Raw genomic sequence first — 229834 nt, forward strand, 5'->3', positions numbered from 1 at the left:
CCGGCTGAGCCGTCAGGATATAAGACAGGCGCGGGCCCGCTATGAATACCTGCGCAGACCCGAAGGACTACCGGTGACCTACCAGCGGCTGACGTTGATTCTCGATCGCTGACGCCTGACCACCGCGCCCCTGAGTGAGGTGCCCCATCGTCGTTTCACCGCCACCAAACTTGCAGCACAGGATCCCGCACTCGCCATGCCAAGCTACTTTGTGACCGGCACCGACACCGACGCCGGCAAGACCCTGGCAAGCTCCGGCCTGCTGGCCCTGGCACGCCGCCAGGGCCAGACCACCCTCGGCCTCAAACCGATCGCCTCGGGGTGTGAGTCCACCGCCGAGGGACTGCGTAATATCGACGCCCTGACCCTGCAGGCCCAGAGCGTGCCGTCTGTACCCTATGACGACATCAATCCGTTCGCCTTCGCGCCCCCCATCGCGCCACACCTGGCGGCTCGCTATGCCGGCGTGGACCTGTCCCTCGACAGGCTCTGCCACACGCTGGGGGGAAGCCTTGAGCTCCCCCGTGATCTGATCCTGGTCGAGGGAGCCGGCGGTTATCGGGTCCCGCTCAACGACCATGAGGACCTGGCGGGGCTCGCCACACGCCTTCAGCTTCCGGTGATCCTGGTGGTGGGACTGAAACTCGGCTGCCTGAACCATGCCCTGCTGACCGCCGAAGCCCTCAAGGCAGATGGCGTCCCTTGCGTCGGCTGGATCGGCAACCTTGTCGATCCCGGCTTCGCCGAAGATGAAACCCTCTACCGGGACAACCTCGATCACCTGGAAGCCAGGCTGCCGGGGCCCTGCCTCGGCATCATTCCTCGCCTCGATGGCAGCGACCATCGGGCACTGGCCGATCAAGCCGCCGATCATCTTTCGCTGCCATAGCTCGAACTCCCGCCTCACCAGCATCACCCCCGCTCCCGCGCCGCCCGCAGCGTCCGGGTGGATAGCGGGGCCCTGACTCGATCGAAGCGAGCGCACCTCACGGAAGTGTTTGACTTGCCAGGCCGGCAACGTAAAATATGCCCCGCCTACCCCGCGTGCGGATGTGGTGGAATTGGTAGACACGCTAGATTTAGGTTCTAGTGCCTTAGCGCGTGGGAGTTCGAGTCTCCCCATCCGCACCATCTTGATCTCGCTCAGCTTTTTCCTACAGCTGTCAGTTTCCCAAGACGCCTAGGCCATTCGCTCAGGGTAGAATCCTGGCATGGTCTCATCATGCCTGGCGACACCTGACATGACGGCTCGTCAGGGTCTTCCCTGCAATGATCCAGCACCTACCTATCACCTCTTGAGCGTGATGGCATTGCTGCAGGTAGGCCTGGTCAGCGCTCGTAAGCACTCCATCATCTCATGGCGCTTTGCAGGAAAAGCCCGAACGCCATCGCCACCGACGGCGAACAATCCCGGCTTCCCCTGCATATTCTTCCCGCGATACTTCGAGACCTTACAGTGGTCCCAAAAAAGAGCGCCCCAAACTTGAGGGGCGGTTCAGGGCGCTCTTGCCATTACATCGAAGGTTGAAGCGATGGTCAGGGCGTTACGATATCGAACCAGAATTCGAAGCTGTCGAGCAGGCCGATAAATTGATCGACAGTCTGCTGATCACCATCCACGGTCACGTCGCCCGCATCAATCGAATCCGCCATGGTCGTTTCACCAAGGTTGATACTATCCAGTTGGGCACGATCGATTGTCACCGTTGCCGCTGCATCTTCTGCCCAATCGCCAATCGTGTAGTTCATTACCCCATTGGAAATGGAGATGGTGAACTTCTCGTCAACGTCGGGCATTTCAAAGTTAATATCGAAGTCCTTACCGACGGCCTCAGGATGGTTAAGTCTTACAGCGAGATAATCCAGATAAATATCGAGCGGTAGACCTTTCACCATATCTGGGGAGGCAGTATCGGGTGTCGCCACCTCGGCTACGCCTTCACGAAGTTCCTTCGCCCCGGATAGATAGAAATTCCTCCAAGGACCACTCTCTGCTTGATAGCCCATCTGAGTCAGAGCGTCTGCCAGCAGGTCTTTGGCCTCCTGGTTCTCAGGTTCCGCGAAGACAAGATGATTCAACGCCGTCGCGGCCCACCGATAGTTCCCCTCATCCACGTCCTGACGAGCCTTCTCGAGAACTTGCTCCGCGCCACCTACGTATTCGACAAATTTTGCACCTTCTTCTGCAGGAGGAAGTTCATGCAACTCGGAAGGATTACCACTGAACCACCCAAAGTACAGCTGATATTGCGCCTTGGCATTATGGCTGACACTACCGTAGTAACCACGATTGTAGAACTCTTGAGCAAGCGAGTCCGGCAGCTCGATCTGTTCTGCTATCTCGAGCATTGTCTCGCCATGGTTGGCCAGACGCAGCACTTCGTCGTGCAAGTAGCGGTAAGTATCACGCTGCTTTTCCCAGTATTCAACGACATTCTCGTTACCCCAGGTGGGCCAGTGGTGGCTCCCCAGGCTGACCTCTACATCGTCGCCATACCGGTTGATGACATCGTGAATATACTTGGCCCACAGATCACCGCTTCGTACCTTTGCACCTCTCAAGGTATACAGATTATGCAGGGTGTGGCTAATTTCCTCTGCCTGCATCAATGCCTTGAACTCAGGTACATAAAACATCAACTCCGCCGGTGCCTCTGCACCTGGCGTGTTGAGAAACTCGATCTCGACACCGTCGATCACCTCGGTCTTCGGGGTGTCGTCAATCGTTATCGTCGGTTGAGCGATAGTCACAGTACCGGCTGCGGTGGTGGTGCCAAGCCCAGAACCAAGTGAGCCTTCTGGCCCTTTCTCGATAACGTTGCCATACATGTAACTGGCCCTACGACTCATCGTATTGCCGGCGATCAGATTCTCACTGACAGACTCTTCGAAGAAGTTCTCAGGAGCCACAATTGGAATCTCACCTGCATCGACTTCATCCTGGGTCAGGATACCTTTTACACCCCCGAAGTGATCCACATGACTGTGCGTGATAATCACGCCGGTAACGGGAATATCTTCCACATGCTCTTGCAGCAAAGACAGGCCGGCGGCAGCCGTTTCATTGGCGGTCAGGGGATCGACGACAATCCATCCATTATCCCCCCTGATGAAGGTCATGACGGCAAGGTCAAAACCTCGTATCTGATAAATTTTCCCTTCAACAACTTCAAACAAGCCATTTATTGCGTTCAATTGACTTTGCCGCCATAAACTGGGATTTGCCGTATCCGGAGAGTCCCCCGTGGCAAAGTCAAATTGCGCCGTGTCATAGACAGGCGAACCGTCCGGCTTCTTGATGACACTCTCGTCCAGCGTAGCAATCAAGCCACGCCTGGCATTCTCGAAATCGGTATCATCATCAAAGGGCAAGTAGTCTCGCAGTTGCTGGTTGAAGGCTTTCGTGCTTTCCGATGCGGCGTTTTCAGCAGCAACTGCCGGAGTGGCGCCAATGGCAAGTGCAATCGCCGTGACTGCGAAAGGTATGGTTTTCATTCCCTGTAATCGTCCCTGTCGATGCGCATTGGCCAAACGCGACCAATAGTCATTAATGAATTGTGCTCATTCAAGCTAGAACAGAGACCTGAGGCCGTCACGGCATATTTATCAACCATAAAGCTATCACACACTAAGTTTTGATTGTTTTTTTCTATTGCCAAGCCAGGACCTTGCCGCCCCATCGACATCCATAGGCAAGTCGTCACGAATGCTGACCTGCTTCAAAGCCTTGTTCGCAGCTGGCCCCGGCGCAAGCTCAGCCCTTATCCAGAAAATGCACAGTCCGTTGTGACACTCCCCCCGCGATAGTGTCTGCAATTGCCCGAGACGAGCCTCTGGCGAAACCTGGCGCTTAGCGTGGAATCCAGCACTGGGACGGGTGCGTCCCGTTGACGCCGCCTAAGCATCCGTTGGCTTTGTCAGGGCTCGATCCTGCTATCGTTACATGCATGTTCCATGATTGAAATCGACCTCGCACGTTGCGCAGGTCCGCGAAAAAAGGTCATTGCATGCTGAACTACTTTGCCCTCGGCATCCTGTGCTTCGTGGTGTTGACCCTGTTCTACGGTGTCATCGTCATCCACGACATCCCCTACGGTATCGCCAAGAAGCGCGACCATCCGCACCAGGACGCGATCCACGTCGCCGGCTGGGTCAGCCTGTTCACCCTGCATGTGCTGTGGCCCTTCCTGTGGATCTGGGCCACCCTCTATCGGCCGGATCGCGGCTGGGGCTTCAAGCAGATCGAGGAAGAACAGGCGCGAGAGCGCAGCGAGATCGACGAGTTACGCCTCGAACTCGACCACCTGCGCCAGCGACTCGACGCCCAGGAGGCCTCAGCGCCGTCGCTCCAGGTAGAGCAACCGGCTCGCGCCCAATCTACGTCCGGCAATACCCAGGGAGGTCAGGACTGATGGATCTGCTTATCGTGCTGACCTATGCGGCGCTGTGTATCGCCGTGTTCAAGATCTTCCGCATCCCGCTCAACAAGTGGACGGTCCCCACTGCGGTACTCGGCGGCATCATCGTGGTCGCGACCCTGGTGCTGCTGATGAACTACAACCATCCCTTTACCCGCCAGGTTCGCCAGGCCTACGCGGTGACGCCGCTGGTATCCGAGGTCCGGGCCCGGGTCAGCTCCGTCGAGGTCGACCCCAACACCCTGGTCGAGGCCGGTACCCCGCTGTTCATCCTGGACGCCACCCAGTTCGAGTCCCGGGTAGAGCGGCTGACGGCGGAGCTCGAAGACGCCCTGCGCAATTCCGACAGTCGCAGCGCCGGCGTTGCCGAGGCCGAGGCCAACCTGGTGGCGGCCCAGGCCGATAGAGATCAGGCCAGTCGGACCCTGGCACGTTATCAGGCCGCCTCCTCGGCCTTCAGCCGTCAGCAGATCGACGAAGCCTCCCAGAACGCCCAGACCGCGGCTGCACGTGTCGCCCAGGCCGAGGCTGCCCTCGAGCGGGCCCGCGCCGAACAGCGCCCCGACGGCGATGACGAGGACCCGTTGGTCGTCGCCAAGCGCGCCCAACTGGCCGAGGCACAATATGATCTGCAAAATACGGTCATCCGCGCACCCACTGACGGCTTTCTGACACAGCTCGCGGTGCGCCCGGGAATGATGGCGGTACCGCTGCCGCTGAAGCCACTGGGGGTCTTCGTTCATGACGAACCCGGCCGCTTTACCGGCGCCTTCCGCCAGCAGGCGCTCAACCGTATCCAGCCAGGCGACGAGGCCGAACTGACCTTCACCGCCCTGCCAGGCCAGGTGTTCGCCGCCGAAGTCATCGAGGTGCTGCCGGCCATCGCCGAGTCCCAGGTCGCCGCCGGTGATCGACTGCTGGGCGCCGACGCCTTCGCCAGGACCGACGCCCCTGCGCTGGTGACCCTGAAGCTCGCCCCGGGCCAGGATATGCCGGACATGCCGCTGGGCATCGGCGCCCAGGCAGCGGTCTACACCGAGCACTTCCACCACGTCGCCATCATGCGCAAGGTGCTGTTGCGCATGCTCGGCTGGCAGCACTATGTCTACATCGACCACTGAGTCGACAGGCGTTTCGCCAACGCTGACCCGCTGCTAGGCTGGCCCCAGTCAGGTTCGCCCAGCGTGGCGAACCAGGGAGCGACAGACAGCACCCAGCCTTTCCTGGTGTACCCGACGAAAGGCACACCAGGTGGCTGGGGGCGGGGGGCAAGGATGCACAGCAGGAAGGAATCAACGCGCACCAATACCTGGGTGGCACTGGTGATCGTCATCGCCAGCGCCGCTCTGAGCTATTGGCTGCTGGACAGTCGCGACGACGTCAACGGAGGTGCAGCGGTATCGCTGTTCTCGTTGGGTCTCGTCAGCGCGCTGGTGATCGGCTATTCCCGTTCGGTCAGTCAGATCAACGCCCTCGGCGCCCAGGTCAAGTTCAACCGCCTGAGCCAGGAAGCCGACGCCACGCGCAAATCGCTGGAGCGCGACCGCCTTCATCTCTACCGCATGCTGATACCGCTGACGCTGAAGCACCCCGAAGGCGAACACGCCATCCACGACGTCGATCCCCGTGTACCGGCACTGCTGGAACTTGACGACAAGGTCGCTACCGAAGGCCTTCAGGCCGACCTGTCACAGGACCTCGCCCGCGCCCTCCATCGTCTGCTGCATAGCCAGTACCACCGCATCGTGGAACTGCTGCCGCAGGACGCCTCCCTGCCTGCCTCGCAACGGACATCATCGGGCCACGACTTTACTCCCGCCCAGCTTGGCGAGCTGCTGGATCGGGCCGAAGCCTGTCTCGAGCGCCAAGGCGAGGCGTCGACGTCCAATGACGACAGACAGCGGCTTCACAACAATGTTCGCGTCAGCCGCCGCCTGCTGGCCAGTTACCATCGGCTCGATGACGTCACCCCAAAAGCCCCGTCTGACGCCGTTGTCTGAGGTCCGCAGACAGCCTCTCGCTTCTCGTCTCTCACCTCTCACCTCTCGCCTCTCGCCTCTCGCCACCTGGTCCCCGCCCGAGCGAATGACCGATCAGGCTGTGCCGGTTCGCTCCATCCTGTTCCCCGACGTCGGCCCCCAAACTCGGCGTCCCTGGCCCTCGTCTACGCTGAGATGGCGGTACATCACCGCAGTGTCACATCCATCTTCGCGATCGGCGGGAGGCCCCATGGCAGAGTCACTTACACAACAACAGGACGTTGACAGCGACAGCGGCGGACGCTCGCCTCGGCTGATCTGGTCGTTGCGGGCCTTCGGGCTGGCCGGTGCGGCCATGGTCTGGGTGGCCCTTGGGGGTGCCGAGTCGATGTCGCCAGATGCCCGCTGGGTGGCCGCCATCGGCACCCTGATGGCGATCTGGTGGATGACCGAGGCGATCCCGCTGTCGGTCACCTCGCTGCTGCCCATCGTGTTGATTCCCATGCTGACCGAACGCTCGGTGTCCGAGGCCACCGCTCCCTACGCCAGCTCCATCGTGTTTCTATTTCTCGGTGGCTTCCTGATCGCCATCGCCATGGAAAAGTGGCAACTGCACCGGCGTATCGCCCTGACCACCCTGCATCGCGTCGGGGTCGAACCTCGTCGTATCGTGCTCGGCATGATGCTGGCCACCGGTTTTCTGTCCATGTGGGTGTCCAACACCGCCACCACCCTGATGATGCTGCCGATTGCGCTGTCGGTGCTGACCCTGGTGGTGGAACGCTCGAGCTCACAGGACAGTGACGCGGTCGGAGAAGACCTGCACAAGGGCGGCCGCGTCTCGGACATCATCAAGGATGACAACATCCGCAGCTTCGGTGTCTGCCTGGTACTGGCCATCGCCTGGTCGGCGTCCATGGGCGGGCTCGGCACCCTGCTGGGCTCTCCCCCCAACGCCATCGTCGCCGGCTACGCCGCCGACGAACTGGGCCGGGACATCGGGTTCCTGCAGTGGATGATGGTCGGTCTGCCACTGGCGCTGACCTTTATCCTGATCGGCTGGGTACTCATGACCCGGGTGCTCTATCGCTTCAAGCTCGATGAGATTCCCGGCGGCAAGGCGATGATCGAAGACCAGCTCGATCACCTGGGACCGCTCGGCCAGGGCGAGCGCATGGTGATGTTCGTGTTCGCCGGTGCGGCCTTTCTGTGGGTGGTGCCGGGGCTGATCGCCAGCCTGCCGCTGATTGGCGACTGGTTTTCGTTCCTTGACGCCTTGAATGACACCGCCATCGCCATCGGCGCCGGTATCGTGCTGTTTTTCCTGCCGGGCAACGCCAAGGGCGACATGGTGCTGGACTGGCAGGACGCCGAGGATGGCCTGCCCTGGGGCGTACTGCTGCTGTTCGGCGGCGGTCTGTCGCTGGCCAGCGCGGTGGCAGCGTCAGGGCTCGACGGCTGGTTCGGCGAACAGGTCAGCGCGCTGGGAGCGCTGCCGATGGTGGCGCTGGTGGTGGCGGTGACCACCATCGTGCTGTTTCTTACCGAGATCACCTCCAACACTGCCACCGCCGCGACCTTCATCCCGGTGCTGGGCGGGGTCGCCGTCGGCATTGGCGCCGACGCCATGACGCTGCTGATACCTGCCGCCTTCGCCGCGACCTGCGCCTTCATGCTGCCGGTCGGCACGCCGCCCAACGCCATCGTGTTCGGCTCCGGCGCCGTCACCATCTCGCAGATGGCCCGTGGCGGGATCGTGCTCAACGTGATCGGCGTCGCCCTGATCACCCTGTTCTGCTACGTACTCGGAGGGCTGGCCCTGGGTCTGCAATTCTAGGCCGGTCCGAAAGGGCTCGGATTGAAGGGCAGGAGGAACCGGGAGCCTCACCTGCCGGTGGGGCTCTCTCCCTGTTGTCGGCGCTGTCGAAGACGAGCCTCGGCCTGCTCAAGCACCTCCCAGGCCAGGCGACGAAGGCCGACCTCCCCCTCGGTCATGGCCTCGAGCAGGGCTCGCTTTTCCTTCAGATAGAGGCGTGCAAATCCCGGGTCATGCTCGACGATAGAGCCGGTGTTGTGGATCAGGTCGGCGTACTTGATGGTCTGGGCGCGGGCGCCGGCTTGTGCCAGACGCTCCAGCGCCAAGCGCTTGCGCACGGCGCGGTTGCCCACCTCAGGCCCTTCGAGATCGCTTAGCGCCAACACCAGCGCGGTCACCTCTTCCCCGAAGTTGTCGCCCAGTGTCTGGGCCGTCACCTGGGTGTCCTCCAGCACATCGTGCAACCAGGCGGCGGCAACCATGGCGGGGTCGCCGGGGCAGTGGCGGCTGACCAGCGCGGCCACAGCGGCGGGATGCTCGATGTAGGGGGTGTCCAGGTACTTGCGCCGCTGACCGATGGCGCCGTGAGCCGCCGTGGCGAAGAGCCGCGCCGCCTCCACGGTGTCGATGCCCGAGATCTCGCTTGCGTCGCTGGAGGGTGTGTCCACGCTGTCGCTCCCGTGTCGTGTCTTTATCGTGCGCCCCGGTCGGGCCCATTGCCGGTCCAGCACCTTTTGCTGATTGAGGCCTCGGCCGCCGCGGCTTAGGCTGACAGACCCGACCTCAAGACGCCATCAGGCGCTCCCCTGGCCGACCAGGAACCGCCATCAAAGGAACTGCCATGAAACGCGAAACCCTCGCCCTGCACCACGGCTACGCCCCTGACGACCAGCACTCTGTCGCGGTCCCGATCCACCAGACCACATCGTTTTCCTTCGATGATGCCCAGCATGCCGCCGACCTGTTCGATCTCAAGGTCGAGGGCAACATCTATTCGCGCATCATGAACCCCACCTGCGCGGTGCTGGAAAATCGCGTGGCCGCCCTGGAAGGTGGTATCGCGGGCCTGGCGGTGGCCTCCGGCATGGCCGCCATTACCTATACCATCCAGACGCTTGCCGAAAGCGGCGACAATATCGTCTCGATCAGCGAACTCTACGGCGGTACCTACAACCTCTTTGCCCACACCCTGCCGCGCCAGGGCATCGAGGTCCGCTTCGCCGACAAGGACGACCTCGCCGGCATCGCCGATCGCATCGATGAGCGTACCAAGGCGGTGTTCTGCGAAAGTATCGGCAACCCTTCGGGCAGTGTGGTGGACATCGCCGCACTCGCCCAGGTGGCCCACGACAACGGTGTCCCGCTGATCGTCGACAACACCGTGGCCACGCCCTTCCTGTGGCGCCCGATCGAACACGGCGCCGATATCGTGGTGCACTCCGCGACCAAGTATATCGGTGGCCACGGCACCACCGTGGGTGGCGTGATCGTCGATTCCGGTCGCTTCCCCTGGGCCAGCCATGCCGAACGCTTTGCGCTGCTCAACGAGCCCGACCCCTCCTATCACGGCATCAGCTATACCCGAGACGTCGGCGACGCGGCCTTTATCGCCCGCGCCCGGGTCGTGCCACTGCGCAACATGGGGGCGGCCCTCAGCGCCCAGGCCGCCTGGAATCTGCTGCAGGGTCTCGAGACACTGGCGCTGCGTATCGAGCGCATCTGTGCCAACACCCAGACCATCGCCGAGTACCTCGAGGGCCACGAGGCGGTGTCCTGGGTCAAGTACGCTGGCCTTTCACATCACAAGGACCACGAGCTGGCCAAGCGCTACATGAACGGCCAGGCCTCCGGCATCTTGAGCTTCGGCATCAAGGGCGGACGAGACGCCGGGGTGCGCTTCTACGACGCGCTCGGGCTGATCCTTCGACTGGTCAATATCGGTGACGCCAAGACCTGCTCGGCGATTCCGGCGGTGACCACCCATCGCCAGCTCAATGACGAGGAACTGGCCGCCGCCGGGGTCACCGCGGACATGGTGCGCCTGTCTGTCGGCATCGAGCATGTCGACGACCTGATGGCGGACCTGGACCAGGCGCTCAAGGCGTCTCAGGGCTAGCCCGAGCCCGGCACCGGCAATTCCACCGGGGTGGGAGAAGGTGGCAGCCAATCGCCCTTGATCAGGGCTTCGGCCGGGCGGTAGAAGCGCAGCAGGTGTTGGTGACAGCGTCCATCCACAGGGATGGACGTTCCTCTTTTTCTATCCAGCCCGAGCTTTATATCTAGCCAGAGCCCGGCACTGGTAGTCCCACCGGGGTCGGCGACGGCGGCAGCCAATCGCCCTTGATCAGGGCTTCGGCCGGGCGGTAGAAGCGTAAGGTATACGTCCATCCCGGGGCGATCGCCAGATGGTTGGGTGCCTGGGGGTCGCCGCCAAAGTGGAGGGTTACCGAACCATCCTCGTTGGCGTCGGCCTCGACACTGGTCAGGGAGTGCGCCCCTTCGGCGCCCTCGATCAGACGCCCTCTGGCATCGTAGACGGTCACCGACCAGAACCCGGTAACCGGCACGTCCACCGGCAGAATCAGCACCTGAGGCGTCTCGCCATCATTGTGAAGCGGGCTGACGGTGACGTAGTAGGCGTCCTCGATGGGCTGGCCCAGCCAACCCGCGGCCGTCCCCCACAGATGCCGCACCGGGTCGACGCTGTCTTCGGCGCCAAACATGCCGTGGCTGCCGGAGATAAAGGGCGACAGACCAAGCACCGCCTCTCTTACCTCGCCCAGCCGCTCCATATCCCACTCGGGCAATGACAGCTCTCCCGCGTCATCCTGGGACCACTCGATGGCATCCTGCAGCGCGTTGGCTTCGGCGATGTCCGCGCTCGAGTCGGCGTCCACCTGGGTACGGAACATGACCAAGGCATAGCGCGAACCGACGCTCTCTTCATCCAGCACGATCTCGCGTCCGCCGTAGGCCATCATCGGGGTGTAGTGGTCCTGGTTGACCACCTGCATGGACTGCAGTCGGGTGGCGCTGGCCGGGGCGGTGAAGGTCACCGGTGAGGCCAGATCAAAGACGCCGACGCTGTGCAGGATATCCCGATTGACCCGAACCACCTCGGCGTCCACCGGCAACGGCGCGCGGTCATGGCGCAGGCTGCCAAAATAGCCATCATCGGCATAGTTCTGGAAGTGGGTGTCGGTCTGCGCCCGCACATAGGTATCCAGATTGACCGCACCGTCCGAGCTGGATGGCTCGGTGGCCTCTGCGGTCGCTGCCACTGCGTTCGAGACCAGGCCGCTTGCCATTGCCAGCAGCAGCCAGGAAAACCGCTTCATTGTCATCCCCGCACCCCGATTGTCGGTCGCGAGCCCTGGCGGCCAGAGCCCTGCCTCTGGCTCAGCATAGCGTCTTCGCGGCACGAAGGACTCAACGGCATGAAAACGGCGGCCCCGAGGGCCGCCGAAGGTCTCACTATTCAGTAAGCAGTGAATTGACGTTTCCAGAGACTGTCAGCTACCGGCGATGGTCATCTCATCGATCAACCAGCTACCGCTGTGGATGCTGCCACGGGTATCGATATCATCCCCCAGTCCCACCAGACCCTGGAACATGCCTGCCAGGTTGCCGGCGATGGTGAACTCCTCGACGGGATGCTGAATCTGGCCGTTCTCGACCCAGAAACCGGCCGCACCGCGGGAATAGTCACCGGTGACGCCGTTGACGCCCTGCCCCATCAGCTCCGTGACCAGTACGCCCCGATCCATCTTCGAGAGCAGCGCCTCGCGGCTTTCCAGCGGCGCCTCGAGGCGCAGGTTGCGTGCCCCGCCGGCGTTGGCGGTGGTCTGCATACCGAGCCGACGCGCGCTGTAGGCCGACAGCATGTAGCTGGCCAGACGCCCCTGCTCGATAAAGCGATTGTTGCGGGTCTGGACGCCGTCGCCGTCGAACGGACTGCTGGCCATGCCACCCACCAGCATCGGCTGCTCGGCGAGGCTGAACCACTCGGGAAACAGAGTCTCACCCAGGCGGCCACACAGGAAGGAGGCGTCGCGGTAGATGGCGCCGCCGGCCAGGGCCGACATCAGGTGGCCGATCAGGCCGCTTGCCAGGGTCGGGTCGAACATCACAGGAAAACGCCCGGTCTGGGGGCGCTGCCCCCCGAGGCGCTGTAGCGTACGCTCGGCGGCGCTGCGGCCGACCTCCGCCGGGTCACGCAGCGCCCGTGGATCCCGGGCGCTGGTGTAGTCGTAGTCCCGCTGCATGCCGGATGCGTCCTCGGCGATCAGCAGGCAGGAAAGCGAGTGACGGCTGCCGCGCTGGCTGCCGAGAAAACCATGGCTGTTGGCGTAGACGCGAACGCCCTCGCCGCTCGACAGGCTGGCGCCGTCGGAGCTGCGGATACCCGGCTCGGCCAGGCCCGCCGCCTCGCAGGCAAGCGCCAGCTCTATCGCCTTGTCCGTGTCCAGCGCCCAGGGGTGATGGACGTCGAGATCCGGCAACTCGGTCGCCATCAGCTCGGCGTCGGCAAGCCCGGAGGCAGGATCCTCGCCGGTGTAGCGGGCGATGGCGATGGCCTTCTCGACCACGCTCTTGATCGAGGCGTCGCTGGCATCGGTGGACGAGGCGCTGCCCTTGCGCTTGCCCAGATAGACGGTGACGGCGATGCCCTGATCGCGGGATAGCTCCACCGACTCCACATCGCCCTCGCGCACGCTTACACCGGTGCCCTGATCGACGCTGGCGCCGACCTCGCAGGCATCCGCACCCAGTCGCCGAGCAAGCTCGAGCGCGGTCTCGGCACGACTTTCCAGCACCGCCTGCTGGGCTCTGGCATCAAACGCCTGTGTCATCTTGTACTCCTTGTCCGACCATAGGGGTCGGCTGAGACTGTCATCCTGCGGCGCCTCGGGCGCCACAGGCTGGTATACTTTCGCGGACGTCGCGCCCGGCGCGACCACCGCCTTTTCGATTTTCCCCGATGCCTTCACCAGGGACCCGGTATGACCCAGGATGACCTTTCCCCCGACGACCGCCCCAGCAAGTCCCAGCTCAAGCGGGAGATGCACGAGCTGCAGGCGCTGGGCGAGCGCTTCATCGCGATGAAGCCCGAGGAGCGCGCCCGCTTCCCGCTGTCGGACGATCTGCTTCGCGCCATCGACGAGACCGACCGCATTCGTGCCCGCGAGGCCAGACGCCGCCATATGCAGTACGTCGGCAAGCTGATGCGCAAGGAAGACCTGGAGGCCATCCAGGCGGTCTTCGACGACATCGAGAAGGCCCAGGTCCAGCGCGACCATGCCTTCCTGCGCCTGGAAAAGTGGCGTGATCGCCTGATCGAAGAAGGTGATGACGCCGTCGAACCCTTCCTCGAAGACTATCCCCAGGCCGATCGCCAGGCGCTGCGTCAGCTGATCCGCAACGCCCGCAAGGAGCGCGAGCAGAACAAGCCCCCCACCAACGCCAAGCGGCTCTACAAGCTATTGCGTGATACCGCAGGGATCTAACCGCCGGGCTCGAGGGCCAGTCTGACGAGTGCCTGCGCTCGTCGACTTTTCGGACAGCGCCTGGGTCCTGCAGGCTCCGCCTTGGCGCCGACACCTCTGTCGGCGCCGCCTTGTCGCTCAGCCAGCTTGCCTCGGCTGTATCAGGATTGGGTGCCACCCACGGTCAACTCGTCGAGCTTGAGGGTCGGCTGACCGACGCCCACCGGCACCCCCTGTCCTTCCTTGCCGCACACCCCGATACCGGTGTCCAGCTCCATGTCGTGGCCGATCATCGAGACCTGGCCCATCGCTTCGGGGCCGTTGCCGATCAGCGTCGCCCCCTTGACCGGCGCGGTGATCCGACCGTCCTCGATCAGGTAGGCTTCACTCGCCGAGAACACGAACTTGCCCGAGGTGATGTCCACCTGGCCGCCGCCGAAGCTGACCGCGTAAAGCCCGCGCGAGACGCTCTTGATGATGTCCTGGGGGTCGTCCATGCCGGCGCGCATGTAGGTATTGGTCATGCGCGGCATCGGCATATGGGCGAAGGATTCGCGACGGGCGTTACCGGTGGGCGCCATGCCCATCAGGCGGGCGTTCAGCTTGTCCTGCATGTAGCCGGTAAGGATGCCGTCCTCGATCAGGGTGGTGCATTGGCTGGGGGTGCCCTCGTCGTCCACCGACATCGAACCACGGCGATCCATCAGGGTGCCGTCGTCGACCACGGTAACGCCGGGCGACGCCACTCGCTCGCCGATACGGCCGGCGAAGGCCGAGCTGCCCTTGCGATTGAAGTCACCCTCGAGGCCATGGCCCACCGCCTCGTGCAGCAGGATGCCGGGCCAGCCGGCCCCCAGTACCACCGGCATCTGTCCGGCGGGGGCATCGGTCGCCTCCAGGTTGACCAGCGCCTGACGCACCGCTTCCTTGGCGTAGGTCTCGGCGACGCCTTCGTCGCGCAGCCTCGCCATGGGGTAGCGGCCGCCACCACCGGCACTGCCGCGTTCACGCCGGCCGTTCTTGACCGCGATGACACTGACATTGAGCCTCACCAGCGGGCGCACGTCGGCGGCGACGGTGCCGTCACTGGCGCTGACCAGTACCACTTCGTAGACGCCGGACAGCGAGGCGCTGACCTGGGACACGCTGGGATCGGCAGCCCGGGCCACCCGGTCGGCCAGCTTGAGCATGGCGACCTTGTCTTCGGCCGACAGCCCTGACAGCGGGTCGATGCCCGCGTAGCGCGGCTCGGCACTGACCTGGATGCGTGGCGCCTGGGTCAGGGTGGCGCCGCTGCGCACGATGCCCGAAGCGGTGCGGCCCGTCTCGGCCAGGGCATCGGCGTTGATCTGGTTGGAGTAGGCGAAGCCGGTCTTCTCGCCGGCCATGGCGCGCACCCCGACGCCACCGTCGATGTTGTAGCTGGCTTCCTTGACCTCGCCGTCCTCCAGCACCCAGCCCTCCTGCCAGGTCCGCTGAAAGTACAGATCGGCGTAGTCGATGCCAGGGCCCAGAGCGTGCCGGAGACCCGTGTCGAGACCGCCGAGATCGAGGCCTCCCGGGGTCAACAGGGTGGCCACGGCCTCATCGAAGGATGCAGCTTGAGATGTCATTGAGCACTTTCCAGAGTGATCCGGGGCGAGGTCCAGGGACCCTGCACCAGATAGTGAATTCGCGTCACCCGGTCGATGACGTCGCCGAACAGCTTGTCGGCCACAAACAGGGCACCGCCCACGACGGGCGCCCCTACGGCCACGGCTGCCAGCGGCAGGTTGTTGCTGACCGGCACGGTCACGCCGAGCATCAGGTCGAGCTGACGTCGCGCCAGGTCGGCGGAGCCGTCCAGGGTAAAGTCGGTGGCGGGGCCATCGATACGAATCGGCCCTTCGGTTTCCAACACTCCACCATACAGGGTCGCGGCACCACTGACACGGTCGAAGGCGGTACCCTCACCGGTGACGTCCGAGAAATCCAGACGCAGGCGCCGCAGCAGGTTGTCGACGTTGAGCAGTCCCACCACCTTGGCCGAGGGCGAGCTGATATTGGCAAAGGTCCCGTCGACCATATCGACGTTCAGGCTACCGCGTGATCGGGCCAGCGCAAACTGCCAGGGGGCCCCCGGCCAGGCCAGCTGACTGTCCACGTCGAGTCTTTCGGCGCGTACCGCCACGTCCTGCCCGAGCGCCGCCAGCGCGGTCCCGGGATCACCCCCGGTGAGCGCCAGTCGCGAGCGCGTCAGGCTGGCCTGACTACCGGAGGCCTCCCATACCAGCGACCCCTCTGCCGTGACCTCGCCCAGGGTGAGGGATACCGGCTCGACCGACAGCCGATCACTGCTGGAACGCCATGCGCCGTTGAAGGGCCCGACCCGATTGCCCTGGTACACGATATCGTCGATGGTGAGACGCCCGTCGGGCAGCTCGCGCACTCGCTGCGGGAAGGCCGCAGGCGCGCTGGCGACCTCAAGTTCACCGAACAGCGAGCCGGACTCGGCACCCTGAACCGCCGTTTGCCCGCTCTCGGGAATCAAGCTGTCCAGCACCAGTCGATCGAGATCGAGCACCAGTGGCTGTGCAACACCCGGGCGGTAGGTCACCTGGCCGTCGACCAGGCTTCCGCCAAGCGCCGCCTGCCACTGCCTGGCGCCTCGGCTGAAGCGGGGACTGGCGTCGATGGTCAGCGTGCCCAGACAACGATCGCCGTCGCTCAGGCAGTCGGTGCGGGCCTCCAGGCGTGACAGTCCCGCCCCGCCGCCGCCACTGGAGCCGCCTTCCGGCATGGCACCGGCCAGTGGTTTCAGGGCGTCGGCCCAGGCGCCCAGATCGAGTCGCTGCAGATAGGCCAGCACCGACCAGCCCGGCTCACCGGGCCAAGCGCCAGGTGCCGCCCGACCGACCCACAGCTGACCCTGGCTGCCGCCGGGCCCGGCGGCGCGCCAACGGGCGCCGACATCGCGCCCGTACTGGCCGCTCAACACCGGAGAATCGCCGAGGCTCAGGTCCAGCTTGAGCGGTACCGTCTGGGAGGCACGCTTGCCCAGCGGTGCCGGTAGTGCGATCGACAGCCCCTCCAGGGTGCTTTCCAGCGACAGACGCTGGGCATCGAGCTCAAGCCGGCCTTGCCAGGGGAAGGAGCCCGACAGCAGTACCCCAGGCTCGAGCCCCGCCCAGTCCAGCAGCGCCGGCGCATCGGCGCGTCCGGACAGCGCCACGCTATCGTTGCGGCCCTGAAGGTCGGCCGCCACGCTACCACCGAGCACCTGGCCCTCAAGACGACCGGACAATCCACCTTCTTCGCCCTGCTGGGACCAGGTCAGGGGGCCGCTGACGTTCTCGAACTCGAGCTCGGTGCCCTGATGCACGACCCTCGACGCCCGGGCGTCGGCCTCGACCTTCAGGTCCAGGGCGTCCGGGTCGGCCATCGGCAGCGACAGCGACAACTGGCCAGTCACACTACCCTCGCCGCGCCAGTTACTGGCAGCCTCGGCGCCCTCCACCGGCATCTCTTCGAGAAATGCCAGCAACTGCGTCAGCGACGCCGACAGCGGCCCTTCGACGCTGAGGACCTCGTCGGCCAGTTTGACGCTGGCGCCTTCGGTCTTCACGCCCTGGCTCTCGGCATGGTCGACGCGCGCCTCCAGACTGTCATCCTCGACGGACAGGTGGCCGCTGACGTTGCTAAGCGCCGGCCAGCCTTCGGCGTAGGGCACCCGCCCCTCGACGATATCCAGATCCAGGCTGAGACTGCTGTCGAGCTTCTCGCTGTCGAGGTCGTCCTGCTCACGCAGCGGCACGTGCAGGCGCAGCTGCCCCTGGGGCACCCGTCCGGCCAGACCACTGGCCAGCCAGTCCGCGAGTTCGGCGTCCACATCGTTGCGCAACAGCGGCATCGGCAACCACTCGCTCAAGGCGATATCCCGGGCGTTGACGTCGCGCATGTCCAGCTCAAGACCGAAGCCCCCGCGACGATCGGCGGCGATGGCCAGACCAAAGCCCCCTTCCACCTCGGCGTCGCGCCAGCCGACCTTGAGGTCGCGTCCACTGACAAAGCTGCGCGGCCCGTCGTAGGACCAGATCACCTCGCCGGTGGCGTAGTCGAGCTGCATGGGGGCGGCAAACAGCTCAGGGAAATGCATCGATGCCTGGCCAGCGTCGACGAAGTCCACTCGACCACGGGTGCCGTCGGCTTCCACCCAGACATCCAGCGGGCCGCCGCCGGGCGCACTCTCCCAGGGGTCGACCTCGACCCCCAGCGCGCTGACCCGGGCACGCCATTCGTCATCGAGCCTGCCAAAGCCCAGCCCGGTCACCTGACCGCGGGGCTTCAAGGCGTCCACCGCCCGGGCCAGGCCCTCAGGCAGGCGCAGACGCTCGCGCCACTGCGCCAGTGCACCCAGCTCGAAGCCGCTGGCGTTGGCCCACCAGCCGTTTTCGCGGCTTTCCACGTGCCAGTACTGGGGCAAGGCGCCACCTTCCGGCGCGGTTTCGCCGTCGTCTCCGGTCCAGCTCACGTCTTCGGCGTCACCCTCGAACCAGGCCTCCCAGTCATCGACGTCGCGTCTCAGCCACTGACCGCGCAATTCGGCCCCGTTGAGCACGATGCCACCAGGCGAGCCCTCGCCCATCTCCTGGGCGACCGCTGTCGCCATCTCGTCGCGCTGATTGAGCGCCAGGCGCGGTGCCAGCACATCGAGGCGCACATCCGCCAGGCGCCCATTGTCCCAGCGCGCCCAGACGGTGGCGTCCCCGCTGGCCTCATCGAAACGCAGCACGTCCTCGATGCCGATCAGTCGTGACAAGCCGGTCAGGCTGTCGAGCTGCATGGTGCCCTGCAGGGCGGCGCTGAAATTGCTCGCCTCGCGACTGCCCGGCGTCAAGGCCATGACGATCTCCATGGCCTCGGCGTCGCGATCCTCGATGAATACCTCACCCTCGATATGGGTGCGCATCTCATCGCCGGTCATCAACAGCCGCGGCGCATGCAGGGTGGTCACCTCGCGGCGCCCGTGCAGCACCACGCGCAGGTCATCGACCCAGGCACGCTGGCGCAGCATGACGCCGACCCAGAAGTCCAGACGCTCGAGGTCAAACTGCCCTTCGGGCATCAGTTCGGGGGGGATACGCGCCGGCTGTGGCCACAGCCAACGACGTTCGCGGTCCTGATAAAGATGGAGGGTGACGCCCTGGAAGTGGGCCTTGTCGACCACCGGCAGCCCCTCGTCGAGGCTCGCCAGGGTGTCCAGGCGCACTTCACCGCGCTCGACCTGCAACAACGGATAGCTGCCCGTGGCGTCTTCGGCCTCGAGTCGCAGCCCGTCAAGGGTCAAGCCGGGGTCGAGGCCATGCAGACTGCCTTCGAGACTCACCAGATGGGTCTCCGCCTCGAAGCGTGACGCTATCATCTCGACCAGTCGATCCTCGAGGCGATCGACCTGGCCCAGCGACACGCGCAGCACCAGCGACAGCAGCGCGGCCATCGCCAGCACTACCGCCACCAGCGTCAACAACCAGCGAGTCAGCAGGCGGATCGGCCTCATCGGATCACATCAGCACGATGTCGTACTGCTCCTGGGAATAGTGGGTCTCGACCTGAAAACGAATGGTCTTGCCGATAAATTCCTCGAGATCGGCGACCGCGGCCGACTCCTCGTCGAGCAGTCGGTCCACCACCGCCTGGGAGGCCAGCACCGCGTAGGTTTCGGCATTGTAGGCGCGCTCTTCACGCAGGATCTCGCGAAAGATCTCGTAGCACACCGATTCTGGCGTCTTGAGGGTGCCCCTGCCCTGGCAGGAGGGACACGGCTCGCACAGGGTCTGCTCGAGGCTTTCACGGGTGCGCTTGCGGGTCAGCTGTACCAGCCCGAGCTCAGTGACGCCGGTGCATTTGGTCTTGGCGTGATCCCGTTCCAGCGACTTCTCGAGCATCCTCAGCACCTGGCGCTGGTGCTCGGTGTCCACCATATCGATGAAGTCGATGATGATGATGCCGCCGAGATTGCGCAGACGCAGTTGACGGGCGATGGCGGTGGCCGCTTCGAGGTTGGTCTTGAAGATGGTTTCTTCGAGGTTGCGGTGACCAACGTAAGCGCCGGTGTTGACGTCGATGGTGGTCATCGCCTCGGTGGGGTCGATCACCAGATAGCCGCCGGACTTGAGCTGGACCTTGCGCGCCAGCGCCTTCTGGATCTCGTCCTCGACGCTGTACAGATCGAAGATCGGTCGCTCGCCGGCGTAATGTTCGATGCGTCCCACCGCCGAGGGCATGAACTCCTCGGCGAACTCGACCAGCTTGACGTGGTTTTCGCGGGAGTCGATGCGCACCTTCTCGATATCGTCGCGCATGACGTCGCGCAGGGTGCGCATGAACAACGGCAGATCGTCGTAGATGACGCTGGGCGCCGGCGCGGTCAGCCGGCGTTCGCTGACCTTGCGCCACAGCCGCAGCAGGAAGTGCATGTCGGCGACCATCTCCTCGAGCGTCACGCCCTCGGCGGCGGTGCGCACGATAAAGCCACCGGAGACCTCGATCTGCTGCTCGGCCGCGGCTTCCTCGACCAGACCGCGCAGGCGCTCGCGCTCGGTCTCGTCCTCGATGCGTTGGGACACGCCGTTATGAGGCGAGTCCGGCATGTACACCAGGTAGCGCGACGGTACCGACAAGTGGGTGGTCAGGCGAGCGCCCTTGGAGCCGATGGGGTCCTTGGTGACCTGAACCACCAGCGACTGGCCTTCATGCAAGAGCTGCGAGATGGACGGCTGGTCATCACCGTTGGCGCTGTGCTCACCGACATCGTGGGCGTGAATGAAGGCTGCACGAGACAGGCCAATATCGACAAAGGCCGCCTGCATGCCGGGCAGTACCCTCACCACCTTGCCCTGGTAGATATTGCCGACGATGCCACGACGCCTGGCCCTCTCTATGAAGGCCTCCTGCAGCACGCCGTTCTCCACCACGGCCACGCGGGTTTCCATGGGCGTCAGGTTGATGAGTACTTCACCACTCATTCGGCAGTCCTTGTCCTTTGATGTCTCGCGCCATTATGACATAGCCGCTGGCGGTTGCGATGGCGCTGGCGCCGGACCTCCCGTCCGGCTCGACTGAAGCAGCACACGCCTGCCGGTGGCCCAGCGGGTGGCTCGCCGTCTCGTCGAGCGGCGGCGCCACTACACCTTCACGCCACCCTCACGACACCGTCAAAATAAAGCGCCGTTCCACACAGGCACGCGCTGTCGGCGCAGCAGGCTCGCCGTCTCGTAGAGCGGCAGCCCCACCACCGCGGAATAGCTGCCTTCGACGCGCTCGACGAAGATCGAGGCGAGCCCCTGGATGGCGTAACCGCCTGCCTTGTCGGCAGGCTCACCGGTGCGCCAGTAGTTGCGAATCTCGTCGTCCTGGAGCTCACGCATCAGCACATCGCTGACGACCGTTGCCTCGAGCACCCCGGCGGGTCCGCTGACCGCCACCGAGGTCATCACCTGATGCCAGCGCCCGGACAGCGAGCGCAGCATGACAAAGGCGTCCTCGGCGTCGACAGGCTTGCCGAGAATCTCGCCGTCGCGCACTACCGACGTGTCGGAGCCCAGCACCGGCAAGTCGAGGCCCGTCTCACGCCTGGACCTGGACTCAGACCCAGTCTCGGCTTCTGCCCCAGCCACGGCCTTGGCCCGGGCCAGGCGGGCGACGTAATCCCGGGCCGCTTCACCAGGATGCGGCGTCTCGTCGATATCCACCGGCGCGATCTCCACCGCCACACCGATGCTCGCCAGCAGCTCACGCCGCCGGGGCGAGGCAGAGGCCAGGCGCAGCACCGGGGAATTCACATCAGCATCGAGGGGCTCACTCATTGCTTGCGTCTCCAACGCTTTCGTGGGGGCTCAGGTCATGAGGGATTCAGGTCTTGGCGGAACGCCGGCCGATGGCCTTGAACAGGGTCGCCAGCCAAGGCCACAGCGCCGCCCCGATCAACGATGGCATCAGAAACGACAGGTGCATGGAAAACGGGCCGAACAGGGTACGCAGCCACTGTTCCACCAACTGCACCAGTCCCAGCAGGACGAAGATCAGCACCGCCTGCTGGAGCAGCGAGTAGGTCCTGAAGCGGGGATATACCAGCGCCGAGAGGAAGGCCAGCAACGACAGCGTCAGCGCGCTCTGCCCGAGCGGCGCCCCTTCGATGAGGTCCAGCAGCAGGCCCAGCACGAAACCATGAAAGACGCCCACCCGGTCGGGCTGTGCCATGCACCAGTACAACAGCATCAGGCCCAGCCAGTCGGGCCGCCAGACCTGCCAGCCGTCGGCCATGGGCATGACCTGCAGACACAGCGCCAGAGACAGGGTCAACCATACCCACACCAGGCTGACGCGAGGGGTAGCGGCCATCAGTCGTCCTCCTCGTCTTGCTCGGGGGGCGTCAACAGCTCACCCAGGCGGCGGGCTGCCTCGACGGCCTCGGGGTCCAGCTCCGGGTGCCAGCGTCCTCGCGAGACGTCGAGCGCAGGCTCCGGCGGAAACAGCAGAAGGAAGTGACGCGAGCGCTGCAACTGGGCGACGGGAGCGGCGCTGACCGTGGCGAAGGGCTCGCCAGGATCGTGACTGACGTCGCTGACCCTGGCCACCGGATAACCCGCAGGAAAGCGTCCGGCCAGGCCGGAGCTCATCAGCAGGTCACCGACGCGAATGTCGGCGGTATCCGGCACGTGCAGCACCTTCAGCGCGTCGTAGCTGCCGGTACCCTGGATGATGAAGCGAAGCCCGTTGCGATTGACCTGGATCGGCAAGGCGTGACTGGCATCGGTAAGCATCAGCACGCGGCTCGAGTAGGCCGAAAGCTCACTGACCTGACCGGCGATACCGGAGGAGTCCATCACCGGCTGGCCGACATAGACGCCATCGCGGCGGCCACGATCGATCACCATCTGGTGGGTGAAGGGGTCGGGATCCAGCGACAGCAGTTCGGCGGTGAGGTAAGGCACCTCGTGATCCCGGGCGGCGTCGAGCAGCTCGCGCAGGCGCACGTTCTCGGCGGTCAGGCTAGCCATGCGCTGTACCCGATGGGACAGGGTCAGCAGCTGCTCGCGCAGTCGCGCGTTCTCTTCCACCAGCGAGCGTTGCTCGGACAGCGCCAGGGCGCCCCAGTTGAGCACGTCACTGGGCAGACTGACGGCCCACTGGATCGGCGCCACCAGCGTCGACAACTGGGCACGCACCGATTCCATTCGGGTGAAGTGGGTATCGACAAACATCAGCCCGCCCGCGAGCACCGCACACAACAGCATGCGGTACCCGGGCACGGAGCCATGCGAGAACAGCGGTTTGATAGGCCGACTCCCTGGAGGTCCTGGGCCAGACGTCGTCAGTCGCTGGAGAGCAGCTCGAAGGTGTGCTGATCGATCATCTCCAGCGCCTTGCCGCCACCACGTGCCACGCAAGTGAGCGGGTCATCGGCGACCACCACCGGCAGGCCGGTCTCCTCGGCGATCAGCTTGTCCAGATCACGCAGCAGCGCGCCACCACCGGTCAGCACCAGGCCGCGCTCGGCGATGTCTGATGCAAGCTCGGGCGGTGACTGTTCCAGGGCGCTCTTGACCGCCGACACGATGGAGCCAAGCGGCTCCTGCAGGGCGTCGAGGATCTCGTGGGAATTGAGGGTGAAGCTGCGCGGAATGCCTTCGGCCAGGTTGCGACCGCGCACGTCGATTTCGCGCAGCTCGCCGCCCGGATAGGCACAGCCGATCTCTTCCTTGATGCGCTCGGCGGTGGCTTCGCCGATCAGGCTGCCATAGTGGCGCCGTACATAGGAACTGATGGCCTCGTCGAAACGATCGCCGCCGATGCGGATGGACTCGGAATAGACCACGCCATTGAGCGAGATGATGGCGATCTCGGAGGTACCACCACCGATGTCGACAACCATCGAACCCTGCGCCTCTTCCACCGGCAGCCCGGCCCCGATGGCCGCGGCCATGGGTTCCTCGATCAGGAAGACTTCACGGGCACCGGCGCCCTCGGCGGACTCCTTGATGGCGCGACGCTCGACCTGCGTGGACATGCAGGGAACGCACACCAGGACTCGGGGGCTCGGCGTCAGGAAGGTGCTCTGATGCACCTTGCGGATAAAGTACTGGAGCATCTGCTCGGTCACGGTGAAGTCGGCGATGACGCCGTCCTTCATCGGACGAATGGCGGTGATGTTTCCGGGGGTGCGGCCCAGCATGCGCTTGGCATCGGCGCCGACCGCAGCAACGCTGCGCATGTTGCCGGACTGCCGAATCGCGACCACGGAGGGTTCATCCAGGACGATCCCGCGATGACGCACATAGATGAGCGTATTGGCCGTCCCCAGGTCGATCGACAGATCGCTGGAAAACACACCTCGTAAACGTTTGAACATGGATAAAGATACCTAGTGCAGACCGGAAACCCTGTGCGGACGCAAACGGTATCACTGACCCCCCCTAGCGGCAAGCGTGATGCGCGTCTCCCTTGACCGGCAAGACCTGCCCGACGACGCGCGAATGTGGTACCTTCTGCGGTCATTTCATGGACCCCTTCCGTCGAGGAATTGATCATGGCGCTTGAACACGCCGAGGTCCTCCGTGCCGCTCACCTGGCCCGGATCGACCTTTCTGAGAATGACGCAGCCCACTATCACGACGATCTCGGCCGAATCCTGGAGATGGTCGATCAGCTCCAGGCGCTCGACACCGAAGGCGTCGCCCCGCTGGCTCACCCCCTCGATGCCACCCAGCGCCTGCGCGCCGACGAGGTCACCGAGAACGACCAGCGCGAGCACTTCCAGCGCTGCGCTCCCCAGGTCGAGAATGGCCTGTACCTGGTGCCGCGGGTCGTCGAGTGACCCCGCGCCCCACCCTTCTCGACATTGGATTCACGCATACAGGGAGCCAGGCCCATGCATGACAGGACACTGACCGAGATCAGCCAGGCGCTCGACGCCGGCGAGATCTCCAGTCGCGAGCTGACCCAGGATCTGCTCGGACGCATCGACCGCCTCGACGGCACACTCAACAGCTTCGTCAGCGTCACCGCCGACCAGGCTCTCGAGGCCGCCGAGGCCGCCGACCAGGCCCGCGCCCGCGGCGAAGCCGGCCGCCTGACCGGCGTGCCGCTGGCACTCAAGGACATCTTCTGCACCCAGGGGGTCAAGACCAGCTGCGGCTCGAAGATGCTCGACAACTTCGTCGCCCCCTACGACGCCACCGTGGTGGAAAAGCTCAAGGCCGCCGGCACGGTCAGCCTGGGCAAGACCAACATGGACGAATTCGCCATGGGCTCCTCCAACGAGTCGAGCTTCTATGGCCCGGTCAAGAACCCCTGGGATCTTGACGCCGTCCCCGGCGGCTCCTCCGGCGGCAGCGCCGCCGCTGTCGCCGCGGGCCTGGTGCCGGCGGCGCTGGGTACCGATACCGGCGGCTCGATCCGCCAGCCGGCAGCCTTCTGCGGCATCACCGGGCTCAAGCCGACCTATGGCCGGGTCTCGCGCTACGGCATGATCGCCTACGCCTCGAGCCTCGATCAGGGCGGCCCCATGGCCCGCAGCGCCGAAGACTGCGCCCACCTGCTCAACGTCATCGCCGGCCATGACGTGCGCGACTCCACCAGCGTGGCCCGCGGTGTTCCCGACTACACCGAGGAGCTCAGCGCGCCGCTGTCCGGCCTCAAGATCGGCCTGCCCAAGGAATACTTCGGCGACGGCCTCGATGCCGGCGTCAACCAGGCCATCGGCGAAGCGATCAAGGTCTACGAATCGCTCGGCGCCAGCGTGCGCGAGGTCAGCCTGCCCCACACCGCCTACGCCATCCCGGCCTACTACGTGATCGCACCGGCGGAGGCCTCCTCCAACCTGTCGCGCTACGACGGCGTGCGCTTCGGCCATCGCTGCGACAACCCCGAAGACCTCATCGATCTGTACAAGCGCTCCCGCGCGGAGGGCTTCGGCGAGGAGGTCAAGCGACGCATCCTGATCGGCACCCACACCCTGTCCGAAGGCTTCTTCGACGCCTACTACAAGAAGGCCCAGCAGGTTCGCCGACTGATTCGACAGGACTTCCTCGACGCCTTCGAAGAGGTCGATGTGCTGATGGGCCCCGCCGCGCCGACCCCGGCCTTCGACCTGGGCGCCCAGAAGGACCCGGTCTCGATGTACCTGCAGGACATCTACACCATCGCCGTCAACCTGGCGGGCATCCCCGGCATCAGCGTTCCGGCGGGCTTCGCCGGCAAGCGTCCGGTGGGCCTGCAGGTCCTCGGCACCCACTTCGCCGAGACCCGTCTGCTCAACGTGGCTCACCAGTTCCAGCAGGCCACCGACTGGCATTTGAAGCGTCCCGAGATGTCCGAGGAGAACTCCTGATGCAGTGGGAAACCGTCATTGGTCTCGAGGTGCACGTCCAGCTCGCGACCCGCTCCAAGATCTTTTCCGGCTCCTCCACCGCCTTCGGTGCCGAGCCCAACACCCAGGCCAATGCCGTTGATCTGGGCCTGCCCGGCGTGCTGCCCGTGCTCAACGAGCAGGCGGTGGCGATGGCGTTGAAATTCGGCCTCGGCATCCACGCCGAGATCCCCGAGGTATCGGTGTTCGATCGCAAGAACTACTTCTACGCCGACCTGCCCAAGGGCTATCAGACCAGCCAGATGTACCATCCCATCGTCGGCGCCGGCGAAGTGGAGATCTGCCTGGAGGACGGCGAGAACAAGATCATCCGGGTGCACCACGCCCACCTCGAGGAAGACGCCGGCAAGTCGCTGCACGAAGACTTCCACGGCATGACCGGCATCGACCTGAACCGTGCCGGCACGCCGCTGCTGGAGATCGTCTCGGAGCCGGACATGCGCTCGGCCAAGGAGGCGGCGGCCTACCTCAAGGCGATCCACTCCATCGTCACCTATCTCGGCATCTCCGACGGCAACATGGCCGAAGGCTCGATGCGCTGTGACGTCAACGTCTCGGTCAGACCCAAGGGACAGCAGGAATTCGGCACCCGCGCCGAGATCAAGAACGTCAACTCCTTCCGCTTCGTCGAGCGCGCCATCGCCTACGAGGTCGAGCGTCAGATCGAGCTGATCGAGGACGGCGGCAAGGTGGTGCAGGAAACCCGCCTTTACGACCCCGAGGCCGACGAGACCCGCAGCATGCGGACCAAGGAAGAAGCCAACGACTACCGCTACTTCCCCTGCCCCGACCTGCTGCCGGTGGTGCTCGACTGCGCCTACGTCGAGCACCTGCGCGAGAGTCTTCCCGAGCTGCCCGCCGAGAAGCGTGCGCGCTTCCAGAGCGAGCTGGGACTGTCCGCCTACGACGCCGGGGTGCTGTCGGCCAGCCGCGAGATGGCCGAGTACTTCGAGCAGGTCAAGGACATCTGTGGCGACGCCAAGCAGGCCGCCAACTGGGTCCAGGGCGAGCTATCCGGCGCGCTCAACCGTGACGGACTGGACATCTCCGACAGCCCGGTCAGCGCCGAGCAGCTCGGCGGCCTGGTCAAGCGAGTGATCGACTCGACCATCAACGGCAAGGCCGCCAAGCAGGTGTTCCAGGCGCTGTGGAACGGTGAAGGCGAAAGCGCCGACGCCATCATCGAGGCCAAGGGCCTGAAGCAGGTCACCGACACCGGCGCCATCGAGGCCATGGTCGACCAGGTGATCAGCGACAGTCCGGCCCAGGTGGCCCAGTACCGTGACGCCGAGCCCGACAAGCGCGGCAAGATGATCGGCTACTTCGTCGGCCAGGTGATGAAGGCCTCACGCGGCACCGCCAACCCCCAGCAGGTCAACGCCCTGCTCAAGGAAAAGCTCGACGCCCTGTGCTGATGGGCGCTACGGCGACCACCGGCGATGGCAGCGCCATCGCCGGCTTCCACTGGCTTTACCCAAGGAACCCGCGATGTCGGACGATGTCGGTACCCGCCTGAGGGCCCTGCGAAACCTGCGCAACATCTCCCAGCGCGAGCTGGCCAAGCGCTGCGGGGTGACCCATTCCAGCCTGTCGCTGATCGAACAGGGCAAGGTCAGCCCCTCGGTCAGCTCGCTGAAAAAGATCCTCGACGCCATCCCGATGAGCGTCGGCGACTTCTTCACCATGGATCTGGAGAGCAAGAACCAGGTGTTCTACAGCGCCGACGAACTGACCGACATGGGCAGCGGCGACGTGGTGTTCAAGCTGGTGGGCGCCAACCGCGAGTCACGCGCCCTGTCGTTTCTGATCGAGACCTACCCCCCGGGTACCGATACCGGCCGCGAGATGATCACCCACCAGGGCGAGGAAGCCGGGGTGGTGCTCGAGGGCGAGATCGAGATCACCATCGGTGCCGAGACCCGGGTACTTGGCGCCGGCGAGGCGTACTACTTCGACACCAATGTGCCCCACCGCTTTCGCAACCCTAGCGAGACCCTCTGTCGGCTAGTCAGCTGCACCACCCCGGCGCGAGCCTTCTAGCGAGCGGCGAATACCGTGACGTCGGCTCAAAGGCGCCCCAAGGCAAGGTCTCCGCAACCCCGGCGCCTACCCAGTGCCTGCCGGCTGGTCAGCTGCACCACCCCAGCGCGAGCCTTCTAGTAGCGTCGCTCGGACACTGACAGCCCCCTACCCTTCGGCACTGCCCGCCCTGCAAACCACAAAAAAGGCCACGCAAGGCGTGGCCAATCAGGGAGTCATCTCCCATCAGTGCGCGTTGATGACATCGGACCGGGAGTCTAGTTCAAGGCGATCCAGACGCTCTTGAGTTCGGTGTATTCGGCCAGCGAGTGGTGCGACTTGTCGCGGCCATTGCCGGACTGCTTGACCCCGCCGAAGGGCACGCTCTGGTCCCCGCCTGCCCAGTTGTTGACGAATACCTGGCCCGACTGCAGACGACGACTGACCCGCATGATGCGGTCGACGTCCTGACTCCACACCCCGGCGGCCAGCCCATAGACCGAGTCGTTGGCCAGGGCGATGGCCTGCTCTTCGCTGTCGAAGCCGAACACCGACAGCACCGGGCCAAAGATCTCTTCACGCCCGATCGTCATGTCCTCGGTGACACCGTCGAACACCGTCGGCTGGATGAACAGCCCCGGCCCGCCGAGCGCCGCGCCGCCGGCACGCAGCCGTCCGCCTTCTTCCTGCCCCTGGCGAATGAACTCGAGGATGCGACGGTGCTGGGTCGCATCGACAATCGCCCCCATGAAGCTCGACGGGTCCAGCGGATCCCCCGGCTGCATCGACTCGGCCGCCGCCAGCAGGTGCTCGATAAAGGCCTCGCGCACACTGTTCTCGACCAGCAGTCGCGAACCGGCGATACACACCTCCCCCTGGTTATGGAAGATCGCCTCGGCGGCGTGGTGCGCCACCTGGGCGAGATTCCTGCAGTCGGCGAACACCAGATTGGGGCTCTTGCCACCGCACTCCAGATAGACCCGCTTGAGGTTGGACTGCCCGGCGTACTGCATCAGCTGCTTGCCGACCGCGGTGGAGCCGGTGAAGGCCAGACAGTCGACGTCCATCGACAGCGCCAGCGCCTTGCCCACGGTGTGACCATAGCCCGGCAACACCTGCAGCACGCCGCGTGGCAGGCCGGCCTCCTGGGCCAGAGCAGCCAGACGAAGCGCCGACAGTGGCGACTTCTCCGATGGCTTGAGGATGACGCTATTGCCGGCGGCCAGGGCCGGTGCGATCTTCCAGGCGGTCATCATCATCGGGAAGTTCCAGGGCACGATGGACGCCACCACCCCGATCGGCTCGCGCAGCACCAGCGCGAGCGCCTCTTCGCCGGTGGGCGCGACCTCGCCGTAGAGCTTGTCGATGGACTCGGCCTGGTGACGCATCGCACCGATGGCGCCGGCCATGTCGCCCAGCGCGCTGGTGATCGGCTTGCCCATGTCCAGGGTGTCGAGCAGCGCCAACTCGTCGCGGTGGGCCTCCATCAGCTCGGCCAGCCGCAGCAGCACCCGCTTGCGCCGGGTCGGCGCCAGGCGCGACCATTCACCACCATCGAAGGCGCGCCGGGCGTGGGCAACCGCCAGCTCGGCATCGGCCTGATCACAGCTTGCGACCCGCGCCAGTACTTCCCCCGTGGCGGGGTTGATGGTCTCGAAGGTCTCGCCGCTGGCGGCGTCGACGAAGCGATCATCGATATAGGCGCGGTCTTCCAGCCGCGCTGTCAGGGTGTCGGCCAGGGCCTGCCAGCCGGCCTTGTCGAGGGGACGATTCATGCATCAGCCTCCTCGGCGGCGGTGATCTTGACGCCCTGGGCGGTCAGCCGGCGCAGCGTCTCGTCCAGCGCCTCCCGGGCCAGACGCACCAGTTCGTCGATTTCATCGTGGCTGATCACCAGGGGCGGTGAAATGACCATGGTGTCTCCCACCGAGCGCATCACCAGGCCTGTCTCGAAGCAGATATCGCGACACAGGTTGCCCACCGCCAGCGCCTTGTCGAAGCGCTTGCCGCTGTCCTTGTCAGCGACGATCTCCAGGGCGCCGATCAGACCCAGCGAGCGCGCCTCGCCGATCAGCGGGTGGGACTCCAGGGACTTCCAGCGCGTCGCCAGGTAGGGCCCCAGATCATCACGCACCCGCTCGACCACGCCTTCGGCCTGCATCAACTCAAGGTTCTTGAGCGCTACCGCGGCGCACACCGGATGCCCCGAGTAGGTGAAGCCGTGGTAGAACTCGCCGCCCTCGTCGATCAGGGTGTCGGCGACACGATCACCGACCAGCACCCCACCGATCGGCAGGTAGCCGGAGGACAGCCCCTTGGCGATCGGCATCAGGTCGGGCTTGAGGTCGTAGTGGACGCTGCCGAACCACTCGCCCAGACGCCCGAAACCACAGATCACCTCGTCGACCACCAGCAGGATCTGGTGGCGCTCGAGCACCTCCTTGATCGCCGGCCAGTAGCTGTCCGGGGGAATGATGGCGCCGCCGGCACCCTGTACCGGCTCGGCGATAAAGGCCGCGACCTTGTCGGACCCCAGCTCCTGGATACGCGCCTCCAGCGCCTCGGCGCAGGCACGACCGAAGGCCTCCGGGGTCTGATCACGCCCTTCGCCGAACCAGTAAGGCTGACGGATGTGGGTGATACCCGGCACACAGGGACCACCCTGTTCATGCATCGGCGCCATGCCGCCCAGGCTCATGCCGGCCACGGTGGAGCCGTGATAGCCGTTTTCGCGACCGATGATCCACTGCTTGTCTGGCTGGCCCTTGAGCGCCCAGTAGCGACGCACCATCCGCAGCACGGTGTCGTTGGCCTCGGAGCCGGAACCGGTGAAGAACACCCGGTTCATGTGCGCCGGTGCCAGTCGACACAGGGTCTCGGCAAGCTCCACCGCCGGTGGGTGGGTGGTCTTGAAGAAATTGTTGTAGTACGGCAGCTGGGTGAGCTGCTCGCTGGCGGCGTCCACCAGCTCCTGACGCCCATAGCCGAGGTTGACGCACCAGAGCCCCGCCATGCCATCGAGGATGCGATGCCCATCCGCGTCCTGGATGTAGACCCCCTCGGCGTCAACGATGATACGACTGCCTTCCTCCCCGAGCGCCTTGAAGTCGGTGAAGGGGTGCAGATGATGTTCGCGATCGAGCTCTTTGAGCCGTGCGGCGCCTGGCGAGGTCATGGCCAAGTCTCCCGATATTAGTGAGTTGCTTTGTTATGGTTTACTCAACATAACCACCCTTCTCGTGAAAGCCAAGCCCAGCGCAGCATTTCCTTAGAAAAAAACCATAAGTCACTGATTATTAGTCTACGACCATCGTACAATGTCGATATTTTTTATTTTTAGCCACAAAAAAAATTGACAACCAACGGCCAAACGACCAACTTTCATTGACGCCAAACGGCGCTCTCCACACCTTCCAACAACAACCGGGGCCACCATGAAACCACCATGTCCTTCGCCGACGGGCCGGCGAAAAACCCGATGCGTGCCTTTGCTCTTGCTGTCGCTCTTGCTGCTGTGGGCGAGCCTTTCCACCGTCCAGGCAGCACCCCAGCTGACCGGCCCGGACATCCTGCTCGAAGGGGTCGCGACCGACGTCCAGGCCAGCGGGCTTGATCCCGACCGCCCCTGGCACATCGACGACGGCACTCGCCGCCATCCGCTCGAGGTCGACGCCGACGGGGTCGCGACGCTCAGCCTGACCGTCACCGACGGCCCTCGCACCCTGTCGCTTTACGACGCCTCCGACACCCCCGCCGCCACCCTCGAACTCGACCCTGTTCCCGCCTGGCTCTCGCTGCTGCCTGCCCTGACCGCCATCACCCTGGCGCTGGCCTTCCGCCAGGTCATCCTGGCGCTGTTTGCCGGGCTATTGCTCGGCGGCTGGGTGCTCCACGGCATGAACGCCGGCGCCCTGCTCGGCGCCTTCGGTGACTCGGTCAACGTCCACGTGCTGTCCGCCGCCAGCGACAGCGACCATATGTCGATCGTGCTGTTCTGCCTGCTGATCGGTGGCATGGTCGGCATCATCTCGCGCAACGGTGGCACCCGCGGCATCGCCGAGCGCATCGCGCGAGTGATCCGTGGACGACGCCAGGCGCAGAATTCCACCGCGCTTTTGGGTCTGGCCATCTTCTTCGACGACTACGCCAATGCCCTGATCGTCGGCAACACCATGCGCCATATCACCGACCGCTTGAGGATCTCACGAGCCAAGCTGGCCTACCTGGTGGACAGTACCGCCGCACCGGTGTCCGCGATCATGCTGGTGACCACCTGGATCGGCTTTCAGGTCGGGCTGATCAGCGAGGCGATGGATGCCATCGACGACTGGAACGAGTCCGCCTACTCGGTGTTCGTCAACGCCATTCCCTACAACGCCTATCCGATCCTGGCGCTCGCCTTCGTCTTCCTGGTGGCCTGGAGCGGTCGTGACTTCGGCCCCATGCTCACCGCCGAGCGCAAGGCACTGTCCGAGCCCGGCGCCCGCCAGGCAATGAGCAGCCGGGAAGCCATCGTCGAGGAAGCCGACATCCCCACCAAGGAAGGCATTCCGACCCGGGCGCTGAACGCGGTGATACCGATGATCGTGCTGGTGGCGATCACCCTGGGCGGGATCTACGCCACCGGTCTCGCTGCCCTCGGCGGCGGTGACCATCAACTGCGCGACATCTTCGGCGAGGGCGACTCCTTCAGCGCCATGATGTGGGGTTCGCTCGCGGCCTGCGTGACGGCGGTGATCATGACCCAGGTGCAACGACTGATGAGCATGACCGAAACCGCCCACTACTGGTTCGAGGGCGTCAAGTCGATGCTGCTGCCCATCACCATCCTGATGATGGCCTGGGCACTGGCGAGCGTGAACGAGGACCTGCACACCAGTGACTTTCTGGTCACGGTGCTGGGCGATAGCCTGTCACCGCAGTGGATGCCGGCGGTGATCTTCGGCCTGGCCGGCTTCACCGCCTTCGCCACCGGTTCGTCATGGGGTGTCATGGGCATCATGATGCCGCTGGTGGTACCGCTGGCCTGGGCCGTACTCGAGCACAATGGCATGGCCGGCACCGCCGAAGGCATGCCGCTGCTGTACGCCTCGGTGGCGGGAGTACTGGCCGGCGCGGTGTGGGGCGATCATTGCTCGCCGCTGGCCGAGACCACCCTGCTTGCGGCCATGGCCAGCGGCTGTGATCTGATCGACCACGTCAGGACGCAGCTGCCCTACGCCATGCTGGTCGGCATCGTGGCGCTGCTGTTCGGCGCACTCGGCACCGGTTTCGGCCTGCCTTGGTGGCTGGGCCTGGCGGGAGGCGTCGCCACCCTGACCGCGGTGCTGTTCACCCTGGGCCAGCGCGCGACCGCGGCAACGAAGGTAGCGACGGCCAGCGACGCCAGCGCCTGAGCGCCTCCGGGCGCTGGCGAGCCAGCGCCCGCTCCGTCTAGCGTGCCGACTTCCGCTATCACCACCATCCCAACGACAGCGCCGCCCTCCTGGGGCGGCGCTTTCGTTGGGACGACTTGAGGTGTTGTGGCGACTTCAGGTGTTGTGACGACGTTGCGAAAGGGTGCCAGCACGACGTGGTGACCCTGTGACTACGGCACCGCTGTCATCTGCTGAGTGATGGGTCGCCAGGAGGCCTGGGTCGATGACCCCGTCGCAGGCTTACTCCTGCTCTTTCATCATCTCCTGACGTTTTTCGGTGGCGGCCGCACTGCCTTCGAGCAGTTCGGCGTTGTAGCCATCCATCTTGCCCTCGGCATTGCCCGGATCCGAGGAGCCCTCGAGCATTTCCTGACGCTTCTCGGTAGCCGCGGCGGATCCTTCCAGCAAGGTCTCGTTGGTCTGATCCATCATGCCTTCACCGGGCTGAGAACTGGCCGCCTGCTCTTCCATTTCCTGGCGATGCTCATCCTGGGCACTAGACTCCGCCAGGGCCGTCGCCGCGCCCAGAGACAGCAGCGAACCCGCAAGCATCAGCATCAAAGACGAACGCTTGATCACCATGGTCTTCTCCTTCGATTCCTTGAGAGGGGGCATCCAACTGCGAGCATCAGGGGCGATCCTCACCGTTTGAGCATAGAAGGATCTCTATGCCTGTCGAGGCAGCGGACAGCTTTTCCCCACCGACAGTGGTAAGTCGGCACAGTATTCATCGAAGCAGGCAGAACTCAGCGTCAAACACACCGCCTGGCTGACGTCATTGCCCAACTCGGCACGACGCCGACGCCCAGGACATTAGGCGCTGTCCGAAAAGTCGACGAGCGAAGGTTAGACAAGGCAAAAATCGGTGAGAAAGCGCAGTTTACGGGGTGTAAATGAGCATTTTGATCCGATTTTTAACGCCGTATTACCGAGTGCAGGCACTTTTCAGACAAGCCCTAGTGCGTCGCACAGGCAGCAGCAAAGCCCTTGAAGATGGCGTCATACAGCGGATGGGACTGGGGCTCCCACTCCGGATGCCACTGCACCGCCAGGGTGAACCCCGGCGCGTCAGCCACCGAGATGGCCTCCACCAGCCCGTCCGGCGCCAGCGCTTCGACGCGCAGCCCCTCACCGAGTCGATCGACACCCTGCTGATGCAGCGAGTTGACCCGCGCGCTGGCCTCGGGGTAAAGCGCGGCCAGACGGCCGCCGGGCTGAATCTTGAGGTCGTGTACCGGCGCATACTGCTCGGCCTTTTCACCCTCCGGCTCGCGGTGATCGAGCCGCCCCGGCACCCGCTGCACCGCCTGGTGCAGGCTGCCGCCGAAGGCCACGTTGAGCTCCTGAAATCCTCGACAGATGCCCAGGAGCGGCAATTGCTGCTCCAGCGCCAGCGGCACCCAGCTCATGGCGGCGGCGTCGCGATCCACGTCGTCCCGGGTATTCTCCGGTTCGCGTTCGGCACCGTAGCGCTCGGGCAGTACGTTGGTGTAGCTGCCGGTCAGCACCAGGCCATCGAGGCGCGCCAGCAGCGCCCGGGCATCTTCCTGGCCCTGCCCTTGCCACACCGGCAGCATGATCGGTTCAAGACCGTAGTCACGCAGGGCGCGCAGATACTTGTCGGTCACCATGTGGGCCGGGTGACCCTCCACCTCTCGACGGCAGGCGATGACGCCAACCAGCGGACGAATGTTCATCGAACTCCTCGCAGCTCTATCCGTTGTTATGGTTTCCTCAACATACCTTGGTCGGATTTTCTTGCCAAGCCCGGCGCCGGAAATCTTGACAGAAAGGCTAACAAATATCTGTTTTTACTGACTTACATAAAATAAAAGACCACTCGACACCTCGCCAGACTCCTCACCTCTACGCGTAAATAATTTGACACCATGGCCCGGTCAGCGAAACACTAGCCACATCACAACGAACCAACAAAAGGTGACAGCATGGGCACCCCCAGCGTCGACGAAGCTCGCGACTTTCTGGCCCGACATCCCGAGGTCGACAGCGTAGACCTGCTGATCAGCGACATGAACGGCGTGCTGCGCGGCAAGCGCATCCCCCGTGACAACCTCGAAAAGGCCTACGCAAGCGGCATCCAGCTCCCCGGCTCGGTGTTCGCCCTCGACATCACCGGCAATACCGTCGAGGAAACCGGGCTGGGACTCGACATCGGCGATCGCGATCAGGTCTGCCGTCCCATTCCCGGCACCCTGATGGTCACACCCTGGCAGCGCAAGGGACGCCAGGCGCAACTGCTGATGAACATGCGCGACGACCAGGACGGCCCCTTCTTCGCCGATCCCCGCAACGTGCTGGCGCGCCAGGTCGAGCGGCTGGCCGAGCGCGGCCTCAAGGCGGTGGTCGCGCTGGAGCTCGAATTCTATCTGGTCGATCGCCAACGCGACGAGATGGGTATGGCCCAGCCCTGCCGTTCCCCGGCCAGCGGCGAGCGGGCGAGCGATAGCCAGCTATATTCGATCAACGAACTCGACGAGTACGCCGACTTCCTCGAGGAGGTGCACGCCGCCGCCCAGCTACAGCAACTGCCTCTGGACACCGCGCTCAAGGAATGCGCCCCGGGGCAGTTCGAGATCAACCTGATCCACGGCGATGACGTGATGAAGGCCTGCGACAGCGCGGTGCTGCTCAAGCGCCTGATCAAGGGCGTGGCATTGCGCCACGGCTTCGAGGCCACCTTCATGGCCAAGCTCTACGGCGGCGAGGCCGGCAACGGCATGCACGTCCACATGAGCCTGATCGACGAAAGCGGCGACAATGTCTTCGCCGACAGCGATGGCGATCCGCTGGGAACCCCTGCCTTGCGTCATGCCATCGGTGGCCTGATGGAGCTGATGCCTGCTTCGATGGCGCTGTTCGCGCCCAATCTGAACTCCTTCCGACGTTTCCAGCCCGGCCTCTATGTGCCGATGACGCCGACCTGGGGCTACGATAACCGCTCGGTGGCACTGCGGATCCCCTCTGGAGCCAACGCCGCCCGCCGGGTAGAACATCGAGTAGCCGGAGCCGATGCCAACCCCTATCTGCTGCTGGCCACCCTGCTGGCCTCGGTCTGTCACGGTCTGGATACCGCTGTCTCGCCGGGGGAGCCCGTCACTGGTAACGCCTACCGCCAGTACGAGCCCACCCTGACCAACAGCTGGTCAAAAGCCCTCGACCTGCTGGAGCAAAGCGAACCGCTCGGAGAAGCCTTCGGCCAGGCGTTTCTCAAGGTGTTTCTGGCCAACCGTCGCGCCGAGCGCGAACTGGCCATGCAAAGCGTCAGTCGCCTGGAGTACGACTGGTACCTGCGCCACGTCTGAGCGCGGGAAATCACGACGCTATCGCCCCGGACTCCCGTACCGGGCGGGGACGCCCTGTGCGCTCGCCCGGCACGAACGCAAGACCGCAAGACCGCAAGACCGCAAGACCACAAGACCACTGGGCCCCGTCCGAAAAGTCGACGAGCGAAGATTAGACAAGGCAAAAATCGGTGAGACAGCGCAGTTTACTAGCAGTAAATGAGCATGTTGATCCGGTTTTTAACGCCGTATTACCGAGCGCAGGCACTTTTCAGACACGCCCTGAGCCACACCCGATATAACTCACAGCAATCACGGGTACTCCCCTCATGACAACCACAACGCCCCTTGTCATCGATCCAGGCCTCGCACTGGAGGTGACGCCATGACCCAGACCAACGCACCGTCCACCCATCCCTTCGCCCCCGGCAAGCCCAGCCAGAAGGGCAAGGGTCGCACCTTTGCCATGGTCGCAGGACTTATTGCCCTGGTGGCCGGCCTGACCTTCCACCACGAAGCCGGCACCCCCTTCGGCTGGATCAGCCTGGTGCCTTCGCTTATCGTGCTGGTGGTGGCGATTGCCACCCACAGGACCCTGGAGGCCCTGGCAATCGGCGCGCTGTCCGGGCTTATCCTGATCGAGCCGAGCGACTATATCGGTGCCCTGGCCGACGTCTCGCTGTCGGTCATGATGAACGAGACCATCGCCTGGCTGATCCTGGTATGCGGCCTGATGGGTGGCTTTATCGCCATGCTCGAGAAGTCCGGCTGCACCCTGAGCTTCAGCCACTTCATGAGTCGCCTGGTCAAGACCCGCCGTCAGTCACTGCTGTGCACTGCGGTACTGGGACTCTTGATCTTCATCGACGACTACCTCAATGCGCTGGCGACCTCGGCGGCGATGAAGCGGTTGACCGACCGTTTCGGCGTATCGCGGGAAAAGCTTGCCTATATCGTCGACTCCACCGCCGCCCCGATCTGCGTCCTGGTGCCGATCTCGACCTGGGCGGTGTACTTTGCCGAGCTGCTGGAAACCAACGGCGCCACCGATGGCCCAGGCATGTGGCTGTACATCCAGTCGATTCCCTACATGCTGTATGGCTGGGTCGCCATGGGCCTGGTCTTTCTGGTGGCCATGAGCATCGTGCCGGATCTTGGCCCGATGAAGACCGCCGAGGCCCGCGCCCGCGCCGGCCAGACGATTCCCGACGGCGCCCCGGATGAGCCGCTTGGCGACGACACCCCGCGTGGCAACCCCTGGCTTGGCCTGTTCAACTTCGTCGCCCCGATGGCGGTACTGATCGGCGCCAGCGCCTACTTCGAGATCGACCTGCTCAAGGGCGTCATCGCCGCCACCCTGTTCACCATCGTGCTGTTCCTGGTGCAGCGCCTGTCCACCTTCTCGAGCCTGATGGACTCGATCATGGACGGCTTTCGCACCATGATGCTGCCGCTGGCCATCGTCGCCGTTGGCTTCGTGCTCAAGGAGGTCAACGACCAGCTTGGCATGACCCAGTTCATGATCGACTCCCTGGCGCCCTACATCACCCCGGCGCTGCTGCCGGCCATCGTCTTTATCTCCATGGCGGTGGTGGTGTTCGCCACCGGATCGTCCTGGGGCGTGTTCGTGATCTCGATCCCCATCGTGATCCCGATGGCCGCCCATATGGAGGTGTCGATGCCACTGGTGGTGGGCGCCCTGCTGTCGGCCTCGAGCTTCGGTAGCCACGCCTGCTTCTTCTCGGACTCCTCGGTACTGTCATCCCAGGGCAGCGGCGTCCTGCCGATGCAGCACGCCCTGACCCAGCTGCCCTACACCCTGATCGGGGCAACCGTCACCAGCCTCGGCTTCGTGGCGCTGGGCTACGCGCTGGTGTAACGAAACCGGGAGCGCAATGCGCTCCCGGTTTTCGTATCGCGAAACACGCCTAGATCGAAGAAAGACCGTACTTGTCGAGTAGCTCCACCAGCATCCTGCCGCTATTTACCCGGTGCTCCCGGTGATGGTCCCTGGCGGCGATGACGTCACCATTCTGAATGGCCTGGACAACGGCCCGATGGTCGTTGTTCGATGACGTCGGCCGTGGCCGTAGTCCCAGGGTCAACATGCGCACACGGTGGGACTGATCCCAATAGGTGTTGACGATGGTGGCGATGCGGCGATTGCCGCACAACTCCACCAGCAGCAGATGGAATCGCTCGTCCGCCGCTGCCCAGCGGGTCAGGTCGTCATCGGCCAGGGCGTCGTCCATCTCATCCACCGCATCCATCAACTGGCCGAGCTCCTGGTCGGACAATCCGCGTCGTGCCAGCAACTCGACCGCCTGGGTCTCGAGCGCCGTCAACACATCGTATATCTCGACCATATCCTCGGCCGATACCGGCAACACTCGCATACCGTGGCGCGGCCTGATTTCCACCAGCCCTTCATTGGCCAGCCGAATCATTGCCTCTCGCACGGGCGTCCGGCTCATGTCGAGCAGTTCCGCCAACTCCTTCTCGAGGCGGAAGGATCCCGAGGAAAACTCGTTGTCGAGTATCCGACGCTTTATCTCGTAGTACGCCTTTTCCGGCAGCGACAGCTTGTCCCCCGGAGGCCCCTCGCCCCTGCTCGCCGGCACGGATCGAGAAGACGTGTCTCTTGAGTTCATCGCTGCAAATCCTCAGCTTCCACAGACGTCACTGGACACACGAAGCCGCCTGCCTTCTCTGGCAGAGGTGTAGACAGCCTCTTCGATGTTCATGTTGGCGAGATAGTCAGACGCGGTATTTGCCAACCTCGACCGCCCCATCAGGCCATCCACCACATGGCGGCTGAACCGATACACGCAGTCCCCGCCAAAACCGTGATCCACCCACTCATAGTCGATATCCTGCCACAGATTTTCCCCGTGCCTTCTGTAACCCAGGGTGCCATCGCCTCTCAGCACCAGCACACCCTCGCTTCCTTCGATGGTCATTTCGCCCATGGTCAGCCGCCGGTTTTCGGCGCAATGATCGGACAGGCGGTTGCCATCCAGAACGGCGCGAACGCCACCGGCACACTCCATGATGACATGCCCCGCATCCTCACCGGCGATAGCCGGGTTGAGGCGCCTCAGTTCGGCATAGACAGCGGACACCTCGCCGAAGAGATAGCGAAAGGTGTCGATCCAATGTATCCCGGTCTCGTGGATCAGAAACCGCTCCATCTTCTGAAAGTACGGCTGCCTCTCCAGATAGGCCTCCGGCCCCTGTCCATCTCCAGGGCGCAGCCGGAACGTCGCCTGATAGATCTGCCCCAGCTTGCCCGCGGCAATCTGCCGCTGGATCTCCTCGTACCAGGGCTGAAACCGGACGTTTTCATGAACGATCAGTTCAATCCCGCTTTGCTCGGCCAGGGCGGCGGCTTGGCGCGCCTCCTCCAGGCTTTTGCAGAACGGCTTCTGGCAGATCACGTTCACCCCGCGCTCCGCCGCCAGGCGGATCAAGGCCAGGTGTGAAGAGGGCGGCGTGATGATATCCAGCACGTCGGCGCGCGCTTCCTCCAGCATCGCCAGGACATCCGAGTAGACCTCCCAGCCCCCATGACGCTTGGCCACCTCCCGAGCACGAGAGGTGTCCTGATCACACACGCCCACCACCTGAACCTCGGGGATGCGTGACCAGGCGTCATATTGAAACTGGCTGAAGTATCCGGCGCCAACCGCTGCGACCCTTAGCTTTTCCATCAACAACCTACCTCCTGCGACCTGCCATTGTGAGCGGCGCACCACCCAACCATCAAAAGCTACTGGATCGGAAGCTCGACCAGCTGGGCCATGACCGCCTCGAACACCGCGGTCGTACCGGCATCCCCGCCCAGCTCGCAGGTCACCAGGGTGCCAGTGGCAAAGGCAGCGTCCACGGCCCCTCGCAGCAACTTGCCTGCCTTCAGCGCCGGCTCACAGTCGTGCTTCTCTCCCAGCCACTCCAGCATCATCACACCGGACAGCACCATGGCCGTTGGATTGGCGAGGCCCTTGCCAGCGATATCCGGCGCACTGCCATGGCATGGCTGAAAGACCGCGTGATCATCGCCGATGTCCGCAGAAGGCGCGTAACCCATGCCACCGATCAGACCGGCGCCCAGGTCGGACAGTATGTCGCCGAACATGTTCTCGGTGACCATCACGTCGAGATCCCAGGGCCTGGTGACCATGTTGAGCGCCGCCGCGTCCACGTACATGTGGTCGCAGTCGAGCTGCGGATGCGCCTCGGCCCGCTCGTCGAAGATCTTGCGGAAGAAGGCAAAGGACTTGAACACATTGGCCTTGTCGACACAGGTCACCCTGCCCTTCCCCCCCTGGGCCTGGCGGCTTTGTCCCAGCGCCAGGGTGAAGTCGAACAGTCGCTGACTCACATCCCGGGTGATGACCAGGGTATCGCGCGCTTCCTCGTCGCCCTTGATCTCGCCCCTGCCGTGAGATGCAAACAGTCCCTCGGTGGATTCCCGCACGATCACGAAGTCGAGTTCGTGGGCGCTGGGGTTATTGAGCATCGGCTGAAGCCCGGCGATAGTGCGCACCGGCCTGACCCCGGCGTACAGGCCGAAACGGAAGCGGAAGTCGATCTGTGGCGAGATCTCGGTGCCATCCGGATAGCGAACGTCCGGCAGCCCCATGGCACCCAGCAGGATCGCATCGGCTTCATCGGCACGCTTCAACGAGGCCTCGGGAAGCGACTCCCCTGTATCCCTGAAGTGGGCGGCACCGGCAGGCAGCTCCTCGAAGCTCGCCGATACGCCCCCGACCCGCGCCATGGCTGCCTCCAGCAGCGTGACGCACGGCTTCATGATTTCCTGGCCAATGCCGTCACCGGGAAAGACAGCGATGGAAAAGTGGGTCTTGTTGGTCATTTGACAGCCTCTCGCTATTGTTGGTTGTTACTTGAAGAAGTCAGGCATCGGCGCCGGCGAGTGCCGAACGCAATCGGGTCAAGGGAGCACGCCAATGGATCGGCGCCACGCCGCGCACTGGCGCCTGAAACGAGGCAAGGCGGTCCCCCAGCAGGCAGCCAAGGTAAGCCCGATCGAGGTCGCTGCCGCCAAATGCCAGGCTCGATACGTGACCGAGTCGACGACTGACGACGCCATCCAGGTGAGGGCGACCCATCCGACCGGCGTCAAACGCCTCCTCCACTTGCTTGAGATAGGCCTCGTCGCTGTCTTCCAGCACGACACTCTGCTCCCCGGTCGGCGAGACCCGGATGACCCGGTTGCTGACGATACTGGTGATCCAGGCCCCGCCTTCGACATCGAAGGTCACACCATCGGGGAAGGTGCCAGGGCCGAACTCACAGACGGTCTGGCGCTCGCCGAGTCGTCCCTTTTCCTCCACGGAAAAACGGCTCAGCCGGCGGGCAAAGGTTTCATTGACGTAGAGCCACCGGCCATCGGGGTGCAGGGCGCACTCGTTGGTGTAACCCAGGCCATCGGCGACGATTCTGGCGTCACTGCCATCGGCGTTGGCCAGAGCAATAAAACCGTCGGCCACCGCCGCGCTGTATCCCTTGGCGCGGGGCTGCTGACGGGTACTGACGGTGATCCAGAGGCGACCGGCGCCGTCTCGATGAACGAAGTTGGTGGGAGGCAGGGCGACACCGTCGATCTCGGTCACCAATGGCTCCAGGGCGCCATCGACGTGCAGCCGAAAGACGCCCCCCTGGTCTTCGCCCAGATGGGTCGCGATCACACCGCCGTCGTCTTCCAGAGCAATACCGTTGGGACGAAGCTGGAAGCCCTGCTGCTTCGACAGGATGCGAAGGGCCGGCGCGCGATCCGCATGGCGGAAGATCGCCACGCCACCGCTGTCGGTCCAGTCTGCGGTCATCAGCAGGCCACTCGAATGTGTCAGCACGCATTCGGGCCGACTCAAGTCGCCACCGCTATAGTCCAGCGCTTCGAGTTCGATCATGTTGTTCCTGGGTCTCGTTGTTCTGTTCTTGCGTTGGTCAGTCTTCTTGGTGTTCCGGGATTTCGATGTTCCGAGGGACCGTTTCCGTGGCCCTTTCACCAGCGTTTGACGACCAACTCGTTAACGTATACATTAACACATGCACAAAGCCGGTCAAGACCAGACCGCGTCAGCCACCCGGGCGACCGGCACAACAACAAGCGACGAGGAAGCCAAATGAAACGTCATGTCACGCCAGCAATCGCCCTGCTCATGGGTCTCTTCTTTCACGCAGCCGCCGCGGACTACCCCGAACGCGACATCACCAATGTGGTCGTGTGGTCGGCCGGCGGCGGCACCGATGTCGCAAACCGGGTCGTCAGCGCAGAAATGAATGCCTTCCTTCCCAGGCGCATCAACGTGGTCAACAAACCGGGCGGTGTCGCCGGCTCCATCGGCATGAGCCATGTCAGCAACCAGCCTGCCGACGGCTATACGTTGGCAGGTCTGTCCGAATCCAATGTCGCCGCGGCGGTCCAGGGCGGCTGGGAAAATACCTTCGACAGCTGGTACCCCTTCATCATCGGGGGATCGCCGGACCTGATCTCCCTGGGCAGCAATTCGTCCTATACCAGCCTGGAAGAACTGGTGGAGGCGGCCTCCAGCGGCGACGTCACAATCAAGGCAGCCGCGGGGGGCTCGGGCTCCGTTCATCACCTCAATCTGCTCGCCTTCGAGAAAGGCACGGGGGCAGATCTCAACTTCATTCCCTACCCGGGTTCCGCGCCGGGCCAGAACGCCGCCATCACGGGTGAAGTCAGCGTGGTCATCACCTCTCTTGCCGAGCAGCAGCAACTGATTGCGGCCAATCGGCTTCGGCCCCTGGCGGTGTTGACCGATAGCCCGGTCGACATCGAGGGAACCGGTGAAATCCCCTCTGCCTTCGACAGCTATCCGCAGTTGAAGGAATATCTGCCTATTCGACAGACCATTGGTTTTGCCGTCCGCGACGATGCCCCGGAGGAGGTCAAGGAGACCCTTGAACAGGCGTTCGAGCAGGCACTGGAAACCGACGCGGTAAAACAGTGGGCAGAGGACAACTACTTCCAGTTGTCCGGCAAGACGGGAGAAGAAGCCTCGGAGGAATTCTCTCGACTCGAGTCCCTCTTCTCATGGACGCTGTATGACCTGGAGTCTGCTTCCATCAATCCGGAGGAATTGAATATTCCAAGGCCCTGATCGCGACTTCTTCGTTCCCGATAACCGAAGGCCCGGAGGCAATCGTTGCCTCCGGGCATTTTCCGGGCCACGTCAATACCTCGTAGAACATCAGGTTCACTGGACACATCATGGTTGACAGCAAACAGCTCCCTGACCCCGAGAATCAGGCAGGCGCCGCTTTCTCGGGGAACGACGAACTCATCCAGCGGCGACGCCGCGATTTCTTCACGAGCCTGGCACTGCTGCTGCTGGCATTCGCCATGCTCGCAAAATCCCTCACCTTCCCCATGACCGACAGCTACGGCGGTGTCACCAACGCCTGGTACGTTTCCCCCGCGCTGTTCCCCCTGTCGATCGCCGTCACCCTGGGGTTGGTGTCGCTGCTGTTGCTGCGACGCGCCATCCTCGATGGCGGCGCCAGACGCAGACAGAGCGCCTCGAAGGGCCGATCGAAGGCGTCGTTTCCAGCTTCTGCATCCTGTCGTGTGGCCGTGATCATGGCCTTTATCGGTCTGTACGTTTACTCGTTCGTCCCCAGCGTCGATTTTGCACTGGCCAGCGCCCTCTTCCTCTTTCTCTTCATCACACCTTTCTATATCGAAAAGGTGGCTCTCATTCCCCTGACACTGGTCGGCGCCGTCATCGCTTGCGTGCTCATCACACTACTGAGCCATCGGCCAACATCTCAGCAGTACGCCCTGGATCTGGTAGCTATCGCCACGCTTCTGACAGTCGCCACCATCGCCTGGTGGTTGCTGCGCCATTCGCCTAGCGAATGCAGGAAACTGCGCACCGTCGTGCTGGTCAGCATTGCCGTTCCCCTGGTGCTGGTACCGATCTTCCGTTTCTTCCTGCTGGTACCACTCCCGGTGGAAGGTCTGGTGATAGACACCATGCAAGCCCTCGTCAGCCACCTGACGGCCCAAGGTTAAGGAGACACTCGCATGGACTTTATCGCGCAGCTTTCGGTATTCGCGCACGCCATCTGGCAGATCCTTACCAACCCCGCCATGGTGGCGCTACTGCTGGGATCGAGCTTCCTGGGTATCATCTTCGGGGCGCTTCCCGGCCTGACCGCGACGCTCGGGGTCGCCCTGCTGACCACGCTGACCTATTCGATGGACCTTCAGACGGCACTGATCTCGCTGATCGCCATGTACGTGGGGGCGGTCTACGGTGGGTCCTACCCGGCCATTCTCATCAATATCCCCGGCACCGCGGCGGGCGCCGCCACCGCCATGGACGGCTACCCCATGGCCCAACGGGGGGAAGGCGGCAAGGCGCTCGGCATGACCACCACCGCGTCCTTTATCGGCACCCTGATCGGCATGGTCGCGCTGATCGCCTTGGCACCGCTGATCTCCGAGGCTGCACTGCAGTTCACGTCCTATGAATTCTTTCTTCTGGCGCTCTTCGGCATCATCATCAGCGGCACCCTGACGAGCAAGGACCTGGTCTACAAGGGATGGATCGCCGGACTGCTGGGCCTTGCGCTATCGACGATCGGTCGCGACCAGCTTCAGTTCTTCCCCAGGTTCACCTTCGGCCTGCCGGAGCTGGACGGTGGCATCGAGGTCGTTCCGGTGTTGATCGGCGCCTTTGCGATCCCGCAGATCATTCGCACCCTGCGCGACAGGGTAGCCCTCGGCAGTCCCCAGCCCGTCAAGCGCGTGCTGCCCGAATTCCGTGCGGTCTTCCGCAATCTGCGCCACGTCATCCGCTCGGCGTTCATTGGCGTGGGTATCGGTGCCGTCCCCGGCGTCGGCGAGGATATCGCCGGCTGGGTGTCCTACGGCACCGCCCAGAACTCCTCTGCCCACCCTGAACGCTTCGGCAAGGGCGAACCTGCCGGCCTGGTCTCGTCGGAAACGGCCAACAATGCCTGTATTGGTGGTGCGCTCATTCCTCTGACGACCCTCGGCATTCCAGGTAGCCCGCCGGCGGTGATGCTGCTTGGCGCGTTGATGCTGCACGGCCTGAACCCGGGTCCGATGATCGCCATCACCCAGCCCAACTTCCTGGTCGAGCTCACCGCCATTATCGCCCTCGCCTCCCTGGCCATGTGGATCAACGGCATGTTTCTGGCCAAGCACGTCATCAAGGTGCTGCGGGTACCCTCGTCAATCTTTCTGCCGATTGTCGCGGTGCTGTCGGTCATCGGGTCCTACGCGCTGGGCCTCAGCCTGCTGAATCTCTACCTGATGGTGCCGATCGGCATCGCCGCCTACGTCCTGGGAGAGATGGACTATCCCATTTCGCCTCTGGTCATCGGCGTCATTCTGGGCCCGATGGCGGATGAAAACCTGCGCCGCGCCCTGATGGTGTCCGAGGGCAGCCTGATGGGATTCTTCGAGCGACCGGTGTCGCTACTGCTGATCGCCGTGATCGTGCTGACCATCGCGTCTCAGATCCCGGCCTGGAAGCGCTATCGCAGCCGCCTTTGGAAAAAATTCAGAGGGCGTGCGCTAGCTGGCAAGCCAGCGCATGGCGCCGACGACCCTCAGTAGCGTCACATCGACAAGGAGACGGGTGTCGGCACCGAGCTGCCGACACCAACACTCATCCACCCCGCTCTCATCAGTCACCGCTCTCATCCAACCCAGACAGGAGACATTCACCGTGCACGCCGTCATCGTCAGTTTTACCCCGCAGCAAGGGTGTGCCGATCGCCTCGAGGCACTACTGCTACGCCAAGCCTCGGATAGCCTGGAAAAGGAACGTCACTGCCAGCGCTTCGATGTGGTTCGACTACGGAACGAGAACACCTTCGTCCTCTACGAGCTCTACCGCGACGAAGACGCCTTCAGATGGCATCTGGAGACCGACCACTTTCATGCCTTCGATCAGAAGAGCGCACCGCTGGTGGCGGAGAAGAAGGTCCTTCAAGGAGACCTGCGCCAGGCTTGATGCACGAGCACACCAGCGCTACAGCCACCCCATGGCCTGCATCGCCTGATTGGCAGGCACCAGCACGTAGCGTACGCACACAAACCCCACCAGGCTGAGTGCTAGGGTATAGGGTGCGGCCATCCACACCATGCGGCCGTAGGAAAGGCGAATCAGCGGTGCCACCGCCGAGGTCAGCAGAAACAGGAAGGCAGCCTGGCCATTGGGCATCGCCACCGACGGCAGGTTGGTGCCGCAGGCCACCGCCACGGCCAGCAGGTCGAACTGCTCGGCGCCGATGCGCGCAGCGCTTAAGGCCGAGTGGATTTCGCTGATGTAGACGGTGCCGACGAAGACGTTGTCCGAGACCATCGACAGCAGACCATTGGTCACGTACACCAGGCCCAGCTGCTCACTGCCTTGGCGTGACAGCACCAGCTCGATCACCGGTGCAAACAGATCCTGCTCGATGATCACCGCCACCACTGCGAAGAACACCACCAGCAGGGCGGTGAAGGGCAAGGCTTCCTCGAAGGCCTTGCCAAGGGCGTGCTCCTCTGTGACGCCGAGAAAGGCGCTGGCCGTAACCAAAACAGCGCAGGCTTTCCACCAGCAGGCAGGTGGCAAGGCCTGCCACCAGCACCGGCAGAGTGACAGGCGCCATACGCAGCACAAATTCGCCAAAGCCCCAGCCAGCCTGCTCGGCGATAATCAGGTTCTGGGGCTCACCGACCATGGTCGTGACACCGCCAAGCGCGGTCCCCATGGCGGCGTGGAGCAGCAGCGAGCGCAGAAAGCGACGATAGTCGATCAGGTCCTGGTGGCTGACCTCGGGGAGCCCGCTATCATCGCTGTGGTCATGATCGTCGTGCTGCCCCTTCATCGACGCCACCCGATGATAGATGGCGTAGAAACCCACCGTCACGCTGATCACCACCGCGATCACCGTCAAGGCGTCCAGAAAGGCGGAGAGCGCTGCCGTCGTCACGCAGAAGCACAGCGACAGCAGACGCTTGGACGTGACGCCGATCAGCAGGCGTGTGAACGCCTTGAGCAACAGCTGCTTCATGAAGGTGATGCCCGCCACCATGAACACCAGCAACAGCAGGACATCCAGGTTGAGCGCCACCTCGTGCATCACACTGTCGGGGCCGGTCATGCCGATGGCCACCGCTTCCAGTGCCAGCAGCCCACCAGGCTGCAGCGGATAGCACTTCAGCGCCATGGTCAGGGTGAAGATGAATTCGACCAGCAACAGCCATCCCGCAACGAATCCCCCAGACCAGGCATAGACCAGGGGATTGATCAGCAGGCAGATCAGGATGGCGGTCTTGTACCAGTCCGGCGAGGGACCGATAAAGTTGCGAAAGAAGGCCTGGGGCAGCGTCGTCACCATCGACCGGCTCCTTGTCGATACGGCGGCGTTTCAGTATGCCGGCGAAAAGCGGCGCAATCCGCGTGACTGCGTCAACAAACCGCCCTGAACCAACGGAGTATCGGCTTGTCACGCCTACCACGCCGGGCTAGCGTGAAAGACGCCACCACACCGATGAGGAATCGCCCGTGAAATGGGCTCGCACCAGCCGTGACAAGATGCACCATCACGCCGATACCATCGGCAACCTGCTCGTGGAAGGCTTTCACTACCTGGGACTCTTCGTCATCGGCGGGATGATCGCCTGGGCCTCGGTGGTCGCCTTCCTCGACATGCTGACCAGTGGCCACGCCAGCGTCGACGACATCCTGCTGCTGTTCATCTATCTTGAGCTGGGCGCCATGGTGGGCATCTACTTCAAGACCAATCACCTGCCGATTCGCTTCCTGTTGTACGTCGCCATCACCGCCCTGACCCGCTACCTGATCGGTGACATTTCCCACCACCCCAAGCCCGACGCCGGTCTCTTGTACCTGTGCGGCGGCATCTTCCTGCTGGCCCTGTCCGTGCTGGCGGTGCGCTTCGCCTCCTACAAGTACCCCTCCAGCAAGCCCATCGACGCCCTCGGCAAGGTGGTCAACAAGACCAACAGCGATCTGTAGGGCGCCCGGCACCAGCGCCCCTGCCCTCGCCCACGTTCACGCCCACGTTCACGTTCAGGTTCACAACTACAGCGACGACAACAGCCCCCGCCAGCCAGCATCGAAAGATACCGGTTGACGGGGGCTGGGTGTTTACGCGAAGGCTGAAGACCGGAACCAGGTTCCCGTCAGGACTCTATCAGCGATCTATCAGCGCTCTATCAGGGCTCTATCAGGGCTCTATCAGGGCTCTATCAGGACTTGTCGGGGGCACCCCGGACCACGTCCCACTGGGGCTGACCCTGCTCGATCAGCACACGCTCGCCGTCGGGCGCCTGCTCCAGACGCGCCACCTGACGCACGCCGTCATACTCCCAGGCCACGTCGTAGCCCAGGGTCTTTTCACGGGTGTCGTTGACGGTGTGGCACCGCTGTTCGGTGGTGGTATAGGTCTGGCCAGCCTCGACCCGACGCTGCACTTCGCGTCCGGCGAAGCCACCGCCGATGGCACCGGCCACGGTGGCGATCTTGCGGCCGCTGCCACCGCCGATCTGGTTGCCCACCAGGCCACCGACCACCGCACCGGCAGCGCTGCCCAGAATGCTGTGCGGATCCCGGGTCGGCGCCTGGCGTGTCACCTGAACGTTCTCGCAGACCTCTCGCGGCGTGGAGACGGTCTCGGTGACCGGCGTGACGGCGGTAATATCGGCGAACTGCGGCCCCTGGGGCGCCTGCTGCACCTGCCAGGCGCCAAATGCCAGGCCACCAAGGCCAAAGACCGCGAGGGTGGAACCGACGATGATCGACTTGCTCATGCTGTTCTCCTTGCTCCGCCGGGGTGCTCGCTTAGGGCTTGTCTGAAAAGTGCCTGCGCTCGGTAATACGGCGTTAAAAATCGGATCAACATGCTCATTTACACCCCGTAAACTGCGCTGTCTCACCGATTTTTGCCTTGTCTAACCTTCGCTCGTCGACTTTTCGGACAGAGCCTAGCGCGCGAGAGGCGCCACGGCAGATGTCTTGGCGATGTGATGACCCTATCCTAGCCGTTATCGAACAGCGTTCGAAGAACCATGGAGCCACTTGCAAGTTGTTTGTGAGGCTGTCGCAACTCACCGACAAAGGTGCCCCCGATCGGCGACGACGGGCGCTGCTGCCCTCGCCTCTTATGCCATTGGCACACTTCTGCCCACACATCACAACGCCTCGCTGCCGGAGGCAGCGAGGCGTTGGGCGAGACGCGACAATGGGGCTCTCAAGCCGGGAGCGCGGGTCACGGAGCATCCCGCTGCCATTGCCTTGCCCGCACTTGTCTGTGACACCGACCAGCGGCTAGATGCCCAGCTTATCCCGGGTCTGGTAGTACCAGGCGCCGATGGCGGACAGCGGCACCCTGAGCATGCGGCCGCCAGGGAACGGCAGATGCGGCAGGCCGGCGAAGGCATCGAAGCGCTCGTCACGGCCGGTCATCACCTCGCTGATCAGGCGACCGGCCAGGTGGGTGCAGGTCACGCCATGACCGGAGTAGCCCTGGGCGTAGTAGACGTTGTCATTGATCACCCCGAACTGGGGCAGTCGGTTGAGGGTCATCAGGAAGGTCCCGCTCCAGGCGTAGTCCACCTTGACCGTCTTGAGCATCGGGAAGGTCTTTTCCATCTTGGGACGAATGACCGCCTCGATGTCCTGAGGGTCCTCGCCGCCGTAGTTGACTCCCCCGCCGTAGATCAGGCGGTTGTCGCGGGTCAGGCGGAAATAGTCGAGCAGATAGTTGCAGTCTTCCACCGCCATGTTGTTGGGCAGAAGCTCCCGGGCCAGATCCTCACCGAGCGGCTCGGTGGTGATGATCTGGGTACCGCAGGGCATCGACTTGGCCTCGAGTTCCGGCATCACGCCGCTCATGTAGGCGTTACCCGCCATCACCACACGCTCGGCGCGAACGCTGCCGTTGCGGCTCTTCAGTACCACCGGCTGGCCGTGTACCAGCGACTCCACCGGGCTCTGCTCGAAGATCACACCGCCCAGGGATTCCAGCGCCGCCGCCTGGCCCAGCACCAGGTTGAGCGGATGCAGGTGTCCACCGGAGTGGTCCACCAGGGCGCCGGTGTAGCGATCGCTGCCCACCTCGCGGCGAAAGGCGTCGCCTTCCAACAGCTCCAGCCCGTCGTGGCCGTAGCGCTGCCACAGCGCCTGATGCTCGCGCAGCCCCTTGAGCTGGCGCTCGTTGCAGGCGGCGAACAGGTTGCCTTCACGCAGGTCGCACTGGATGTCGTAGCGGGCGATGCGCTCACGGATGATGCGATTGCCCTCGAAGGCCATGTCGCCGAGGGCACGCGCGGTGTCGGCGCCGTACTTGTCCTCGATCACGTCCATGTCGCGGCTGTAGCTGTTGACGATCTGACCGCCGTTGCGTCCCGAGGCGCCGTAACCGACCCTGGCGGCCTCCAGTACCACCACCTTGAGCCCCTGCTCCGCCAGATGGAGCGCGGCGGAGATGCCGGTGAAGCCGGCCCCGACCACGCAGACATCACAGCTCACCTCACCCTCGAGGGCCGGGCGCTGGGGTGAGGCATTGGCCGAGGCGGCATACCAGGACGCGGCATGCTGGACCTCGGAGGCCCCTCCACGGGGATCGGTAGCGGTGGAACGGCTGGACATGACGGACTCCCAAAGTGGTTATTTTATTCAACACTAGATCGCATTCTACGCGGCGAAAGGAGACATCTTCAAGATAAAGACATGGAATAATCACCACCACGCACCGACGCCATAGCCCCACAACGCAGCGAGCCAGGCACCTGGCCTGGCTCGCTGATGGTGCCTCATGCCACCGTCTCGGGCTTGCGCCACCTTCTCGGGATCGCGTCACCTTCTCAGGCCTACGCCACTCTCTGAGCTTCGCGCCACCTTCTCAGGCTTGCGCCACCCCGGGACGTCCTCCAAAGCGGCGACTCACACCCGCAGCAGCAGGTGCTCACGCTCCCAGGACGAAATCACCTGAAAGTACTCACGGTGCTCGGCCCGCTTTACCGCCAGGTAGCTGTTGGTAAAGCGCTCGCCAAGGATACCTGCCAGGGCGTCACACTCGTGCAGCAGGTCCAGCGCCGGTCCGATATCGTCGGGCAGCTTGTTGCCGCCGGACCAGGCCGAGCCGACCATGGGCGGGCGCGGCTCCACCTGGCCGAGCATGCCGAGGTAACCACAGGCGAGTGACGCCGCCATGACCAGGTAGGGATTGGCGTCGGCACCGGCCAGTCGGTTCTCGACCCGGGTGGCCTCGGGCCCGGAGACCGGCACGCGCAGGCCCACGGTACGGTTGTCCATGCCCCACTCGACGTTGATCGGCGCCGAGCCCGAGGTCTCGGTACGCAGCAGCCGCCGGTAGGAGTTGACGTTGGGGGCCAGCAGCGGCATCGCCGAGGGCAGGTAGCGCTGCAGGCCGCCGATGAAGTGGTGGAACAGACGGCTGGGCTGGCCATCCTCGCCGGCAAACAGATTTTGTCCGCTGGCCGGGTCGATCAGGCTCTGGTGAATGTGCATCGAGCTGCCCGGCTCATTGGCCATGGGCTTGGCCATGAAGGTGCCGTACATGCCGTGGCGCAACGCGGTCTCGCGCAGCACCCGCTTGAACAGCACCACCTGGTCGGCCAGCGCCAGCGGATCACCGTGCTGGAAGTTGACCTCCATCTGCCCGGCGCCCTCTTCGTGGATCAGGGTATCCAGATCCAGGTTCATCGCCTCGCAGTAGTCGTACATCTCCTCGAACAGCGGATCGAACTCGTTGACCGCATCGATGGAGAAACTCTGGCGGCTGCTTTCCTGGCGACCGGTGCGCCCCACCGGCGGCTCCAGCGGGTAGTCGGAGTCGGTGTTGGTCTTGACCAGGAAGAACTCCACCTCCGGTGCCACCACCGGGACCCAGCCACGTGCCTGGTACAGCTCCAGCACCCGCTTGAGCACATAGCGCGGCGCCAGCTCCACCGGCTCTCCGCTCAGATAGTGGCAGTCGTGGATGATCTGGGCGGTAGGATCGTCGGCCCAGGGCACCAGGAAGACGGCGTTGGGGTCAGGCACCAGCTCCATGTCCCGCTCGGCAGGATTCCAGAAGCGGATGTCGTCATCGTCGGGATAGCCCCCGGTGACGGTCTGGATAAAGATGGAGTCCGGCAGGCGCGGTCGTCCGCCGTTGAGGTACTTGCCCGCGGGCATGATCTTGCCCTTGAGGATGCCGGTAAGGTCGGTGACCAGGCACTCGACCTCGGTGATGCCGTACTGCTTGAACCAGTCGCTGAGCGCTGGGCTTTCCTGGCGGTTACTCATGAGAGTGTTCCGTTACGTGAGTGTCTCACTCGGTGGCCGAGCCCCGACGTCGCCGGGGCTCTTTCCTTGCAGGGCGGCCCCGGGCGCATCAACGCCCCTGGGCCAATCCCTTCACCGAGCCTTTACCTCTGACCACAGTTGCTGAAAGGTCTGCAGTTGCTGACCGGACAGGCTGGGGGTGAAGACAAGCCGCGCCATGTCCTCTTCGCTGGGCTGGGTCGGCGGCTGGGTCAGCACCTCGTCGAGATGCGGGCGCGCCGCCTCGTTGGGGCTGGCGTAGTAGTTGTAGTTCGACAGCTGGGCACCGATCTCGGCGTCCAGGATAAAGTCGATGAACTTGTGCGCGAGCTCCGGGTTGGGTGCCTCGGAGGGGATGACCATGGAGTCGACCCACATCTCGGCGCCTTCGTCGGGAATCACGAAGTCCAGATGTTCGAAGGTCTCCGGGTCCTCATCCTTGAAGTACAGGTAGTCGCCGTTGAAGGACATGCCCACGTGGGTGACGCCCCGGGCCAGCTGCTGCAGGGTCGGTGTGCCGTCGGTGAAGCCCGAGAAGTTGTCGCGATTCTTGGTCTCGATCAGCAGTCTGGCGGCATTCTTCAGGTCATCCAGGCCGCTGCAGTCGAAGTTCGCGCCCAGGTAGGCGCAGGCGCTGCCGGTGGCGACCTGGCCGTCCTGGATCATCGAGAACGGATAGTCGCCGTTGACCTCGGGGTCGAACAGCAACGACCAGCTCTTGGGCGCATCGGGGAAGGTCTCGGTGTTGTAGACAAGGCCCGTGGTGCCCCACTGGTAGGCAGCGGAGTACTCGGCACCGGGATCGAAGCTCGGATCCTTGAACTGCGCCATCAGGTTGTCGAAGTTCGGAATCTGCGAGCGGTCGAGCTTCTGGATCAGGCCGGTCTCGATCATCCGCGGAATGTAGTAGTTCGACGGCACCACGATGTCGTACTGGGAGGTGCCACCGGCATTGAGCTTGGCGATCATCTCCGGGTTCGAGTTGAAGTAGTTGGTCACCACCTCGACGTCATACTTTTCCTCGAAGGCCTCGATGATCTCGGGGTCCATGTACTCGGTCCAGTTGAACAGGTACAGCTTGCCCTCTTCAGCCTGGGCGACGCCTGCGAGCATGGCGGCTGCCACGGCGAGGCCCAGGGCGCTGCGAGTCTTGTTGAGCATCGTTGCTTTCTCCTTGTATTGCTTGGTCTTGTCTGGGTACGTCAGGTGTTGATCGATCTGTTCCGAGATCGCCTCTGTGTCCACCGATGGCACAGGCGTCATGCCTTGCGCCGATTGACGACGAGGCTTGCCAGGGCGGCCAGCGCCACCGCCGCGATCATCAGTGTGGCGATGGCGTTGATCTCCGGTGACACCCCCTTCTTGATCGCGCCCCAGATATAGATCGGCAGGGTCGCGCTCTCCGGGCCCGAGGTGAAGAAGCTGATGACGAAGTCATCCACCGACAGGGTAAAGGAGAGAAAGAATGCCGATATCAACGCCGGCTTGATGGTCGGCAGCATGAAGTGCACCACCCGCTTCAAGGGCGATGCATACAGGTCCTTGGCCGCCTCGAACAAAGACGGGTCCAGGCCGACGAAGCGCGAGTAGACGATCAGCGCGACGAACGGGATCTGGAAGGTGACGTGGGCAATGATCATGGTGCCCAGCCCCGGCCCCAGGAGCCCGGTCAGCTCGTGTACCTTGACGAAGAAGGCCATCTCCGAGATACCGAAGACGATATCCGGCAGCACGATCGGCAGATAGATCAGCACGATCAGCCAGCCCAGCTTGCGGTGACGGTGGCGATACATGCCATAACCGATCAAGCAGCCGATCACCAGGGCGATCAGCGAGGACGTCAGTGCCAGCACCAGGGTGTTGCCGAAGGCGCTCATGATCTGGTCATTGGCGAACAGCTGGTGGTACCAGCGCAGCGACAGCCCGGTCATGCTGGCCGCGCTGTTGGCGGCGTTGAAGGAGAACAGCACCACCACCGCCAGCGGCAGGTAAAGAAACACTAGGGTCAGCCACCAGAAGGCGCTCAGACCTCGCTTGAGTGTGCGCTTTCTCATATCACCACCTCCTCACCGCCGCCGAGTCGCTTGCCGATCCGGCGCATGGCATAGAGTCCGGCGAAGGTCGCCAGCAGCATCAGGATGGCGCCGGCGGCGCCCAGCGGCCAGTTCGACCCACCGGAGAACTGGTTGGCCACCAGATTGCCGAGCATCAGCGCCTTGCCGCCGCCCAGCAGTTCCGGAATCACGTACATGCCGAAGGCCGGAATCGCCACCAGCACGATCCCGGCGAGCAGCCCCGGCAAGGTCTGGGGAAAGACCGCGTGCCAGAACGCCTTCACCGGGGTGGCGTAGAGGTCCTGGGCGGCCTCCACCTGGGCGGTATCGAGCTTCTCGAAGGCGGCGTACAGCGGCAGCACCATGAACGGCAGGAAGTTGTAGACCAGCCCAAGGGTCACCGCGAAGTTGGACGGATACAGCCCCATGTTGGGGGCGATCAGCCCCAGCGACTCGGCGACGCTGGAAAGCGGCGTCCCCGGCGCCAGCAGGTTCATCCAGCCGAAGGTACGGATGACCTGATTGGTCCAGGACGGCACCACCACCAGCAGCAGCATGATCGGCCGCCATTTCGCCCGGCAGGTGGTGATGTAGTAGGCGATCGGATAGGCCACGATAACCACCAGGCCAGTCGCCACCAGGGTCTGCCACAGCGACCTCAACAGGGTGTAGAGGTTGCCCGGGCTCCAGCCCAGAAAGCCAAAGCCGGCAAGCTGCTTGAACGAATCCAGCGACAGCGGCATCTGCGGCAGGCCGTAGGGCCCGTTGGTCATGAAGGCCACGCCCATCAGGTAGGCGCTGGGCAGCACCAGAAAGACGATGATCCAGGCCGCGCCGGGTGTCACGGTAAAGAGAAGATGGCGCGCTTCTCTGACCATGCCCTGGCTGCGTCCGAGGACAGCGGTATCGGTCATGACATGCCCCCTCAGTTGGCCACGGTGACGAGGTCTTCCGGGGCGACCACCAGGGTCACCTCGTCACCGACCTCGGGCAGTCGGCGCCCGCGATTGTTGATGGTGGCCTGCAGGGTGGTGTCACCGACCGCGAGACGGAACTCGGCGTGGCTACCACGATAGAGCCGTTCGGTGATCCGCCCGACCAGGTGGTTCACCCCCTGATGACGACCCAGACGCACGTCCAGCGTCTCGGGGCGAATCAGCAACAGCTCACCGCCTCCCTGCTGTGGCGTGTCGAGATCGGGCTCGAGCTCCAGCTCGCCAAGCTCGGTGGTCACGCGCTGGCCCTGTCGCGCGCTGATCGGATAGAGGTTGGCATGGCCCATGAAACGGGCGACGAAGGCATTGACCGGGCGCTCGTAGACCTCCCGAGGTGGCCCCACCTGCTGGATGGTCCCGCCATTGAGCACGGCGATGCGATCGGACATCACCATGGCCTCGTCCTGATCATGGGTCACGAAGACGAAGGTCATGCCCAGGCGCTTCTGCACCCTCAGCAATTCGACCTGTAGCTGGCTCCGAAGGCCGGCGTCGAGCGCCGACAGCGGCTCGTCCAGCAGCAGCACGTCGGGCTCGCAGACCAGCGCCCGGGCCAGCGCGATGCGCTGACGCTGTCCGCCGGAGAGCTGATCGATGCGCCGATCGATCAGATCGCCCAACTGGATGAACTCGGCGATGCGCTCGACCCGTGCCTCGCGCTCGGCACGATCGACACCGCGCATCTTGAGGCCAAAGGCCAAGTTGTCGCGCACCGACAGGTGGGGAAACAGCGCGTAGGACTGAAACACGGTATTGACGCTGCGATGGTGCGGCGCCACCTCGGTGACGTCGCGCTCACCGATGGTCAGGCGTCCCTGATCGGCGTCTTCCAGACCCGCCAGGATGCGCAGCAGCGTGGTCTTGCCACAGCCCGATGGGCCCAGCAGGGTAAAGAACTCGCCGGCCTCGATGGTCAGATCGACGCCATCGAGCGCCACCGTACTGGCACCGAAGCGCTTGTGCAGGCCCTGCATATGGATCGCGGAGGCGGTCCGCTCGGAGCCGGCGGCATCGACGCCCGGGCGTGCGCCATCATGGGGCTCATCCCGGCGCTGTGAGTGGCGCTCGGCGGTGGAGGTCTCGGTCATAGGGGCATTCCTCGTCGTTGTCGGCAGCTCACAGCCGATCGCGAAGCTTGTAGAAGTGGGTGGCCAGCAGCAACAGCGGTGTTCTCAACAGGCGACCGCCGGGGAAGCGACGATGGGGCATGGCGGCAAAGACGTCGAAGCGCTCGCTCTGCCCGGCAATGGTCTCGGCCAGCAACTTGCCGGCCAGTCCCGCCATAGCCATGCCATGACCGGAGTAGCCTTGCGCATAGTAGAGGTTGGCGGCCAGTCTGCCGAAGTCCGGGGCGCGATTGAGCGTGATGGCCACGTCACCGCCCCAGCGGTAGGCGATCTCGACATCGTCGAGCACCTTGAACAGGCGCCGGATCTTGCCGTCGATGCGCGCCTCGAGCCCCTTGGGCGGGCGCCCGTCGTAGCTGACTTCACCGCCATAGATCAGGCGTCGATCCGCCGACAGCCGATAGTAGTCGAGCACAAAATTGGCATCGGCCAGGGCGTCATTCTTCGGCAGCACCTGGGCCGCCTGCTGCTCGCTCATCGGCTCGGTGGCGATCATGTAGTTGGCACAGCGCATGATGCGCCCGCGCATCTCCGGCAACAGGTCGATGCCGTAGGCGTTGGTCGCCACCACCACGCTATCGGCGGTGACCTCTCCGGCGGCGGTCTTCACCCGTGCAGGCTCGCCTTTGGTCACCGCGGTGACCGGGCTGTGCGAGTGGAAGATAGCCCCCGCCTGCTGGGCGGCCCTGGCCAGACCGAGGGTATAGTTGAGCGGATGCAGGTGCCCGCCCTCGGCCTCCCACAGGGCCGCCGGGTAGGCGTCGGTGACCACATGTTCGCGCAGCGACTCGCCCTCGCGCCATTCAAGCGCCTGGTAGTCGTACTTGTGCGCCATGGTCTCCTGGAAGGCGCGCAACTCGCGCACATGGCGCGGCTTGACCGCCGCATGCAGGTAGCCCCAGGCAAGGTCGCAGGGAATGGCGTGACGCTCGACCAGCTGTGCGGTCAGGCGCACCGCTTCGCGGCTCATTTCCCAGATATCGCGGGCCGCCGACAGGCCAAGCGCCTGTTCCACGGTGTCCATGTCGGTACCGAGCCCGGGCAGGATCTGGCCGCCGCTGCGACCGGAGGCGCCATGGCCGACGTCATGGGCTTCCAGCACCACCACCTTGTAGCCTTGCTCGGCCAGATGCAGCGCCGCCGAACAGCCCGTCACCCCGGCCCCGATCACACAGACGTCAGCGCGAATGTCGCCCTCGAGCCTGGGTGTCGGCAACAGCTCGACCCGGACGGAATCGCGGTACCAGGAGGCGGCCTCGGACGTGGAGGAATCTGTCATAGAGAGTCCGTATTGGTTGCGCAATGCGCTTGTTGTTATTGAATCTCGCACCTTCGCATGAAGGTGACACCGACAGTGTGCCACTTTCTCGCCACCAGGCGTCAAGTATCCAATAACACTAAATTCCTGACTTCAACGTCAGCGATTCGATACCTAAAGCGGCTGACGCACCAACATCAACACTTCACGTCACGCATCCCGCTCGATGGAAGTTGCCTTGGCGACGCTCACGCTTCGAACGTAAGCCGGCTCGCCCGGAAGCGCTCGAATCCAAGATGCCAGACGTGGAAAACTCAACGCAGAGCAATGACAGAGCGTCAGTCTCTCGTTTCATCGCCAAGAGTATAAGCGAGACATCATGTCAGCGAAGCGAAGACGTTGGCGGTTTGATCAAAGATCCAGGAGGCGCCATCAGTCGCCTGACACACCCGCATCGCTCTTCCCCAGCGCCGCCAGAAAGGCTTCCAGCACCCGATGGGGGCGGCGGTCACGGCGGGTGATGGCGACGAAGGGCGTCTCGTAGGCGGCACTCTCGGAGCACAGCTCGCGCAGCCTACCCTGCGCGACCCAGAGATTGGCGTGGTGATCCGGCAGATAGCCGATGTAGGCCCCGGTCAGGATAAGAAAGGCCGCGCCTTCCCGGTCGGACGCGGTGGCGCTGGGCTTGAGCCCGACATGGCGCTCACGGCCGGCTTCCGACAGCGGATAGGACGGTACCACTGCGTCCCACTGCCCCAGCGCCTGCCACCCGCCCAGCGCCTCCAGCGCCGTCGATGGCTCGGCAAACAGCGGATGCCCCCGGCCACAGTAAAGCCCGGAGCGTTCGCTGTAGAGCGCCTGGCTATCGACGCTGGCAGGCAGGTTGACCGCCGGAACGACACCGACATGCAGGCGTCCGTCGAGCACCCCGCGGGCGATCTCGCCGGGAGGGTCCATGTGCATGTTGATGCGCACCTCTGGGCCCTGGGCCTTGAGGCTTGCCAGGGCATGGGTGATACGCATCTCGGGTGAGCTGACCAGGGTATCGGTGATGCCGATATTGAGTTCGCCGCGCAGGCTGTGGTGCAGCGCATTGACCTCGGTGCGAAAGGCTTCCAGTCCCGACAGCAGACGACGGGCCCCTTCCAGCACCTCCCGTCCTTCCTCGGTCAGGGCGAAGCCGCCCCGCCCCCGCCGACAAAGCTTGAGCCCCAGGCGCTTTTCCAGGTCGCCCATATGCAGGCTGATGGCCGAACGACTGATGCCAAGCTCGTTCTCGGCGGCGGAAAATCCACCGCACTCGGCCACCGCCTTGAACACCCGCAATAGACGAATATCGAAGTCGGTGACCGGGCTCTGCCGGCTCACGCGCTTGCTCCGCCGGACCGCCCCCGGTCTGTGCAGGCCGCACAACGCGGATCGCGCCCCAGCCGATAGTGACGCCATTCGCCACTCAGGCCGTCGAAGGTGGCAAGCCCCCGGTGGGGCGTGCCGGCCCCGGACAACAGCTTGACCGCCTCCAGCGCCTGGAAGCAGCCGATCAGCCCCACCAGCGGCGAGATGACGCCACTCTCGGCGCAGGACAGGGCCTCGTCACCCTGGTCATCGGGCGGATACAGGCAGGCGTAGCAGGGGCTCGCCTCGTCACGCGGGTCGAACACCGCCAACTGCCCGGAAAAGCGGATCGCAGCGCCGGAGACCAGCGGCACCCCGGCGGCGACGCTGGCGGCATTGATGGCGTAGCGGCTGGAAAAGCGATCGGTGCAGTCGAGGATGACGTCCGCCTCCCGCGCCGCCTGGACCAGCCCCTCGGCGTCCAGATGGCGCTCGATGGCGCTGACCCGGCAGCCTGCATTGAGGGCGATGGCAGAGTCGGCGGCCGACAGGGCCTTGTTGCGTCCCAGGTCCTGCTCCTGGTGGGCGATCTGGCGCTGCAGATTGGAGATCTCGACCACATCGGCGTCGGCGATGGTCAGCTGTCCGACTCCCGCGGCGGCCAGGTACAGCGCCACCGGCGAGCCCAGGCCACCGGCACCGACGATCAGTGCGCGCGACGCCAGCAGGCGCTCCTGGCCTTCGATGTCCACCTGGGGAAGCATGATCTGGCGGCTGTAGCGCAGCAGGTCCTGGTCATTCATGAAAACTCACTTGTCCTCGAACTCTTCGATATCCGGCACGTGCAGGGCAAAATCTTCCTTCACTTCTTCCATCACCACGTAGCTCTTGGATTCCTTGACCCCGGGCAGGGTCAGCACCACGTCGCCAAGCAGCTGACGATAGGCGGACATCTCGGGAATTCTGCACTTGAGAATATAGTCGAACTGCCCGGACACCAGGTGGCACTCCTGGATCTGCGGCAGCTTCGACACAGCTCGACGGAACTCGTCAAACACCGCCGGAGACTGGGTCTCCAGGCTGATCTCGACGAACACCAGCAGATTGGCCTTGAGCATGCGCGGGTTGAGGATCGCCTTGTAGCCACGGATCACCCCGGAGCGCTCGAGGCGCTTGACGCGCTCCAGACACGGCGTGGTGGACAACCCCACCTGGGCGGCGAGGTCCACATAGGACACCCGGGCGTTTTCCTGCAGGCAACGCAGAATCTTCAGATCGATACGGTCGAGGGAGCGGTTCTTGGTTTTCATTGTGGTCCTGAACGCTGGTCTGACGGCGAGGGGCACGCAAGGAAAGAATCGACCAAAAAGGCCTGGTCGCAAAGCATTTCACGACAATCTCTCGCGCCCAATCGCTTGGTGGCAAAACATTTTACTGATAATCAGTATCACATGCCCCCAACAGACTCCAGTCCCGGCTTCAACGTTGCATGCCCCACTGCCCCAGCGTCACCCGAGGGTGGCCCCCCAGGTCATGCACGCTGTCGCAGCGAACATAGCCCAGCGCTTCAAGATGCTCTCGCACCCGCTCGGCCTGCTCGTAGCCGTGTTCCATCAACAGCCAGCCGCCCGGCTGGAGGAAGCTCCGGGCGCGCTCGGCGATGGCAAACAGATCGGCCAGGCCATGGTCGGCGGCCACCAGCGCCGAGCTTGGCTCGAAGCGCACATCGCCCTGCCCCAGGTGAGGATCCTGCGGGTCGATATAGGGCGGGTTGGCCACGATCAGGTCGAAGCGCTCGTCATCGAGCGCATCGAACCAGTCGCTCTGGCGAAATCGTACCGCCAGACCATGTCGCTCGGCGTTGCGCCGCGCCAGCGCCACCGCCTCAGGGGACAGATCGACGCCCTCGACCCGCCAGCCGGGGCGCTCGCTGGCAAACGCCAGGGCGATGGCGCCGGTACCGGTGCCCAGGTCGAGCAAGGCACCGGTCTTGGTATCACCCTTGGCATCGGCCCGGGCCAGCGCGGCCTCCACCAGGGTCTCGGTGTCGGGGCGGGGAATCAGGGTGCTGGGCGAGGTCGCCAGGGCCAGTCCCCAGAATTCGCGTTCGCCGGTCAGATAGGCCACCGGCATGCCCTGGGCACGCGCCGCCACCCAGGCCTCGAAGCGGGCCCGGGCCAGCGTCGCCATGGGCTTGTCGCCCCAGGTGTAGAGCCAGGTGCGATCGACCTTCATCGCCGCCATGGCCAGCACCTCGGCGTCGAGTCGCGGCGTCGGGCTGCCGGCGGCCTCGAGGCGGCGGGTCGCCCGGGCGATCAGCACATCACAGCGCATCAGCCGTCCTGTTGCAGAGCGGCGAGCTGCTCCGCCTGATACTCGTGGATCAGCGGGTCGATGACCTCGTCGAGGCCGTCGCCGGTGACCACTTCGTTGAGCTTGTACAGGGTCAGGTTGATGCGGTGATCGGTGATCCGCCCCTGGGGGAAGTTGTAGGTACGAATGCGCTCGCTGCGATCGCCGGAGCCCACCAGCGAGCGACGGGCGTCGGCCTGCTCCTGGCGCTGACTGTCCTGGGCCGACTGCTTGAGCCGCGCCGCCAGCAGCGACATCGCCTTGGCCCGGTTCTTGTGCTGACTGCGCTCCTCCTGACACTCCACCACCACACCGCTGGGCAGGTGGGTGATGCGGATCGCCGAGTCGGTGGTGTTGACGTGCTGACCGCCGGCGCCGCTGGAGCGAAAGGTGTCCACCCGCAGGTCGGCCGGGTTGATGTCTATGTCGCTGACCTCGTCGGCCTCGGGCATCACCGCCACGGTGCAGGCCGAGGTATGGATGCGGCCCTGGGATTCGGTGGCGGGAACCCGCTGAACGCGATGGGCGCCGGACTCGAACTTGAGCCGGGCGTAGACGCCCTCGCCCTTCACCCGAGAGATGATCTCCTTGTAGCCGCCCTGCTCGCCGTGGCTGGCACTGACCACCTCGACCTTCCAGCCATGGTTCTCGGCGTAGCGCGAGTACATGCGAAACAGGTCGCCGGCGAACAGCGCCGCTTCGTCACCGCCGGTTCCCGCGCGCACCTCGAGAAAGACGTTACGCCCATCATCGGGATCCTTGGGCACCAGCAGACGCTTGAGTTCGGCCTCCAGCTCCTCGAGCTTGGCCACGCCCTCCTCGCGCTCCATCTGGGCGAGCTCGCGCATGTCGGCGTCGGCGTCCTCGGCCATCTGCTCTGCGGTGGCCACGTCTTCCTCGACGCCACGATAGCGGCGCCAGGCGTCGACCAGCGACTCGAGCTCGGCGTATTCGCGAGAATAGTCGCGAAAACGTGGCTGATCGCTGATCACGTCGGGCTCCGACAACAGGGCAGAGAGTTCCTCGAAGCGGTCGACGAAGGCATCGAGGCGCTCACGCAGAGAAGCTTTCATCGGCAAATCCTTGAAATCATGTAAGAAGGCGCATTGCGGTCAAGCCAGGCCCGGCTAGTTCCGGGACTCGGGCTCGCCCAGCAGCAGTTCGACGGCAGCCTCGAGCAGGTCCTGGCGCTCATCGGCGGCGGCACCACGCAGGGCCAGGGTGGGCTGATGCATCAGGCGGTTGGTCAACTGGTGGGCCAGGCGACGCACCACGGCCTCGGGATCCTCACCCTTGGCCAGGCGCTCCAGCGCCTGGGTCTGGGCCTCGTCACGCAGCCGTTCACCCTTGGCACGCACGTCGCGGATCACCTCGCCGGCCCCGCGCACCCGGCGCTCCTTGTGCCAGTGGGTCACGCCGTGCTCGATCAGCGCCTCGGCCTGGTCCGCCGCCACCTGGCGGTGACGTCGGTTTTCCTCGATGACCTCGTGCAGGTCATCGACGGTATAAAGGAAGATGTCGCTGAGCTCGCCGACCTCTGGCTCGATGTCGCGCGGCACGGCGATATCGACCATGAACACCGGACGGTGGCGGCGACGCTTGAGCGCCCGCTCGACCATGCCCTTGCCAAGAATCGGCAAGGGCGCCGCGGTGGACGAAATGACGATGTCGGCCTTTTCCAGGGCGACGGGGATCTCGTCGAGGCTGATGGCCTGACCGCCCAGGCTGCCGGCCAGGGCACTGGCCCGCTCGCGGGTGCGGTTGGCCACCGTCAACTGGTGCACCCCGGCTTCATGCAGGTGGCGCGCCACCAGCTCGATGGTCTCGCCGGCACCGATCAACAGCGCCCTGGCGCGCGAGAAATCGTCGAAGATTCGACTGGCCAGACTGACCGCCGCGTAGGCCACCGAGACAGGGTTCTCGCCGATGGCGGTCTCGGTGCGCACCTGCTTGGCCACCGCGAAGGTATGCTGGAAGAGCCGCTCCAGCTCCCCACCTAGCCCGCTGGCGTCCCTGGCCGCCTGGTAAGCATCCTTGAGCTGGCCCAGGATCTGGGGTTCGCCCAGCACCATGGAATCGAGACCCACGGCGACGCGCATCAGATGGCGCGCGGCGTCGCCTTCCAGATAGTGGTAGGCGCAGTGCAGCAGGTCCTCGCGGGGCAATGCATGAAACCGACTCAACCAGTCGAGCACCTCGCTCTCCCCGCTCGACTCGGTCACGCAATAAAGCTCGGTGCGATTGCATGTCGACAGCACCGCAGCCTCATGCACACTCGGCAGCGCGCGCAGCTCGGAGAGCGCCCGGGTGAGTTGCGAGGGGCCAAAGGCCACCTTTTCGCGCACCTCGACGGCCGCGGTTCGATGGTTGATGCCAAGGGCAAGCAGGGTCATGCGTTCGACGTCTTCATCAGATGATGTCCGGAGTGGCCAACCAGGCCGCTCCTGCAAGGCGCATATCCTACCATAGGCAGCTCTGACCTCGCTCCCCCGGGCATTGACCTTTGCCAAGACTCGCCAAGCCGTTATGCTGAGAATTCTCATGGAGAAGATGACGCCTCAATGCCCCCGAACGCGCGCCACGGAAAGCTGACCTGCACTCTGGCCACCCTGTCACTGACGGCGTGGCTCGCCGGCTGTCAGAGCTTTTCCTACAGCCCAGGCAGCGCGTCACAGGCTGACCCCATGGCCGGTGCTCCACCGATCACCCGTGGACTCGATGCCGACGGCCTGTCGACGCTGCTGATTGCCGAAATGGCCGGTCAGCGGGGCGACTATCGACGCGCCACCGAAGGCTACCTCAAGGCAGCCGAGCGCTATCACTCCGCTGCCCTGGTCGAACGCGCCACCCTGGCTTCACGCTTCACCGATGACACCGCCCTGATCGAACGCGCCGCGCGACGCTGGCAGGAGCTGGCGCCCGAGGCGCCGGTGGCCGCCCAGATCCTGGGCAACCTCGCCGGTGGTCGCGGCAACTGGGACGAAGCCCTGAAACAGCGGCTGATCGCGGCCGATGACGACACCGACATCACGCGCTTCGTCGATACCGCCCTGTCCAGCGGCGGCGATCCGGTGACGCTCGCCGGCACTCTCGAACAGGCGCTCGACGAGCCCACACTACCCGAGTCGAGGAAAGACGACCTGCGCCTGGCGCTGGCCCTGACCGACTCGGCCCAGGGGGATCATGAGGGCGCCCAGCGACGAATTGCCGCACTGGGAAACAACAGTCGCGATAACCCCCAGCGGATTCTCGCCGAATCACGCATCGCCCTGGACGCCGGCAAGTACCACCAGGCCCGCCTGGCGGCCAAACGCGGCCTCAACCTCTCTCCCGGCGACCCCCGCTTTCTGTTGCTGATGGCGCGTGCCGACATTCGCCTGGGCAACCTGGTGTCGGCCGAGAGCAGCACCGACACCCTGCTCGAGACCCGTGGCGACAACCCCCTCTTGCGGGTCGGCCTGGCTCAGCTCTATCTGGAAGAAGGCCACCACGACCCGGCGCGCCGGCTGCTGCTGCCGCTGGTCGATGATCCCCAGGCACCCAGCGCCCTCTATCTATTGCTTGGCAGCATCGCCGAGCAGGAAGACGAGGTCGACAACGCCCTGCTCTACTATCGCCGGGTACCGCCGGGCCCTGACTTCCTGCTGTCGCGTCAGCGCGCGGCCAGCATGCTGATCGAGGCCGACCGGCTGCTGGACGCCCGGGCCTTTCTACGGGTCGAGCGGCTGCGTCACGACGACGCCTATACCGGCCTGGTCATCACCGAAGTGCAACTGCTCGACCAGCAAGGTCTCGAGCCCGAGGCCGAAGCGCTGCTCAACCGCGAGCTGGCGCGCAGCCCCGAGGATGGCGACCTGCGCTACTTCCGCGCCATGCGCGCCTGGAGCGAAGGCGACCTGGACACCTCCGAACAGGATCTGCGCACCCTGGTCGAACAGCAGCCGGACAACGCCGTGGCGCTCAATGCGCTCGGCTACACCCTGGCCGATGCCGGCGACCCGGATGACCTCGACGAGGCCAGGCGACTGATCCAGCGGGCCTACGAGCTCTCGCCGGGCAACCCCGCCATCCTCGACAGCCTGGGCTGGGTCGCCTACCGTGAGGGCAAACCGGAGGTTGCGCTACCCTGGATCGAGCGCGCCTGGCGCGAGATCGCCGATCAGGAGGTCGCCGCCCACCTGATCGAGGTGCTGTGGGATCTGGGCCAGAAGCAGCGCGCACGCGAGCTGCTGCAAGAAGCCCAGCAACGCTTCCCCGAGCGTCCGCTGATCGTCGATCTCCTCGATCGGCGCCCCGAAATCAGGCCTGAGCCAACGGCAACAGCGCCTTGACCGCCCCGACACCACGACCACTACCCGCAAGGACCCCGCGATGATGTCTTGTTTTCGCCTGACCGCCGCCGCCCTGGGGCTCGGCCTGCTGGCCGGCTGCGCCACCTCCCAGAGCGTCACCGAGCCGCGCCAGGAGCGCCAGGCCGGTGACTGGGAAGCCCAGACCGAACAGGTGGAAGCCTTCACCTCCTGGAACCTGACCGGAAAGGTGGGCCTGCGCACTCCGCAGGAATCCACCAGCGCCAACCTCGACTGGCGCCAGACCCCCTACCACTATCGCCTGCTGGTCACCGGCCCCATGGGCGCCGGCCGCAGTACCCTGGAAGGACGCGACGGTCGCGTCTCGCTGACCACCAGCGAGGGTCGCTTCGAGGCCGACAGCCCCGAAGCCCTGATGGAACAGCGCCTGGGCTGGTCGCTGCCGGTCTCGAGCCTCACCGACTGGGTGCGCGGCCTGCCCGCCGACGACAGTGACTTCGAGATGACCGACGACGAACTCGGCTTCCCCGCTTCACTGGAACAGGACGGCTGGGAGATCGACTATCGCGGCTGGAAGGATGTGAACGGCACCTGGCTACCCAACCGGCTGGTCATGACCTATGACGACCTGCGCGCCACCCTGGTGGTGAACCAGTGGCAGCCACTGGAACAGTAGTCGCGCCGGCTCCCGCCCCAGATGGCGGGAGCCTGTCTCCCGGGTAAAATGAAGCACCATCGCCCTCAGCCTCCTGTCGACGTGCTCCTTGCAGCAAGCTCCCTATAGAGAGAAGCAACGAGAGCCATCATCGATCCCGGTCGCCGATGGCAGGCGCCGCCCCCAGTCACCGATCGCCATCACTTCGGTCAGCCGATCCCTGGACAGCACCCTTTATAGACTCCCCCATGCCCGACACCTCTTTCTCTTCCGATGCCAGCGCGCAGCAGACCCTGACGTTGCCGGCGCCGGCCAAGCTCAATCGCATGCTGCATATCGTCGGCCGTCGCGACGACGGCTACCACGAGCTGCAGACGCTGTTCCAGTTCCTCGACCACGGTGACGATATCCACCTGCGCCTGCGCCTGGACGGTGAGATAACCCTGACAGACCGTCTCGAGGGCGTACCCCGCGAGGCCAACCTGCTATGGCGGGCCGCCGACCTGCTCAAGCGCGAGACCGGCTGCGCGCTCGGTGCCGATCTTGGCGTCACCAAGCGCCTGCCCATGGGGGGTGGCCTGGGCGGTGGCAGCAGCGACGCTGCCAGCGTGCTGGTCGGGCTGAATCATCTGTGGGGCCTGGAACTGACGACCCGGCGTCTGGCCGAACTGGGCCTGACGCTGGGCGCCGATGTGCCGGTATTCGTCCACGGCCAGGCCGCCTGGGCGGAAGGCGTCGGCGAGCGCCTTGTCGCGGTGGCACTCGACACCCCCTGGTTCGTGGTCGTGCACCCGGGTGTGGCGGTCTCCACCCCTGCCGTGTTCACTGCGCCGGAATTGACACGGGACACCCCCGCCATTACCATGGCGCGCGCACTCAAGGGGGGAGCGTCAAGCTGGCGCAACGATTGCGAGGACACCGTCAGGCAAGCCTATGCTGAGGTGGCTCGTGCCCTGGACTGGCTCAACGCCCGGGCGCCGTCAATGTTGACGGGTACCGGCGCGTGCGTTTTTGCCCGTCTGGAGTCGGAGGCCGAGGCCGTCCAGTTGCTGGACGATGTCCGATGCCAACAGCCGACCTGGCACGCCTTCAAGGCCCTGGGCCTGAATCGATCGCCTCTCCTCGACGCCCTGCCCGCGTGAGGCAGGACGTATGCTGGGGTATAGCCAAGCGGTAAGGCAGCGGTTTTTGGTATCGCCATGCGGAGGTTCGAATCCTCCTACCCCAGCCAACTTCCTTCTGAGTCCTGGACTCACTCCCCCAGGCTCACACTGAAGACCCAACACAGCAAAGGTGGCTGCGCGTGTCAAAATTGATGGTTTTCGCCGGGAATGCCAACCCCGAACTCGCCCGTAAGGTCGCCGAGAGCCTGGACAGCCGACTGGGTAATGCCACGGTCGGCCAGTTCAGCGATGGCGAGGTCGCGGTCGAGATCAACGAGAACGTGCGCGGCAAGGATGTCTTTATCCTGCAGTCCACCTGTGCACCGACCAACGACAACCTGATGGAACTGATCCTGATGGTTGACGCCCTGCGCCGAGCCTCGGCCACCCGTATCACTGCGGTGGTGCCCTACTTCGGCTACGCCCGCCAGGATCGCCGCGTGCGCTCCGCCCGGGTGCCGATCTCGGCCAAGATCGTGGCCGACATGATGGTCAAGGCCGGCGTCGACCGGGTCATGACCATGGACCTGCACGCCGACCAGATCCAGGGCTTCTTCGACGTGCCCGTGGACAACGTCTACGGCTCGCCGATCCTGCTCGACGACATCGAGCGTCAGAACTACGACGACCTGGTCGTGGTCTCCCCCGATGTCGGCGGCGTGGTCCGTGCCCGTGCCATCGCCAAGCAGCTCAACGCTGACCTGGCGATCATCGACAAGCGTCGTCCCCAGGCCAACCAGGCCCAGGTGATGCACATCATCGGTGATATCCAGGACCGCACCTGCGTGGTGGTGGACGACATGATCGACACCGCCGGCACCCTGTGCAAGGCGGGCGAAGCGCTCAAGGAACACGGCGCCAAGCGCGTGGTCGCCTACGCCACCCACCCGATCCTGTCGGGCCCTGCGGTGGACAACATCTCCGAGTCGGTGCTGGACGAAGTGGTGGTGGCCGACACCATCCCGCTGTCCGACACCGCTCGTCGCAGCGGACGTATCCGCCAGCTCAGCGTGGCCGGCCTGATCGCCGAAGCGATCCGCCGCGTCAGCAACGAGGAATCCGTCAGCGCGATGTTCCACTAAGCGACATATCGCGCGGGAAACGCGCCCCGACAACCGGGGCATCTGGAACCACCGAGGTCTGGTCGCGGGCTCGGTGGCTTCCTTACTTTAGCCAAGAGGCAATTTCATGTCTGACTACAAACTTACCGCCAATGTTCGTAACGACCTGGGGAAAGGTGCGAGCCGCCGCCTGCGTCGTGCGAACCAGCAAGTCCCCGCCATCATCTACGGTGGTGAAAAGACGCCGCAGCCGATCGCCGTCGACAAGACTGCGTTCTACAAGGCGCTGGAAGACGAAGCCTTCTTCTCTTCCGTCATCAACCTTGAGGTTGACGGCAAGTCCCAGCAGGTCGTGGTGCGTGACCTTCAGCGCCACCCGTACAAGCCGCTGGTGACCCACGCCGACTTCCTGCGCGTCGATGCGACTCACGAGATCACCATGCGCGTTCCGCTGCACGTGGTCGGTCAGGACGAGTCCAAGGCCATCAAGGAGCAGGACGGTGAACTGCACCAGCTGGCCAACGAAGTCGAGATCAGCTGCCTGCCGAAGGACCTGCCCGACTACCTCGAGGTCAACATCGCTGACCTCGAGATCGGCAGCACCCTGCACCTGTCCGACCTCAAGGTCCCGGCTGGTGTGACCATCGTCGAGCTGAGCCACGGTGAAGAGCACGACCAGGCCATCGTCAACGTGACCAAGGCCAAGGTCATGCAGTCCGAGGAAGAAATCGCCGAGGAAGAAGCCGCCGCCGCCGAGGCCAGCGAAGAAGCTGCCGAGGAAGCGAAGGACGACGCCAAGGACGAAGACGAAGAAGGCGACAAGGAGTAATCCTTTTCTGCCGGATTCAGGGGCCACTGCGGTGGCCCTTTTCGTTTCCGAGGGCTTTGCCCATGGCCTCGTCGCCAAGGCCCTGAGCAAAGCGCTTGCCCCGCACCGCTGACCGGAGAGACCACCATGACAAGGATCAAGGCGCTGATCGGCCTTGCCAACCCTGGCACCCAGTACGAGGCGACGCGTCACAACGCCGGCGCCTGGCTGGTGGAGGAAGTCGCGCGTCAGTCCAGCGCCGAGCTGCGCCCGGAGAAGAAGTTTCTCGGCCTCTACGCCAAGGCCTTTGTCGAAGGCAGCGACCTGCACCTGCTGGTGCCGACCACCTACATGAACCGCTCCGGTGCCTCGGTGGCGGCGCTGGCCAACTTCTTCAAGCTGGCCCCCGACGAGATGCTCATCGCCCACGACGAGCTCGACCTGCCCCCCGGCAGCGCGCGCTACAAGCAGGGCGGCGGCCACGGCGGCCACAATGGCCTGCGCGACATCATCAGCGCCCTGGGCAACGACAAGTCCTTCCATCGTGCGCGCATCGGCATCGGTCATCCCGGCAGCGCCAAGCTGGTCACCAACTACGTGCTGGGCCGCCCCGGCAAGACCGAGCGCGAGGCCATCGACGGCGCCCTGATCGAGTGCCTGGCGACATTGCCCCAGGCGCTATCCGGCGACTGGGCCAAGGCCATGAACCGCCTGCACAGCCACTCTGCCTGACCCGGCGGGCGCCAACCAGGACAGCAGGTGGTTGCACCGCCCGGGCTGTCCCCGCCTGGCCCGACGTCATACACTGTGCGCCGACTTCTTTCACTTCACGCCTTCAGGAACCACCCATGGGATTCAACTGCGGCATCGTTGGTCTGCCCAACGTCGGCAAGTCCACCCTCTTCAACGCCCTGACCAAGTCCGGCATCGATGCAGAGAACTTCCCGTTCTGCACCATCGAGCCCAATGTCGGCATCGTCCCCATGCCGGACCCGCGCCTCGACAAGCTCGCCGAAATCGTCAAGCCGGAGAAGGTGGTGCCCACCACCATGGAATTCGTCGATATCGCCGGCCTGGTCGCCGGTGCCTCCAAGGGTGAAGGTCTCGGCAACCAGTTCCTCGCCAATATCCGCGAGACCCAGGCCATCGCCCACGTGGTGCGCTGCTTCGACAACGACAACGTCATCCACGTGGCCAACCAGGTCGACCCGGCGGCGGATATCGAGACCATCAACCTGGAGCTGGCCCTGGCCGACCTCGACACCGTGGAGAAGGCCATCCAGCGCCTGGTTCGCGTGGTCAAGGGCGGCGACAAGGACGCCATTGCCACCAAGGCGGTGCTCGACAAGATCCAGCCGCACCTGGCCGAAGGCCAGCCGCTGCGCAGCTTCGATCTGAGCGATGACGAGAAGAAGCAGATCAAGAACTTCGGTTTCCTGACCCTGAAGCCGACCATGTACATCGCCAACGTCAACGAGGACGGCTTCGACAACAACCCCTACCTCGACGTGGTCAAGGGCATCGCCGAGGCCGAGGGCGCCGTGGTGGTTCCCGTGTGCAACCAGCTGGAAGCCGAGATCGCCGAACTCGATGACGAGGAACGCGAGATGTTCCTGGCCGAGATGGGCATGGAAGAGCCCGGCCTCGACCGGGTGATCCGCGCCGGCTACGCCCTGCTGGGTCTGCAGACCTACTTCACCGCAGGGGTCAAGGAAGTGCGTGCCTGGACCGTCAAGGTCGGCGCCACCGCCCCGGAAGGCGCCGGTGTCATCCACACCGACTTCCAGAAGGGCTTCATCCGCGCCGAAGTGGTGGCCTATGACGACTTCGTCAGCCTGAACGGTGAGCAGGGTGCCAAGGACGCCGGCAAGTGGCGCCTGGAAGGCAAGGACTACGTGCTCAAGGACGGCGACGTGGTGCACTTCCGCTTCAACGTCTGACGCTCACCGCAGCGCCCGACGTAACATCACGTTTCCTGTGTCAACACCGAGGCATGCCTCGGTGTTGTCGTTTACATGCCAGTCACATGCAGCAACTCTATCGCAAAGAGGTTATATTCGAGAGATGTCATCAAGCGCAGGAACAAGAGCGTGACACTCTCGAACGATTCTCCACCACTTAAGGCAACGGCGCCTGAGCTATGGATAGCGGATGGGCCCGTCATCAGAGGCAAGCTGCTGCCCTATCCGACACGCATGGTGGTGGTACGCCTGAGCGGCAACCGGCTGTGGGTCCACAGCCCCGTCCCGCTGACCGAGCCACTGCGTGACGCCCTCGACGAGCTGGGCCAGGTACACTTCCTGATCGCTCCCAACCATTGTCACCACCTGTTCATGCGCGAATGGCAGATGGCCTACCCGATGGCTCGCAGTTTCGGCACCCGGGAAGTCATCGCCAAGCGCGGCGACCTGGTGTTCGAAAGCACCCTGGATGGCACGCCCAACCGCTTCTGGGGTGACGATATCGACCAGTGCCTGTTCACCGGCTCATCGCGCATGCAGGAAGCGGTTTTCCTGCATCGTTCCAGCCGCAGCCTGATCGTGGCCGATCTTATCGGCAATCTCCCCCCTGCTTCCCTGACGCCCTTGCAGCGTCGACTGGCCAGGCTCTCGGGCATCCTGGCGCCGGATGGCAGGATGCCGCTGGAGTGGCGACTGAGCTTCCTCGGCCGACGCTACCTGGCGAGCGAACATCTACGCACCCTGCTCTCCTGGCGGCCCGCTCGAATCATCATGGCCCACGGCGAGATCATCGAGAATGACGCCAGCGACTTTCTCGCCCGCGCTTTTCGCTGGTTGAAGGAGTAAGGGCCAAGCATGGCGCTGTTTGCATACAGTGCATAATGTTTGTATAACATTGAGGCAGGTTCTGAACGCAAAGGATCTGCGCTCATGCTTGGTTCACCTCGGCTACTGCTGATCGGTTATCTGTTGGCAGTAGGCCTGCTCGGCATCTTTTGGCTACCGACGTCCCCGCAACAGCTCTGGTGGTGGCTACCACTGGCGGCGCTGGGGGTGGTCGGCGTGCTGGACCTGCGCTCCAGCCACAACGTGCTGCGCAACTACCCCATCGTCGGCCATCTGCGCTACATGATGGAATTTCTGCGTCCGGAACTGCGCCAGTACTTCTTCGAATCGGAGACCAGCGGCCGGCCGTTCAATCGCGAACAGCGCCAGATCATCGGCGCCCGGGCCGAGGGACGCAGCGACACCGCCCCCTTCGGCACCCGCCAGGACGTGCTGCGCCAGGGGCGTCGCCAGATTGCCCACGCCATGATCCCCACTCGCGTCGACCCGCAGCAAGCCTGGGTGACGATCGGTGGCCCCCAGTGCCACCACCCCTACCGCTCTTCACGGCTCAATATCTCGGCCATGAGCTTTGGCGCCCTGTCAGGACGGGCCATCACCGCCCTCAACCTAGGGGCCAGGCGCGGCGGCTTTGCCCAGGACACCGGCGAGGGCGCCATCAGTCCTTATCACCAACGGCACGGCGGTGACCTGATCTGGCAGATCGCCAGCGGCTACTTTGGCTGCCGCGACCAGGCCGGGCGCTTCAACCCGCAAGCGTTCAGCGCCAAGGCCCGCGAGGAACAGGTCAAGATGATCGAGATCAAGCTGTCCCAGGGCGCCAAGCCGGGACACGGCGGCATGCTCCCCGGCTCCAAGGTCGACCAGGAAATCGCCGAGACACGCCAGGTCCCGGTGGGGGAAGACTGCTATTCACCGGCGGCCCACCCGGAATTTTCCACCCCGCTGGAACTGATGCAGTTCATCCAGCGCCTGCGCGATCTGAGCGGCGGCAAGCCGGTGGGCATCAAGCTGTGCCTCGGCCACACCCGGGACATGCTGGCGATGTGCAAGGCCATGCTGGCAAGTGGCATCCAGCCGGACTTCATCACCGTGGACGGCGCCGAGGGCGGCACCGGCGCGGGACCGGCGGAGTACGCCGACCATGTGGGCCGCTATATCGATGAGGCACTGCCGATCATCGACGCCTGCCTCAAGGGGATCGGCAAGCGCGACGAAATCAGCGTGATCGCCAGCGGCAAGGTGGCACTTGCCATCGACATGGTCGAGAAGTTCGCGCTGGGCGCCGACGTCTGCAACGCCGCGCGCCCGTTCATGTTTACCCTGGGTTGCATCCAGGCCCAGCGTTGCCACACCAACACCTGCCCCACCGGAGTGGCGACCCAGGATCCGGCCCGCAGTCGCTCCATCGATGTCGACAGCAAGGCCGACAACGTCCAGCGCTTCCATCGGGCCACCCTGGACGCCTGCCTCGACATGATCGGCACCATGGGCCTGGCAGGCCCAGGCGAGCTGCGCCCTGAGCACCTGCTCGAGGGCCCAGCCACCGCCACCCGGGTATGGCAAGTCGACAGCCTGGAGGTCGGCGCCTTGCTCGACCACCAGAAAGCGCAACAACTACCCGACTGCTGGCGAAACGACTGGCATGAAGCCAGTCCCCACCACTTCTTGCGTGGACCGGGAGGCTCGCACCAGGAAAGCCACCACAGGACGGCCCCCGGCCCCCATCGAGACGGCGGCGAAGGAGACCGCCATCATCCGCCAAAGGAGGTGCAACGATGATCGTACGTAGTCACAAGGATGCGGAGAAGTCAGCCGTAGAGGACGACAAGTGGATCAGCCGGCGCTACACCCTGCGCAAGGACGGCATGGGGCATTCGGTCCACGAGACCTACATCAAGCCCGGCCAGGAACTCCACATGTGGTACAAGAACCACACCGAGACGGTCCTGTGCATCGAAGGCGAGGGCCAGATCGAGGACCTGACCGAGGGCGGCAAGTGGGAACTCAAACCCGGTGTGCTCTACGCCCTCGACAAGCACCAGCAGCATATCCTGTCGAGCGAAAAGGGCATGACCGTGATCTGTACCTTCTCGCCGGCCCTGGTCGGTCCCGAGACCCACGATGAACAGGGCTCCTATCCCCTGCTCGACGACGACGGCAGCGTGCTCAAGCGCTGAGCCACGCCCCGACACCGGGGCGGCACCAAGCACAGGACGGCTCAGCAAGCAGACGGAAAGCCCTAGGCGCAGTCCGAAAAGTCGACGAGCGAAGGTTAGACAAGGCAAAAATCGGTGAGAAAGCGCAGTTTACGGGGTGTAAATGAGCATTTTGATCCGATTTTTAACGCCGTATTACCGAGCGCAGGCACTTTTCAGACAAGCCCTAGCGGAAATCCCGCGAGGGCACGCCGAGTTCGGCCCATAAGCCGCTCAAGTCCTCGAGCCGTCCGGCGATCACATGGATCACGCTGCCCTCGCGCTCCAGATGGCCGGTGACCTTCAACAGCCGGGCGTTCAACAGCGCCTGACGCTGGGCCTTGGCGGTGTCCTTCCACACCACCACGTTGACGTTGCCGGTCTCGTCTTCCAGGGTCACGAAGGTGACCCCGGAGGCGGTGCCCGGCCGCTGGCGGGTGGTCACCAGCCCCGCTACCTGGACCAGATGGCCGTGGTCCAGCTCGGCAAGCTCAGTGGCCTTGAGGCAACGCGCCAGTCCTTGCCGCCCCATTGAGGCCTGCTCGCGCAGCAACGCCATGGGATGGCGGGCAAGGCTCAGCCCCAGATGGCGAAAGTCCTCCTCGAGGTCAGCCTGCTCGCTGGGGGGCGCCAGCTCTGGGGTGGTGTCGTCGAGGATATCGGTCTCGCCCAGCGCCAGCGCCGGATCCGGCGCCAGCAGGTTCCAGCGTGCCTGGTAGCGATGGCCGCCGAGGCTCGACAGCGCCCCGGCCGCCGCCAGCGCTTCCCACTCGCGGGCCGACATCGGCGTGCGACGCCTGGCCTCGGCGACGCTGGCATAGCCGTTGGCCGGACGCCTCGCCAGCAGGCAGTCGATGGCACCACGCCCCAGCCCCTTGACCAGGCGAAAGCCCAGTCGCAGGGCGCCGTCCGGCTCCAGGGTGGCGTCCCAGTGGCTGGCATTGAGATCCACCGGACGCACCTCGACGCCGTGACGGCGGGCATCCTGCACCAGCTGTGATGGGCTATAGAAGCCCATCGGCTGGCTATTGAGCAGGCCGCAGCAGAAGGCCGCGGGATGGTGGCACTTGAGCCAGGCGGAGACGTACACCAGGTGGGCGAAGCTGGCCGCATGGGACTCGGGGAAGCCGTACTGGCCAAAGCCCTCGATCTGGCGGCAGATAGCGTTGGCAAACTCGTCGCTGTAGCCCCTGGCACGCAGCCCGGCGGTCAGCCGCTGCTGGTGTTCGGCGATGGTGCCGGCCCGTCGCCAGGCCGCCATGGCCCGCCGCAACTGGTCGGCCTCGCCACCGGAATAGCCCGCCGCCACCATGGCCAGCTTGATCACCTGCTCCTGGAAGATCGGCACCCCCAGTGTCCGCTCGAGCACGCCCCTGACCTCGTCGCTGGGATAGCTGACCTCCTCGATACCGTCGCGACGCCGCAGGTAGGGATGCACCATGTCGCCCTGGATCGGCCCCGGACGAACGATGGCGATCTCGATCACCAGGTCGTAGTAGTTGCGGGGCTTCAAGCGCGGCAGCATGTTCATCTGGGCCCGGCTCTCCACCTGGAAGACGCCGACGCTGTCCCCGCGACTGAGCATGGCGTACACCTCGGGGTCATCCCGGGGCACCCGGGACATGGCCATGGCCTGATGCTCGCCCTCGCTCTCGCCCGTGCTCTCATAGCAGCGCCTGTCGTCGTCCCGGTGTTCGCCTCCGTCTGACAGCAGCGCCAGGGTCTTGCGAATGGCGGTCAGCATACCCAGCGCCAGCACGTCGACCTTGAGCAGCCCCAGACTCTCCAGGTCGTCCTTGTTCCACTGGATCAGGGTGCGCCCTTCCATCGCGGCGTTCTCCACCGGCACCAGCTCGTGCAGCGGCCCGCGCGAGATCACGAAGCCCCCCACGTGCTGTGACAGGTGGCGGGGAAAGCCCAATAGCTGCTCCACCAGTTCGACCAGATGGCGCAGCAGTTCCGGGACGGCGGTGGAGGCGCCCTCTTCGCCTCCCGCGCCCACCGTCTCCCCCACCGTCTGCTTGAGCGCCTCGAGCCAGGCGCCCTGGCCCTCGCGTCGATCCAGCCGACTGGCGAGCCAGGCCAGATAGCCCGGTTGCAGCCCCAGAGCCCGCCCCACGTCCTTCAGTGCACTTCTGGGGCGGTAGCTGATCACGGTGGCGGCAAGCCCGGCCCGCTCGCGGCCGTAGCGCCGATAGATGTACTGGATCACCTCCTCGCGGCGCTCGTGCTCGAAGTCCACGTCGATATCCGGCGGCTCGTCGCGCTCCTCGGAAATAAAGCGTTCGAACAGCAGCTGCACCTGACGCGGGTCCACCTCGGTGATAAACAGGCAGTAACAGACCACCGAATTGGCCGCCGAGCCCCGCCCCTGACACAGGATGCCCTGGCGGCGGGCGAAGGCGACGATGTCCTCGATGGTCAGAAAGAACGGCTCGTAGGCCATCCTGGCGATCAGCTCAAGCTCGCGGGCGATCTGCTCGGCGATATCCGAAGGCGTACCCTCCGGGAAGCGTAGCCGCTCGCCCTGGCGCACCTTGTGCGCCAGCCAGGACGACGGCGTATGGCCGTCGGTGACCAGTTCCTCGGGGTACTCGTAGCGCAGCTCACCAGGGTCGAAGCGACAGCGCTCGGCGATACGCAGGCTTTGTTCGAGCAGCGCAGGCGCGAAACACTGCGCCAGCCGCGACAGGGGTCGCAGGCAGCGCTCGGCGTTGGGCTCGAGCAGAAAACCGGCGCGCTGCACGCTGGTGCGATGCCGAAGGGCGGTCAGTACATCCTGCAATCGCTTGCGGCTCGGCTGGTGCATCAGGACGCCACCGCTGGCGACCAGCGGCAGGCCTGTGGCGCTGGCCAGCCTCATCCGCCTTGTCAATCGCTCCTCCTCGCTTGCCTGGAAGTGGCGCTGGACCATCACCCAGCAGCGCCCGTCGAAGCGTTGCTTCAGCCCGTCCATTCTCTCCCGAGTCCGGGCGTCGTCGTTGCCCGGCAGGTACAGCAGCAGACAGTCCTCGAGCGCCTCCAGGTCCTCCCAGTCGAGACGATAGCTGCCCTTGGGCGCACGGCGACGGCCCAGGGTAATCAGCCGGCACAGGCTGGCGTAGCCGCTGCGGTTCTCGGCCAGCACGACCACGACCTCGTCGGCCAGGCGAAACTCGGCACCGACGATCAGCGCGATCCGGTGGTCTCGGGCAGCCTCCCAGGCGCGCACGATGCCGGCCACCGAGCACTCGTCGGTGATCGCCAGGGCGCGATAGCCAAGCTCGGCGGCGCGGGCGACCAGCTCATGGGGGTGAGACGCGCCCTTGAGAAAGGTGAAGTTGGACAGGCAATGTAGCTCAGCGTAGCCAGGGCCCGGGGCGACTTCGGCAGCGTCAGGTGGCTCGCCGACACGCTCAACCGAACCAGCCATGCAACCACCATTGCGACTCGGCGTCGCGAAAGACCCAGCCGTGGCGACCGTCCGGCCAGCAGGCCACGTGATAGTCACGTCGCGCCGGGGCGTCATCCCACCAGCCGCTGGCCAGTCGCTCGGGCCCGGCGACCCAGACCAGACGCTCGAGGGTCGCCGGCGTCAACGGCTCGGGGTGTTCCAGCAGCCAGGCCGGATGGTTGGCGCTCTGGATTTCAGCCGGGGGCCTGCGGGCGGTCCCCGGCTGCGCTACCAAGCGGGAGGCCCGTTCGGGGCGATGATCCTCCAGCGCCATGGGCTGCAACACGGCGCCATCACCGAGACGAGAACGCAACCGGCTGAACAGTGCCTCGGGGGTGTCTCTGGGCGGCGCCGCCTGAAACAGGTCCGTTGCCACCTCTTGCAGGCTAGCTACCTCGCTGACCTCCAGGCGCAGGCGCAACACCGGTGCTTCGAGTACCACTGATTCCAGGCGCAGCCGGCACAGCTCGAGCCAGGCCTCCGCCGCCTGCTCGCCCCCGGCGTGCCCCACGCTCAGGTCCTGAGCCCCTTCCCGGTGATACAGGGTCAAGGTCAACGACAATGCCTTGACGCAACGCACCTTGAGAAAGCCCTCGAGCTCCGCCAGCAGGCGCCGCAGGGGAAACACGATGCCGGCGGCCAGCTCGATCTCATGGACCAGCTCCCGCTCACGATCGAAGCGCGGTGGCGGCGCGAATACCGGCGGGGGATCGGCGACCTCGCCGGTCAAGCGCTGAAGGTAGCGCCGCAGGTCTGTCCCCAGGCGCGAGGCCAGCGAGGCCGGCGGCAGCACAAGCAGGTCATTGAGGTGCGTAAACCCGAGCCCCTTGAGGCGCGACTGCTGGCGTGCGGACAGCCCCAGCCGGTCGAGGCGAAGCCTGCCGAGCCTGGCCATATGCTCCGCCTCGCCCTGGCCACAATAGCCCCCCGTCCGGGCCAGCAGGCAGGCGGCCAGCGGGGTGTGCCCGGTGGCGCTGGACACCTCAAGCTCCAGGGTCGCCAATTCTTCGTGCAGTCGACGCCACAGTCCCTCGAGTCCGCCGAAGTAGTCGAGCATCGAGGCGATCTCCATCACCACCCCCCAGGACGCGGCGTTCTCCCCCGTCGGCTCGAGACTGACCCGGGCGCTGAAGCGGGCACACCACAACGCCAGCCCTTCGAGACGACGTCGGCTCACCTCAGGATCCGGCGTCAACAGCCGGAGTCCTGGCTCCAGACACAGTGCGGCATTGATCGTCATGCCCGGCCGCACACCGGCCTGCCAGGCCCTGGCCGAGGCCAGCGCGATACGCTCCCCGTCCTCGCACAGCAACGCGAGGGGTCCGTCATCGCCGGCGCTCAGCACCTCCAGCCCAAGCTGCGGACAGTGAAGGCATAGCCACAGCCCCTTCATGATCGCCCCGCACCCTTGCGCTCGGAGACGAGCAACACGGGGCGGGATCGACGTTCCCCACTGGGGGCGCACGGTAGCGAAGTCGGCCGCGGGCACGGGGGCGACAGCCTAGAGTCGGCCAGGGTGATATCGATGGCCCTGGCTGGCATGGCCCCCTTGCGCTTGAAGGCATGGACCTTGATGCGCCTCGACAAGGGCGCCGTCTCGTCACCGCTGCTCTGGTCAGGAGCCGACAGCCGTAGTCGCCAGGGGGCCACTGACCCTTGCTTGGCGAAGTCGGCCGGTCGAATCAGCGCGCCATGGCCGCCCCCTGACGCCGCGGCGAGCTGCAGCCGCCGCAGCCATTGCCCCTGCACCGCGGCGAACCAGCCCAGCACCAGATCGCAGCAGCCGCTCTTCAATGCCTGCTCCATGGCCCACAGCCGCTGCCTGGGATGGCGGGTACGCACGATGACTAGGCGCGACAGATCCAGGCCCGCCGCCGCCAGGGCCGCCGCATGAGGCTGCCAGGGTGGGTCAAACCACACCACCCGCTCGCAGCGGTGCATCAGCGGAAGCAATAGACGAATCTCGCCGCAACCCGCTCGATCCAGCAGCAGTTCCAGCAGCTCTCCCCGGGGCCAGCCACCGCCGAGCACCTCGTCCAGGGCCTCGACCCCGGTGGAGATCCCGCGCTTCGTGTCGCCCTCTGGCTGATCACGGTGCCACTGTCGCCGCGCCCGCCAGACGCTGCCTCGCTGCATCAAGCGCGCGAGGTCATCGCATGCGCTGTCACGGGCCTGGTTGTCTGCTGCCTTCATCGCTCCTCTCCCGCTCCTGTCCCGCTCCGTTCTTGCCCTGCTCAACTGGTCTGCTCAACTGGCCTGCTCTGCTGGCGTTCGCTGCTGGCGTTCTCTGCTGAGCTGCGCCCCTGGCCCGCTAGATACTCCAGCCCGGCCCAGGTTTCAGGCCCAGATTTCTGGTCCAGGTTTCAGGCCCAGATTTCTGGTCCAGGTTTCAGGCCCAGGTTTCTGGCCCAGGTTTCTGGTCCAGGTTTCTGGCCCATGTTTCTAGACCACGCCCTGGCCTTACCGGGCGGACGCCGAGATACCGAATACTGTTATTTTATACAGTAATCGTCCAATGCCAAGTCGGCAATGCAGCGCCAATGCAATCTGACGATGGGTCAGGAAAGCGGCACATCCGCTCACACCAGCACAGAAGCGCCACGGAGGCTCCCCCGGGGAGGGGTATGGTGGTCGTAGAAGGTTGTCACAGCTCAAGTTTGGCCTGCGTTAGCTGTGAAATAGTCAGGCAGGTCTTTTCTTCACCGCTGGACGTCATGACCATTCACACCCCCACGACACCGCCATGCACACCAGAGACCACGGTAGAAATCCGGGTCCGCGGCTGCGTGCAGGGTGTGGGGTTTCGTCCGACGGTATGGCAACTGGCCAACCGGCTAGCGCTGGTCGGTGAGGTGCTCAACGACGGTGAAGGCGTGCTGATCCGGGCAACCGGCCCCCGTGAACGCCTCGAGAGCCTGATCGAACGACTCAAGCGCGACCCGCCCCCACTGGCACAGATCACCGACATCGAGGTTCGCTCGGGCCTGGCACCGCTGCACCGAGTCGGCTTCACCATCGTCGATAGTCTCGAGGGCGCAACGCGCACCGATATCGCCGTGGACGCCGCCATCTGCGCAGCCTGCACAGAAGAAATACTGAGCCAGCACCAGCGACGCTCCGGTTACGCCCTGACCAACTGCACCCACTGTGGCCCACGCCTGTCGATCATTCGTGACATGCCCTACGACCGGGCGGCCACCACCATGGCTGACTTTGCGCTATGCGAGTGCTGTCGCGCCGAATATCTGGATCCCGGCGACCGTCGCTTCCATGCCGAACCCATCGCCTGTCCGGCCTGCGGGCCCCAGGTGCGTCTGGTGGCGCTGGACGACGGGCCCTGTCTGGCGGGCGAAGACGCCATCGACGCTCACACCACCCCCGCCATTGAGGCTCCCGTCGACCAAGCCGCCGCGCTGATCCGCCAGGGCCAGATCCTCGCCATCAAGGGGCTCGGCGGCTACCAGCTTGCCTGCGACGCCACCAGCACCGAGGCCCTCGAGCGCCTGCGACGGCTCAAGCATCGCCCCACACGACCGCTGGCGTTGATGGCCAAAGACCTGGAGATGGTCAGGCGTTATTGCCGGCTCGATGAGCTCGAACAACAGGCACTCTGCTCAGCCGCCGCGCCCATCGTGCTGCTCGAGCGGCGCCGCGACGAGGGTACAGGGCGGCCACTCGCCGAGGCCCTGGCCCCGGGACTCGACCGGCTCGGCGTGATGCTGCCATCGACCCCCTTGCACGTGCTGCTGTGCCAGCGGCTGCCCTTTCCCATCGTGATGACCAGCGGCAACGTCTCCGGGGAGCCCCAGCTGATCGACGATGGCGGACTCGTCGACAGCCTGTCGACGATCGCCAGCCACGCCCTCACCCACGACCGCGCCATCGCCCGGCGTATCGACGATAGCCTGGTACAGCTGGCCGCCGGCAAGGTGCGCATGCTGCGTCGTGCCAGGGGCTACGCCCCGGCATCACTGCCGCTGCCGCCTGGCTTCGAGGACATCTCGCCGGGGCTTGCCCTGGGTCCGCAACAGAAGGCCACCTTCTGCCTGGTGGATGGCCAGCGCGCGATCCTGTCGCCGCATCAGGGTGACCTGGACGACGCCGCCACCCTCGACGACTACGAACACAATCTTGACGACTTCCTGACGCTTTACGACCACCGTCCCGCCTGGCTGGCCTGCGACACTCACCCGGACTACCGTACCAGCGGCATGGCTCGGCGAATGGCCGACGACGCCGGCCTGCTACTCGATGCCATCGGCCATCACCACGCCCATATCGCCGCCTGTCTGGCCGACAACGGCTATCCTCGCGACGCCGCTCCGGTACTGGGGATCGCCCTGGACGGCCTGGGCCTTGGCGAGAATGGCGGCCTGTGGGGCGGTGAGTTCCTGCTGGCGGATTATCGCCATTGCCAGCGGTTGGGTTCTCTCAAGTCCGTGGCCATGCCGGGGGCCGGCGCCGCCTCCCGCGAGCCCTGGCGCAACCTCTTGGCGCAGCTCATCGCCGGTCCCGGCCTTGCCGCCCTCAAGCGCCGCCACCCAAACCTTGGCGTACTGAAGCGACTGCAGCAGAAGCCGATCGACACCCTCAGCGGGATGATCGAGGCCGGGCTCAACAGTCCCCTCGCCTCCTCCTGCGGGCGCCTGTTCGACGCCGTCGCCGCCGCCCTGGAGCTGTGCTTCGATCACCAGCACCACGAAGGCGAAGCGGCCATGGCCCTGGAAGCCCTGGCCGCCCGCGCGCTGACACCGACCCCGCCGCCTACGTCACGCACGTCTGGCGCCATTGCGCCCTATCCCTTCGCCCTTCACAGGGAGCAAGGCGGTCACCGGACCCTCGATCCGGCACCGATGTGGACGGCGCTGTTTGACGACCTGGCCGTCGGCAAGGACGCCACACTGATCGCGGCGCGCTTTCATCTGGGACTGGCCAAGGGGCTTGGCGAGGTCGTTGGCGAGATGCTGGGCGACGTCGATGGCGACATGCAGGACGACTCACGTGACGAAGTCTCTAACGACAATGCCCGGCGCCTCTCCAGCACGCGCAACGTCGAGGCCGTCGCGCTGAGCGGCGGCTGTTTTCACAACCGCACCCTGCTGGAACTGACGCTTAAGTGCCTCGCACCCCTGCCTGTTCAGGTGCTGACCCACCGCCAGGTGCCGGCCAACGACGGCGGCATCGCCCTGGGCCAGGCGCTGATCGCGGCAGCACGGCGTCATCCGCTGGCCTCCGACCAGGCGTCGGATAGTCTGACCTCGGCAGCCTCAGCAATCTCGGCAACCTCAGCAACCTCGACGATCTCGACAACAACAACCGTTCCCTCCATTGCCACTGTCACTACCGCCACCACGGCATCCAATAACGCACAGGAGACCGCCCATGTGTCTGGGAATTCCAGGACAGATCATTTCCCTCGATGACGCCGACGCGCGGCTCGCCACGGTGGACGTGAGCGGGGTCCGACGCCAGATCAACATCGCCTGCATCGTCGATGACGACCACCCGCCCGAACGCTGCGTGGGCGACTGGGTACTGGTCCATGTGGGCTTCGCTCTGAACCGTATCGACGCCGAGGCTGCGGCGCGCACCCTCGAACTGCTGGACGAACTGGGCGACACCCACGAGTTCGACGCTCTGACCTTGACCGGCGACCAGGAGGTCTCTTCATGAAATTCATCGACGAATTCCGCGATCACGCCCGCGCCCGGCAGATCCTCGAACACATCACCACCCTGGTCGCCCGCCTGGCCGAGCAGCGCGGCGGCCCGGTGCGCATCATGGAGGTCTGTGGCGGCCACACCCACGCGATCTTCCACTATGGGCTGGAGGCCATGCTGCCGCCGGAACTGGAGCTGATTCACGGCCCCGGCTGCCCGGTGTGCGTGCTGCCGATGGGGCGCGTCGATGACTGCGTCGCCATCGCCGAACGTCCCGAGGTGATCCTCGCCACCTTCGGCGACGCCATCCGGGTTCCCGGCTCACGCAAGAGCCTGATGCAGGCCAAGGCCGACGGCGCCGACGTGCGCATCGTCTACTCCCCCACCGACGCCCTGGCACTGGCGCGCAAGCATCCGGATCGGGAAGTGGTGTTCTTTGGCCTGGGCTTCGAGACCACCATTCCCTCCACCGCCCTGACCATCGCCCAGGCCGAGCGCGAAGGGGTCGGCAACTTCTCGGTGTTCTGCAACCACATCACCATCATCCCGACGTTACAGGCGATCCTCGACAATCCTGACCATCGCCTGGATGGCTTCCTCGGGCCGGGACACGTGTCGATGATCATCGGCACCGACCCCTACCGCTTCATCGCCGAGCGCTACGGCTGCCCGGTGGTGGTCTCCGGCTTCGAGCCCCTGGATATCCTGCAGTCGCTGCTGATGGTCATTCGCCAGCTCCACGATGGCCGCGCCGAGGTCGAGAACCAGTACCAGCGTCTGGTGACCAGCGACGGCAACCTCACCGCGCTGGAGGCCTTCCATCGGGTCTACGAGCCCCGCGAGAGCTGCGAGTGGCGCGGGCTCGGCTCGATCGCCGAGTCAGGTGTCCAGATCAAGGATTCCTATGGTGCCTTCGATGCCGAACGCAAGTTCGCCGTGCCCAACCAGCAGGTGGCCGACCCGGACAACTGCCGCTGTGGTGACGTGCTCACCGGCAACCTCAAGCCCTGGCAGTGCGAGCTGTTCGGCAAGCGTTGCACACCGGATCAACCCCGGGGCGCGCTGATGGTCTCCAGCGAAGGCGCCTGCGCCGCCTACTATCAATACGGCGGTGGCAACGTCGATAGCCCGAACCACAGCACAAGCCAGGCCGAATCATGAGCGATACGACACGACGACAGCTTCCCACCCTTGTCGCCCGCGCGGTGACCCAGGCCCACGGAGGCGGCGGCAAGGCCATGAAGGAGCTGATCGATGACGTCTTCGTCAGGGAATTCACCGCGCTTCCCGAGGTGCTCGAGGACCAGGCGCGGCTGGAGCTGGCCGAGCTGGCATGCCTGGGCGACCGACTGGCCATGACCACCGACGGCTTCGTGGTCGACCCGCTGTTCTTTCCCGGTGGTGACATCGGCAAGCTGGCGGTGTGCGGCACCGTCAACGACCTGGCCGTGGGGGGCGCCCATCCCCGCTACCTGTCCTGCGCGGTGATCCTGGAAGAAGGCCTGCCAATCGATGACCTGAGGCGCATCGCCCACTCCATGGCCACAGCCGCCCGCGAGGCCGGCGTCGAGATCGTCACAGGTGACACCAAGGTGGTCGAGCGCGGGGCCTGCGACGGCGTCTTCATCACCACCACCGGCATCGGCGTCATTCCCGCCGAGCGTAAGCTCGGTATCGAGCGCATCCAGGCCGACGACGTGATCATCGTCAACGGCTGGCTCGGCGATCACGGTGCCGCCATCCTGGCGGCCCGTGGCGACCTGTCGCTGGACACCGACCTGGAGAGCGACTGTGCCGCCCTCAATGGCCTGATCGAGGCACTGCTGGCCGCCGCCCCCGAGACCCGCTGCCTGCGTGACGCCACCCGGGGCGGCGTCGCCACGGTGCTCAACGAGATGGCCGAGGCCTCCAGGCTTGCCATCGAACTCGACGACCTGGCCCTGCCGCTGCGCAAGGAGGTCCGGGGGATGTGCGAGATACTGGGACTGGACCCTCTGTACCTGGCCAACGAAGGCAAGCTGGTGGCGGTGGTGCCCGCGGCTCAGGCCGAGGCGGCCCTGGCCGCCCTGCGCGGGCATCCGCTGGGAAAGGAAGCCGCGATCATCGGTCAGGCGCTGGACGGCAAGCCGGGACGGGTGACGCTGCGCACCGGCTTCGGCGGCCAGCGCATCGTCGACATGCTGGTGGGAGAGCAGCTACCGCGCATCTGCTGATGCGATGCTGACACGCTGATGGTGGTCTGCTCAGGGCCGATTCGAATCTCGGCCTATTCGGGGTCGCCGGCCGCCTCGCCGATCCCGTAGCGTTGCAGCTTGGCCCTCAGGCCGATGCGCGATAGCCCCAGTTCACTGGCGGTACGCGACTTGTTGCCGCCATGACGCTCGAGCGCCCGGGCCAGGCAGCTCGCCTCCAGGCGCTCGACCCGCTCGCGCAGGGTGCCGGCGTCCTCGTCATCCTCGACCGGATCGGCTGTCGTATTCGCTTTCGGCGGCTCAGGCAGGTCCTGGCGCCGCTCGACTGGCGCCTGACGCCATTCATCGGTTCGCAGGTGCGGCGCCAGCAGTTCGACACCAAGCTTCTCGCCGGTCGCCAGCATCACCATGCGGGTGATCTGATTTTCCAGCTCGCGAACATTGCCGGGCCAGGCGTAGGCGCAAAGACACGCCATCGCCGCATCGGTGAAGCCGCCGACCCGGACCCCGTGGCGGGAAGCGATCCGCGCCAGCAGCACCTCGGCCAGAGCCGCGATATCACAGGCGCGCTCGCGCAGCGGTGGCAACTGAACCGGGGCCACCGTCAGGCGATGGTAGAGGTCCTCCCGGAAGCGCCCCGCCGCCACCTCGGCCATCAGATCCCGATTGGTCGCGGCGATGACCCGGACGTCCAGCTGGCGCACCTCGTTGGTCCCCACCGGACGCACCTCTCCCTCCTGCAGAAAACGCAACAGGCGCAGCTGAAAGGCGCTGGAGGTATCACCGATCTCGTCCAGCAGCAGGGTGCCCTCGTGGGCCCGCTCCAGCAGCCCGACGCGGCTTGAACTCGCTCCGGTGAAGGCCCCCTTGCAGTGGCCGAACAGCTCGCTCTCCAGCAGTTCATCGGTCACCGCGCCGCAGTCCAGGGCGTAGAAAGGCATCTCCGAGCGCAGGCTGCTGGCGTGGATCGCCCGGGCCATCAACTCCTTGCCGGTGCCGCTTTCTCCTGTCACCAGAACCGGCACGTCGAAGCCGGCGATGCGCGCCGCCATGTCGCACAGCGGCTCCAGCGGCGATCCCGGCGCCCGGATGATCGTCTCGAAGCCCCCCGCCTCGCGCATCCGCCGGCGGTGGGCCGCCAGCCGCGCCTGAACGGTCGGCTGGTACAGCGCACGCTCCGCGCGCAGCCGCCGACACTCCCGCTCGAGCTGGTACTGACGCAGGGCGACGTCGATGGTTCGCGCTATCACCTCAACCGGACTGCAGCGACAAAGCAGGTGAAACGCCTCGGGCCAGTCACCGACCGAGGTGGGCCCATGATCGGCGATCACCAGACACTGCACCTCGGGCCAGCGATGGGCCAGTTCCCTGGCCCAGCCACCGTCATGGGACAGCCCCGTGCCCCTGGCGGCGTCGCCCTCATGTGCAAGCTCGACAATCACCAGCCCGACCCACTCGGACACCAGCAGCGCCCGAGCCTCTTCCCAGTGCGTCGCCCTCAGGCACTCCAGGCGCCCTTGCGTGACGCCCTCGAGCGAGTCGATTCGCTCGCTGGCGACACCGACCACCAGCACACTGGGCAGCGACTCGGCGGCAACACCGCGTCCATCGAACAGCGGACCCTCGACCAAGGTGGACATGGCGACCCCTAGCGCTGCTCGAGCATGGCAAGGTGCTGACGCGCCCGGCTCAAGGCGCGCTGCCTGAGCGCCTCGCGGCGGGCGTCGATCCAGTCGAGCCAGGCGTCCATGCCCTCACCACTGGTGGCCGACAGCCGCAGGATCTCCAGTTCGGGATTGATCCGACGGGCGTAGGCTTCGCAGGCGTCCATGTCGAAGTCGACATGGGGCGCCAGATCGACCTTGCTCAGCAGCATCAGTGAGGCGGCGGCGAACATGTGCGGGTACTTGAGCGGCTTGTCCTCGCCTTCGGTCACCGACAGGATCACCACCTTGGCGTCCTCGCCCAGATCGAAGCCCGCCGGACACACCAGGTTGCCCACATTCTCGATAAACAACAGGCCAAGCCCGGGCGGGCTTACCTGAGGCAGCGCCCGTTCCACCATGGAGGCGTTGAGATGGCAGCCCTTGCCGGTATTGACCTGCAGCGCCGGCACCCCGGTCTCGCGAATGCGCTGGGCGTCATTGGCGGTCTGCTGGTCGCCCTCGATCACCGCCACCCCCTCGGCGCCGAGCCGACGGATGGTATCCACCAGCAGCGTGGTCTTGCCGGAACCCGGGCTCGACACCAGATTCAGCGCCAGCACGCCGTCGGCCTCGAGGCGCCGCCGATTGCCCTCGGCGATGGCGTCATTGCGGGCCAGGATGTTGGTCTCGATCTCCACCAGACGGCGTTGTGACATCCCCGCCACCTCGACCCCGGCAGGCCCTGCGCCACAGTCCAGATGCGGCGAGGCGTCCGGCTCGGCAGCGCCAGGGTGGTCGCCGTGGCCATGGGAATGAACATGGGCGTGCACATGATCATGAGAGTGGGCGTGATCGTGAGAGTGGGAATGCCCATGGTGGTGGGGATGAGTGTGCTCGTGGTCGTGAGGGTGAGCGTGGGAATTAGCGTGCGCATGCTCGTGCTCGTGCTCGTGCGCATGCTCGTGATGATGGGCGTGACGCTGGTCACCGCTTTCGGCGCATCCGCAGACGGTACACATCAGACAACCTCCAGTTCCTTGACGCGAAGTTCCTCTCCGCCGGTCACGTGAAGACGGGCGCTGGAACACAGGGGGCAATCGTCGCCACGCTGGGCAATATCCACCGTGCGATTGCAACCGAAACACCAGGCCGTGGCTGGTACATTGACGATATCCAGCGTCGCCCCTTCGGCGACGGAGCCACGGGTGGACAGATCGAAACCGAACGCCAGGGCCTCGGGCTCGACGCAGGACAAGGCCCCGATCTCGAGACACACCCGGGTCACCTTCTCGAACGCCTGGACGCTGGCCTGCTCCTCGATCAGCTCGACGATGCTCTGACACAGGCTCAATTCGTGCATGATGACCTCCCCTTGGGCGGCCCTGCCTTCCGGCATGGCGCCTGCGAAGGCGCCTGGCACAGCGCTTCACTCGACTCCTGCCACACCACCGGCAGACAGGGATCGGCGCAGCTCAGCGCCATCGCCACCCGCTGCCGGGCCCGGTTGTCGCCATCACTGAGGCCGCCACTATGGCCATCACTGAGGCCATGACTGTAGCCATGGCACTCGCCCTGACCGTGGGCGGATTCCAGCAAGCGGGAAAGGAAGCCCCGTTGCCGCTCGCCATCTGGGCCGACAGCACCGTCGAGCATGGCGTCGGTCGGGGTGATGATGTGGTAGTCGACGACGCGGTCGTCCCGGCACGCCACCCGATGCACCAGGCGTCCCCGGGCGGCCTCGGCCCAGCCACTGCCATCGGAGGCACGCCCGCAGCGTGGCTTGCCGGCATCGCTGCTATCCCCAGCAGGGCAGTTGCCGGCGCCGGCGCGCAGCGCAACTATCAACTGCGCCACCTCCACCACCCGCGCCAGCATCCGCGCATACAGACTCCAACCATCCCGCGCGATGACGCCGCCTAGCGACGCATGCCCGGCTACGCGCCCCACGAAGGTAGGGTCGTCCGCCACGGCGATTCGCCCGAACTCCCGCGGCCAGTCGGCGACCTGGCGCAGCACCTCGGCGGGCCGACTCGGCGCTCGCTCAAGCCACGCCTCGAGATCCTCCAGTGCGCGCTCGGCCGGACCGGCGAACACCCGCGCCTCCAGCACCTCCAGCGTGGTCAGCGAAAGCCCCGCCAGCCCCTTCAGGGAGTCGGCATCCATCGCCATCCCCAGCACCCCCGGCCAGTCCCGCAGCATGACCAGGCCATGCTCGCGCAGCGTCTCGAGCTGGATATTGCGGTGGCAGTCAGGGGCAAGCGGCAGGTCCATGGCATTGGCTGCCGCGGCGCTCTGGGCGGCGGCGCACAGGTTGTAGAGACACCCCACCATAGTCATCGCCTCGTGACGATTTCGATCGATCAGCCACTGGGTCGGCATACTCCCCCGCTGACTCACGCGAAACCCCGGCTCGCCCTCAGGGTTGTGGCCGTGGCCGTGACTGATGATCAGCGTCGGCATCATGACGACTCGTCCTCGTCCCCTGACGCAGAATCCAAGGGCGCCCCACTGCTGGGGGCGGCTTTGGTGCCGGCAGTGGTGCTCGACGTGCGCCCGGTCAGGAAGTCTCGCCGAGACTCGAGCCCGGGTGCCGGGGGTGACCACTGGCTTACGCCAGCTTCGCCATCGCCGCCCATGGGTTCGGGGTCGGCCGGGGGCGCCGCGGTGCTTTTAGCCACAGCGTCAGCGTCAGCATCTGCCCCGGCGATACCCTCCTCCCCGGCCACGCTCAGCGCGGCGATATCGGCGTGGCGATCCGTCTCGGCGCGGTGGGCCGGATCGAACAGCGCCTCCATGGCGGCGTGCGCCACCTCGGTGGCGTAGGCCTGGCTTGCAAACTCGCTCATGTCGGAAAACAGCGAACAGGCCAGGAAGGCGCCCACCGGCACCCGGGTATTGAAGATGAATTCGTAGTCGCCGGAGGCAAAGGAGTAGACCCGCTTGTCGCCGGGACGCAGGCACTGGACGTCGTCATCGGGACCTGGGATCACCACCAGATTCATCAGCCAGGGCGCGACCAGGATGCCCAGCAGCCCGCCCTCCCAGGGGATAAACCCCACCGCCTCGACGTGCAGCGACAGATTGTTGAAGGGGGAATCCTTCATGCCGGTGGTCTGGATCTCGCGAAAGGTCTCGACCAGTCGCTTGACGGCGCCCATATCCGCCGTCGCAGCCCCGGCGGGTGTGGCGGGCGCGGCGGGCGCGGCGGCCGCCCCCCCGACGCCCTGCCGATCATCCAGCACCATAAACTGGTTGCGCTCACCGTCGCACTGGGGGCAGCGCCAGTCCTGGGGCAGCGCCGAGAACGGCGTCCCCGGCTCGACCTGACGGACGGCGTCGCCGACGGCCGGGTCATAGCAGTACCAGCAGATCTTGCACTCGAGCCGGGCGTCGTCGTCCAGACGCGCCAGGTCTCCGAGAAACGAACCTTCGAATCGTGCCGTCACGCCATCGCCTCCGCTACCTGCTTGAGTCGAATCACCGAATCGGCGATGTCTTCGGCCGCCGCGCAGGCCACCTCGGGCACATCGGAGACTTCGATGACGTCCAGAATCAGCGAGTCCTGGGAATTGAAGTAGCGCACCCGCCAGACGTGATCGAGGGCGGTGCTGTCGATACGACAGTTGCCGTAGCCCCGCGACAGGATGGTGACCTCGCCCCGGCCCAGCGCCTCGTCCAGATAGGCCAGATCCTCCGGGGTATGGGGCAACAGCGACAGGTTGATGGCATATGGCTCATTGTTGGAACAGAGCTCGCCACCCGGGACACGCTCCTCGCAACGCTCGATCAGCTCCGAGACGATAAAGGGCCCGTTGACCACACCCTGGCCGGCCTCCGGCGGGCAGAAGATGCGCTGCTGGCGGCATTGCCCCACCGCCAGGGGCACCACGCCGATCTCGATATGCTCACGCACACTGCCCGAGGCGTGATCCACATCACGGGACGTCACCCGCCACAGACCGGCGAAGACCGACTCCTGAATCTCGACGGCATCCTTGCCACCGACCTTGATCGCGACCTCACCCTCGCCGAGTGCATCGGCCAGCGCCTTGCGATTCTCGGCATCGAGCGACGGCAGCTCGACCACCAGATTGCCGCCCTCCGGCGTCCACTCGGCGGCCCTGTCGGCCAGAGCGCTGAGGGCATCCAGCGCCGGCCGGATGCGCTCGGGGTCCTCCACCTCGGGAAAGCTCGGCTGAAAGGTGCTCATTCCCGATGGCATCGGCAGGTAATCGAGCACGGCCTCCTCGGGCTGGCTGCCAGGCCCGATACCCGGCGATGACGGCATGAATCCCTGGGTCATGTTCGAATACTCCCGTCGCGAGCGATGATATTGGCGCTGGCAGACGTCCCTTGCAGAATGGCGTGGATCTCGCCCAGGTAGTCGTCCCAGTCGCGCACCTTCGAGATCACACCGGTCATCCGCCCGTCCTGGAAAAACAGCAGTGAAGGCACCGGCCACACCTGAAAGCGTTCGCGGGTGGCGTCTTCTTCCGCGCGATCCACCACCGCGGGCTCAAACCGCCCCGGGAAGGCCTTGACCAGCTCCGGCAGAATGGCGGCCACATCGTTGGTCTCGAGGTTGGTGGCCGGATCACCACTGAGAAACAGCACCCGGGCGCCTGGCCCCGTCACGAAAGCCGCCAGTTCCTCCCCGGCGAGGCAGGGATAGTCCAGTTCATTGATCAGCCGGTGCAATGGCCCCGTCATTGGCGTGACTCCCTTGTCGCTCACTTGTCGCTCACTCGCTTGTGTTGTCGATCACCCGCTTGCGTTGTTACCCGTGGCGTACTCAGCCGGTGGAGGCACCCGCCTTGCGCGCCGCCTCCAGATGCGGCGGCAGGCGGGGTTCGCCCTGCTCCAGGTCTGCAAATAGTCCCGTCTCGACCGTCCCTCCCTCGGCCGCCATGGCCATGGCCTTTAGCGCATCGCTGATGCGCAGCGCCTCATCGGCCTCCAGCACCCGGCGCGCCGCTCCCAGAAATACCAGCAGCCAATCACCGGGGCTCACCGCCTCGACCAGGGAAATATCGACCTCTTGTCGATCCTCTGCCCCGTCGCTGACACAGATGGCGAGCGTCCCGCTGGCCTCAAGCACCCGCATGGGAATGCCAATGCACATATCGCGGCTACTCCTTCGCAATGCTGTCGGTAACACCATCCCGCTCGCTTCCCGCCTCGCGAGACGGGTCGCCGTGCGCCCCGCCAGGATGGCCAAGGTCCCTCGCCAGAAAGCGCGGATCACCCACACGGCAGGCCTCGCGCGGCGAGGGACGCAGGTTTTCGTAGTGGTGAAGGGCGAGCGCCGAAGGCGCCAGTTCGGCGATGGGGGCCTGGTGATCGCGGCTGTGTCCGGGCCCGTGTTGAGAGCCGTGTCCGGGGCTGTGTTGAGAGCCGTGTCCGGGGCTTTGTTGAGAGCCGTGTTCGGGGCTCTGTTGGGAGCCGTGTCCGGGGCGGTGTTGAGAGCGAAGCTCAGGCCTTGCGCCCCAGGACGCCAGTTCATCGACCACCAGGCGGATCACCTCATCGATTCGCGCGGCGATCTCCGGTCGCAGCGAGCCGCCATAATCGTCAAGCACCGAGGGCTGCACACCGACCAGCATCACCTTCTGTGGCTGCCAGCCGAGCAGCTGCGCCGCCGCCAGCACCTCCTGAAAGCCGGTCTGGTGCAGCGACATCTTCTTGGCGCCCATGAAGCTCGGCACCGCGTCATCGCGCACCACGTGCACACTGCCCGGGGCAAGGCCGTAGTCGATGGCATCGATGACCAGCAGGCACTCACAGGACTGCACGTAGGGCAGCAGGTAGAGTCCCTGGGTACCGCCGTCCATCACGGTCACCGTCTCGGCAAACGTATAGCGCTGGTGAAGCGCCTCCACCGCGCGGACCCCGAAACCCTCGTCGGCCCACAGCACATTGCCGATACCCAGCACCAGAATCGATGGCGTCGCCTCGTGATCATCCGTCTTCATGCCGGCTCCTTCGCTGCGCCGAATATCTGCCTGCGCTACTTTAGTTGGCTTTATCCTGCGTCTCGTTCTTCGTTCTTTCCTTGTTCTTTCTTCGCCTCTTTCAGCGGCTCGCTGTTCGTCTGATTCCTGGATGCATTCGCCATAAAAACATCAAGATGCAGCATCAAAGCCAAAGGCTAGCGACGAAGCGCCTTTTTCAACGACAAACAAGACACCGAAAAACAAGACAACGACAAACAAGGCACCGAAAAACAAGACGCCGAGAAACAGGCCGCAAAAATCTGCCGAAAACACTTCCATCTGCGCCACCCATGGCATACGCGGAAGCGATTTTTTACACTACAGCAGCCACTTACATGCACATATCCACGATGACCTGAAAAAAACCTCGACCATTTCCGCAGAATAACGCCGCCACCTTTCAATAAAAAACATGCCCATCGTTTTGGCACAGCTACATGGTATACAACCCTACAAAAGTCCAATAACCGCCGATTCAAAGAGAATCTTTCTCATAAAACACCGGGCAACAACGTTTCAAAAAATGACTTGTGATTACCTGATTAATGCCCGACCAAGATGCCTCCCCCACCGGCCTATGCACGCGCCTCGCCAACCTCCCTGAACGCCAACAAAAAGCGCCGGAGACCTCACCCGATATTCTCGGTGAAGCCTCCGGCGCCAACGGTCAGCGCTTACGCCCTTCAACGGCAGGGCTAACGAGCAACTGCAAACAACTGCGAGCTATGACAAGTCACGGCGAGCAACGACAACTCACTACAAAGGGTCGTCGTCCTTGAAGGTGCGCTCCCCTGAGATCATGGTCGAGACGATGCTCTGGCGGGACATGATGTCTTCGCGTATCGCCACGTACACATGGATGATGATGAAGGTGATCATCACCCACATGCCGAGACGATGCAGGGTATGCACGTCCAGGCTCTGGCCCACCAGCGGGATGACCCAGCCGAACAGCGTGTCCTGCCAACTGCCGCGCAGGGCACCTTCGGCGTAGAGCGCCATTCCGGTCACGATCATGAACAGCGTGCCGAGGGTGATGAAGATGAACATCGCCAACTGCGCCAGCGGGTTGTGGCCCACGTACTTGCGCGGGCGCTTCTCCAGAAACAGGTACCAGCGAAGCTCGAACCACACCTCACGCCACCAGTCACGACGGTGTAACGGCAAGCGAAACAACTGCTTGGCGTGGTGATTGCCGACCAGCGACCAGTAGAAGCGAAACAGAAAACCGATCGCCAGGATGTAGCCTGCGGTGAAGTGGGCAAAGCGGATATAGCCCATCACAAAGTGATCGCTGGCCTCACCTGCCACGGTCGGCAGCGGCTTGCCGATAAAGTAGCCGGTGACGATCAGGACCAGGATGGCCGCCGCGTTGGTCCAGTGCCACAGCCGCAGCGGCGCCTCATAGACATAGACAGACGTCTGCTTGACCGAGGAAGGCAGCACCCGCTCCTCCCCGGGGCCAAGCTTGCCTGCCTGAGGGTCGGCCTGGCTGGCTTCTGCAGGTGACGACGCTTTCGAGTCATGGGACATGGGACACCCTCCCCCGGCTATCTGACGGTGACGCGAGACAGCTCTTCACCGTCTTCGCTCATCACGTGGGTGGAACAGGCCAGGCACGGATCGAAGGAATGCAGCGTGCGCAGGATCTCCACCGGCTCGTCCGGCCGCTCCATGGGCGTATTCAGCAGTGACGCCTCGAAGGCGCCGATGTTGCCCTCCGGATCCCGCGGACTGCCGTTCCAGGTGGTCGGCACGATGCACTGGTAGTTCTCGATCTTGCCGTCCTTGATGCGGATCCAGTGGCCATTCATGCCCCGGGGCGCGGCAACCATGCCGACACCGCGAGCCTCCTGGGGCCAGGACGCCGGGTCCCACTTCTCGATATTGGCGGTGGCCAGGTCGCCGGCGCGGATGTTGGCGATCAACTCATGCCAGTCATCGAGCATCATGGACGCGCAGTAGTGGGCTTCCAGGGCGCGGGCCAGGGTACGGCCGATGGTGGTCGGCAGCGCCTGCTTCGGCGTCAGACGGGTGCCGGCGAGCTGATTCAGGGCGGCCAGCGACGAGTCCACCTGGTCGATCACGAAGTCATTGCCCTGGGCGTAATTGAGGATGTAGCGCGACAGCGGTCCCACCTCCATGGCGTGGCCACGCCAGCGTGGTGACTTGATCCAGGAGTACTTGGCGGCCTCGTCGATCTCCTCGATCCGGGTGCGGGTGCCGACGGTGCCCTCGCCCAGTTCGTAGTGGTGCTCGGTCTCGCCGTCCCAGGGGTGCAGGCCACGGGACTCGTCGGCGTAGCGGTACCAGGAATGGGTCACAAACTCCTGGATCTGCTCGGGGTCGGTGGGGTCCACCTCGTGGATCTCGTTCCAGTTGCCGCCGAGGATGGCGCCCCCCTTGAGCTGGTCGGTGGACTTGTCGTAGTTGACCTTGGAATAGTCGCCGTAGTCCATCACGTTGGTGGCGGACAGTCCCCCGCCATACAACCAGCCCTTGTAGAAGCTGGCGATGGCGATGACGTCGGGGATGTAGACGTTCCTGGAGAAGGCGAAGGCTTCCTCCATACGCGCACGCACGAAGTTGAGCCGCTCAATGTTGAGTGGCGCCCCGGCCGCCAGGTCGCCGTCGATATTGATGGCGCAGGGCACCCCGCCGACCATGTAGTTGGGGTGGGGGTTCTTGCCGCCGAACACGGTGTGGACCTTGACGATCTCCTTCTGCAGGTCCAGCGCCTCGAGATAGTGAGCGGTCGCCATCAGGTCCGCCTCCGGCGACAGCCGATAGGCGGGGTTGTCCCAGTAGCCGTTCTTGAAAAGCCCGAGCTGCCCAGACTCGATAAAGGTCTTCAGGCGATTCTGGACGTCGCGGAAATAGCCCGGCGACGACAGCGGATGGTTGGGGCCGGTCAACTGCTGCAGTTGCGAGGTCGCCCGCGGGTCGGCCCTCAGCGCATTGACCGGGTTGACCCAGTCCAGCGCGTGCAGGTGGTAGAAGTGCACCACGTGGTCATGCCACTGCAGCACCTTGGCCATCATCTCGCGGATCAGGTGGGCGTTGCGCGGGATGCGGATATCGAGAGCGTCCTCCACCGCGCGCACCGAGGCCAGCGCATGACAGCCGGTGCAGACGCCGCAGATGCGCTCGACAAAGGCCCAGGCGTCGCGCGGGTCACGGCCCTTGAGGATGACCTCGAGCCCGCGCCACATGGTGCCGGTGGACACCGCGTTGCGGATGATGTTGTTGTCATCCACGTTGACCTCGCAGCGCATATGCCCCTCGATGCGGGTCACCGGGTCGACGACGATACGCCGTCCGCTTCTGTCCAGATTGAACCCGTTAGGGGTGTTGATCTGCGTCATCAGGCTTCCTCCCTGTTGGCTGACGACTGGCGCTTGACCTGCGCCCGTTTCAAGGCGCTGACGGCGGCGTGGACCGCCACCGCACCGCCCACCCCGGTGGCCACAACGCCGCCGATCTGGTCGGCGTTGGCCTCGATGCCGAACTGGTGCACGTCCTGCAGCCGGGCGTACCAGGAGCCCTTGTCCCAGAAGCCGTCTTCGGAGCAGCCGATACAGCCGTGGCCGGCCTGGATCGGGAAGCTCACGCCCTCGTTCCAGCGGATGGTCGAACAGGCGTTGTAGGTGGTCGGGCCCTTGCAGCCCACCTTGTACAGGCAGTAGCCGCGACGGGCGCCCTCGTCATCGAAGGACTCGACGAACTGACCGGCGTCGAAGTGCGGCCGGCGGTAGCACTTGTCGTGGATGCGCTGGGAATAGAACATCTTGGGCCGCCCGGTGCGGTCGAGCTCCGGCAGCCGGTCGAAGGTCAGCATATAGGTGATGACCCCGGTCATGACCTCGGCGATCGGCGGGCAGCCCGGTACCTTGATGATCGGCTTGTCGGTGATGACCTTGTGCACCGGGGTCGCCCGGGTGGGGTTGGGGCGCGCGGCCTGGACACAGCCGTGGCTTGCACAGGAGCCCCAGGAGATCACCGCCTTGGCGTGCTCTGCGGTCTCGCGCAGCTGGTCGACGAAGGGCCGCCCACCGACGATGCAGAACATGCCGTCCTCGTTGAGCGGCGGATTGCCCTCCACCGCCAGGATGTAGTTGCCCTTGTAGCGCTCGATGGTGTCGGCCAGGGCGGCCTCAGCCTGGTGCCCCGCGGCCGCCATCAGGGTGTCGTCGTAGTCCAGCGAGATCATCGACAGCACCACGTCCTTGACCAGCGGATGGGCCGAACGGATGAACGACTCCGAACAACAGGTGCACTCGAGCCCGTGCACCCAGATCACCGGCGTGCGCGGCTTGGTCTCCATGGCGTGGGCGATTTTGGCGGTGTAGGCAGGCCCGAGCCCCAGCGCCGCCGCCGTGAGTGAACAGAACTTCAGAAATGAGCGACGCGTGACCCCCTGTCGCCGCATCACGTCGTAGAAGGTTTCGATGGGCTCCATCGGCAACGACTCCCCTGTCGTGGTCCTGGATCTCGCCACCGGCGTGATCCCTAGATCTGGAGGCGGCCTGCCCTCGCTACGGCCAAGGCCAGAAGCCGACACGAGGCCTGCACGCCAGACCATCCAGATCGCCTGTTGTTGTTTCCCTCAACTACAGGGCAAGGCCCGTGCCAGATTGCGGGGAGTACGTCTTTTCAAACACTTGGCGCACTTGACGACCACATGGCGGTAGCGCCCTTTCCAGCGGCCTCCGTCACGCCAGCACAGAACTCGCGCTACACGGCACACAGGTGGTAGCCGGCTTTCCAGCGCGGTGCGCTGTCGCCGCCGTGGCCTACACGGCGCCAAGTGCTTGACAATAAGCCGGCAATCCGTAGAATACGGCGCCATCCAAAGGCTACGTAGCTCAGTTGGTTAGAGCACATCACTCATAATGATGGGGTCCCCTGTTCGAGTCAGGGCGTAGCCACCAGATACCGAAAGGCCCGTCGATCATCGATCGACGGGCCTTTTCGTTACGCCTTCCTTTGCAACGGTTCAACACCGACACAGAAAAAACAGAGCGCCTGGCGGTTGCCCGCCAGGCGCTCTGTGGTCATCGTTTCAGTCTTTCAGCAAGCGTGCTGCAAGCGCTGGACCTACACCAGTTCGGCGCTGTTAAAGAAGGCCGTCAGCGCACGGGTCAGGTGTTCCACATCCTGACTGCCGGCGGTCTCGCGGATAGAGTGCATCGCCCACTGGGGCACCCCCACGTCCAGCGTCGGCACACCCAGCTCCGTTGCGGTGATGGGGCCGATGGTGCTGCCACAGCCCATGTCCGCCCGGGTAATAAAGGTCTGCACCGGCACCTCTACCTTCTCGCACAGGTCACGGAACATCGCCGCCGTGGCGCTGTTGGTGGCGTAGCGCTGGTTGGCGTTGGTCTTGATCACCGGGCCCGCGTTGAGGCTCGGGCCGTGCTGGGCGTCGTGCTTATCCTTGAAGTTCGGATGCAGCGCGTGGGCGTTGTCGCAGGAGATCATCCGCGAGGACTGGATCAGGCGGATATAGCCTTCCTCGGTGCCCTCGCCGACCTGGCCATTCACCCGCTTGAGCACGTCGGCGAGGAACGGCCCCTGGGCGCCACAGGCGCTGGCGCTACCCACCTCTTCGTGGTCATTGGCGACCAGCACCATGCCCTGCTCGCCGTCGGCGTCGAGCATCGCCTCCAGGCCAATAAAGCAGGACAGCAGGTTGTCCAGGCGGGCGCTGGCGATCAGTTCCTTGCCCACGCCCACCAGCGACGGCGGCTGCAGGTCATAGAAGCCCAGCTCGAAGTCCAGCACCTTCACCCCGGCCAGACCGTGCTCCTGCTCCAGCCAGGCCAGCAGCAGGCGATCGAGATCGTCGTCCTTGCCGCCCTGCAGCACCACCGGCGCCATCTGGGTCTGGGCATTCATCGCCTTGCCGTCGTTGGCTTCCCGATCCAGGTGGATGGCCAGGCTCGGGATGATGGCGATGGCCTCGGCGACGTTGAGCAGCACGCCCTCGACGCGACCATCGGCATGACGGACATGCAGACGCCCGGCCAGGCCCAGGTCACGGTCGAACCAGGGCGCGAGCAGTGCCCCGCCGTAGACCTGCACGCCAAGCTGCAGCCAGCCCGCCGAAGTCTGGCCGGCGTGGGTCTTCAGCCTGAGATTGGGGCTGTCGGTATGGGCGCCGACCATGCGCAGACTGGTGACCGGCTGGCCCTTCGGCAGGTTGACAGCGATAATCGAAGAATCGTTGCGGGTCACGTAGAAGCGGTCACCGGGAACCAAATCCCAGCTATCGGTCTCCAACAGACGACGGTAGCCGGCGTCCTCGAGCCGCTGAGCCATGTTCGCGGTGGCGTGCCAAGGGCTGGGGGAACGGTGAAGAAACTCAAGCAGCCGACTGAGCCTTTTGGCGCATCCGGCATCATCCTTTGGCAAGCACTCCTGTGACATGGGCGTCCTCTGTTGCATGATAGTGTGGTTCAAGGATTGACCCTAAATGTCGCACAACGGCAAGGGTCAAGGATTGACATCAAGCTGCTACAATGCGAATCCGGTCCAAGGGACCCGCCGACCGAGTCGGTGTCAGACCGACGAGTGTACACGAATCCTGGAGTGCTTCATTGATGAGCCTGATTGAGTCTGCGGGTCGCGCCCTGGCGCTGTCCCTGCTGATCGCGGCCCCTACGGCGCTGGCTACTCCCACGCCCGGCGACGACCAGCGTCAGGCGGCCATGGAGGTGGCCGAATCACTACGCTACGGCCACTACGCGGACGTGAGGCTGGACGACCAATGGTCCAACCGCGCCTTCCAGCGTTATCTGGACGTGCTGGACGGCCAGCGTGCCTACTTCGTGCAGGACGACGTGGATGAGTTCGCTGATCTGCGTACCGGCATGGACGAGGCAATGCTCGAAGGCTCCCTGGAGCGGGCCTACGACCTCTACGAGCGCTACCACGATCGTGCCGAGGCGCGCCTTGAGTGGATGCTCGACGAGATCAACCACCTCGACATGAGCTTCAACGGCGAAGGCCGCCTCGAACTCGACCGCGAGGACGCCGCCTGGGCCGCCTCCCAGGCGAGCCTCGACGACGTGTGGCGCAAGCGCCTGGCCAACGCCGCCCTGACGCTGTCGATCAGCGGCCAGGAAGACGACGAGGTCATCGACACCCTGCGCGAGCGCTACGAGACCCAGAAGCATCGCCTCGAGCAGACCAACGCCGAGGACGTGTTCGGGCTGATCATGGCCGCGGCCACCGGTACCGTGGACCCCCACACCGAATACCTGTCGCCGCGCCAGGGCGAGTCCTTCGACATCCAGATGCGTCTCTCGCTCGAAGGCATCGGTGCCCTGCTCCAGGCCGACGGCGAGTACGTCAAGGTCGCGAGCCTGGTGCCCGGTGGCCCAGCCGAGAAGGACGGCGCGCTCAAGCCCGCCGACCGCATCATCGGCGTCGGCCAGGAAGGCGAAGACATCGTCAACGTGGTCGGCATGCGCCTGGACGACGTGGTCGAACTGATTCGTGGGCCCAAGGGCTCCGAGGTGCGCCTCGAGGTAGTGCCCGGTGAAGCCGTGGACATGACCCGCTCCACCGTGGTCGACATTACCCGTGACACCGTCAAGCTCGAGGATCAGGCGGCCAGCAGCGAAGTCATCGAGATCCAGCGCGAAGACGGCGTGCACAAGGTCGGCGTGATCGAGGTGCCCGCCTTCTATGTCGACTTCGACGCCTGGCAGGCCGGCGAGGAAAACTACCGCTCCACCACCCGTGACGTTGCCGCCGAGGTCGAGAAGCTCAAGGCCGAAGGCGTCGAGGGCATCGTGCTGGACCTGCGCAACAACGGCGGCGGCGCGCTGCAGGAAGCCAACTCGATGATCGGCCTGTTCATCGACCGTGGCCCCACCGTGCAGGTACGTGACGCCCGTGGCCGCATCAGCCTGTACGGCGACACCGACAGCGGCACCCTGTATGACGGCCCGCTGGTGGTGCTGGTCAACCGCCTGTCCGCCTCGGCCTCGGAGATCTTCGCCGGTGCCATCCAGGACTATGGCCGCGGCCTGATCGTCGGCTCCAACACCTTCGGCAAGGGCACGGTGCAGACCCTCAACGACCTGAGCTACGGCCAGATCAAGCTGACCCGCGCCAAGTTCTACCGCATCTCTGGCGAGAGCACCCAGAACCGCGGCGTGAAGCCGGACATCATGTACCCGAGCCTGCTCGACCCCGAGATCATCGGCGAGAGCGCGCTGGACAACGCCCTGCCCTGGGACACCGTGCGTGACGTCCAGTACCGCAGCTACGGCACCCCGCGCCAGTACCTGAAGGACCTGCGCGTCCGCCACCAGCAGCGTGCCGACGAGCACCCCAACTTCCACTACCTGGAACAGCGGGCAGAGCTAGCGAGCCGCCTGCGCGAGCAGCACACCAGCGTCAGCCTGAACCGCGAGCAGCGTCAGCGTGAAGCCGACGCCCAGGACGCCGAAATGCTGGCTCTCGAAAACGAGCGCCGAGAAGCCCTCGGCCTCGACATCCTCGAGGAATGGGGTGACGCCCGTGAAAGCGGCGACGACACCGACCTCGCCGACGAAGAGACCGAAGAGGAACAGCCCGTCGACCGCGCCGAGGTCGAGGAGTCAGCGGAAATCCTACTCGACTTCGCCGAACTCGGCCCGAGCTGGCAGTACGCGGTAAAAGGCTAAGCGGCGAAAGAAACGAGTAGCCGCAAGCTAAACGAAAAAGCCGGGGCATCGAGCCCCGGCTTTTTTTATTGAAGTGGTCTGAACTCAGTCATCGTCACCCTAGCGACGACCAGTCCTTCTCACTCTTCTCTCCCTCAAAAGCCCCATCGCGACCAGGAGTTCAAGCAAGGCGAAGCCCACAAACGCCGCCCCATAGACCCAGCGAACCTGGCGCTGCTGCTCTTCAGTCGGAAACAGCTCCATCGAGCCGTGCAAGAACCCCGCACCGCTCAGCAGCATCAACACGAGCAACAGCACCGCAATACACCAGAGTAGGATTCTCACCTTCATCCCGCCTTGTTTGTCAGCCGCAGCTGTCAACATTGTTGCCAATGCGCAGACGGCTACGCATAGTGGAAATAAAAGCGAAAATCAGAGTGACGATGATGCAAACACGATACGATCAGAACGCTCCCAAACAAGCCAAAAATCTCAGCATAAACAGTGACTTGCTAAAAAGGGCCAGGAGTATTAATGTCAACCTCTCAGCCAAGCTAGAGACAGCACTGGAAGCAAAGCTCGCCGAAAGCGCAGCAGAATAATGGCAGAGGGCCAACAGCAACGCTATCAGAGCTTACAACGATACTATCGCTGAACATGGCTGCTTCGCCGGAGAGTACAGGACATTCTAATGCCCCAGTTCGACGTGTACGCTAACCCCAGCGCGTCGACGAAAAGGGTGTACCCTTACTTTCTGGACATATAGACTGACACGGCTCTATAGGGTATACATCACGAGTCCTGATCATAAAAAGAAACTTCAATGACATAGTTTTTTCTGACTAGATGCCTCTTTTCCAATCTCCCATCTATCGAAGCATCTGCTAATTTACCATCGAAGCCAACTGATCCGGTTTTTTTATTAGAAAAAACCGTCTTCTCCTTCAAAATTAATGATGCCTTCGTGCACCTCCCAACCTCTCTAGAAAATATAATCGACTGCCAACTCGGCTCAAAACTTACCCACGAATATTCCTCATGACAAATACGCCTTGGATTTTTATTTTTCAAAGGATTTAAAACAAATTCTCGCTGACGCCCGCCCATCATAATATTAGAGCTTTCATGATTAACCGAGGCGTTCGCTCCAAAAGCACGGCTACCTACTACAGTATCAACACCAAGACTTAAACTAGCATCGAGATCGTCTTGCTCGCTAATCGCTATACTGGTAGCCCCCAAATTAACAAGCAACCTAATAAGTTCTGCCTCTCGTTCTTCAAAAAGTATTTCGTCAAACTTTTCCTCAGGTATATATAGCTCTCTTTTTTCCTTGATCCCACAATTGGCCAGTGGATGTAGTCTATAGCTACAGCCCACTCTAGGATGCCCCGGCGGGAAATTGAAACTTAAGCTACTTGCCATATCGGCAGTTATTGCATGGTTGACAAGAAAATCATAAACCTCCTTTTCTGCAACTTCCATTTTAACACTATCTTCTTTGCTTTCTGGTGGCATAGAAAAGAGATTTGATAGCGCTATGGAAGACACCCCCATGGTAAGAAGACTTAAGGGACCAGAGTAAAAGGACGCAGCAGCGATAAGCAAAGAGGTCTTCTTTGACGCGCTAATCCTCTTCAAATAACTTATCGAGCTTTCACGATCTTCAGCCCCAGCCATAGTGAAATTGCTAGTATACGTTTCTTTATGTATATTAAATCTTGAGGCTGGGGGAATTTGAGATTCGCTTTCGACAATGTAGATAAAATCTATTTTATTACCCATTACAAACAACCCCTGAAAATTTAAAAATAAATCAAAAAAACAATAATAGAAAATCAATAAAAACCGCATTACCAATACACTAAATAACCGATTTTTAAATAAAACTTTGAAAAAACAGTGTAACAAACATTAGAAATCAAAAATTAAACCATTGCGTTTAATTAAATATTGTTCCCTTAAACTCCGCGTGGCTAACCTTCAGGGTGCTCGCGGTGCCACCTCACGGGTCAGGCGACGACGAACAGTAGATTCGAAATAACGAAAATAAAAAGCGATGCCCACGAGGTGCGTGCCTCACCGGTGAAGTTGATTTGCATCAGGGATGCCCTAGCGGCTTAGCATAGCGCGACACTAACAAGTTTAGTCACCAACAAAGGACGGTCAACGGGTCGGGCTGATAATCCATTTTTATGATTTGACTTATATCTGCGGCGATGACAGGTAGGCCAAGCTCAGCGACTCCTTGGTCTCCCGCAGACCGGAAACATATTGCTCGCGAATGTCATGGGGACGGGCCTGGAACCTGTTTTCCATGCTGCGCAAGGCCTCTTCGATCTGCTAAACGATGTGGCCGTGCTGGCGAGCCACTTTAGCGATAAAGGTCTCGCCTTTGAAGATATCCATGACGACAGCAGGTTTGCGCCTCTAAGTCCAGCGTTTGACTATAGGTGCGTTGCTCATCGCTTCCTCCTTGTGGCTGCACTATACCTGCAAACTCTGGAGGGGGAGCAGTTCAGAGCGTCGTGGAGCATGGGAGATATTCAATACTGATCAAGGGTGTCAGTTCACCCCAAAGTTTTCACCGTCGTATTGAAGGAACATCGTATAAAGATCAGCATGGACGCCAAGGTCGGCTATCAGGGCAATATTTTCATTGAGCGACTTTGGCGCGGCCTAAAGTACGAGAGTATCTATCTGCACGCATTCTCCGACGGAAAGCAACTGCGCAAGGAGTTGACGCAATACTGCTTCTAATACGCTGAACGGCCTCACTAAGGTTTTGATTATGCGACTCCACATAACGTCTACTTCTATCAATCACTGGCACACCCGGCCTGACCCCAATGACATACTGATTCGGGCTTAGATGACCTGTCTGGTGGTCCGACGAAGGGGATTCACATCAAACCATACACCTAGCGTTCAAAAAAGCCATCAGTTCTATAGTACATTCGAGATAAGAATATCCGCACACTCGACTACCCAATTTTAGTACTTTAGCGATCGATATAGGTATCTAACGTGGCCAGCATGAGCTGCTCTATATAGTGGAAGCGTAGCCGCAACGGAAAATCTTTATAACTCCCTACGACTACCAAGTAGTCATAGAGCAAGAAGGTCCCATCTCTCTTTATATACACTTAAAGGATCCTCGAATTTCCTCATGTTGGAATCTTTTCGCTCGCTACCATCACGCTTTTTACCCATGAGCCAGTTCGCATGACCTTCAGTGATACACCTCGCCACATATTCACTAGGGACTATATGAAAAGTAGGTCTATTACCCAAATCATGCAGTCGCACAAAAATATAAAAGTGAGATTCCGACACAAAGGATTCAGACTTTTTGCTAAGTATCCATGAGGACTTTCCACTACTATTTGTTTTTACTTGGATGGTTACTGTATTATTAGCATTGGAATCGCTCGCAATTATGTCGATACCACGACTATTTCTTAGCGATATAGAGGCAATATTCCCCCGTGCGGAGAGCTCTGCGGCTACAAAGTACTCACCAGCAACACCCACCAAAGTACTTTCAAGTTTCTGATTCACGTTACACACCTTAACACACGAATTTTAGGAAGGCTTTGATCGCAGCGAAAAATCTTTCCGATAACATCCAATTATCATATCATCAACCTAAACACTAATCTTATAAAAAGGCTCTATCGACGCTTTTCCTATTACCTTTCCGGAGAGTTCCCTAGTCATTACCTCTTCAAAGATCTTTACAACTGAATCAGCTTCAACTTGGTTTGTATGCTGAAATAATACAGCATCATGCATTGGTATTAGTATTTGCACTCCATCAAGTTCAGAAAGTTCTAACAGAGCTCTCTTGAAAATATATGTTGCTGTGCCTTGAATAACATGATTGACTGAGGTCCTTTTCTCCTTGTCAGTTAGCTCAGTATCTGTGCATCTGTTTAAATAATTAGCTGATATAGTAGAAATTTTTCCATTTTTCAAGAACTCATCATTAATCGTTTTTTTCCAAGCTTCAAATACAGAAAAGCTAGAGAAATATTCGCGCGCATTTTTCGTATTTCCTTCCAACTCATCAACAGAGCCGACTATATTTTCTAGCGACATCCCATACACATAAGAAAGAAACAGTGTTTTAGCAGTTTTTCTCATTGCTTTATCATTAAACAAATGAACAGCAAGATCGTTATAGGCATCTCCACTTTCATATATATTCTTCATTACTGTATCTGATGAAATGGCGGCCATAATGCCAACTTCAAACTGGTCATAATCTACATAACAAAGCGACATCCCTTCATCGGGGATAAATATATTACGATATTTTTTAGATATGTTCTGGAGGTTAGGTGACTTGTGGTATATTCTCGATGTTGAAGTCCAGTGTGATTCAACTATCGGTCTCAATCGATTGTCACTAGATGAAATAGAATTAAAAACCCTATATGTTTTATTAGTTTTCCGAAGACTTCGTAGGTCATCAGAGTAGCCATCACGAGAAGGTAAAAAATCAAGTAAAAACTCAAGGCTATAATCTTTTACGTTATACCCTAGCTTAACCAATTTCTCTCTTAAATCACCTTCACTGGGAAGTTCGTAAAGCACCTGGTGCTTCTCAGCGAAAAACTTAAGCTGTCGATAGAAATCCAACTTAAGATTGGCTTTGTGCTCTCGAACGATTCTATTGTCTACTCGAACACCTCTGCATGCTGAAAGCGTTAGCTTGTTAAAAATAGGAAGCTCCAAACTATAGAACCTTCCTATTTCTCCTGAATTTGACGCCACAACTGATACCTTTTCAAAGTACTCTGCTAGCTTATGAGAAAAAAGCATGTATACTTCATTAACCAACTCTTTACGCTGATAATACATGTCTATATAACTATCAAAGTCACCGGCAACTTGGAATAGTGGTTTGATAGTATTGGATACGTCCCACGGTTGAACTTCACCGGCTACAGCTTTAACTCCAATCGCTATCTTTGACAGTAGAACGACATCAATAACTTTTGATGGCAAACTTCTATGTTTTTTAAACAAAGAACTGGAAATCAACCAGAAGTCATGAGTCACAACGAAGCAATCAAGTTCAACAACATCTCTTGAGGAAACTTCGGCGAATGCTTCACCATCATATATAAAATATCGATCCCTTCCTCTTTCAGAAAAATCTTTCTGGTACGTGAAATATACAATTCTTCCCTTACTCATACGGCGATAGCTCATCATATATTTCATCGATAAGTGTAGTGTTGAACTCCCTTAAATACACCGTATCTCCTCGAAAATTCTTATTTTCCTGTAGTCTAGCTACAGTCCCACGTAGACGATATCCGACCTTACCGAACATGGGCTTCAGTTTTTCCTTTGGCGTGTTCTGAAGCGCAATTAAAAAGCACCTTTGGTGCTGATAAGGCCACGTTCCATCAAAATCCTTGATGAATTCTTCAACTTCACCTTCAAGCCCAATGGCAGCGAGGTATATAAAACACGCGGCGACCTCAGGGCAATTAACATCATGTCTAATCAGAAATTTACAGTGCTTCACTAGGTTGCTAGATTCGAACCTCTTATATGCAAGTAGTAGAATAATGTGATAATTTTGCCAGCCATGTATAGCGACATCTTTGTTCATAACGAAATTTGCAATTGATTGATTTTGAGCACTAGACAAGTCCAAATCCATCAGCAACTTACAAAACTGATCAGTAGATACTGGCTGCCTATCAAATTCACGAATTAGAGCGTCCGCAATCTCACATGCCAAAATTGATTTAGAATCAAAAAGGTTCGAGGAAATCAATGTCTTAAATCGATTTATGCAGTAACGGAAAGGGCGACTCTGTGTTTCCCCCTCATCTAGTTGTTCTTTCAAAAAATCAAATAACAATGGTATCGATCGAGCGATCACTTTCCTACTCCTAGATCTCCACATTGTATCTATGAGAGTCATAGTATCATCCGAACTTGGAAAGAACTCTTGGATATTTTCACTATACTTGTCAAGTATTACTGTTTTCTTTGAATTTATATTCAGTCCAAGTTTTCTTAATTCAAAAATAAGATCATTGAGTGCCCTTTTGGCTTGATGCTCGCCAGAACATATTATTCTAATATCATCGACATAGCGAAAGTAATCATACCCCTTTTCAACCATGCTTTTGTCAACGGCATCTAGTACTACATTCGCAATAAATGAAGATGCATCTCGGTTCTGTGGTAAACCATGCCTCTCACTGTAACACCACTTTTCGAGCAACATTCTTAGCGTACTTACTGCACTTCGAATCTTGTTTTTATCTGCACCACTTGCTTGAATGTCGGATATCATTTCAACAAACGCTTCCTCAATAGCGTCTATCGATATTTGTTCAAAATAGTTGAGAAGATCAGTCACTAAAAGTGTTTTATCATCGACTATCGCAAGATGGCTAATATTCTCGAACGAATTCCAAAGTTCGATTCTATGCTTGAAAATATACTTCTCTTTACCATACTTATTGTATCGATGACTGAACACTCGATTTGATAAGAGTGGATCAAAATAAGGAATTAGGTAGCTACAAATCGCCTGATATAAAAACCTATCATAAAAGTCTAATTCCAATGTGTACCTTAGTCCTAGAGCTCTTTTTGGAACATCATATATAGCCTTATGCCCGGACTTGTACTCGCCATGATTTATTTCAAGATTTTGCGTAATAATTTCATGAAGACTCCTCCTATTTGATAGAAGATCCTCATACCGCACAGCATCATAGAACCAGTCATCCCGCATATCTTGACGGAGATGCTTTAGTGTAGCTCGTATATTGATTGGAAACGCTAGCAGATTTTTTTCGATATCATGTGTCACAGAACACCTACAACTTTTATAGATAAAGCACCAAAGCATAACAACCCATTGAAATATAGTATTACTATTCAATGGAATGCTCATTTCGCTTCTGCACGATCCTGCCTGGATTGTTTCTTAAAAAGTCTGCGCGTAAGCAGCGATCTTTGCAGGCTAGGCATACCATTGCCTTGAAGCTGCTGGGCAACTTGTCGTAGAGGGTGCAAACACGGCGTAGCTCTTTGATCCAGCCGAAACAGCGGGCGGTCTCAATGAGCAAGTGCAACACCTGATCGATCAGGTACGCTATCGCTATGACTCATTGCTACCACCACCTTACTGCTGAAGAACGTGCCACCATCATGCTGATGCGTGAAGGTCACTCGATACGCTCCATCGCCAAGTTCCTTGGGAGAGCTGCCAGCACGATTTCTCGAGAACTGGCTCGGCATGCGATACCTTCTCATGCTGGCTATGACGCCAGTCTGGCGGGTTTCAGGGCCACGCTGACGCGACATCGAGCACGACGACAATCTAAGTTGCGCCTTGGTACGCCTCTCTTCGATCTGGTGACCTACCTGTTGCGCAAGTACTGGTCTCCTAGGCAGATAGCCATCACACTGAAGCGCATGTATCCAAATGACCCTACACGTCAGGTCTCCCACGAGGCCATCTACAACGCGCTCTATGTGATGCCCCGAGGCTCGCTGAAAAAAGAGCTCATTGCTTGCCTTCGGCAGGGGAAGGGAAAGCGGCGTCCACGCAGTCATGGCAAGGATCGTCGCCGCCAAATTCCTGACTTGGTCAGTATTCATCTCCGGCCGCCTGAGATCGAAGATCGGTTGATGCCCGGGCATTGGGAAGGCGACCTCATCATGGGGGCCAGCAACCGTTCTGCCGTAGGCACGTTGGTTGAGCGCACGACACGCTTCGTCATCCTGGTGAAAATGGATGGTACGACCGCGACGGATGCGATGGTCGGCTTTAGTGACAAATTGAACCGTGTTCCACGCTCACTACGGCTGTCGATGACCTACGACCAAGGGAGCGAGATGGTCAAGCATGCCGAAATAACCCAACGTACCGGGACAGCCATCTACTTCGCCGATCCACACAGCCCGTGGCAACGTGGGTCTAACGAGAATACCAATGGTCTGCTTCGACAGTATCTGCCCAAAGGAACGGACCTATCGACCTACACCCAGGAGGAGCTCGATGAGATCGCAGACTCACTCAATACCAGGCCTAGAGAGACGTTGAACGCCAAGACGCCTCTGGAGGTATACGCGGAGGTTCTCCAGAAATCAGTGCCCCGATCTCCGGCACTCCAATAGTGTTGCGCTTGTAGGTTGAGACCGCCCCTATACCTCGCATACACATAACGCCGCATTAAGGTGTGAGCAGCGCTTGGCTATACTTGAGCGAAGCGAAACTGCCAAGCGTTACGAATCACTCTTAAATGCTTTGTTATAGATATTATTTGGTTAGATCTTTAACAATACCCCAAACCCCAAATGCGATGGATGTTATCAAAGCAATGCCAGCAACCCACATAGCCTGACCATGTCGCCTTTGATCTTCAGATTTGAATTTATTGTCAACGAGCTCCTTCAAAGAAGCACTTGGCAATATAAAATTGCCTATTTTTGTATTTACGAATCTACTTAAAGATGAAGGAAGCTCGACAGTGGTTCCATTACTGTGCTGGTTACCTATCGCTATTTTTTTAGAATTGGCACTACCTACGAAAGAAACGTAACCATTTTCTTCTAATTCCGTTAATAGCTGAACTAGAGTTACTGTCTCTATTAGCCCATTTCTACAAACTTTTTTATCAAGCGAGTCTACTGATACGTATGTTTTACCTGCTGCCGGGTCAGCCAAAATGCTTTTATTGCTGGTGTGACCAAAAAATTCGTCTTCAAAAAATGAATTTAGCAAAATCATACCTTCGTCTCGAAGTTTCTTTGATTTAACTAACTTACTAAGAATGGCTTTCTCTTCCTTGCTGAAGGTTCTCATTAAAACTCCTAAATATTTATAACATTTTTATTCAACGGTATGCTCATTTTCTTCCTCACAAACCGGTCTAGGTTGCAGCCTATACCTTTTAATTCTACTGTAACCTTTTCCCTTTACGGCGGAGTAATCCGTGATAAAACGTGCATGCTCATGTTCAAAGCGCGTATGCTAAAAATCGCTCTTCAGCGATTGCAAAGCCATTGATTGACCGTAACTTTAAAGCGCCTGTGCGCAATAAACACGCGCTCAGATACATCACTTCGAGCGCGCCTTTAAATCCTATGCCAGGTTTCATATACACAGATGAATACTTCACCCAGTGAAACTGCGCAGGCATATTGCCAGTCGAAAGGCACACCTGCCCTTCACCTATGAACTACCGAACAGGCACGCTACCGCCCCAGCGGCCACACGACATGACCACCCAGCGCGACGAAGGCCGCTGTGCGATCACGAGTACGGAAGGAATTGAGGGCGGGTAACCGAAACGGCAGCACGCTGCCATACAGGCGGCAAGTAGCCTGCATTGAACGTCAGATTAGCGTTGGCTGGTCATCCCTTGGCCATAGTCGGCTTTCCTATCCCGGCGCATGATCGTTGTTTTCGTGCTCGTAGCGGCACTGTTTATTGCTTGGCATTGGCCATTAGCAGCAGAATAGACAAAAGATGTGCGGAATGGGAACGAATTTACGCGTTTTTTGGCTTAAGTCTTACAAACTGTTGAATTTCGGAAACTGCTTTTTGAACGCACTTGCTCGAATAAAATTCGGGGATAGAGATTTGAAGCTGATAGGACTGCCCCAGCCCGCGCGAGCAAGCGATCACTCGCATATGGCGGATGGGTGGTATAGCTTGTTCAGCTCGGCGCTAGGTAACCGCGATGCGTTTTTGATCCACCACAGAACCTTGCCGCCATTGACCGGAACGGCTCCGTGCGTCTGTGAGGCAACGTTTCGAGGTATCGCTACCAGGAAGCGTATTCACGCCCAGCGCGGCAAGCGGTCCTGGGTTGCCATACTGAGCACCAAAACGAGCCAATATACGTGAATACGTCAGAATGAGCTGCGAGGCTTCAGATGGATACCCGTATACAGTTTCGTATCGATCAAGAGACTAAGCGCCTAGCCCAGCAGATGGCAGAGAGCCAGGGGCGTACGCTCAGTGGCGCCTGCAGGGAATTGGCAGAACAACTCGCCGAGCAACAGCGCCAAGCAACAGCGCCAAGCAACAGCGCCAAGCAACAGCGCCAAGCAACAGCGCCAAGCAACGTCACACCATGACTGGTTATCGCTTCAGGTCAAGCGAGCATTTGACAGACTCGAAGCCGGTGCAGCGACCTTTGTCGATCATGAAACCGCAAAATCCCGGATGGCAGAACGAAAGTCACGGATCCGCGCCCGTGACCTTGCCCCGGTAATCGGCGATTCCAAGGGAAGAAGAGGGTCTGACAAGGCGTGAAGCCATTTTCGACTTCCTCTACCAGTTCAATCCTGTGGTCGCCGAACGGACTGATGGCCTGATCGAGGAAAGGGCAGAACTGCTGATGCTGCAACCGCTACTCGGCGTAGAGCGCCAAGGTATTCCTGGTCGCTTGCTAATCCTTCCGGAAGTATCGCTTCTGATCTCCTATCAGTTGGCAGGCTCAGATATCCGGATCGTGCGGGTCCTTCACCAAAAGCAGCAATTCCCGCCCGCCGATTGACGGCTAATCACTCTCTGACCGCAAAGGCTCGAAGCGGACGTAGCTTCTTGGCTCGTCTGATGGACGGAGTCAGCCGGCCCCACCCCTTCGCTCGATATCCGTTAAGCGTCATTACCTCACCTGCTCTGCATCCTGCCCATCAGTGTCTCGCTATCACGCCCTTGGCTGGCCGGCGTCGCCTGCCGCACCTGGCTCACCTACTAGCCGCTCTCGGTGTCGACATCGGCGAGGGGTTGGTCCTCGGCCGCGGGGTTGGCGTACTTCATCCAGGTCTTGCCGAGGTGGTTGCGCAGTTCGTTGCCGACCTGCTTGCCGTCGCGGGCTTCCAGGGCGGCCATGATGGCTTCGTGCTCGTCCATGGCCACGGACCACTTCTCGTTTTTCAGGTTGGAAAGGTAGCGCACTCGGTAGAGCTGTCGGCTCAGGGTGGCGTGGATCTCGATCAGGGAGTTGTTGCCGGAGAGCGAGACGATGCGGTTGTGGATCGCCTGGTTCAGGCGAAAGTAGTTCTGGCGGTCGCGGCGCAGGAAGGCGGCCTTCATCTCGAAGTGCAACGCCTGTAGCTCGGCGATGTCGTCGTCGCTGGCATTGGCGCAGCAGAGCTCCGCGGCGGACTGCTCCAGTACGCTCAGCACGTAGGCCTTTTCCTGTACGTCCTGGGGGCTGACGTCGGCGACCACCGCACCCCGGCGTGGGGAGATGACCACCAAGCCTTCTGCTGCGAGGATCTTGAACGCCTCGCGCATGGGGGTGCGCGAGACGTCCAGTTCTTCGGCCAGCTTGCGCTCGGGCAGCCGCTGCCCGGGCTGGAAGTGATCCATCACGATATGTTCACGCAGGTAGTTGGCGACCTTCTCCACCAGTCCTTCGCGTGCGTCCACTGCCGCTTCGTCCATCGTTATTGCCGTCATGGTCTTCGATACCTAAAGAATGGCATACCGTTTTTTGACGGGCAAACATTTGCGCGGTTTGTCTCACTGCATTTATTTGTTGTTATTCAACGATATAACGCGCATCTTTCGACATATTCGACCAAGGTCTATGCCCCAATCGTTTGACCATCAAAATGGTATACCACTACATTTCTCTGCATCTTGATCCCGCCCGATCCTTCCAGACCGAGGCCTTCAACCCGCTCAGGCAGCCCCCGGCAACGCGCCAGCGGTGGGCCAGGCCAGCACGGAGACGCTCTACGACCATGAATTACCTTCACCACTTTGATACCGCCACCACCGTCGAGGCATGCGTCGCGGGCGCTGGCGATTTCGGTCGCGGCATCCTCCGTCAGGCCCAGCAGATGCCTGGCATGAACGCGCGTATCGCGGTGGACATTAGCGCCGAGACGGCCGCCCAGGCGTTCGAGAAGGCCGGCATTCCGGCCTCGCAGATTGCGGTATGCCAAACGCAGGACGAGGCAAGCGACGCCTGGCAGGCGGGCAAGTTTGTCGCCTGTGGCGATCTCGAAGTGGTCAAACACCTGGATTTCGACATCCTGGTGGAAAGTACTGGTATACCAAACGCCGGTGCCACCCACGCGGCCAGTGCACTCAAGGCCGGCAAGCACGTCGGCATCGCCACCAAGGAAACCGAATCGGTGGTCGGTCCCTACCTGACCCGCCTCGGTAACCGCCATGGTCGCCTGTTTACTCCGCTGGACGGTGATCAACCGAGTCTGTTGATCGGCCTGGTGACCTGGGCCCAGACACTGGGCTTCGAGATCATCGCCGCCGGCAAGAGCAGCGAATACGACTTTGTCTGGGACGAGGCGGATCAGGCGATCTGGTGCAACGGCACCCGCTTCGACGCCCCGGACATGGCCGAGCTGTGGACGCTGCCCGAGGGCGACGAGCGCAGCGTGGTGCGCGCCCGTGGCGAGCACTTGAGCGCCATTCCGCAGATCTCCGCACCGGACCTGTGCGAGATGACCAATGTCGCCAACGCCACCGGCCTCACCCCCGACCACCCTGCCTTCCACGCCCTGGTGCTGCGTACCCATGAGGTGCCGACCCTGCTGGATCTGGAAGGCAACGGCGGCGTGCTCTCCGGCACGGGGCGTCTGGAGGTGTTCAACTGTCTGCGCCGCCCGGACGAGCTGAGCTTCGCAGGTGGTGTCTTCGTGGTGGTGCGCTGCGAGGATGCACACGCCTGGGAGGTGCTGGACGGCAAGGGCCATATCCTGAGTCGCAGCAAGAAAAGCGCCATGGTCTACCTGCCGCGCCACCTGCTGGGCCTGGAAGCGCCGATCTCGCTGCTCGACGCCGTGCTCAAGGGCCTGCCCTCCGGCGGCGGCCAGGCTACCCGCCCGGCGGTTGACCTGGTCGCCCGGGCAACGGTGTCACTCAGCAAGGGGCAGGAGCTCGAGATGAAGGGCCACCATCGCCACATCGCAGGCCTTCAGCCCGAGGTGCACCCCGCCGCTGCGCTACTCGATGCCACCCCGGTGCCCTTCTATCTGCTGCCCGGCGCCGTCCTCAAGCGCGATGTGGCCGCCGGCGAGTTGATCAGCGTGGCCGACGTGCAGCTGCCCGACTCCACCTTGCTCCACCTTCGCCGCGAGCAGGACGCGATGTTCTTCTCCACCGCCGAATCTTCCTCCGAACCGGCCTGACGTCATGTCAGGCCACCTGGCAACCACTGGGCAGATGCCCATGCTAAACCACAACAACCACCCCCAGGAGAACGCCATGATCACCCGAAACGCGATCATCACCGCCAGCGCCCTCGGCCTGTCGCTCGTCGTTGCGAGCCCCGCCGCGCTGTCCGCCGACGAGGCGGCCGACTTCCCCTCCAAGCCGCTGCAGTTCCTGGTCGCCGCCGGCGCCGGTGGCGGCACCGATAACTTTGCGCGCACCATCAAGCCGCTGCTTGAAGAGGCCATGGACACCCGCGTGACGGTGGTCAACCTGCCGTCCGCCTCCGGCGCCCTGGCCCACCAGCGTACCGCCAACGGCGACGCCGACGGCCACACCCTGGACTTCGCCTCCTCGACCCTGGTCACCTCGCTTGCCGCCGGCCAGAACCCCACCGGCCTCGACCAGCTCACCCCGGTGGCGCGTATGCAGTCCGACGTGATGACGCTGATCGTCGATCCGGACAAGTACGCCGACTTCGACGCCTTCATGGAGCACGCCAAGGCCAACCCGGGTCAGGTCATCATCGGCGGCACCCACGCGGCCAGCCCCGACCGCATGGCCTTCCTGTCGTTCCGTGACGCCACCGGCCTGGACATCAGCTTCATTCCCTACGACGAGGAAGGCAGCGTCGCCGCCAACGTCATGGGCGGCAACATCGATGGCCTGTTCGGCGAGATCAGCTCGGTGCTGAGCTATATGGAATCCGGCGAGATGATGCCGATCCTGGTGTTCGCCGAGGAGCGTCTGGAGAACTTCCCGGACATCCCCACCACCGTCGAGAACGGCTGGGACCTGACCGACGGCAACGAGCGTGGCATCTTCGTCCACGCCGACACCCCGGACGCCATCGTCGAGAAGCTCGAGTCCACGCTGAAGAGCGTCTACGACTCCGAGACCTACCAGGAGTACGAAGAGCGGGTGAACCTGCACTACCGCGAGGGCTGGCTGGGTAGCGACGACTACCGCGAGAAGCTCGAGCAAAACCTGGAACTCTACACGCGGCTTCTGGAAAACACCTGATCCCGTGGACTGGCGGGCCGGGTACTACCCGGCCCCTCACCTTGCGCTGACGGGACTCGCTCCCGCTGGCCCGCCGTGAACCGAGCCTCACCATGCATACCAAGTTCACCGTCTTTGCCGTCCTGCTGCTGGTACTGGCCGCCGTCACCCTGGTGCCGACGCTTGATTTCCCGAGCTCCGAGGACGTCTCGACCTTTATCGGCCCGCGCCTGTGGCCGCTGTCGCTGTTGCTCCTGCTGATCGTGCTGTCGGCGACCCTGCTGGTCTCCACCCGCATGAGCCAGGCCAAGGAGCGTGCCAGCGACGCCGAGGCCAAGGCTTCGATGGAGAAAGCCCCAGCGACTGAACCCGGCCAACAGGCTGACGCCGGCCAGGACAGCGCCACCGACAACGTCACCGACAGCACCACCGAAGCCGCTGGCGTTGCTCTTGACCCTGGGTTTCTTGCCGCCAACCGCCACTGGTGGCTGATGGGCACCACCGTTGCCTACACCCTGCTGATGCCGGCCATCGGTTTTTTGCTGGCCACCGTGATCTTCACCCTGGCCTGCACCCTGCTGCTTGGCGCGCGCCACTGGGCGGCCCTGCTTGCCACCGTGGTCATCGCCGTTGCGCTGATCCAGGGCGTGTTCTCCACCCTGCTGGGCATCCCCTTGCCATGACACCCAGCCGGTACGATTTTCCACCAGTATTTCGCGGGAGCTGACGATGCTGGAGAGTTTTCTCAGTGGGCTAGGCGTGGTCTTCCAGCCCATGAACCTGTTGATCCTGACCTCGGCCGTGTTCATCGGCTTTATCGGTGGCGCGCTGCCGGGCATCAGCGGCGTGATCCTGGTGGTCATCCTGCTGCCGGTCACCTACGGCATGGAGCCCACCCAGGCGTTCATGCTGCTGACCGCCATCTACGGCTCCACCGTCTTCTCGGGGCTGATCACCGCCATCCTCTATCGCGCCCCGGGCACCCCGGAGGCGGTGATGACGGCCTTCGACGGCTACCCCATGACCCAGCAGGGCGAGGCCGGCAAGGCGCTGGGCATCGGCGTGCTGAGCTCGGCGGTGGGCGGCCTGGTCGGCACCATCGCGCTGATCATCTTCACCCCGATGCTGGCCTCGGTGGCGCTGAAGTTCTCCTCCCCCGAGTACTTCGCACTCGCCATCCTCGGCCTGACCGTGGTGGCCTCCCTCGGTGGCCGGCTGATCCTCGGCTTGATCGGCGCCACCCTGGGCCTGTTGATCGCCACCATCGGCATCGACCCGCTCACCGGCACCAGCCGCTATACCTTTGACAACCTCAACCTGGCCGAGGGGGTCGGGCTGATTCCGGTCATCGTCGGTCTGTTTGCGGTGTCCGAGGTGATGAAGCGCTCCCTGAGCCGTGACGCCGAACAGCCGCTGACCAAGGTCAAGATCAAGATCTTCGACGCCCCCATCCTGAAGAAGATCGGTGTGACCCTGTCGCGCTCATCGATACTTGGCGTCATCATCGGCATCCTGCCGGGCATCGGCGCCAGCACCGCCGCCATGGTCAGCTACAGCGAGACCGTGCGCTGGTCCAAGCACCCGGAGAAGTTCGGCAAGGGCGCACCGGAGGGTATCGCTGCACCGGAGGCCGCCAACAACGCCGCCGCCATGGGCGCCCTGGTGCCGCTGTTCGCGCTCGGTATTCCGGGAAGCGGTACCACCGCGATCATCCTCGGCGCCTTTATCATGCATGGCCTGCAGCCAGGGCCGATGTTCATGCTGACCTCGAGCGACCTGATCTACGCGGTGTTCGCTGGGCTGTTCGTGGTGAACTTCATGATCCTGGCGTTCTCCAAGCCGTTCATCAAACTGTTCACCCGACTGCTCAACGTGCCCTACTCGGCGCTGGGCCCGATCATCCTGATGTGCTGCATCGTTGGTACCTACTCGGTGCGCAACTCGATGTTCGACGTCTGGCTGATGCTTGGCTTCGGGGTGCTCGGCTTCCTCTTGGAGAAGATCAAGTTCCCGCTGGTCTCGATCATTCTTGGCCTGGTGCTCGGCCCCATCGCCGAGAGCGAACTGCGTCGCTCGCTGGCCATGTCACAGGGCGATCTCAGTATCTTCTTCTCGCGTCCGATCAGCGCAAGCCTGATCGCAATCGCCGTGCTGCTTCTGGGCACCACCATCGTCATTGCCCTGCGCAAGCGGGCGAGGAACCGGGCCGCTGCGATGGGCTGAGGTGATAAAGCCACACACCGGCTGACCACCAGCATCCTCCCCACGCAGAAACGACATCGCCCTCGTTGCCGATCAGGCAACGAGGGCGATTTTCTTTGCTGAACCACCCGTGGGCGCCAACAACGCCAGAAGGCTAGATTGATCTTGCGTACGCCTTAGCGTACGCTAGCAAAAAATGGAGGCGACTAATGACCATATTGAATGCAACAGAAGCCCGCTCGAAGCTGTACGCTCTAATTGATGAAACGACGGAAAGCCATCAACCCATTGTCATCACTGGAAAAAGGGGCAATGCAGTGTTACTGGCTGAAGAGGACTGGCGCGCCATCAACGAAACCCTCCACCTACTCTCCATACCTGGCATGCGTGAATCGATTCGTGAAGGAATGGAAACCGACCTCGCCGAGTGTGATCAGGAGCTCGATTGGTGAGCTGGAGGATCTACTACACCAGGCAAGCTCAAAAAGATGCGAAAAAGCTCGCCTCATCAGGCCTAAAGGCCAAGGCACAAGAGTTGCTGGCCATCCTTCGCATGGACCCGTATCAAACGCCACCCCCTTACGAAAAGCTTGTCGGAGATCTCTCAGGGGCCTACTCCAGAAGGATCAACATTCAACACAGGCTCGTCTATCAGGTCATACAGGAAGAAAAGACCATTAAAGTCTTAAGACTATGGACGCACTACGAGTAGAGCTAAATGACGACTCGTCACCCAGCATGCCTCTCTATCAATAGTCATGCCCCGCATCCACTGCGGCAGGCGCCTCCGGATGCAGGCGCTTGATATGGACCCGCCGGGCGAGGCGAATCAGCGGCCGTATCATCATCTCGATACTGCCAATCAGAAACAGCCAGGTCCCTATATAGGCAAGCGACTCGTAGAAAAACAGAATGCTGCCGATGATAAACCAGGTGCCGATCAAGAGGTCGTTGACGATACTGAGCACCTCGTAGCGCTGGCGAATGACCAGCTCTTCATGACCGATGTGCAAAGTCAGGGTGGGAGATTTCGACGGCTCCCGAGAGGTTGATTTATCACTCATACTGCATCTCCTTTCACCGTAATTCCCAAGCCATGCCTGGCTGCGTGAGGCGTCACCGCGTCGTCTAACGTCGATCCTGTCCAGCCGAGACGTCCAACGTCGGCAGCGACCGCCTGCCATCAATCATTTAGCCAAGGATGACGCCTGACAAGGCCATTTGCCAGCGGCGAGGCTTCCCAACAAGATGCCATGACAAGAGTGCGTGAGCTGGTTCTGCGGGCCCTTCTGGCGTGCTGCAGCCCAGGGACGAACTGGGCCGAAGCTATCGACACACGGAAAAGCAGCGTCGAGATAAGACTGATGCCGCCATTGGGCAAGCGCGAGAGCGAGGATGGAGCGAATCGAGCCACGTGTCGCCGCCAGTTGGCGAGAAACAGCGAGCAGGAGAAATTAGGTCAACGGAGAAAATAGCTAAGAAGGAATTCGCTACGAAGAGAGTAACAAGAAGGAGGGTTGCGCCGAGGGAACTAGCGATAAGCGCTATAAGTGCCAGATGCCGCACTGGCTCCCCGAACAGGACTCGAACCTGTGACCCAATGATTAACAGTCATTTGCTCTACCAACTGAGCTATCGGGGAACAACGATGTGCAGTACTTCAAGCTTGGCGACAATGTCAGCAATGCTGCAAGGCAAGATGGCTCCCCGAACAGGACTCGAACCTGTGACCCAATGATTAACAGTCATTTGCTCTACCAACTGAGCTATCGGGGAATTACCTTGAATTGTCGGTGCGTGACGCGGGATCAACCGTTGCGGTTGGCTCCCCGAGCAGGACTCGAACCTGCGACCCAATGATTAACAGTCATTTGCTCTACCAACTGAGCTATCGGGGAATCGCCTCAAGCACGGGGCGTAGTATACGGATCGCTCCGAGATCGTCAAGCCCGGTTGCGCTTTTGTTGACCCAAGGACTGGCTTAACCCGCTGATCCGCCTCGTAACCTCGGTTCGGGGAGGCTCTGGCTGCCGTCACGATGCACTGCACGTTCTGAAGCCCTATCCTGAAGCCCTATCCTGAAGCTCTATCCTGAAGCCCTGCCCTGCACGTTGACCCCTCGCCCACCGGGCAGGTGCGGGCGGGTCACAAACGCTGAAAGTCCGTGCCAGACGATGGCTGACGGGAGGCAAAAAACCCGCCACATACGAAAGCACCCGCTGACCGAGGTCAGCGGGTGCTTTCTTAATCCTGGTGGCTACGCCCTGACTCGAACAGGGGACCCCATCATTATGAGTGATGTGCTCTAACCAACTGAGCTACGTAGCCTTTTGGGTCGTCATGCGGCAAAAGCGCCGTGTCGACGGGGGAGAATTATGCACACCGTTCATGAACTTGGCAAGCCCGCCTGCGAAATTTTCGACGACGGGCCTGCCCTACTCTCTCCCCAGTCTGGAACGCTCTGGGCTTGCTAGACAGTCAGCTCAGGCTTGTTCAGCGCCCCAGCGCCCCAGCGCTGGCTTATTCGACACCCAGCTCTGGCTTATTCCACACCCAGCTTTGCCTTATTCAACACCCAGCTCTGCCTTGACCACCTCGAGGGCTGGCTCGCCATCGGCGGTCTCCACGCCTTCGAGCCAGGAGGCGAGCAGCTCCGGGTTGGCCTTGAGGTAGTCGCGGGCGGCCTCGTCCGGGGCGGTGCCGTCATCCATGATGGTGCCCATCAGCTGGTTTTCCATCTCCAGAGTGAAGCTCAGGTTGTTGAGCAGCGCACCGACGTTGGGGCATGCGTCGGTGTAGCCGGCACGGGTGTTGGTGTAAACGGTGGCGCCACCCAGGTCGGGGCCGAAGTAGTCGTCGGCGCCTTCCAGGTAAGCCATATCGAAGTTGGTGTTCATGGGATGCGGCTCCCAGCCGAGGAACACCATCCAGGTCTCGTCGGGGACGCGGGCACGCAGCTCCGCCAGCATGCCGGCCTCGCTTGAGTCGATCAGCGACCAGTCGCCGAGCCCAAAGGCGTCATCATCGATCATCTGCTGGATCAGCTCGTTGCCGTCATTGCCGGCCTCGATGCCGTGGAGTTCGCTATTGAACTTGTCGGCGTGCTCGTCGAGATCCGCCACCGAGGTGACACCGGCGTCGTAGACGTACTGCGGCACCGCCAGGGTGTACTTGGCCCCTTCCAGGTTGGCCCCCAGGCGGTCGACATCGCCCTGCTCGACGTAGGGGTCGCTGATGGACGCCATGGACGGCATCCAGTTGCCGAGAAAGACGTCGAAGTCGTCGTTCTTCATGCCCGAATAGGCGATCGGCACCGAGACGGTGTCGATACGCGTCTCGTAGCCCATGGCCTTCAGCACTTCGGTGGTCAGCGCGGTGGTGGCGGTGATGTCGGTCCAGCCGACTTCGGCGAAACGCACCGGCTGGCAGCTGTCATCGGCGGCCATCGCCTGGGGGGCGGCAAGGCCGGCGATGGCAGCCGCCAGCAAGGACAGAGCGGGAATCGTCGGGGTCGTCATGATGCACTCCTTGTTGAGGTTATCGGTTGCAGTATGGTGGCCTGATCACGACTGTGCCGTTGAATCGACCAGATTTTGATTGAACGTCCAATCAATAAAAGGCATACTCTCTACATCCTAACCTCGGGGGTGCCTCGAGGAGCAAGTCATTAGATTCAACTCTTGAGCACGATATCGCTCGAGACGCGCATCAACAGATTCACCTCTCGGGCACCTCAATGTTCGAGGGCGAACGGCACGGAGGTCTGTCATGCCCAAGGTAGGAATGGAGCCGATCCGCCGCCAGCAGCTGATCCAGGCGACCATGGCGGCGATCCACGAGGTGGGGCTTGCCGATGCCACCATCATGCGCATCGCCCGCCACGCCGGGGTCTCCGCCGGCATCATCAGCCACTACTTCGGTGGCAAGGATGGCCTCTTGGAGGCGACCATGCGCCAGATCCAGCATGACCTGGGCCAGGCCGTGGCGGCGCGGCGCAAGGCGCTGAGCGACACAAGCCCCCGTGCCCATCTGGAAGCGATCATCGACGGCAACTTCGACGCCTCCCAGACCAACGCCCGCGCTGCCGGCACCTGGCTCGCCTTCTGGGCCAACTCGATGCACAAGGCCGACCTGCAGCGGCTGCAGAAGATCAACGACCGGCGGCTGTACGCCAACCTGTGCTACCAGTTTCGCCGGCTGATGCCCCGACACGAAGCCCAGCGTGCCGCCAATGGCCTGGCCGCGATGATCGACGGTCTGTGGCTGCGCGGCACCCTGTCGCCGGAAGGCCTGGACGCGGTCCAGGCCCGCCAGCTTGCGCGGGAGTACCTGAATCGACTGCTCGACAGCCACGCGCCCGCTGCGGCTCGCAAACCCGAACCGGCCTGAGTCTCTTCCGGCCAAGGCCCCGTGCCTCGAGCCGGATCTCAGGCAGACCGAGTGGGCAGGCTCAACACCTGCGCCACTCACGCGCACATTCTTGCTCTTCACTTATCGCCCCGACATCGCTGTCAGCTTGCTGACACATGCCCTTTCGACAGGAGGATGCCATGGCAACTCTCGAACTCCAGAAGCTCTACATCGACGGCCGTCTGACCGACGCCACCTCCAACGAGACCTTCAGCGTCACCAACCCCTACGATGGCAGCCACCTGGCCGACGTGCAGGTGGCAAGCCAGGCCGACGTGGACGCCGCTGTCGCCGCGGCTCAGCGCGGCCAGAAGGTGTGGGGCGCGATGTCCGGCATGGAGCGCGGACGCGTCCTCAACCGCGCCGTGGCGCTGCTGCGCGAGCGTAACGACGAGATCGCCGAGCTCGAGACCCGCAACACCGGCAAGCCGTTCAGCGAGACGTCCACCGTCGATATCGTCACCGGCGCCGACGTGCTCGAATACTACGCCGGCCTCGCCGCCGCCATCGAGGGCAGCCAGATTCCGCTGCGTGAAGACAGCTTCGTCTACACCCGCCGCGAGCCGCTGGGCGTCATCGGTTCCATCGGCGCCTGGAACTACCCGATCCAGATCGCCTGCTGGAAGTCCGCCCCGGCGCTGGCCGCCGGCAACGCCGTGGTGTTCAAGCCCAGCGAGGTCACCCCGCTGACCACCATGATCCTGGCCGAGGTGTTCACCGAAGCAGGTCTGCCCGATGGCGTGTTCAACGTCGTCCACGGCGAGGCCGAGGTGGGCCAGGCGATCACCGGCCACCCGGACATCGCCAAGGTCTCCTTCACCGGCGAGGTGGGCACCGGCAAGAAGGTGATGTCGGCCTCCGCCGCCTCCAGCCTAAAGGACGTCACCATGGAGCTTGGCGGCAAGTCGCCGCTGATCGTCTGCCGTGACGCCGACCTGGTCCGTGCCGCCGACGCGGCGATGATGGCCAACTTCTACTCCAGCGGCCAGATCTGCACCAACGGCACCCGGGTGTTCGTCGACAACGCCGTCAAGGCCGACTTCGAGGCACTGCTCGAGGAGCGCGTGGCGCGCATCAAGGCCGGCGACCCGATGGATCCCTCGGTCAACTTCGGCCCGCTGGTCAGCTTTGAACACCAGGAGAAGGTGCTGTCCTACATCGAGCTGGGCAAGCAGCAAGGCGCCCGGGTACTGGCCGGCGGCGACGCCTGGGACCAGGGCGACTGGGCCAAGGGCGCCTGGGCGGCCCCCACGGTGTTCACCGACTGCACCGATGACATGCGCATCGTGCGTGAAGAGATCTTCGGCCCGGTGATGTCGGTGCTCGGCTTCGACTCCGACGAAGAAGTGCTCGAGCGCGCCAACGCCACCACCTATGGCCTGGCCGCCGGCGTCTTCACCGAGAGCCTCAACCGTGCGCATCGCCTGATCCATCGCCTGGAAGCCGGCATCTGCTGGATCAACACCTGGGGCGAGTCCCCGGCCGAAATGCCGGTGGGTGGCTACAAGCAGTCCGGCGTCGGCCGCGAGAACGGCATCGAGACCCTGGCCCACTACACCCAGACCAAGTCGGTCCAGGTCGAAATGGGCCCCTTCGAGTCGGTCTTCTAAGGCCGGCCCGTCGCGACAGCACTCGAACACCGCGTCACGCCTGACCCGGTCACCCCATTGCCTTCAGGGAGGCGTCACATGTCACAGCTCCGTGAATTCGACTACGTCATCATCGGCGCCGGCTCCGCCGGCAACGTCCTCGCCACTCGTCTGACCGAGGACCCGGACGTCCAGGTCCTGCTGCTGGAAGCCGGCGGCAAGGACCACCGCTTCGACTTCCGCACCCAGATGCCCGCAGCGCTGGCCTATCCGTTGCAGGGCAAGCGCTACAACTGGGCCTTAGAGACGGACCCCGAGCCGCACATGGACAATCGCCGCATGGAGTGCGGTCGCGGCAAGGGCCTTGGCGGCTCTTCGCTGATCAACGGCATGTGCTACATCCGTGGCAACGCCCTGGACTATGACGGCTGGGCCAAGCGCGACGGGCTCGAGGATTGGCACTACGCCAACTGCCTGCCCTACTTCAGGAAGGCCGAGACCCGCGATATCGGCCCCAATGACTACCATGGCGGCGACGGCCCGGTGTGCGTGGCCACCCCGAAGCCCGGCAACAACCCGCTCTACCACGCCTTTATCGAGGCGGGACAGCAGGCAGGCTACCCGGCCACCGAGGACGTCAACGGCTACCAGCAGGAAGGCTTCGGCCCCATGGACCGCTTCGTCACGCCCCAGGGACGCCGCGCCTCCACCGCGCGCGGCTATCTGGACGAGGCCAAGAAGCGCCCCAACCTGACCATCGAGACCCGAGCCACCACCGACGTCATCCTGTTCGAGGGCAAGCGTGCGGTGGGCGTGCGCTATCAGCGCAAGGGCCAGACCCAGGAAGTGCGCACCCGCCGTGAGGTGCTGCTGTGCGCCGGCGCCATCGCCTCGCCGCAGATCCTGCAGCGCTCGGGCATCGGCCCGGCGGACCTGCTGGCGGAGCTCGGCATCGAGGCGGTCCACGTCAACGACAACGTCGGAGCCCATCTGCAGGACCACCTGGAGATGTACATCCAGTACGAGTGCAAGAAGCCGATCTCGCTGTACCCGGCGCTGAAGTGGTACAACCAGCCGGCGATCGGCGCCGAGTGGCTGTTCAAGGGCAGCGGCGTGGGCGCCAGCAATCAGTTCGAGGCCGCCGGTTTCATCCGCACCAGCGAAGAGGAAGCCTGGCCGAACCTGCAGTATCACTTCCTGCCGATCGCCATCAGCTACAACGGCAAGAGCGCGGTGCAGGCCCACGGCTTCCAGGCCCACGTCGGCTCGATGCGCTCCCAGAGCGAAGGACGTGTACGGCTGACCTCGGTCGATCCCAAGGCCGCGCCCTCGATCCTGTTCAACTACATGTCCACCGAAAAGGACTGGGAAGAGTTCCGCGACGCCATTCGCCTGACCCGCGAGATCATCGCCCAGCCGGCCATGGACGAGTTCCGCGGCCGCGAGATATCCCCGGGGCCGGACGTGCAGAGCGACGATGAGCTCGACGCCTTCGTGCGCCGCCACGCCGAGACCGCCTATCACCCCTGTGGCACCTGCCGCATGGGCGACGGTGACGACTGCGTGGTCGACGGCGCCGGACGCGTGCACGGGGTAGAAAGCCTGCGGGTGGTCGACGCCTCGCTGTTCCCGGTGATTCCCACCGGCAACCTCAACGCGCCGACGATCATGCTGGCCGAGCGTATGGCCGACAAGATCCGTGGCCGCGAGCCGCTGCCGCCGAGCCAGGCGCCCTACTACGTGGCCAACGGCGCCCCGGCCCAGAAGCCGCCGCAGCGCCGGCTCGAGGAGGCCCATCCGACCCAGAGCGAGCGGCGCCTCTCTGCACGCGCTGGTGCTGGTGCTGGTGCAAGTTCTGATAGCACAGCGCAGCCTGGCTGATGCCGGAAAAGCTGCCGCTGGCGGCGACACGATTTAGACGACATCGACTTGGCCCCGTGACTTTCACGGGGCCTTTTTTGTGCAGCTAAGAGACCTCTAGTTCGACCATGGTGCAAGAGGCAAGGTTTTCGATGGCCGGTTGTCAGGCGATGGGCTAATCTGCAAGAATTCAAACAGGCGTTTTATTACAACCACACTTCCTCTCATCGCTCTCCAAGGAGAACCGCCCATGCTCAGCCTGCTCCTGCTCATCTTTGCGGTCGTTGGCCTGATCGCCATCGCCCGCCGCGAGGCCGGGGCCGCGCCTGCCGCCGCCCTGCCCGCCATTCTCGGGGTCGCGGGCCTGGTCCTCGACGCCGAATTCGTCGGCGTACTGCTGCTGATCATCGCCGCCGTCATCGCCGTCTGCGGCCTGCCGGCGCTGCGCCATGGCTGGCTGTCGCCACGTCTGTTCGCCATGTTCAAGAAGGTCGCCCCCCGCGTATCGGATACCGAGCGTACTGCGCTGGAGGCCGGCAGCGTGGCCTGGGACGGTGAGCTGTTCTCCGGCCGCCCTGACTGGCAGCGCCTGCTCGACTTCAAGGATGAAGGCCTCAGCGACGAGGAACGCGCCTTCATCGATCATCAGTGCACCGTGGCCGCCGGCATGTGCAATGCCTGGGACATCGCCCGCGAGCGCGCCGACCTGCCGCCGGAGCTGTGGGACTACCTGAAGAAGGAACGCTTCTTCGGCATGATCATTCCCAAGGAGTACGGCGGTCTCGGCTTCTCGGCCAAGGCCCAGTCGGCGGTGCTGCAGAAGCTCGCGGTCAACGAGACCCTGATGTCCACCGTGGGTGTCCCCAACTCGCTGGGTCCGGGTGAGCTGCTGCTCAAGTACGGCACCCAGGAGCAGAAGGAGCACTACCTGCCGCGCCTGGCCGACGGCCGCGAGATCCCCTGCTTCGGCCTGACCGGCCCCCGCGCCGGCTCCGACGCCACTTCGCTGCCGGACGTCGGCATCGTGTGCAAGCAGGAAATCGACGGCAAGGAAGTGCTGGGCCTGCGTCTGACCTTCAACAAGCGCTGGATCACCCTGGCGCCCATCGCCACCGTGGTCGGCCTGGCCTTCCGCATGTTCGACCCGGACCACCTGCTGGGCGACACCGAAGACCTCGGCATCACCTGCGCGCTGGTGCCGCGTGACACCGACGGCATGGAGATCGGCCGCCGCCACCACCCCATCGGCAGCCCCTTCATGAATGGTCCGATTCGCGGCAAGGACGTATTCGTGCCGCTGGACACCATCATCGGTGGCCCCGAGATGGCCGGCGAAGGCTGGCGCATGCTGATCGAGTGCCTGTCGGTCGGCCGCTGCATCACCCTGCCCTCAGGCGCTACCGGCACCGGCCGCTACGCCATCGGCTGGGCCGGCGGCTTCGCCCGCATCCGTCGCCAGTTCAATGTGCCGGTGGCCGAGATGGAGGGCATTCAGGAGCCGCTGGCACGTCTTACCGCCAAGGCCTACATCGCCCAGGCGGCGGTCTACCAGACCGCCAACACCATCGACCACGGCCAGGCGCCGGCGGTGCCATCGACCATCCTCAAGAGCCAGCTGACCGAGTTCCAGCGTGACATCCTGGCCGACGCCATGGACATCCACGGCGGCAAGGCGGTGACCCTGGGCCCGCGCAACTACCTGGGCATCGGCTACAGTGCCAACCCGGTGGCGATCACCGTGGAAGGCGCCAACATCATGACCCGCAACCTGATGGTGTTCGGTCAGGGCGCGATCCGCTGTCATCCCTATGTGCTGGAGGAACTGGCGGCCAAGGACGCCGATGACGCCAAGGCCTTCGACCGGGCGTTCTTCCGCCATGCCGGGCTGATCTTCGGCAACGCCGCCCGCGCCCTCACCATGGGCCTGGGCATCGGCAAGCCGTCCTGCCCCTTCGACGAGGTCGCCCGCCCCTACGCCCAGGACGTGGCCCGCCTGTCTGCCGGCTTCAGCCTGTGCGCCGACGCCGCCATGGCGAGCCTGGGCGCCGAGCTCAAGCAGCGCGAGATGCTCTCGGCGCGCCTGGGTGACGTGCTCTCCAACCTCTATCTGGTGAGCATGGTGATCAAGCAGTGGCACGAGGGTGACAAGGTCGAGGGCGAGGCGGAACTGATGCACTACGCCTGCCGCTTCCTGCTCAACCGCGCCGAGACCGCCTTCGTCGAGGTCTTCGACAACCTGCCCAACCGGGCGCTGGGCAAGACCCTGAAGGTGCTGGTGATGCCGCTGGGCCGCCGCTGGGCACGCCCCCACGACGACCTGGCCCGGTCCATCGCCCGTGCGGTGTCCACCGACAGCGCCCTGCGCAAGAAGCTCTTGGTCGGCGCCTGGGACAGCAACGACCAGGTCCAGGACAACCCGGTGGCGCGCTACAACGCCCTGCTGGAAACCCAGGACCGCGCCGAGGTGCTCTATCGCCAGATCAACAAGGCGTACTCCAAGGGCAAGCTGCCGGTGCAGGCGCTGCACCCGGAAGAACGCCTGGAAGCCGCGCTCGAGGAGGGTCTGATCAGCGAGGAGGATGCCGACTTCATGCGCAAGCGCGAGGCCGAGGTGCTCGACATGCTGAGCGTGGACGACTTCGCCTTTGACGCCTTCGTCACCGACAAGGAAAAGATGAACCACCACAACGTCACAGCGTAGCGCCGACGTTTCGCGTACCACCACGACGCCCGGGCCCAGCCCGGGCGTTTTCCTTGGCCGTTATTGCAGCGGCCAGACCAGCATGATCAGCGGGATGGCGACCACCATCACCACCAGGGTCAGCGGCAGGCCAAGGCGCCAGTAGTCGCTGAAGTGATAGCCCGCGGGGCCCATCACCAGGGTGTTGGACTGGTGACCGATGGGCGTCAGAAAGGCGCAGGAGGCGCTGATCGCCACCACCATCAGGAAGGGGTCAAGCGACAGCTCGAAACCGCTGGCGAGACTCGCCGCGATGGGCGCCATCAACAGCGCCGCCGCCGCATTGTTGATGACGTTGGACAGCAAGGTGCTGACCATGAAAAGCCCCGCCAGCACCAGGATGGGCGGCCACTGGCTGCCAAGCCCGAGCATGGCATCGGCGATCAGGCCGGCCCCGCCGCTGGACTCCAGCGACTGCCCCACCGGAATCATCGCCCCCAGCAACACCACCACCGGGCCGTCGATGGCACGGTAGCCTTCACGCAGCGGCAGCACCCCCACCAGCAGGGTGACCAGCGCGGCCAGCGACAAGGCCACCGCCGCCGGCAGCAGATCGAACAGCATGGCCGTGATGGCGACGGCAAAGATGCCCACCGACAGCGCAAGCTGGCGCGGCTGGCCGAGGGTCAGGCGCCGGTCTGCCAGCGGCAGGCAGCCAAGCACCGTCAGGCTCTCCCCCAGCCCTTCGGGATCGCCCTGCAGCAGCAGCACGTCGCCGGGCCGAAAGCGAATATCGCGCAGACGCTGCTTGAGGCGCCCACCGTCACGGGCCACTGCCACCAGGTGCAGGCCGTACTGATGGTGCAGGCGCAGCTCGGCGGCGGTGCGGCCACTGATGGCGGCGTCGTTGCGCACCACCGCCTCGATCAGGTGCAGGTCCTCGGGGGCCTTGTCGTCCTGGCGCTCGTCGCCGTCCTCGGTGCCCCGCGCCGCTTCTCGGGTCTCGTCCAGGGTGATGCGGCGCTCTCGCGCCTGCTCGTCCTCGTCGACCAGTTGGCGGGTACGCTGGGCCAGTGAAGCGGCCCCGGCCTCCCCATCTGCGTTCAACGGCTGGGCCGACGTCGACGTGGCCGATGCGTTGTCCGAGGATCGCACCGGGTCATCGCTGTTGGCCTGCTCGGTGTTGGTTGGCTCGGTGTCGGTCGGCTCGGCGTCGCTCTGCTCGGCATCAGGATCCGGCGCCTCCTCGGGTGCCAGACCGACCCGCAGTCCGGCACGATCCTCAAGCGCCTTGAGCTCCTCGGGACCGGCCTCCAGCAGCAGGATGTCGCCCTCCTTGAGCACCCCATAGAAAGAGTGACCGGCGTAGCGATGACCGCCCCGCACCAGCGCCAGCACGGGCACGTTGTCGTCGAGCTTGCGCCTGAGCTTGTGCAGCGACCAGCCCAGGGCCTGGGCATCGGCGTCGACCCGCACCTCCACCAGATAGTGGGCGGTATCGAACATGGCGTCGCGGCTGGCCTGGCCGGTGCGCCTTGGCACCAGGCGCCAGCCCAGCAGCACGATAAAGGCAACCCCGGCGACTGCCACGGCGCCGCCCACCGGGAAGAAGTCGAACATGCTGAAGCGCTCGCCGGCGACGCTGGCACGGTAGCTCGAGATGATGATGTTGGGCGGGGTGCCGATCAGGGTGGTGAGGCCACCCAGCAGCGAGCCGAAGGCCAGCGGCATCAGCAGGATCGACGGCGAGGTATCGTGTTCGCGCGACATCCGCAGGGCCACCGGCAGCAGCAACGCCAGCGCCCCCACGTTGTTCATGAAGCCCGACAGCACGGTGACAAGGCCGGTCAGCGCCAATAGCTGGTACAGGAGCCTGTCGCCGACCTTGAGCACCTGGGCGGCGATCACGTCCACCACCCCGGCCCGCTCGAAGCCACGGGACAGCACCAGCACCGCCACCACGGTGATCACCGCCGGATGGCCAAAACCGGAAAAGGCCTGGTCGGCTGGCACCAGCCCCAGCACCACCGAGGCCAGCAAGGAGGCCAGCGCCACCAGATCGAAACGAAACCGCCCCCAGACGAACGCCGCCAGCGTCAGCCCGAGCACGATAAATACCAGAAGACTGTCGTCCATGTCGGCCCCTCCCTGGGCGGCGCCCTGACGGGCGATTGCAGAGTGCTGGAGGTCGCGAAAGCGTCACCGAGAAAGCGCCAGGGTACCGCTGATTCAGCGTAGCCTAAAACACCTCGTCAACGCGCCCAGGAGGCTTCGTCAAAGGGAGGGTTCGACGAAGGGCAGCGGTTCATCGCCTCGGCGAACCTCGAACACGTTCAGCGTCATCGCCACAAGGGCGTAGTAGCCAAGCACCCCGACCAGTTCCACCACGGCCTCCTCGCCGAAGGCCTCCACTGCCCTGTCGTAGGTGGCCTGATCGACGCGCCGATGCTGATACAGCACGCTGGCCAGGCGATGGACGATGACTTCATCGCTGCGCTCGAAGGTCGGTTGGCGGCCTTCTCGCAAGGCCTCGACCACCGACTCGGACAGGCCGGCCTTGAGGGCGATGGGGGCGTGGATCTGCCACTCCGCCTGGGACTTCCACCAGGCCGCGGTGGTCAGGATGGCAAGCTCGGTGAGGCGCAGCGGAAGCGAGGTATGGTAGCGACAGAAGGCGCCCAGGCGCTGGGCATGGTCGGCAAGCTGCGGGCTGTGCACCCAGGCCAGGAAAGGACCATCGAGGTTGCCGCGGGGGCCGCTGAGGATATCGTCGAGCACCCGGCGCTGCTCCGCGCTCATGGTGGCGTCGTCAAGCTCGGGCAAGCGGGAACGAAGGGTCATGCTGTCATCCTGTACGTGGGAAAAAAGGTAGCAAGCCCGCCCCTTGGCGGGCCTGGTGTGTCAGTGGTGTTGCGCGGGCCGAAGCGCAAGGCACGGACTCAATGGCCCATCTGGCCAAGCGCTTGCTGCAAGGCGGCGTCGAGCTTGTCGACGATCTCGTCGAGATGATCTTCCTCGACGATATAGGGCGGCGCCAGCAGCACATGGTCTCCACGGCGTCCGTCCAGGGTACCGCCGGCGGGATAACACATCAGCCCCTGGTCCATGGCGGCGGCCTTGACCGCGGCGTTGAGGCGCTGGTCGGGGTCGAAGGGCTCCTGGCTGGCCCGGTCCGCCACCAGCTCGAGTCCCAGAAACAGACCGCGTCCGCGAATATCGCCGACGTGCGGGTGGTCGCCGAAGCGCTGCTCGAGGCGAGCACGCAGCGCCTCGCCCCTGGCCCGCACCTGCTCAAGCAGGCCGCGTTGCTCTACCGCGCGCTGCACCGCCAGCGCCGCGGCGCAGGCGGTGGCGTGGCCGATATAGGTGTGGCCATGCTGGAAGAAGCCGGTGCCCTCGGCGATGGTGTCGCGGATACGCGCACTGGCCAGGGTGGCGCCGATGGGCTGGTAGCCACCGCCCAGGCCCTTGGCCACGGTCAGAAGGTCGGGGCTGACGCCTTCCTGCTCGCAGGCAAACAGGCTACCGGTGCGCCCCATGCCGCACATCACCTCATCGAGAATCAGCAGGATACCGTGACGATCGCAGATCTCGCGCACCCGCCGAAAGTATCCGGGCACCGCCGGCACCGCGCCAAGGGTCGCCCCCACCACCGGCTCGGCGACGAAGGCCATGACCCGGCGTGGCCCCAGCCGCTCGATGGTGTCCTCGAGTTCCACCGCGAGTCGCTCGCCGTAGGCTTCGGCGCTTTCGTCCGCGCGCTGGCCGCGATAGGCGTAACAGGGGCTGACGTGGGTGGTGTCGGCCAACAGCGGTTCGAAGGGACGCCGACGCCAGGCGTTTCCGCCGGTGGCCAGCGCCCCAAGAGTATTGCCGTGGTAGCTCTGGCGCCGGGCGATGACCTGGGTGCGCTCTGGCTGGCCGATCTCGAGAAAGTACTGGCGCGCCATCTTCAGCGCCGCTTCCACCGCTTCGGAACCGCCGGAGACGAAGTAGACGCTGCCGATGCCCTGGGGCGCGCGATCGACCAGAAAGTCGGCCAGCGCCTCCATCGGCTCCGAGGTAAAGAAGCTTGAATGGGCGTAGGCCATGCGCTTGACCTGTTCGCTGATCGCGGCCTGCACCTCGGGATCGCTATGCCCCAGGCAGGACACCGCCGCGCCGCCACAGGCATCGAGGTAGCGCTTGCCTGCGGCATCGATCAGATAGGGCCCATCGCCTGCCACCGCGGTGGGATAGGACGCCTTGAGGTGGCGGTGAAAGACGCGGCTCATGGAACCTCCAGCAGGTAGATACGACATCGCAGAAATGCAAATTTTAAATGCATTATATTTTTACACAATGCATATTTGCAAATTGTGTCTACGCCTCACCGGACAGACGCCCGCCAAGCTGGCACACTGGCCCGCTCGTCATTCAAGGAGACGCCATGCCCTCTCGCGACTCGAAGCCCGCCACCAAGCCATCGACCGAGCGGAGCGCTCAGGACCGCCCTGTTCGCCTCGGCGAATCGAGCACCCTCGGCGACCTGAAGGAACTGGCGGCGCAGATCCAGGCCGGTGACGGCGACGTTCGACTGGGCAAACGATCGTTGCGGGTGCTGATGGCGCTGCTGGAGTCGCCGCAGGCGAGTGCGGTGGCCTCGATCAGCGAGCTGGCCGGGCGGCTCGAGGTGAACCCCTCGACCTTGACCCGGCTGGCCCAGCGCCTGGGCTTCGACGGCTTCGGCGAGCTGCAGGCGGTGTTTCGGCGGGATCTGGCCGACGGCGGCGAGCACTTCTACAGCGACCTGGCCTCGAGGCTTTCGACCGATCGCGACCAGGGTCAGGGTGTCGCCCGGTTGGCCCGGCTCGGACGCCAGGAGAGCGCCAACTTCGCCGGCCTGCTCGAGCGACTCGACGCCGATGACTACGACCGGGTGGTCGAGCTGCTGGCCCTCGCCCGTCGGGTCAGGGTCCACGGGCAACGCCAGTTTGCGTCGCTGGCGCAGTTCATGGCCTATGGGCTTGGCATGCTGCGTGCCGATACCGGGGAGCTGGATGCGGGACACCAGGGGGTGGCCGACGCCCTGGCGCAACTGGATGAAGGGGACCTGCTAGTGGTGATCAGCTGCTTTCCCTACACCACCAGCGTGCTGGAAACCGCACGGGTGGCGGCGCGGGCGGGGATTCGGGTGGTCGCCCTGACCGACAGCGAGTCGTCTCCGCTTGCCCGGGTCGCCGAATACCGTTTCCTGGTGCCTACCGACAGCCTGTTCTTCTCCAACGCCATGGGCGCCTTCTTCCTGCTGGCCCAGGGCCTGCTGACCGAGGTGGCCGATCGCCTGGGCGACGAGGGACTGGCCGCCCTCAAGCGGCGCGAGAGGATGATTCGCGAGCTGGGGGCGTCGCTGTAGCGCCAAGGCAGAACCGACGGCGACCAGGGCAGCCGGTACGCAAGCCACAACGCCGTCAGGCCGACGCCTCCCTGAAATGCAAGCGGGCCCGCCAACTTGGCGGGCCCGCTCTGTCCGACAGGATAGGTTCGATCAGGAAGACAGGGATCGGCGATCGATCGCTCAGGGCAGCAGCACGGTAGACCCGGTGGTCTTGCGTGACGCCAGGGCGTCCTGCGCCTTGCCGGCCTCCGCCAGGGCGAAGCGCTGGGCCACGTCGATCTTCACCTTGCCGCTCTCGATCATGTCGAACAGCTCGTCGGCCATGTCCTGCAGCCGCTCCGGGCTGTCGGCGTAGCCGTTGAGGCTCGGCCGAGTGACGTAGAGCGCGCCCTTCTGGTTGAGGATGCCGATGTTGACCCCCTCGACCGGTCCAGAGGCGTTGCCGAAGCTGACCATCAGGCCGCGCGGCTTCAGGCAGTCCAGCGAGGTCTCCCAGGTGTCCTTGCCGACGCTGTCGTAGACCACGTCGACCATCTCGCCGCCGGTCAGCTCGCGCACCCTTTCGACCACGTCTTCCTTGGTGTAGTCGATGGTCGCCCAGGCGCCGTTGCGCTTGGCAAGCTCTGCCTTCTCGACGGAGCTGACCGTGCCGATCAGCTTGACGCCCAGAGCCTTGGCCCACTGACAGGCAATCGATCCCACCCCACCGGCGGCGGCGTGGAACAGGATGGTCTCGCCACCCTGCAGCGGGTAGGTCTGACGCAATAGGTACTGCACCGTCAGCCCCTTGAGCATGGCCCCCGCTGCGGTCTCGCAACTGATCCCCTCGGGCAGCGCCACCACCTTGTCCGCCGGCAGGGTGTGCAGTTCGGCGTAGGCGCCCAGGGGCCCCTGGGCGTAGGCCACGCGGTCGCCTACCTGCAGATGATCGACCCCCTCGCCCACGGCGTCGACCACCCCAGCGCCTTCGGTTCCCAGGCCCGACGGCAGGGAAGGCGCCGGATACAGACCGGTGCGGAAGTAGATATCGATGAAGTTGAGGCCCACCGCCTCATTGGCGACGCGTACCTCGCCGGGGCCCGGCTCGGCCGCCGGTGTATCAACGAGTTCCAGCACCTCGGAATCGCCGGTGCGTGCGAATTGAATCCGCTTGGCCATGAAAGGCTTCCTTACGCTGCTAACGGGTATGTACGCCCAGTCAAGCGCTCTGCTCGACCTCGGTCAAGTCCAAACTGGATTTGCCGTCGGCACAGCCGTGGCCACGGGATCACTGTCGGCGCTTGACAGCTCCATTGATGTCTACGAGACTCATCAACTGTATACAGTTAAAATATAAACATGGATACATGTTGTGTGGTGCACCGCGTTTCCCCTTGCTGAACGCCGTGAACGGTCGTGGCAAACCCTGCACCCACCTCATCCAGCAACGAAAAGGACGCTGTCATGAAACATGCCCTGCTTTCCTCCGCCTCCATCCTCGCGATCACCGCCGTGCCGCTGTTCTCTGCCGTGGCGGTAGCGGATGATGGCGCCGCGGACAACGTCGCCGAAGAGTGCCGGCTGACCATCGATTCCACTGACCAGATGCAGTACGACAAGAGCGAGCTGAGCGTACCCGCCAGCTGCGAGACCGTCAGTCTGACGTTGACCCACTCGGGCTCCATGGCGAAAGACGTGATGGGACACAACTGGGTGCTGGCCCCTACCGACGCCTATCAGGAGATTGCCTCCGCAGGCATGCAGGCGGGACTCGACAGCAACTACCTGCCCGAGGATGACCGCATCCTGGCCGCCACCGACATCATCGGCGGCGGCGAATCCACCAGCATCACCTTCGACACCGAAGGACTCGCCGACCAGGATCTGACCTTCTTCTGCTCCTTCCCCGGCCACTCCTCGATGATGAAGGGATCGTTCAGCCTCACCAGCGAAGGCTAGATAACTGCACGGATCGACGGGCATCGATCCCTGACGGCGTGACCCGGGCCACCTCCGTTCTTGCTGCCCGCGAGCGGATCAACAACCACCTCGGCCCGGCAAGCGCCGACCCTTTGCCCAACGACGAAGCCCCGGCCCTCGCCTCCAAAAGAGGCAGGGACCGGGGCTTCGTTGTTGCTACCACTTCTACTAGTTCATAGCGTCCTCGGGAAGGACTCCAGCCCTCTGACGAAGCGGTTCTTGCCAGATCAATCGTTGGAACAGCGCCATTCCCTCGAGAGTTCGTTTCCGTCGCTGATCACAACGTCCGCGGGAAGGACTCCAGGCCTCTGACGAAGCGGTTCTTGTAATCTTCGAACAACGCCTTGTCCTGCTTGAAGTTGGCCACCACGGAGGCTTCGTCCACGGTCAGGGTTCGCGGCAGATTGTCGAGGCTGGTGGCCGTATGCTTGGGTCCCAGACCGATCTGCAGCTCGCCCGGGCCCTTGATCCAGCGCTGGATACCGGCGGCGCTAAACTCGGCCTTCTGGGCATCGCTGACCACGTCCACCCGCAGCGGCGCCCGCAGCGCCAGTTCCGCCACCAGACGAAGGGCGGGATTCAGCTTGCCCTTGCCGGCCGGCTTTTGCGCCTCGCCCTGGCTATCGCTTTCCGCGCCGGTCTTGTTGCCGCCGTCGACCGCACTTTCGGCGTCAGGGTCCAGCGACGTCAACTGGGCCACGTTCATGCTGGTACCGGCTTCGTCGCTGACCAGCAGGGCCAGCGCGATGGGACGGGACTGATCGTCCACCAGAGCGAGAAGCCGGGCGGCTTCCTGCTTGAACAGCACCCCGATGACGCCGGCGAAGGTGACCAGGGGGGCGATACCCGCCTGATGACCGTAGGCTTCCGCACAAAGGCGTGCCAGGCAGGCTTCCCGCTGCTGGGGCTCGTTGATTTTGACGACCTTCATCACTGACCTCTAATTGCTGGCGCCGACCGGCGCCGACCCACTTGTCGAAACCGGCGAGACTAGCATATTCCAGGCAGCGACACCGCCCTCGGTGTACCGCTGCGACAGACGGGGTGTTCATGTCGTCGCCGTTCGGTCATCTTTGTGGCCCAACATGGAGGCGTGCAGCCTCTGGCTAGCAGGACGGTCATGTCCGATGATGACGAAAGCCGGTGCCATGTTGTGACGCCAAGCCAAGGAGAGCCCATGACGACATCTCGCACGCCCCTTATCGACCTGCCCCGCCTGATGGCGCATCGCGGCCTGTCGGCCCATGCACCGGAAAATACCCTGAGCGCCGTCCAGCTTGCCTGGGAAGCCGGTATCACCTGGGTCGAGCTCGATGTGCAATTGCTGGGTGATGGTACCCCGGTGATCTGGCACGACCCCGGCATGCGGCGCTGCTCCAACGGGCGCGGCAAGTTAAGCAAGCTGCGTCTGGAACAGGCCAGGGAATACGACGTCGGCGCCTGGTACGCCGAGCGCTTTCGCGGTGAGCGCATGGCGACACTCGACGACATGCTCAATCTGATCGATCGACGCGGTATGGCGGTCAACCTGGAACTCAAGGTGACCCGGGGGCGCGATCCAGAAGCGTTGGCCGAATCGGTGATCCCGCGTCTGCTGGAAGCGCTGCCGTTCGAACGTCGACTGGTGTCTTCCTTCAGCCCGGCGGCGCTCGATCACGCGCGCAGCATCGCATCACCCAGCCAACTCGCCCTGGGCGTCCTGGTCGACAAGATCGGCAAGAACTGGCGGCACGACATGGAAGCGGTGCAGGCCTACAGCCTGCACTGCGACTGGAAGAAGCTGAAGGAAGAGCGGGCTCGGGAGGTCACCCAGAGCGGCACACCGCTGCTGTGCTATACCGCCAATGATCCGGTGGCCTTCGCCAAGTACTGGAAATGGGGCGTGACCACCGTCATTTCCGATGACCCCGAACGCTTTGCTGACAAGACGTAACTTGCCAAGGCGTATCCTTGAAGCGGCTCTGACACTGGCATGGCCCTGTATTACAAGCGACCTGTCTTAAAAGCGACCTGTCCTGAAAGCAACCTGTCCAAACCTAGCGCTTGCTTGGCAGGCCAGCGGCCACTCGCTAGAGTGGGCTTGATATGTTGCTGCCAGCGAGCCACTTCATGCCCCAGGTATCTGACCTTCAGGTGTCACTTCACGACATAGACCGGCAATCGCTGTTTGTTCGTCGATGGCGTCCCGAGCCTGATACCAAGGGCGCGCCCATCGTGTTGCTGCATGACTCGCTGGGCTGCGTTGAGCTGTGGCGCGACTTCCCCGAAGCCCTGTGCCAGACCACCGGCCGCGAAGTGATCGCTTACGATCGACTGGGCTTCGGCCAATCCACGGGCCACCCAGGCCAACTGACCTACACCTTTATCGCCGACGAAGCGCACCAGGGCTTTGCCGCGCTTCATCGCGCGTTAAAGCTCGAGGGTTTCGTTGTTCTGGGCCATAGCGTCGGCGGCTGCATGGCCTCCGGTATCGCTGCCCACTACGACGATTGCCAGGCGCTGATTACTCTGGCGGCCCAGGCCTTTGTGGAAGAACGCACGCTTTCGGGCATCCGACAGGCCCGCGATACATTCGCCCTGCCCGGCCAGATCGAGCGCCTGGAGAAGTACCATGGCGACAAGGCCCGTTGGGTGCTCGACGCCTGGGTAGAGACCTGGCTGGACCCCGACTTTCGGGGCTGGACCCAGGATGACACCCTTAGACGGGTCCGGTGCCCTGTACTGGCGCTGCACGGTGACCAGGACGAATACGGCTCGCCACAGCAGCCCGAACGCTACGCGCAACTACCTCAAGGGCCGTCACGAATGGTGTTGCTGGAGGGATGTGGCCACGTGCCCCATCGCGAACAAGCAGACACGGTGCTCGGACTCATCAGGGCGTTTCTCGACTGAGTCAATCCCTTGAGGATGTAGTTTCTGGTCTGAACAAGGTGCTATTGCGCCGCAACGGCCAGTAACCTGCTGCCTGCCAACACTGCTTTATCGGTGCCGACCCTGAGCAGTTTTTTTGCTCAGGCCAGCCAACCATGCCGTCGATTATTGGCCAAATCGATGATGCTTTTTAAATCCTGCTGATTCTTCCTCACCCCTCTGGTATTCATGACGTTCCTTCCGGCATGAGGCTAGCCAACATGTTGGCATTTTTTGCAATCGCCATATCGCTTGCCACGTTAACAGTAATTTTTCGGAAAGTCTTTATTCATCCTAAAGGACGCGAAACAGAATTAGATGAATGTGAAACATGTGAGACAAGCGGTAGCGATATCGAACTTGAAAGAAAAATAAACACCTGTACCGATAGATATTTTGGGTTGGACTCAGATCACACCGATCAGCATAACTCGAAAATTTCCTCGCCTGGCCACTTGCCCGAGACCAGTTCCAACCAAGGGATCGATTGTTCCGACCAGAGCAATGACGAGGCTGCTGGCACTAACGACACCGGCTCCAGCTACGATACCGACTCCGGCCACGACACCAGCTACGACTTCGGCTCCGGCTCCGGCTACGATACCGACGCCAGCTACGACACCGACTCCAGCTACGATTCAGACTCTTATGAGCGGGAAAGCTCAGATTATGGTGGCGCGATGGAAAGTGACGAAGAAGCCCGAAACATGGACTTTGACACAAGTTCCCCCCATGGGCACGGCGAAGACAATGGTGGTTTCGGCGGCAGAGAAGACAACAGCGACGAAGATAGGGAGTAACTTGCAAGACTGCGAATAACAACTCGCTCTGCAAAGGCATATATAACAAAAGGCTTTCCAGACAAATATCACCAATGAACTAAAAAATTCAATCCACGCTCACCACATAAAGGAATTGACACATGGAAACATCAACACATTATCTCATAATTGCAGGAATAGCGTTATCCGTCATAACACTCATTGCGTGGCTCAGCCGAAAACAAAACAAACAGAACTTCGCAAGCAAGACAACCACGACAAAAGCGTCGTCACCCAGGAAAGACTCTCAGAAGCGGCACTTATCGCCATCAACGCCAACTCATCCAGGTATCGACCCAGCCGCTGCTGCAATCATTAGCAGTAGCGGCGCTTCGTCAGGAGGCGGCGACTGCGGTGGCGGTGGCGGTGGCGACTGCGGTGGCGGTGGCGGAGATGGGGGCGGTGGTTGCTGACCGGGTTGGGCTCTTGCCCTCCTTGCCAGGAGGGCAATGACACTAGGGGGCCCGATACCAGGCGCCACTTCGGACCATCTTCCTCAACCGATCAGGCGCAGAACCATCTCCATATCCAGATGCTGCTCGATGGTGTCGGCCAGGCGGTCGAGTTGACGTTCGCGGTGGGCGTCGAGGTCTACCCGGCGGGTGTCCTCGGCCGGGAGCCCGAGGCGGGCGAGCAATGCTTCGCAGGCGTCGGGGCCGTCGAACAGCCCGTGCAGGTAGGTGCCCATGATATGGCCATCCTGGCTGACGGCACCTTCGTCTCGTGCTTCGAGACGCATCAATGGCCGTGAAAGCGCCTCTCCCCGGCTGACACCCTGATGAATCTCGTAGCCGTGGATGCTGCAGCAGCCGTCGGCGGTGTCGATGCGCCCGCTGACCCGCGTCAGGCGCTTGTCGGGGCGCATGGTGGTGGACATGGCAAGCCACCCGAGCCCTTCGACGCCGCCGGGCTCGCCCTCGATGCCGTCAGGATCGTCGATCCATTCCCCCAGCATCTGAAAACCGCCGCAGACACCCAGCACCCGCCCGCCGTAACGCAGATGGCGACGGATACGCTCATCCCACCCTTGGCTGCGGAGCCAGGCCAGGTCCGCCCGGGTGTTCTTGCTGCCCGGCAACAGGATGACGTCGGCATCGGGCATCGGCTGGTCGGGGCCGACCAGGCTCAGGCTGACGCGAGGATGCAGGCGTAGCGGATCGAGGTCGGTGTGGTTGCTGATGCGCGGCAGGGCCGGCACCACCACCTTGAGCATGTCGCCCCCTGCGTGATCAAGCCGCTGCTCCAGCGACAGGCTGTCCTCGGCGTCGAGCCACAGCCCCTGCAGGTAGGGAAGCACACCGAACACCGGCCTCGCCTCGCGCTCGGCCAGCCACTCAAGCCCCGGCTCCAGCAGCCCGATATCGCCGCGAAAGCGGTTGATCACGAAGCCCTTGATCCGCGCGTTTTCGGACGCGCTGACCAGCGCCAGGGTACCGCATAGCTGGGCAAAGACGCCGCCTCTGTCGATATCTCCGACCAGCAGTACCGGGCAGTCCACCGCCTCGGCGAAGCCCATGTTGGCGATGTCACCTTCGCGTAGATTGACCTCGGCAGGGCTGCCCGCCCCTTCGGCGATGATCACGTCGAAGCGCTCGGACAGCCGGCGATGGCAGTCCAGCACCGTCTGTCGGGCGGTGGTCTTGTAGGCGTGATAGTCCAGCGCGGCCATGCTGCCGTGGACCCGCCCGGCCAGGATGACCTGGGCGCCCTTGTCGCTTTCGGGCTTCAACAGCACAGGATTCATGTCGCTGTGGGGCGCTACGCGGGCAGCCTGGGCCTGCAGCGCGGTGGAGCGACCGATCTCGCCGCCATCCACGGTGACGGCACTGTTCAGCGCCATGTTCTGGGGCTTGAACGGGGCCACGCTGAACCCGCGCCGTGCCAGCACCCGGCACAGACCGGCGACCACCGTGGACTTGCCGGCATCCGAGGTGGTGCCCTGGATCATCAGCGTTGCCATGCTAGCGCTCCCTTACAGCTCGATACCCTTCTGGGGGGTCGATCAAAGCTCGATACCCTTCTGGGCCTTGATGCCTTGATCCTTGAAGGCGTGCTTGACCACCTTCATCTCGGTGACCGTATCGGCCAGTTCGATCAGCGCCTGGGGCGCGTGGCGCCCGGTCACCACCACGTGCTGCATCGCCGGTCTGGCCTGCAGGTCGTCCAGTACCCGGTCGAGATCCAGGTAACCGTAGCGCAGGGCGATGTTCAGCTCATCGAGCAGTACCAGCGCGATATCGGGATCCTGAAGCAACTCGCGGGCCTTGTCCCAGGCGGCTTCGGCGGCGGCGACATCGCGCTCCCGGTCCTGGGTGTCCCAGGTGTAGCCCTCGCCCATGACGTGGAACGCCACTCCGGGCTGGCGGCGATAGAAGGCCTCCTCCCCGGTGGAAAAGGCGCCCTTGATGAACTGCACCACGCCCACCTTCATGTCGTGGCCCAGCGCCCGGGCCAGCATGCCGAAGCCGGATGAACTCTTGCCCTTGCCGGGGCCGGTCAGCACCAGCAGCACGCCCTGTTCCTTGTCGGCACTGGCGATGCGCTCGGCCATGATCCGCTGCTTGGCGGCCATGCGCCGGGCGTGGCGCTCGGGATCAACGTTTTTCGGGGTCTGTGTCGTGCGGGACGGCGTCGTAGGGGACGTGTGCGTCATGGGAAACTTCCTTGGTGGGGCGCGGCGGAGTAAGCGACGAAGCCACCCGCGGCATGAAGACGGCGGCGCCATCGACCTCGGCGACGCTCAACGGCTGGTCATAAAGCCGCTCGAGGGCGGACGTCACCAGCATATCGTCGCGTGGTCCCCAGCAGGCCGCGCCATCGGGATACAAAAGCAGCAGGTGGTCGCACCAGCGCGCCGCCAGATTGAGATCGTGCAGGCACATCACCACGGCAGCACCCTGGCTTGCCTGTTCGTCGAGCAGCGCCATGGCGGCCACCTGATGATGCAGGTCGAGGTGGTTGGTCGGTTCGTCCACCAGCCAGATCTGCGGCGCCTGGGTCAGTACCGTGGCCAGGCTGACCCGCTGACGTTCACCGCCAGACAGGGTCGCCAGCGGCCTGTGGGCCAGATGAGCGATATCGAGGCGTTCAAGCGCGCCCAGGGCGCGCTGGACGTCGTCCTCGCTTTCGTTCTGCCAGGCCCGGAGGAAGGGATGGCGGCCGATCAGCGCGGTCTCCAGCACGCTGGCGGGAAACTCGTCATGGCGCTCCTGGAACACCACGCCCAGACGCTGGGCAACGGCGCGCCGGCGCCAGTCGGTCAGCGGCCGGCCGTCCAGCCTCAAGCGCCCATGGCGTGGCGCCCTTAACCCGGCCAGGCTATGCAGGAGCGTGCTCTTGCCGGCGCCGTTGGGCCCGAGGATGCCCCAGCGACTGCCGGGCTCGATGGAAAACGACAGCGGCTGACCGTCCGCCCTGCCGGGGACGTCGATCACCAGAGCTTCGCAGGACAGCGAACAAACTGGCAGCGCCTGGTCGGTGGATGCGGGTGTGACAGCCATGAACGCCCCTATCCCTTGCCGTGGCTGCGATGCAGCAGGTAGAGAAAACTCGGCACCCCGATCAGCGCGGTGATCACCCCTACCGGCAACTGCTGGGGGGCGATCAGGGTCCGCGCCAGGGTATCGGCCAGGGTCAGCAGGCAGCCACCGGCCAGCAGCGAGGCCGGCAGGATCAGACGCTGATCGGCACCTAGGCGAAGGCGCAGCATATGCGGCACCATCAGGCCGACGAACCCCACCGATCCGGCGGTGGTCACCGCGGTGGCGGTGGCCAGGCTCGCCGCCAGATACAGCCCCCATTCCAGCGGACGCACCGCCACGCCCAGCGCCAGCGCCTGCTGGCCACCCCGGGCAAGCACATTGAGGGTCCGCCCCAGTGGCACCAGTACCAGCGCCGACAGCGCGGCGATGACCAGTACCGGCCAGGGACTGCGGGCGTAGGCCATGTCGCCCATCAGCCAGTAGAGCATGCCCGGCAGCTCTTCCACCGGGCTGACCGCCAGCAGGAAGGTGATGATCGCGCCCCAGCCGGAGGCCATGACGACCCCGGTCAGCAGCAGGCGGGCCGGCGACCAGCTGCCGCTGCCATGGGCCAGGCCGAATACCACCAGGATCGACACCAGCGCACCGGCAAAGGCCGAGGCCGAGACCAGTGCCGCGCCAAGGCCAGCCAGCATGGCACACAGCGCCGCCACCGAGGCCCCGCCGGAGAGCCCGAGCACATAGGGGTCGGCCAATGGATTGCGCAGCAGTACCTGCATCAGGGCGCCGGCCAGGGCCAGCAAGGCACCGGTACCGAAGGCGGCCAGCGCACGGGGCAGGCGCAGCTCCCACACCAGGGTCTGGTGGAGGGGGCTGCCCTGCCCGGTTAGCGTCAGCCACAGCTCCATCGGTGACAGCGCGACGCTGCCCACCGACACGGCCAGCACCACCGACACCACACCGAGCAGCGCCAGCAGGCCCAGCGGACGACCTCGCCGGGTGGGCCGATAGGTAGCGCTGGAGTCAGCGGCGCTCACGGGCAGAGTCCAGATGTTGGCACAGGGTTCGGGTGCCCTCGACCAGGCGCGGCGTCGCACGCTGCACCAGGTCGGGGTTGATGAAGTAGAGGTTGTCGCGGGCCACAGCGGTCATCTGCGGCCACTGGCGCCAGGCATCGAGCCAGGTGGAGTCCGCCTTGCCCATGCCACCGGTGATGATGACTTCCGGGTCCGCGGCCAGCACCGCCTCCCGCGACAGTCGAGGCACCAGCGGCGCCTCGTCGGCGAATAGATTGACGCCGCCACAAAGTGACAGCGCCCGACTGATCCAGTGCTCACCGTTGACGGTCATCAGCGGCTGCTCCCATACCTGATAGAAGACCTCGACCGGTGCTGCGTCAACGTAGCGCTCGCCGAGGGCCGCTACCGATTCTCGCAGCTCTCGGGCCGCGGTGTCGCCGGTATCCGCCGAACCGGCCAGGCGACCGAACCGCTCAAGCGTCGTGGCGATCTGCTCGAAGTTGGCGGCGTCCGAGCGGAACACCGGCAGCCCGAGTTCATCCAGGCGTTCGACCTGCTGTCCGGGATTACCCCCGGCCCAGGCCACCACCAGGTCGGGGTCAAGCGCCAACAGCGACTCGAGGTCGAGTCGATCGTAGCTGCCCACCTGGGGCAGCGAACGCGCGGCCTCGGGATAGTCGCTGAAGCTGACTACCCCCACCACCCGCTCGCCGGCCCCCGCCGCGAACAGCATCTCGGTGACGCTGGGCGACAGCGCCACGATGCGCTCTGCCGGCGCCGACAGGCATAGCTCCCGCTCGGTGTCATCGACCACGCAGATGTCCTCGTCCCCGTCGGACGAAGAGGACGCCGTGGCGGCACTGGTCAGCGCCGACAGCACCAGGCCAGCGCTGGCCGAGACAAGCGAGCGGCGGATGATCACAGGTTGAAGCCGACGCTCAGGTAGGCGGCACGTCCGGGGTTTTCGTAGTCCCAGCCACCTTGAAAGGCAGACGCACGCGAGGTGGCGTACTCGCGATCGAAGACGTTCTCGAGCGTCAGGTTAGCCTTCCAGTCCGGCGCAAAGGCCCAGCCGGCGCGCAGGTCCAGGGTGCCGTAGCCGGCCAGACGCTCGTCGTTGTCGACGTCATTGTAGCGGTGGTCCTGGGCGACGAAGGAGGCCCCCAGATTCCAGTCACCCAGCTGGCGATCGGCGTCCAGGCGCAGGGTCTGGCTGGCGCGGCGAATCAGCTGCTTGCCGGTGTCACGGTCTTCCGGGTCGGTATAGGCGACGCTGGCCGCCAGGGTCCACTGGTCGAGCTCGAGCCCGGTGGCAAGTTCGACCCCACGAATACGCGCCTCGTCGACATTGAAGGGGGCAAAGCGGCCATCCCTCGACTCATTGGCGATCAGGTCGTCGACATTGGTCTGGTAGAGCGCCAGATCCCAGTAAAGCCGCTGGTACTGACCACGCAGACCAAGCTCCCAGGTCTCGGACTCCTCGGGCTCAAGATCGCTGTTGCCAAAGCCGGGGAAGTACAGCTCATTGAAGGTCGGGGCGCGGAAGGCGGTACCGTAGCTGGCACGCAGGGTGTGCTGATCATCGAGGGCGTAGCCCAGCGCCAGGTGGCCGGTGACCTCTTCATCGTAGGCCTCGTTGTCGTCGTGGCGCAGACCCGCCTGCAACGAGAACGGATGGAAGTCCATCAGTGCCTGGGCAAACACCGCCACGTTGTCGCGGCTGGTCTCTTCGTAGTCGGTGGTGCTGTCGACCTTGTCCTCCAGATACTCGGCGCCGGCGATCAGCTCGTGGGCACCGAGCTGCAGGGTATTGTCCCAGCGAACGGTATGGGTCTCGGTGTCGAACTCGGTGGTGCTTCCAGGCCCAAAGTCGTTGGGCTCGGAGTGGTCCTCCAGCTCATCGCGGGCCTCGCTCAGGGTAAGACGCGACGACCAGATATCGGTCACCGGCACCTCGGCGTAGACACCGGCCACCTGCTGCACATAGTCGGAGTCGCCACCTTCGTATTCGTTGTTGCCGCGGGCACGCAGTCCCAGCAGCCCGAGGTTGGCGCCGTTGTCGAAGGTGTGGGACAGACTCACCAGACCCGAGGTGTTGTCGTAGGCCTTGTCCTCGCCACCGTCGCGAATCTCGGTGCCGTCGCTGTCCAGGCGGGTGGCGCTGAACTGGTAGGAGGTACCGCCCTCGCGGCCCGACAGACTGGCTGAGGCCCGCTGGGTATTGAAGGAGCCGGTACCGAGCTGCACGCTGGGCGTCGGCCCTTGTTCATCGGGCTTGTCGGTGAACAGCTGAACCACCCCGCCCACCGCGTCGGCGCCGTAGAGCGCACCGCGGGGACCGCGTACCACCTCGATACGCTCGAACATGCGCGGCTCCAGGTACTGCCAGGCAGGCCCGCCATTGGTGGCCGAGCGCAGGCGGATACCGTCGATCATCATCACCGAGGCGGTGCTGCCGGTACCACGGATATAGACGCTCGCCTGCTTGCCGAAGCCACCATTGGTGGAAATATCCACACCGGGCTGGCCACGCAGGGCGTCGGTAATGCTGACCGGATCGCGGCGCCTTAGCGCCTCTTCGTCGATGACGCTGACGGAGGACAGCGACTGACTGGCGGTACGCGGCGAAAGCGTCGCCGACACCACCAGCGGGTCGAGTTCGGTGGCGGTCTCGGTGGTGGGCTCGATAGAGACCTGTTCGACGGAGGACGGCTCGGCGGTCGTCACGTCGGAGGAAGCGGACTGCTGGGCACTGGCCTGGCTCACCAGTAGCCAGGGGGCGGCGGCAAGGCCGACGCACAGACGCAGGCCACGGGAGCGGCAGGCAACAGAAAGACGAGCAGGGGCGAAGAAAGCAGACGACATGGTGTATCCCTTGGCACCGTGCGCACCCGCACGGCGTAGACCCTCGAAGGCCGAGGAGCGAACAGGGGACACAGAACGCTGGACAGGACACCCGGGAGCGTCAAGAACACCAAACTGACAGGCAAGCGCTGCGCGTCGGGACCCCACCGCCCCTTGGCATGGCTCTTCAGGCCGGTCTCCGGGCTGACGAGATGAACCATCGAAGCGTTTCGACGGTTCGGCGCGTTCGCCTTCCCGTGACTGGCTGAGCGGGACACAGGGTCCGGTCGCATCAGGGGTCAAGGACCCTGTCACAGTGGCGTGGTGAGCGCGCTTGACTCGATCACCGTTGCGGGGGCAGCGTCGGATTGGCACCGACTTCCCGTTTCACCCCTTGTGTCTACTTCTGGCCACGGCGTCTTGCGTCAGAAAGGACTGACGCCGTGGTCATGCTGGCACGTTTCGGGGCACCTGAGAGTGCGCGTAAGCTAGCAATCGGCACAGCGGGCGTCAACGAAAAGCGCCGTTCGGCTTGTTCGACTGGTTCGATGCCGGGTCTGTTCGCTCAGTCCGCTCGGCCCAATGCGGTAGCCTCCTTCCCATCGAGCCGCATGGTCAGGCCATGGCGTACGTAGTGTACCTGGCTTGCCAGGCGCACCGCGTCCTGGGACAGCCAGCCCATCAGATCACGCAGGCGGCGCTGGGCCGGGTCCACCGGGACGATGCCGCGCCCCACCTCGTCAAGCACCAGCACGCGCCGTCCCGGCGAACTGGCCCAGCCAGTCAAGGCCTCGCGCCAGCGCCGGCCCAGCCGGTCATCGTCGGCGCTTGCTGACTCGTTTTCACGTTGGTTCTCAAGTTCGTTCTCTAGTTCGGCCTCGAGCCAGGCAAGCCAGCCGCTGATGACGAGGGTGTCGCCATCGTCGATGGCGGGACCAGCGCCAGCACCGGTCACCCGTCTCATCATCTCGCCGGCGTCGCGCCAACGTGCCTCGGGGTAGAGCTCGGCTACCCGCTGAAGCTTGCCTGACGCGGTACCGCCGATGAAGACGTGCATGTGATGCCCTCTGCCTGTCGAATGAGTGTCCAGCGCCGACCTGCGGCCTGACCGACGACGCCCTCCCAGAACGGCACGCCCTCGAACTCCCGGCGCAGCTCGCGGATCACCCCGCCGTGGGTGACCACCAGCACGCGCCGATGGCCGGCCTCGACGACGGCATCGAAGATGGCGCCGAGGGCCAACGCCAGCCGGTCACGCAGGTCCTGGGCGGATTCACCACCAGGAGGCGCCAGCTCCCCGGCGCTGTCGATCCACTCCCGGTAGACCGGATCGTCCTTGAGCTCTTCCCAGTTGCGCCCCTCGAACTCGCCGAAGTCGTTCTCGCGCAGGCGTTGGTCCAGGCGAGGCTCCGGCCAGCCACGGCCCTCGGCGATATGGGCCAGGGTCTGGCGGCAGCGGGTCAGGTCGCTCGACACCACAGCGTCGAAGCGCTCGCCTTCCAGTTCCAGGCGCAACCGATCCATATCGGCCAGGGCGTCGGGCATCAACAGCTCGATATCGCGCTGGCCCTGGTAGCGCTTGTCCAGGTTCCACTGGGTCAGCCCGTGGCGAACCACCACCAGCTCGAGACACACATCAGAAGCCATAGTTCTCCTCCCTCGATGGCACTGCCCAGCATATCGCCGTTGATGCCGTGAAAGGCTCGGATCATCCCCCGGGCGAAGACCCAGGTAAAGCCCCCGCTGGCGAGCAGAACCCCCACCAGCCCGGCTACGTTCGTCCCGCCCGGCTCCAGCAGCAGTCCCGCGGAAACCACCACCAGAAGAGGAACCAGGGCAAGCACCAGGTCGCGCCAGCCAAGGCCCTGCTGCCAGCTATGGGCGAGTCCCTCGGGCCGAGCAGCGGGTACACCGATCAGCAGCGCCACCGCGCTGGCTCTGGCCAGGGCTGGTACCACGACCAGCCACAGCAGAGCCCCGTCGGTCGTGAGCCACCACCACAACAGGACCGCCTTCCAGGCCAGCAGGAACACCAGCGCCAGCACGCCAAAACTGCCGACCTGCGGGTCCTTCATGATCTGCCAGCGGCGCTCGAGCGGCGCATTGCTGCCCAGCGCATCGGCCAGGTCCATCACACCGTCCAGGTGCAGCCCACCGGACAGCGCCACCCACAGCGTCAGCAGCACCAGTGCCTGGATCGGCGTGGGCAGCGCTGAGGTCAGCGCGGCGGCCACGGCCAGCAGCACGCCGATCAAGAGCCCCACCAGCGGGTAACAACGCGCCGCCCAGCGGCGGTTGGCGCCGTTCCAGTCGATCATCACCGGCAACGGTATCCGGGTCAGAAACTGGATCGCCAGCCCCAGCCCGGCCAGCGCCGGCAGCACTCGTGGCCTTTGATCACTCACTCGGTTCTCCTCTACCCAGCCTGTTGCCCGCCCCTGCCTTCACGTCAGCGGGACGTTCCCCCGCCGGCTTCCACTCGATGATCTGCCCCGCGACCACCTCCACCACCCGATCGGCGCACCGCGCCAACAGCAGGTGCAGACGCTGGAGCTCGCTCAGGTACCAGCGCACCAGGGCGTCCTTCGGCGGCAATTCCTCGTTGAGGTCGTTGGATACGGCCACCAGCGCGATATCACGTCGGCGAGCGTCCGCGAGCAGCGCTGCGAGCTGGTGGAAGGCGTCTCTCGCCGCAGCGCGCCGGGCGTCACGCTCGAGGCCGTCGGCAAACAGGCGCTGACTCGACCACAGCGTCAGGCAATCCAGCAGCACGGTGTCGCCTGTACCCACCTGACGCCAGGCGGCCAACAGGTCCTGCGGTGCCTCCAGCGTATGCCAGCGGCTGTCACGCCGGGCCTGGTGGCGTGCCACCCGCGTGGCCATCTCGCCCTCCTCGGCCCTGGCGGTTGCCAGGTACCAGAGCTGCCCCCGGGGCTTGTCGGCGTGGAGCGCCAGTGCCGCCTGTTCGGCAACGTGACTCTTGCCCGAACGCACGCCACCGCTGACAAAGGCGATCATCGGTTCTCTCCACGAGACTGGGCGTCGCCGAGCCAGTCGCCGAGCCAGTCGCCAAGCCATCTGAGCAGGCGATCATTGTCGGCTCGGCGCTGCAGCGCCACGCGAATCCAGGCGCCGTCCAACCCGTTGAAGGTGTGGGTGTGGCGAGCCAGACAGCCGTGACGTGCCAGATACGACAACAAGGCTTCGCCATTGGCCTGCGACGGCTGGCCCGGCGGCCTGAACAGCACGAAATTGGCCTGGGAGTCCACCACCGTCAGGCCCAGATCGCGCAGGCCTGCCGTCAGATAGGCACGCTCGGAGTGAAGCCAGTCGCGCGTGCGACGCGCAAAGTCGCCATCGGCCAGTAGCTCGGGCACTACGGCGGCAGCCAGGCCGTTGACGCTCCAGGCCACCTGATGGTGTTGCAGCGCACGACAGCGCTGCGGGGACGCCACCAGATAGCCAAGCCGCAGCCCCGCCAGGGCGTAAAACTTGGTCAGCGAGCGCAACAGCACCAGCGGCTCGCCCTGTTCCACCAGATCGGTGAGCGGGGCTTCATCGTCGGCAAAGTCGACGAAGGCTTCGTCGATGACCACCAGGGTGTCGCTGCGCCTGGCCGCGGCCACCAGCGCTTCCACGTCACTTCTGGGAAGGCGCGTGCCGGTGGGATTGTTGGGGCGACACACAAACACCAGATCGACAGCGGCAAGGCGCGCCGAGAGCGCCTCGACGTCCAGCCGGAAGTCATCTCCGCTGAGCTGCAAACGCTCGATCTCGATGTCGTTGAGTCGGCATGCCCGGGCGTACTCGCCGAAGGTCGGCTCGACGATCAAGGCGCGGGCGCGACGATAGGCCCGGGCCACCAGGTGGATCGCCTCGGCGCCGCCATTGGTCAACACCAACGACAGTGGCGCTATCCCCAGCGACGCCGCCAGAGCCGCCACGGCGTCCCGATACTCGGGGTCAGGATAGTGGCGCACCTCGTTCATGGCGCGGGCGAGCCAATCAGCAAGCCAGGCCGGCGGGCCCAGCGGATTGAGGCTCGCGCTCACATCCATGGTCGGTGTCACCGACGAAAGGCCAAGTCTGTCGAGCAGCGCCGCGCCCTGGCCGCCGTGATCAGGCCAGCAAGAGCCCTGCCCCTGTGTTGGCGTCTGGCTCGCGCTTGTGTCGCTCAGGTGCCGAGTGTGGGTCGATGTCATCGCACGGCCTCCAGCACCAGGATGATCAAGGCCAGCAGTGTCAGCACGCCCGCCGTGCCGGCGTAGAGACAGCGAATCGCGGCGTCGATGTGACGCGCCTTTAACGTCTCGGTGGGCGTGCCCAGCCGCGCCCGGTCGCTGATCTGATCGCCGTAGCGGTTTACCCCGCCCAGCTCGACGCCGAGCAGATTGGCCACCATTGCCTCCGACCAGCCGGCGTTGGGACTGGGGTGAGCCGGTGCCTGTCGGCACGTCGCCGACCAGGCGCCGCGCCTGCGCAGCCCCGGAACCACCGCAGCAAGACACCACATGGCCAGCGCCGTCAGCCGAGCCGGCAGCAAGTTGACCAGATCGTCGAAGCGAGCCGAGGCCCAGCCGAACTCGCGGTAGCGATCATTGCGATGGCCGACCATGGAATCCAGAGTATTGGCGGCCTTGTAGGCCAAGGCCAGGGGCGCACCGCCGAGCAGAGCCCAGAACAGCGGTGCGGTGATGCCATCGACGGTATTTTCGGCCACGCTCTCGACGCACGCTCGGCTCACCCCTGCCTCGTCAAGCTCTCGGGTATCACGCCCGACGATGGCCGAGACCGCGCGCCGCGCCTGATACAGATCGCCCCTTGCCAGCGGTGTGGCCACCGCGCGGGCCGCTTGCACCAGGCCCCGGCAGGCAAGGCAAGTCCACAAAAGCAAGCCCTCCACCACCAGCGCCAGCCAGGGCGAGACGACACCGGCAAGGCCAATCGCCAAAGTGGCCAGCGTCCATGCAAGCCCCACCACCACCAGCGTGAGCACCACGCCCTTGGCTCGACGCGCCTGCGGCCTGCCACGGTTGAGCCGCGCTTCCAGGGCGCCGATCAGTCGGCCCATGCCAACCACCGGATGCGGCAGCCAGCGTGGATCCCCCAGCCAAAGGTCCAGCACCAGGGCGGCGAGCACCAACGCCAGCAACTCGGGGCTTAGTGGCGGCAGCGTCATGGAAACCACCACCCCCTGGCCGCGCTGTCGTCATCTACTCTCACGACGTCTGCTCGCCTCATGCCGACGGGCCACCCTCGACCCCGGCGTCGGCGAAGGTCGCCATCTCGCTGAGCATGGCGCAGGCACTGGCGAGCAGCGGATAGGCCAGGGCCGCGCCGCTGCCTTCGCCCAGGCGCAGGCCAAGCGACAACAGCGGCTCACCGCCGAGTGCGGCCAGCGCCTCACCGTGACCGGCCTCATCGCTGCGATGGCCAAACACCAGGTAGTCCCGCACGCCAGGCGCCAGCCGAGTCGCCGCAAGGGCCGCTACCGTGGCGATAAAACCGTCCACCAGCACCGGCGTGCGACCCGCCGCTGCGCCCAGGCAGGCCCCTGCCATGGCGGCGATCTCGAGCCCGCCCAGACGCGCCAGGGTATCGAGGGCGGTATCGCCAGTGCCCCGTGCCAGCGCCCTGGCGATGACCTTGCGCTTGTGGTCCAGACGCGCATCGTCGATACCGGTGCCACGCCCCACCACCTCCTCGGCGGAAAGGCCGGTAAAGGCGGCCAGCAGAGCGCTGCTTGCGGTGGTGTTGGCGATGCCCATCTCCCCCAGGATGACACAGCGGGCACCCGCAGCGCGGGCGCGCTCGACGGCACGAATGCCGACCTCAAGCGCCGCCTTTACCTCGTCGGGACTCATGGCGTCCTCGCAGGCAATATTGCCGCTGCCCGCGCGCACCCGTTCGAGCACCACACCCGGCACCTGGTCGCTGGGCGTGGCCACCCCAACGTCGACGACCTCGAGCCGGGCATTGATCTGGCGGGCAAAAACGTTGATGGCGGCGCCCCCGCGGGCGAAGTTGGCGACCATCTGGGCGGTGACCGAGGCCGGAAAGGCCGACACGCCTTCCGCCGCCACCCCGTGGTCGGCGGCGAACACGATGATGGCCGCAGGGTCGACCCGGGGTAACGGCTCTCCTGTCATCGCCGCCAGATCCGCAGCGAGCTTCTCGAGTCGACCCAGGCTGCCGGGGGGCTTGGTCAGGTTATCGAGACGAGCACAGGCCAGGCGGTGGGCCTCAAGGTCCAGCGAAGGAATGCGGCCAATATTGGTGGAAAGAGTTGAAGCAAGGGGCGAGTCGAGGGGCGAGTCAAGCGTCGAGGCGGGGGTAGAAGACGAGGACGAGGGCTGGTCACGCACGGCGATATCCTGATGGCACTAACGCCGCCCAGGCGGCGAATAAGAAAAAGACCGCCCGAGCCTTCAGACACGCGAACAGGCGGGCAACAAGCCGCCGAGCTTAGCAGATCACCGAAAGGCGATCTTCCCTCGGAAACGGATCCGAGATCGAGCGTCTATGCTGCAGGTCGTGCTGCAGGTCGTGCTGCAGGTCGTGCTGCGGGTCGTGCTGCGGGTCGCCCTGCCTCATTCAAACCCCGTTCGAGCCCCGTTCGAGGCCCCCGCATTCATCATGATTCGACAGGACGACCGACGCCGCGCCCGGGTGGGCGCTGCGTCGGTATCTATTCATGAAACGGTTCTACTGGTGAAACCGCTCGAGCGTGACCTCAGGCAAAGACGTTGAGACACCAGGTGATGGCGGGCACGGAGACCATGTCGATCAAGACGGCGCCACACAGCGGAACGATGATGTAGGCCTTGCTCGATACCACCTTGTAGTGGTCGCAGACGGCGCCCATGTTGGCGAAGGCGTTGGGGGTAGCGCCCAGGCCAAAACCGATAAAACCGGCGGAGAGTACGGCGGCGTCGTAGTTGCTGCCGAGCGAACGAAAGACTACCAGTGCCGCGATGGCAACGATCACCAGCGTCTGGATCATCAGGATCAGCGCCAGGCCAAGTCCCATCCCCTGCAGCTGCCAGATCTTCAGGTTCATCATGGCCATGGTCAGGAAGATCGCCAGGCTGACTTCTCCGATCAGATTGATGGCACGCTCGGACACCTCGACCAGGCGAAGGTGATCGTTCAGGTTGCGCAACACGATGGCCACGAACATGGCCCCGACATAGCTTGGCAGCACGATGCCGAGTTTCTCTTTCATGAGTTCGCGACAGGCCAGGCCGATGACCATCACCGGCACCACCACCGCCATAGCCTTCAGTACCCGATGCGGGGTCAGCGTCTGATCCTCTTCGCTCAGGTGCTCCTCGTGCAGATCGGCAAGCCCGCCGACCTCCTCGGCCTCGATGCGAAGCTTGAACCGCTCGATCAACCAGCGGGCGAGAGGCGCGCCCAGCAGGCTACCGGTGATGACACCGTAGGTGGCCGCCGTCATGGCGGCGGTCAGGGCGCCGTCGGCACCGAGCGCTTCCGCCTCTGGCCCGAAGGCCGCCGCACCGCCAAAGCCGCCTTCCAGCGAAGGCCCGCCCGCCATCAGGCCGATCAGGGGGTCGAGCCCGATCATCGAGGCGACGCCGATACCGATACCATTCTGCACCAGTACCAGGGCCCAGCAGGTCAACAGGAAGATCACCAGCGAACGCCCGCCCCTGGCCAGCACCGAGAGGCTGCCACCGAGCCCTACCGTGGCGAAGAAGGCGATCATCATCGGATCCTGAACGCTGGTGTCCAGATCCAGCGTCAGCACGTCCATCGATCGCAGCAGCCATACCAGCACGGCGAAGCCGATGCCCCCGACCACCGGCGTCGGTACGCACATGCGCTCGAGCCACTCCACCCGGCGCCGAAGCTGAATGCCCACCATCAGCAGGACCAGCGCCAGTGCCATTGTTTCCACAGCGTTCAAGCCTATATTCATCTGCCTTCGCTCTCCTTCGCCCTCGAAGGACACCCTCCTGGTGACTCTCGGTGCGGCTACGCCAGGTGCCCGCACTTAGACTACTGGACAAACATTCAGGCATGAGAGGGGCCTATTTGTCGTGGAGCAAGCTTTTGCTCCCTCTTGTGTCCTCAGCGGTCCGCCCCACCCGAGGGAGGGTCCAGGCAGAAACAGCGGTTCAAACTCAGCCAAGGGAGAAGGTGCCAAGGGCCACGACCAATGACACAGAGGGCGATGACCAACGACACAGAGGGCGAGGTCACTGGCACCCTGACGGTCGAGTCGACGATGGCAAAGCAAATGAGACAACCATTTGGGCAGGCTCGGGGAAGTTGGTCATGCACAAGCAATGATCGTTTACTATGCTGTCTTGCATGCCCATCAAGGCACACTTTTAGCTGAGCCAGCAGACTCGGCCTTCCCTCCCCCTGGCTCCAGCCCAGCGGGCGGGAATCGGAGGAAATACAACGATACCGCCGGCCTTCACGCGCCGGCTGTCAGGACCTGACCAGCAAGCCGTACGTCGACCAGCAAGGAGAGCAGGCCAACACATCACTCCGCTGTATCAATGCCATGTCAATGACATCATTTAATTTAAGGGAACGATCATGAAAGTGTATTCGTCGGCAATACCTTCGCCCTGGAAGGGCATCGTGGCGGCATCGATTGCTGCGGTCGGCCTGGCAGCCAGCATTCAGCCAGCGTCCGCGACCGAAGAAGAAACCTCCTCCGAGGCGTCATCAGACAAGCCCAACATCCTGGTCATCATGGGCGATGACATCGGCTGGTTTAACACCAGCGCCTATAACAGCGGCATGATGGGTTACACCACGCCCAACATCGACAGCATCGCCGAAGAAGGCATCCGCTTCACCGACGCCTATGGCCAGCAGAGCTGCACCGCTGGGCGCGCGGCCTTCATCACCGGGCAGTCACCCAAGCGTACCGGTCTTCTCAAGATCGGCATGCCCGGCGATCCGCTCGGCCTGCAGCCGGAAGACCCGACCATCGCCGAGATCCTCAAGCCGATGGGCTACGCTACCGGCCAGTTCGGCAAGAACCACCTCGGCGATCGCGACGAGTACCTGCCGACCAACCACGGCTTCGACGAATTCTTCGGCAACCTCTACCACCTGAACGCCGAGGAAGAGCCGGAGAACGCCGACTACCCCACCGATCCTGGCTTCCGTGAACAGTTCGGCCCCCGTGGTGTCATTCGCTCTTCCGCGGATGGCCAGATCGAGGACACCGGCCCGCTGACAAAACAGCGTATGGAGACCATCGACGAGGAATTCCTGACCGCCGCCGAGGACTTCATCGAGCGCCAGGAATCTTCCGATACACCCTGGTTCGTTTGGTACAACACCACCCGCATGCACATCTTCACCCACCTCAAGGAAGAGAGTGAAGGCCGCACCGGACTTGGCGTCTACGCCGATGGCATGACCGAGCACGACGCCCTGGTGGGCCAACTGCTCGACAAGCTCGAGGAACTGGGTGCCGACGAGAACACCATCGTCATCTACACCACCGACAACGGCGCCGAGAAGTTCACCTGGCCGGATGGCGGCACCTCGCCCTTCCGTGGCGAGAAGGCCACTACCTGGGAAGGCGGCATTCGGGTGCCGTTCATGATGAGGTGGCCGGGGCAGATCGAACCGGGCCAGGTGTCCAACGAGATCCTTTCGCTTGAGGACATGTTCCCGACCCTGATCGCCGCCGCTGGCGAGCCGGACATCAAGGAGCAGCTGCTTGACGGCTACACCGCCGGTGACAAGGAATTCAACGTGCACATCGATGGCTATAACGTGCTGCCCCACCTGACCGGCGCCGAGGACGCCGGCGAGTGGCCGCGCGACACCTTCTTCGCCTTCGTCGATGATGGTTCCCTGGGTGCCGTGCGCTTCGGCCAGTACAAGGCACACTTCAGCATCCAGGAGCACGAGGGCATGGACGCTTGGCGCCGTCAGCAGACGCAGCTCAAGGCACCGCTGTTGATCGACCTGCGTGCCGATCCGTTCGAGATGGCCCCGGAAGACTCTTCCTACTACGACGACTGGCAGCTGCGCCGCATGTATGCCTTCTCCCCTGTAGGCAAGATCGTGGCGGACTTCATGGCCACCTTCGAGGAATACCCCCAGCGTCAGGAAGCCGGCTCCTTTACGCCGAAGCAATAACGCTTCCACCGGCAAGTCGACAGGAGGCCGCCCTTGGGCGGCCTCTTGCCGTTGTGCTCCCCGTTCAGCTCTTGTTCAACCCCCGTTTATCTCCTTATTCAGCCCATAGCTCTGCTCCGCGTTCGTTCGCCCCACCACCACACTGGATATATAAACAGCATTCGACTAGCCTTGCAGGCATGGATCACTATCACGACGACGGCCAGCAAAGAAGCGCTACGAGCCCCTTGAAGGGCCGCGGCGCGACCTATGATCCCGCCAATCGTTTTTCTCCCACCCGTAGCCAACAGGTGGACGACGGCTGGTGGCAAGAGGCAACGCCTGATCGCATCGCCACCGTCACCGCCACCGAGAGCGCCAAGAGCGCTCTGTCGTGGAACCGCTCGCCAGACCTGCCCTTCGATCGCTCGATCAACCCCTACCGTGGCTGCGAGCATGGCTGCATCTACTGCTACGCGCGGCCCAGTCATGCCTACTGGGACCTGTCACCCGGTCTCGACTTCGAGACCCGCCTGATCGCCCGCACCGGCCTGGTGGAACGCCTCACCGAGGAATTGTGCAAGCCCGGCTACGTCTGCCGCCCGATCAACCTGTCCGGCAACACCGACGCCTACCAGCCCATCGAGGCCGAACACCGAACCACCAGGGCACTGCTCGAACGGCTGCTGGAGTGGCGTCATCCGGTCACCCTGGTGACCAAGAGCGCGCTGATCCTGCGCGACAAGGACCTGTTGAGTGAACTGGCAAGCCGCCGCCTGGTGCGGGTGATGGTCAGCCTCACCAGCCTTGACACCGAACTCAAGCGTCAACTGGAGCCGCGCACCGCCTCACCCCGGGCCCGACTTCGGGTCATCGGCGAACTTGCCGATGCCGGTGTACCGGTGGGCACCCTGGTCTCGCCGGTGATTCCCGGGCTTACCGACCATGAACTGGAGCGCCTGCTTCAGGCCGCCAGGGACGCCGGCGCCAGCACCGCCGGCTGGATGCTGCTGCGACTGCCACGCGAGGTCGCGCCGCTGTTCGAGGCCTGGCTCGAGTCCCACTATCCTGAGCGCGCCGCCAAGGTCATGAGCCTGATTCGCCAGTGTCGCAACGGCCAGGACTACGACAGTCGCTTCGGCCACCGCATGCGCGGCCAGGGCGTCTTCGCCGAACTGCTCGACCAACGCTTCCGCAAGGCCTGCCGTCGCCTGGGCCTGTCACGACGTAGTGATAGTGGCCTTGATAGCGGTCTTGATACTGATAGTGAGCTTGATACCGAGAGCTTCAGGGCGCCCCATCGTCAGGGATCGTTATTTTAGCGAGTCGCCACCGCCTCCAGGCCGCTATGCCCCAGCGCTGGACCCATTGCCGCCTTCCAACTGTCCCTGGCCGCCGCCGGTGCCACCACCTACGCTACAAGGATCCTCTGGAATAACGACCTACAATTAAAATATAAGGAGTTCTGCATGCGCCGCCAGACCAAGGGCCTGCACGCCCTCTACGCCAAGGATCCCGTGGACGCCGATCGCAAGCTGTGGGGGCGGCAGGTGGATCCCGTCAGCCGTCGTGGATTTCTCACCGGCTCCAGCCTGCTGGCCATGAGCGCGGTACTCGGCGCCAGCATTCCCTTCGCACGCTTCATGCCGGGAGGCCTGATTCCTGCAGCCCTGGCCCAGAGCGACGAAGCCTTCGAGATCGAGGGCAAGGAGGGGCTGAGGGTCCTCAACGACCGTCCGATCAACGCCGAGACACCGGCCCATCTGCTCGACGATGACATTACCCCGGCGCGCTACATGTTCGTGCGCAACAACGGCCTGCCCCCGGAGCGAGCCGAAATCGATCCCGCCACCTGGACGCTGGAAATCACCGGCGAGTCGTGCCAGAACCCCACCACCTTCACCATCGCCGAGCTGAAGGAGCGCTTCTCCGAGCACACCTACCAGCTTCAGGTAGAGTGCGGCGGCAATGGTCGCAGCGAGTACGTCCCCGCCGCCAGCGGCAACCAGTGGACCACCGGTGCGGTGGCCTGCCCGACCTTTACCGGGGTACGACTTCGCGATGTGCTGGAGGCCTGTGGCATCGCCGACGACGCCGTCTATATCGGTTACTACGGCGCCGATCGCCACGCCAGCGGCGCCGCCGACAAGGAAGCGATCTCTCGCGGTGTGCCGATGGAAAAGGCCCTGGAGGACGAGTCGCTGATCGCCTGGGCGATGAACGGCGAGGACATTCCCTACCAGAACGGCTACCCGCTGCGCCTGGTGTGCGGCGGCTGGCCAGGCTCGGTATCGGGCAAGTGGCTCAAGCAGATCGTCGTGCGCAACCAGAAGCACGATGGGGCCAAGATGGCGCCTCCCTCCTACAGCGTGCCGGCGAACCCGGTGGCACCGGGCACTGAGGTGGCCAAGGAAGACTTCGTCACCATCCAGTCGATGCCGGTGAAGTCCCTGATCACCTACCCGCGATCAGGGATCGAGCACGCCCAGGGCCAGCCGATGGAGGTGCGCGGTCACGCCTGGGCGGGGGATCTGTCGGTGTCCGAGGTGCACACCTCCATCGACTTCGGCGCCACCTGGCAGAGGGCCAGCCTCAACGACGCACCCAATCGCCTCGCCTGGCAGCGCTTTACCACCCAGGTCGAGTTCCCCGAGCCAGGCTATTACGAGGTGTGGGCCCGGGCGGTGGACGAAAACGGCCAGTCCCAGCCCATGGTGGTGCCCGGCTGGAACCCCAAAGGCTACCTCAACAACGCCTGTCACCGCATCGCGGTTCAGGTCGGCTGAGGGAGGAGACTGGCATGGGAATTCGTACCACCAGAAGGCATAGGGCATGGTCGTCGACCCGCCCGCTCTTGATGACTGGCCTGCTGCTCGGCGCGGTGCTGTTCAGCCCCTTTGGCCTGGCTCAATCGACAGGCGAGGCCTCTGGGCAAGCCACAGATGCCCCCCTCGAGACCGATCCGGACAGCGGGTTCGTGATGGCGGAGGGCTGGCAGACGGTCAAGGGCAACTGCACCGTCTGCCACTCCGCCGCCCTGGTCACCCAGAACAGGGGGTCACGCGAGCACTGGGCCTACCTGATCGACTGGATGCAGGAGACTCAGGGCCTGTGGCAGTTCAATCCCGAAATGGAAGCCACCATCCTCGACTACCTGTCGACCCACTACGGCCCGAGGACCGATGCCAGGCGGCAGAACCTGCCCAAGCATCTGATGCCGCCGGCACCACAGGCCAGCGAGACCAGCGCAGAAGGTTGAAACAACGGACGCGGTCGAAAGGCGGCTGATCGGCCCGATTCTGCGACAGCGGAATCGGGCATCGTATGCTCTGACAGATAGTCAGATGCCCTAACACAGATCCTTCAGCGCATGTCCTTGAGCACAGTGCCGCTGGCGAGGATCTGCGCCTCGAGAGGCAACTCACGGAACGGCTCGCAAACCGCCTCGCTTTGCCATTGGCGCATGGCGGGCAAGGCGAGGAGTCGCTCGAGGTAGTCGCGTGATGGGCCACCCATGGGCAGGTCGTAGGTTCGCATCCTGAAGGCGATGGGGGCGAAAAAGGCGTCTGCGGCGGTAAAACGCTCGCCGCACAGGTAAGGTCCACCAAAGCGCGTCAAGCCGTCTTCAAACAGTTCGTTCAGCCGATGCAGGTCATCCAGCAACTCGGGCGTCTTTTCGTTCAAGCGTACGCGCAGCGCGCAGTGCATCGCACACTGCTGCCTGAGCGCGCTAAAACCTGAATGCATCTCGGCACAGGCACTTCTGGCCCAGCATCTGGCGTCCACATGCTCAGGCCAGATCTCGGAATGACGCTCGGCCAGGTATTCGATGATGGCCAGCGAGTCCCACACCACCCGTTCGTCATGATGCAGACAGGGCACTCGCCCCGAGGGCGAAAACCGACGAAAGTCGGCGTGACTGTTGCCCTGCTCATCGAAGGGGTGAAAGGCCAGCTCGAAGGGAATCTCGAGCTGGCGCAAGGTCAGCCAGGCCCTCAGCGACCACGACGACGTCTGTCGATTGGCGATATGCAGCACGTACATGACAGTGCTCCCTGGGTCGCTGACAGCGCCTGTCGCTGCCGGTGATCAAGCCGCCAGCGACATCTCGTAGCCGGTGTACTTGCGAAGATTGATCACTCCGGTATCGAAGATCAGGTACTGGCCCTTGATCCCCATCAGGGTGCCCTCGACTCGCGGATTCTTGTCGAGGTTGTGAGACGTGACCTTGGTGGGGTACTCGAGTACCGGGTAGTCGAAGCGACGTGGGCTGCCGTCCAGGGGACGGATAGCATCGGCGCCGAAGCGCTCGCGTAGATCGCCCAGCCCCGCCGACAGCCTCTCCAGCAGACGGTCGCGCTCTGCGGCCAGATCCAGCTCCTCGACCTGGCCCTTGAGCATCGCCCGCCAGTTGGTGCGATCCGACACCTCATTCTTGAACAGCACCTCGACGAAGCCAGACTGCTGACGACTGTCCACCTCGAGGATCGGCAACGCCTGAATCGCGCCCTGATCGAGCCAGCGCGTCGGCATCTGGGTATTGCGGGTGATCCCGACCTTGAGCCCGGAAGCGTTGGACAGGTAGACGACGTGGGGCTGGAAGCAGAACCGCTCGCCCCACTCGGGCTCGCGACAGGTCCCCTCGAAAAAGTGGCACAGCTCGGGCTTCATGATGCAGCTGTCGCACTGGGCCAGGCGCTTGAAGCAGGGATAGCAGTGGCCTTGCCCGAAGCTCTTCTTGGTCGCACGCCCACAGTGGGTACAGGCGATCGCCCCGCTCCACTCGAGACGTAGGGTGCGGCCCAGGTAGTCGTTGAGCGGCAGACGGTTCTCGCCGGCCTTGAGGGTGTAGCGCGCGGGGGAGTCGGGTTCGACCCCCATCTTGGACAGACATCCGTGGGCAAGTACTTCAGTCACGACTGGCATCCCGGGCGAGCCCCGCCATGTCTTCGGAAACCCCGGCACTGCTCGATGGCCCACCGGGCCCAGCGCCGCAGGTGCGTTGCTCCAGGTAGCCGATGCGGCTCTCCTCGGGCACATTGTTGTCGTGCTCGTAGCGCATCACGGCTTCCATGCACAGCTCGATCTGCTCGGCCGTCAGCATTCGCCCGTCCGGCCACTTGCGCAGCGACACCGCCTGCTTGAGGCTCTGGTAGATCGACGGCGTCATCTGGGAAATCATTCGCTCGAAGGTCATGTCGCTCATGGCATCGCTCTAGTGAAGACGTGATTTGCGGGAATGATACCAGCCCAGCACCAGCCCCACGAGCAGACCGCCCAGGTGCGCCTCGTTGGCCACATTGCCAAAGCCCACCAGCCCGGCGACGTCGGTCATGGTGAAGACCATCCAGCCGAGCATGAACAGCACCAGCATCTGCGGCACGAAGAAGCCGCTGGCCGGCGCGCGACGGGACATCAACCAGACGTAGCCAAGCAACGCAAAGTCGACGCCCGACATGCCACCGAACAGCACCGTGCCGGTGGCGTACTGGGCCAGGTTGCCGGCAAGCCCCGCCACCACCACCAGCGTCAGCATGCGCAATGGGCCATGCAGGGTCTCCACCTGACGGCCGAAATACCACAACCACATCATGTTGAAGATCAGGTGCATCCAGCCGAAATGCAGGAAGATCGGCGACAGCGGGCGCCATACCTGCCCCGCCGCCAGCGCATCGGGGATACTGCCGACGGCCAGCGCCCCGCCACGGATGCCCACAGGCACAATCGCCAGCCACGCCAGCACCATGTCTCCCCACACAGCGATGGCACCAAACACCAGCAGACACAGCCCGAGCACCGACAAGGTGACCGGATGCTGGCGCAGCAGCGGCCACCAGTGACGTGCCGGTCTCGGCTTCGAGGCACTCGGCGCGGGTATCGCCTCTCCCCGCTGCCAGCGAGTGATCACCTCGGCCAGAGCGTCCTGCTGTTTCGGGTCCATCAGCCACAGTACCTGGCCGTCGTCCTCGTCGGTGATACGGTGTCCGATGCGGTGCGACCAGAGCGCCTGTCGCAGCTCGCGAGTATCGATATCGTGGGGGATCAGCATGACCCGGAACATGGCGTCTCCAGCGCGAAAAAGGGTGGCGGCCCAGAGATGATGGCCTGAAATGACGTTGGCCGGTAGGGGCAGCGGTCACACGCGGCGCAGATGGGCGAAAGGCCCGACGGCAAGCCGGGCATGGCAGGATGTCTTTTTCATCCACACAGAAAAAGTCCGGCGGAGGGGGCCGCCGGACAAGAGCAAGGGATCATTCAAGGGAACACCTACTCAGACGCCGCTTTTGATAAAGGGTTCAGTCGGGTGCTCGACTTTAATGTAACGTTTTGTATCAATCGAAGACGATCTCTCGGGGCAAGGGCCTCGCACGCACGTCCCTGGGCACCGGCACCCATACAAAGTGGTTGGCGTCGAGGCGGGATTCAAAGCTGTAGCGATAGGCCACCAGTCGACCGAACTTCACCGCGCTGTAGTCGAGACAGGCAATATTCGGTGCCGGCAAGGCCGGGACGCCTTCGCACCAGTAGTGGCCGATGAACAGCGGGGGCTGGTCGGGGCCATAGTAGCTGAGGCTGGCCCGTTCGCTGTCGCTCAACGGCCGGTCCTCGAGGTCTCCCGGTAGATTGTCCGGCTGGAACACCACGTCACCCCAGGTGCGAGGGTCTCGTGCCCAGAAGTGGGTCCGAAAGCTTCGTCGAGTGAAACCGTCTCCGGAATGGATGACCGTGTCCCCGGGCAGGTCGATGGAACCGCCGCGGGTCAGGCGCTCGAGGATCCTCGACTCTTCGGTACCCGGGCTCGAGGCCTGGAGCAGGAAATCGTGGTCCAGACAGCCGTCGGGCCGGAGCTGCCTGAAGGATTCGATCAGGCGGTCGTCCCAGCAGGCGTGGACCACCCGGATGCCGTCGATCTCGAGACACAGGGGGATCTGGCGAAACCACGCCAGGGCATCATCCCACTCCTGGGGGTGGTCATGGTACTGCTCGAGGGTTTCACGAATGATGCGGTTGTGACGCGGTGTATGCGGGCGTAGCCATTCCCTGCCGTGCTCAGGCGGGGCTTTCTGGGTGTACGTCAGGGCATTGATCTCGTGATTGCCCAGCACGATATAGGCCTCGCCCTCTTCCACCATGCGTCTGGCGATGGAGACCGCCAGGCGGATACGCGGGCCACGGTCGATCAGGTCCCCGAGGAAGATCGCCTTGCGCTGGGGGTGACGATAGACACCGCCGCGCAGGTGATACCCCAGCCGTTCCAGCAGCGCCGCCAGGGTGGCGCCGCAGCCATGAACGTCACCGATCAGGTCGTAGCCGTCCAGTCGCCTGCTCACGTCAATCTCCCAGCCTGTTGCTCCAGCCCAGCTTGCTGCGCAGGACGTCATAGAAGTTGTGACCCAGAGGGTGCACCAGTTGAACGTTCTGGGGCTTGCGCCGGATCACCAGAACATCATCGGGCTTGGCCACGGCACGGGTCTGGCCGTCACAGCTGATGTGGGGATAGGTCTGGTTGGTCTCACCGATATGACAGCGTATCTCGCAGCCGGCGTCGATCACGATGGGCCGGCTCGAAAGGGTGTGCGGGAACATCGGCACCAGCGTCACCACGTCGAGCTTCGGATGCATGATCGGGCCACCGCCGGACATGGCGTAGGCGGTGGAACCGGTCGGCGTGGCGATTATCAGGCCATCGCTGCGCTGGCTGTAGACGAACTGGCCATCGATGAACAGTTCGAACTCGATCATCCGCACCGCCTTGCCCGGGTGCAGTACCACTTCATTGAGGGCATCGCCGCTGCCCACCAGGGAATCCCCGCGGTAGAGCTCGGCATCGAGCAGAAAGCGCTGTTCGACCTCGTACTGTCCCGCCAGCACCTCACCGACACGGGCCTCGAGCTCATCCGGCGAGATATCGGTCAAGAAGCCCAGCCGTCCGCGATTGACCCCCAGCACCAGGGTTCCGCTGCGACACAGGGTGCGGGCCGCGCCCAGCAGGCTGCCGTCGCCCCCGACCACGATCACCAGATCACATAGTTCGCCGAGCATGCGGCGACTGGCCTCGGCGTGGCCACGTTCCAGCAACGCCGAGGCGGTACGGTCTTCCACGATCACGTGGTAGCCGGCGTCATCCAGAAAACGAATCAGCCGCTTGAGGGTCTCGACCACCTTGGCGCTGCCCAGGCGCCCGATCAGTCCGATGTTCTTGAACGATTGCATCCACGCATCCTTCCCTTGGCGACCGCTCATTATGGCGAGGGGGGCCTGGCGGAGCAAACCGCGCCCGGCGCCTCAGGCCAACTGCTGGCCCAGATCGATGATCACCCAGACTGACGATGAATTAGACCGGCGCCGTCCTGTGACGCCGCTGCCACCAGGCGTTAAGCCACAGCGAACCGGCGATGATGGCGCCTCCCATGGCCAGACGTAGCAGATCAGCCTCGCGATTCCAGATCACCAGGTTCACCGCAAGGCCAGCAGGAATCAGCATGTTGTTCATGATCGCCAGGGCGCCTGCATCCACCCGCACGGCGCCCAGGTTCCACAGGAAGTAGCCGAGCCCCGAGGCGACCAGTCCCAGCCACAGCAGCACCCCCCACTGCAGGGGTGTCGTCGGCAGCCCCGAGGTGCTTCCCAACAGCGCGAAGGCCGGCAGCGCGATGCAGGCCGCACCCAGGTAGAACCAGGCGAATACATGGTGGCGAGGCAACGAGGGGGGCAGTGCCGCCGACAGGCGCCGATAGCCGACCTGCCCCATGGCAAAGCAGAGATTGGCCCCCTGCACCACCAGGAATCCCAGCCAGAAGTCGTCGTTGACACCTTTGTAGCGAATGACCGCCGCGCCGATCACCGCAAGCCCTGCAGTGACCAGATGGAAGGGCGTGAAACGACCAAACGCCAGGTCATCCAGAATGGCGATGTACAGCGGCGTGAAGATGGTGAACAGCAGCACCTCCGGCACCGACAGGAGCACGAAGGACTGATAGAAGAAGATGTACATGATGCCAAGCTGGACGGCACCAAGTGCCATCAGCGCGAGCTTGTGGCGCAGATCGAGCAGGCCGGGCTTCAACAACGGCAGGAACACCAGCGCCGCCAGCCCCACCCGCATCATCACCGCGAAATAGCTGTCCACCTGACCGGCCAGATAGACACCAATCAGCGAAAACGAGAACGCCCACAGGGCGGTGACCACCACCAGATAGCCCACCGTAAACTCCCACTAGTCAAAAAGGTTTACGGCAGTATACGCGAACACCCTCTCCGGCCCAACGCTTGCCCCCCCTGAGCCCTGCTCGCCTCAATGATTGACCTGCTTCAACCACCAGGCCCCGTACGCCACCCCAGGCAGCCAGCCCAGCAGGGTCAGCAGGAACGCAATCGCGATCCGGCGCGAACCACCTTCGGCTACCGCCACCGCCAGCGGGGGCATCAGCAGCACCAGCACCATCAAGGCGAGCCGGGCCGCTGGCGACGCCATCAACGCCGACGCCACCTGGGGCGAGGATGTCATGGGCTCGTCACTGGTGCTGGACGCATGCGCATCGGTGCCTTCCTTCTGCTCGGGCACAGGCGGTGGGGTGAAGTGCTCCACCGCCGGGCTATTTGAAGGGCTATTTGAAGGGCTATTTGAAGGGCTATTTGAAGGGCTATCCATCGCCCCAGCCTGCGCACGCTGCGGCTGCGCGTCACGCGCTACCTGCTCCTGGGCCTGGCGATGGGCCTCGGCGTCAATCTTCTGCTCCAGGCTTTCCGCGCCTTCGGCCAGGACATCGTGGTAACGCTCCCAGTCTTCCCAGTCATGGGGTGTCCCGGCCCTGGGACGATGGTCGTGGGACTCCCGCGCTCGGTCCCAGGCCTTTTCCTCGAGGGTGTTGGGCCTTTCCTTGTCTCGCTCACCGTCGAGCCCCTTGCGGGCCAGATACTCTCGCGCGTCCATCAAAGAACTTACCTCCAGGGTCGAATGACGCCACCGGTATCTCCGATGGCCCATTTCAGTGTGCCAATACAGGCTTTGATGTAACAGCAACGCCTGATTGATAGAGAAACCCGCCTCAACTGTCCTACTGTTTTGATAGAGGTCACCCCCACGGGTTCCCCACAGCGCCATGTTCAGCTCCCAGGAGAGACATCATGCAGGAAAGACAGGTCGAGATCGCCATTATCGGAGCAGGAAGCGCCGGCCTTGGTGCCTGGCACGCGGCGCGACAACATACCGACAAGCTGGTGCTGATCGAATCTGGCGCCTACGGCACCACCTGCGCACGGGTCGGCTGCATGCCGTCCAAGCTGCTGATTTCCGCCGCCGACGTGGCCCAGCAGGCACGGGACTCCGAGGGCTTCGGGGTCAAGGTCAGCGGCGTCAGCGTCGACGGCCCCGCAGTCATGGAACGCCTCCAGCGGGAGCGGGATCGTTTCGTCGACAGCGTACTGAGTTCGATGGCCCGCATCGAGGAAGACGACCGCATCGTCGGTGCCGCTCGCTTCGAAGACGCCAACACCCTGGTGGTGGGCGACCATACGCGTATCAAGGCCAAGCGCATCGTCATCGCCACCGGCTCCCGCCCCTCCTGGCCCGACTTTCTCAATGCCGCCGGGGATCGCCTGATCATCAACGACGACCTGTTCGAATGGGATGACCTGCCCGAGTCGGTGGTGGTATTCGGGCCCGGCGTCATCGGCCTCGAACTCGGTCAGGCGCTGCACCATCTGGGCGTGCGAGTGCGCATGTTCGGCGTCGGCGGCGCCATCGGTCCTCTCGGCGATCCCGATCTCAAGGCGCTCGCCGACAAGGAGTTCAACACAGGGTTTCCACTGGACCCCGACGCCACCGTCAAGAAGGTCGACCGGGACGGCGATCAGGTGGTGGTGACCTTCCACTGTCGCGACAGCAACACCGAGAAGACCGAGCGTTTCGACTACCTGCTGGCGGCCACCGGACGTCGGCCCAACGTGGACAAGCTGGACCTGCCGAAGACCGGTCTGGAACTCAACGACCGCGGTGTGCCGGTGTTCGACCGGCTGACCATGCAGTGTCGCTTCGATGACGGTTCGCCCGCACCGATCTTTATCGCCGGTGATGCCAACCAGGATCTTCCCCTGCTGCACGAGGCGTCCGACGAGGGACGCATCGCTGGCGAAAACGCCGGACGCTACCCGGATATTCGCGCCGGTCGCAGGCGTACTCCGTTGGCGGTGGTGTTTACCGATCCGCAGATGGCAAGCGCTGGAGTAGGCTACGCTGAACTCAAGCGTCGGGATGAACAACTGACCAACGTGGCCATCGGTGAGGTCTCGTTCGAGGATCAGGGACGGTCCACGGTGATGCGGCAGAACCGAGGCATGCTGAGGCTTTACGCTGAGCACGGCTCGGGAATTCTTCTCGGCGCGGAAATGTTCGGCCCAAGGGCGGAACACCTGGGCCACCTGTTGGCCTGGTCCATCGACCAACGATTGACCGTGGATCGCCTGCTGGAAATGCCCTTCTACCACCCGGTGGTCGAAGAAGGCCTGAGAACAGCACTGAGGGACCTCAACGTGCATCTGCGCAGGGGTCCGGCGATCACCGAACGCTGCCTGGAGTGCGGTCCAGGCGCTTGACGGTCAAGGGCCCGACGCATGGCGCCGGGCCGCTTCAAAGGAGAGCGGTTATGCCACACAAGGCACCTCCATCGATCGTCCGGGACATCATGTCCAAGGACTGCTACCGCGTCAGCGGCAAGACCTCAATTTCCACCCTGGCGGAAGGTCTCGCTCTGCACCGATTGCCAGGGGCCCCGGTGGTGGACAACGGCGATCACCTGATCGGCTTCATCTCCGAGCAGGACGTGCTGGGCAAGGTGATCGAGAGCCTCTATCTGGATCACGAGGCACCGCTGGTCCATGAAATGATGCGTAACGAGGTGCTGTCGGTGTCTCCCACCAAGAGCATCGTCGACCTGGCCCAGGAAATGCTGGGAGCAAAACCCAAGGTGTATCCCGTCACCGAACAGGGCCGACTGGTGGGTATCGTCACCCGCCGCGACGTGCTTACCGCCGTGCTCACCATGCGACGCCATCAACGAAGCGCCTGACCCCTCCTGTTGCGTAACGCCTTCTGTAGACGCCCACCGCCGGCATCACGATGCCGGCGGTGGGCGTGCTGTCGCTAGCGCCAACGCTGACACCATTGCCTGGCTCCATCGCCTGGCACCACCGCCTTGCATCGGCCTCCCCGATCCTCCAGATGACCCTGGCGCTTGTGCAAACCGTAAGGGCGTTCATGGAGCATGCCTGATATGCCCCGGGCTCACAGGTAAGGAAGAGAGGGAGAGCACCTTCGCCAAAGCAAAAAAAACGCCCCATGGAAGCCATGAGGCGCAACGATCGATTTAGCAAACCAGATCAACACTGCTAACGACTGCCATCGCGCATGCTGTCTGTACCACATATGACAGTCGTCACCAGAAAAGTTCTCCTTTCATCGAAAATTTTTTTTCCTCTCCTGGGCCCGACGGTGCACAGCGGTGAGAGAAGCGCCCTACTGACCACAGCGTTCTGCGTCGGTTCCAAGGTCTGTGGCAAGAGATCGACGCTGCCACTACGCGACGGCCATCAACGGGCACCGCCGGCCAGGTCGATCAGGGAATGGCATCAAGGATGTCGTCAACAGCGGCCAGCGTGAGGCGCCCGCCGGCACAGGCACCGGTATCCAGATGCAGCACATTGCCAAGCCACAGCGGTGCCTCGACGATGGTGTGCCCCACCACCACCGCATCGACGCCCTCGACGCGGGTCGAGTCCAGGCTGCCGCCGCTGTCACGTCGGAATCTACGCCGCGACCATAGCAGGTGCTCGGCCGGGGTCTGCTCGATCTGGCCCCAGTCGTCGGGTGGATCGGCGTGCACCACGCCCAGGCGACGATGTCCCGCGACGATTTCCCGAGCCAGCGGAAGATGCGGGCGGGCGGCGTTCATGGTGCTACGGGCCTCCTCGACACCATCGAGAAAGACCCAGTTGCCGCCATTGCGCTGCCACAGATCCCAGGCCATTCCTCCGCCTTCGGCCAGGGCGGTGATCGCCATCTGTTCGTGATTGCCCATCACCGCAAAGCACCAGGGCTCGAGCGCCAGCGTCAGACAGGCGAGCGATGCCTCTCCCCTGTCGACCAGATCACCGACGCAGAACAGCCGGTCCCGGGCGACATCGAAGTCGACTCTCTCCAGCGCTTCCATCAACTGGGCGTACTGGCCGTGCACGTCACCGACGACGTAATCACGCCCCTTGCGGTTTGGTCCATGACGGATACAGCGCATGAGTCTTCTCCCGCCCCAGTGCGAGCTCAGGCTTGACGCCATCGCAACATTCGTCCTATGTTCCTTTTACAGAACGTTCGATAAATGGAACAACAGCTCAACCGAACAGTGACCTCATGATCGAGCCCTTCTCCCAAGCTAGCTTCTCAAGCGACGACACGCTGCATGCCGAAGCACTCGGCCGGCATCTTCAGCATCTGCGCCAATTGCGTGGCTGGTCGCTATCCCGCCTGGCCAGCGACGCCGGCGTCGCCAAGTCGAACCTGTCTCGGCTGGAACAGGGCAACGGCAACCCTACCCTGGACACCCTGTGGCGCCTGGCGAGCTGCCTCGAGGTGCCTTTCGGCACCCTGATAAAACCCGTGACCACGGCGCTGGATGACCAGGGCGTGCAGGTCCAGTTGATCGATCAGGGCGATAGCCAACCGGCCGTCGACGTCTACTGGATGCGCCTGGACCCTGACGTCTATCGGCTCAGCGAAGCGCACCCCGCGGGCGTGCACGAGACCGTCACGGTGATCTCCGGCCGGTTGACCACCGGCCCCGAGCACGAGAGCCACACCCTGGGCCCGGGCCAGAGCGTCACCTTCGCGGCGGATCGTCCACACCTCTACGCGTCCGACAACCAGGCCACTTCCGCCACCCTGACCATCGTCTACCATCCACCGGAAACCTCTCGATGACCACCACGACGACTCCTTTGCGTGCCAGCCCCTGGGTGACCGGCGTCCGCGAGGCGATCCCGCTGCTCGGCGGCTATATCCCCATCGCCATCTCCTTTGGCCTGGTAGCCGTCCAGGCGGGCTTCAGTGCCTGGGAAGCCGTCGCCATCTCTACCCTGATCTATGCCGGCGCCTCCCAGTTCGTGTTCGTCGGCATGGTGGCAGGTGGCGCTCCTCTATGGCTGGTGGTCGCCATGACCCTATTGATCAACGTTCGCCACGTGGTCTACGCCCCGAACCTTGCCGCCTCGATGAGCACGAGCCGCTGGTGGCCTGCACTGATGCACGGTCTGACCGACCAGGTCTTCGCCCTGGCGCTGACGCGTCTGCCGCAACTGCCGGAGGCGGCTCGGCTTGGCTGGTACACCGGCGCCGCCCTGCTGGCCTGGCTGGCCTGGATCGCCGGTACCGCCGTGGGTGCACTGGGGGGCGAATGGGTGGTGGAACGCTGGCCGCTGCTGGGCGAGGTGATGCCCTTTGCCCTGCCTGCCCTGTTTCTCGTGTTGGTGGTGCCTCGCCTGTCCAGCTTCCGCTGGGGCCTGGCGACCCTGGTGACCATCGCCGCAGGCGCCCTGCTGGCGGTGCTGGGGGTGGCCAATGCCGGCATCCCCCTGGCGGCTCTGTGCGGCGCACTGTGCTTCTTTATCGTCAAACGTTCACCGGTCACAAGGAGTCGATCATGACCACTACGCTGTGGATGGCGGTGGTAGCGACCACCCTGGGCACCCTGCTGATGCGAATGGCGCCCCTGATATGGATGCGCCGTCGTCTCGCCGAGCGCCAGACGGAAGACAGCGTCGAACCGATGCCGCAGTGGCTGTCGGTGCTGGGGCCTTTGATGATCGCCGCCGTGCTGGGCGTCTCGTTGGTACCAGCACAGCCGAGCATCGCCAGCTGGAGCGCCACTGGCGTGGGGGTACTGGCGACGCTGGCGGTATGGTATCGAACGCGATCGCTGGGCTGGCCGGTCGCTGCCGGCGTGGCCGCCTACGGACTGACGCTGGTATTGGCCGGTTCGCTCTGACACTCAAGTCGACGCTGACACTCAAGTTGACGCTGACCCTAAAAGGCCTACCGGGTATTGCTGTCCGCAACCCAAGCGGTCTTGCCTTTGCCTTTGCCTTTCCCTGTGCCTATTTCCGTCAGGCCCGCACCGAATGGTGGCGGGCCGCTGCCTTCCTGCCCCCAACTCGCCGTGTTCCATCGTTTGACCCGCAGGCTTTTCCTGCGCGGCCAGGCGCTCTCCCTCATTTATGCCCGCAAGATACTAAAGCTCGCGCGATATCGGCCGATACTCGTTCGGCTCCAGTGCCGGCTCCAGGATGGAAAAGGCATTTTAAAAAGAAAAAACAAGAACCTGCTTCGACCTTGCTCCCAGCACCTTCCACTCCCGAGGTAACTTGATGGTATCGGCCAGAAGAATAAGCGCCCTGTATCGCGCACTGAATAGCCACACCGCCTGTATTGTCTTTCGTCCCGACGGCACCATCCGCGAAGCCAGTGATGCCTTTCTTGCCACCGTCGGCTATCGGCTCGATCAGATACGCGGCCAGCACCACCGCATGTTCTGCCCGCCAGAGGTGCATCAGGACCCCGCCTACGAGGCATTCTGGCGGGGGCTGGCGGACGGCCAGTCGAAAACCGGCACCTTTCGCCGCATCGACGCCAATGGCAATCCGTTATGGCTGGAGGCGACCTACCTTCCTGTGCGCTCCGCTCGAGGCAAGATTCACTACATTCTCAAGATTGCCAATGACGTCACCGACGATCGCCTTGCGGCGTCCGGTCAGGATGCTGTGCTCAGCGCCCTCGACGCGTCCATGGCGGTGATCGAATTCACACCGGAAGGCGAAATACTGCGTGCCAACGGCAACTTCCTGACCACCATGGGCTATCGTCTCGACGACATCCTTGGACGGCACCACAGGATATTCTGCGACGACGCCTTCTACCGGGATCACCCCGACTTCTGGCAAGAACTGGCCGCCAACACTTTCAAGCAGGGGCGCTTCAGACGCGTGACCGCCAGTGGGCGCACCGTCTGGCTCGAGGCCACCTACAACCCGGTGATCGACGAAAACGGCAGGGTGACACGCGTCGTCAAGTTCGCCACCGACATCACCCGCTCTGTCGAGGCCGAAGATGCCGCTCGCAGTGCCGTGGAGTCCGCCCGAGTCAGTGCCGAACAGACCGAGACCATCGCAGCCAATGGTCTGAGCCAACTCGAAGAAGCGGTAGAGTCCTCACGCCAGGCCGCCGACGAGATCAAGGCGACCCAAGCCATCGTGGCCGCCCTGGAGGAGCAGACGCGAGCGATCAACAACATAACCGACTCCATCTCGCGGATCGCCCAGCAGACCAACCTGCTGGCGCTGAATGCGGCGGTCGAAGCGGCGCGCGCTGGCGAGCATGGCCGCGGATTTGCGGTGGTGGCCCAGGAGGTTCGCGAACTGTCCCAGGGCTCCACCCGCGCCGCCGAGCAGATCACCCAGGTGCTCAACGACAACAACCAACGCATTCGACTGGCCAACCAGAAGATCACCGAGGTGGCCACCCGCAGTGACCTCAGCCAGCAACGGGTCGGCGAGGCGCAACTGGTGATACGCGAGATCCTGGACGGCGCCCACAACGTCTCGGCGGCGATTCGCAAGCTCTGATCGTGGCGTGTGATAGGCACCAATACCGCACCGCAGTCATTGTCGCCACTACAAGCCACATGACTGCGGCGTGGCTCCGGGCTCGTCCGGTTGACGAAAATCACGCCGCGCGAGCCTTTTGCTTGCAAGGCGTAACCAACGGAGATTACTATCAAAAACGCCTTGCGGGTGTAGCTCAATGGTAGAGCAGAAGCTTCCCAAGCTTAAGACGAGGGTTCGATTCCCTTCACCCGCTCCAGGCCTCCCCCCATCCTGCGATCAGGCGTCGTTTTCGAGCACTGTCTCGTGCTTTGGCCTTGCCTGTTCAGCGCCCCGGGTACTGCGAGCCCCGGCATGTCGCCATTCATGCCGCTACCGCTGAATCGGCCTCATACTTAAAGACTACGCCCCCCTTCGATGGGCCCCTGTTCAAGCTCGGTTTTCGCACGCTAGGCTGGCGCCACAATCATAAAGTCGTGGGGACGCCGTATGCCTTTTTATCGCCACACCCTGCTGCTGACGCCTGTCTGGCTGCTGCTGAGCACACTTGCCATGGCCGATGGTTCGAGGGATAGCTGCGATCAGCGCGCGCAGGCACTCGAGCATGACCTCGCCTTCGCTCGTCATGCCGAGGACACCGCACGGGTGAATGAACTGGAACTCGCCCTGGATGGTGTCCGAAGCGGCTGCACCAGCGAAGACGTGCTCAGCCAGGCCGAGTCACGCGTACGTGAGGGTCAGCAGATGGTGGAACAGCGCCAGCAGGAGTTGAACGAGGCCTTCGACGAAGGTGATATCGGCCAGATAACGCGTAAACGCGAGGCTCTCGAGGTCGCCATCGAGGTGCTCAACGCTCGCATCGCCGCGCTCAAGGTGCTGCTGCCGTCGGCCAGTTGAACCTTGTACGGCTGACATTCGAGGGACAGTGCCAGCCGCAGAGCGTCAAGCGCTGGTCGCACCGCCAGTCTGACAATCGGCTGTCGGGATGCTTGCCGACCGCCATTGGCCGCGCCTAGTCCCGGTCCTGGCGTCGCTCCCAGCGCTCCTCGATGGCGAGCCCGATCCAGATGCCGGCGATCATGCAGATCAGGGCGACGACCGCTCCCGGCGAGCCGGCCGGCAACGCGATCAATAGCTGTAGATCGTTGCCACCCAGCGCAAGCGAGGCGCCGATGCCCATCAAGATTCCGGCCAGCAGATGCTTCATCCAGCGCCCGAGGGACCCCTGATACTCGCCCGGTCGGAAGTGGGCTCGCGCCGCTACCAGCATTCCCGCCAGGATCGCGACGCTGATCAGGACGCGTCCGAGGCTAGGCCAGGCGACGGCCATGTCCATTGCCAGAGGACGCTCGGTGACGTCTCGAATCAGTTGGCTCGGTGACCACAGTGGTTCCAGCACGCCCAACAGACCGCCTACCGCGCCGAACACCATGACACCCGCGTAGATACGGCGGTGAGCAGGCGACAGCCGCCAGATCGCCAGCAGCGAGACTGCGACGATACTCAGTACCAGCCACCAGGCCGGCGTGAAGATCGTCGCCAGACGGGTGTAGGAGATATCAGGGGCGCCCAGATACAGCATCCACCAACCCAGCACCCAGCCCAGAATGGTGGCGAGCATGTGCCACTGCCCCCGCGCCAGGGCGGAAAGGGTCGAGATCGAACAGCCATGATTGACCGCCGCGGCCAGGCCAAACAGCAGCCCACCGACAGCGAAGGGCCACCCGATCGCGTGACGCCTGAGCACCTCGCCAAGAGGGAAATGGATGAACAGGGGGCTGGCAAGCCAGAACCAGACGCCGCAGCCGACGATGGTCAGCAACAGACCCGGCCGCCACATGCGTATCCCCTGAACCGCACGCACCATGCAAAGACCGGTACGCTGGGCGAGCCACCCCAACGCGACAGCCAGCAGCAGGGAGACCAACAGAGCCATCACATCTCCTCGTTTACACGGTTCCGGAAATACAAGGACGGAACACTATCTGACGATCATGGCCGGCGATGGTGCGATATTGGCCGGCACGCCATGCTATTGCCCGGTGTCCCTCTACTCTCGGCATTCCTCTCTGCATTCCTTTCTGTTCAGAACGGGGTTCTGAGCTGGTGTCGCGGCAGATGGCCGAACAGACCGTCACCCCGACGACGATCTCGACGTCGTGCGGCCTCACATCCATCCATAATGTAACAATATGCAATGAACGCCCTTGCCACCACACCAGCGTCAACGCAGATCGGGACCCGCGACATGTGCGGCTGGATGTGAGAGCCTTGCGATCAGCCGTCCTTTCCCGTTTCAAGCGATCTACCGTGCCATGACCTTGTCCTTGTTTCTGCTCGTGTTCGTCGTCTGTCTGGTCGTCTTCGTCGCGGTGCTCGCGGTGTTGATGCTGTCCGGCACGCCACGATACCGCACCGAGCCACAGCACCTGCTTGACCTGTTCGACCGTGCTCTCGACAGCACAGTTGGCGAAGATGAATGGAATGCCGTCATCCTTTATCCGATTCGCCACGACGAGTACCTGGACGGCGTCCGACGCCGCGCTCGCAGCCTGGTCGATGAACACGGGCGCTTTGGCCGGGTGACCCGGGGCAAGGCCCTGCTGGACAGCGCCGGACAGGAGGACCTGCGTGCACTGCGCGACCACCTGGCCGCTCGTATCCGCCTCAGGGAGCAGCCCAGGGGGGACTGACAGTCAGTGAGAATCCTGTACCCATCGGGTATGATGACGTCCTCGTTACCGCCTGCGGGAGCCCCCCGATGAGCAGCGCCATCAGGCAGATCCCTCTGGACACCGCGACCCGGCATCACTCCCACGACTACCATCAGATCGTGATCGCCCTGGCCGGGCGCGCCGACTTCGACATCGAAGGCCTTGGCGGCACCATCGAGGCATTCTGCGGCTGCATCGTGCCCGCCAACCACCTCCACTACTACGCCGGCACCGGCAACAACCGCCAACTGATCCTCGACCTTCCCGATGACGCCCTGGCGCTCACCGGCCATCATCATGAACTGGCAAGGCTGTTCGACGCGCCACGTTTCTTTACCCTGGACGCGCCTCTGAAACAGTTCCTGGGTTTCGTGGTGGCCGAAATGAATCAGTTGGCGCTCGAGGGCCCCGTCCCTGCCCTGCATCAGGAACGCCTGGCGACCACCTTGCTGGGCTCGTTGCATGCGCGTCTGGCCGGCGATGAAACCGGCGCGATGCACCACCGGCGCATCGACCTGCGCGCGCTCGATCGCTACATCGACGATCACCTGGCGCGCCGCTTCAAGGTCGCCGATCTGGCGGCCTTCGCCTGCCTCAGCGAAACCCACTTTACCGAACGCTTCCGCGCCCAGACGGGCCTGTCACCCTGGCAGTACGTGATGCGTCGACGCCTGGAGGCGTCACGTCAGCTGCTGATGCGCAGTCGCCTGCCGTTGTCGGAAATCGCCGCCCTCACCGGCTTCGCCCATCAGAGCGCCCTGTCCCGCGCCTACCGCAAGCATTACGGCCATCCTCCCAGCCAGACGCGACGTCATGTCAGCGAGATTTCGTCACCGAATCTCCACCATCTGACTGCCAAATCGGCACATTAAAGCTAGGGTTAGTCGATAACGCCCGTGGATTTGCCAAATCCTTCGGTGCATTTGGCAAGCATGGAAGAGGCATGCAACCTAGGCTTGCCAACATGCCCGGATTGCGCGACTGCACGTCCGCGATCGACTTTGCGGCAAGCCCTTTCTCCGCCCGCGGCGGTTCACCATTTGGGGACTGACATGCTCAACGCCAACAATATGCTCGACAACTCCACCTGGCAGCAGGATCTGGATACACTCTTTGCGCGCATCAGCGATCACTACGTGGTCGAAGAAGACGCCTTCGTAAGTGAATTGATCAAGCTGATCGATGGCAAGGACGAGCACATCGAGCGCGTCGCCGACAAGACGGCTTCTCTCGTGCGCGAAGTGCGCGAGATGGACACCGCCGTCGATACCATCGACGAGCTGCTGCAGCAGTACAGCCTGGATACCCACGAAGGCTTGATGCTGATGTGTCTGGCCGAGGCGATGCTGCGCATCCCCGACAAGGCCACCGCCGATGCACTGATCGAAGATCGACTGGGCCCGGCCGACTGGAAGGCCCACCTTGGCAAGAGCGAGTCCTGGATGGTCAACGCCTCCACCTGGGGCCTTTTGATGACCGGCCGAGTGGTGAGCCTGGACAAGCCCAAGGATGGCAAGCCCAGCGGTTTCATCAACAAGATGGTCAACCGCATGGGCGAGCCGGTCATTCGCCGGGCCATGGTCGAAGCCATGAAGGTGATGGGCAAGCAGTTCGTGCTGGGGCGTGATATCGACGAAGCGCTCAAGCGCTCCAAGCCGCTGTTCGACAAGGGCTACACCTACTCCTACGACATGCTGGGCGAAGCCGCCCGTACCCGGCGTGATGCCGGCCGCTACTTCGACGACTACGCCACCGCCATCCGCCAGGTCGGCAAGACCAGCCGCAACCTGGGCGACAGGACGCCGGCACCGTCGATCTCGATCAAGCTGTCCGCGCTGCACCCTCGCTACGAGTTCGGCCGCCGCGAACAGGTCCTCGAGGAGCTGGTGGGCAGCGTCAAGGAGCTGGCCAAACTGGCCCGGGACAATGACGTGGCGGTGACCATCGACGCCGAGGAGGTCGACCGCCTGGAGTTGTCGCTGGAGGTCTTCCGCGCCGTCTACGAGAGCGACATCTGCCGCGGGTGGGGCCACTTCGGTCTGGTGGTGCAGGCCTACTCCAAGCGCGCCCTGCCGGTGCTGCACTACCTCAACCGTCTGGCCGACTTCCAGGGTGACGAGATCCCGTTGCGTCTGGTCAAGGGCGCCTACTGGGACACCGAGATCAAGGAGTCCCAGCAGCTCGGCGTCGACGGCTATCCGGTGTTCACCCGCAAGGCATCCACCGATGTGGCCTACCTGGCCTGCGCGCGCTTCCTGCTGTCCGATGCCACCAAGGGTCGCATCTTCCCGCAGTTCGCCACCCATAACGCCCATACCATCACCACCATCCTCGAGCAGGCCAACCACACCAGCCGAGCCTTCGAGTTCCAGCGCCTGCACGGCATGGGCGAGGCACTCTACGATGCCGCGCTAAAGCGTGCACCTGAAGGCACCTACTGCCGTATCTACGCCCCAGTGGGCGCCCACAAGGACCTGCTGCCCTACCTGGTTCGCCGACTGCTCGAGAACGGTGCCAACTCCTCCTTCGTGCATCAGCTGGTGGACCCCAAGGTGCCGGTGGAGTCGCTGTGCGTCCATCCCATCGAGACACTGCGACAGTTCGACAGCCTGTCCAATCCCCAGATTCCGCTGCCTCGCGACATCTATGGCGAGCACCGCCCCAACTCCCGCGGCGTCAACCTGACCATCAACAGCCAGTACCGGCCGCTGATGGAGGCCATGGGCAAGCACATGGATACCCGCTACCAGGCGCGTCCGCTGCTGGCCTTCGAGGTCGCCGAGGACCCCGCCCAGACCCACGAAGTCACCAGTCCTTACGACCGTCGCCAGGTGGTCGGTAGCGTGCAGTGGACCACCCGCGAACAGACCGAGCGGGCGGTGGACGCGGCCTGGGCTGCCTTCCCGGCATGGGAGGTCACCCCGGTCAAGGAGCGCGCCGACATCCTGAGGCGCTTCGCCGACCTGATGGAAGAGCACCTGGCGGAGCTGATGGCGCTGTGCTCGCGTGAAGGTGGCAAGCTGTTGACCGACGGCGTCGACGAGATCCGCGAAGCGGTGGACTTCTGTCGCTACTATGCGGTGCGCGCCGAGGAGATCTTCGGTGAGCCCACCGAGCTGCCCGGCCCCACCGGCGAGTCCAATCGTCTGCACATGGGCGGCAAGGGGGTGTTCGCCGCGATCAGCCCGTGGAACTTCCCGGTGGCAATCTTCTGCGGCCAGATGGTCGCCACCGCGGTGGCCGGCAATACCGTGCTGGCCAAGCCCGCCGAGCAGACGTCGATCGTTGCCCACCGGGTGGTCGAGCTGCTGTACCAGGCCGGCATGCCGCGTGAAGTGGTTCAGTTGCTGCCCGGCGACGGCCCCACCGTGGGCAGCGTGCTGACCGGCGATTCGCGGATCACCGGGGTGGTCTTCACCGGCGGTACCGATACCGCCCAGATCATCAACCGCGCCCTGGCCGAGCGTGAGAATGCGCCGCTGCCGACACTGGTGGCCGAGACCGGCGGCATGAACGCGATGATCGTCGACTCCACCGCCCTGCCCGAGCAGGTCGTCGCCGACGTCATCCACTCGGCCTTCCAGAGCGCCGGACAGCGCTGCTCGGCCTTGCGGGTGCTCTACCTGCAGGACGACGTCGCCGACCGTGTGCTGGAGATCCTCGACGGCGCCATGGCCGAACTCCACGTGGGTGACCCACGCGACCTCGGCACCGACGTAGGCCCGGTGATCGACGAGGACGCGCGCAAGGACCTGCAGGCGCATATCGATCGGCTGAAGGGTGAAGGACGTCTGATCAGCGAAACGCCGCTGAAGCCCGAGCACACCAGTGAAGGCACCTTTGTCGCCCCGGCGGCCTTCACCATCGATGGTATCGATGCGCTCGAGCGTGAACAGTTCGGCCCGGTGCTGCACGTGGTGCGCTGGAAGTCCAACGAGCTCGACAAGGTGATCGCCTCGATCAACGCGCGTGGTTATGGCCTGACCTTCGGCGTGCACAGCCGCAACGAATCCTTTGCCGATGAAATAGCGCGGAAAGTGCGCGTTGGCAACGTCTACATCAACCGCAATATCATTGGTGCTGTCGTAGGCGTTCAACCCTTCGGCGGTCAGGGGCTCTCCGGCACCGGCCCCAAGGCCGGCGGCCCCAACTACCTGTTGCGTTTCGCCACCGAGAAGACGGTGACCAACAACACGGCGGCACTCGGCGGCAACGCCTCGCTGCTGGCGCTAGGGGACGAGTAAGTCAGGTCCTGGCCTGCTGGTCCAACGCACTCACCCGACGGTCGGCGCATCGTCGGCAACCGGCGCTCACCCACTACCCCGAGGGGAGCGCCGGATCGCAGGGACGCGCGTGACGACCGCGCCCACACGGGGAGATCATCGCGCTCGACACAGAGCCGGTGACTTGAGAACGCCAACCACCCACGACAAAAACCACAAGGAACGCTCCCATGGTCGAAAACAACGCCACCATTGGCATCACGTTCGCGCTGTATCTGATATTGATGCTGGTCATCGGTATCATTGCTTACAAGCGCACCACCAATCTGTCCGACTATATCCTTGGTGGCCGCTCGCTTGGCCCCTGGACGTCGGCGATATCTGCCGGCGCCTCGGACATGTCGGGCTGGCTGCTGCTGGGTCTGCCCGGTGCGGCCTACGTCAGCGGTCTGTCGGCCTCCTGGATCGCCGTGGGCCTGTTGATCGGCACCTGGCTCAACTGGCTGATCGTCGCCCGGCGCATGCGCGTCTACACCTTCAAGGCCAATGACGCCCTGACCCTGCCGGACTTCTTCGCCAAGCGCTTTCGCGAGAAGGCACCGCTGTTGCGGGTGATCTCGGCGGTCTTCATCCTGCTGTTCTTCCTGTTCTACACCAGCTCCGGCCTGGTTGCCGGCGGCAAGCTGTTCGAGACGGTATTCGGCTTCGACTACACCATCGCGGTGACCGTCGGTACGCTGGCCATTATCTCCTATACCTTCTTTGGCGGCTTCCTGGCGGTCTCCTGGACGGACCTGATCCAGGGTCTGATGATGGCGGCGGCGCTGCTGGTCGTGCCGGTCATCGCCCTGACCGAACTGGGTGGCTTCAGCGGCAGTGGCCAGCAGATCCTGGCCGAGAACCCCGACATGCTGAGCTGGTTCGTCGATGCGTCCACCGGTGAAACCCTGACCGCCATCGGCATCATCAGTTCGCTGGCCTGGGGCCTTGGCTACTTCGGCCAGCCGCACATCCTGGCGCGTTTCGCGGCCATCCGCTCCGAAGCCGACATCCCCGCCGCCCGTCGCATCGCCGTGACCTGGTCGGGCCTGTGCCTGGTCTGCGCCATGGCGGTCGGTCTGCTGGGCCTGGTCTACATGACCCGCGACCTGGGTGACGGCGAGACCATCTTCATGGTCATGGTCAACGCCATCTTCCATCCGCTGGTCGCCGGTGTGCTGCTCGCCGCCATCCTGGCTGCGGTCATGTCCACCGCCGACTCCCAGCTGCTGGTGTCGTCCTCTGCCCTGACCGATGACTTCTACAAGGCGCTGTTCCGCCCCGACGCCAGCCAGTCCGAGCTGGTCTGGGTCGGCCGCTTTGCGGTCATCGGCATCGCCGTCATCGCCTACCTGCTGGCGATGAACCCGGACTCCACGGTACTGGGACTGGTGTCCTACGCCTGGGCCGGTTTCGGCGCCGCCTTCGGTCCTGCACTGATCATGTCGCTGTACTGGCGTCGCATGAACCAGTGGGGCGCGCTGGCCGGTATCGTGGTCGGTGGTATCACCGTGGTGGCCTGGGCCGAGATGTCCGGCGGCCTGTTCGATCTTTACGAGATCGTGCCCGGCGTGATCTTCGCCTACATCGCGATCGTGGTGGTGAGCTTGATGACTGCCGAGCCGAGCAAGGAGATCACCGAGCAGTTCGACACCCTGGAAGACGCCTGATCGTCAGTGATCGTCTGCCACGCAAGAAGGCCGCCCTCGGGCGGCCTTCTTCGTTACGGGACACATCCAGCACGCACCTGGCGCTCAACGCTCACTGACGGTCGAACCGCCCTGCCCACCTTAGCCGTGCACATCAGCCCCGTTCAAAACAGACCGGCGTAGCGACACAGCAGCAGCACGATAAAGCTGACCAGTGCCAGCGGATACCAGGGCATGGCCCCCGCCAGACGCCACCAGCCGGGTACCGCGGAGAAGTGCAGCGGCATGGACAACCCCCCGCCCAGCGCCCACACGCCCAGAACTACCATGGCCAGCCTCGCCGGCGTCGGGAGATCACGAATCAGCCAGGGTTCCAGCAGCAGCCACACCGCCAACACAGCGGTCAGTGCGAGCACCAGTGCCGCCCCGCCCCAGGGCAGCGTCGACATGCCGAGCAACCTCTCACGCCTTCGTCTGGCCACCATCCCGCACTCTCCTCCGGAGTCTTCTCCCACAGTGAAGACGATTTATCGCCGGACGGCGAGCGTTTATGCAGTGCACAAGCGCGCATCGACGTCTACGCCACAATGTGCAAAAAAATTGTACAGCATTTACATCACCTACCCGCCCAAGTCGAATTAGTTCCATAAATTCTGGCTAGTTACTGCTATCTGGCCAATTAAATATTTCTACAAGACATTTAGAAACACTGTTCGTAAACTGTGAAGCGTACAAGGTTACTTCCCTCGGGAAGGATGCCATCGGATCATCAAGGAGGTCCCGCATGAACATGACTCGACTGATGGGCACCGCAGCCCTGCTCGCTACCACCACCTTCGCCGCCCAGTCTGCCCTGGCCTATCAGGCAGGTGACATCTACGTGCGCGGTGGCTTCGAGAAGGCCGACCCCACCTCGGACAACGGCGATATCGCCAACCAGGATCTCGATGTCTCCGAGGAGAACGGCTTCGCCTACGGCGCCGGCTACCTGTTCCACGACAAGTTCGGTGTCGAGCTCAACGGCTCCGAGGCTATGGAGCACGATATCGCGGTCAACGGCGGTAATGTGGGCAGCGTCGACCGTACCCCGGTCAACCTGATGCTCAACTACTACCCGCTGGGCGGCGTGGAAAACGCTCGCGTCCACCCCTACGTTGGCGTGGGCATGAACTACACCCACTTCTCCGACGAGAGCTTCAACGCCGACCTCGATAGCTCCTACGGCGCCGCAGCCCAGGTGGGTCTCGACCTCAGCGTCACCGACAACCTGCTGGTCGGCACCTACGCCCGCTACGCCGATGTCGATTCCGATATCGAGGTCGACGGCCACGATGTTGGCGAGGCCGAGATCGATCCGATGACCATCGGTGCCGGCGTCACCTATCGTTTCTAAGCGCTTGCGCTGTATTGAGAAAACGCCTGCGCGATCTTGAAATAAGCGGTTGAACGGTCAGCTCGATCGCGCCGCATTCCAACCGCAGCATCGAAGGCGTCTGGCTTTGCCAGGCGCCTTTTCTGGTGCGTTGACGGTTCATTTTTGTCGACCAAAGGAGGTATTGAGGTAGATCAATAACCACGTTCTCGATGCGGCATACACTGCTTGGCAATCGGGCTCGCTGAATGGCTCGCCGACCGGCTCGCCCACTTTTGCCAGTACGCAAGGAGAACACCATGCGCCATCCCCTGATCACCACCGCCCTGGTCGCCGCCATCGCCGGCAGCGCCCTCGTCAGCAGCCAGGCCTTTGCCGCCTACGGCAAGGGCGACATCTACACCCGCATCGGGGTGGCGAAGGTCAAGCCCGACTCCGACAACGGCTCGCTGTTGGGTGGCGACATGGACACCGACGTCCATGACGACAATGGTTTCGCCTTCACCCTGGGCTATCGCTTCCACGACAAGTTCGGCGTCGAACTGCTGGCCGCCGAGCCCTTCGAGCACGACGTCGACCTGAACGTAGGTGGCACCGATATCGGTGCCAGCGTCGAGCACCTGCCGCCGACCCTGACCGTGCAGTACTACCCCTTCGGTGGCACCGAGGCGCGAGTGCAGCCCTACGTCGGCCTGGGGGTCAACTACACCCACTTCTCCGACGAGGACATCGATACCGGAGACGATCTCGATCTGGAAGAGTCCTGGGGCTGGGCCGGCCAGGCGGGCCTCGACCTGGTCATCGACGACCACTGGGCGGCCAACATGGCGGTGTGGTATCTGGATATCGACAGCGACGTCGACCTCGACGGCACTGATCTAGGCGAGATCGAGGTGGACCCCTACGTGATCATGGCCGGTATCAGCTACCGCTTCTGATCCGGGTCAGTTCAGCAAAGCCTGCGATACGGCACAATACCTTCCGCAAACGCGATCTAACATTGGGAGACTGAAATGAGGGTACTCATTGTTGCGATGGTATTGGTGCTGATCAGCGGTACCGCACTGGCTCATGGTGGAGGTTGCCGAAAGAGCTCACCCGCAGGGCAGTGCTGCCATATGGACCGGAGCGCTGGCACCGTACACTGCCACTGACCCGCCATGCGGTATTGCTCTTCATTGCAAAACGCCCGCCCCCACTTGGGAGGTGGGCGTTTTGCTGTTGACGTCAAAAAGTGTATTTGGCGACGCATCTGTAGCAGGCCGCGGTGCCAATAGGGGCAAGAAGCTAGCGGGGATGATGGCGTGACAGCCCCAGTCGCCCCAGAGTGGCATCATCGAGGTGCTCGACGGCCTCTACCGCCGCCAGCGCCTGATGATAGCCCTCGCTAAGGAAGTCCCGACCGGCCAGCAGGTGCTCAAGGTACTCGCGGGCGGGCCGCAGGTCATCCCCCTGGCGTTCGGCGCCGGCGATATAGACCCAGGCCTCGATCGGCCCTTGTTGGGTGAGCACCGGCAGACGATGACGGTCGTACTCGTGTGGGTAACCTTCGAAGGGATCCATCTGCCGGATCTGCTCGGGCTCGAGGAGTTCGAACAGCGCGCCCTCGACCCGATCGCCTGGCGCCGGCACCACATTGGCGTGGGCGATGCCCGGCACCCGGGAGGCCTTGTTGAAGCGCAGCGCGTACCCTTCCAGGCTGCCGGCCAGCACACGCCGGGTCTCACCGATGCGCGCGGCGACACGCTTAATGTTCATGTTGCTGCCATAGGCAAAGTACCAGGGCATCGCCTTCTCCTCGCTGGGGACTTCTTCCGTTACCGGCGATTCAGTTCTCGGTGATCAGCCGGTCGATATCCTCGATCACCTTCTGCAACAGCATCCGGTCCTGGGCGCGCGCGCCTTCCTGGATCAGGTAGGCGTCCACCGCCGGGGCCACATCGCAACTGGCGGGCAGGGGTGCACGCTGCTCCACCAGGGTATCGAGCCTGGCGATAAACACGAAGCGCAGCCACTGAGGCAGCGACATGGTATCGATGCAGAACGGCTGCCGACTGTTGAAGGCGGCGGCCTCCGGCTTGTCCATACGCCACATGTTGGCGGCCTTCATGGTCGCCTCGAGCTCGCGCAGGGCCGCGCCCAGGGCGTCGTGGACGGAAGGTTCGGTGGGCATGATGCCTCCGCTTTGAAAATGGGCTTGGTGCACGTCATTGTCGCGTGCCGGACCAGCGAGGGCCAGCCCGGCAGCAACACGCGCGCCCCAAGAAACCGCTGCAAATGCGGCACCTCGAAGGGCACGCCTCGACGTGCAGACTTTCTCGAACGAGGATCTCGCCGGATGGATGAGCGATTCGGCCTACAGGGGCTCGGCGGCGGGCAGTACCTTGCGCAGGAAGTCTCGGGTACGCGGGTCCTGCGGTGCATGGAACAGCTCCGAGGGAGGCCCCTGCTCGACGATGCGCCCGCCCTCCATGAACACCACCCGGTCGGCCACGTCACGGGCAAAGGCCATCTCGTGGGTGACCACCAGCATGGTCTGGCGTTCACGCGCCAACTGCTTCATCAACGCCAGCACCTCGTCGACCCACTCGGGATCCAGCGATGAGGTGGGTTCGTCGAACAAGATCACCTCGGCCTGGGCGGCCATGGCGCGGCCGATCCCCACCCGCTGCTGCTGCCCCCCGGACAGCGACGCCGGATAGGCGTCCGCCTTGTCCGACATGCCGATGCGCTCGAGGATCTCACGCGCTCGCTGGTGGGCCTTGGCCCTGGGCCAGCGGTTGACCACGATGAGGCCCTCGGCGATGTTCTCAAGCGCCGTCTTGTTGGCAAACAGCGCGTAGTTCTGGAACACGAAGGCCGTGTGACGACGGGCAGCCAGGATCTCGGACTTGCTGGCCTGGGTCAGGTTTAGATTCAGCGGGCCCAGCGTCAGGCGGCCACCGTCTGGCTGCTCGAGAAAGTTGAGACAGCGCAGCAACGTCGACTTGCCGGTCCCGGAGGGGCCGATCACCACGATGATCTCGCCCTGCTGGATCTCCAGGTCGATACCGTCGAGCACGGTGGTATCACCGAAGCGCTTGGTCAGTCGCTCTAGCTTGATCATCGACGATAGGCCTCGTTGAGTCGGGATTCCAGGCGCCGCTGCAGCCAGGCCAGTGCCTCGACGATGGCCCAGTAGATCAGCGCCACGGTGATGAAGGCCTCGAAGTACAGGAAGCTGCCGGCGGCCTCTTTCTGGGTCGCCCCCATCAACTCGGTGACGCCCAGAGTGAACGCCAGCGAGGTGGCCTTGATCATGTCGATGAAGTAGTTCATCAACGTCGGCACCGCGATGCGAGTGGCCTGGGGCAGTACGATCCGGCGCATCAACTGGCCGTTGGTCATGCCAATGGACAGCGCCGCCTCGGTCTGACTGCGATCCACGCCGACGATGGCGGCGCGGATCGACTCCGCCATATAGGCCGAGAAGTGCAGCGTCAGCCCCATGATGGTGGCGGTGATGCCATCGATGGTGGTCAGAAACGACAGCACCTGGGGCAGCCCGTAGTAGAACAGGAACAGCTGCACCAACAGCGGCGTACCGCGAAAGAACGAGATGAACCACAGCGTCAGGCCGTTGAGAACCGGGATCTTGAGTACCCGGATCACCGCCAGGCCACAGGCCAGCACCAGAGCCAGCGCCATCCCGGCCAGCGCCATCCCCAGGGTCAGGGGCAGGTAGCTGAGCAGGATGGGCACCAGCCCAACCATGTAGTCGAGGTCGAGAATGCTCATGGAGAGTCGATCACCGCTCAGGGCGTGGTGATATCGGCATCGAACCAGCGCTCGGAGATCTCGCTCAAGGTGCCATCTTCACGCAGGGTGTCAAGCGCCTGGTCGACCTCGTCGCGCAGTTCCTGGTCGTCCTGGCGGAACGGCAGCGCATTGCGAATCTCGGAGAACGGCTTGCCGGCCAGCGCCAGCGGCAGCGGCTTTTCCTTGATCACCTGGGTGGCGCTGACGCGATCCATGACGAAGGCATCGACACGACCCAGCGCGGTGTCCTGCTCGATGTTGCTCTCATAGGTGCGGATATCGATCTCGTCGGCGTAGGGCAGCTCGCGCAGCAACTGCTCGTAGTTGGAGCCCAGATTGACGGCCACGGTCTTGCCCGCCAGATCCTCGACCCCGGAGACCTCGTCATTGCCTTCCTTGGTCACCACCTGAGCACCGTCATACACATAGGGCGAGGTGAACAGGTACTTCTGCTCACGCTCCTCGGTGATGGTGATCTGGTTGGCGATGGTGTCGATGCGCCCGGACTCGAGCATGCCGAACAACCCTGAGAAGTTGGCGGTAACGAACTCCACCTCGGTGCCCATCTCTTCGGCCACCGCTTCCATCACGTCGACCTCGAAGCCCTTGAGGGTGTCCTGCTCGACGAAGGTAAAGGGAAAGTAACCACCGGACATGCCGACTTTCAGGGTGTCGGCGTGGGCACCGGCAGCGACACCGATGGCACCTGCGGCGGCAAGAGAAACAGCCAGATGACGAACCATGGACGGCTCCTTGAAAACGATTGGGGCGGCCAGTGCGGCATGGCCCGGGAGGGTGACAGGTGGAGGCATCCATCGCCACTTCAACCCTGGGCTGCTCGATGGCTCAGCATGATTTGGAATAAACGACCGCCATTATATTCCAAATCGATAGCAGACGCAGTGAAAAATCCCAGGGTGAACCATAGCCTCCTGCTATTGCGATCGCCCTTCCCGGCAGCAACCGCCGACCGCCGTCGGCTAACTGTCACCTCACCGACTTATCCCCACCATCATTCATTCACAGAAGCGCTGAATGTCCCTGTGGATAACCCTTTGACAGATGACGCCGAGCCGCTTCTGACGCTCTTTTGCGGAGCTTGATCAAAAATTCACCAGCGGTGCAGCAAAATACAGTGCGAGGGATGCACAAATTTCCGCCGTGGACGGCTGACACTCCTCGAGCGGCGCGATAGAGTGCACGCTGATCTTTCGGAGGGGCCATGCAAGCGATCCATCGTCTTCACGACTTTTTCACCCTGACCGGTGCCGAGGTGCGTCTCTATCATATGGGACGGCGTGTGCACCCCTGCGCGCTCGAGACCCTGGCAGACTTCGAGAGCGGCCAGGTCCCCTGGCCGGAACCCTGGCAGGGTCGTGCCCGCCTGGCGCTGGTGTTTCGCCTGGGTGACATGAGCGACCCGCTGATCTGGTTCCTGGCGCTGCCGGTGGACGAACAGGGCCTTCTGGATGCCGCCCAGCGGGACGCCTTCCTCGAGCGCCTGCTGTCCACCCTGGGCCGCAGCGCAGAAGCGCTGGAGCAGTCCGACGGCGGCGAGATCGACAACCTGATGAAGGACAACCCGCTGGCCTTCACCCCTTCCCTGACCTTTCAGGCGATGCTGCACGCCCGAGCCAGCGCCGATCTGGAGCGTCCCGCCAGCGAGCACCTTGAGCCGGTCGAAGCCTTCCTGTCGGGCCAGGGTGGCCACGACTGGCAGGCGCTGGGCCTGCAGGGGCTGGCCGACCATGTGGCGCGTCTCACCCCCGAGACTGAGGCCTCGCTGGTAGCCGCTATCCCGCAGCTGCACAGCGAAGTGCTGACATCGCTATGCTACTGTCTGGAACATGTAGCACTATCAGCAGAGCTTGCAGAGGCGCTGCGTCAGCGCGGCGAACAGGCGGCCAGCCAGGGCGACATCGAGACCTTCTGCGCCTGTGTGCGCGCCGTGGGCAACGCGCCCGACAGCCTGGCCGGTGACTGGTTCGACGCCTTGCTGGCCGATAGCGATGCCTGCGGCCCGGACACCCTCGCGGCAATCGCCGCACGGGGCTGGCAACACCTGGAGCACGCCGAGCGCCTGCCGCTGTTTCTGGAGCGGGTCGCCGAATGCGACGGGGCCGACTTCCTGGCCGTTGCGAGGGACCTGGCGCAGATCCCCCGGCTGCGTCTGCCGGTACTGATGACGCTGCGTCAGGCCCCGAAGGACTCCGCCACCGCTCGCCGACTGGCGGCGGTCAAGGGCACAGGCGGTCATTGATTCGCTTGCCCGTGTGACGTTCGTTGCCACTGACAGTTCGACAACGGACGTCGCCTGAATAACAAGCAGCATCCCGCGACAAGGAGAAGACATGAAGGACCTGCCCTTTCAGGCTCAGGCCGTCGTCGGTCGCCGCGAGATGGTGATCCTGCCGCAGATGCACCTGCATCTGTGTGCCAAGGTGGACACCGGCGCTCGCACCTCGGCGCTGCACGCCGAGGAGATCGAGTCCTTCGAGGAGGACGAGATCCTGTGGGTCAGCTTCGTCACCCGTGCCGGCGGCCCCGACAGTCCGTCACACCAGTACCGTATGCACCTGCATGATCGGCGCAAGGTCACCAGCTCCAACGGCCAGGCCGAGTGGCGCTACTTTATTCGCACCCAGATGCAGATGGGGGATCTGGAATTTCCCGTCGAGCTATCCCTGACCGACCGGCGCAACATGCGCCACCCCATGCTTCTCGGTCGCCGCGCACTGCGCCGCCTGCTGGTGGCGCCCGGCGCCACCTTTCTGCACGGCGAACCCTGACGGATCCACCGCCCCTGACCTGGAGACTCGCACATGCATATCGCGCTGCTGTCCCGCAACCGCAATCTCTACTCCACTCGTCGCCTGGTGGAAGCCGCCGAACAACGCGGCCATACGGCCCGGGTGGTCGATACGCTGCGCTGCTACATGAGCATCGCTTCTCACCATCCGTCGATTCACTACAAGGGTGAGGAACTCGAGCCCTTCGACGCCGTCATCCCGCGCATCGGCTCCTCGGTCACCTTCTACGGCTGCGCCGTGCTGCGTCAGTTCGAGATGATGAACGTCACCGTGCTCAACGACAGCGTCGGCATCACCCGCTCCCGCGACAAGCTGCGCTCACTGCAACTGCTGTCTCGCAAGGGCATCGGCCTGCCGGTGACCGGCTTCGCCCACTCCCCCGATGACATCCCGGACCTGATCACCATGGTCAAGGGCGCCCCGCTGGTGATCAAGCTGCTGGAAGGCACCCAGGGTATCGGCGTGGTGCTGGCCGAGACCAACCAGGCGGCGGAATCGGTGATCCAGGCGTTCATGGGCATGAAGGCCAACATCATGGTTCAGGAGTACATCAAGGAAGCCAAGGGCGCCGACATCCGCTGCTTCGTCATCGGCGACAAGGTGGTGGCAGCGATGAAGCGCCAGGCGGCCGAAGGCGAGTTCCGCTCCAACCTGCACCGCGGCGGCAGCGCCAGCGTCATCCGTATCACCCCGGAAGAACGCTCCACCGCCATCCGCGCGGCCAAGTCCATGGGGCTGCGCGTGGCCGGTGTCGACCTGCTGCGCTCCAACCATGGCCCCGTGGTGATGGAGGTGAACTCCTCGCCCGGCCTGCAGGGCATCGAGAGCGCCACCGGCAAGGACATCGCCGGCCTGGTCATCGAACACCTGGAAAAGAGCGCCACGGCGCGTCCACGGACCCGTACGCCGGCCAAACCCAAGGGCTGAAGCGGCAAGGGCTCAAGATAAAAGCCCCGTAAAGGATGACGCCGAGGGGCGACCGATAGTACGGTCGCCCGTCTTGTCATTGGCGCTCACTTACCGCTCACAAGCGCGAGGCGGTCCTTCGCCTACGACGATATCTCGCCGCAACCGGGCCAACTTTGTCAGCGCTTTTCGACCAAGGTCGAAGCGATCGACCACCCCACCGCAAGAATCATAAATATTTGCCACATTAGGGGTGGCAAAACTCCTGCTGGAGCCCCACAATTTGCGTCACCGGAGGAGGTGACGCGCATGTTTCTCGATAATCGCCAGGTGGCGATGGACAGCCTGCTGGAGGCCCTGGCCGACAGCGTCGACTATTTCCAGGACAATCTCGAGCGCCTGCGACCCTCGCTGCGCGACGCTCTGGAGCCCCACTTCGAGACGCGCCAGAAGACCATGCGCGAGCTCCAGGAGCTGGCGCGCGAACACCTCGACCTGCTGCCGCGTGATGCCGACGTCGAACGCGACGACTACATGTGGCTGTGGAGTCGTCTCAAGAGCTTTGTCGGCAACGACTCACAGGTGTTGATCAACGAGCTGCTCGAGCAGGAGCGGGTGCTGATGCAGTCTCTCTCCACCCTGTTTACCCATCCCTTGCCGGGCCCCATCGAGCCGGTGATCGAAGAGGTATGGAAGGGTTGCCGCGCGCTGATTCGCGAGCTCTACGACCTGCAGAAGTCGACCGCCCAGAAGCGTGGCGCAGGCCGTCGAACCGTCAAACGCTGACGCCGCCGACGCGAACGCCAATCCACGAAAACGCCTTGCCAGGCTCTGCCGGCAAGGCGTTTTTATTGGTGAAGCGGATGCCAGGGTAAAGCGGCTGCTCTCAGTTCTTGCCGGCGTCGGGCGTGCGCAGCAGCAATGGCGCCACACTGGCGTCGCCTCTGGTCAACACCTCGTCGATGACCTCGTGAAGACTCCGAGCCTCGATGCGAGGTGCCGGCGCCGCGATCTTCAAAGGCTCCAGGGGGCCAAGAAAGCGCGGCTCGCGCTGCCACAGGTAGAGATCGCCCAGGGTCGCCACCCGGGCCACCCACTCCCGCAGGATCAGCCAGCGAGAACCCTCCCTCTCGGGCGCCGGGCAGCCCTCGACCTCAAGCCCCAGGGCATCAGCGATGAACAGCGCCCGCGGCAGGTGCCAGTCCTGGGTAATCAATAGTGCGCGCTCCACCTCGAACACGTCGCGGGCCCTGGCCAGAGTATCGAAGGTGCTGAAACCGGCGTAGTCCAGCGTCATGTCGACCTCGCGCACGCCACGCGCCTTGAGGTCGCGCCACATGGTCACCGGCTCGTTGTAGTAGCGGGTGGCATTGTCACCGGACACCAGCAGGTGGCGCAGACGTCCCTCGTTCATCAATCGGGCGGCGGCGATCATGCGCCCTTCGAAGTGGGGATTGCGGGTACCGCTGCGGGTCCAGTGGGAGGTGCCGAAGACGATGCCGACCTGGTGGGGGCGGCATTCGACGAGGCGAGGAGCGATGCGATCGCGGGTGGTGGCCACCACCCAGGCGTTGGCCGCGACAAAGGCCAGGGCGAGCAACAGGACCAGGCTACCGAGACACAGCAGCAGGCGACGAAACATCGTGAACAGCGGCTCGCGCATGACGATTCCAATTGACAGCGGAGGTCAGGACCCGCTGCGCGGGCCAGAGAGGGCCGGGTCAGAACATGCCAAGTTCCAGCTTGGCCTCGTCGCTCATCATCTCACGACTCCAGGGGGGATCGAAGACGATCTCGGTATGCACCTTGGAAATCTGCGGTGCTCCCAGAATCTTGTTGCGCGCATCCGCCGCGATCACATCGCCCATGCCACAACCAGGGGCTGTCAGGGTCATGCGAATGGTGACGATGCGCTCACCACTGATCAGGCGCTCGATACGACAACCGTATACCAGTCCCAGATCGACGATATTGACCGGGATCTCGGGATCGAAACAAGTCCTGAGCTGATCCCAGACAAACGCCTCGATCGCCGCATCGTCGGCCTCGGGGTCCAGTGTCGGGCGTGGCATCGGCTCGAGGCCCACCGCGTCCAGGTTGGATCCCTCGATCAGGTACAGACGTCCCTCGTAGGCAACACTCAGGGTGCTGCCCTTGGCCTGCATCACCGAGACGATGCTGTCCTCGTCAAGCGTCACCGTCTTGCCGAAGGGAATGGAGATGACCTCCACATCCCGCTGCAACGGCAGTTGCTGGCCCTTGCTCAGTTGAGCAATCTGATCGTGTTCGCTCATGCAATTCCTTAGGCGGGTACGCCGAATGACTCCCTTGCCAACCAGGGCTCGAGGCGGCACGCGCCGCCCCGAGCCGCCCTGCTGCTTCAGCGCAGCATGCTGATCACCCGCTGGAGGCTCTCGACCAGCACGTCGACTTCCTCCGGGGTGTTGTAGGCCGCAAAGGAAGCGCGACAGGTGGCATCGACGCCGAACTGGGCCAGCAGCGGCTGGGCGCAGTGGTGGCCGGTACGAATCGCCACGCCGAGCTGGTCGATCAGCAGACCGATATCCTGGCTATGCACGCCGTCGACCACAAAGGACAAGACGCCTGCCTTGTCCGGCGCGGTGCCCAGCACGCGAAGGCCATCCACCGCCGCCACGCTTTCGGTGGCGTGCTCGAGCAGGCGATGCTCCCAGGCACTGATGTGCTCAAGGCCGATCGAATTGACCCATTCGATGGCACGGCCCAGGGCGATCACTTCGGCGATGGCCGGCGTGCCCGCCTCGAACTTGTGGGGAATGGCGGCAAAGGTGGTCGGCGTCTCGAAGGACACCGTGGCGATCATCTCGCCGCCACCCTGCCAGGGCGGCATGGCCTCGAGCAGCGCCTCGCGGCCGTAGAGCACGCCGGCGCCGGTGGGACCATAGACCTTGTGCCCCGAAAATGCGTAGAAGTCGGCACCGATGGCCTGAACATCGATCGGCTCATGGGGTGCCGCCTGGGCGCCATCCACCAGAATCAGCGCATCGTGCTGATGGGCGACCCGGGCCATCTCGGCCACCGGGTTGATGGTACCGAGGGCGTTGGAGACGTGATTGACCGCCACCAGCCGGGTGCGCTCGCCGATCAGGTCACGGTAGGCGTCCTGATCCAGCGCGCCACGCTCATCCACCGGGATCACCTTGATGGTGAAGCCGCGCTCGGCCGCCAGCAGCTGCCAGGGCACGATATTGGAGTGATGTTCGAGCTGGGAGATCAGCACCTCGTCACCGGGACCGAGGTTGGCGCGCCCCCAGCTCTGGGCCACCAGGTTGATCGCCTCGGTGGTGCCACGGGTGAACACGATCTCGCGGGTGCTCGCGGCGTTCAAAAAGGCACGCACGGTCTCCCGGGTGCCCTCGAAGGCCGCCGTGGCCTCGTCGGCCAGGGTGTGAAGGCCACGATGGATGTTGGCGTTCATCTGGCTGTAGTAGTGATCGAACACCTCGATCACCTGACGTGGCGTCTGGCTGGTGGCGGCGTTGTCCAGATAGACCAGGGGCTTGCCGTGGACCTCCCGATCGAGGATCGGGAAGTCCTTGCGCACCCTCGCCACATCGAGCAGCAGATCGCTGAAGTGGGTCATGCTCAGTCCTCGTTGAGGGCCACGGCGGCTTCCACCAGACCGGCCAGGTGGAAGCGCTCGGGCAGCTTGCCGGCCACGGTCAGCTCGACCCGCTCGGACACCGCGTCCAGATTCACCTGGTCCATCACCTCACCGGCGAAGGCCAGGGTCAGCAGTCCACGTGCAGTGGCCTCATCCAGCCCGCGGGTACGCAGGGCAAACACCGCTTCCTCGTCGAGCTGACCGGTGGTGGCGCCGTGGGAACACTTGACGTCGTCGGCGTAGATCTCGAGCTCGGGCTTGGTGTCGATCTGGGCACGATCGGAGAGCAGCAGGTTGGCGTTGCTCTGGTCGGCCTCGATCTTCTGGCTGTCGCGCTTGACGATCACCTTGCCGTTGAACACGCCGTGGGCGCGGTCATCGAGGATGCCCTTGTAGTTCTCGTGGGAGAAGGTGTGGGGCGCGTTGTGGTTGGCCAGGGTGTGGTTGTCCACGTGCTGGCGATTCTGGCCGTAGAACAGACCATTGAAGGTCACCTCGGCGCCCTGGCCATTGAGGTCGCTGACCAGGTCGTTGCGCACCAGTCCACCACCGAGGGTGATGTTGAAGGAGGTGAACTGAGCGTCGCGGCACTGCTCCACATGGATACTGGCCACATGCAGATCCTGCTCGGGCGACTCCACCAGCTTGTAGTGGGTCAGGTTGGCGCCACGATCGAGCATCACCTCTTCCACCAGGTTGGTGAAGTTGGCGGCGCCCTCTTCACCCACATGGTGTTCGATCACGGTGGCCTGGCTGCGCCCGCCCGCCTCGATCAGGATACGCGGGTGGCTCATCACCGGCGCCTCGTTGGCCCGGGACAGGAACTGCAGCACGATGGGCTTGTCGACCACGGTGCCGGGCGCCAGGCGCACCAGCGCGCCCTCCTCGACGAAGGCGGTGTTAAGTGCCGAGAAGGCCGAGAATTCGACCCCGGTCAGGCGCCCCAGCGGGCCGCCGACGGCCTCGTGGTTCTCTTCCAGGGCCTGGGACAGCGGCTGCACCTGCACGCCACCCGGCAGCTCGGACAGGTCCGACAGGGCGCTGGAAAAGACGCCGTCGACGAAGGTCAGACGGTGGGCGTCCAGCGGCAGCGTCAGGGCAGCGGCGCTGGCCTGGGAAAACTCGGCAGAGCCTGTGAGCTGGAAGTCGGTGCGACTGATGGCGCGCACGTCGGTGTACTTCCACTCTTCGACGCGGCGATCGGGAAAGCCCATCGCCTCGAAGCGGGCCGCACCGGCCTGGCGCCGTGCGGCGATCCAGGTGGGTTCGCCGCGGCGCGCCTCGCTGCGCTCGTTCAGACGATCGAGAAAGCGTTGCACATCACTCATGCAGCGGGCTCCTCTACGACCCAGTCGTAGCCACGGGATTCGAGTTCATGGGCAAGCTCGGCGCCGCCGCTCTTGACGATCCGGCCGTTCACCAGCACGTGGACGTGGTCGGGCACGATGTAGTCGAGCAGGCGCTGGTAGTGAGTCACCAGCAGGATGCCGCGATCTTCACTGCGCAGCGAGTTGACCCCATCGGCCACCACCTTCATGGCGTCGATGTCGAGGCCGGAGTCGATCTCGTCGAGCATCGCGAGCTTGGGCTGCAGCACCAGCATCTGCAGGATCTCGTTACGCTTCTTCTCGCCGCCGGAGAAGCCTTCATTGACGGCACGCTGCAGGAAGCTGTTGTCCATCTTCATGAAGGACACCTTTTCCTTGATCAGCTTCATGAACTCGGGTGCCGGAATCTCGCCCTCGCCGCGCGCCTCGCGCTGGGCGTTGAGCGCCGCCTTGAGCAGGTAGATGTTCTTGACCCCCGGGATTTCCACCGGGTACTGAAAGCCCAGCAGCAGACCGGCCTGGGCGCGCTCTTCGATCTCCATCTCGAGGACATCCTTGCCCTCGAAGGTGATCGAGCCCGCGGTCACCTCGTAGCCGTCCTTGCCCGCGATGACGGCGGACAGGGTCGACTTGCCGGCGCCATTGGGACCCATGATGGCGTGCACTTCACCAGGCTGGATGGACAGGGTCAGACCCTTGAGGATTTCAGAGCCCTCGACGGTGACGTGGAGATCCTTGACTTCGAGCATGTAGACACCTTTGCGATGCCCGCCGCGCCGGGCGGCGGGAGAAAAACGAATAAGGGTGGAATGTAGCGCCGGGGATCAGCCCACCGCGCCTTCGAGCGTCACGTTGAGCAGCGCCTCTGCCTCGACCGCAAACTCCATCGGCAGCTCCTGGAAGACGTCCTTGCAGAAGCCGTTGACGATCATGTTGACCGCGTCTTCCTCGGAGATACCGCGGCTCTGGCAGTAGAACAGCTGGTCCTCGCCGATCTTGGAGGTGGTCGCCTCGTGCTCCACCGTGGCCGTCGAGTTGCCGATCTCCTGGTACGGGAAGGTGTGGGCACCGCAGGTATCGCCGATCAGCAGCGAATCACACTGGGTAAAGTTGCGCGCACCCTTGGCCCGCGGGCCGACCTTGACCAGACCACGATAGGACTGGTTGGAACGCCCGGCGGAGATACCCTTGGAGACGATGGTGGACTTGGAGCCCTCGCCCAGGTGGATCATCTTGGTGCCGGTATCGGCCTGCTGGCGACCGTTGGTCACCGCCACCGAGTAGAACTCGCCGATGGAGTCCTTGCCACGCAGGATGCAGGACGGGTACTTCCAGGTGATGGCAGAGCCGGTCTCGACCTGGGTCCAGCTGATGTGGGAACGGTCGCCACGGCAGTCGCCACGCTTGGTGACGAAGTTGTAGATGCCGCCCTTGCCGTCCTCGTCACCCGGATACCAGTTCTGCACCGTGGAGTACTTGATGCTGGCGTCTTCCAGCGCCACCAGTTCCACCACCGCGGCGTGCAGCTGGTTCTCGTCACGCATCGGTGCGGTGCAGCCTTCCAGGTAGGACACCTGGGCCTTCTTCTCGCACACGATCAGGGTGCGCTCGAACTGGCCGGTGTTGGCGGCGTTGATGCGGAAGTAGGTGGACAGCTCCATCGGGCAGGTCACGCCTTCCGGCACGAACACAAACGAGCCGTCGGTGAACACCGCCGAGTTGAGCGCGGCAAAGTAGTTGTCGCTGGTCGGCACCACGGTACCCAGGTACTGCTTGACCAGCTCCGGATAGTCGCGGATCGCCTCGGAGATGGAGCAGAAGATCACGCCGGCCTCGGCCAGCTTGTCCTTGAAGGTGGTGGTCACCGACACCGAGTCGAACACCGCGTCCACGGCGACGCCAGCCAGGGCCGCACGCTCATGCAGCGGGATGCCCAGCTTCTCGTAGGTTTCGAGCAGCTTGGGGTCCACCTCGTCGAGGCTCTGGGGCTTGTCTTCCTCACGCTTGGGCGCGCTGAAATACGAGATCGCCTGGTAGTCGATGGGCGGATAGTCCAGATGGGCCCAGGACGGCGCGGTCATCTTCAGCCACTGATGGTAGGCGTCAAGGCGCCAATCGAGCATCCACTGCGGCTCACCCTTCTTCTTGGAGATGAAGGCGATGGTGTCTTCATCCAGCCCCGGCGGGATCGTGTCGCTCTCGATGTCGGTCACGAATCCTTCTTTATATTCGCGACGGACGAGCTGTTCCATTTCCTGACTTGCCATGATGTGTCCCCTCCCGGACGGTTCGGTCGGCGGGCGTTACCCGCCCAGGGTAATGAAGTCGATGTCGATGAGGCGCTGGTCAGGCTTCCGCCGCCAGGCTGATGCTCTGGATCGGCAGGCGAATCGGCAGCTTCAGCGGCGCGCTGTCGGCCAGGTGCGCCAGGGTAATGCTGTCGAGCAGTTCGCGGATCGCCAGCGACACTCGCTGCCAGTTGTCGGCCACCCCGCAGGTGGAGGCCAGGTCGCATTCGCCATCGGCGTGGCTGCATTCGGTCACCGCCACCGGCCCTTCGATGGCCGCGATGATGTCGCTGGCGGTGATCTCCGAGGCAGGACGCGCCAGGTAGTAGCCACCCTGGGCGCCGCGCCGGGACACCAGCAGTCCCGCGCGCACCAGCATCTTCAGCGTCTTGCTCACCGTGGGGTGAGGCAACTGCACCGCTTCGGCGAGCTCTCCGGCGGCGTGCGGCTGCTGGGGGTGACGTGCGATCTGTGCCATCACCACCGCCGCATAGTCCGTCAACCGGGAAAGCTTCAGCATGCCCATCTCCTCGGGGAGTTCCCCTCGTCGGTGCAGGGCTCAGCCCCTGCTTCGATTGGGGACCATTTTAGTCCTGTATAACCTCCATGTGAAGAGCGGCACACATCTATCACGTCGATAGTCCTCACGTTCTCGGCACGATCGCCGCCGATAGACACATTAAAACCAATCATTCTCATTTACTTTAACTATGCGTCCGGGTTGACAGCCTCACCCCCAAGCATCAGATCCATCAATTCCCGTCATTGCAGATCGTCATTCATGATCAAACCAAATAGATACTTCATTCTGCTAAGCTTGTGCCGTATCAACGGCCAGTGAACGCAACGCCTCGCCTCTTGTAAGGCCGAGCCGATGACGTGTGTCCTGGCCCAGGGCCGTTCACAGGCCCGACTCACCCCGCCGCGAGGCCTCGACAGGAGCTATTGCCTTGGAACTGATTCAGTACGCCCTGGACAACGCCGACCTGCTGTTGTCCCGGACCCTCGAGCACATCTCGCTGGTGGGCGTTGCCGTCGGCATCGCCACCCTCACCGGGGTGCCCATCGGCATCGCCATCACCCGCAACGAGCGCGTCGCCCAGGCGGTGCTCTACGCAGCGTCGATCATCGTCACCGTGCCCTCCATCGCGCTGTTCGGGATCATGATTCCGGTGCTGTCGCTGATCGGTCAGGGCATCGGCTACCTGCCGGCGGTGATCGCGGTGCTGCTGTACTCCCAATTACCGATCATTCGTAACACCTACACCGCCATCAACAACGTCGACCCGGCCCTGCGCGAGGCTGCCCGTGGCATCGGCATGAGCCACCGCCAGCGCCTGCGGATGGTCGAGATCCCACTGGCGGTGCCAGTGATCATGGCCGGGGTGCGCACCGCCGTGGTGCTCAATATCGGTGTCATGGCGATCGCCGCCTATATCGGCGCCGGCGGTCTCGGCACCTTTATCAGCCGTGGTATCTCCCAGTCCGACCCGCGCCAGCTGATCGTCGGCGCGGTGGCGGTCAGCCTGCTGGCGATTATCGTCGACTACGGCCTGCTGGCGGTGCAGAAGCGCTTCACGCCCAAGGGCATGGAAGGCGCCGCCAACGCCGCCTGACCATTTGTGTTCCGGCAGTGTCGGGAAAATACCGCTGCGGCGGCTGGCGTCCTGTACGCCACACCGCCCGAGCGCAGCCGGAACGTCGACACGACAACAGGTGAGCCGCCGCCTCGACAGCGGCACCGTCGACGCCCATCGACGACCCGGAGCTCGCCGACGCCGACTTGCATACAAGGATTTGCTCATGATTCGTCTGGAAAACCTGACCAAGGTCTTCGATACGCCCAAGGGCGCGGTCGTCGCCGCCGACCACATCAACATGGAGGTCCCCAGCGGCGAGATCTGCATCCTGCTCGGCCCCTCCGGCTGCGGCAAGACCACCACCCTCAAGATGATCAACCGGATCGTGAAGCCCTCCTCCGGCAAGGTGTTCATCAATGGCGATGACACCACCGGCATGGACACCCAGGACCTGCGCCGCAACATCGGCTACGTCATCCAGCAGATCGGCCTGTTCCCCAACATGACCATCGAGGAGAACATCGCGGTGGTGCCCAAGCTGCTGGGCTGGGACAAGGCGCGCTACAAGGAGCGTGCCCGCGAGCTGATGCACATGATCGCGCTGGAACCCGACGCCTTTCTCAAGCGCTATCCGTCCGAGCTGTCCGGTGGTCAACAGCAGCGCATCGGTGTGGCCCGGGCACTGGCCGCCGATCCCCCCGTGATGCTGATGGACGAGCCCTTCGGCGCCATCGACCCGATCAACCGGGCGGTGATCCAGGATGAATTCCTGAAGATGCAGCAGGACCTGAAGAAGACCATCATGTTCGTCAGCCACGATATCGACGAGGCGATCAAGATGGGGGATCGGGTCGCGGTGTTCCGTGAGGGCAAGCTGGTGCAGTATTCGTCCCCCGACGACCTGCTGGCGGCGCCGAAGAATGCCTTCGTCGAATCCTTCCTGGGCGAGGACCGCGCGCTCAAGCGGCTGAATCTGGTCAAGGTCGCCGAAGTGGTCAGCGATGAGATCGGTACCGTCAAGCCGGAGGACACCCTGACCACGGCGCTCGCACGCATCGACGACTTCGGCTACCAGAATTCGATTCTGATGATCAACGACAAGCGCCAGCCGGTGGGCCTGATCAGCCGCTCCCTGGCCCGCACCACCAAGGGCTACTGCCGCGACCACTTCCAGAACGTGCCGGCCACGGTGAGTCTCGACGACGACCTGCGCAAGGTGGCCTCGCTGATGTTCGCCCAGGACATCACCTGGCTGCCCTGCGTCGACGAGGAGGGCCGCGTCTGCGGGCAGATCACCCAGCGCGCCATGACCCACCACCTGGGCGCCCGCTTCCGTACCAAGCAGCGCGAGACGTCCGCCGTGGCCGCCGAGCCCAAGGAGTGAGCCGATGCTGATTCGAAGCCTGAAAAGCGCCGGACTCGTCCTTGCCCTGATTGTCATCTTCCTGCTCGGGGTATGGGCCCAGGCCAGCGGCGCCATCGATGACTTCCTGTGGTACCTGCCCGATGTCCAGTATCTGGTGGTCCAGCACCTGTGGCTGACCTTCCTGTCGGGCAGCCTGGCGATCCTGGTCGCGATCCCGCTGGGGGTGTGGCTGTCGCGCCCGAGCATGGCCAAGGCCGCGGAATCGATGATGCAGGTGCTCAACGTCGGCACCACCATCCCCACCCTGGCGGTGCTGGCGCTGTCCATGAGCTTTCTCGGCATCGGCACCGTGCCGGCGGTGTTTGGCCTGTTCGTGGCCACCCTGCTGCCCATCGCGCGCAACACCTACGCCGGACTCAAGGGCGTCTCGCCGGCGCTCAAGGAGGCCGCTGCCGGGATCGGCATGTCACCGACCCAGCGCCTGCTCAAGGTGGAACTGCCCAATGCCCTCTACGTCATCTTCGCCGGTATCCGTACCGCCCTGACCATCAACGTCGGCACGGTGCCCCTGGCCTTTTTGATCGGCGCAGGCGGACTGGGTGAGCTGATCTTCACCGGCATCGATCTCTACGATCCGATCATGATGCTGTCCGGGGCCATCCCCACCGCCCTGCTGGCGATCCTGGTGGACGCCCTGGTGGCCGGCGTGGCCTTCATCGTGGTGCCGCGCGGCGTCAATCCGGCGCGGGCCTGAACACCTGGGCTTTCCAACAACGACACCCTGCAAGGAGATATTCGCATGAAGACCCTGATGACCACCCTGACCGGCCTGGCCCTGTTTACCGCTACGGCTACCGCCACGACGACCGCCAGTGCCGACGAGATCGTGATCGGTGGCAAGAACTTCACCGAGCAGCAACTGCTGGCCAGCATGACCACCCAGTATCTGGACGGCCTCGGCTACGACGTCGACACCCGCGCCGGCATGGGCTCGGCGGTGCTGCGCCAGGCTCAGGAAAACGGCCAGATCGACCTCTACTGGGAGTACACCGGCACCTCGCTGATCAACTACAACGACGTCACCGAATCGCTGTCCGCCGACGAGACCTACCAGCGCGTCAAGGAACTGGACGGCGAGAAGGGCCTGGTGTGGCTCGAGCCGTCCGCCGCCAACAACACCTACGCGCTTGCCATGCGGGCCGAGAGCGTCGAGGAAACCGGCATCAGTACGCTGTCCGACCTGGCGTCCGTGGTGAACGACGGCGAAGAACTTGCCTTTGCCATGAACGCCGAGTTCTACGCCCGCGAAGACGGCTGGCGTCCGCTGCAGCGCGCCTACGACTTCCGCGTCGAGCGTGGCGCCGTCAAGCGCATGGACTCCGGCCTGGTCTATCAGGCGCTGCGCGACGGCCAGGTCGATATCGGCCTGGTGTTTGCCACCGACGGTCGTGTGCCGGCCTTCGACTTCCAGATCCTCGAAGACGACCAGGGCTTCTTCCCGGCCTACGCCCTGACCCCGGTGGTCCGCCAGGACACCCTGGACGCCAACCCGGAACTCGCAGAGCAGATGAACGCGCTGTCGGCACTGCTCGATGACGACACCATGGCGAGCCTCAACGCCCGAGTGGATGTCGAGCGCGAGACCATCGAGGACGTCGCCGAGTCCTTCCTCGAGGACAACGAACTACTGTGACCCTTCAAGGCCCCCGTTCGGGGGCCTTTTTCTTAGGCGCTGTCCGAAAAGTCGACGAGCGAAGGTTAGACAAGGCAAAAATCGGTGAGAAAGCGCAGTTTACGGGGTGTAAATGAGCATGTTGATCCGATTTTTAACGCCGTATTACCGAGCGCAGGCACTTTTCAGACAAGCCCTAGCTCGCCAGCGTGCGGCAACCGGGCACTCAACCAGCAACCACCGGTCGCCCCACCTCCTCCCTTGCTGCTCCCCTGTTCGACAAAGGACCTCCCCATGAGCACTTCCCGGGACGTCATCCACTGGATCCTCACGTCTCCCCTCGACCGCCTCGATGACGCTCAGTGCCACCACGCCAAGCGCTGCCTGATCGACCTGATCGGCGTCGCCGCCGGCGCCACCGACACTACCCTGGCCGAGCACGCACGGCGCTACGTCAGGGTGCAGCACGCGGGGGATCGCCCCTTGCTGTTCGCGTCATCAACGGCGTCCGCTACCGGCGTCGCCCTGCACGGCGCCTGGCTGATCGATGCACTCGACGCCCACGACGGCCAGGTGCTGACCAAGGGCCACGCCGGCGTTGCCATCCTGCCGGGACTGCTGGCGCTGCCCGAGATCGAGCAGGTCAGCGGCAGGGATTTTCTCGGCCTGCTGGCGATGGGCTACGAGATCGCCACCCGGGCCGGCATCGCGCTGCACGCCTCGAGCCCCGACTACCACACCTCGGGGGCGTGGAATGCCCTCGGTGTGGCAGCGGTGACCGCGCGCCTCAAGGGCCTCGACCCGGCCCAGCTGGAACACGCCCTCGGCATCGCCGAATTCTATGGCCCGCGCAGCCAGATGATGCGCTGCATCGATCACCCCACCATGCTCAAGGATGGCTCCGGCTGGGGTGCCCAGGCCGGCGTCGCGGCCACGCTGCTGGCCGAGGACGGCTTCACCGGCGCCCCGGCGGTGACCCTGTGCGACGAGCAGCAAGCCGCGGTATGGGGAGATCTGGGACGGCGCGACTACCTGTCGGAACAGTACTTCAAGGCCTATCCGGTATGCCGCTGGGCCCAGCCGGCGGTGGAGGCGGTACTCGCCATACCCGCCGCCGAACGCCAGGTGGAGAACATCGAACGCATCGAGATCACCACCTTCCACGAGGCCAGGCGCCTGCACACCGTCGCCCCGACCACGACCGAACAGGCCCAGTACAGCCTGCCCTGGTCGGTCGCCTGCGCCCTCGATCGAGGCACCATCGACGTCGCCGCCATCAGCAGGGATCTCGGCGACGACGATCTCGTGGCGCTGTCACGGCGGGTGACGATCACCGAATGCGATGACTACAACGCACGCTTTCCGGCCGAGCGCTGGGCCAGCGCTACGCTGCACCTGCGCGATGGTCGCCGTATTCAAAGCCCTGCCATGGAAGCCCGTGGCAATCCTCACAATCCGCTGAGCGATGACGAGATCGCAGCCAAGTTTCAGGCCCTGGCGAGCCCGGTGCTGGGCGCACGCGCCAATGAGATCGAGGAGGTCGTCGGCACCCTGGAAACACGCCCCATCGGCGATCTGCTGAGGTTGCTGGGACAACCTTGAACGCGCGAGCCCTGGGCGTCGAACATGACGGGAGGTGGCTCGGGTTAAGAAGGGTGACAAGCGCCTGCTTTCGTCGGCGCTTGACCCAGGTCGTCTCGCCGTCTGTCTCAATGGCGTATAGAAGATGTTGCTGTCAGGCATTTTTTCGGCCCCGGGCGGTCCGGGGCCTCAAACGGAGCCGCTTCTATGGACACTCGCTTCTATCTCCTTATCGCCGTGGTCCTCGTCGGGCTAGCCGTCATCCACTGGATCGGCTTTCGCCTGCTCAAGCGCAAGCTGCAGCCGCCCCAGGAAAGCGACGCCATCCGCGACGCAACGCCCGGCCGCACCAGAGACAACAGCGACAGCAGCGAGGAACGTTGATCCGCCGGGCAAATTGCGGCACCTTGTGGCGCCCTGCCCCCACCCTCAGGAATTCCAGCAATGCAGCATCAGGCCAAGCAGCATCAGGACCAGCTACAGGTCGCCTGCGCCCAGATCAACGCGCGCCTTGGTGACGTCGAGGCCAATCTCGCCCATCACCTCGACGTGATTCATGACGCCCGCCGTCGTGGCGTGGAATTGCTGGTCTTTCCCGAGCTCTCGTTGACCGGTTACGGCCTGGGCCCGCGGGTGCTGGAGGTGGCCATGCCATCGGAAGACCCACGGCTGGTCCAGCTGGCCAAGGCGGCCGCCGGCATGCAGGTCATCGTCGGCTTCGTCGAGGAAGCGAGCCCCGGCGAGATCTACAACGCCCTGGCGATCCTCCAGGACGGTCGCATCGCGGCGGTCCACCGCAAGCTCAACCTGCCCACCTACGGCGGACTCGAGGAAGGCAAGTGGTTCAGCCATGGCGCCAGGCTGACCGAGGTGGCGGTACGCCCCGGCTGGAGCACCACCTCGATGATCTGCGCCGACCTGTGGAATCCGGCGCTGGTGCATGCCGCCCTGCTGGCACGGCCGACGGTACTGTGTGCACCGATCAATTCGGCCTCCGGCATCGTCTCCGAGGACTTTTCCAACGAGGAAAACTGGGCGCTCAACGTGCGCTTCTACGCCATGACCTACGGCACACCGGTGTTGATGGCCAACCGCTATGGACCCGAAGGCGACAGCCACTTCTGGGGCGGATCGCGGATCCTCGGCCCACGCGGCGAGAGCCTGGCCGAGGCCGAGGATCGCGAGACCCTGATCTGCGCCGAACTGTCACGTACCGCCATCGCCAGGGCACGCTTCGAACTGCCGACCCTGCGTGACGCCGACAGCCCCCTGATTCGCGAACTGATGAGCGGCTATCGCTGATACAGCGCCGGTTCGCGTAGCGCTTTCGACACCGGTATCGACAGCGCTTTCGACAACGGTATCGAGACGCCCGGCGCCGAGAATTCTCAAGGTGAAAATGCTAGGATAGCGCTTCCATCTTGCAGACAATTTTCGGCGCCACCTATGACAACATCGTCTCGATCCTGCGGCCTTTCCTCTCCTTCTTGCCTGCTCGTCATGGGCGTATCCGGTTCGGGAAAATCGTATATCGGCAAACTGCTGGCCGAACGAACCGGCGCGTTGTTTATCGACGGTGATGACCATCACAGCCCCGAAAACATCGCCAAGATGTCCCGCGGAGAACCGCTCACCGACGAGGATCGGCAGGGCTGGCTTGCCACCCTGGCAGGGCTCTACCGGGAGCATCAGCAGCAGGGGCAATCGCTTGTCATCGGCTGCTCGGCGCTCAAGCGCCAGTACCGGGACCTGCTGCGTGAAGGAGCACCCGCGCTGGAGATTCTTTATCTGCATGGCAGCCACGAGGTCCTGCTGGAGCGGCTGAACAGCCGTGGACAGCACTTCTTCGCCGGCGAGCACATGCTCAGGAGTCAGCTCGCCACCCTGGAGATGCCAGGCGATGACGAGGCCATCCGTTGCGATATCCAGATGACCCCCGATGCCATCATCGATGACTTCCTGGCACAGCTTGCGAGCCGTCGATAGTCCCGCATGCCAGCGCTGAACGACCTGTCGCAGTGAGACCCGACCCGACCTCGGTATCGCCCTTTCCTGACAGGCTGCTGTCAGCTTTTTTATCGGTGATAGCGCGAAGGCAAAGTTTCTCGCCCATGCAGCAGTAATGAAGCCCGTAGAATTGTCACCAAGTCGTCATGTTGCAACTCTGGTCGACCACCAGTACCGACGGCGAACAGCGTTGACCGCATCCCGGCAAATCGCGGCAACAACCGGCCGTCGACAACGGAACGTCGACATCAGCGCGTCGCTGGTCAGTACGTAACTCGTCAGCACGTTATCGGACGGCACGTTACTGATTAGTCAGTACAGTTGGCCAGCGCGTCGATATCAGCAGACAGGAGGCTCCCATGACAGATCCAATGGTAGGCAAGACGTTTGAATTCAACTGTGACGGCACCACCTGGGGCGTCGTCTTCGAGAATGCCACCCGCATGCGTCATCGCCTGGGCGGCAATTCACCGTCCCAGAAAGCTCAGGACATCAGCTCCGCCTACCTGGCGACCCCGGTCGATGAGCACCGGATCTTCGTCTACGGACTCGAGGAGCAACAGCTGGCGCTGCGCTACGTGCTGGATTTCAACGACATGACCTTTGTCGGTCATGGTGCCTTTGACGGTCTGTCCTCCACCGCCAGTGGCGAGTTCCGCCCGTCCTGAATCCTGGCGGCCGCGCCTTGATATGGCCACGCCGTACCTGCTAGTCGCCTGGTTCTTGGTACCTAAAACCTGAAACCTGGCACCTGGCACCTGGCACCTGGCACCTGGCACCTGGCACCTGAAAACAGTCTAGATAGGCATCAAGCACCAGCGGACATCAAGGACCGTCGAGAAACTGCATCGGTCGCCGGTCCTTGATGCCTGTGATGGCCCATTTGGGCCACCCCTCAGGCTTCGGCCTCGACTCCCCACCGCTGGCGTGCAGAGATCATCGCTGATGACATGACGCCGATGATCAAGACACTGGTGATCAGGCCTTGGTGACTAGGCTTGGGTGACTAGGCTGGGGTGACTAGGCCTGAGTAATTCAGCCCTGGTGACATGGCCCAGACAATCAGCCCGCGCGGTGGCGTTCGGCCAAGGCAACCAGCCCGGCCAGGGTAGCCTTGTCGCTGTCGACTTCCTCGACGCGAATGCCCTGGCGCTCCAGCGCCTGGCGGTAGAGCGGATTGAGACTGGACGAGCCGACCAGTACCACCGCGCCCTGGTGGTCCAGCAGATGCTCGCGCTGGGCCAGCACTTCGGCGCCGATCAGCACCCCGGACAGAAAACTGCCCACCTGGTGGGCGCCAAGTCCTGCGTACAGGTGGCGGCTTCGGCCTTCGAACAGGGCGTGCATCAAGCCCGCCGGATGGTCCGCCGCCGCCAGCCCCTGGGCAAAGCCATCGGCGTCGTGGGCGTCGCTGCCCCTGGCCGGCTCTCCCGGCAGGGTATGAAACCGCACCGCATGATAGAGCTCGCCGGTCATCACCGTGGAGAAGTCGATCAGCCGCTCTCCTTCCAGACGGGCCCACTTGCTGTGGGTGCCCGGCAGACAGCAGACCCCGGCGGACAAGCCCAGCAGCGCCAGTGCACCGAAGGCCTGGATCTCCTCGCCGCGCATCACGTCGACGTGATCCTCGCGCACCACCTTGAGGCCAGGCACGATCCAGGCGTTGTCCAGCCCCGGCGCCGCTACGACATTGTCGGCCAGGTCGGTGGCCGAACGCGGCACCTCGAGCTGCGGTGCTTCGCTCCAGCCCCGCGCCGAGCCGACCATGCCCGACAGGTAGACCGGCACTTCACCGCCCTTTCGCCAGGCCCCGACCTGGGCCTCGCAGTAATGCGGGAATTCGTCCGTGCTCAACGACTTGAGCCCGGCATCCGAGCGCACGCTATCGAGACACTCGCCGCTGTCGCGGTCCACCAGAAAGGCCCGAAAGTTGCTGGTTCCCCAGTCAATGGCGATCAGCCGCCGGCTCATGCGCCACCCCCTTGCTGGCCTGCCTGGTCAGCCGCCAGACGCTGCCATTCGGCCACCAGCTCGCGTGCGATCTCCCCCACCTCGACGGCGCTGCGTCCGGGCTTGTAGAGGTTGCTGCCGAAACCGAAGCCGGCGATGCCGACGGCATGCCACTCGGCCATGTTGGAGCGATCGATACCGCCCACCGCCAGCACCGGCAGGCCCTTGGGCAGGATCGCACTGATGTCCTTGAAGTAGCCGGTGCCCAGGCGTGCCGCCGGGAACAGCTTGAGTGCCATCGCCCCTGCCCGCGCCGCGGCCAAGGCTTCGGTCGGGGTCATGCAGCCGATCATCGGCGCAAGCCCACGTTCGGCGCCCAGCGCCACCAGCTCGGCCTCGGTGTTGGGGGTGATCATCAACGGCGCCCCGAGCTCGGCAAGCCGTGCGGTATCGTCTTCGTCGAGCACCGTGCCGGCACCGATCAAGACGTCGTCGGGGCAACAGGCCACGGCGCGCTCGATGCTGACCCAGGGCTCAGGCGAGTTGAGCGGAATCTCGATCAGCCGGAAACCGGCCTCGACCAGGGCGTGACAGACCGGCTCGATCTCGTCCGGCGTGATACCACGCAGGATCGCCACCAGCGGCGTCTCGGCCATGGCAGCGTCCAGCACGCGACGTTGAGCGTCGTTCATCGCAAAGTCCTCGAAGTCGAAAAGAAGGAAAACTCAGCCCCATGATAAAGCGAAGGGCGGCTGATGCCGCCCTTCGCCGTCAGGGTTCAGACCTAGTTGACTAGCCACATGGCCATTTCGGGCCACACCAGCAGCGCCGCGAGCACGCACAGTTGCAGGGCGATAAAGGGCAGTACCGAGACGAAGATGTCCTTGAGGCTGATCTCCGGTGGCGCCACGCCCTTCAGGTAGAAGGCCGCAGGTCCGAACGGCGGCGACAGGAAGGACACCTGCATGTTCACCGCGAACAGGATGCCGAACCAGATCGGGCTGTAGCCCAGCTGCACGATGATCGGCACGAAGATCGGCAGGGTCAGCATGGCCACCCCGATCCAGTCGAGGAACATGCCGAGCACGATCAGGATCGCCATCATTACCAGGATGATCACGATGGGCGAGACGTCCAGATCCATGATCATGCCGGAGATGAAGCGGTTGCCGCCCATCAGGTTGTAGACCCCGACCAGGGCGGCGGCGCCGATGCCGATCCAGATGATCATGCCGCAGGTCACCAGGGTCTGGGACAGGCTCTGGTGCATCATCGAGAACGAGAACTCGCCCCGGGCCAGCACCGCCAGCAGCACGCCGAACACGCCCATGGCCGCCGCCTCGGTGACCGAGGCCACGCCGCCGTAGATCGAGCCCAGCACCATGAAGGCGATCAGCGCCGGCACGATGATCGAGCGCAGCGCGGCGCCCTTGGAGGCGAAGCCGGCGTTGCGGTCCTCCTCGCTCATCGGCGGGCCCATGGCGGGGTTGCGCAGGCAGCGCACCAGCACATAACCGATGTAGGACAGCATCAGGATCACCGCCGGGGTGATCGCCGCGGTAAACAGGTCGGCGATGGAGACGCTGGCGATCAGGCCGTAGATGATCAGCACGATGGACGGCGGCATCATGGTACCGAGCGCCCCGCCGGCGCAGACCACGCCGATCGACAGGTGCTTGTCGTAGCCGAGGCGAAGCATCTGCGGCAGCGCCAGGATGCCGAGCAGCACGATCTCGCCGCCGATGATGCCGGACAGCGCGGCCAGGAAGAACGCCACCACCACGGTCTGCACGGCGACGCCCCCGGGCAGTCGCCCGGCGAACACCCGCATGGCGTTGAACAGATCCTTGGCGATGCCCGATCGGTCGAGCAGCGAGGCCATCAGCACGAACATCGGCACCGCCACCAGCGAGTACTCGGTGACGAAGCCATAGACCCGGCTGGTCACCAGCGGCAGGGCGTTGGGGCCGAACCAGCCGAAGGTAAAGGCCAGCGCCACCAGGCCGGTGATAAAGGCCAGCGGCAGGCCGGTGACCAGCAGCGCGAAGATGGCGCCGACCAGCAGCAGGGTTCCGTCTGCGATGCTCATCAGTCAGCGCCTCCTTCGGGTGCGTCGGGGGCGGGCTTGCCCTTGATCGACTGGATCAGGTGAATCAGCGCCTGGACGCACATGATCGCCACCGCGGCGAGGATCATGCCCTTGACCAGGGCGGGGAACGGCGGGTTCCAGGAGGTGCCGGAGCGCTCCAGTTGCCACTCGCCGAGGGGGTTGTGGGAGGCGCCATAGAACATCACCCAGGCGGCGTAGGTCATGCCCAGGCAGAAGCCGAAGGTGACCAGGTCATTGAAGCGATCGAGCCACAGCCGGAACCTCGGGCCCACGGCGTCGTAGAGCACCTTGACCCGGATATGGCGGTTGGAGGCCAGCGCGGCCGGGCCGCCGAGACAGAAGCTGACCGCCACCAGCATGACCACGGTCTCGTGGACCCAGGAGGTGGGCGCGCCGAAGCCGTAGCGCATGATCACCTCATAGACGCTGATGGCCATGGCGATGAACACCAGCCAGGCGGCGAACTGGGCCACCCGAACCACGCCACGGTCGAACCGACTGCGCACCACATCGGGGGCACGCTCGGGCGTCTTGTCCGTTGACGGATCGGGTGATGGGTCGGGCCCAGGCCCTGCACGTGTCTCGTCACTCATGAGACATCCTCGACATTGATGTATCGCGACGCCCGTGATCTATCGCCCCAACGGGCGCGGACATCGCAAGATGAAAAGGAGGGGGCGGTGCCTCGGCACCGCCCCGGGTTCCACTGGCGTACGCCAGCGAGGCTTACAGCAGGTTGTGGTTCTCGAGGTAGGCCACCACGGACTCGTAGAATTCCTGGGTGATCTCGTTCTTCTCGGCCCAGTTCTCCCACTCCTGCTTGGCGATATTGCGGAACGCCACGCGCTCCTCCTGCGGCAGGTCGATGATCTCGATATCCGGGTTCTGGCGAGCCTCGCGCACGGCTTCCATGTCGCGGGTCTTGAGCTCAGCCACCATCTCGTAGGCCAGGGCGTCGACCGAGGTCTCGAGGATGCCCTTCAGGTCATCGGAGAGGCTGTCCCAGACGTCCTTGTTGAGCGACACCGCCACCATCGGCAGCGAGTGGAAGCCCGGGTACAGCGGGTACGGCGCGAACTCGTGCAGCCCCTGGGCCTGGTTGGTGGCGAACACGGTGTAGTCGGCGGCGTCGATGACGCCCTTCTCGAGGCCGGTATAGACCTCGGAGCCCGGCAGGTTGACCGGAGTCGCGCCGGCGGCCTCGAAGATGTTGTAGACCATGCCCTCGGGTGCACGCAGCTTGAGGCCCTGCATGTCGTCGATGGAGCGCACCGGCTTGGTCGACGGCAGCGACTCGAGGCCAGTGGCGGCGGCGCCGATCAGGTGGACGCCGTAAGGTTCGACCAGCTTGTTGTAGAGCTCTTCGCCACCGGCGTTGTTCATGTAGTCGAGGAAGTCGTAGGGATCGCTCCAGGCGCCTACCAGGTTGCCGATCATGCCGAAGGCCGGGTTCTGGCCGGTGAAGTAGCTCGGGTCGGTCAGGTGGCCCTGAAGAATGCCGGACTGCACGGCCTGCAGGGTCTGGTTGGCCTGGACCACGGCGTTGACCGGCAGGATCTCGATGGAGATGCGGCCGTTGGACATGGTCTCGACGTTGTCGGCCCAGGCCTTCTTCATCTCGAACTGCGGCTCACCCGCGGTCTCGGAGGTCTGGAAGGTCCACTCGTACTCGGCCGCCTGGGCAGAGGTCGCCGTTGCCGCGAGGATCGCCGCGCCCAACGTCGTGAGCGCGGAACCAGAGAACTTGAGCTTGGTGCTTGCCATCATGGGAATCTCATCCTTCTTGTTGGCGAGTTGCAGGGAATTCGGGAGCGTCGAAGGTGGTCTCGATCGTGGCGGGCGACCTTGTCACCCCTTCGAGACCCAGGTCCTGCCCGGTGCGCTCCAGTACCGCGAGAGCCGCTCGGGCGGCTTCCTGCGGCTGGCGAAGCCGGATCGCCTCCATCACCCGGCGGTGACGATCCATGCTGTCGTTGAGCCTGTCGGCGCTGTGGTTGGAGCGTTCCACCAGCAGCGCGATGGCGGGTTTGAGAACGTGGCTGATCTGGGCCCACACCAGATTGTGCGATGCGGTAAAGATCGCCTCGTGAAAGGCCACGTCATACTCGTCGTGGCTCTTGCCATCAAAGCGTAGATCATCGTTGGCCAGCGCTTCGATCATGCCCTCATAGGCCGTCTCGATGGCCAGCAGATCGGCGGCGGTGGCGTGCTCGGCGGCGAGACGGGCGACAAAGGGCTCCACCGCCACGCGAAAGGCGAAGACTTCGCGCTGGATCACCGGATTGGGATGGGCAAAACGCGCCAGCCAGCCGCTCACCCTGGGGTCCAGCAGGTGCCAGCCCTCCAGTGGTTGAACCCGAGATCCCTGGCCTGAGATCCGCGTGATCATGCCCGCCGCCACCAGCACCTGCAGCGCACTGCGCACGGTGGAACGGCTGACTTCGAAGCGCTCGCACAGATCCACTTCCCTGGGCAGGAAGTCCCCCGGCGCATACTCACCGGCGAAGATCGCCTCGGCCAGGGCATCGGCGATGTCCGGGCGCGCGCGACGCGTGGAAGTGGAACTTGCCGACATGGAGCCATCCATACAGGGAACGAGAGAAATCAGACATGTAGCACCATGTGTCGGACGGCGCTACACGCTATGTCCGACATAGCTTGACGAAAACGTATTTCAAACGCCTTTAGACTTTAGTCATGATTGGGTAGCGCCCTGCCGCCACGCCCTGTCCATGGCGCTCCTCGGGGAACCTCGCTGATTCGGCACAGTCGTAGTGGATAGACCTCGGACCCAGGAAGACAATCGCCCCCTTTACGAAACAGACCGACTGGTCTATTGTGGCGACCGTACACCTATCGATGATCACGGAGCGAGGCGTGAATCCGAGTGACCCTCGGCCACGCTTCGCACTCTCCGGAACGACAGCCAATCGACTTCCGGTTCATCACGCAAAGGAGGCATGATGCAGTCGAACTACTACACCATCAGCGAGTATCCCACCGGCACCCCCAGCCAGGACGTCTTCAAGCTCAAGCAGCAGGACCTGCCGGCGCTGGCTGACGGTGAAGTGCGCATCCGCAATCGCTGGCTGTCGGTGGACCCCTACATGCGTGGGCGCATGAGCGGTGTCACCACCTATATCGAACCCTTCGAGCTCGAGGCACCGCTGGAAGGAGCCGCCGTCGGCGAGGTCATCGAATCCCGTGACGATCGTTTCAAGGTGGGTGACAAGGTCAGCCACATGGGTGGCTGGCGAGACGTGGCCCAGCTGCCCGCCGACGGCGTGACCGCCCTGCCCGATCTGGACGTGCCGGAACAGGCCTACCTGGGCGTGCTGGGCATGCCGGGGATGACCGCCTGGACCGGCCTGAATGCCATCGCCGAGATGCAGCAGGGTGACAATGTGCTGGTCAGCGCCGCCAGCGGCGCGGTGGGCTCTCTGGCGGTACAGCTGGCGAAGGCCAAGGGTGGTGTTGTGGTCGGCCTGGCCGGCAGCCAGAAGAAGCGCGACTGGCTCGAGTCCCAGGGCGTGATCGCGGTGGACTACCGCGACAAGGACGCCGCCACCCTCAGCGAGGATCTGGCCAAGGCCTGCCCGGACGGTTTCGATGTCTACTACGAGAACGTCGGCGGTGTCTGCCTGGAAGCCGCGCTGAACAACCTCAGGGTCGGCGCCCGCATCGCCGTGTGCGGCATGATTTCCCGCTACAACGATGAAGGCCCGGCACCGGGACCGGCCAACCTGGCGATGATCCTGATTCGCCGAGCGCGCATGCAGGGCTTTATCGTGTTCGAGCACTGGGACAACTACCCGGCCTTTCTCAAGGACGTCGGTCCCAAGGTCGCGGCCGGCGAGATCGACTACCAGGAGACCGTGCGCGAGGGCCTCGAGGCCACGCCGGAAGCCTTCCTCGACCTATTCAAGGGGGCCAACACCGGCAAGATGCTGGTGCGCCTGGGCTGATTGCTGATTGCCCTTGCTGGACGATTGACCCAGACACCGCCTACGGGCGGTGTCTCTGGTTCAGCACTGCTCGAATGACCGCCGCGCCGTCAACGGCCACGGCTGGCAATCATCACGCCGGACACCACCATCAGCATGCCCACCGCCGTGACCCCACCGATCGTCTCGTCCAGCGCCCACCAGGCCAGCGCCGTGGCCGCCACCGGGGTAAGCGAGCCCAGCGCCGAGGTCGCCTCGGCCCCCAGCCGTCGAATCGCCACGCCCATCAGCAGGCCAGACCCCAGCCCCACCAGGATGCCCTGCACCACCAACTGCACCAGCCACTCCTTCGTGGGCACCAGATGCAGGGACAGCCCCCCCGCCCCGCTCGCCTCGAGCCCGATCACCGTCAGCACAATGACCAGTCCACTGGGCACCGTGACCACCGCCGTGGCCTCGAGCGCCGACAGACCGCTCTGACGCACGCTGAGGGTGAACACCGCCCACATCACGCTGGACAGCAGGAACATGCCCTGCCCCAGCAGCAGGCTCTGCGAGCCCTGTCCCCCGGACGCCAGCAGGCAGACGACGCCGAGTCCGATGGCGACCAGGCCGGCGGCACGCCCCCGCGACAACGGCTGAGCGAAGACCCAAACCGCCAGGGTACTGACGAACAGCGGCGCTGCCCCGGGGATCAGGGTGCTGCCGTGGGCCACCGGGGCCAGCCCCATGCCCACCGCCCCCAGCAGGAAGAAGGGTATGCCGGCGCCGGCCATCATGCCGACCAGCCACACCGGGTTGACCGCCAGCAGACGCTGGCGCCGACGCAGCGCCAACGGCAGCAGCGCCAGGCCAGGCACGGCGTAGCGAAACAGGGTCAGGTCGAGCGTTCCCAGTGGTGACAGCGCCCCTTGGCGCAGCGACAGGAAGTAGCACGACCAGATCAGCACCGCCCCCAGCGCAGCGGCGACCCCCAACAGGGCGCGCCGGGGAGAGGCGACAAGCGGTGCCACCTGGGTCAAGGAAGACGACATGAAAGAACTCCGTGAGGTTCGATGGGCGCCTGAACGAGCCCCCTGCTGACCCTCAGTCTGCCGCCAACGGTCGGGCAAATGCAGGCAAAGACAACGACGCGCTGGACCCATATTGGCAGGACATGCCAATATTTTTCTTCGACCCGCAAGATTGAGCCAATCCGTTGAAAACACTGGACCGTATCGATCGCCATCTGCTCGCCCTGCTCCAGCAGGATGCACGACTCACCAGCCACCAACTGGCCGAGCGGGTGGGGCTGTCGCCGTCACCCTGCGCCAGGCGCATACGCCGGCTGGAGCAACAGCGGCTGATCCAGCGCTACCGCGCCGAGCTGGACCGCGAACGCCTGGGGCTGGGGCTGACGGTGTTCGTCCACGTCAAGCTCAGCCGCCACCAGGACGCCCTGGTGGAAGCCTTCGAAGCCGCCGTGGCGGACATGCCCGAAGTCATCGAGTGCCACACCGTGTCCGGCGCCTTCGACTATCTGCTGCAGATCGTCAGCGCCGACCTGAAAGGCTACGAGCGCTGGGTGCGACAGCTGCAGACCCTGCCCATGGTCAATACCGTGGATTCGAGCTTTGCCATCCGTGCCGTCAAGCGCGCCGGCGCCCTGGATCTGCGCGACGCCCGTCCAACTGACGACGATTCGTAAGGCTCCACACGAGGATCCGCTGCACAGCCCCACCAGGCAGACGTCGCCTCAGCCGGTGATCACGGCTGACGCAGCTTCGCCAGCATCGAGCCTAGCTGACGTCGGCGCTTCACTTCGGCGTCATCAATCGTCAAGCTAGGGTCGATCCCATTGCCGTCCGGGCCCACGTACCGCCACCCAGGAGAGTTGCATGCCGACCCCGCCCGCTCCCCCACGCCTGACCCTGGAGGTCTTCAGCGATCTGCGCTGCCCGTTCTGCTACCTGGAGTTGCCCGAACTGGAGGCGCTGGAAGACAGGTTCGGTCATGACATCCGCGTCGTCTGGCGCCCCTTCGAGCTGCGCCCCGAGCCGGAACCTGCCCTCGATCCCCACTGCGACTACCTGAACGAGCTGTGGCGAGACGCGGTGCTGCCGATGGCTCAGGAGCGAGGTCTGAGCATGCGCCAGCCGAACATCCAACCACGCTCGCGTCTGGCCCTGGAAACGCTGGCCTGGGCCGAGCGCCGCTATCGCGACACCCCGTCAGCCAGCCAGGTCGCTGCGCTGCGAAAGGCCCTGTTCAGCGGCTTCTTCGAAGATAGCCTGGACCTGTCGGATCCCCGCGCCCTGGCCGAGATCGCCAATCAACTGGGGCTGGACGGCGCGGCACTCGAAGCGAGTCTTGCCGCCGGTGAAGACCGCGAGGCGGTACAAGCTTCCCGCGAGGAAGGTCAGGCGCTGGGGGTTCACGGTGTTCCGGCGCTGCGCTTTCTGGTCGACGGCGAACACGCCGGCATCCTGTCCGGCGCCCAACCCAGGCGCCAGATCTTTCTTGCGGTGGAACGCCTGCAGGATGCCCTGCGCCAGCATGAGGGCAAAAGGACGTCATGAGTGACCGCACACGTCCGGTGGTGGTGATCGGTGGCACCGGCTTTGTCGGTGCTGCCGTGGTGCGCGAGCTCTACTTCGCGGGCCATGCGGTCCGCGTGGTGGCCCGCCACCCGAGACTTCCGGAAGAGGTGGAAGACGGCGATCCGGTCGAGGCGATCCAGGCGGATATCGAGGATCCGGAGAGCCTCAAGGCGGCCCTTGAGGGGGCCAGCGCGGTGATCAACGCGGTCAGCCTCTACCGCGAGAGTGGCAAGCGCAGCTTCGAGCAGGTGCATGTCGAGGGCGCCGCCAGGCTGGCGCGGCTCGCCCGGGAGGCGGGCATCGATCGCTATGTGCTGCTGTCCGGCATCGGCGCCCGGCTCGATTCGCCCTCGCCCTACGTGCGCGCCAGGGCGAGAGGCGAACAGGCGGTGATGGGCGAGATACCTCGCGCGGTCATCGTTCGCCCCAGCGCCCTCTATGGCCAGCAGTCAGGCCTGGTGGCGACCCTGGCAAGGCTGGTGAAGATGCCGCTGGTGCCGCTGTTTGGCGCCGGAGAGATGCGCCTGCAACCACTCCACGTGGGTGATCTGGCCAGCGCCCTGGCACGCCTGGCCACCCGGGCGAGCCTGCCCAGGGCGCTTTACGAACTGGGCGGGCCCGACCCGCTGCGCTACCGCGATCTGGTCACCCAGGTGGCGCGACACCTCGGCAGAGAGCCCAGGTTCATCAAGGTCCCCCTGCCCCTGTGGCACGCCCTGGCACTGGCCCTTTCGCCCTTGCCCTCGCCGCCGCTGACCCGCGATACCCTGTGGCTGATCAGCGAAGATAATCTGGTCGCCTACGGCGTCGGCAGCTTCGCCGACCTGGGCCTCAATCCGCGCAGCCTGCGCGACAGCCTGCCGCACTGTCTGCCAACGCAGGCGGGCTGAGCCCGACGGACGGGCCTCGATGGCCCCCGGCCCTATGCCGCCGGGGCTTGGCGTTAGATAACCGCTTCAGGCGTCGCCCATGTTCGCCATCAGGCTCGGCTGCACCACCTCGATCCAGTAGCCGTCCGGGTCCTTGACGAAGACCACGTCCTTCAGCTTGCCCTGCTCGGGGCGCTTGATGAACTCGACGTCGTTTTCATCGAACCAGGCCACCGCCGCGTGCAGATCCGGCACCGCAAAGCAGATATGACCAAAGCCCTGGGGCTCGGCGTTGCCGTCGTGGTAGATCCGCCCTTCCTGCTCCTCGCTGCCCCAGTTGTGGGTAAACTCGAGCAGTCCGCGCTGCTGAAAGGTCCAGGTGGAGCGGGCGGCGGCGTCCTCGGGAACCTGATCATCCGCCTCGAGGTTGGCGAGAAAGTACAGCGAGAACTGCATTTCCTCGAAGTCCAGGCGCCTCAGCACGCTCATGCCGAAGACCCGTGAATAGAACGCCAGGGACACCTCGGGATCCTTGACCCTCAGCATGCTGTGATTGAGGCGAAAACCGCGCGTGGCCTCGGGGGCCGGCTCCACGCCGGGGTGCTGTTCGCCTTGGAAATTGTCGTGCATCTCGGTCTCCTTGGATGAGGGGTCGATTGTCGTTCAGGTGGCGTCAGATCGCCTGCTCGGCCATCTGCTGCGCGATATATTCTGCCTGACGCAGGGCCAGCGAGACGATGGTCAGGGTCGGGTTTTCCGACGCCGAGGTGGTGAACTGACTGCCATCGGAGATGAACAGGTTCGCCACCTCGTGGGTCTGGCCGTAGCCGTTGCAGACGCCGTCCTCGGGGCGCTCGCTCATGCGGCAGGTACCCAGGTTGTGGGTCGAGGGATAGGGCGGCACCTCGTAGACATCCCGCGCCCCCACCGATTCGTACAGCGCCTTGCCCTGCTGATACCCGTGCTGCCTCATGGCCACGTCGTTGGGGTGATCGTCGTAGTGCACGTTGGCCACCGGCAGGCCGAAACGATCGGTCACCTCCGGGTTCAGGGTGATGCGGTTGCTGGCCTGGGGCAGATCCTCCCCCACCAGCCACATCCCGGCCATATGATCATACTGGTCCATCGCGCCGGCGAAACGCTCGCCCCAGGCGCCGGGGTCGAGGAAGGCAGCCATGAACGGCAGCCCCAGCGACAGCGTCTCCATCTCGTAGCCGCCGACAAAGCCCCGCGACGGATCATGGCGCGCCTCATCGGAGATGATGCCGGCCATGGTGGTGCCGCGATACATGTGCACCGGTTCATCGAAGGTGGCGTAGACCGAACCCGTCATATGGCGCATGTAGTAGCGCCCGACCTTGTCCGCGCCATTGGCAAGCCCCTTGGGGAAACGACTGCTCGTGGAATTCAACAACAGCCGCGGCGTCTCGATGGAATTGCCGGCCACCGCCACCACCCGGGCCTTCTGTCGCTGTTCGCGGCCCTCGCTATCAAAGTAGACCACCGCCTTGGCACGACCCTCGTCGTCATGCTCGATACGCGCCACATGCGACTCGGGCCGCAACTCCAGGTGTCCCGTGGCGATGCCTCTGGGCAGCTCGGTATAGAGCGTCGACCACTTGGCCTGGGTCTTGCAGCCCTGGAAGCAGAAGCCGCGCTGCTGGCAGGGCGCCCGGCCATCGCGGATCTCGCTGTTGATGGCCATATGGCCGGTGTTGCAGGAATAGCCGAGCTTCTGCGCCCCGGCGTACATCACCTTGAAATTGTTGTTGCCCGGCAGCCCCTTGTTGTCGTGGGTGCGGGTCACCCCCATGCGCGCCTCGGCACGATCGTACCAGGGTGCCAGTTCCTCGTAGGACAGCGGCCAGTCGAGCAGGTCAGCGCCGTCCACCGCGCCATAGTGACTCAGGGCCTCGAACTCGTGGGGCTGGATGCGTAGGCTGGCACCGGCCCAGTGCACCGTGGTGCCGCCCACCGACTTGACGATCCAGGCCGGCAGATTGGGAAAGTCCCGTGCCAGCCGCCAGCTTCCCGAGGTGGTCCTCGGGTCCAGCCAAGAAAGCTGGTTGAAGGCGCCCCACTCGTCGGCCAGAAAGTCCGAGGTGGTGTGCAGCTTGCCCGCTTCCAGTACCACCACGTCGATGCCCTGCTGGGCCAGTTCGTTCGCCAGGGTGCCTCCACCGGCCCCCGAGCCGATCACTACCACCACACTGTCATCGTCCAGCGCAAAGGTCTTCTGACTGTCGGTCATGGCCATGACGACGCCTCCTCATTGGTCCGTACTGTTCGTTGTTGTCTGTTGTTGTCCGTGGCTGTCGCCAGCGGTCATCGACGCTCGCCTCACCCGGCGCCGATGGGACGGTCAGCCCGGGACTTCGTGGGGCAGGTAGCCGCCCTCGGGCCGGGGCGGATCCGGCAGCCAGTCCAGATCATTGAAGCCCTTGGTCAGGTAGCCGGGATTGCCCGCCTCACCCTCGTAGCCGAAGTGGGCGTAGGCCAGATCGTTGTCATAGAGCGAGACCACGGCGTCACCGCGTACCAGTTCGAAGAATGGCGAGCCGGCCCGAGCTTCCAGCAAGGTCAGACGTTCGCTCGACGTCAGCGATAGCCAGTCCCCCCCCGCCTCGCGATCGAGTGCATCGATACCTTCAGCCACCAGCGCCGCGACCTGGGGATCGGCGGCCTTGGTGTCCAGACTCTTGACCACCAGGGCGTAGACCGCGTCTTCAAGGTCTGGGTGAGGGAAGATGTGACGCGTCATCGCCAGCAGCACCTGGCCCTGGCGACTGGTCAGGGTTTCAAGGGACATGGCCCAGCTACGACTGGGCGCCAGCAGGGCGATGGGACCGGAGGCCATCGCCAGTGTGCCCATCAGCACACCACCGCTGGCCTTGAGAAAGACACGACGAGAAAAAGCGCTACCCTTCATAGCAGGACTCCTTGCCCCAGGCCGTAGAATTCAGATTCGACAGGCGCCACATGCGACACTGCGTCTCTCCAAAGCCTATGTCGCCTCCGCCTACGGCGGGTAACACTGGGGTACTACGTCGACCATGGTCTAATGCTCCTTGACGCAAGAGCCAGGCAGGGTCAGAAGACGGCATCATCGATAACGACCGGACGCCAGCGAGAGGACCACGCCATGTGCCATATGTACGCCTCCACCGACCCTGCCAAGTACGAGTGCACCACCCGTTCCATCCGCCTGCAGGGCTCGGTGACCAGCGTCAGACTGGAAAACGAGTTCTGGGATATCCTCAACGAGATCGCCGCCGGCCAGAACCTGACCACGGTTCAGTTCATCAGCGAGCTCCATCAGGAGGTGATCGAGATCCGTGGTGAGGTGCCTAACCTGGCATCGCTGTTGCGGGTGGCCTGCGCCATCCACCAGCAGAATGCCATCCAGGGGAATGCCGCCCAACAGAATGCCGCCCAACCCGCTGTCGAGCGCCTGTCTCGGGCATCGCTGGGCATAAACTGAAACGGCGCCGGGTAAAGGGGCTCACCGACACCTCGTTCGGCCTCACATGTCTGGCCTGAGGTGCCATTGAGAACAGCACCCTTCTTGATGCGACTAAAGTCTATATCTTTTTTCTCGAAAACTACGCCTTATCTCAATCTTTTCTCTACGCTCCTTGTCATACGCGGCAATTCGTGAAGAATGGCCTCCGCATTCCTACCCAATGGACAATTTGACATGGATTCCATCGCCACCTGGTTCAACGATGCCGTCTCCGTCGGCAACGGCCTGATCTGGGGTAAACTGCTCGTTTACCTGTTGATCGGCGCCGGTCTCTACTTCACCGTCATGACCCGCGGCATCCAGTTCCGCTTCTTCGGCCATATGTTCGCCCTGCTCAAGGGATCCCGTGATGGCGGCGAGGGCATTTCCTCCTTCCAGGCCCTGTCCACCAGCCTGGCGGCCCGCGTGGGTACCGGCAATCTGGCGGGTGTCGCCGTGGCCATCTATCTGGGCGGCCCCGGCGCCATCTTCTGGATGTGGATGACCGCGCTGGTCGGCATGGCCACCAGCTTCGTCGAGTCCACCCTGGCCCAGGCCTACAAGGTCGACCACGGCGACAAGACCTTCCGCGGCGGCCCGGCCCGCTACATCGAGCGCGGGCTCGGTCAGCGCTGGATGGCCATCGCCTTCTCGATCTGTCTGATCATCGCCTTCGGCCTCGCCTTCAACAGCGTCCAGGCCAACTCCATCGCCCAGGCCATGGAGCAGGCATTCAACATCCCGACCTGGATCGTCGGCATCGCCCTGCTGGTGGGGGTTACCCCGATCATCTTCGGCGGCCTGCGCTCCATCGCCAAGGTGGCGGAGCTGATCGTGCCGCTGATGGCACTGCTCTACCTGATCCTCGCTCTGGTGGTGGTGGCGCTGAATATCGATGAGCTGCCGAGCGCCATCGCGTTGATCTTCAACAGTGCCTTTGGCCTTGAAGAAGCCGCCGGCGGTGCCGTCGGCTACGCCGTGGCCCAGGCCATGATGCAGGGCATCAAGCGCGGCCTGTTCTCCAACGAGGCCGGCATGGGTTCCGCCCCCAACGTGGCCGCCACCGCCAGCACCCGACCGAACCATCCGGCGGCCCAGGGCTTTATCCAGATGCTCGGCGTGTTCTTCGACACCCTGGTGATCTGTACCGCCACCGCCGCGGTGATCATCCTGTCGGAGCCGGCGCTGCAGAGCGGCGACGCACCCAACGGCATCCAGCTGACCCAGGTCGCGCTGTCCGAGCACGTCGGTGACTGGGGCGGCATGTTCGTGGCCATCGCCATTCTGCTGTTCGCCTTCACCTCGCTGATCGCCAACTACTCCTACGGTGAATCCAACATCGAGTACCTGGCGGGCTCGCGTCGCTCTGCGGGCGCGGTGTTCATCTATCGCCTGGCGGTGCTGGCGATGATCATGATCGGCTCGATCGCCCAGCTCGGCACCATCTGGAACTTCGCCGACCTGTCCATGGGCATGATGGCACTGATCAACCTGACCGCCATCCTGCTGCTCTCGCCGCTGGCCTTCGCCCTGTTCCGCGACTACGAGCGTCAGCTCAAGGCCGGCCAGGAGCCGACCTTCAACCCGGACGAGTTCCCCAAGCTCAAGGGCAAGGTGGACCCGAGCGCCTGGCCGAGCCTGAGCAACAAGGCCTCGCAGGCCTCCTCCTCTGAGGCGCCCAAGGGCAGCGGAAAGGACGCCTGACCAGGGGTTGAACAAGCAGGACAGCAGGGGCCGCTCAAGCCCCAGCGCCAACAACGCCACGGCCCATGCCGTGGCGTTGTCGTTTCCGACGGCCGGACACGGGCCGTCTCGTCAGGCCCGGCACCGTTGCGCCCCGATCGTCACTACGCCCTGGGCAGCGGCGCGTCGTCCTCGTCCAGGGCACCGTCGAGAAAGTCGAGCAGTGCCCGTACCGACGGTAACTGTCCGCGGCGGCTGGGGTAGACCGCGTGGATCAGTCCGGCCCGAGGCTCCCAGCCCGGCACCACGTCCACCAGACGCCCGGCGCACAGATCGGCGCCCGCGGCCACCAACGGCAAGCGTGCCACCCCCTGGCCATCGAGCACCGCCCGGTGCAAGAGCCCCACGTCGTCGGTCACCAGCCGAGGCCGATGCTCGATGATTCGCTCCTCGCCGCCGGGACCGTCCAGGCGCCAGCGATGGCGCCGGTCCGGTTCCTCGAAGTCGAGACTGGGCCAATCGCTCAAGGCTTGCGGCGCTTCCGGCATCCCCAGGCGCGCCACCAGATCCGGTGATGCCAGCAGCCGCTGGGGGCTGCGCGACAGCCTGCGCATCACCAGTTCGCTGTCTTCCAGCGGCGGATAGCGTACCCGGATCGCCAGATCGAAGCCTTCTCGCACCACATCGACTCGGCGACTGGTCGCCACCACGTCCAGGTCGATGCGGGGACAGCGACGCAGGAACTCGGAAAACAGCGGCGTGAACAAGGTGGCGAGAAGGCTCGGCGGACAGCTCAGGCGAATGCGCCCGCGCGGTTCGGCCTGGTGGCGCTCGACCACCTCCACCGCCGCCTCGGCCTGCCACAGCATGGCCTGGCAATGCTGATAGAAGGCCTGGCCCAGTTCCGTGACCACAAACTGACGGGTGGAACGCTGAATCAGGCGGGTATCGAGGCGTGCCTCCAGCGCCGCGATACGTCGGCTGAGCCGTGACTTGGGCAGCCCCAGGGCGCGGCCCGCCGGAGCAAAACCGCCGTGGTCCACCACCTTGACGAAATAGAAGAAGTCGTTGAGATCCTGCACGGCTCGGGTCCTGTCGAGGGTGATTGAGCGCACCATCGTTCCACATATGCAACGATGCGTCCGAATTTTGCCTACTACCGCCTCCATCGTCTCGATTCTATGCTGTCACCATTGCGGATCGCCAGCGATCCTTCCATGACAGGAGGTGTCCCATGAAGACCATCAACGCCGTACACGCTGCCCCTCGCGGTCACTGGGTGGGCGACGGCTTCCCGGTGCGCTCGCTGCTCAGCTACGACCGCCTTGGCGCCGAGCGCATCAGCCCCTTCCTGCTGCTGGACCACGCCGGGCCTCACCACTTCGCGCCCAGCGAGCAAAAGCGTGGCGTTGGCGTACACCCCCATCGGGGCTTCGAGACGGTGACCTTCGTGCATCGAGGCGAGGTCAGCCACCGCGATTCCTCCGGCGGCGGCGGCACCATCGGCCCGGGCGACGTTCAGTGGATGACCGCCGGCGACGGCATCCTCCACGAGGAGTTTCACTCCGAGGACTTCACTCGCCAGGGCGGCGACCTGGAGATGGTCCAGCTATGGGTCAATCTGCCGGCGCGCCACAAGACGACCCCGGCGGCCTACCAGAACCTGACCCGTGACGAGATCCCGGTGGTGACACTACCGGGCGAGGCGGGCCAGCTCAGGGTGGTGGCCGGCGAGTACCTGGATGCACGCGGCCCGGCGCGGACCTTTACCCCGATCAACGCCTGGGAACTGGCATTGAACGAGGACGCTGAAACGACCTTGTCGCTACCCAACGGGCACACTAGCCTTCTGGTAGTGCTCGACGGCACCCTGCTGGTACAGGATCGGGAGGTCGTGCGCGGTGGCAGCGTGGTAGAGCTGTCCCGCGATGGCGAGACACTGGCCCTGGCCGCCAACACCGCCGCCCGGCTGCTGGTGCTGACCGGTGAACCGATCGACGAGCCGGTGGTGGGTCATGGCCCCTTCGTGATGAACAGCGAGGCCGAGATCCACGCCTCCATCGACGCCTTTCGACGTGGCCGGTTTGGCCGCCTCAGTACCTGAGCCCACGGCGCCCAGGCACCTGCTCCTATCGCCCTGCGACGCCTTGCGAAAAACCCCGACGGCAGCCGCCGCCGGGGGCTGTACCTCCAGGCTGGATGCCGGAGACCTCTTCCAGGGAAGGCTTCCCCTGACTCCAGGAAATCGCCATGACTCGCCCCTATGTTCGTCTCGACAAGAATGACGTCACCGTGCTGCTGGTCGACCACCAGGCCGGCCTCTTGTCGGTAGCACGAGACTTCGACGCCGACGCCTTCAAGAACAACGTGTTGGCCCTGGCCGATATCGCCAGGTTCTTCGAGCTGCCGACCATCCTGACCACCAGCTTCGAGGACGGACCCAACGGTCCCATGGTCCCCGAACTCAAGGAGATGTTCCCCACCGCGCCCTACATCGCCCGCCCCGGCCAGATCAACGCCTGGGACAACGAGGAGTTCGTCGCCGCCATCGAGAAGACCGGGCGCAAGCAGTTGCTGATCGCCGGGGTGGTCACCGAGGTGTGCGTGGCCTTCCCCGCGCTGTCGGCCATCGAGGCCGGCTACGACGTCTTCGTCGTCACCGACGCCTCGGGCACCTTCAACCCGGTGACCCGCGAGGCCGCCTGGGATCGCATGAGCCAGGCCGGCGCCCAGTTGATGACCTGGTTCGGGGTGGGCTGCGAACTGCACCGCGACTGGCGCAACGACATCGAAGGCTTCGGCGGCCTGCTGGCGTCCCACCTGCCGGCCTACGCCAACCTGATGCAGAGCTATTCCCAACAGACCCAAGGGTGACCTCAAGGCTTGGGCGCCCTGCGCCCAGGCCTTGCCCTTTCCGTCGATCCCACCCAGGTACAGCCATACCAGGTCTAGCCATGACCGCCCAGGAGGCCACCATGAGCCTGCACGAAACGCCCCATCGCCCCTCCTCGTCCCGGGACTGCCCGGTCGTCGATGGCCGTCACTGCATCCAGCGTATCGGTTCCCGGGAGGCCGACGTCGGCGGCCTGCCGATCCACCGCGTGCTGCCCACCCGCGAGCGCCGCCTGATCGGCGCCTGGTGCTTTCTCGACCACGCCGGCCCCAGCATCCTGCGCGAGGGACAGGCCATGCGGGTCGGCCCCCACCCCCACACCAGCCTGCAGACCTTCACCTGGATGCTCTCCGGCGAGGTCCACCACCGGGATAGCCTGGGCAGCGACCAGGTCATCCGACCGGGTGAGGTCAACCTGATGACCGCCGGCCACGGCATCAGCCATACCGAAGAGAGCCTGGCCGAAACCGACAGCCTGCACGCCGCCCAGCTATGGATCGCCCTGCCCCGGGACAAGGCCGACACCGCGCCACGCTTTGATCACTACGCCGAGCTACCGCACTGGCACCGCGATGGCGCCGACTTCACCCTGCTGATCGGTGAAGCCGAAGGCCACCACGCCCCCACCCTGAGCTTTTCGCCGCTGGTGGGACTCGACGTTCAGGCCAGTGACGCCGCGAAGCTGGCGGTGCCCCTGTGTCCCGACTTCGAATACGGCGTGCTGGTGCTGGAAGGCGGCCTCGAGCTCGATGACGAGGCCTTCACGGTGGACGAGCTGGGGTATCTGGGGCGTGGACGAGACAGCCTCGAGATGTCGCTGTCGGCGGGCAGCCGGATCCTGTTGATCGGCGGCGAGCCGATGCAGGACGAGATCCTGATCTGGTGGAACTTCGTTGGCCATTCGCGGGAAGCGATCATCCATGCCCAGCACGACTGGGAAGCCGCCAGCGAGCGCTTTGGTGACATCCCCCAGTGGCAGGGAGCACGCCTGGAGGCGCCACCGCTGCCCTGGTCTTCCTGAAGGCCGCCTCGCTGACACGCAAGGCATTCATCCAGACGCCTTGTCCGCTTTCGCGTTATGGCTGGCCCACCAGTCGGCGTAGGAGCTGTTGTGGGGCGCGCGTCCGGACTCATCCTCGGCGCCGTCGGACCACCACACCGGGCCACGCTCGCCCAGCGCCTCCTTGGCCGCCTGGACCTGGCGGCGCGCGGCCTTGAGCGCGTCGTCATCGTCGACCTTGTTGGCCTCCTTGACCGCGCGTCGGGCCGCCATCAGCGCCTTGACGTGGCGCTTGCGCGTGTCCTCGTCCAGGCCGGGATCGGTGCAGCGCCAGAGGCGATTGCGGGCAACAAAGTAGCGCCCATCCGGCGTTGTGGGGTACTTCACATCGACCTCCTTCTGCCATCTTGATGCGATATGTTGCAGGATGAATGCACAAGATCGGCGCTGGCAATGGCTGACAGAGCGTGCTCCATTGGCTATTGGTCCATGCCTTGCCCTTTTGTGTTTCCGTTCATCCCGCAGGAGAACCCCATGAGCGACACCCGTCCCCGTATCCTGGTCTTTGCCGGCAGCGCCCGGGAAGATTCCTTCAACAAGCGTCTGGCCAAGCTGATGGCACAACGCATCGACGAGCTTGGCGGACAGGCCACCTTCGTCGACCTGCGCGACTTTCCCATGCCGATCTACGACGGCGACCTGGAGGCCGGCGAGGGTCTTCCCGAGCACGCCAGCCGCCTCAAGCGGATGTTCATGGAGCATCAGGGCCTCGCCATCGCCTCCCCTGAGTACAACGGCTTCATCACACCGCTTCTGAAGAACACCATCGACTGGGTCTCGCGCCCCGACGGCGACCTGGGCGCCCTCGAGCCCTACCAAAACAAGGTGGCGGCCATCGTCGGCGCCTCACCCGGCGGGCTGGGCGGGCTACGCGCCCTGCCGCTGCTGCGTCAGCTCTTGAGCAATATCGGCGTCACGGTACTGCCGGACCAGCTTGCCGTGGGCGGCGCCGGCAGCGCCTTCCATGAAGACGGCAGCCTGGCCGACGAAGGCAAGGCCAAGGCGCTGGACAACATTTGCCAGCGCCTGGTCACCACCCTGGCGCGGTCGTCACAATGACGGCCGTCGGCCCCTGACGGTCAAAGGGCTGAATGCCGGCGGACGACCGCCCGCCACCGGTCCCGTTTCGGGGCGGCTACCACAGCGCCCCGATCATGATCGTCAGACACGCCAGCATGCCGACGGCGAAGACGATGGAGCGGGTCCACTGCCAGTTCAGGGCGTAGGCCAACGGGTGGAGCAGA

At 63.7% G+C, this 229834-nt stretch carries 207 protein-coding genes, 8 tRNA genes, 3 pseudogenes and 1 riboswitch (2 of these 219 only partly in view); of the genes and pseudogenes, 98 read left to right on the forward strand and 120 right to left on the reverse strand.

What is annotated here, in order from left to right; genetic code table 11:
• The 3 genes from NFH98_RS12440 to NFH98_RS12450 form a co-directional block, all read left to right on the forward strand.
• Window positions 1-112, forward strand: partial view of a methyltransferase domain-containing protein gene (locus NFH98_RS12440; RefSeq protein WP_349622787.1) — the final stretch only. Its footprint begins 851 nt before the window's first position; 112 of the gene's 963 nt are visible here — the last part of the coding sequence; its start codon lies beyond the left edge, outside the window; it ends in the stop codon at window positions 110-112.
• An 84-nt stretch (window positions 113-196) separates the two neighbouring features.
• Window positions 197-889 (forward strand): dethiobiotin synthase, encoded by a 693-nt coding sequence (gene bioD / locus NFH98_RS12445; RefSeq protein ID WP_213227240.1) that lies wholly within the window; start codon window positions 197-199, stop codon window positions 887-889.
• A gap of 157 nt (window positions 890-1046) precedes the next feature.
• A tRNA-Leu gene (locus NFH98_RS12450) sits at window positions 1047-1131 on the forward strand.
• Between the two features lie 405 nt (window positions 1132-1536).
• Here NFH98_RS12450 and NFH98_RS12455 read toward each other — a convergent pair.
• Window positions 1537-3495, reverse strand: coding sequence for an alkyl/aryl-sulfatase (locus tag NFH98_RS12455; RefSeq protein ID WP_349622788.1), 1959 nt, complete (start codon window positions 3493-3495; stop codon window positions 1537-1539).
• A gap of 512 nt (window positions 3496-4007) precedes the next feature.
• Between NFH98_RS12455 and NFH98_RS12460 the strand changes: the two genes are divergently transcribed.
• From NFH98_RS12460 to NFH98_RS12475, 4 genes are all read left to right on the forward strand, one after another.
• Window positions 4008-4412 (forward strand): DUF3302 domain-containing protein, encoded by a 405-nt coding sequence (locus tag NFH98_RS12460; protein ID WP_349622789.1) that lies wholly within the window; start codon window positions 4008-4010, stop codon window positions 4410-4412.
• Window positions 4412-5539 (forward strand): HlyD family secretion protein, encoded by a 1128-nt coding sequence (locus NFH98_RS12465; protein ID WP_108132881.1) that lies wholly within the window; start codon window positions 4412-4414, stop codon window positions 5537-5539. The genes NFH98_RS12460 and NFH98_RS12465 overlap by 1 nt, the downstream gene beginning before the upstream one ends.
• A 153-nt stretch (window positions 5540-5692) precedes the next feature.
• A complete protein-coding gene (locus tag NFH98_RS12470; RefSeq protein WP_349622790.1) occupies window positions 5693-6418 on the forward strand; it encodes a hypothetical protein in 726 nt (241 codons plus the stop codon).
• 229 nt (window positions 6419-6647) lie between these two features.
• Window positions 6648-8234, forward strand: coding sequence for an SLC13 family permease (locus tag NFH98_RS12475; RefSeq protein ID WP_249742712.1), 1587 nt, complete (start codon window positions 6648-6650; stop codon window positions 8232-8234).
• Window positions 8235-8281: 47 nt separating this feature from the next.
• Here the strand turns inward: NFH98_RS12475 and NFH98_RS12480 are convergent, their stop codons facing one another.
• On the reverse strand, window positions 8282-8881 hold the full coding sequence (locus NFH98_RS12480; RefSeq protein WP_231498651.1) for an HD domain-containing protein: 600 nt from the start codon (window positions 8879-8881) through the stop codon (window positions 8282-8284).
• A 173-nt stretch (window positions 8882-9054) separates the two neighbouring features.
• Here NFH98_RS12480 and NFH98_RS12485 point away from each other — a divergent pair, with 173 nt between their 5' ends.
• The gene (locus NFH98_RS12485) at window positions 9055-10329 is read left to right on the forward strand and encodes an O-acetylhomoserine aminocarboxypropyltransferase/cysteine synthase family protein (RefSeq protein WP_108132884.1); all 1275 of its coding nucleotides are present in this window, start codon (window positions 9055-9057) and stop codon (window positions 10327-10329) included.
• Here the strand turns inward: NFH98_RS12485 and NFH98_RS12490 are convergent.
• The 3 genes from NFH98_RS12490 to pmbA all read right to left on the reverse strand — a co-directional run bounded on the left by NFH98_RS12490 (window position 10326) and on the right by pmbA (window position 13066).
• Entirely contained in the window at window positions 10326-10448 is a 123-nt protein-coding gene (locus NFH98_RS12490) for a hypothetical protein (RefSeq protein WP_261395434.1), read from the reverse strand. The two genes, NFH98_RS12485 and NFH98_RS12490, sit on opposite strands and share 4 nt — an antisense overlap.
• 44 nt (window positions 10449-10492) lie before the next feature.
• Entirely contained in the window at window positions 10493-11551 is a 1059-nt protein-coding gene (locus NFH98_RS12495; RefSeq protein WP_222516606.1) for a DUF1214 domain-containing protein, read from the reverse strand.
• A 174-nt stretch (window positions 11552-11725) separates the two neighbouring features.
• Window positions 11726-13066: a metalloprotease PmbA gene (pmbA, locus tag NFH98_RS12500; RefSeq protein ID WP_045993060.1), complete on the reverse strand. Its 1341-nt coding sequence runs from the start codon at window positions 13064-13066 to the stop codon at window positions 11726-11728.
• Window positions 13067-13216: 150 nt separating this feature from the next.
• On the opposite strand from pmbA, the gene yjgA reads away from it, so the two are divergent.
• On the forward strand, window positions 13217-13720 hold the full coding sequence (gene yjgA / locus NFH98_RS12505; RefSeq protein ID WP_045993059.1) for a ribosome biogenesis factor YjgA: 504 nt from the start codon (window positions 13217-13219) through the stop codon (window positions 13718-13720).
• A gap of 140 nt (window positions 13721-13860) precedes the next feature.
• Here yjgA and tldD read toward each other — a convergent pair whose 3' ends face one another.
• The 7 genes from tldD to NFH98_RS12540 form a co-directional block, all read right to left on the reverse strand.
• Window positions 13861-15312, reverse strand: a complete 1452-nt coding sequence (gene tldD, locus NFH98_RS12510) for a metalloprotease TldD (RefSeq protein ID WP_222569747.1) — start codon at window positions 15310-15312, stop codon at window positions 13861-13863.
• Window positions 15309-19235, reverse strand: coding sequence for a YhdP family phospholipid transporter (locus NFH98_RS12515; protein WP_349622791.1), 3927 nt, complete (start codon window positions 19233-19235; stop codon window positions 15309-15311). The genes tldD and NFH98_RS12515 overlap by 4 nt, the downstream gene beginning before the upstream one ends.
• A 4-nt stretch (window positions 19236-19239) precedes the next feature.
• Window positions 19240-20703: a ribonuclease G gene (rng, locus tag NFH98_RS12520; protein ID WP_045993056.1), complete on the reverse strand. Its 1464-nt coding sequence runs from the start codon at window positions 20701-20703 to the stop codon at window positions 19240-19242.
• A gap of 189 nt (window positions 20704-20892) precedes the next feature.
• Window positions 20893-21543, reverse strand: coding sequence for a Maf family protein (locus tag NFH98_RS12525; protein ID WP_349622792.1), 651 nt, complete (start codon window positions 21541-21543; stop codon window positions 20893-20895).
• Between the two features lie 46 nt (window positions 21544-21589).
• Window positions 21590-22078 carry a rod shape-determining protein MreD gene (mreD, locus tag NFH98_RS12530; RefSeq protein ID WP_045993054.1) on the reverse strand — a complete coding sequence of 163 codons (489 nt, stop codon included), beginning with the start codon at window positions 22076-22078 and terminating at the stop codon, window positions 21590-21592.
• The gene (mreC, locus tag NFH98_RS12535; RefSeq protein ID WP_045993053.1) at window positions 22078-22974 is read right to left on the reverse strand and encodes a rod shape-determining protein MreC; all 897 of its coding nucleotides are present in this window, start codon (window positions 22972-22974) and stop codon (window positions 22078-22080) included. The genes mreD and mreC overlap by 1 nt, the downstream gene beginning before the upstream one ends.
• Before the next feature lie 77 nt (window positions 22975-23051).
• On the reverse strand, window positions 23052-24089 hold the full coding sequence (locus NFH98_RS12540; protein WP_045993052.1) for a rod shape-determining protein: 1038 nt from the start codon (window positions 24087-24089) through the stop codon (window positions 23052-23054).
• Between the two features lie 177 nt (window positions 24090-24266).
• Between NFH98_RS12540 and gatC the strand changes: the two genes are divergently transcribed.
• The 4 genes from gatC (at window position 24267) to NFH98_RS12560 (ending at window position 28148) form a co-directional block, all read left to right on the forward strand.
• Window positions 24267-24554, forward strand: a complete 288-nt coding sequence (gatC, locus tag NFH98_RS12545) for an Asp-tRNA(Asn)/Glu-tRNA(Gln) amidotransferase subunit GatC (RefSeq protein WP_045993051.1) — start codon at window positions 24267-24269, stop codon at window positions 24552-24554.
• Between the two features lie 54 nt (window positions 24555-24608).
• A complete protein-coding gene (gene gatA / locus NFH98_RS12550) occupies window positions 24609-26069 on the forward strand; it encodes an Asp-tRNA(Asn)/Glu-tRNA(Gln) amidotransferase subunit GatA (protein WP_108448980.1) in 1461 nt (486 codons plus the stop codon).
• Window positions 26069-27523: an Asp-tRNA(Asn)/Glu-tRNA(Gln) amidotransferase subunit GatB gene (gene gatB, locus NFH98_RS12555; RefSeq protein WP_124803774.1), complete on the forward strand. Its 1455-nt coding sequence runs from the start codon at window positions 26069-26071 to the stop codon at window positions 27521-27523. The genes gatA and gatB overlap by 1 nt, the downstream gene beginning before the upstream one ends.
• Window positions 27524-27596: 73 nt before the next feature.
• Window positions 27597-28148, forward strand: coding sequence for a cupin domain-containing protein (locus tag NFH98_RS12560; RefSeq protein WP_045993048.1), 552 nt, complete (start codon window positions 27597-27599; stop codon window positions 28146-28148).
• 257 nt (window positions 28149-28405) lie between these two features.
• Here the strand turns inward: NFH98_RS12560 and NFH98_RS12565 are convergent, their stop codons facing one another.
• A complete protein-coding gene (locus tag NFH98_RS12565) occupies window positions 28406-29902 on the reverse strand; it encodes an aldehyde dehydrogenase (protein ID WP_349622793.1) in 1497 nt (498 codons plus the stop codon).
• The gene (locus NFH98_RS12570; protein ID WP_349622794.1) at window positions 29899-31302 is read right to left on the reverse strand and encodes an aspartate aminotransferase family protein; all 1404 of its coding nucleotides are present in this window, start codon (window positions 31300-31302) and stop codon (window positions 29899-29901) included. Before NFH98_RS12570 ends, NFH98_RS12565 begins: the two co-directional genes overlap by 4 nt.
• Before the next feature lie 307 nt (window positions 31303-31609).
• Between NFH98_RS12570 and NFH98_RS12575 the strand changes: the two genes are divergently transcribed.
• Entirely contained in the window at window positions 31610-33523 is a 1914-nt protein-coding gene (locus NFH98_RS12575) for a Na+/H+ antiporter NhaC family protein (protein WP_349622795.1), read from the forward strand.
• Between the two features lie 261 nt (window positions 33524-33784).
• On the opposite strand, the gene NFH98_RS12580 is transcribed toward NFH98_RS12575, so the two are convergent.
• Window positions 33785-34126 (reverse strand): hypothetical protein, encoded by a 342-nt coding sequence (locus NFH98_RS12580; protein WP_213227258.1) that lies wholly within the window; start codon window positions 34124-34126, stop codon window positions 33785-33787.
• Between the two features lie 374 nt (window positions 34127-34500).
• Window positions 34501-35241: a gamma-glutamyl-gamma-aminobutyrate hydrolase family protein gene (locus NFH98_RS12585; protein ID WP_213227260.1), complete on the reverse strand. Its 741-nt coding sequence runs from the start codon at window positions 35239-35241 to the stop codon at window positions 34501-34503.
• Between the two features lie 249 nt (window positions 35242-35490).
• Here NFH98_RS12585 and NFH98_RS12590 point away from each other — a divergent pair, with 249 nt between their 5' ends.
• Together NFH98_RS12590 and NFH98_RS12595 are read left to right on the forward strand one after the other, a co-directional pair.
• Window positions 35491-36867 (forward strand): glutamine synthetase family protein, encoded by a 1377-nt coding sequence (locus NFH98_RS12590; protein WP_108448974.1) that lies wholly within the window; start codon window positions 35491-35493, stop codon window positions 36865-36867.
• Window positions 36868-37231: 364 nt separating this feature from the next.
• Complete coding sequence (locus NFH98_RS12595; protein WP_213227262.1) at window positions 37232-38725, forward strand: Na+/H+ antiporter NhaC family protein; 1494 nt, start codon at window positions 37232-37234, stop codon at window positions 38723-38725.
• Window positions 38726-38774: 49 nt separating this feature from the next.
• On the opposite strand, the gene NFH98_RS12600 is transcribed toward NFH98_RS12595, so the two are convergent.
• From NFH98_RS12600 to NFH98_RS12615, 4 genes are read right to left on the reverse strand one after another with little or no spacing between them, the layout of a single operon-like run.
• The gene (locus NFH98_RS12600; protein WP_108448972.1) at window positions 38775-39497 is read right to left on the reverse strand and encodes a GntR family transcriptional regulator; all 723 of its coding nucleotides are present in this window, start codon (window positions 39495-39497) and stop codon (window positions 38775-38777) included.
• A gap of 12 nt (window positions 39498-39509) precedes the next feature.
• The gene (locus tag NFH98_RS12605; RefSeq protein ID WP_249742726.1) at window positions 39510-40556 is read right to left on the reverse strand and encodes a Gfo/Idh/MocA family protein; all 1047 of its coding nucleotides are present in this window, start codon (window positions 40554-40556) and stop codon (window positions 39510-39512) included.
• Window positions 40557-40615: 59 nt separating this feature from the next.
• On the reverse strand, window positions 40616-41722 hold the full coding sequence (locus NFH98_RS12610) for an isocitrate/isopropylmalate dehydrogenase family protein (RefSeq protein ID WP_108132900.1): 1107 nt from the start codon (window positions 41720-41722) through the stop codon (window positions 40616-40618).
• Window positions 41723-41762: 40 nt separating this feature from the next.
• Entirely contained in the window at window positions 41763-42779 is a 1017-nt protein-coding gene (locus NFH98_RS12615; protein ID WP_213227266.1) for an SMP-30/gluconolactonase/LRE family protein, read from the reverse strand.
• A 216-nt stretch (window positions 42780-42995) separates the two neighbouring features.
• Between NFH98_RS12615 and NFH98_RS12620 the strand changes: the two genes are divergently transcribed.
• The 4 genes from NFH98_RS12620 (at window position 42996) to NFH98_RS12635 (ending at window position 46886) form a co-directional block, all read left to right on the forward strand.
• Window positions 42996-43997, forward strand: a complete 1002-nt coding sequence (locus tag NFH98_RS12620) for a tripartite tricarboxylate transporter substrate binding protein (RefSeq protein WP_349622796.1) — start codon at window positions 42996-42998, stop codon at window positions 43995-43997.
• Between the two features lie 110 nt (window positions 43998-44107).
• A complete protein-coding gene (locus tag NFH98_RS12625; RefSeq protein WP_213227268.1) occupies window positions 44108-44911 on the forward strand; it encodes a tripartite tricarboxylate transporter TctB family protein in 804 nt (267 codons plus the stop codon).
• 12 nt (window positions 44912-44923) lie between these two features.
• The gene (locus tag NFH98_RS12630) at window positions 44924-46486 is read left to right on the forward strand and encodes a tripartite tricarboxylate transporter permease (protein ID WP_213227270.1); all 1563 of its coding nucleotides are present in this window, start codon (window positions 44924-44926) and stop codon (window positions 46484-46486) included.
• Window positions 46487-46598: 112 nt separating this feature from the next.
• Window positions 46599-46886: a putative quinol monooxygenase gene (locus NFH98_RS12635; RefSeq protein ID WP_213227272.1), complete on the forward strand. Its 288-nt coding sequence runs from the start codon at window positions 46599-46601 to the stop codon at window positions 46884-46886.
• A gap of 18 nt (window positions 46887-46904) precedes the next feature.
• Here the strand turns inward: NFH98_RS12635 and NFH98_RS12640 are convergent.
• Window positions 46905-48261: pseudogene (locus tag NFH98_RS12640) on the reverse strand (SLC13 family permease).
• A gap of 167 nt (window positions 48262-48428) precedes the next feature.
• Here NFH98_RS12640 and NFH98_RS12645 point away from each other — a divergent pair.
• On the forward strand, window positions 48429-48902 hold the full coding sequence (locus tag NFH98_RS12645; protein ID WP_197037120.1) for a phosphate-starvation-inducible protein PsiE: 474 nt from the start codon (window positions 48429-48431) through the stop codon (window positions 48900-48902).
• A 233-nt stretch (window positions 48903-49135) separates the two neighbouring features.
• Here the strand turns inward: NFH98_RS12645 and NFH98_RS12650 are convergent, their stop codons facing one another.
• The 14 genes from NFH98_RS12650 to hemA all read right to left on the reverse strand — a co-directional run bounded on the left by NFH98_RS12650 (window position 49136) and on the right by hemA (window position 64730).
• Window positions 49136-49696 carry a glycine zipper 2TM domain-containing protein gene (locus NFH98_RS12650; protein WP_045995242.1) on the reverse strand — a complete coding sequence of 187 codons (561 nt, stop codon included), beginning with the start codon at window positions 49694-49696 and terminating at the stop codon, window positions 49136-49138.
• Window positions 49697-50213: 517 nt separating this feature from the next.
• Window positions 50214-51536: an NAD(P)/FAD-dependent oxidoreductase gene (locus tag NFH98_RS12655; protein ID WP_213229705.1), complete on the reverse strand. Its 1323-nt coding sequence runs from the start codon at window positions 51534-51536 to the stop codon at window positions 50214-50216.
• A 294-nt stretch (window positions 51537-51830) separates the two neighbouring features.
• Entirely contained in the window at window positions 51831-53198 is a 1368-nt protein-coding gene (locus tag NFH98_RS12660) for a glutamine synthetase family protein (RefSeq protein ID WP_124803801.1), read from the reverse strand.
• Between the two features lie 111 nt (window positions 53199-53309).
• Window positions 53310-54377: an ABC transporter substrate-binding protein gene (locus NFH98_RS12665; protein WP_124803803.1), complete on the reverse strand. Its 1068-nt coding sequence runs from the start codon at window positions 54375-54377 to the stop codon at window positions 53310-53312.
• 98 nt (window positions 54378-54475) lie between these two features.
• A complete protein-coding gene (locus NFH98_RS12670) occupies window positions 54476-55270 on the reverse strand; it encodes an ABC transporter permease (protein ID WP_045995154.1) in 795 nt (264 codons plus the stop codon).
• Window positions 55267-56184, reverse strand: a complete 918-nt coding sequence (locus NFH98_RS12675) for an ABC transporter permease (RefSeq protein WP_052704560.1) — start codon at window positions 56182-56184, stop codon at window positions 55267-55269. The genes NFH98_RS12670 and NFH98_RS12675 overlap by 4 nt, the downstream gene beginning before the upstream one ends.
• 11 nt (window positions 56185-56195) lie before the next feature.
• Entirely contained in the window at window positions 56196-57353 is a 1158-nt protein-coding gene (locus tag NFH98_RS12680; RefSeq protein WP_213229703.1) for an ABC transporter ATP-binding protein, read from the reverse strand.
• Window positions 57354-57381: 28 nt separating this feature from the next.
• Complete coding sequence (locus NFH98_RS12685) at window positions 57382-58671, reverse strand: NAD(P)/FAD-dependent oxidoreductase (RefSeq protein WP_213229701.1); 1290 nt, start codon at window positions 58669-58671, stop codon at window positions 57382-57384.
• A gap of 411 nt (window positions 58672-59082) precedes the next feature.
• Window positions 59083-60018 carry a LysR family transcriptional regulator gene (locus tag NFH98_RS12690; RefSeq protein ID WP_231498652.1) on the reverse strand — a complete coding sequence of 312 codons (936 nt, stop codon included), beginning with the start codon at window positions 60016-60018 and terminating at the stop codon, window positions 59083-59085.
• Complete coding sequence (locus NFH98_RS12695) at window positions 60015-60788, reverse strand: HesA/MoeB/ThiF family protein (RefSeq protein WP_213229697.1); 774 nt, start codon at window positions 60786-60788, stop codon at window positions 60015-60017. Before NFH98_RS12695 ends, NFH98_RS12690 begins: the two co-directional genes overlap by 4 nt.
• 6 nt (window positions 60789-60794) lie before the next feature.
• Entirely contained in the window at window positions 60795-61295 is a 501-nt protein-coding gene (locus NFH98_RS12700; protein ID WP_045995158.1) for an Lrp/AsnC ligand binding domain-containing protein, read from the reverse strand.
• A gap of 169 nt (window positions 61296-61464) precedes the next feature.
• Window positions 61465-62319 carry a peptide chain release factor N(5)-glutamine methyltransferase gene (gene prmC / locus NFH98_RS12705; RefSeq protein WP_213229695.1) on the reverse strand — a complete coding sequence of 285 codons (855 nt, stop codon included), beginning with the start codon at window positions 62317-62319 and terminating at the stop codon, window positions 61465-61467.
• The gene (prfA, locus tag NFH98_RS12710; protein WP_045995160.1) at window positions 62319-63410 is read right to left on the reverse strand and encodes a peptide chain release factor 1; all 1092 of its coding nucleotides are present in this window, start codon (window positions 63408-63410) and stop codon (window positions 62319-62321) included. Before prfA ends, prmC begins: the two co-directional genes overlap by 1 nt.
• A gap of 54 nt (window positions 63411-63464) precedes the next feature.
• Window positions 63465-64730, reverse strand: coding sequence for a glutamyl-tRNA reductase (gene hemA, locus NFH98_RS12715; RefSeq protein ID WP_213229693.1), 1266 nt, complete (start codon window positions 64728-64730; stop codon window positions 63465-63467).
• A gap of 168 nt (window positions 64731-64898) precedes the next feature.
• On the opposite strand from hemA, the gene NFH98_RS12720 reads away from it, so the two are divergent.
• The 11 genes from NFH98_RS12720 to NFH98_RS12770 all read left to right on the forward strand — a co-directional run bounded on the left by NFH98_RS12720 (window position 64899) and on the right by NFH98_RS12770 (window position 75321).
• Window positions 64899-66668, forward strand: coding sequence for a tetratricopeptide repeat protein (locus tag NFH98_RS12720; RefSeq protein WP_349622797.1), 1770 nt, complete (start codon window positions 64899-64901; stop codon window positions 66666-66668).
• Between the two features lie 40 nt (window positions 66669-66708).
• Entirely contained in the window at window positions 66709-67323 is a 615-nt protein-coding gene (lolB, locus tag NFH98_RS12725) for a lipoprotein insertase outer membrane protein LolB (protein ID WP_108132915.1), read from the forward strand.
• Between the two features lie 227 nt (window positions 67324-67550).
• Window positions 67551-68444, forward strand: a complete 894-nt coding sequence (gene ispE / locus NFH98_RS12730; RefSeq protein WP_108448939.1) for a 4-(cytidine 5'-diphospho)-2-C-methyl-D-erythritol kinase — start codon at window positions 67551-67553, stop codon at window positions 68442-68444.
• 14 nt (window positions 68445-68458) lie between these two features.
• Window positions 68459-68533 (forward strand) — tRNA-Gln (locus tag NFH98_RS12735).
• 72 nt (window positions 68534-68605) lie between these two features.
• Window positions 68606-69547: a ribose-phosphate pyrophosphokinase gene (locus NFH98_RS12740; RefSeq protein WP_181248623.1), complete on the forward strand. Its 942-nt coding sequence runs from the start codon at window positions 68606-68608 to the stop codon at window positions 69545-69547.
• Window positions 69548-69653: 106 nt separating this feature from the next.
• Entirely contained in the window at window positions 69654-70355 is a 702-nt protein-coding gene (locus NFH98_RS12745) for a 50S ribosomal protein L25/general stress protein Ctc (protein WP_213229692.1), read from the forward strand.
• Between the two features lie 126 nt (window positions 70356-70481).
• Complete coding sequence (gene pth, locus NFH98_RS12750) at window positions 70482-71066, forward strand: aminoacyl-tRNA hydrolase (protein WP_108132918.1); 585 nt, start codon at window positions 70482-70484, stop codon at window positions 71064-71066.
• Between the two features lie 116 nt (window positions 71067-71182).
• On the forward strand, window positions 71183-72274 hold the full coding sequence (gene ychF, locus NFH98_RS12755) for a redox-regulated ATPase YchF (protein ID WP_349622798.1): 1092 nt from the start codon (window positions 71183-71185) through the stop codon (window positions 72272-72274).
• Between the two features lie 150 nt (window positions 72275-72424).
• The gene (locus NFH98_RS12760) at window positions 72425-73141 is read left to right on the forward strand and encodes a DUF4336 domain-containing protein (protein WP_349622799.1); all 717 of its coding nucleotides are present in this window, start codon (window positions 72425-72427) and stop codon (window positions 73139-73141) included.
• 84 nt (window positions 73142-73225) lie between these two features.
• Window positions 73226-74923 carry an FMN-binding glutamate synthase family protein gene (locus NFH98_RS12765; protein WP_349622800.1) on the forward strand — a complete coding sequence of 566 codons (1698 nt, stop codon included), beginning with the start codon at window positions 73226-73228 and terminating at the stop codon, window positions 74921-74923.
• Entirely contained in the window at window positions 74920-75321 is a 402-nt protein-coding gene (locus NFH98_RS12770; RefSeq protein WP_213229688.1) for an ectoine synthase, read from the forward strand. Before NFH98_RS12765 ends, NFH98_RS12770 begins: the two co-directional genes overlap by 4 nt.
• Window positions 75322-75526: 205 nt before the next feature.
• Here the strand turns inward: NFH98_RS12770 and NFH98_RS12775 are convergent, their stop codons facing one another.
• From NFH98_RS12775 to imuA, 3 genes are read right to left on the reverse strand one after another with little or no spacing between them, the layout of a single operon-like run.
• The gene (locus NFH98_RS12775) at window positions 75527-78751 is read right to left on the reverse strand and encodes an error-prone DNA polymerase (RefSeq protein WP_349622801.1); all 3225 of its coding nucleotides are present in this window, start codon (window positions 78749-78751) and stop codon (window positions 75527-75529) included.
• Window positions 78735-80165, reverse strand: a complete 1431-nt coding sequence (locus NFH98_RS12780) for a Y-family DNA polymerase (RefSeq protein WP_349622802.1) — start codon at window positions 80163-80165, stop codon at window positions 78735-78737. Before NFH98_RS12780 ends, NFH98_RS12775 begins: the two co-directional genes overlap by 17 nt.
• Window positions 80162-80965 carry a translesion DNA synthesis-associated protein ImuA gene (gene imuA / locus NFH98_RS12785; RefSeq protein WP_349622803.1) on the reverse strand — a complete coding sequence of 268 codons (804 nt, stop codon included), beginning with the start codon at window positions 80963-80965 and terminating at the stop codon, window positions 80162-80164. Before imuA ends, NFH98_RS12780 begins: the two co-directional genes overlap by 4 nt.
• Window positions 80966-81486: 521 nt before the next feature.
• Between imuA and hypF the strand changes: the two genes are divergently transcribed.
• From hypF to hypE, 4 genes are read left to right on the forward strand one after another with little or no spacing between them, the layout of a single operon-like run.
• A complete protein-coding gene (hypF, locus tag NFH98_RS12790) occupies window positions 81487-84195 on the forward strand; it encodes a carbamoyltransferase HypF (RefSeq protein WP_349622804.1) in 2709 nt (902 codons plus the stop codon).
• Entirely contained in the window at window positions 84155-84445 is a 291-nt protein-coding gene (locus tag NFH98_RS12795) for a HypC/HybG/HupF family hydrogenase formation chaperone (RefSeq protein ID WP_045994052.1), read from the forward strand. Before hypF ends, NFH98_RS12795 begins: the two co-directional genes overlap by 41 nt.
• On the forward strand, window positions 84442-85593 hold the full coding sequence (hypD, locus tag NFH98_RS12800) for a hydrogenase formation protein HypD (protein WP_349622805.1): 1152 nt from the start codon (window positions 84442-84444) through the stop codon (window positions 85591-85593). The genes NFH98_RS12795 and hypD overlap by 4 nt, the downstream gene beginning before the upstream one ends.
• On the forward strand, window positions 85590-86645 hold the full coding sequence (gene hypE / locus NFH98_RS12805) for a hydrogenase expression/formation protein HypE (protein WP_349622806.1): 1056 nt from the start codon (window positions 85590-85592) through the stop codon (window positions 86643-86645). Before hypD ends, hypE begins: the two co-directional genes overlap by 4 nt.
• 53 nt (window positions 86646-86698) lie before the next feature.
• Here the strand turns inward: hypE and NFH98_RS12810 are convergent, their stop codons facing one another.
• The 13 genes from NFH98_RS12810 to NFH98_RS12870 form a co-directional block, all read right to left on the reverse strand.
• A complete protein-coding gene (locus NFH98_RS12810) occupies window positions 86699-88264 on the reverse strand; it encodes a sigma-54 interaction domain-containing protein (protein WP_349622807.1) in 1566 nt (521 codons plus the stop codon).
• Window positions 88265-88272: 8 nt separating this feature from the next.
• Window positions 88273-89289, reverse strand: coding sequence for a hydrogenase nickel incorporation protein HypB (gene hypB / locus NFH98_RS12815; protein ID WP_502878745.1), 1017 nt, complete (start codon window positions 89287-89289; stop codon window positions 88273-88275).
• The gene (gene hypA, locus NFH98_RS12820; protein WP_045994057.1) at window positions 89289-89630 is read right to left on the reverse strand and encodes a hydrogenase maturation nickel metallochaperone HypA; all 342 of its coding nucleotides are present in this window, start codon (window positions 89628-89630) and stop codon (window positions 89289-89291) included. The genes hypB and hypA overlap by 1 nt, the downstream gene beginning before the upstream one ends.
• On the reverse strand, window positions 89618-90733 hold the full coding sequence (locus NFH98_RS12825) for a hypothetical protein (protein ID WP_349622809.1): 1116 nt from the start codon (window positions 90731-90733) through the stop codon (window positions 89618-89620). The genes hypA and NFH98_RS12825 overlap by 13 nt, the downstream gene beginning before the upstream one ends.
• Window positions 90730-91716 (reverse strand): [NiFe]-hydrogenase assembly chaperone HybE, encoded by a 987-nt coding sequence (locus tag NFH98_RS12830; protein WP_349622810.1) that lies wholly within the window; start codon window positions 91714-91716, stop codon window positions 90730-90732. Before NFH98_RS12830 ends, NFH98_RS12825 begins: the two co-directional genes overlap by 4 nt.
• The gene (locus NFH98_RS12835; protein WP_349622811.1) at window positions 91713-92573 is read right to left on the reverse strand and encodes a hydrogenase expression/formation protein; all 861 of its coding nucleotides are present in this window, start codon (window positions 92571-92573) and stop codon (window positions 91713-91715) included. The genes NFH98_RS12830 and NFH98_RS12835 overlap by 4 nt, the downstream gene beginning before the upstream one ends.
• The gene (locus NFH98_RS12840; protein WP_349622812.1) at window positions 92570-92980 is read right to left on the reverse strand and encodes a thioredoxin domain-containing protein; all 411 of its coding nucleotides are present in this window, start codon (window positions 92978-92980) and stop codon (window positions 92570-92572) included. Before NFH98_RS12840 ends, NFH98_RS12835 begins: the two co-directional genes overlap by 4 nt.
• A gap of 82 nt (window positions 92981-93062) precedes the next feature.
• Window positions 93063-93392, reverse strand: a complete 330-nt coding sequence (locus NFH98_RS12845) for a HypC/HybG/HupF family hydrogenase formation chaperone (RefSeq protein ID WP_348814484.1) — start codon at window positions 93390-93392, stop codon at window positions 93063-93065.
• Between the two features lie 7 nt (window positions 93393-93399).
• A complete protein-coding gene (gene hybD, locus NFH98_RS12850) occupies window positions 93400-94242 on the reverse strand; it encodes a HyaD/HybD family hydrogenase maturation endopeptidase (RefSeq protein WP_349622813.1) in 843 nt (280 codons plus the stop codon).
• A 150-nt stretch (window positions 94243-94392) separates the two neighbouring features.
• The gene (locus tag NFH98_RS12855) at window positions 94393-94542 is read right to left on the reverse strand and encodes a hypothetical protein (protein ID WP_349622814.1); all 150 of its coding nucleotides are present in this window, start codon (window positions 94540-94542) and stop codon (window positions 94393-94395) included.
• Window positions 94543-95019: 477 nt separating this feature from the next.
• A complete protein-coding gene (cybH, locus tag NFH98_RS12860) occupies window positions 95020-95796 on the reverse strand; it encodes a Ni/Fe-hydrogenase, b-type cytochrome subunit (RefSeq protein ID WP_289104727.1) in 777 nt (258 codons plus the stop codon).
• A 17-nt stretch (window positions 95797-95813) separates the two neighbouring features.
• A complete protein-coding gene (locus NFH98_RS12865) occupies window positions 95814-97628 on the reverse strand; it encodes a nickel-dependent hydrogenase large subunit (RefSeq protein ID WP_349622815.1) in 1815 nt (604 codons plus the stop codon).
• Window positions 97628-98722 (reverse strand): hydrogenase small subunit, encoded by a 1095-nt coding sequence (locus NFH98_RS12870; RefSeq protein WP_253029420.1) that lies wholly within the window; start codon window positions 98720-98722, stop codon window positions 97628-97630. Before NFH98_RS12870 ends, NFH98_RS12865 begins: the two co-directional genes overlap by 1 nt.
• Window positions 98723-99117: 395 nt before the next feature.
• On the opposite strand from NFH98_RS12870, the gene NFH98_RS12875 reads away from it, so the two are divergent.
• Window positions 99118-99194: transfer RNA gene (locus NFH98_RS12875), tRNA-Met, on the forward strand.
• A 166-nt stretch (window positions 99195-99360) separates the two neighbouring features.
• On the opposite strand, the gene NFH98_RS12880 is transcribed toward NFH98_RS12875, so the two are convergent.
• The gene (locus tag NFH98_RS12880; protein WP_349622816.1) at window positions 99361-100692 is read right to left on the reverse strand and encodes a M18 family aminopeptidase; all 1332 of its coding nucleotides are present in this window, start codon (window positions 100690-100692) and stop codon (window positions 99361-99363) included.
• Window positions 100693-100865: 173 nt separating this feature from the next.
• Between NFH98_RS12880 and NFH98_RS12885 the strand changes: the two genes are divergently transcribed.
• On the forward strand, window positions 100866-102941 hold the full coding sequence (locus NFH98_RS12885; protein ID WP_349622817.1) for a carboxy terminal-processing peptidase: 2076 nt from the start codon (window positions 100866-100868) through the stop codon (window positions 102939-102941).
• Between the two features lie 99 nt (window positions 102942-103040).
• Here the strand turns inward: NFH98_RS12885 and NFH98_RS12890 are convergent, their stop codons facing one another.
• On the reverse strand, window positions 103041-103265 hold the full coding sequence (locus tag NFH98_RS12890) for a hypothetical protein (protein ID WP_349622818.1): 225 nt from the start codon (window positions 103263-103265) through the stop codon (window positions 103041-103043).
• A 101-nt stretch (window positions 103266-103366) separates the two neighbouring features.
• Here NFH98_RS12890 and NFH98_RS12895 point away from each other — a divergent pair.
• Window positions 103367-103612 (forward strand): annotated as a pseudogene (locus NFH98_RS12895) (type II toxin-antitoxin system CcdA family antitoxin).
• A gap of 100 nt (window positions 103613-103712) precedes the next feature.
• On the opposite strand, the gene NFH98_RS12900 reads toward NFH98_RS12895, so the two are convergent.
• The 4 genes from NFH98_RS12900 to NFH98_RS12920 all read right to left on the reverse strand — a co-directional run bounded on the left by NFH98_RS12900 (window position 103713) and on the right by NFH98_RS12920 (window position 109770).
• On the reverse strand, window positions 103713-104774 hold the full coding sequence (locus tag NFH98_RS12900; protein WP_349622819.1) for a hypothetical protein: 1062 nt from the start codon (window positions 104772-104774) through the stop codon (window positions 103713-103715).
• 1254 nt (window positions 104775-106028) lie between these two features.
• Window positions 106029-106481 carry a hypothetical protein gene (locus NFH98_RS12910; protein ID WP_349622820.1) on the reverse strand — a complete coding sequence of 151 codons (453 nt, stop codon included), beginning with the start codon at window positions 106479-106481 and terminating at the stop codon, window positions 106029-106031.
• An 87-nt stretch (window positions 106482-106568) separates the two neighbouring features.
• A complete protein-coding gene (locus NFH98_RS12915) occupies window positions 106569-108140 on the reverse strand; it encodes a DNA polymerase (RefSeq protein WP_349622821.1) in 1572 nt (523 codons plus the stop codon).
• Window positions 108118-109770 (reverse strand): RNA-directed DNA polymerase, encoded by a 1653-nt coding sequence (locus tag NFH98_RS12920; protein WP_349622822.1) that lies wholly within the window; start codon window positions 109768-109770, stop codon window positions 108118-108120. Before NFH98_RS12920 ends, NFH98_RS12915 begins: the two co-directional genes overlap by 23 nt.
• A 293-nt stretch (window positions 109771-110063) precedes the next feature.
• Between NFH98_RS12920 and NFH98_RS12930 the strand changes: the two genes are divergently transcribed.
• Window positions 110064-111083 carry an IS30 family transposase gene (locus NFH98_RS12930; protein WP_349622823.1) on the forward strand — a complete coding sequence of 340 codons (1020 nt, stop codon included), beginning with the start codon at window positions 110064-110066 and terminating at the stop codon, window positions 111081-111083.
• 142 nt (window positions 111084-111225) lie between these two features.
• Here the strand turns inward: NFH98_RS12930 and NFH98_RS12935 are convergent, their stop codons facing one another.
• Window positions 111226-111771 carry a hypothetical protein gene (locus NFH98_RS12935; RefSeq protein ID WP_349622824.1) on the reverse strand — a complete coding sequence of 182 codons (546 nt, stop codon included), beginning with the start codon at window positions 111769-111771 and terminating at the stop codon, window positions 111226-111228.
• A gap of 1462 nt (window positions 111772-113233) precedes the next feature.
• On the opposite strand from NFH98_RS12935, the gene NFH98_RS12940 reads away from it, so the two are divergent.
• Window positions 113234-113473 carry a type II toxin-antitoxin system RelE/ParE family toxin gene (locus NFH98_RS12940; RefSeq protein WP_348828136.1) on the forward strand — a complete coding sequence of 80 codons (240 nt, stop codon included), beginning with the start codon at window positions 113234-113236 and terminating at the stop codon, window positions 113471-113473.
• 200 nt (window positions 113474-113673) lie between these two features.
• On the opposite strand, the gene NFH98_RS12945 is transcribed toward NFH98_RS12940, so the two are convergent.
• Entirely contained in the window at window positions 113674-114384 is a 711-nt protein-coding gene (locus NFH98_RS12945) for a GntR family transcriptional regulator (protein WP_261395451.1), read from the reverse strand.
• A 287-nt stretch (window positions 114385-114671) separates the two neighbouring features.
• Between NFH98_RS12945 and NFH98_RS12950 the strand changes: the two genes are divergently transcribed.
• The 6 genes from NFH98_RS12950 (at window position 114672) to NFH98_RS12975 (ending at window position 120019) form a co-directional block, all read left to right on the forward strand.
• Complete coding sequence (locus NFH98_RS12950) at window positions 114672-116081, forward strand: NAD(P)H-dependent oxidoreductase (RefSeq protein ID WP_348826717.1); 1410 nt, start codon at window positions 114672-114674, stop codon at window positions 116079-116081.
• Window positions 116082-116157: 76 nt separating this feature from the next.
• The gene (locus tag NFH98_RS12955) at window positions 116158-117126 is read left to right on the forward strand and encodes a Bug family tripartite tricarboxylate transporter substrate binding protein (protein ID WP_045994607.1); all 969 of its coding nucleotides are present in this window, start codon (window positions 116158-116160) and stop codon (window positions 117124-117126) included.
• Window positions 117127-117218: 92 nt separating this feature from the next.
• Window positions 117219-117788 (forward strand): tripartite tricarboxylate transporter TctB family protein, encoded by a 570-nt coding sequence (locus NFH98_RS12960; RefSeq protein ID WP_348826718.1) that lies wholly within the window; start codon window positions 117219-117221, stop codon window positions 117786-117788.
• A 46-nt stretch (window positions 117789-117834) separates the two neighbouring features.
• A complete protein-coding gene (locus tag NFH98_RS12965; protein WP_348826719.1) occupies window positions 117835-119328 on the forward strand; it encodes a tripartite tricarboxylate transporter permease in 1494 nt (497 codons plus the stop codon).
• A 188-nt stretch (window positions 119329-119516) separates the two neighbouring features.
• Entirely contained in the window at window positions 119517-119759 is a 243-nt protein-coding gene (locus NFH98_RS12970; RefSeq protein WP_124803879.1) for a type II toxin-antitoxin system Phd/YefM family antitoxin, read from the forward strand.
• Window positions 119756-120019 carry a Txe/YoeB family addiction module toxin gene (locus NFH98_RS12975; protein WP_124803881.1) on the forward strand — a complete coding sequence of 88 codons (264 nt, stop codon included), beginning with the start codon at window positions 119756-119758 and terminating at the stop codon, window positions 120017-120019. The genes NFH98_RS12970 and NFH98_RS12975 overlap by 4 nt, the downstream gene beginning before the upstream one ends.
• Before the next feature lie 37 nt (window positions 120020-120056).
• Here NFH98_RS12975 and NFH98_RS12980 read toward each other — a convergent pair whose 3' ends face one another.
• From NFH98_RS12980 to NFH98_RS13005, 6 genes are all read right to left on the reverse strand, one after another.
• Window positions 120057-120371 carry a YrhK family protein gene (locus NFH98_RS12980; RefSeq protein ID WP_124803883.1) on the reverse strand — a complete coding sequence of 105 codons (315 nt, stop codon included), beginning with the start codon at window positions 120369-120371 and terminating at the stop codon, window positions 120057-120059.
• Window positions 120372-120873: 502 nt separating this feature from the next.
• Window positions 120874-120949, reverse strand: a tRNA-Asn gene (locus tag NFH98_RS12985).
• 58 nt (window positions 120950-121007) lie between these two features.
• Window positions 121008-121083, reverse strand: a tRNA-Asn gene (locus NFH98_RS12990).
• 46 nt (window positions 121084-121129) lie between these two features.
• Window positions 121130-121205: transfer RNA gene (locus NFH98_RS12995), tRNA-Asn, on the reverse strand.
• 353 nt (window positions 121206-121558) lie between these two features.
• A tRNA-Met gene (locus NFH98_RS13000) sits at window positions 121559-121635 on the reverse strand.
• Window positions 121636-121871: 236 nt separating this feature from the next.
• On the reverse strand, window positions 121872-122825 hold the full coding sequence (locus NFH98_RS13005) for a choline ABC transporter substrate-binding protein (RefSeq protein ID WP_502878746.1): 954 nt from the start codon (window positions 122823-122825) through the stop codon (window positions 121872-121874).
• A gap of 250 nt (window positions 122826-123075) precedes the next feature.
• Between NFH98_RS13005 and betI the strand changes: the two genes are divergently transcribed.
• From betI to NFH98_RS13025, 4 genes and pseudogenes are all read left to right on the forward strand, one after another.
• On the forward strand, window positions 123076-123696 hold the full coding sequence (gene betI, locus NFH98_RS13010) for a transcriptional regulator BetI (RefSeq protein WP_349622825.1): 621 nt from the start codon (window positions 123076-123078) through the stop codon (window positions 123694-123696).
• Window positions 123697-123857: 161 nt separating this feature from the next.
• The gene (gene betB / locus NFH98_RS13015) at window positions 123858-125327 is read left to right on the forward strand and encodes a betaine-aldehyde dehydrogenase (RefSeq protein WP_349622826.1); all 1470 of its coding nucleotides are present in this window, start codon (window positions 123858-123860) and stop codon (window positions 125325-125327) included.
• A gap of 78 nt (window positions 125328-125405) precedes the next feature.
• Window positions 125406-127073: pseudogene (betA, locus tag NFH98_RS13020) on the forward strand (choline dehydrogenase); the annotation flags it as partial.
• A gap of 343 nt (window positions 127074-127416) precedes the next feature.
• Window positions 127417-129867 (forward strand): acyl-CoA dehydrogenase, encoded by a 2451-nt coding sequence (locus NFH98_RS13025; protein ID WP_349622828.1) that lies wholly within the window; start codon window positions 127417-127419, stop codon window positions 129865-129867.
• Window positions 129868-129927: 60 nt separating this feature from the next.
• Here the strand turns inward: NFH98_RS13025 and NFH98_RS13030 are convergent, their stop codons facing one another.
• From NFH98_RS13030 to NFH98_RS13040, 3 genes are all read right to left on the reverse strand, one after another.
• Window positions 129928-131982 (reverse strand): SLC13 family permease, encoded by a 2055-nt coding sequence (locus tag NFH98_RS13030; RefSeq protein WP_349622829.1) that lies wholly within the window; start codon window positions 131980-131982, stop codon window positions 129928-129930.
• A gap of 138 nt (window positions 131983-132120) precedes the next feature.
• Window positions 132121-132687: a carboxymuconolactone decarboxylase family protein gene (locus NFH98_RS13035; RefSeq protein ID WP_349591367.1), complete on the reverse strand. Its 567-nt coding sequence runs from the start codon at window positions 132685-132687 to the stop codon at window positions 132121-132123.
• A gap of 98 nt (window positions 132688-132785) precedes the next feature.
• Window positions 132786-134120 (reverse strand): aspartate aminotransferase family protein, encoded by a 1335-nt coding sequence (locus NFH98_RS13040; RefSeq protein ID WP_349622830.1) that lies wholly within the window; start codon window positions 134118-134120, stop codon window positions 132786-132788.
• Window positions 134121-134275: 155 nt separating this feature from the next.
• On the opposite strand from NFH98_RS13040, the gene NFH98_RS13045 reads away from it, so the two are divergent.
• Window positions 134276-135241: a MurR/RpiR family transcriptional regulator gene (locus NFH98_RS13045; RefSeq protein ID WP_083970620.1), complete on the forward strand. Its 966-nt coding sequence runs from the start codon at window positions 134276-134278 to the stop codon at window positions 135239-135241.
• Between the two features lie 162 nt (window positions 135242-135403).
• On the opposite strand, the gene NFH98_RS13050 is transcribed toward NFH98_RS13045, so the two are convergent.
• Window positions 135404-136381: an NADPH:quinone reductase gene (locus NFH98_RS13050; protein ID WP_045994597.1), complete on the reverse strand. Its 978-nt coding sequence runs from the start codon at window positions 136379-136381 to the stop codon at window positions 135404-135406.
• A 285-nt stretch (window positions 136382-136666) separates the two neighbouring features.
• On the opposite strand from NFH98_RS13050, the gene azu reads away from it, so the two are divergent.
• Window positions 136667-137161 carry an azurin gene (gene azu / locus NFH98_RS13055; protein WP_306169344.1) on the forward strand — a complete coding sequence of 165 codons (495 nt, stop codon included), beginning with the start codon at window positions 136667-136669 and terminating at the stop codon, window positions 137159-137161.
• A gap of 298 nt (window positions 137162-137459) precedes the next feature.
• On the opposite strand, the gene NFH98_RS13060 is transcribed toward azu, so the two are convergent.
• Window positions 137460-138113 carry a hypothetical protein gene (locus NFH98_RS13060; protein ID WP_045994595.1) on the reverse strand — a complete coding sequence of 218 codons (654 nt, stop codon included), beginning with the start codon at window positions 138111-138113 and terminating at the stop codon, window positions 137460-137462.
• Window positions 138114-138359: 246 nt separating this feature from the next.
• Here NFH98_RS13060 and NFH98_RS13065 point away from each other — a divergent pair, with 246 nt between their 5' ends.
• From NFH98_RS13065 to NFH98_RS13075, 3 genes are all read left to right on the forward strand, one after another.
• Window positions 138360-139115 carry a glycerophosphodiester phosphodiesterase family protein gene (locus tag NFH98_RS13065; RefSeq protein WP_124803901.1) on the forward strand — a complete coding sequence of 252 codons (756 nt, stop codon included), beginning with the start codon at window positions 138360-138362 and terminating at the stop codon, window positions 139113-139115.
• 176 nt (window positions 139116-139291) lie between these two features.
• Window positions 139292-140074, forward strand: coding sequence for an alpha/beta fold hydrolase (locus NFH98_RS13070; protein WP_349622831.1), 783 nt, complete (start codon window positions 139292-139294; stop codon window positions 140072-140074).
• Between the two features lie 239 nt (window positions 140075-140313).
• Window positions 140314-140892: a hypothetical protein gene (locus NFH98_RS13075; protein WP_349622832.1), complete on the forward strand. Its 579-nt coding sequence runs from the start codon at window positions 140314-140316 to the stop codon at window positions 140890-140892.
• Between the two features lie 517 nt (window positions 140893-141409).
• Here the strand turns inward: NFH98_RS13075 and NFH98_RS13080 are convergent.
• The 13 genes from NFH98_RS13080 to cobT form a co-directional block, all read right to left on the reverse strand.
• A complete protein-coding gene (locus tag NFH98_RS13080; protein WP_349622833.1) occupies window positions 141410-142873 on the reverse strand; it encodes a cobyric acid synthase in 1464 nt (487 codons plus the stop codon).
• A gap of 42 nt (window positions 142874-142915) precedes the next feature.
• Window positions 142916-143566: a cob(I)yrinic acid a,c-diamide adenosyltransferase gene (gene cobO, locus NFH98_RS13085; RefSeq protein ID WP_349622834.1), complete on the reverse strand. Its 651-nt coding sequence runs from the start codon at window positions 143564-143566 to the stop codon at window positions 142916-142918.
• A complete protein-coding gene (locus tag NFH98_RS13090; RefSeq protein ID WP_349622835.1) occupies window positions 143508-144413 on the reverse strand; it encodes an ABC transporter ATP-binding protein in 906 nt (301 codons plus the stop codon). The genes cobO and NFH98_RS13090 overlap by 59 nt, the downstream gene beginning before the upstream one ends.
• Window positions 144414-144421: 8 nt before the next feature.
• Window positions 144422-145438: an iron ABC transporter permease gene (locus tag NFH98_RS13095; RefSeq protein ID WP_249742949.1), complete on the reverse strand. Its 1017-nt coding sequence runs from the start codon at window positions 145436-145438 to the stop codon at window positions 144422-144424.
• Window positions 145419-146336, reverse strand: a complete 918-nt coding sequence (locus tag NFH98_RS13100; protein ID WP_349622836.1) for a cobalamin-binding protein — start codon at window positions 146334-146336, stop codon at window positions 145419-145421. The genes NFH98_RS13095 and NFH98_RS13100 overlap by 20 nt, the downstream gene beginning before the upstream one ends.
• Window positions 146333-148279: a TonB-dependent receptor domain-containing protein gene (locus tag NFH98_RS13105; protein ID WP_349622837.1), complete on the reverse strand. Its 1947-nt coding sequence runs from the start codon at window positions 148277-148279 to the stop codon at window positions 146333-146335. Before NFH98_RS13105 ends, NFH98_RS13100 begins: the two co-directional genes overlap by 4 nt.
• A gap of 152 nt (window positions 148280-148431) precedes the next feature.
• Window positions 148432-148694: riboswitch (cobalamin riboswitch) on the reverse strand.
• Window positions 148695-148823: 129 nt separating this feature from the next.
• Window positions 148824-149315, reverse strand: a complete 492-nt coding sequence (locus tag NFH98_RS13110) for a bifunctional adenosylcobinamide kinase/adenosylcobinamide-phosphate guanylyltransferase (RefSeq protein WP_349622838.1) — start codon at window positions 149313-149315, stop codon at window positions 148824-148826.
• Window positions 149267-149905, reverse strand: coding sequence for a histidine phosphatase family protein (locus tag NFH98_RS13115; protein WP_349622839.1), 639 nt, complete (start codon window positions 149903-149905; stop codon window positions 149267-149269). The genes NFH98_RS13110 and NFH98_RS13115 overlap by 49 nt, the downstream gene beginning before the upstream one ends.
• Window positions 149857-150642: an adenosylcobinamide-GDP ribazoletransferase gene (cobS, locus tag NFH98_RS13120; protein WP_124804237.1), complete on the reverse strand. Its 786-nt coding sequence runs from the start codon at window positions 150640-150642 to the stop codon at window positions 149857-149859. Before cobS ends, NFH98_RS13115 begins: the two co-directional genes overlap by 49 nt.
• A gap of 13 nt (window positions 150643-150655) precedes the next feature.
• Window positions 150656-151276, reverse strand: a complete 621-nt coding sequence (locus NFH98_RS13125) for a bifunctional adenosylcobinamide kinase/adenosylcobinamide-phosphate guanylyltransferase (RefSeq protein WP_349622840.1) — start codon at window positions 151274-151276, stop codon at window positions 150656-150658.
• Window positions 151273-152460 carry a threonine-phosphate decarboxylase CobD gene (cobD, locus tag NFH98_RS13130; RefSeq protein WP_349622841.1) on the reverse strand — a complete coding sequence of 396 codons (1188 nt, stop codon included), beginning with the start codon at window positions 152458-152460 and terminating at the stop codon, window positions 151273-151275. Before cobD ends, NFH98_RS13125 begins: the two co-directional genes overlap by 4 nt.
• Window positions 152457-153437: an adenosylcobinamide-phosphate synthase CbiB gene (gene cbiB / locus NFH98_RS13135; RefSeq protein ID WP_124803919.1), complete on the reverse strand. Its 981-nt coding sequence runs from the start codon at window positions 153435-153437 to the stop codon at window positions 152457-152459. The genes cobD and cbiB overlap by 4 nt, the downstream gene beginning before the upstream one ends.
• A 58-nt stretch (window positions 153438-153495) precedes the next feature.
• Entirely contained in the window at window positions 153496-154530 is a 1035-nt protein-coding gene (cobT, locus tag NFH98_RS13140; protein ID WP_502878762.1) for a nicotinate-nucleotide--dimethylbenzimidazole phosphoribosyltransferase, read from the reverse strand.
• Between the two features lie 250 nt (window positions 154531-154780).
• Here cobT and NFH98_RS13145 point away from each other — a divergent pair, with 250 nt between their 5' ends.
• Window positions 154781-155008 carry a hypothetical protein gene (locus NFH98_RS13145; protein ID WP_349622843.1) on the forward strand — a complete coding sequence of 76 codons (228 nt, stop codon included), beginning with the start codon at window positions 154781-154783 and terminating at the stop codon, window positions 155006-155008.
• Here the strand turns inward: NFH98_RS13145 and gltS are convergent.
• On the reverse strand, window positions 154992-156200 hold the full coding sequence (gene gltS / locus NFH98_RS13150) for a sodium/glutamate symporter (RefSeq protein ID WP_124803921.1): 1209 nt from the start codon (window positions 156198-156200) through the stop codon (window positions 154992-154994). The genes NFH98_RS13145 and gltS overlap by 17 nt on opposite strands.
• Before the next feature lie 629 nt (window positions 156201-156829).
• Here gltS and NFH98_RS13155 point away from each other — a divergent pair.
• From NFH98_RS13155 to NFH98_RS13170, 4 genes are all read left to right on the forward strand, one after another.
• Window positions 156830-158398, forward strand: coding sequence for an arylsulfatase (locus tag NFH98_RS13155; RefSeq protein WP_124803923.1), 1569 nt, complete (start codon window positions 156830-156832; stop codon window positions 158396-158398).
• Between the two features lie 179 nt (window positions 158399-158577).
• On the forward strand, window positions 158578-159699 hold the full coding sequence (locus tag NFH98_RS13160; RefSeq protein WP_349622845.1) for a PA0069 family radical SAM protein: 1122 nt from the start codon (window positions 158578-158580) through the stop codon (window positions 159697-159699).
• Between the two features lie 147 nt (window positions 159700-159846).
• Window positions 159847-161163: a sulfite oxidase gene (locus NFH98_RS13165; RefSeq protein WP_222516690.1), complete on the forward strand. Its 1317-nt coding sequence runs from the start codon at window positions 159847-159849 to the stop codon at window positions 161161-161163.
• A gap of 14 nt (window positions 161164-161177) precedes the next feature.
• A complete protein-coding gene (locus NFH98_RS13170; protein WP_222516691.1) occupies window positions 161178-161636 on the forward strand; it encodes a hypothetical protein in 459 nt (152 codons plus the stop codon).
• A 104-nt stretch (window positions 161637-161740) separates the two neighbouring features.
• On the opposite strand, the gene NFH98_RS13175 is transcribed toward NFH98_RS13170, so the two are convergent.
• The 8 genes from NFH98_RS13175 to NFH98_RS13210 form a co-directional block, all read right to left on the reverse strand.
• A complete protein-coding gene (locus NFH98_RS13175; protein WP_349622846.1) occupies window positions 161741-162421 on the reverse strand; it encodes a glutathione S-transferase family protein in 681 nt (226 codons plus the stop codon).
• A gap of 45 nt (window positions 162422-162466) precedes the next feature.
• Window positions 162467-163303 carry a DUF2797 domain-containing protein gene (locus tag NFH98_RS13180; RefSeq protein ID WP_371931865.1) on the reverse strand — a complete coding sequence of 279 codons (837 nt, stop codon included), beginning with the start codon at window positions 163301-163303 and terminating at the stop codon, window positions 162467-162469.
• Entirely contained in the window at window positions 163287-163583 is a 297-nt protein-coding gene (locus NFH98_RS13185; RefSeq protein WP_045994422.1) for a YeaC family protein, read from the reverse strand. Before NFH98_RS13185 ends, NFH98_RS13180 begins: the two co-directional genes overlap by 17 nt.
• A 9-nt stretch (window positions 163584-163592) precedes the next feature.
• Window positions 163593-164438, reverse strand: coding sequence for a rhomboid family intramembrane serine protease (locus NFH98_RS13190; protein ID WP_045994416.1), 846 nt, complete (start codon window positions 164436-164438; stop codon window positions 163593-163595).
• 271 nt (window positions 164439-164709) lie between these two features.
• Window positions 164710-165696: a metallophosphoesterase gene (locus NFH98_RS13195; protein ID WP_108133024.1), complete on the reverse strand. Its 987-nt coding sequence runs from the start codon at window positions 165694-165696 to the stop codon at window positions 164710-164712.
• A gap of 13 nt (window positions 165697-165709) precedes the next feature.
• Window positions 165710-166591 carry an NAD(+) kinase gene (locus NFH98_RS13200; RefSeq protein ID WP_108132991.1) on the reverse strand — a complete coding sequence of 294 codons (882 nt, stop codon included), beginning with the start codon at window positions 166589-166591 and terminating at the stop codon, window positions 165710-165712.
• A gap of 121 nt (window positions 166592-166712) precedes the next feature.
• Window positions 166713-167582 (reverse strand): DMT family transporter, encoded by an 870-nt coding sequence (locus NFH98_RS13205; RefSeq protein ID WP_124803933.1) that lies wholly within the window; start codon window positions 167580-167582, stop codon window positions 166713-166715.
• Window positions 167583-167672: 90 nt separating this feature from the next.
• Complete coding sequence (locus NFH98_RS13210) at window positions 167673-168311, reverse strand: YqaE/Pmp3 family membrane protein (protein ID WP_349622847.1); 639 nt, start codon at window positions 168309-168311, stop codon at window positions 167673-167675.
• A gap of 194 nt (window positions 168312-168505) precedes the next feature.
• Here NFH98_RS13210 and NFH98_RS13215 point away from each other — a divergent pair, with 194 nt between their 5' ends.
• Window positions 168506-169972, forward strand: a complete 1467-nt coding sequence (locus NFH98_RS13215) for a dihydrolipoyl dehydrogenase (RefSeq protein WP_124803937.1) — start codon at window positions 168506-168508, stop codon at window positions 169970-169972.
• A 50-nt stretch (window positions 169973-170022) separates the two neighbouring features.
• A complete protein-coding gene (locus NFH98_RS13220; RefSeq protein ID WP_045994411.1) occupies window positions 170023-170445 on the forward strand; it encodes a CBS domain-containing protein in 423 nt (140 codons plus the stop codon).
• Between the two features lie 546 nt (window positions 170446-170991).
• Here the strand turns inward: NFH98_RS13220 and NFH98_RS13225 are convergent.
• The gene (locus tag NFH98_RS13225; protein WP_349622848.1) at window positions 170992-171666 is read right to left on the reverse strand and encodes a metallophosphoesterase; all 675 of its coding nucleotides are present in this window, start codon (window positions 171664-171666) and stop codon (window positions 170992-170994) included.
• A 116-nt stretch (window positions 171667-171782) separates the two neighbouring features.
• Here NFH98_RS13225 and NFH98_RS13230 point away from each other — a divergent pair, with 116 nt between their 5' ends.
• The 6 genes from NFH98_RS13230 (at window position 171783) to NFH98_RS13255 (ending at window position 175921) form a co-directional block, all read left to right on the forward strand.
• Window positions 171783-172349 carry a helix-turn-helix domain-containing protein gene (locus tag NFH98_RS13230; protein WP_045994409.1) on the forward strand — a complete coding sequence of 189 codons (567 nt, stop codon included), beginning with the start codon at window positions 171783-171785 and terminating at the stop codon, window positions 172347-172349.
• A complete protein-coding gene (locus NFH98_RS13235) occupies window positions 172346-173071 on the forward strand; it encodes an AzlC family ABC transporter permease (RefSeq protein ID WP_045994408.1) in 726 nt (241 codons plus the stop codon). The genes NFH98_RS13230 and NFH98_RS13235 overlap by 4 nt, the downstream gene beginning before the upstream one ends.
• Window positions 173068-173412 (forward strand): AzlD domain-containing protein, encoded by a 345-nt coding sequence (locus NFH98_RS13240; protein WP_045994407.1) that lies wholly within the window; start codon window positions 173068-173070, stop codon window positions 173410-173412. Before NFH98_RS13235 ends, NFH98_RS13240 begins: the two co-directional genes overlap by 4 nt.
• Before the next feature lie 379 nt (window positions 173413-173791).
• Entirely contained in the window at window positions 173792-175045 is a 1254-nt protein-coding gene (locus NFH98_RS13245) for a methyl-accepting chemotaxis protein (RefSeq protein ID WP_349622849.1), read from the forward strand.
• 164 nt (window positions 175046-175209) lie between these two features.
• Window positions 175210-175283: transfer RNA gene (locus NFH98_RS13250), tRNA-Gly, on the forward strand.
• A gap of 230 nt (window positions 175284-175513) precedes the next feature.
• Window positions 175514-175921, forward strand: a complete 408-nt coding sequence (locus NFH98_RS13255) for a DUF1090 domain-containing protein (RefSeq protein WP_045994404.1) — start codon at window positions 175514-175516, stop codon at window positions 175919-175921.
• A 115-nt stretch (window positions 175922-176036) separates the two neighbouring features.
• On the opposite strand, the gene NFH98_RS13260 is transcribed toward NFH98_RS13255, so the two are convergent.
• Window positions 176037-176960, reverse strand: coding sequence for a YeeE/YedE thiosulfate transporter family protein (locus tag NFH98_RS13260; RefSeq protein ID WP_349591382.1), 924 nt, complete (start codon window positions 176958-176960; stop codon window positions 176037-176039).
• Between the two features lie 385 nt (window positions 176961-177345).
• On the opposite strand from NFH98_RS13260, the gene NFH98_RS13265 reads away from it, so the two are divergent.
• The 4 genes from NFH98_RS13265 to putP all read left to right on the forward strand — a co-directional run bounded on the left by NFH98_RS13265 (window position 177346) and on the right by putP (window position 183670).
• On the forward strand, window positions 177346-177717 hold the full coding sequence (locus NFH98_RS13265) for a hypothetical protein (protein ID WP_045994420.1): 372 nt from the start codon (window positions 177346-177348) through the stop codon (window positions 177715-177717).
• Between the two features lie 68 nt (window positions 177718-177785).
• Window positions 177786-178610 (forward strand): AraC family transcriptional regulator, encoded by an 825-nt coding sequence (locus tag NFH98_RS13270; RefSeq protein ID WP_124803941.1) that lies wholly within the window; start codon window positions 177786-177788, stop codon window positions 178608-178610.
• A 180-nt stretch (window positions 178611-178790) separates the two neighbouring features.
• The gene (putA, locus tag NFH98_RS13275) at window positions 178791-181982 is read left to right on the forward strand and encodes a bifunctional proline dehydrogenase/L-glutamate gamma-semialdehyde dehydrogenase PutA (protein WP_349622850.1); all 3192 of its coding nucleotides are present in this window, start codon (window positions 178791-178793) and stop codon (window positions 181980-181982) included.
• A gap of 209 nt (window positions 181983-182191) precedes the next feature.
• A complete protein-coding gene (gene putP / locus NFH98_RS13280) occupies window positions 182192-183670 on the forward strand; it encodes a sodium/proline symporter PutP (protein ID WP_045994400.1) in 1479 nt (492 codons plus the stop codon).
• A 143-nt stretch (window positions 183671-183813) separates the two neighbouring features.
• On the opposite strand, the gene NFH98_RS13285 is transcribed toward putP, so the two are convergent.
• Window positions 183814-184134: a hypothetical protein gene (locus tag NFH98_RS13285; RefSeq protein ID WP_045994399.1), complete on the reverse strand. Its 321-nt coding sequence runs from the start codon at window positions 184132-184134 to the stop codon at window positions 183814-183816.
• A gap of 299 nt (window positions 184135-184433) precedes the next feature.
• Here NFH98_RS13285 and NFH98_RS13290 point away from each other — a divergent pair, with 299 nt between their 5' ends.
• Window positions 184434-185042, forward strand: a complete 609-nt coding sequence (locus NFH98_RS13290; RefSeq protein ID WP_108450177.1) for an OmpW/AlkL family protein — start codon at window positions 184434-184436, stop codon at window positions 185040-185042.
• Between the two features lie 278 nt (window positions 185043-185320).
• The gene (locus NFH98_RS13295; RefSeq protein WP_349622851.1) at window positions 185321-185959 is read left to right on the forward strand and encodes an OmpW/AlkL family protein; all 639 of its coding nucleotides are present in this window, start codon (window positions 185321-185323) and stop codon (window positions 185957-185959) included.
• A 349-nt stretch (window positions 185960-186308) separates the two neighbouring features.
• On the opposite strand, the gene NFH98_RS13300 is transcribed toward NFH98_RS13295, so the two are convergent.
• From NFH98_RS13300 to NFH98_RS13320, 5 genes are all read right to left on the reverse strand, one after another.
• Window positions 186309-186809, reverse strand: coding sequence for a gamma-glutamylcyclotransferase family protein (locus NFH98_RS13300; RefSeq protein ID WP_349622852.1), 501 nt, complete (start codon window positions 186807-186809; stop codon window positions 186309-186311).
• 40 nt (window positions 186810-186849) lie between these two features.
• Window positions 186850-187194 (reverse strand): YqcC family protein, encoded by a 345-nt coding sequence (locus NFH98_RS13305; RefSeq protein ID WP_045995129.1) that lies wholly within the window; start codon window positions 187192-187194, stop codon window positions 186850-186852.
• A gap of 183 nt (window positions 187195-187377) precedes the next feature.
• Window positions 187378-188127, reverse strand: a complete 750-nt coding sequence (locus tag NFH98_RS13310; RefSeq protein ID WP_349622853.1) for an amino acid ABC transporter ATP-binding protein — start codon at window positions 188125-188127, stop codon at window positions 187378-187380.
• The gene (locus NFH98_RS13315) at window positions 188124-188798 is read right to left on the reverse strand and encodes an amino acid ABC transporter permease (RefSeq protein ID WP_045995127.1); all 675 of its coding nucleotides are present in this window, start codon (window positions 188796-188798) and stop codon (window positions 188124-188126) included. The genes NFH98_RS13310 and NFH98_RS13315 overlap by 4 nt, the downstream gene beginning before the upstream one ends.
• A 17-nt stretch (window positions 188799-188815) precedes the next feature.
• Window positions 188816-189562 carry an amino acid ABC transporter substrate-binding protein gene (locus NFH98_RS13320; protein WP_287165107.1) on the reverse strand — a complete coding sequence of 249 codons (747 nt, stop codon included), beginning with the start codon at window positions 189560-189562 and terminating at the stop codon, window positions 188816-188818.
• 479 nt (window positions 189563-190041) lie between these two features.
• Between NFH98_RS13320 and NFH98_RS13325 the strand changes: the two genes are divergently transcribed.
• The 4 genes from NFH98_RS13325 (at window position 190042) to NFH98_RS13340 (ending at window position 193321) form a co-directional block, all read left to right on the forward strand.
• Window positions 190042-191079 (forward strand): DUF3549 family protein, encoded by a 1038-nt coding sequence (locus tag NFH98_RS13325; protein ID WP_045995125.1) that lies wholly within the window; start codon window positions 190042-190044, stop codon window positions 191077-191079.
• A gap of 91 nt (window positions 191080-191170) precedes the next feature.
• A complete protein-coding gene (locus NFH98_RS13330; protein ID WP_045995124.1) occupies window positions 191171-191608 on the forward strand; it encodes an ATP-dependent zinc protease family protein in 438 nt (145 codons plus the stop codon).
• A 33-nt stretch (window positions 191609-191641) separates the two neighbouring features.
• Window positions 191642-192556, forward strand: a complete 915-nt coding sequence (gene rimK, locus NFH98_RS13335) for a 30S ribosomal protein S6--L-glutamate ligase (protein WP_045995123.1) — start codon at window positions 191642-191644, stop codon at window positions 192554-192556.
• 288 nt (window positions 192557-192844) lie between these two features.
• Window positions 192845-193321 (forward strand): hypothetical protein, encoded by a 477-nt coding sequence (locus NFH98_RS13340; RefSeq protein ID WP_045995122.1) that lies wholly within the window; start codon window positions 192845-192847, stop codon window positions 193319-193321.
• A gap of 100 nt (window positions 193322-193421) precedes the next feature.
• Here NFH98_RS13340 and NFH98_RS13345 read toward each other — a convergent pair whose 3' ends face one another.
• The 7 genes from NFH98_RS13345 to NFH98_RS13375 form a co-directional block, all read right to left on the reverse strand.
• Window positions 193422-194198, reverse strand: a complete 777-nt coding sequence (locus NFH98_RS13345) for a SanA/YdcF family protein (RefSeq protein ID WP_349622854.1) — start codon at window positions 194196-194198, stop codon at window positions 193422-193424.
• 58 nt (window positions 194199-194256) lie between these two features.
• Window positions 194257-194829, reverse strand: a complete 573-nt coding sequence (gene sufT / locus NFH98_RS13350; RefSeq protein WP_045995121.1) for a putative Fe-S cluster assembly protein SufT — start codon at window positions 194827-194829, stop codon at window positions 194257-194259.
• An 86-nt stretch (window positions 194830-194915) separates the two neighbouring features.
• The gene (locus tag NFH98_RS13355) at window positions 194916-196157 is read right to left on the reverse strand and encodes a cysteine desulfurase (protein ID WP_045995120.1); all 1242 of its coding nucleotides are present in this window, start codon (window positions 196155-196157) and stop codon (window positions 194916-194918) included.
• A gap of 2 nt (window positions 196158-196159) precedes the next feature.
• On the reverse strand, window positions 196160-197506 hold the full coding sequence (sufD, locus tag NFH98_RS13360; RefSeq protein ID WP_349622855.1) for a Fe-S cluster assembly protein SufD: 1347 nt from the start codon (window positions 197504-197506) through the stop codon (window positions 196160-196162).
• A complete protein-coding gene (gene sufC / locus NFH98_RS13365; RefSeq protein ID WP_045995118.1) occupies window positions 197503-198255 on the reverse strand; it encodes a Fe-S cluster assembly ATPase SufC in 753 nt (250 codons plus the stop codon). Before sufC ends, sufD begins: the two co-directional genes overlap by 4 nt.
• Before the next feature lie 75 nt (window positions 198256-198330).
• Window positions 198331-199773 carry a Fe-S cluster assembly protein SufB gene (gene sufB / locus NFH98_RS13370; RefSeq protein ID WP_045995117.1) on the reverse strand — a complete coding sequence of 481 codons (1443 nt, stop codon included), beginning with the start codon at window positions 199771-199773 and terminating at the stop codon, window positions 198331-198333.
• A 79-nt stretch (window positions 199774-199852) separates the two neighbouring features.
• On the reverse strand, window positions 199853-200314 hold the full coding sequence (locus tag NFH98_RS13375) for an SUF system Fe-S cluster assembly regulator (protein WP_045995116.1): 462 nt from the start codon (window positions 200312-200314) through the stop codon (window positions 199853-199855).
• Window positions 200315-200744: 430 nt separating this feature from the next.
• Here NFH98_RS13375 and NFH98_RS13380 point away from each other — a divergent pair, with 430 nt between their 5' ends.
• The 9 genes from NFH98_RS13380 (at window position 200745) to NFH98_RS13420 (ending at window position 208668) form a co-directional block, all read left to right on the forward strand.
• Window positions 200745-201410, forward strand: coding sequence for an ABC transporter permease (locus NFH98_RS13380; protein ID WP_045995115.1), 666 nt, complete (start codon window positions 200745-200747; stop codon window positions 201408-201410).
• A 187-nt stretch (window positions 201411-201597) separates the two neighbouring features.
• Complete coding sequence (locus NFH98_RS13385) at window positions 201598-202758, forward strand: ABC transporter ATP-binding protein (protein ID WP_108133011.1); 1161 nt, start codon at window positions 201598-201600, stop codon at window positions 202756-202758.
• 4 nt (window positions 202759-202762) lie between these two features.
• A complete protein-coding gene (locus NFH98_RS13390; protein WP_349622856.1) occupies window positions 202763-203494 on the forward strand; it encodes an ABC transporter permease in 732 nt (243 codons plus the stop codon).
• A gap of 45 nt (window positions 203495-203539) precedes the next feature.
• Window positions 203540-204433 (forward strand): glycine betaine ABC transporter substrate-binding protein, encoded by an 894-nt coding sequence (locus NFH98_RS13395; protein ID WP_349622857.1) that lies wholly within the window; start codon window positions 203540-203542, stop codon window positions 204431-204433.
• A gap of 273 nt (window positions 204434-204706) precedes the next feature.
• The gene (locus tag NFH98_RS13400) at window positions 204707-206014 is read left to right on the forward strand and encodes an MmgE/PrpD family protein (protein WP_349622858.1); all 1308 of its coding nucleotides are present in this window, start codon (window positions 204707-204709) and stop codon (window positions 206012-206014) included.
• A 186-nt stretch (window positions 206015-206200) separates the two neighbouring features.
• Window positions 206201-206377, forward strand: a complete 177-nt coding sequence (locus tag NFH98_RS13405) for a hypothetical protein (protein WP_349622859.1) — start codon at window positions 206201-206203, stop codon at window positions 206375-206377.
• Window positions 206378-206437: 60 nt separating this feature from the next.
• Window positions 206438-207295: a nitrilase-related carbon-nitrogen hydrolase gene (locus tag NFH98_RS13410; protein ID WP_222516705.1), complete on the forward strand. Its 858-nt coding sequence runs from the start codon at window positions 206438-206440 to the stop codon at window positions 207293-207295.
• Window positions 207296-207493: 198 nt separating this feature from the next.
• Window positions 207494-207979, forward strand: a complete 486-nt coding sequence (locus NFH98_RS13415) for a gluconokinase (RefSeq protein ID WP_311767531.1) — start codon at window positions 207494-207496, stop codon at window positions 207977-207979.
• Window positions 207980-208359: 380 nt separating this feature from the next.
• Window positions 208360-208668, forward strand: a complete 309-nt coding sequence (locus NFH98_RS13420; protein ID WP_045995291.1) for a hypothetical protein — start codon at window positions 208360-208362, stop codon at window positions 208666-208668.
• Window positions 208669-209062: 394 nt separating this feature from the next.
• On the opposite strand, the gene NFH98_RS13425 is transcribed toward NFH98_RS13420, so the two are convergent.
• The 6 genes from NFH98_RS13425 to NFH98_RS13450 form a co-directional block, all read right to left on the reverse strand.
• Window positions 209063-209971: a 2-dehydro-3-deoxygalactonokinase gene (locus tag NFH98_RS13425; protein WP_045995290.1), complete on the reverse strand. Its 909-nt coding sequence runs from the start codon at window positions 209969-209971 to the stop codon at window positions 209063-209065.
• Entirely contained in the window at window positions 209968-210642 is a 675-nt protein-coding gene (locus NFH98_RS13430) for a 2-dehydro-3-deoxy-6-phosphogalactonate aldolase (RefSeq protein WP_349622860.1), read from the reverse strand. Before NFH98_RS13430 ends, NFH98_RS13425 begins: the two co-directional genes overlap by 4 nt.
• A gap of 92 nt (window positions 210643-210734) precedes the next feature.
• Window positions 210735-212039 (reverse strand): TRAP transporter large permease, encoded by a 1305-nt coding sequence (locus NFH98_RS13435; RefSeq protein ID WP_124803967.1) that lies wholly within the window; start codon window positions 212037-212039, stop codon window positions 210735-210737.
• Window positions 212039-212653, reverse strand: coding sequence for a TRAP transporter small permease subunit (locus tag NFH98_RS13440; protein WP_124803969.1), 615 nt, complete (start codon window positions 212651-212653; stop codon window positions 212039-212041). Before NFH98_RS13440 ends, NFH98_RS13435 begins: the two co-directional genes overlap by 1 nt.
• Before the next feature lie 133 nt (window positions 212654-212786).
• Window positions 212787-213827 carry a TRAP transporter substrate-binding protein gene (locus NFH98_RS13445; RefSeq protein ID WP_108449155.1) on the reverse strand — a complete coding sequence of 347 codons (1041 nt, stop codon included), beginning with the start codon at window positions 213825-213827 and terminating at the stop codon, window positions 212787-212789.
• A gap of 7 nt (window positions 213828-213834) precedes the next feature.
• The gene (locus NFH98_RS13450) at window positions 213835-214635 is read right to left on the reverse strand and encodes a FadR/GntR family transcriptional regulator (protein WP_045995058.1); all 801 of its coding nucleotides are present in this window, start codon (window positions 214633-214635) and stop codon (window positions 213835-213837) included.
• 388 nt (window positions 214636-215023) lie between these two features.
• Between NFH98_RS13450 and NFH98_RS13455 the strand changes: the two genes are divergently transcribed.
• Window positions 215024-216025 carry an NADP-dependent oxidoreductase gene (locus NFH98_RS13455; RefSeq protein WP_213228770.1) on the forward strand — a complete coding sequence of 334 codons (1002 nt, stop codon included), beginning with the start codon at window positions 215024-215026 and terminating at the stop codon, window positions 216023-216025.
• Window positions 216026-216114: 89 nt separating this feature from the next.
• Here the strand turns inward: NFH98_RS13455 and NFH98_RS13460 are convergent, their stop codons facing one another.
• Entirely contained in the window at window positions 216115-217038 is a 924-nt protein-coding gene (locus tag NFH98_RS13460; protein ID WP_124803971.1) for a DMT family transporter, read from the reverse strand.
• A 164-nt stretch (window positions 217039-217202) separates the two neighbouring features.
• On the opposite strand from NFH98_RS13460, the gene NFH98_RS13465 reads away from it, so the two are divergent.
• From NFH98_RS13465 to NFH98_RS13475, 3 genes are all read left to right on the forward strand, one after another.
• Window positions 217203-217691, forward strand: coding sequence for an Lrp/AsnC family transcriptional regulator (locus NFH98_RS13465; RefSeq protein WP_349622861.1), 489 nt, complete (start codon window positions 217203-217205; stop codon window positions 217689-217691).
• 190 nt (window positions 217692-217881) lie between these two features.
• Window positions 217882-218562, forward strand: a complete 681-nt coding sequence (locus tag NFH98_RS13470; RefSeq protein WP_349622862.1) for a DsbA family oxidoreductase — start codon at window positions 217882-217884, stop codon at window positions 218560-218562.
• Window positions 218559-219473 carry a complex I NDUFA9 subunit family protein gene (locus tag NFH98_RS13475; protein ID WP_349622863.1) on the forward strand — a complete coding sequence of 305 codons (915 nt, stop codon included), beginning with the start codon at window positions 218559-218561 and terminating at the stop codon, window positions 219471-219473. The genes NFH98_RS13470 and NFH98_RS13475 overlap by 4 nt, the downstream gene beginning before the upstream one ends.
• A 66-nt stretch (window positions 219474-219539) precedes the next feature.
• On the opposite strand, the gene gloA is transcribed toward NFH98_RS13475, so the two are convergent.
• The 3 genes from gloA to NFH98_RS13490 form a co-directional block, all read right to left on the reverse strand.
• Entirely contained in the window at window positions 219540-220082 is a 543-nt protein-coding gene (gene gloA, locus NFH98_RS13480) for a lactoylglutathione lyase (protein WP_045995063.1), read from the reverse strand.
• Window positions 220083-220125: 43 nt separating this feature from the next.
• The gene (locus NFH98_RS13485) at window positions 220126-221709 is read right to left on the reverse strand and encodes a GMC family oxidoreductase (RefSeq protein WP_108133313.1); all 1584 of its coding nucleotides are present in this window, start codon (window positions 221707-221709) and stop codon (window positions 220126-220128) included.
• A gap of 105 nt (window positions 221710-221814) precedes the next feature.
• Window positions 221815-222381: a tat (twin-arginine translocation) pathway signal sequence gene (locus tag NFH98_RS13490; RefSeq protein ID WP_222517211.1), complete on the reverse strand. Its 567-nt coding sequence runs from the start codon at window positions 222379-222381 to the stop codon at window positions 221815-221817.
• A 213-nt stretch (window positions 222382-222594) separates the two neighbouring features.
• Between NFH98_RS13490 and NFH98_RS13495 the strand changes: the two genes are divergently transcribed.
• Window positions 222595-222933: a ribbon-helix-helix domain-containing protein gene (locus NFH98_RS13495; protein ID WP_222517210.1), complete on the forward strand. Its 339-nt coding sequence runs from the start codon at window positions 222595-222597 to the stop codon at window positions 222931-222933.
• A gap of 216 nt (window positions 222934-223149) precedes the next feature.
• A complete protein-coding gene (locus NFH98_RS13500) occupies window positions 223150-224658 on the forward strand; it encodes an alanine/glycine:cation symporter family protein (RefSeq protein ID WP_045995065.1) in 1509 nt (502 codons plus the stop codon).
• Between the two features lie 143 nt (window positions 224659-224801).
• Here NFH98_RS13500 and NFH98_RS13505 read toward each other — a convergent pair whose 3' ends face one another.
• Window positions 224802-225719, reverse strand: coding sequence for a LysR substrate-binding domain-containing protein (locus NFH98_RS13505; protein WP_108133311.1), 918 nt, complete (start codon window positions 225717-225719; stop codon window positions 224802-224804).
• Between the two features lie 152 nt (window positions 225720-225871).
• Here NFH98_RS13505 and NFH98_RS13510 point away from each other — a divergent pair, with 152 nt between their 5' ends.
• The 3 genes from NFH98_RS13510 (at window position 225872) to NFH98_RS13520 (ending at window position 228551) form a co-directional block, all read left to right on the forward strand.
• Window positions 225872-226741: a pirin family protein gene (locus NFH98_RS13510; protein WP_213228783.1), complete on the forward strand. Its 870-nt coding sequence runs from the start codon at window positions 225872-225874 to the stop codon at window positions 226739-226741.
• A gap of 146 nt (window positions 226742-226887) precedes the next feature.
• Window positions 226888-227511 carry an isochorismate family cysteine hydrolase YcaC gene (gene ycaC / locus NFH98_RS13515; RefSeq protein ID WP_108133309.1) on the forward strand — a complete coding sequence of 208 codons (624 nt, stop codon included), beginning with the start codon at window positions 226888-226890 and terminating at the stop codon, window positions 227509-227511.
• A 101-nt stretch (window positions 227512-227612) separates the two neighbouring features.
• A complete protein-coding gene (locus NFH98_RS13520) occupies window positions 227613-228551 on the forward strand; it encodes a pirin family protein (protein WP_349622864.1) in 939 nt (312 codons plus the stop codon).
• Window positions 228552-228578: 27 nt separating this feature from the next.
• Here NFH98_RS13520 and NFH98_RS13525 read toward each other — a convergent pair whose 3' ends face one another.
• A complete protein-coding gene (locus tag NFH98_RS13525; RefSeq protein WP_349622865.1) occupies window positions 228579-228917 on the reverse strand; it encodes a hypothetical protein in 339 nt (112 codons plus the stop codon).
• A gap of 147 nt (window positions 228918-229064) precedes the next feature.
• Between NFH98_RS13525 and NFH98_RS13530 the strand changes: the two genes are divergently transcribed.
• A complete protein-coding gene (locus NFH98_RS13530; protein ID WP_287165142.1) occupies window positions 229065-229649 on the forward strand; it encodes an NADPH-dependent FMN reductase in 585 nt (194 codons plus the stop codon).
• 76 nt (window positions 229650-229725) lie between these two features.
• On the opposite strand, the gene NFH98_RS13535 is transcribed toward NFH98_RS13530, so the two are convergent.
• On the reverse strand, window positions 229726-229834 hold the end of the coding sequence (locus NFH98_RS13535) for an MAPEG family protein (RefSeq protein ID WP_349622866.1). Its footprint extends 281 nt past the window's final position; the window shows 109 of its 390 coding nt (coding positions 282-390); its start codon lies beyond the right edge, outside the window — the gene reads right to left on this strand; it ends in the stop codon at window positions 229726-229728.

Origin of the sequence: Halomonas sp. H33-56, from assembly GCF_040147035.1 — a bacterium.
Classification (GTDB): domain Bacteria; phylum Pseudomonadota; class Gammaproteobacteria; order Pseudomonadales; family Halomonadaceae; genus Halomonas; species Halomonas litopenaei.

Bases quoted from the DNA above. Each gene is read 5' to 3' on its own strand.
- bioD (WP_213227240.1), top strand. From the start codon at position 197: ATGCCAAGCTACTTTGTGACCGGCACCGACACCGACGCCGGCAAGACC.
- NFH98_RS12455 (WP_349622788.1), bottom strand. From the start codon at position 3,495: ATGAAAACCATACCTTTCGCAGTCACGGCGATTGCACTTGCCATTGGC.
- NFH98_RS12460 (WP_349622789.1), top strand. From the start codon at position 4,008: ATGCTGAACTACTTTGCCCTCGGCATCCTGTGCTTCGTGGTGTTGACC.
- NFH98_RS12465 (WP_108132881.1), top strand. From the start codon at position 4,412: ATGGATCTGCTTATCGTGCTGACCTATGCGGCGCTGTGTATCGCCGTG.
- NFH98_RS12470 (WP_349622790.1), top strand. From the start codon at position 5,693: ATGCACAGCAGGAAGGAATCAACGCGCACCAATACCTGGGTGGCACTG.
- NFH98_RS12475 (WP_249742712.1), top strand. From the start codon at position 6,648: ATGGCAGAGTCACTTACACAACAACAGGACGTTGACAGCGACAGCGGC.
- NFH98_RS12485 (WP_108132884.1), top strand. From the start codon at position 9,055: ATGAAACGCGAAACCCTCGCCCTGCACCACGGCTACGCCCCTGACGAC.
- NFH98_RS12495 (WP_222516606.1), bottom strand. From the start codon at position 11,551: ATGAAGCGGTTTTCCTGGCTGCTGCTGGCAATGGCAAGCGGCCTGGTC.
- pmbA (WP_045993060.1), bottom strand. From the start codon at position 13,066: ATGACACAGGCGTTTGATGCCAGAGCCCAGCAGGCGGTGCTGGAAAGT.
- yjgA (WP_045993059.1), top strand. From the start codon at position 13,217: ATGACCCAGGATGACCTTTCCCCCGACGACCGCCCCAGCAAGTCCCAG.
- tldD (WP_222569747.1), bottom strand. From the start codon at position 15,312: ATGACATCTCAAGCTGCATCCTTCGATGAGGCCGTGGCCACCCTGTTG.
- NFH98_RS12515 (WP_349622791.1), bottom strand. From the start codon at position 19,235: ATGAGGCCGATCCGCCTGCTGACTCGCTGGTTGTTGACGCTGGTGGCG.
- rng (WP_045993056.1), bottom strand. From the start codon at position 20,703: ATGAGTGGTGAAGTACTCATCAACCTGACGCCCATGGAAACCCGCGTG.
- NFH98_RS12525 (WP_349622792.1), bottom strand. From the start codon at position 21,543: ATGAGTGAGCCCCTCGATGCTGATGTGAATTCCCCGGTGCTGCGCCTG.
- mreD (WP_045993054.1), bottom strand. From the start codon at position 22,078: ATGGCCGCTACCCCTCGCGTCAGCCTGGTGTGGGTATGGTTGACCCTG.
- mreC (WP_045993053.1), bottom strand. From the start codon at position 22,974: ATGCTGTTGTGTGCGGTGCTCGCGGGCGGGCTGATGTTTGTCGATACC.
- NFH98_RS12540 (WP_045993052.1), bottom strand. From the start codon at position 24,089: ATGTTCAAACGTTTACGAGGTGTGTTTTCCAGCGATCTGTCGATCGAC.
- gatC (WP_045993051.1), top strand. From the start codon at position 24,267: ATGGCGCTTGAACACGCCGAGGTCCTCCGTGCCGCTCACCTGGCCCGG.
- gatA (WP_108448980.1), top strand. From the start codon at position 24,609: ATGCATGACAGGACACTGACCGAGATCAGCCAGGCGCTCGACGCCGGC.
- gatB (WP_124803774.1), top strand. From the start codon at position 26,069: ATGCAGTGGGAAACCGTCATTGGTCTCGAGGTGCACGTCCAGCTCGCG.
- NFH98_RS12560 (WP_045993048.1), top strand. From the start codon at position 27,597: ATGTCGGACGATGTCGGTACCCGCCTGAGGGCCCTGCGAAACCTGCGC.
- NFH98_RS12565 (WP_349622793.1), bottom strand. From the start codon at position 29,902: ATGAATCGTCCCCTCGACAAGGCCGGCTGGCAGGCCCTGGCCGACACC.
- NFH98_RS12570 (WP_349622794.1), bottom strand. From the start codon at position 31,302: ATGACCTCGCCAGGCGCCGCACGGCTCAAAGAGCTCGATCGCGAACAT.
- NFH98_RS12580 (WP_213227258.1), bottom strand. From the start codon at position 34,126: ATGGTGATCAAGCGTTCGTCTTTGATGCTGATGCTTGCGGGTTCGCTG.
- NFH98_RS12585 (WP_213227260.1), bottom strand. From the start codon at position 35,241: ATGAACATTCGTCCGCTGGTTGGCGTCATCGCCTGCCGTCGAGAGGTG.
- NFH98_RS12590 (WP_108448974.1), top strand. From the start codon at position 35,491: ATGGGCACCCCCAGCGTCGACGAAGCTCGCGACTTTCTGGCCCGACAT.
- NFH98_RS12595 (WP_213227262.1), top strand. From the start codon at position 37,232: ATGACCCAGACCAACGCACCGTCCACCCATCCCTTCGCCCCCGGCAAG.
- NFH98_RS12600 (WP_108448972.1), bottom strand. From the start codon at position 39,497: ATGAACTCAAGAGACACGTCTTCTCGATCCGTGCCGGCGAGCAGGGGC.
- NFH98_RS12605 (WP_249742726.1), bottom strand. From the start codon at position 40,556: ATGGAAAAGCTAAGGGTCGCAGCGGTTGGCGCCGGATACTTCAGCCAG.
- NFH98_RS12610 (WP_108132900.1), bottom strand. From the start codon at position 41,722: ATGACCAACAAGACCCACTTTTCCATCGCTGTCTTTCCCGGTGACGGC.
- NFH98_RS12615 (WP_213227266.1), bottom strand. From the start codon at position 42,779: ATGATCGAACTCGAAGCGCTGGACTATAGCGGTGGCGACTTGAGTCGG.
- NFH98_RS12620 (WP_349622796.1), top strand. From the start codon at position 42,996: ATGAAACGTCATGTCACGCCAGCAATCGCCCTGCTCATGGGTCTCTTC.
- NFH98_RS12625 (WP_213227268.1), top strand. From the start codon at position 44,108: ATGGTTGACAGCAAACAGCTCCCTGACCCCGAGAATCAGGCAGGCGCC.
- NFH98_RS12630 (WP_213227270.1), top strand. From the start codon at position 44,924: ATGGACTTTATCGCGCAGCTTTCGGTATTCGCGCACGCCATCTGGCAG.
- NFH98_RS12650 (WP_045995242.1), bottom strand. From the start codon at position 49,696: ATGAGCAAGTCGATCATCGTCGGTTCCACCCTCGCGGTCTTTGGCCTT.
- NFH98_RS12655 (WP_213229705.1), bottom strand. From the start codon at position 51,536: ATGTCCAGCCGTTCCACCGCTACCGATCCCCGTGGAGGGGCCTCCGAG.
- NFH98_RS12660 (WP_124803801.1), bottom strand. From the start codon at position 53,198: ATGAGTAACCGCCAGGAAAGCCCAGCGCTCAGCGACTGGTTCAAGCAG.
- NFH98_RS12665 (WP_124803803.1), bottom strand. From the start codon at position 54,377: ATGCTCAACAAGACTCGCAGCGCCCTGGGCCTCGCCGTGGCAGCCGCC.
- NFH98_RS12670 (WP_045995154.1), bottom strand. From the start codon at position 55,270: ATGAGAAAGCGCACACTCAAGCGAGGTCTGAGCGCCTTCTGGTGGCTG.
- NFH98_RS12675 (WP_052704560.1), bottom strand. From the start codon at position 56,184: ATGACCGATACCGCTGTCCTCGGACGCAGCCAGGGCATGGTCAGAGAA.
- NFH98_RS12680 (WP_213229703.1), bottom strand. From the start codon at position 57,353: ATGACCGAGACCTCCACCGCCGAGCGCCACTCACAGCGCCGGGATGAG.
- NFH98_RS12685 (WP_213229701.1), bottom strand. From the start codon at position 58,671: ATGACAGATTCCTCCACGTCCGAGGCCGCCTCCTGGTACCGCGATTCC.
- NFH98_RS12695 (WP_213229697.1), bottom strand. From the start codon at position 60,788: ATGAATGACCAGGACCTGCTGCGCTACAGCCGCCAGATCATGCTTCCC.
- NFH98_RS12700 (WP_045995158.1), bottom strand. From the start codon at position 61,295: ATGAAAACCAAGAACCGCTCCCTCGACCGTATCGATCTGAAGATTCTG.
- prmC (WP_213229695.1), bottom strand. From the start codon at position 62,319: ATGCGCTGTGATGTGCTGATCGCCCGGGCGACCCGCCGCCTCGAGGCC.
- prfA (WP_045995160.1), bottom strand. From the start codon at position 63,410: ATGAAAGCTTCTCTGCGTGAGCGCCTCGATGCCTTCGTCGACCGCTTC.
- hemA (WP_213229693.1), bottom strand. From the start codon at position 64,730: ATGACCCTGCTTGCCCTTGGCATCAACCATCGAACCGCGGCCGTCGAG.
- NFH98_RS12720 (WP_349622797.1), top strand. From the start codon at position 64,899: ATGCCCCCGAACGCGCGCCACGGAAAGCTGACCTGCACTCTGGCCACC.
- lolB (WP_108132915.1), top strand. From the start codon at position 66,709: ATGATGTCTTGTTTTCGCCTGACCGCCGCCGCCCTGGGGCTCGGCCTG.
- ispE (WP_108448939.1), top strand. From the start codon at position 67,551: ATGCCCGACACCTCTTTCTCTTCCGATGCCAGCGCGCAGCAGACCCTG.
- NFH98_RS12745 (WP_213229692.1), top strand. From the start codon at position 69,654: ATGTCTGACTACAAACTTACCGCCAATGTTCGTAACGACCTGGGGAAA.
- pth (WP_108132918.1), top strand. From the start codon at position 70,482: ATGACAAGGATCAAGGCGCTGATCGGCCTTGCCAACCCTGGCACCCAG.
- ychF (WP_349622798.1), top strand. From the start codon at position 71,183: ATGGGATTCAACTGCGGCATCGTTGGTCTGCCCAACGTCGGCAAGTCC.
- NFH98_RS12765 (WP_349622800.1), top strand. From the start codon at position 73,226: ATGCTTGGTTCACCTCGGCTACTGCTGATCGGTTATCTGTTGGCAGTA.
- NFH98_RS12770 (WP_213229688.1), top strand. From the start codon at position 74,920: ATGATCGTACGTAGTCACAAGGATGCGGAGAAGTCAGCCGTAGAGGAC.
- NFH98_RS12775 (WP_349622801.1), bottom strand. From the start codon at position 78,751: ATGGCTGGTTCGGTTGAGCGTGTCGGCGAGCCACCTGACGCTGCCGAA.
- NFH98_RS12780 (WP_349622802.1), bottom strand. From the start codon at position 80,165: ATGAAGGGGCTGTGGCTATGCCTTCACTGTCCGCAGCTTGGGCTGGAG.
- imuA (WP_349622803.1), bottom strand. From the start codon at position 80,965: ATGAAGGCAGCAGACAACCAGGCCCGTGACAGCGCATGCGATGACCTC.
- hypF (WP_349622804.1), top strand. From the start codon at position 81,487: ATGACCATTCACACCCCCACGACACCGCCATGCACACCAGAGACCACG.
- NFH98_RS12795 (WP_045994052.1), top strand. From the start codon at position 84,155: ATGTGTCTGGGAATTCCAGGACAGATCATTTCCCTCGATGACGCCGAC.
- hypD (WP_349622805.1), top strand. From the start codon at position 84,442: ATGAAATTCATCGACGAATTCCGCGATCACGCCCGCGCCCGGCAGATC.
- hypE (WP_349622806.1), top strand. From the start codon at position 85,590: ATGAGCGATACGACACGACGACAGCTTCCCACCCTTGTCGCCCGCGCG.
- NFH98_RS12810 (WP_349622807.1), bottom strand. From the start codon at position 88,264: ATGTCCACCTTGGTCGAGGGTCCGCTGTTCGATGGACGCGGTGTTGCC.
- hypB (WP_502878745.1), bottom strand. From the start codon at position 89,289: ATGTGTACCGTCTGCGGATGCGCCGAAAGCGGTGACCAGCGTCACGCC.
- hypA (WP_045994057.1), bottom strand. From the start codon at position 89,630: ATGCACGAATTGAGCCTGTGTCAGAGCATCGTCGAGCTGATCGAGGAG.
- NFH98_RS12825 (WP_349622809.1), bottom strand. From the start codon at position 90,733: ATGATGCCGACGCTGATCATCAGTCACGGCCACGGCCACAACCCTGAG.
- NFH98_RS12835 (WP_349622811.1), bottom strand. From the start codon at position 92,573: ATGACCCAGGGATTCATGCCGTCATCGCCGGGTATCGGGCCTGGCAGC.
- NFH98_RS12840 (WP_349622812.1), bottom strand. From the start codon at position 92,980: ATGACGGGGCCATTGCACCGGCTGATCAATGAACTGGACTATCCCTGC.
- NFH98_RS12845 (WP_348814484.1), bottom strand. From the start codon at position 93,392: ATGTGCATTGGCATTCCCATGCGGGTGCTTGAGGCCAGCGGGACGCTC.
- hybD (WP_349622813.1), bottom strand. From the start codon at position 94,242: ATGAAGACGGATGATCACGAGGCGACGCCATCGATTCTGGTGCTGGGT.
- NFH98_RS12855 (WP_349622814.1), bottom strand. From the start codon at position 94,542: ATGGAAGTGTTTTCGGCAGATTTTTGCGGCCTGTTTCTCGGCGTCTTG.
- cybH (WP_289104727.1), bottom strand. From the start codon at position 95,796: ATGTCCCATGACTCGAAAGCGTCGTCACCTGCAGAAGCCAGCCAGGCC.
- NFH98_RS12865 (WP_349622815.1), bottom strand. From the start codon at position 97,628: ATGACGCAGATCAACACCCCTAACGGGTTCAATCTGGACAGAAGCGGA.
- NFH98_RS12870 (WP_253029420.1), bottom strand. From the start codon at position 98,722: ATGGAGCCCATCGAAACCTTCTACGACGTGATGCGGCGACAGGGGGTC.
- NFH98_RS12880 (WP_349622816.1), bottom strand. From the start codon at position 100,692: ATGTCACAGGAGTGCTTGCCAAAGGATGATGCCGGATGCGCCAAAAGG.
- NFH98_RS12885 (WP_349622817.1), top strand. From the start codon at position 100,866: ATGAGCCTGATTGAGTCTGCGGGTCGCGCCCTGGCGCTGTCCCTGCTG.
- NFH98_RS12900 (WP_349622819.1), bottom strand. From the start codon at position 104,774: ATGCGGTTTTTATTGATTTTCTATTATTGTTTTTTTGATTTATTTTTA.
- NFH98_RS12915 (WP_349622821.1), bottom strand. From the start codon at position 108,140: ATGAGCTATCGCCGTATGAGTAAGGGAAGAATTGTATATTTCACGTAC.
- NFH98_RS12930 (WP_349622823.1), top strand. From the start codon at position 110,064: ATGACTCATTGCTACCACCACCTTACTGCTGAAGAACGTGCCACCATC.
- NFH98_RS12935 (WP_349622824.1), bottom strand. From the start codon at position 111,771: ATGAGAACCTTCAGCAAGGAAGAGAAAGCCATTCTTAGTAAGTTAGTT.
- NFH98_RS12945 (WP_261395451.1), bottom strand. From the start codon at position 114,384: ATGACGGCAATAACGATGGACGAAGCGGCAGTGGACGCACGCGAAGGA.
- NFH98_RS12950 (WP_348826717.1), top strand. From the start codon at position 114,672: ATGAATTACCTTCACCACTTTGATACCGCCACCACCGTCGAGGCATGC.
- NFH98_RS12955 (WP_045994607.1), top strand. From the start codon at position 116,158: ATGATCACCCGAAACGCGATCATCACCGCCAGCGCCCTCGGCCTGTCG.
- NFH98_RS12960 (WP_348826718.1), top strand. From the start codon at position 117,219: ATGCATACCAAGTTCACCGTCTTTGCCGTCCTGCTGCTGGTACTGGCC.
- NFH98_RS12965 (WP_348826719.1), top strand. From the start codon at position 117,835: ATGCTGGAGAGTTTTCTCAGTGGGCTAGGCGTGGTCTTCCAGCCCATG.
- NFH98_RS12970 (WP_124803879.1), top strand. From the start codon at position 119,517: ATGACCATATTGAATGCAACAGAAGCCCGCTCGAAGCTGTACGCTCTA.
- NFH98_RS12980 (WP_124803883.1), bottom strand. From the start codon at position 120,371: ATGAGTGATAAATCAACCTCTCGGGAGCCGTCGAAATCTCCCACCCTG.
- NFH98_RS13005 (WP_502878746.1), bottom strand. From the start codon at position 122,825: ATGACGACCCCGACGATTCCCGCTCTGTCCTTGCTGGCGGCTGCCATC.
- betI (WP_349622825.1), top strand. From the start codon at position 123,076: ATGCCCAAGGTAGGAATGGAGCCGATCCGCCGCCAGCAGCTGATCCAG.
- betB (WP_349622826.1), top strand. From the start codon at position 123,858: ATGGCAACTCTCGAACTCCAGAAGCTCTACATCGACGGCCGTCTGACC.
- NFH98_RS13025 (WP_349622828.1), top strand. From the start codon at position 127,417: ATGCTCAGCCTGCTCCTGCTCATCTTTGCGGTCGTTGGCCTGATCGCC.
- NFH98_RS13030 (WP_349622829.1), bottom strand. From the start codon at position 131,982: ATGGACGACAGTCTTCTGGTATTTATCGTGCTCGGGCTGACGCTGGCG.
- NFH98_RS13035 (WP_349591367.1), bottom strand. From the start codon at position 132,687: ATGACCCTTCGTTCCCGCTTGCCCGAGCTTGACGACGCCACCATGAGC.
- NFH98_RS13040 (WP_349622830.1), bottom strand. From the start codon at position 134,120: ATGAGCCGCGTCTTTCACCGCCACCTCAAGGCGTCCTATCCCACCGCG.
- NFH98_RS13045 (WP_083970620.1), top strand. From the start codon at position 134,276: ATGCCCTCTCGCGACTCGAAGCCCGCCACCAAGCCATCGACCGAGCGG.
- NFH98_RS13050 (WP_045994597.1), bottom strand. From the start codon at position 136,381: ATGGCCAAGCGGATTCAATTCGCACGCACCGGCGATTCCGAGGTGCTG.
- azu (WP_306169344.1), top strand. From the start codon at position 136,667: ATGAAACATGCCCTGCTTTCCTCCGCCTCCATCCTCGCGATCACCGCC.
- NFH98_RS13060 (WP_045994595.1), bottom strand. From the start codon at position 138,113: ATGAAGGTCGTCAAAATCAACGAGCCCCAGCAGCGGGAAGCCTGCCTG.
- NFH98_RS13065 (WP_124803901.1), top strand. From the start codon at position 138,360: ATGACGACATCTCGCACGCCCCTTATCGACCTGCCCCGCCTGATGGCG.
- NFH98_RS13070 (WP_349622831.1), top strand. From the start codon at position 139,292: ATGCCCCAGGTATCTGACCTTCAGGTGTCACTTCACGACATAGACCGG.
- NFH98_RS13075 (WP_349622832.1), top strand. From the start codon at position 140,314: ATGTTGGCATTTTTTGCAATCGCCATATCGCTTGCCACGTTAACAGTA.
- NFH98_RS13080 (WP_349622833.1), bottom strand. From the start codon at position 142,873: ATGGCAACGCTGATGATCCAGGGCACCACCTCGGATGCCGGCAAGTCC.
- cobO (WP_349622834.1), bottom strand. From the start codon at position 143,566: ATGACGCACACGTCCCCTACGACGCCGTCCCGCACGACACAGACCCCG.
- NFH98_RS13090 (WP_349622835.1), bottom strand. From the start codon at position 144,413: ATGGCTGTCACACCCGCATCCACCGACCAGGCGCTGCCAGTTTGTTCG.
- NFH98_RS13105 (WP_349622837.1), bottom strand. From the start codon at position 148,279: ATGTCGTCTGCTTTCTTCGCCCCTGCTCGTCTTTCTGTTGCCTGCCGC.
- NFH98_RS13110 (WP_349622838.1), bottom strand. From the start codon at position 149,315: ATGCACGTCTTCATCGGCGGTACCGCGTCAGGCAAGCTTCAGCGGGTA.
- NFH98_RS13115 (WP_349622839.1), bottom strand. From the start codon at position 149,905: ATGGCTTCTGATGTGTGTCTCGAGCTGGTGGTGGTTCGCCACGGGCTG.
- NFH98_RS13125 (WP_349622840.1), bottom strand. From the start codon at position 151,276: ATGATCGCCTTTGTCAGCGGTGGCGTGCGTTCGGGCAAGAGTCACGTT.
- cobD (WP_349622841.1), bottom strand. From the start codon at position 152,460: ATGACATCGACCCACACTCGGCACCTGAGCGACACAAGCGCGAGCCAG.
- cbiB (WP_124803919.1), bottom strand. From the start codon at position 153,437: ATGACGCTGCCGCCACTAAGCCCCGAGTTGCTGGCGTTGGTGCTCGCC.
- NFH98_RS13145 (WP_349622843.1), top strand. From the start codon at position 154,781: ATGCTGCAGGTCGTGCTGCAGGTCGTGCTGCAGGTCGTGCTGCGGGTC.
- gltS (WP_124803921.1), bottom strand. From the start codon at position 156,200: ATGAATATAGGCTTGAACGCTGTGGAAACAATGGCACTGGCGCTGGTC.
- NFH98_RS13155 (WP_124803923.1), top strand. From the start codon at position 156,830: ATGAAAGTGTATTCGTCGGCAATACCTTCGCCCTGGAAGGGCATCGTG.
- NFH98_RS13160 (WP_349622845.1), top strand. From the start codon at position 158,578: ATGGATCACTATCACGACGACGGCCAGCAAAGAAGCGCTACGAGCCCC.
- NFH98_RS13165 (WP_222516690.1), top strand. From the start codon at position 159,847: ATGCGCCGCCAGACCAAGGGCCTGCACGCCCTCTACGCCAAGGATCCC.
- NFH98_RS13170 (WP_222516691.1), top strand. From the start codon at position 161,178: ATGGGAATTCGTACCACCAGAAGGCATAGGGCATGGTCGTCGACCCGC.
- NFH98_RS13175 (WP_349622846.1), bottom strand. From the start codon at position 162,421: ATGTACGTGCTGCATATCGCCAATCGACAGACGTCGTCGTGGTCGCTG.
- NFH98_RS13180 (WP_371931865.1), bottom strand. From the start codon at position 163,303: ATGCCAGTCGTGACTGAAGTACTTGCCCACGGATGTCTGTCCAAGATG.
- NFH98_RS13185 (WP_045994422.1), bottom strand. From the start codon at position 163,583: ATGAGCGACATGACCTTCGAGCGAATGATTTCCCAGATGACGCCGTCG.
- NFH98_RS13190 (WP_045994416.1), bottom strand. From the start codon at position 164,438: ATGTTCCGGGTCATGCTGATCCCCCACGATATCGATACTCGCGAGCTG.
- NFH98_RS13200 (WP_108132991.1), bottom strand. From the start codon at position 166,591: ATGCAATCGTTCAAGAACATCGGACTGATCGGGCGCCTGGGCAGCGCC.
- NFH98_RS13210 (WP_349622847.1), bottom strand. From the start codon at position 168,311: ATGGACGCGCGAGAGTATCTGGCCCGCAAGGGGCTCGACGGTGAGCGA.
- NFH98_RS13215 (WP_124803937.1), top strand. From the start codon at position 168,506: ATGCAGGAAAGACAGGTCGAGATCGCCATTATCGGAGCAGGAAGCGCC.
- NFH98_RS13220 (WP_045994411.1), top strand. From the start codon at position 170,023: ATGCCACACAAGGCACCTCCATCGATCGTCCGGGACATCATGTCCAAG.
- NFH98_RS13225 (WP_349622848.1), bottom strand. From the start codon at position 171,666: ATGCGCTGTATCCGTCATGGACCAAACCGCAAGGGGCGTGATTACGTC.
- NFH98_RS13230 (WP_045994409.1), top strand. From the start codon at position 171,783: ATGATCGAGCCCTTCTCCCAAGCTAGCTTCTCAAGCGACGACACGCTG.
- NFH98_RS13235 (WP_045994408.1), top strand. From the start codon at position 172,346: ATGACCACCACGACGACTCCTTTGCGTGCCAGCCCCTGGGTGACCGGC.
- NFH98_RS13240 (WP_045994407.1), top strand. From the start codon at position 173,068: ATGACCACTACGCTGTGGATGGCGGTGGTAGCGACCACCCTGGGCACC.
- NFH98_RS13245 (WP_349622849.1), top strand. From the start codon at position 173,792: ATGGTATCGGCCAGAAGAATAAGCGCCCTGTATCGCGCACTGAATAGC.
- NFH98_RS13255 (WP_045994404.1), top strand. From the start codon at position 175,514: ATGCCTTTTTATCGCCACACCCTGCTGCTGACGCCTGTCTGGCTGCTG.
- NFH98_RS13260 (WP_349591382.1), bottom strand. From the start codon at position 176,960: ATGGCTCTGTTGGTCTCCCTGCTGCTGGCTGTCGCGTTGGGGTGGCTC.
- NFH98_RS13270 (WP_124803941.1), top strand. From the start codon at position 177,786: ATGAGCAGCGCCATCAGGCAGATCCCTCTGGACACCGCGACCCGGCAT.
- putA (WP_349622850.1), top strand. From the start codon at position 178,791: ATGCTCAACGCCAACAATATGCTCGACAACTCCACCTGGCAGCAGGAT.
- putP (WP_045994400.1), top strand. From the start codon at position 182,192: ATGGTCGAAAACAACGCCACCATTGGCATCACGTTCGCGCTGTATCTG.
- NFH98_RS13285 (WP_045994399.1), bottom strand. From the start codon at position 184,134: ATGGTGGCCAGACGAAGGCGTGAGAGGTTGCTCGGCATGTCGACGCTG.
- NFH98_RS13290 (WP_108450177.1), top strand. From the start codon at position 184,434: ATGAACATGACTCGACTGATGGGCACCGCAGCCCTGCTCGCTACCACC.
- NFH98_RS13295 (WP_349622851.1), top strand. From the start codon at position 185,321: ATGCGCCATCCCCTGATCACCACCGCCCTGGTCGCCGCCATCGCCGGC.
- NFH98_RS13300 (WP_349622852.1), bottom strand. From the start codon at position 186,809: ATGCCCTGGTACTTTGCCTATGGCAGCAACATGAACATTAAGCGTGTC.
- NFH98_RS13305 (WP_045995129.1), bottom strand. From the start codon at position 187,194: ATGCCCACCGAACCTTCCGTCCACGACGCCCTGGGCGCGGCCCTGCGC.
- NFH98_RS13310 (WP_349622853.1), bottom strand. From the start codon at position 188,127: ATGATCAAGCTAGAGCGACTGACCAAGCGCTTCGGTGATACCACCGTG.
- NFH98_RS13315 (WP_045995127.1), bottom strand. From the start codon at position 188,798: ATGAGCATTCTCGACCTCGACTACATGGTTGGGCTGGTGCCCATCCTG.
- NFH98_RS13320 (WP_287165107.1), bottom strand. From the start codon at position 189,562: ATGGTTCGTCATCTGGCTGTTTCTCTTGCCGCCGCAGGTGCCATCGGT.
- NFH98_RS13325 (WP_045995125.1), top strand. From the start codon at position 190,042: ATGCAAGCGATCCATCGTCTTCACGACTTTTTCACCCTGACCGGTGCC.
- NFH98_RS13330 (WP_045995124.1), top strand. From the start codon at position 191,171: ATGAAGGACCTGCCCTTTCAGGCTCAGGCCGTCGTCGGTCGCCGCGAG.
- rimK (WP_045995123.1), top strand. From the start codon at position 191,642: ATGCATATCGCGCTGCTGTCCCGCAACCGCAATCTCTACTCCACTCGT.
- NFH98_RS13340 (WP_045995122.1), top strand. From the start codon at position 192,845: ATGTTTCTCGATAATCGCCAGGTGGCGATGGACAGCCTGCTGGAGGCC.
- NFH98_RS13345 (WP_349622854.1), bottom strand. From the start codon at position 194,198: ATGCGCGAGCCGCTGTTCACGATGTTTCGTCGCCTGCTGCTGTGTCTC.
- sufT (WP_045995121.1), bottom strand. From the start codon at position 194,829: ATGAGCGAACACGATCAGATTGCTCAACTGAGCAAGGGCCAGCAACTG.
- NFH98_RS13355 (WP_045995120.1), bottom strand. From the start codon at position 196,157: ATGACCCACTTCAGCGATCTGCTGCTCGATGTGGCGAGGGTGCGCAAG.
- sufD (WP_349622855.1), bottom strand. From the start codon at position 197,506: ATGAGTGATGTGCAACGCTTTCTCGATCGTCTGAACGAGCGCAGCGAG.
- sufC (WP_045995118.1), bottom strand. From the start codon at position 198,255: ATGCTCGAAGTCAAGGATCTCCACGTCACCGTCGAGGGCTCTGAAATC.
- sufB (WP_045995117.1), bottom strand. From the start codon at position 199,773: ATGGCAAGTCAGGAAATGGAACAGCTCGTCCGTCGCGAATATAAAGAA.
- NFH98_RS13375 (WP_045995116.1), bottom strand. From the start codon at position 200,314: ATGCTGAAGCTTTCCCGGTTGACGGACTATGCGGCGGTGGTGATGGCA.
- NFH98_RS13385 (WP_108133011.1), top strand. From the start codon at position 201,598: ATGATTCGTCTGGAAAACCTGACCAAGGTCTTCGATACGCCCAAGGGC.
- NFH98_RS13390 (WP_349622856.1), top strand. From the start codon at position 202,763: ATGCTGATTCGAAGCCTGAAAAGCGCCGGACTCGTCCTTGCCCTGATT.
- NFH98_RS13395 (WP_349622857.1), top strand. From the start codon at position 203,540: ATGAAGACCCTGATGACCACCCTGACCGGCCTGGCCCTGTTTACCGCT.
- NFH98_RS13400 (WP_349622858.1), top strand. From the start codon at position 204,707: ATGAGCACTTCCCGGGACGTCATCCACTGGATCCTCACGTCTCCCCTC.
- NFH98_RS13405 (WP_349622859.1), top strand. From the start codon at position 206,201: ATGGACACTCGCTTCTATCTCCTTATCGCCGTGGTCCTCGTCGGGCTA.
- NFH98_RS13410 (WP_222516705.1), top strand. From the start codon at position 206,438: ATGCAGCATCAGGCCAAGCAGCATCAGGACCAGCTACAGGTCGCCTGC.
- NFH98_RS13415 (WP_311767531.1), top strand. From the start codon at position 207,494: ATGGGCGTATCCGGTTCGGGAAAATCGTATATCGGCAAACTGCTGGCC.
- NFH98_RS13420 (WP_045995291.1), top strand. From the start codon at position 208,360: ATGACAGATCCAATGGTAGGCAAGACGTTTGAATTCAACTGTGACGGC.
- NFH98_RS13425 (WP_045995290.1), bottom strand. From the start codon at position 209,971: ATGAGCCGGCGGCTGATCGCCATTGACTGGGGAACCAGCAACTTTCGG.
- NFH98_RS13430 (WP_349622860.1), bottom strand. From the start codon at position 210,642: ATGAACGACGCTCAACGTCGCGTGCTGGACGCTGCCATGGCCGAGACG.
- NFH98_RS13435 (WP_124803967.1), bottom strand. From the start codon at position 212,039: ATGAGCATCGCAGACGGAACCCTGCTGCTGGTCGGCGCCATCTTCGCG.
- NFH98_RS13440 (WP_124803969.1), bottom strand. From the start codon at position 212,653: ATGAGTGACGAGACACGTGCAGGGCCTGGGCCCGACCCATCACCCGAT.
- NFH98_RS13445 (WP_108449155.1), bottom strand. From the start codon at position 213,827: ATGATGGCAAGCACCAAGCTCAAGTTCTCTGGTTCCGCGCTCACGACG.
- NFH98_RS13450 (WP_045995058.1), bottom strand. From the start codon at position 214,635: ATGTCGGCAAGTTCCACTTCCACGCGTCGCGCGCGCCCGGACATCGCC.
- NFH98_RS13455 (WP_213228770.1), top strand. From the start codon at position 215,024: ATGCAGTCGAACTACTACACCATCAGCGAGTATCCCACCGGCACCCCC.
- NFH98_RS13460 (WP_124803971.1), bottom strand. From the start codon at position 217,038: ATGTCGTCTTCCTTGACCCAGGTGGCACCGCTTGTCGCCTCTCCCCGG.
- NFH98_RS13470 (WP_349622862.1), top strand. From the start codon at position 217,882: ATGCCGACCCCGCCCGCTCCCCCACGCCTGACCCTGGAGGTCTTCAGC.
- NFH98_RS13475 (WP_349622863.1), top strand. From the start codon at position 218,559: ATGAGTGACCGCACACGTCCGGTGGTGGTGATCGGTGGCACCGGCTTT.
- gloA (WP_045995063.1), bottom strand. From the start codon at position 220,082: ATGCACGACAATTTCCAAGGCGAACAGCACCCCGGCGTGGAGCCGGCC.
- NFH98_RS13485 (WP_108133313.1), bottom strand. From the start codon at position 221,709: ATGGCCATGACCGACAGTCAGAAGACCTTTGCGCTGGACGATGACAGT.
- NFH98_RS13490 (WP_222517211.1), bottom strand. From the start codon at position 222,381: ATGAAGGGTAGCGCTTTTTCTCGTCGTGTCTTTCTCAAGGCCAGCGGT.
- NFH98_RS13495 (WP_222517210.1), top strand. From the start codon at position 222,595: ATGTGCCATATGTACGCCTCCACCGACCCTGCCAAGTACGAGTGCACC.
- NFH98_RS13500 (WP_045995065.1), top strand. From the start codon at position 223,150: ATGGATTCCATCGCCACCTGGTTCAACGATGCCGTCTCCGTCGGCAAC.
- NFH98_RS13510 (WP_213228783.1), top strand. From the start codon at position 225,872: ATGAAGACCATCAACGCCGTACACGCTGCCCCTCGCGGTCACTGGGTG.
- ycaC (WP_108133309.1), top strand. From the start codon at position 226,888: ATGACTCGCCCCTATGTTCGTCTCGACAAGAATGACGTCACCGTGCTG.
- NFH98_RS13520 (WP_349622864.1), top strand. From the start codon at position 227,613: ATGAGCCTGCACGAAACGCCCCATCGCCCCTCCTCGTCCCGGGACTGC.
- NFH98_RS13530 (WP_287165142.1), top strand. From the start codon at position 229,065: ATGAGCGACACCCGTCCCCGTATCCTGGTCTTTGCCGGCAGCGCCCGG.